Source organism: Variovorax sp. GW821-FHT09D07, from assembly GCF_059416345.1.
This window is the reverse complement of record NZ_JBWKOY010000006.1, coordinates 167774-370707: the sequence shown is the minus strand read 5'-3', so window position 1 is coordinate 370707 and position 202934 is coordinate 167774. Positions and strand designations below refer to the sequence as shown.

Genomic DNA, 202934 nt, shown 5'->3' with positions numbered 1-202934 from the left:
CTGCTGCAGATCGGCGAGCGCGAGATGCGCTCGCTGCGCGGCAACCAGCTGTCGATGATCTTCCAGGAGCCGATGACCAGCCTGAACCCGGTGTTCACCATCGGCGAGCAGATTGCCGAGAGCGTGCGCCTGCACAAGGGGCTGGACCGCAAGGCCGCGCTGGCCCATGCGCTGCGCATGCTGGAGCTGGTGGAGATTCCGGCCGCCGCGCAACGCATCCACGAGTACCCGCACCAGCTGTCGGGTGGCATGCGCCAGCGCGTGATGATTGCGCTGGCCATGGCCTGCGACCCGACGCTCCTGATTGCCGACGAGCCCACCACCGCGCTGGACGTGACCATCCAGGCGCAGATCCTGGAGCTGATGCGTCGGCTGCAGGCCGAGACGGGCATGAGCATCCTGTTCATCACGCACAACCTGGGTGTGGTGGCGCACCATGCCGACGACGTGGTGGTCATGTACTCGGGCCGCGTGGTCGAGCGCGCGCCGGTGCGCCCGCTCTTCGCGCAGCCCGAGCATCCGTACACGCAGGGCCTGCTGGCCTGCCTGCCGGGCAAGGCGCGGGTTCCTGGGCAACCGAAGCCCAAGCGGCTGTTCGCCATTCGCGGCCAGGTGTCGAGCCCGCTGGCGCCGCCGCCCGGTTGCGCCTTCGAGCCGCGCTGCGACCAGGCGCTGCCCGAATGCCGAAGCGCGATGCCGCCGCTGATCGACATCCGGCAAGACCGCCAGGCGCGCTGTGTGCGCGTGCAGCCCGACCAACCGCTCGCGAGGGCTGCATGATGACCACCGCTGTTTCTGTTTCTTCCCCTTCTTCCTCGCCCCTCATCGAAGTCCGCGGGCTTAAAAAATACTTCGGCAGCAGCGAGCGCCCCGTGCGCGCGGTGGACGACGTGTCCTTCGCGATCCAGCCCGGCGAGACGCTGGGCCTGGTCGGCGAATCGGGCTCGGGCAAGAGCACCATCGGGCGCACCGTGCTACGCCTGGTCGAGCGCACCGAGGGCCAGGTGCTGTACCGGGGCGACGACATCGGCGGCCTCTCCGGCGAGCGCATGCGCAAGCTGCGCAGCAAGCTGCAGATCATCTTCCAGGACCCGTACGCCAGCCTGAACCCGAAGATGCGCATCAGCGCCATCCTGGGCGAAGCGTTGTCCACGCACGGCCTGCACAAGGGCGCGGCGGCACGCGACAAGCGCATCGCCGAGCTGCTGGAGACCGTGGGCCTGCGCCCCGAGCATGCGAGCCGCTTTCCGCACGAGTTCTCGGGCGGCCAGCGTCAGCGCATCGGCGTGGCGCGCGCGCTGGCCGTGGAGCCCGAGTTCATCGTGGCCGACGAGCCGCTGTCGGCGCTCGATGTGTCCATCCAGTCGCAGGTCATCAACCTGCTGGCCGACCTGCGCGAGCGGCTGGGTCTGACCATGCTCTTCATCTCGCACGACCTGGATGTGGTCGAGTACCTGTGTGACCGCGTGGTGGTGCTGTACCTGGGCAAGGTGATGGAAGTCGCCACCACCGAGGAGCTGTTCGCGAACCCCTCGCACCCCTACACCCAGGCGCTGCTGGCCGCGAGCCCGAAGCCCGATCCTGAGATGGCGACCGAGCGCATTGCGCTCAAGGGCGACATTCCCAGCCCGATCTCGCCGCCCTCGGGCTGCGTGTTCCGCACGCGCTGCCCGCATGCCATCGAGGCCTGTGCGCAGACGGTGCCCAGCCTGGATGAGGTTTCCCCCGCACACTACAGCGCCTGCATCCGCAAAGAACTGCTCTCCCACATCGCCGTTGCACGACCATGACCGACATTTCTTCCTCGACACACGACTTCATCGACCCGCTGCTGAGCGACCGCTTCAAGGGCTACCCGCGCACCCAGCCGCCGCGCCTGCGCAGCGAAGTCGGCGCCGCCGGCTGGAACGTGCTGGCCGGCGACCTGCCGCTGCCGCTGGCCGTGCTCAAGCGCGAGGCGCTCGAGCACAACCTGGCGTGGATGCAGGCGCGCGTGCGCGAATGGGGCATCGACCTGGCGCCCCATGGCAAGACCACCATGTCGCCGCAGCTGTTCCAGCGCCAGCTCGATGCCGGCGCCTGGGGCCTGACCTTTGCCACCGTCACGCAACTGGCCGTGGGCGTGGCCGCCGGCGCGCGCCGCACGCTGATCGCCAACCAGGTCGTGAGCGACGAAGACCTCGCGGGCATCCAGCTGCTGCTGGCCGACCATGCGGACCTGCGTGTGGTGTTCCTGGTCGATTCGATCGCACAGCTTGCGCTGATTGAAGACTGGTCGAAGCGCAATCCTGCGAGCGTGCCCTTCGAGGTGATGCTCGAGATCGGCATCGACGGCGGACGCACCGGTTGCCGCACGCATGCAGAGGCAGTCGCCGTGGCGAGCGCGGTGCGTGCCAGCAGCGCCGCGAAGCTGGTGGGCATCGAGAGCTACGAGGGCCTGAATGCCACCGGGTCCACCGAGCAGGACACCGCCTTCGCCAAGGCCCTGATGGACCGGATCGAAGCCGTCGCGCGCCACTGCGACACGCAGCAGCTCTTCGAGACCGACGAGGTGTTGGTCTCGGCCGGCGGCTCGGCGATCTTCGATCTCGTGGCCGGGCGCCTCAAGCCTGCCCTGGGCTCGCCGGTGCGCGGCCTGCTGCGCTCGGGCTGCTACGTGACGCACGACCATGGCTTCTACAAGCGCATGGTGAATGTGGCGGATGAGCGCATGGGTTGCGAGTGCGGCGAAGGGCTGACGCCGGCGATGGAGGTCTGGGCCAATGTGCAGTCGCGGCCCGAGCCCGGCCTGGCGATTCTCTCGGTCGGCAAGCGCGACGTCTCTTTCGACATGTCCATGCCCATCCCCATTGCGCACGCGGCACGCGGTGCATTGCAGTCGCACGCTGTGCCCGCCAGCTGGAAGGTCACGGCACTGAACGACCAGCATGCCTACCTGCGCTGGGACGCGAGCGACGAAGCGCAGGCACCGGTCGTCGGCGATCGCGTGGGCCTGGGCATCTCGCACCCTTGCACCACCTTCGACAAATGGCACTGGATGCCCGTGGTCGAGAACGACTACCGCGTGAGCGATGCGGTCGTGATCCATTTCTGAGCAAGGCAACGCATCCCTCCATGAACACACAGAAGAACAGCGCGACGCTGCTCGAAGGCGGCCTCGTGGTCGACGGCTCGGGCGGCCCCTCGTGGCCCGGTGACGTGCTGCTGCAGGGCGATCGCATCCTGGCGCTGGGCGAAGGCCTGCGCACGCGGCTTCCCGAAGGATTGAGCATTGCCGATGTCGACGTGGTCGACTGCCGCGGCAAGGTGATCGCGCCCGGCTTCATCGACGCGCACACGCATGACGACGCCATCGTGCTGCGCGACCCGCTGTGCCTGCCCAAGGTGTCGCAGGGCATCACGACCGTGGTCACGGGCAACTGCGGCATCTCGCTGACGCCCTATCGCACGCCGCAGTCGAAGCCGCCGCTCACGCTGCTGGGCGCGGACTCGTTCAAGCACGCAACCATGGCCGAGTACCGCGCGGCCGTCGATGCGACGCAGCCCGCGCTCAACGTGGCCGCGCTCGTGGGCCACACCACGCTGCGCTTCGCGGCGATGCAAGCGCTCGACCGGCCCGCGAACGGCGATGAACTGGAACACATGGCCGCACTGCTCGACGACTGCATGGCTTCGGGCGCGCACGGCATGTCATCGGGTCTGTTCTACGAAGAAGCCTTTGCCGCGCCAGCGGAAGAGGTCACCGCACTCGCGCGCGTCGTGGCGCGCCACGGCGGCGTCTACGCCACGCACCTGCGCAGCGAGATGGAGCAGATCATCGAGGCGATGCACGAGGCCGGCGACTCGGCGTTCGAGGCCGGCGTGCCCTTGATCATCTCGCACCACAAATGCGCAAGCCCCGCCAACTGGGGCCGCACGAAGGAGACCCTGCCGCTGATCGACGCCCTGTCGCAGCGCCAGGAGATCGCGATGGACGTGTATCCCTACGTGGCCGGGTCCACCGTATTGCGCGAGGACATGGTGGACGGCGTCATCGACGTGCTGCTGACCTGGTCCGAGCCCCACCCGGAGATGACCGGCCGCCTGATCTCCGACATCGCGCGCGAGTGGGGCACAACGGAGAAGGAGGCCAGCCTGCGCCTGAAGCCCGGCGGTGCGTGCTATTTCCTGATGCAGGAAGAAGACGTGGAGCGCGTCATCGCCCATCCGCGCAGCATGATCGGCAGCGACGGCCTGCCGCACGACCGGCATCCGCACCCGCGGCTGTGGGGTGCGTTTCCGCGCGTGTTTGCGCGCTACTGGCGCCAGCGCAAGCTTTTCACGCTGGAGCAGGCGGTGCACAAGATGACGGGCATGACGGCGCGCAACCTGCGCATCGCCGATCGCGGCCTGCTGCGTGTCGGCACCATGGCCGACGTGGTGGTGTTCGACCCCGAGACCATCACCGACACCGCGACCTACGACCAGCCGCTGGGCGTGAGCGAAGGCATCGAACGCGTGTTCGTGAACGGCGTGCTCGCGTACCGCGGTGCGAACGAGGCGCGCGTGCTCGCGCGCGCGGGGCGCATGCTGACACGGCAGCCACGCGCCGCGAACTGAGCGTCGCCGCGCCCCTTCCCTGCCATCCCGTAGAGTGCACGCATGATCGAATCCACCACCCTTCGGTACTTCTACGAGGTCGCGGCCTTCGGCTCCGTGCGCGTGGCGGCTGAAAAGCTCTTCGTGGCCCAGAGCGCCGTGAGCCGGCAGATCGCGCTGCTGGAAGACGAACTGGGCGTGCCCGTCTTCGAGCGCCATGCACGGGGCATGGCGCTGACCGCGGCCGGCGAACTGCTGCTGCGCTATGCGCAGGACAACAAGACGCAGCTGGCCGACCTGAAGGGCCAGATCCACGAGTACGAGACGCTGGCCAAGGGGCACGTGCGGGTGGGGTGCGTGGAGGGCATCCTGCACGGCCTGCTCACCAGCTTCATGCCGAGCTTCATCCGCACGCACCCGGGCATCACCTTCTCGCTCGATCTCATGGGCTCGCATGCGGTGGGCGAGTCGGTGGCGGAGCACAAGTACGACCTGGGCATTCTGTTTGGCGCCTCGCCGCGCCCCGACCTCATCGAGCTGCAGAAGATCGAGCAGCCCTTGTGCGTGATCGCTTCGACGCAGCATCCCCTGGCGCAACAGCGCAGCTGCACGCTCGCGGAAGTCGCCGACGCGCCCCTGGCGCTGCCCGACCGCTCCTTCGGCCTGCGCCAGCTGGTCGACCGCGTCAGCTCCAAAGGCAAGTTCAAGCTGAACATCGCGGTCGAGACGAATTCGCTGTCCTTCGCGAGCCGGCTGGTCGCGGAGTCGGACCTCATCACCTTCCAGCCGAGCGACGTGGTCGCACCGCTGATCGAGGCCGGCAAGGTGGTGGCCATTCCGCTCACCGATGCGTCGCTGCGCTCGGCACGCGCCACGCTGGTCGCGAGCTATTCCCGGCGGCTGTCGCTCGCGGCCAATCACCTGTCGCAGTCGCTGATCGCCTACATGCAGGGGTGGCAGCGGCCCGTGAAGCCGGGGCGCGCCACCACCGCTCGCACGCCCGCCAGGGGAAAGCCGGAGTAGTCCCCGCGCGCGGGATCGTCGGCATCGAAGGGCTCAACCCGGCAGCGTGACCGTGATCATCTTGACCTCGGTCATCGCCTCCAGCGTGTGCATGCCGCCCAGCCGGCCGATGCCGCTCTTCTTGCCGGAACCGCCGCCGAAGGGAAGGTGGATTTCCCACCAGGTGGTGCCCGCGTTGATGTTGACGATGCCGGCGGGAATCGCCTTGGCCATGGCGATGCCGCGGCCGATGTCTTGTGTGAAGACGCCTACCGAGAGGCCGTAGTCGTTCTGCAGGGCCATCTCTAAGGCCTGCGCTTCGTCCTGGAAGGCGACGACCGGCACGACGGGGCCGAAGGTTTCCTCCCGGCACAGCGGCATGGCGGGCGTGACGTCGCGCACCACGGTGGGCTCGAAGAAGAAGTCGCTGCCCAGGTCCGGCCGCGCCCGGCCGCCGCACAGCACGCGTGCGCCCTGTTCAACGGCCTCGTCCACATGCGCGCGCACCTTGGCCGCCACCTGGGCGTTGTTGAGTGGCCCCATGGTCGTGGCGGGATGCAAGGGATCGCCCAGCACCTGCTCGGCGGCCTTGGCGACCAGCTTGTCGCAGAGGCGGTCCACCACGCTGGCATGGGCCAGCACGCATCCTGTCGCCGCGCACACCTGCCCGGCATTGAAGAATGCGCCGCCTGCCGCTGCAGTGGCTGCCGCATCGAGGTCGGCGTCTTCGAAAACGATCAGGGGCCCGTTGCCTCCAAGCTCGAGCAGCAGGGGCTTTCCGGCGCCTCGCTCGGCGATGCGCTGGCCCGTCGCGGTGCTGCCGGTGAAGGCGATGGCGGTCACGTCCGGGTGCACGACCACCGCATCGCCCACGGTCGCGCCCTCGCCGATCACCAGATTGAGAACGCCAGCGGGCAGGCCGGCCTTTTCGATGGCCGCCATCAGCGCGCAGGCCACGAGCGCGGTGGACGGCGCGGGCACCCAGACGAGGGTGTTGCCGGTGGCGATGCCGGGGGCGATGTATTCCACCGGGATGTTGACCGGGAAGTTCCAGGGCGTGATGACGCCATACACGCCGCGCGGCTGCCGCAGGGTCATGACGAGCTTGCCCGGGTCTTCCGCCGGCAGCGTCTTGCCGCCCATCTGCTTGACGAGTTCGGCGGCGAGCCGGAAGCCGTCGGCGGCCTTGGCGACCTCGCCCAGCGCCTCGGCCAGGACCTTGCCCTGCTCGCACGACAGCGTGTGCGCGAGGGCCTCGCGCGCGGCATCGATCCCGGCCGCGATGGCCATGCACATCGCAGCGCGCTCGAACACGGGCGTGGCGGCCCACGCGGTGGCCGCGGCCTTGGCGGCGGCCACCGCCTCGCCCGCCGTCTCGCGGCCCGAACGGGGCACGGTGGCGATGGTGTCGCCGTTGGCCGGGTTGACCACCGGCAGGGTGTCGGCGGTGGTCGACCAGCGCCCGCCGATGTGGTTGCCCGTTTCGACTTCGGACATGCAGTGGTTGCGCATGGCCTAGCCGTACGAATACGCGATCGACGCGGCGTGGCGCTGGCCGTCGCTGCCGCCGGCACGCGCGTCCACGCTGGACGCGGACGGCCTGTACCCGGCCGGCGCCGGGGCTGCGACGCCCACATGGCGCTCGGTCTGCGCATCGAAGCAATGGGTCGATGCGGCCTCGCGGACCTGCAGGTGCACGAGGTCGCCGGGCTTGAGGGCCACGCGGTCGTGCACAGACACGCACCAGGGCGTTTCGCTGCCCGCCACGGTGCCGTAGATCTGCGTCTTGTCGCCCGTCGACTCCGTGAGGATCACGCGCAACGCCAGGCCTTCCGGGGCCAGCTGCAGGTGCTCGGGCCGCAGCCCCAGCAGCACGTGCTGCCCATCGGCCAGCAGGGGCGTGCACCCGGACGTGGGCAGGTCCCAGCTCTGGCCGTCGGGCAGCGCGAGCCAGGTGCGGCCGTGTGCGCGATGCACCTGCCCCTGCGTGAAGTTCATGGCGGGCGAGCCGATGAAGCCCGCCACGAAGCGGTTGACCGGGCGGTCGTAGAGCTCGAGCGGCGCACCGACCTGCTCCACCCGGCCCGCGCGCATCACGACGATGCGGTCGGCCATGGTCATGGCTTCCACCTGGTCGTGCGTGACGTAGACCATGGTGTTGCCCAGGCGCTGGTGCAGGGCCTTGATCTCGGCGCGCATCTGCACGCGCAACTGCGCATCCAGGTTGGACAGCGGCTCGTCGAAGAGGAACAGCGCGGGCTCGCGCACCACGGCGCGGCCCATGGCCACGCGCTGGCGCTGTCCGCCCGAGAGCGCGCGCGGCAGGCGGTCCAGGTAGGGCGTGAGGTTGAGCAGGCTGGCGGCTTTTTCGATGCGCGGGCGGAAGTCGCTTTCGGCTTCGCCGCGCGTGCGCGGGCCGAAGGCGATGTTCTCGTAGACCGACAGGTGCGGGTAGAGCGCATAGCTCTGGAACACCATCGAGATGTTGCGCTTTTGCGGCGACAGGTCGTTGGCCCGCGCACCGCCGATGCGCAGCTCGCCGCCGCTGATGGGCTCCAGCCCCGCGATCATGCGCAGCAGCGTCGACTTGCCGCAGCCCGAGGGGCCGACGAGCACGACGAACTCGCCGTGGGCAATGTCCAGGTCGATGCCGTGCACGACGGGCACGCCGGCGAAATCCTTGCGCAGTTGCTTGAGTTGAACCTGAGCCATGGGGTCTCCTTGTCTTTATGGAAGTGAGTCGCTGGCTCAGTAGTCTTCGACCGTGATCTCGCGGGCCATCGGAAGGATGCCCGCCATGAGGCCCGCGTCCACCGGCAACGCCACGCCCGTGATGACGCGCGCGGCGGGCGACGCGAGGAAGAGCACGGCATCGGCCACGTCGTCGGGTGTCGCGAAGTCGCCCAGCGGGTACCACTTCTTCAGCTGCTCGAACACCTGCGGGTTCTTGTCGGCGCGCGCCTGCCAGGCGGGCGTCTTGACAGTGCCGGGCAGCACGATGTTGGCGCGGATGCCGTAGGCGCCCAGCTCCATGGCGAGCGAGCGGGTGTAGCTGACCAAGGCGGCCTTGGCCGCGCTGTAGGCCGGGTGACCGAGCGTGGTCAGCGCGTTGACCGAGCCGATGAGCACCAACTGCCCGCTGCGGCGCTCGACCATGGCGTGGCGCACCGCCTCCACGCAATGGAACGCGCCATTCAGGTTGAGCTGGATGTCGGCCTGCCAGTCCTGCGGCGTGGTCTTGCGCACCGTCGGCCCGCGCGCGGCGCCCACGTTCGACACCAGCACATCCACCGGGCCGACAGCCGCAACGGCCGTGGCCACCTTGTCGCACAGCGCCGCGCAGTCGGTGACGTCCGCCACCAAAGGATGCAGCCGCGCCAGATCGTCGGCACTCACGCCCTGCCCGGCCAACACGGCCGCCAGGCCTTCCAGTGCACCCGCGTCATGGTCCAGCGCGATCAGCCGGTCGCCGGCTTGCAGCACGCGGCGGCACAGGGCCTGGCCGATGCCGCCTGCGGCGCCCGTGACCAGCGTCACGCGCCGGGACGGCGCGTGGGGATGAACAGGAGACGGAGTCGAAATTGATGTGTCCACGCAATGCGCCCTGTGAATTGCCAATACCTCTCCCGACCGGGCGGCAATGAATTACCGCGCGCAATTCGAGCTCGAATTTTGAAGCGTACAGGACGCCGTCGGAATTTGGCCTTCAATATTTCGCAGGCAGGGTTCTGTTTTTTAGAAATCGAGGGTTAGCTCTATCTATGGCGCCATTCGGCCGACTCGTAAGATAAAAAAGCGAAAGCATTGATCGCAGCAGATCCCGACGTGTATTCAATTAATTTTCAATCACTTCACGAGGAATTAAATATGAAAAAACGAAATACAACTCTATTGGCAGGCGCAATTCTTCTGGGTCTTTCCTCCCTCACGGCCCAGGCGGGAAATATCCGCATCGCGATGTCCAGCTACAGCGACAACACGCGCCCCTGGCTGGAGGCGCTGGCCCGGGACTACGAAAAGGCCAACCCGGGAGACAAGGTCAAGGTCGAGGTGGGAAGCTGGGAGAACATGCAGCAGAAACTGCAGGCGGAAATCGCCAGCAACAACCCGCCCGACCTGGCCCACGTCGCGACCCGCTGGGTCGGCGATTTCGTGAACGACGGCCTGGTGGAGCCGGTCGACAATTACGCCAATGCGGCGTTCAAGGACCAATTCATTCCAGCCTTCCTGAAAGCCGGCAATATCAATGGCAAGCCTTATGCATTGCCTATTGCGGCCAGCGTGCGCGCGATGTTCTATAACAAGGACATGCTGAGCAAGGCGGGCTTTCCCAATGGCCCCAAGACCTGGGACGACGTGATTGCCGCCGCGAAAAAGATCAAGGCCACGGGGGCCTACGGCTATGGCATCCAGGGCAAGGACCTGGATACCGACACTTATTTCTACTATGCACTGTGGAGCATGGGCGGCGACGTGCTCGATGCGGGCAACAAGGCCGCCTTCAATTCGCCGACCGGCGTGAAAGCCGCCACGCTCTACAAAAGCATGATCGACCAGGGCCTGACCGAGCCCGGCGTGGCCGGCAACACGCGCTACGACCTGCACAACCTGTTCAAGCAGGGGCGTTTGGGCATGGTCATTTCGCTGCCGCCGCTGGCCAAGGAAATCGCCAAGGACGCGCCGCAACTGAAATACGGCATCACCGGCGTGCCCAACGGCGGCAAGGACATCACCTTCGGCGTGACCGACTCGATCATGATGTTCAAGACCTCGAAGAACAAGGAAACCGCCCAGAAATTCCTGAACTTCATGTTCTCGAAAACCGCGCGGCTGAAGTTCGACCAGGGCGAAGGCTTCATGCCGGTGACGCGCGAGGTGGCCAACGACCCCGTGTTCAAGGACGACCCGGTGCTGTCCGAGTTCGTGACCCTGCTGCCCAACGCGCGCTTCGCCCCGCTGGTCGCCGGCTGGGAAGACTCGGCGCAGGCCGTCACCAACGCGCTGCAGGCCATCTACCAGGGCAAGGCGGAACCGAAGGCGGCGCTGGACAAGGCCGCGGCCGAAGCCAACACCAAGCTCAACAAGAAATAAGCGAGCAAGCCCCGGGGCGCAGCCCTGGGCTGCGCCGCCTTCCCGCGTGTCGCACCACGCCCAACCACGCCTATCCGATCGAATTGCCCTATGCAGAATCCCGTTCGAGGCCCTGCCCTGGCTTGGGGGCTGATTGCACCGAGCCTGTTGCTCACCCTCTTCATCCTGGCCTATCCGCTGTCCACCCTGGTGTTCCAGTCGGTGCACGACATCTCGCGCTTCGGCCTGCTGCGGGCCTTCAACGGCCTGGACAACTTTCGCACCGTGTTCACCGATCCGGTGTTCGCCCACGTGGTGTGGCGCACGGTGCAATGGACGGTGTGCGTGGTCGGCGGCGCGGTGCTGTGCGCTGTGCCGATCGCGCTCATCCTGCAGCAGGATTTCTATGGTCGGGGCGTGGCGCGCACGATCGTGATGCTGCCCTGGGCGGTGTCGCTGACCATGACGGCCATCGTCTGGACCTGGTCCTTCAACGGCCAGTACGGCATGGTCAATGCGAGCCTTGCCATGGTCGGGATCATCCAGGAGCCGATCAACTGGCTGGCCGACGGACAGCTCGCGTTCTGGGTCGAGGTGGGCGTGGGCATCCTGGTGTCCATCCCCTTCACCGTCACCATCTTCCTGGGCGGGCTGTCGTCGGTGTCGCAGGACATCTACGAAGCGGCCGGCATCGAAGGCGCGTCGCGCTGGCAGCAGTTTCGCCGGCTCACGCTGCCGCTGCTCAAGCCCTTCATCCACATGGCGATCGTGCTGAACGTGATCTACGTCTTCAACTCGTTCCCCATCATCTGGATCATGACGCAGGGCGGGCCGGACAACGCCACGCACATCCTCGTCACCTGGCTCTACCAGTTGGGCTTCCGCCTGGGCCGCCCCGGCGAGGCGGCCGCCATTTCGCTCGTGATGCTGGCCTTGCTGCTGGCCTTCACCGTGTTCTACCTGCGCCTGCAAAAGCGCCAGTCCGCGAAGGCCGCCGCATGATCCGCCCCGACAAACTCGTGCGCAGCCTCTGGTGCTGGCTGCTGCTCGCGCCGCTGGTGGCCGTGGTCGTCTTTCCGCTCGCGGTGATGTTCTTCACGGCGCTCAAGCCGGCGTCCGAGATCTACGTCTATCCGGCGCGCTGGCTGCCCCAGCAGTGGCAGTGGAGCAACTTCTCCGCCATGTGGACGCAGACCGGGTTCGGGCGCGCGCTGCTGAACAGCCTGCTGGTGTCGCTCTCTGCCACGGTGCTGACGATTGCCGTCAGCGTGCCTTCCGCCTATGCGTTGGCGCGCCTGAAGTTTCGCGGCCAGGGCGGCTACCGGCAGTTCCTGCTCATCACCCAGATGATCTCGCCCGTGCTGCTGGTGGTGGGCCTGTTCAAGATGGCGGCCAGCCTGCCCTGGTTCGAGGGCGGCAACATGACCGACTCGCGCCTGTCCGTGGTGGTGGCCTATGGCGCCTTCGGCATTGCCTTCGCCGTCTGGATGATGACCTCGTACTTCGAGACCATTCCGCGCGACCTGGAGGAGTCGGCCTGGCTCGAAGGCTCGGGCCCGGTGCGCACGGTCTGCAAGGTGTTCCTGCCGCTGGCCTTGCCGGCCATGGCGGTCACGGCGCTGGTCACCTTCGTCAATGCCTGGAACGAGTTCGCGGTGGTCTACACACTGATCCGCTCCACGGAAAAGCAGACGCTGACCGTGCTCGTCACCAACATGGTCGCGGGCCAGTACGTGGTGCAGTGGGAACTGGTGATGGCCGCCGCCATCTGCGCCGTGGTCCCGGTCGCCATTTTGTTTGCGTGGATGCAGCGCTACATGGTGCAAGGCTTGACCGCAGGCTCGGTCAAATAGCGACCGCAGCGGCATCACAGCCCGCTGCTACCCGCTGCGCCCGCCCCCTTCGAATAATGCGGCGACGGCCGGCGCGCCCCCTGCGCCGGCCGGTTTCGCCCCACCTCATCCGAAGGAGACAAACCCGATGGCTCGCAAGATCCTGATGCTCTGCGGCGACTACGCCGAAGACTATGAAACCATGGTGCCGTTCCAGACCCTGCTGGCCGTCGGCCACACCGTGCATGCGGTGGCGCCCGACAAGAAGGCCGGTGACTGGGTGCATACCGCCATCCACGACTTCGAGGGCGCGCAGACCTACAGCGAGAAGCCGGGCCACCGCTTCACGCTGAACGCCAGCTTCGACGAGGTGCGCCCCGAGGCCTACGACGCGCTCGTGATCCCCGGCGGCCGCGCGCCCGAGTACCTGCGCATGCACCCTCGCGTGGTCGAGATCGCCCGCCACTTCCTGGCCACCGACAAGCCGGTGGCCGCCGTCTGCCACGGCGCGCAGCTGCTCGCGGCCACGGGCCTCATCAAGGGCCGCAAGGTCTCGGCCTACCCGGCCTGCCAGGTCGAGGTGGAACTGGCCGGCGCCGAGTACATGGGCATTCCGGTCGACCAGGCGGTGACCGACCGCAACCTCGTCACGGCACCGGCCTGGCCGGCGCATCCGGCGTGGCTCTCGCAGTTCCTCGTGGTGCTGGGCACCCGCATCGAACACTGATCGGACGGAGGGACACGGGCGGCGCTACAGTGCCGCGTCGCCCCGATTCATTCCGCCTCTCAAGGAGATGGCCCATGTGCGAAGTCTTCATCAGCGCCGATCCGCAAAGCTACGACGCGCGCACGCGCTCGGTGCGGCTGCACGGCGTGGTCACCAGCATCCGGCTCGAGAACCTGTTCTGGCAGGTGCTCGAAGAGATCGCGCAGCGCGACGGCATGGCCGTGGTGCAGCTCATCGAGCGGCTGTACGACGAGCTGGTGGCGGCGCGCGGCGAGGTCGGAAACTTCGCGTCGTTCCTGCGCGTGTGCGCGTTGCGCTACGAGGCGATGGTGGCGCAGGGGCGGATTCCGGCCGACACGTCGGTCGCGATCCGCTCGCTCGATGCCAACGCCGTGCTGCATGAACTGCCGCAGGGCTGGGGTCGGCCTTCGCCTGCGCAGCCCGGCGAGGCCCGCGTGCACACGCTCCATGCCGCCGCGCGGCGGCATGCGTAGACGCCGCCCTTGCGCGCCCCTTCACGAGATCACCAGCGCATCTTCACGCCGACGCTCGCATTGACCCCGCTCTTGATGCGCGAGTCGCCGCCGGAGCCCGACCACAGCTTGCCCAGCTCCACATACACGCTCGTGTTCTCGGCCACCTGCAGCGTGGCCCCCGCCGCCAGCTCGGTGCTGCTGCCGCCGGTGCGCGTCGCGATGTCGGTGAAGCCGGCCGGGCCGACGAAGCGGGTGACGTCGGTGCCGCGGCTGCTGCGGTGGAAATTGACCCGCACATAAGGCTGCAGCACCCCGGCGCTGGTGACGAACTCGCCCTTCACGCGCACGCCGGCGCGTGCCCGCCAGCCGTTGTGGCTGTTCTGCTGCACGAGCGCGCCGGAGATGCCCGTGTCGCCCAGGCTCACCCGCTGGTGCACCAATTGCACCTGCGGCTCGACGGTCCAGTTCTGCGCGATGGGAATCGACTGCCCCACCTCGATGGACGCCAGCAGGCTGTTGCCCTTGCCGCCCCGGGAGAAGCCCAGCGTGGGTCTGGCGGTGTAGCGGTGGCGCCCGGCCTGCAGCACGCCGTCGACGTACACGCCGCTGGCGTGCTTCCAGGTGGCATAGGCGCCCAGGTATTCGCTCTTCTGGTTGTTGGTGCCCACGCCGAGGTTCGCCAGGCCGCTGGCAAAGCCGTTCACGCGCATGTCGCCGTCGAGCTGGCCGACGTACACGCCTGCGTGCCAGTCGGGGTTGGCCCACAGGTCGGTGCCGGCCTGGAAGCCCGTGAGGCGCCCCTTGCTCGTGGGGCTCACGGTGCCGCCCTGCGCGATGGTGCGCTCGGTGCTGATGATGCGCCCCCACGCCTCGCGGTAGCCCTGCGTGGGCTTGGCCGGGTTTGCGCCCGCTACAAGGTCCTCACCCATGCGCAGGCGCCTGTTGCCGAGCATCGCGAGGCTGGACTGGCGCAGCTGCTCGGGCAGCGCGGCGTACAGCGGCACTTCGGCGCGGTAGGTGGGCACAGCGAGCACGGGCACGACGCCGGTGCCGCCAGTGCCCGAGCCGCCACCGCCGGCAGGCGGCGTGCCGGGCGGGACAGGCGTCACGGGTGTCACGGGCGCAGCGGTCGAGCGCAGGTACCAGTTCTCGCCCGCGCCGGCGGCGTCGGCCGCATGCAGCCGGTACTCGTAGGCGCCCGCATCGACGTGCGTGCCGGCCAGCACGAACGCGCTCTTGGTCGTCTGCGCGGTGGTGGTCGCGCCGTTGAGGGCGCTGATCACTTCGATGCCGTTGCCGGTGGTGAGTGCGCCCAGGCCGCCCAGGTTGGTGATCTGCACATTCGTCGTGCCGCTGGCGACGGCGGTGGCGCCGCTCAGGATGAGCCGGTCGCTCGCGCTCGCGCTGCCGCCCAGCGCGGTGCCCAGTCGCAGCGTGCCGCCGTTGCCCACCCAGGGACCGTTGACGGTGAGCGTGGTGCCCGGCACCGCGCCCACCAGCGAGACGGTGCCACTGTGGGCCATCGACGCGAGGGTCTGGCTGTTGCCGGCCAGGTCGAGCGTCGCGCCGGTGGCCACCGTGAAGGGACTCGCGCTGCTGAGCACGTTGGCGGCGCCTGCACGCAGGGTGCCCGCCGCGACGTTGGTGGCGCCCGAGTGGGTGTCGGCACCGCTGAGCGTCAGCACGCCCGCGCCGATCTTCACCAGATCGCTGGCGCCGGAGATCGCGCCGGTCCACGTCAGGGCGTTCCCGTTGGTGTCGATGGTGCCCGTGCCGCCCAGCAGCAAGGCGTTGCTGACGCTGAGGCCGCCGGCGCCCGCGATGACGCTCGCGGTGGCGCCCGCGCCGATCGAAATCGCGCCCGTCATCGACGAGCCGGTGTTCAGCGTGAGGCTGTTGGTGCCGCCCGTGAATGCGACCGCCGCGGCGCGCGTGACGCCGTCGCCGCCCAGGCCGCCCGAGATGGTTCCGCCGTTGGTCAGCGCGAGGTTGGCGCCCGTCACCCCGACGCCGCCCACGCCGTTGGCACCACTCGGTCCGCCGTTGCTGTTGGCCCCGCCAGCGCCGCCCGCCCCACCGGCGATGGTGCCGGTGTTGGTGAGGGTTGCGCCCGCGCCGATCGATGCGAGGCCCGCCCCGCCGTCGCCGCCAGCGCCCGGTGAACCGGTGCCGCCCGCACCGCCGCCGGCCGCGCCGCCTGCGCCCCCGGCACCGCCCGTGATCGCGCCGGAGTTGCCGACGGTGACGGCGACACCCGCCAACGTCGCGCCGATGCCCCCTGCGCCGCCACCGCCGCCCGAGGCGTTGGAACGGGCGGGCGCCAATTCGGCCCCGCCGGCACCGCCCGCCCCGCCCGTGAGGGGACCGGTGTTGGTGAAGCTGAGTCCCGGGTTGGTCGCGTTCAGGTAGAACCCGCCGCCCCCGCTGCCACCGCCGCCGCCCTGCGAGAAGGCGTCGCCGCCCTTGCCGCCGGCGCCGCCCGTGGAAGATCCCGTGGCCGTGTAGCTGCCGAGCGGGCCGCTGAGGATCGAACCGTAGCCGCCCGCGCCGCCACCACCCGCTGCCCAGTACCCGTTGCCGCCCGCGCCACCGATGCCGCCGGTGTAGCTGTCGGACGAATTGGCCACGTTGTTGGCGATCGACATCCCCTGGAAGCCGCCGCCACCCCCGCCGCCATAGCCGTTGCCGTTGCCCGGGTCGCCGGTCTGCGCCTGGCCCGCGCCGCCGGCGTCGCCCTGGAACGCCCCGGGGCCGGTGGGCGTGCTGGCCGCGCCGGCCGCGCCACCGGTGCCCGGCGTGGCACCGCCGAAGCCGCCGATGCTGGCGTTGGCCCCCGCCGTGACGCCGCCCGGCGTGGACGATCCGCCCGCGCCGCCGAAGGCATTGACCGTGGTGTCGTTGAGCCCGCCGCTGCCGCCCGTGCCGTCGCTGCCGCCCGTGCCCGCGTTCAGCGACGCGTCGCCGACCGGCTGGCCGCCCGCACCCCCGGCCGCGAGCACCGGCACGACGCAGACCCACAGCGCCGCCGTTGCCGCAGCTGCCGCCACCGCGCGCACGCCGCCCCCGCTGCACGATCGCGCGTGGCCGCGCGCGATTTCTGGCGCGGCCACCCAGGTGCCGGCGGTGGGACTCCACAGGGTTCGGAAGATCTTGTTCATGACTCAACTCCCTCTTCGTTCACTGACTGGGCAGGTGGACCTCCGTGTGCAGCAGCAATGGCTTGCTCCTCCCCACGGCGACGATTTCGGATTTGCAAGTCAAAAATGTAAGAACGGGTGCCGGTTACGCGTATCCCTGCAAGGGGCTACCCTGAAACGGGAGCGACCGCCCCATGCGGGGCCACTCCGCCTCTGTCAAGCCCTTCGGTAGACGGTCTACCCTGTCGCGTATCCATACGTAACATGTGACTTTTGGACAGCACAATCTCTCGCCCTGGACGCGACGCCCAAAAGAAAAGGCACCCTCGCGGGTGCCTTGTTCATTGCGGATGCGCCCTGGGCGCGCGCTGTCAGTCCAGCGACACGTTCGCCTTGCGGATCACGTCGGTGAAGCGCTTCGTTTCCGTGGCCACGAACTGGTCGAACTGCGGGCGCGTGGTCGGGAACGGCTCGTAGCCGAAGCTCTTGAACTTCTCCAGCACGTCGGGTTCGGCCAGGCCCTTCTCGATGTCGCGCTTGATCTTCTCCGTCACCGAAGCGGGCAGGCCCTTGGGCACGGCGATGGCGTTCCAGCCGATGACCTCGAAGCCCTTCGGGCCGCCCGATTCGCCCACGGTCGGCACGTCGGGGAAGGCGGCGTTGCGCTGGGGCGCGGCCACGGCCAGGAAGCGCAGCTTGTTGGCGCGCTGCAGCGGGCCGGCGGTGGCGCTGCTGCCCAGCGCAAAGGCCAGCTCGCCGGTGGCGACCGAGGTGTACAGCTGCGTGGTCTCCTTGTAGATCACGTGCTCCATCTGCGTGCCGGTGGCCGACTCGAACAGTTCCGAGCCCAGGTGCACCGGGTTGCCGACCGACCACGAGCCGTAGTCCAGCTTGCCGGGGTTGGCCTTGGCGTCGGCGATCAGGTCGCCCACGGTCTTGTACTTGCTGTTGGTCGCGACAGTGAAGAAGAAATACGTCTTGAACAGCGGCAGCAGCGCGTCGAAGTCCTTCGAGGCGTCGTAGGGCAGCTTCTTGAACAGCGCGGGGTACGCGGCCAGGTGCACGTTGTCGAGCACGATGATGTCGTGGCCGTCTTTCGCACCGCGCTTGAAGGCGTCGATGGCGATGAAGCCGTTGCCGCCCGGGCGGTTCTCGACCACCACCGGCTGGCCCCAGGCGCGCGAGAGCTTGTCGGCCACGAGGCGGGCCACGCCGTCCGGGCCACCGCCGACCGGGAACGGCGTGATGATGCGCACGGGCTTGGTCGGGAAGGCCACGGGCTGCTGTGCCGAGGCGGTCAGCGGCAACAGGCCGCCGGCGGTCAGGGCCAGCACGGCTGCGGCAATGGCGCGACGCGAGAGCGAAGAACGGAAGAAGGACATGAGGGAAGTCTCCGGTTTAGAAATCGTTGGTTGGGTAGGAGCAGCGCTGAGCCGCGCAGTCAGTCGACCGACGCGCCCGAGGCCTTGACGATGCCGGCCCACAGCGCGCTTTCCTTCGCGATGAGCGCGGCGTAGTCGGCCGGCCCGCCGAGCAGCGGCACGGCGCCTTCCACGTCCAGGCGCGACTGGAACTCGGGGCCGCCCGCCACCTGCAGCATCTGCGCCGACAGCGTCTTCACGAACGTCTCGGGCGTGCCGCGCGGCGCGAGGATGCCGTAGGTGAGCGTGCTCTCGAAGCCCGCGAGTTCTCGCAGGCCCGACTCGGCCACGGTGGGCACGTCGGGCAGCGACGGCAGGCGCTTCGCACCCGTGACGGCAATGGCGCGCAGCCGTCCGCCCTTGACCAGCGCGAGCGCGGGCGGGATGACGCTGAACATCATTTGCACCTGACCGCCCGCGAGGTCGGTGAGCGCGGGGTTGGTGCCCTTGTAGGGAATGTGATTGATCCTGGTGCCGGTGCGCTGCGCGAAGAGTTCGCCCGTGAGGTGGCCGCCCGTGCCGCTGCCGCTCGACGCGTAGTCGAGCAGGCCGGGGCGCGACTTCGCCTCGTTGACGAGGTCGGCCACGCTGCGCACCTTCGAGGCGGCGGGCACCACGAGCACGAGCGCGGACGACGCGAACATGGCGACGGGCAGCAGGTCCTTGCGGGCGTCGAACTTCAGGCCCTTGTACAGCGCAGGGTTGATCGACACGGTGCCCGTGTGGCCCAGCAGCAGCGTGCTGCCGTCGGGCGTGCTGCGCACCACCTGCTCGGTGCCGAGGTTGCCGCCCGCGCCGGGCTTGTTGTCGACGATGACGCCGGACTTGCGCACCTCGCCCAGGCCCTTGGCCATCTGGCGCGCGAACACGTCGTTGCCGCCGCCGGCCGCGAAGGGCACGACGATGCGGATCGGCTTGGCATCGCTTTGCTGCGCATGCGCCGGCAGGCCCGCTGCTGCCAGCAGGCCCAGCAGCAGCTCGCGTCGGGCGAGGCCCATCAGACGCGTTCCAGGATCACGGCAATGCCCTGCCCCACGCCGATGCACATCGTGCACAGCGCGTAGCGGCCGCCGCCCTTGTGCAGCTGGTTCACCGCGGTGGTGGCCAGGCGTGCGCCGCTGGCGCCGAGCGGGTGGCCCAGTGCGATGGCGCCGCCGTTGATGTTCACGCGCGCGTCGTCGTCCTTCAGGCCCAGCAGGCGCAGCACGGCGAGGCCTTGTGCGGCGAAGGCTTCGTTGAGTTCGATGACGTCGATCTGGTCGAGCGTGAGGCCGGTGAGCGCCAGCACCTTCTGCGTGGCGGGCGCCGGGCCGATGCCCATGATGCGCGGCGCCACACCGGCCGTGGCCATGCCGACCACGCGGGCGCGCGGCGTGAGGCCGTGCTTGGCGGCGCTGGCTTCATCGGCCAGCAGCAGCGCACAGGCGCCGTCGTTCACGCCGCTGGCATTGCCGGCGGTGACGGTGCCGTCGGGGCGCACGATGGGCTTGAGCTTGGCCAGCGCCTCCAGCGTGGTGTCACGCGGATGCTCGTCCTTGTTGACGATGAGGGCGTCGCCCTTCTTCTGGGGCACGCTCACGGGCACGATCTCGGCGTCGAAGAAGCCGGACTTCTGCGAAGCGACAGCGCGCAGCTGCGAGTTGAGCGCCATCAGGTCTTGCGCTTCGCGCTCGATCTTGTAGTCGGTGGCCACGTTCTCGGCCGTCTCGGGCATCGAGTCGACGCCGTACTGCGCCTTCATGAGCTTGTTGACGAAGCGCCAGCCGATGGTGGTGTCGTACACCGCGTTGTTGCGGCTGAAGGCGCTCTCGGCCTTGGGCATGACGAAGGGCGCGCGGCTCATGCTTTCGACGCCGCCAGCGATCATGAGGCCGGCTTCACCGGCGCGGATGGCGCGCGCGGCGGTGCCCAGTGCATCGAGGCCCGAACCGCACAGGCGGTTGATGGTGCCGCCGCCCACTTCGATCGGCAGGCCCGCGAGCAGCGCCGACATGCGCGCAACGTTGCGGTTGTCTTCGCCGGCCTGGTTGGCGCAGCCGTAGAGCACGTCGCTCACGGCCTGCCAGTCGACGTTCTTGTTGCGCTCGATCAGTGCGCGCAGGGGCACGGCACCGAGGTCGTCGGTGCGCACGCTGCTGAGCGAACCGCCGTAGCGGCCGAAGGGGGTGCGGACGGCGTCGCAGATGAAGGCTTGGTTGGTCATGTGAGTTGTCTCTTGAATGGGTGGAACGGATCAGGCGGCGATCGGAAGGCCGATCAGCGTCTCGAGTTCTTCACGGCTCAGGCCCTCGACGGTGTCGACGAGCTTCAGGCCCTGCGGCGTGCATTCGAGCGTGGCGAGGTCGGAGTACACGCGCTTGACGCAGCCGATGCCGGTCAGCGGATAGGTGCACTGCTGCACCAGCTTGCTCGCGCCCTGCTTGGTGAGCAGGTCCATCATGACCCACGTCTGCTTGGCGCCGATGGCCAGGTCCATCGCGCCGCCGACCGCGGGAATGGCGTCTTTCTCGCCCGTGTGCCAGTTGGCAAGGTCACCGGTGGCCGACACCTGGAACGCGCCGAGCACGCAGATGTCGAGGTGGCCGCCGCGCATCATCGCGAAGCTGTCCGAGTGGTGGAAGAACGAACCGCCCGGCAACAGCGTGACGGGCTGCTTGCCGGCATTGATGAGGTCGTAGTCTTCTTCGCCGGCTTCAGGCGCGGGGCCCATGCCGAGGATGCCGTTCTCGCTTTGCAGGATGACCTCGCGGCCCTGCGGCAGGTGGTTGGCCACGAGCGTGGGCTGGCCGATGCCGAGGTTGACGACAGCGCCGTCGAAGATGTCTTGTGCGACGCGGGCTGCCAGTTGGTCTTTGGTGCGACGGGTGTATGCCATGGTCATGCTGCCTTCTTGAAGCCGCCGGCCTGCGTGGCGACACGTTCGATGCGCACCACCTGGTGCACGAAGATGCCCGGGGTCACGATGGTCTCGGGGTCGAGGGTGCCGAGCTCTGCGATGTCGTGCACGGTGGCGATGGTCTTCTTCGCGGCCATGGCCATCACCGGGCCGAAGTTGCGCGCGGCCTTTCGGTAGACCAGGTTGCCCCATCGGTCGCCGCGCTCGGCCTTGATGAGCGCCACGTCGCCATGGATGGGGTACTCGAGCACGTACTGCACGCCGTCGATCTCGCGGGTTTCGCGGTTGCCGGCCAGTTGCGTGCCGTAGCCCGTGGGGCAGTAGAAGGCGCCGATGCCGGCACCCGCCGCGCGGATGCGTTCGGCCAGGTTGCCCTGGGGCACGAGCTCGAGCTCGATCTTGCCGCTGCGGTACAGGCCGTCGAACACCTGGCTGTCGGCCTGGCGCGGAAAGCTGCAGATGATCTTGCGCACGCGCCCGGCCTTGAGCAGCGCCGCCAGGCCCGTCTCTCCATTGCCTGCGTTGTTGTTGACGACCGTGAGGTCCTTGGCGCCCTGCTCGACGAGGCCGTCGATGAGTTCGCCTGGAATGCCGGCGGTGCCGAAACCGCCGATGAGCACCGTGGCGCCGTCTTGGATGCCTGCCAGGGCATCGGCGACCGAGCGCGCGATCTTGTTGATCATGAAGCCTGTCTCCGGGAGTGAAGAAAGAAACCGAACGGTCCGAACACCCTGCCGAATTCACGAATCCTCGCGAATCGCAATTTGTTCGCCTAAAGAACTTTTGTTCGTATAATGAATTTTAGAGAGGATCGCTCGCCATGGCAACCCACCCCGTTTCCGTCACTTCCACCGCCGACACGCCCGCCCCCGGCGACAGCTACGTGCAATCTTTTGCGCGCGGCCTGCAGGTGATCCGCTCGTTCAGCGCGAGCGCACCGCACCAGACCCTGAGCGAGGTGGCGGCCGGCAGCGGCCTCACGCGTGCGGGGGCGCGGCGCATTCTTCTCACGCTGCAGACGCTGGGTTATGTGGTGACCGACGGCAAGCTCTTCACACTCACGCCGCGCATCCTCGACCTGGGCTTTGCGTACCTGTCGTCGATGCCGATCTGGAACCGCGCCGAGCCCGTGATGGAGGCGCTGGTGCAGCAGGTGCAGGAGTCCTGCTCGGCCGCCGTGCTCGACGCGACCGACATCGTCTACGTGCTGCGCGTGCCCACGCAGAAGATCATGCGCATCAGCCTGGGCGTGGGCTCACGGCTGCCGGCGTACTGCACCTCGCTGGGCCGCCTGCTGCTGGCCGACTTGAGCGACGACGAGGTGCGCGCGCGGCTCGAGGCCTCGAACCTCGAGGCGCTGACCAAGCACACCGTGACCGACATCGACGCGCTCATGGCCAAGGTGGCCCAGGCGCGCAAGCAGCAGTGGTGCCTGGTGAACCAGGAACTGGAAGAAGGCCTGATCTCCGTGGCCGCGCCCATCGTGAACCGGCAGGGCCGCATGGTGGCCGCACTGAACATCAGCGGGCAGGCGAACCGCACCAGCGCGAAGGTGATGCAGGAGACGATGCTGCCGGCGCTGATCGATGCGGCACGGCAGGTGTCTGCGCTGCTGTAGCCGCAGCGCGATCGCTCCGGCGCTGGCTCAGGCCTCCGAACGGATGCCTTTCATGAGGATCACGCCGCCCAGCCGCGTGGTGTCGGCGCGCATGCGCTTGGCCAGCGTGTCGGGCGAGCCGGGCTGCGCCTGCCAGCCAGTCTTGAGCAGCTCGCCGCTCACCTCGGGCGAACTGATCACCTCGACCAGCGCGGCATTGAGCCTGGCCACCGCCGCCGGCTTCATGCTGACGGGGGCTGCGAGCGCGGTCCAGATCTCGAGGTCGGCGCCGCGCACGTCGGCGTCGCGGATCGTCGGCAGCTCGTTGACCAGCGGGCTGCGCTCGGGCGAGGTCACGCCGATGGCCTTGAGCTTGCCCGACTTCACGTGCGGCATCGCCAGGCCCGGCGGCAGCAGCGCCAGCTGGATCTCGCCGGCGAGGATGCCGGCGATCACCTGCGGGTTGCCGGTGTAGGGCTTGTGCTGCGCGGTGATGGCCGCGCGGCTCTTGAGCAGTTCCATGCCCAGGTGGCCCACCGTGCCCACGCCCGGCGTGCCGTACTTGCCGGCGCTGCCCAGGTTGCGCACCCACAGCAGCAGGTCGGCTGCAGACTTGCCCGTGGCGCTGCCCGACACCACCAGCACCAGCGGCGCGGTGCCGATCAGGCCAACGGGTGCGAAGTCTTTCTCGGGGTCGAAGTCGAGCGAGGGGTTCAGCAGCTTGGCGATCGTGAGGTTGCCGTTGATGAGCGCGCCGATCGTGTGGTCGTCCGTGGCCTTGGCCACTTCGGCGGCCACGAGGTTGCCGCTGGCGCCGGGCTTGTTCTCCACCGTCACCGGCTGGCGCAGGAGCTTCGAGAGCGGCTCCGCGATGGCGCGCGCCGCCAGGTCGGGCGAGGCACCCGCCGGAAAGCCCACGAGGATGCGCACGGGCTTGGTTGGCCAGGCGGCATCGCCGCCTGCTGCGCGCTGGGCCCACGAGGCCGGCGTGAACAGCGAGGTGGCAATGGCTGCAGCGCCGCCTTCGAGCAGGCGGCGTTTGGTGATCTTCAAAACGGACTCCGGAGGGTTGGAAAAATCAGGGTAAACACGTGCATTTTGCTTACGAGACGTTACATGATGATGCTGCAGCGCACAAGTTCGGCACAACTGTGAATAGGGCCATCGCAGGGCTCCGTCAGCTTGGTATCCAGAGGTGACGGGCGCATTTACAATGCCTGCCGCATTCCCCTTCCCCACCAACGAGGTCTTGTCCGCAATGCCCAAGAGCCCCCGGCCTCGCGCCCGCTTCAGCTTCTCCCCCACCGTGCGCGCCCTGCTTCTGGCCGTTGCGGCCTGCGGCGCCGCGCTTCCCGCGCTGGCCGCGACCGAGCACGAAGAGGTCGACCGCCTGATGCAGTCCGGCAAGCTCGACGAGGCCATGACCAAGGCCGAGGCCTTCCTCAAGGACAAGCCGCGCGATCCGCAGATGCGCTTCCTGAAGGGCGTGATCCAGCTCGACACCGGCAAGCGCGCAGAAGCCATCGCCGCCTTCACCCAGCTCACGCAGGATGCGCCCGAGCTGCCCGAGCCGTTCAACAACCTCGCCGTCATCTACGCGAGCCAGAACCAGTTCGACAAGGCCCGCAACGCCCTCGAAAGCGCCATTCGCACCAACCCCAGCTACGCCACCGCCCAGGAAAACCTCGGCGACGTGTACGCGCGGCTGGCCAGCCAGGCCTACAGCAAGGCGCTGCAACTCGACCAGAACAACACCGCGGTGCAGCCCAAGCTGGCCGTGATTCGCACGCTCTTCACCGCCCCGCCGGCGGCCGGCTCCAAGGGCTCGACCCTCGTCGCCTCGGCCACGACGACGCCTGCACCAGCTCCAGCTGCGAAGGCTCCCGCCCCGGCGCCTGCGCCCGCACCGGTTGCCAAGGCACCTGCTCCGGCACCCGTGCCCGCTCCTGCGCCCGTCGCCAAGGCCCCGCCTGCGCCCGCGCCGGCACCCGCCGCTGCGCCTGTCGCACCGCCCGTCAAGGTGGCCGCAGCCCCCGCGCCGGTCGCCAAGACGCCTGAACCGGCACCGGCACCAGCGCCTGCTGCAGCCCCGGCTTCCAACGCCGAGATCGAATCCGTCGTGCGCGGCTGGGCCTCGGCATGGGCCAGCCAGGACATGGACCGCTACCTCGCCGCCTACGGCAGCGACTTCGTGCCCGCCGGCGGCCAGAGCCGCAAGGCCTGGGAAGAAGACCGCCGCGCGCGCATCGTCGGCAAGTCCAGCATCAGCGTGAACCTCGAGAACCTCGCGATCAAGGTCGACGGACAGACCGCCACCGCCAAGTTCCGCCAGGTCTACCGCGCCGACAACCTCAACATCGCGAGCCGTAAGACGCTCGAGCTGCAACGCTCCGGCAACCAGTGGCACATTCGCAAGGAAAGCGTCGGCGGCTAGTGGCAGACATCGTCCGGCACGGCCGGCTTCAGACCCTCCCGTTCCCGCTGCGGAGCGGGAAGCTGCTCGCGGCCTTGACGGCCGCTTCTGCGCTCCTGCTGGCCACGCCCGGCGCCGCGCTCGCAGCCAACAACAGCAACAGTTCCAGCAGCAAGTCGGCCAACGCCAAAACCAGCGGCACCAAGGCCGCCAAGGCGGGCGGCAGCCGCGCGTCTGCCAAGGAAGCCAAAGGTGGCAAGGCCGGCAGCGGCGCCAGCAAGACGCAGCTGCAAGCCAAGGGCAAGCGGTCCGCCGTCGCAGCAGACAATGCCGGCGCCACGCGCCCGGCCCGCAAGACCGCCAGAACCGCCGCGCCGCTGCAGGAAGCCAGCGGCGCCGAGGCCCGCCTGATCGGCGTCTACGAACTGTTCGGTCGCGGCAAGACCCGCGAGGCGCTGGCCAAGGCCCAGACCCTCGTGCGCGACCACCCGAACTTCCAGCTCGCGCAGCTCGTGTACGGCGACCTGCTCGCGGCGCAGGTGCCGCCGTCGAACGCCATGCCCGACACCGCCGGCATCGCGCGCCTGCGCGGCAACCCGGCCATGGTCGAGCTGCACGAGGAATCGCGCCGCCGCCTGCAGGCCCTGCGCGAACGCCCGCCCGCCGGCACCGTGCCCTCGCAGTTCCTCACCCTCTCGACCCGCAGCCGCTTCGCCATTGCCGTCGACGCCTCGCGCTCGCGGCTGTACCTGTTCGAGAACTCCGACAAGGGCTTGAAGCTCGTCGCCGACTACTACATCTCCGTCGGCAAGTCGGGCACCGACAAGGCCGTCGAAGGCGACGCGCGCACCCCGCTGGGCGTGTACTACATCACCAGCAGCCTCGACCCGCGCTCGCTGAAAGACTTCTACGGCGCCGGCGCCCTGCCCATCAACTACCCCAACCCGTACGACGTGCGGCGCGGCAAGACCGGCAGCGGCATCTGGCTGCACGGCACCCCGCCCCAGCAGTTCGCGCGGGCGCCGCTGGCCAGCGACGGTTGCGTCGTCATGGCCAACCCCGACCTCAAGCAGCTGCTGCGCAAGGTCCAGATCGGCGCCACCCCCGTCGTCACCGCGCGCAGCCTGCAATGGATTTCGCAGCCGCAGGCCGAAAAAGAAACAAAGAAATTCGCCGATTCAATTACCGCCTGGAAAGACGCGCGCGCCAGCGGCAATGAAGCGCAATTGAAAAAATTCTATTTGCCGGATTTCCAGCGCGCCAGCCGCAAGCCCGTCGATGCCGATGCGGTACTCCGCGACGAATTGACCTACGCACAAGGTAAACGAGTGCAAATCAAGGACACGTCGTACCTGCACTGGCGCGACACCGAGGACACCATGGTCGCCACCTTCGGCGAGGTGTTCGAGGGCGAGAAGAACGGCCGCACCCGCCGCCAGTACTGGCTGCGCCAGGGCGGCGAGTGGAAGCTCTTCCACGAAGAAATCCTCGGCTGAGCCCACATCACCGAAGGGGTCTCGGCCCCAAAAGTGTGATTTATTGCCCAAATGGAGCCGCCTTGTCGAGTGTTACAAATTGCACTCCTAGGTACCGCGCTACGTAACACGTAACGGGCATGTTCCCGTAACGCTCAACTTTCGGACGTTCCCACGCCCGTAACGCGTTCCCCTCGTCCATGCCAGTGTGCATGCGGTTTACAGAGGGAAACGAACATCTCCAGACTGTGAATAAGTGACCTTTTCTGCCCCGTTGTGGGGGCCGAACGAGGCTGGCCGCCTTCCTGCTTTACCCCTCCGAGTAGCACATCCGGGACTCGATCCGGTGTGTTTCTCCTGTTGATACACGGAGTTACGCTGTATAACATCCACCGTGCCAGCCTTTGTTAACACTTCCTTTCAGGAGATCACCATGCTTAGTTCTATTACTCGTTTTCTGCGCGATGAAGAAGGTGCTACTGCAATTGAATATGGAATTATTGCGGGGCTGATTTCGGTTGCCATCATTGCGTTTCTCCCCGGAATTGGCGACAAGCTCAAGGTCATCTTTCAGAAAATCAACACAGCCATCACGGCGGCAGGAACGCCGACAACGCCCTAAGGCACCCCGGCTCATGGCGCTCGCATGCTTGTTATGGCTGGTCTTTGCCATCGTCTATGACCTTCGCGAACGCCGCGTCCCCAACTGGCTTGTGCTGTCCGGCGCGGTGCTTGCACTGATCGCACTTACCGTCGTCGCCCAGCCATTCAATGTTGGATGGACTGAAGCGAGCTTGGGTGCGGCAGTGGGCTTCGGATTCTTGTTGCCCTTCTATGCCACCAACCTCATGGGCGCAGGCGACGTGAAGTTCGCAGGCGTTCTTGGGCTGTGGGTCGGCTTGTCTGCTCTGCTACCGATCTGGGTTATCGCCAGCCTATTGGCTGGCGCTCACGCCTTGCTTTGGCAGACCCTGAAGCAATGGCCCTTCTTCCCGCGACTGGTCGTCATGCTGGCCGGCCCGAAACACGCATCTGATTCCGGCGCTTCACCTCGACGACTTCGCATCATTCCTTACGCGGCCTACCTCGCCGTGGCCTCTGCGGCGTGGATGGTTTGGGGGCGACAGAGTTAGCCACGGCCAACTCTGCTCCGTCTCGCAGGCCCTTCATCTTTTCCCCTTGATCGCTTGCCCCCTCCCTTCAGTTCGCCGCCCATGATCAATCTCACAAAAATCATCGCCGCCATCCTGGTCCTCTTAGCTCTCGCGTTGGGCGGCTATGCCTGGATGCTCGGCCGACAGGCACCTCCAAAAACTGCGGTGACTGCAGCGCCTATTTCCGACCAAGCCAAGGGCCAGCAGGCAAACACTTATCCGGTGGTGGTCGCGACCAAGCCTCTGCCTGCAGGCCAAGTCATCGCCGCTGACGCGTTGCGCGTCGAGCAGCTCACCGTCAATCCAGCTGGCGCCTTCCAGGACGCAGCAGCGGCTGTCGGTCGCGTCCCAGTCCTCGACCTCTCAGAGGGGACGCCCGTGATGGAGAACCAGCTGGTTTCCGGCCTCGCTCTCCGTGTAGGCGAAGGCGAGCGCGCGGTCGCGATCAAGGCCGACGAGATCATGGGCGTCGGCAACAAGATTCAGCCTGGCGATCTTGTCGACGTATTCATCACACTGAAGTCGGACGGCAAGGACGTGGACCGCAGTCAAGCCCGATTGCTTCTCTCGCGCAAGCGCGTGCTCGCCTTCGGATCTTCATCCGTCGATGGACTTCCCTCGAAAACAGCGGACAAGCAGCAACAGCAACAACAGGTCCAACGCACCGAAGCGGCCCGCACCGCCGTGCTCGCCGTGCCTGTGGACGACGTGAACCGCCTCACGATCGGCGATGCGACGGGCCGACTGATGCTGGCGCTGCGCAATCCCAACGATATGGCCGAACCCGACCCCAAGCTCTTCGCAGATCTCCCGACGGCGTTGCAGCCCGCGTCGATCCGGCCCGGTGAGCCTCGCCGCCCTCCTCTGGAAGGCCTCGACCGCGCACAAGCCGGCCTGACTGCTGTCGATCTTGTGACGGGTGGCAAGAGCATTGCCGTCCGACCCGCGTTGACCGAAGCACGCACCATCTCCGCCGGCGCGCGAACCGCCCAGCCAAATACAGCCCGCGGCGGCCTTCAAGTCGAAGTCATTCGCGGCGACCGCAGCGAAACAATGAGTTATTGAGTACAGCGCACCTCAGCTGCCACGTCTGTCATCCAGGAAAGAAGCCCCATGCCCTACACGCCACGCGAACCGTCGAGCAGCCCTTCGGGTGCCCCGTCGCTGCTGCGTTCGTCGCTGATCGCCTTGTGCGCGCTGGCCCAGGCGGCTTGGCCGCTCGCCACCAATGCCGCAGACACTCAGGCTGTGCGAGCACAGCCCCAGCGGCCGCTGATCCTCAATGCAGGCACTCAACAGGAGCTTCTGATCGACAAGGGCATTGAGCGGATGGCCATCGCCGATGAGGCCGTGGCGGCTGTCACGGTCACGCGCAAGACACCAAGCTCTCCCGCGGCACGACTAATCATCACCGGCAAGGCGGCAGGACGCACAACGCTGATGGTCTGGGAAAAGGGCAACACAGCGGCGACGACTTACGCCGTCGAAGTACGGCGCCGCAGTGCCATCCTTGCCGGAACCATGGACAGCATGGCCGCGCATCAGCAGGCCCGCGACACAGCCCTCGCCAGTGCAGCCGATAAGGCGGAAATTATCGACCGCTCCATCGTGAATGTGCGCAGCAACACCGTTCAGGTCGAAGTGAAGGTGGTGGAGTTCAACCGGAGCGTGCTCAAGCAGGCAGGCCTGAACATCTTCAGCACACGCGCCAACTCGAACGGATTCAGCTTCGGGGTCTTTGGTCCCTCTTCGCTGGGCAGCACCACCTTCGCTTCGAATGGCTCCATCAGTGGTGAATACAGCAATCCACTGGCCCAAGCTTTCAGCCTGCTGTTCAACTTCGGCAAAGCCGGCATCGGCTTGAACGTCGGATTTCTCGAAGGCAACGGCATGGCCCGAGTGCTTGCCGAGCCCACCCTCGTCGCGATGTCGGGCCAGAGTGCCAGCTTCCTGGCTGGCGGGGAATTGCCCGTTCCTGCCCCTCAAGGCCTGGGCACCACGAGCATCGAATACAAGCCCTTCGGCATCGGTCTGACCCTGACGCCCACCGTGCTCTCCAACGACCGCATCGTGCTCAAAGTGGCACCTGAAGCCAGCGACCTCGACTACACCAACTCACTCAGCATCGGCGGCGTTGCTGTGCCCGCAATCACCACACGCCGCGCCGACACGACCGTTGAACTGGGCGATGGAGAGAGCTTCATCATCGGTGGCCTCGTCAGTCGCACCACCACCTCGAATGTCGACAAAGTCCCGCTGCTGGGCGACCTCCCGATCCTGGGCACCTTCTTCCGCCAGAACAAGTACCAGATGAACGAGAAGGAACTGGTGATCCTCGTCACCCCGCATCTGGTCAAGCCGATTGCCCGCAACACCGATCTGACGCCCTACCTCCCAGGCGGCGCCGAACAGCGCGACGGCCCCGTGTGGCGCTCGCACTTCCTCGGCGGCGCAGCCAACACGGCGGTGCCGGGCTTCTCCCGCTGATGGATGACGGTCTTACGAATCGCACATCGCAGAACGGCACCATGAACGCCCCACGCGACAACCTTCCGGAAACTGGCAGCGAAACCTACCTGTTCGCGTCGGCCAACGGCGGCCACATCACCTGGCTGACCGACGCCCTGAGCCACGAAGGCTCGGTCGTCGTCCTGAGCCAGGACACGAAGACGATCGACGAGCGCATTTCCCTGCTCGGCCCCGTGGCCGTGTTCATCGATTTCTCGCCCGAGCAGGCCACCGCAGCCAGCGAACTCCATCAGCGCCTGAAGCGCGACTGGCCGACCTTGCCCGTGCTGGCCGCCGGCGTGTCGTCGCAACCCGCCGCCATGCTGGCCGCCCTTCGCGCCGGTGTGGACGACTTCATCGACCTCTCGGCCACGCCCGATGAAGCCGTGGGCACCCTGCGCGCGCTTCTCGAAAAGCGGCGCTCGCTCCCCGGGGGCCTGCATGGCAGCACGCTGGCCCTGCTGGGCGCGCGTGCCGGCCTGGGCGTCACCACGCTGGCCACGAGCCTGGCGCTCACGCTGTACGACCAGTTGGGACAAGCGCCCGCACGCCCGCCAGGCCGCAACGGCCGTCATGGCGTGGCGCTGCTCGACCTGGGCCTGCCCGCACGCGACGGCCTGCTGTACCTGAATACGCAAAGCGGTTTCAGCTTCGTCGATGGCGTGCGCAATCTGCGGCGCCTCGACCAGACCCTGTTGCACACCGCACTGGCGCATCACACCAGCGGCGTCGCCGTGCTGCCGCTGCCGACCAACCTGGCGCAGGTGCGCGAGATCTCGCACGCCGATTCCGTCTCGCTGATCCGCCGGCTGGCCGACTTCTTCGACTTCCAGATCGCCGACCTCGGCGGCTTCTCGACCATCGACTTCATCGCCCAGACCGTGCGCGAAGCACAGAACGCCTGGGTGGTGTGCGACCAAAGCATCGGCGCCATCGTCTCGACGGCCAACATGCTGAAGGAGCTGCGCGCTCGCAACGTCGAGACCGAGCGGATGACACTGGTCGTGAACAAGTTCGACGCTCGCGTCGGCCTGTCGGCCAAGGACATCGCCGAACGCCTCGAACTGCCGCTGCAGCATGTGCTTCCCGAACGCAGCAGCCAGCTGCTCGCCGCCGGCTGCCGCGGCGAAATGCTCGTGCGCACCGCCCGCAACGATCCGTATGCACAGGCTGTCGGCGGCCTGGCTCGCACCCTGCACCAGGAATACATGTCCGTCTCCGGTCAACCGCCTGCCAAGGACCCACGCTGGGTGGCACTGATGGCGCAGATCACGGGGCTCTGGAAGAGAGATAACCAAGGCTGATCCATGTCCACTGATATCGAATTTGCCGACGACGACCAGGCGTTCATCAACTCCCAGCAGTTCCAGGACATCAAGAGCTGGACGCACGATCACCTGCTCAGTCGCATCGAAGAACTGGGCGCGGAGTTCGGCCGCTGGTCGCGCGCGTCGATCCAGCAGTTCGTCGAACTGGAGGTCGACAGCTTCGTGCGCCTGCGCCGCGTGCCGATCAACGACCGCGAGATGCAGCTCATCGCCGATGCGCTGACGAAGGAGCTGGCCGGCTTCGGCCCGCTGGAAGACCTGCTGAACGACCCGGCCGTCGAAGACATCCTGATCAACGGCTACCAGAACGTCTATGTGTCGCGCCACGGCATGCTGGAGCGCGAAACGCTGCGCTTCACCGATTCCGAGCACGTGATGCGGATCGTGCGGCGCATCCTGGCACCGCTGGGGCGCAGGCTCGACGAGTCGAACCCGATGGTCGATGCGCGCCTGCCCGATGGGGGCCGCATCAACGTCATCATCGAGCCGCTGGCCATCGATGGCCTGTCGGTTTCGATTCGCAAGTTTCGCAAGGAACCTCTCACACCCGCAGACCTGGTGAAGCTCGGCACCTTCGATGCCGGCATGGCGCAGCTGCTCGAGATCGCGGTGCGAGCGCGTTGCAACATTCTCGTGAGTGGCGGCACCAGCTCGGGCAAGACCTCGCTGCTCAACGCGCTGGCCAGCTTCATCCCCTCGCGCGAACGCGTGATCACCATCGAAGACACGGCCGAGCTTTCGCTGGGCACCAGCCACGTGGTGCGCCTCGAAAGCCGCCCCGGCGGCTTCGACGGCACTGGCGTGGTGTCGATCCGCGACCTGCTGCGCAACAGCCTGCGCATGCGCCCGGACCGGATCATCGTGGGCGAAGTGCGCGGTGCAGAAGTCATCGAGATGCTGCAGGCCATGAACACCGGGCATGAAGGCTCCATGGGCACCATCCACGCGAGTTCGCCGCGCGAATGCCTGTACCGCCTCGAAATGCTCTCCGGCTTTGCGGGCTATCAAGGCAGCGAGGTCAGCCTGCGCCGCCAGATTGCCAACGCCATCGACTTCATCGTACAGATCGGCCGGCTCTCCAATGGGCAGCGGCGCATCATCTCGCTCAGCGAAGTCACCGGCGTGAACGACAACGTGGTGGCGATGCAGGAGCTCTACCGCTACGAACCGGTCGTGTCGCCGGATGGCGAAGAGCGCGATCGCTGGGTCTCGCTGGGCATCGCACCGCACTCGCCAAAGATCACCCGCTTCCGCCAATCGATGGCACGCGCGCAAAATGGAGAAGGCCGTGCGTGAAGCACTGCTCATCGTGACCTGCATCGCGCTGCTGCTGGCAGCCGGCGGTCTGTTGCTCTGGCAATGGGCAAGAAGCCGGCAGACCCGTCAAGCGACCGGGCGTCACCTTGAGCAGCAGATTCTGGCGAGCAGCGCCGATGCGGTGCCGTCCGTTGCGAATGTGCCGATGCCATTGCGCGATCCGTCATCGGACAGCTATGTCTCTGGCATCACTTCGGATCCTTGGCTCAACACAGAGGCGACGACCGGCACGCCGGCCCGCAAGGGCCTGATGGAGGCGGTCTTGCCCGACTGGCTGCTCGGGGTCATTTCGCCGAAGGTCGCCACGCTTGCCGTGGTCGGCATCGTCGTGCTGTGCCTTTTGGCGGGGCTCTTCGGCGGGGCAATCGCAGCGGTTGGTTTTCTGTTCCTGCTCGTCCTGGTTTCGGTTTTTGCGGTCTGGCTGCGGCTCCAAAAAATCCGTCGCCAACTGATCAGCCAGTTGCCGGCATACATCGACGCGATGGTGCGTTTGATCACCATCGGAAACTCCACGCAAGCGGCATTCCAGCTCGCGATTGCGACGACGCAGGAGCCTCTGCGCGGGCACATGGAGCGCTCGGCCGCCTTGGTTCGTGCGGGGGTGGATCTCGACCGTGCGTTGCACCAGACGGCGACCAATGTGCGGGTGGAAGAAATGTTCCTGTTGGCATCCATCATGGGACTCGGCGTTCGCTACGGCGGACGCGCCGACCTTCTTCTCGAACGGGTTGCCAACTTCATGCGCGATCGCGAGCAAGCGGAGCATGAATTGAGTGCCATGTCTGCAGAGACTCGGCTCTCCGCCTGGATTTTGGGCCTTCTTCCCTTGGGAGTAGGCACCTTCCTGATCCTGACCAACCCGTCTTATTTCATGGGCATGTGGAATGACGAGACCGGGCGCCTGCTGATCTTCTCCTCGGCTGGGCTGCAAATACTCGGTGCCGTTCTCCTGTATCGACTGGCGAAACTGGCATGAGCTTTACCCCCAATCAACTGACCACCCTCAGCCTTGCACTCCTTGCGCTGGGTTTAATCATCGCGGCCGGTGCGTTGATTGCTGCGGAATTGCGGCGCACTCGAAGTGGTCAAGTGATTGGACGCGCCCTCAGACGAGACACAACCACTGCGATTGATCTCAAGAAACCGCTCGAAGTCGAATCCGAAGCACCTCAGCGCGCCGACATCGAACTACCCTTTCACTGGCTTGACTCTCGGATCGGCCGGACTCTCGTCGCAGACGAGGACCGTCGCCTCATCGACCAGTGCGGATTTGCTTCCAAACGGACGCAATTGATCTTCTTGGTTGCCCGCCTGCTGCTCGCTTTTCTCTTGCCAGCAATCGTCTACTTCACTTGGAAGAGCGATCAAACTGAGCGTACCGTCCTGCTTGTGCTGGCAGCAGCTTTCGTGGTTGGATTCATGGCCCCCAAATGGGTGCTTGGTCGCATCGCCTCCGGTCGACGCGAACGCATCTCCCGTGAACTGCCACTTTTTGTCGACTTGCTGAAGCTTCTACAAGGTGTAGGGCTGAGTCTGGATCAAAGCCTGCAAATAATGGCCGACGATTTCTCGCATGTGCTGCGCGTACTCGGCCATGAGCTGACATTGGCAAATCGTCAGTACAGCCAAGGGCGAACGCGCGAACATTCGCTTTATCGCCTGGCCACCCTTCACGGCAACGAGGACCTTCGCGGCTTGGTCTCCTTGCTTGTTCAGGTCGATCGCCATGGGGGAGCGGTGCAAGAACCTTTACGCATCTTCGGTGAGCGACTGCGCGAACGGCGCCGGTCGGAGATGAAAGAGCGTATTGGAAAGATCACAGTGAAGATGACTGCCGTCATGGTGAGCACGCTGCTTCCGGCGCTCGTCATTGTGGCCGCAGGCCCCGGTTTCATCGCCGTCTTCCATGCATTGGGATCAGTCGCCAAATGAAGATCACCTCCTTGAAAATTGAGCTGGAGCACATAAAGGGGTTTCTCACTGTGCGCGCATTGACCTGCCTGGTAGCGTTCGTCATCGTTGGCTGCGCCGCCCCGAAGGACCAATACGCGGCCAGTGCCGACGCCCAGCAGCGTATGGCCGCCGAAGCAGCTTCTGATACCAAAGCAGGTGCTTCCATCGACACGAGAGAAACATACCTGAAGCTCGTCGAACAGATGCAACGGGAAAATCTGTGGTTCGCTTCGCTTGCGCATATCGATGCACTGGAGCAGCGTTGGGGAACCTCACCCGAATCCACGCGATTGCGCGCTGATGCCTTTCGGCAAACGGGGCAGGCGGCGCAGAGCGAAACGGCCTACAAGCGACTAGTGGGCACGCCACTTGAAGGCGCTGGTTATCGGGGACTGGGACTTCTGGCTGGCGCACGTGGCAACTACCCTGAAGCTGTGCAGCTTCTAAAACAAGCCCAGCGCCACACACCAACAGACGCGCTCCTGTTGAGCGACTTAGGCTACGCCCAATTGCGCGCAGGGTCGACAGACGAAGCTCGACTTCCGTTGATGCAGGCGCTGCAACTTCGCCCCGACAGTACGCAGGCCCAAGCCAACCTTGCGCTGTATCTCGTACTCACCAACCAGCATGAGCAGGCTGCAGCCATGATGGATGCGAATCGGATGTCTCCCGCCGCACGTTCGGCAATCAGAGAAGCAGCGCAAGTTTTACGTACTGGAGATGCCACCACATCCCCGGCGGCCCGCAGCGAGATATCTATCCGTGACGAGGCAGCAACACCGCTTTCCCTCAAAGCTTCGCGCTGGTCCAGCCTGACCAACGTACGCACCGCCGTTCAATCGAATCCGGCGGCAGCCGCCGCCTCGACGCCCTTGACCCCGACTACGACTTCACGAGGTACGCAATGAAAAAAGACCACGAAACCGCTTTTCGCACACTGTCCTCCTGCGGTTGGGTCCTCGTCCTCTTCTTCCTCTCATCGGTTGCCACAGCACAGAGTGGCACATCTCAAGAACCGACCACCGTCCCCGTGGCGGAAGCCACGCAAGCCGTCACTCAAACACCAACTGGCGAGCCTCACGGCGAAGCCGCGGATGCTGAAGAGCATGGTAGTGTGCCACTGCAGGTGGGCGACGCGACACAAGGCTTGCTGGCCTGGCAACGCAGCGGGGACATCGCATCCAAGACACCACGTCCTATTGCAGGCAGCGTTGCACAACGAAGCTATGAGCGCTATCTAAAGAGTTTCGAGTTTCCGATTCCGGAGCGCATGAGCTCGACTGTGAAGACGTCGTCAGGCGGCGGCAAGTAGAGCCAGCTGCACCTTCATCCATCGACCTCCTGCAGAACGCCCCATGAAAGCGATCCCCGCTTCCGCTTCGCCGTGTTTCCAGCGCGGGGCATACGCGATCGAGTTCGCCGTGGTGTTCTTGATCTTCTTTGCAGTCCTGTATGCAGTGATCTGTTACGGCATGCTCTTCGCATTTCGTCTCGGGCTGCAGAACGCGGCAGAAGATGGCGCAAGAGCCGCGCTTCAATACCAGAGCACCATCGACGGACGAAAGAATCGAGCGGTGAACGTCGCGATTTCCAAAAGTAATTGGATGCCGCAGGTTGTGAAGCCTGTGGTTTCTGCACAAATCTGCCGCGCTGAGGGAAGCAACGAATGCACACCACTCACATGCGGTCCGGCATGGAGTCAACGGTGCCAGATCGAAGTTCTCGTACAGGCAAACAATCTGGGATCTCTGCTCCCCCCCATGCCGAGCTTTGCCGTGCCATCCCAGATCGCTGGCAAAGCGAGCATGCTGCTTGATTTGAGGTGAGATTCGTGCCTCCCATCTCCCGCAGCCCCCTCAAGACCACCGCCCGCGATCGCCAGCGGGGCGTTGCCGCCATCGAGTTCGCCCTGGTCTTCATGTTGATCTTCCTTGTGGTCTACGCGCTTGTGACCTTTGGCGCTGCACTCCTCGTACAACAGGTCGTGTCACGCGCCGCAGAAGATGGAGCTCGCGCCGCGACGCTTCTCCCGCAGCCACCTGATCCAGTGAGCGTAAAGCAGGTCGTAGTCGAATCAATGGCGCGATCATTCATCGTCCCCGCTTCGGCGAACGGAGACATGACGAGCCGAAAAAACTGGATTACCAATCACACAACCATCGTCCCCTGTCCAGCACCAACAGGTGCCGCCAGCTGCGTGGTGACCATCACCTACCCCTACACGGGCGATGCTCGCATTCTTCCGTGGATACCTCTGGTGGATGCCAGTAATTGGATACAGCAGTTGCGGAGCAGCGCAACCGCCGCTCTCAGGACATCATGAGAAGGCCTACGGAATGAATTCCGCATCCAATTGCACTGCAGTCGCCTTGCCTAGCCGACGACGTGTCCGAGGTTCGATCCTGATCAACACGGCAATCGCAATGAGCCTGATCGTGATCACCCTTGTGGGCACCGAGCTGGGCTACCTTTTCTACATGAAACGCGAGTTTCAGAAAACGGCGGATCTCGCTGCGCTGGCGGGTGCACAAGAACTAACTCCTGTGGCGGGAACAGACGTATGCATCGCGGCGCGAGGAGCAGCTTCTGCCAATGCAAGCCAGAACATGCCTGGCCTCGTTCTGCAGCAACCGGAATGCGGCCATTGGGCCTCGTCCAACACCACGCCAACTATTCCCGCCACCAGTTGCTTCAAGGATACAGACGACCACTTTCTTCCAAATGCATCGACAAAAAATGCGATCCGGGTCCGCATAGAGAAGGCACCTCCGACACTGCTCCCCTTCTTTGAGGCCAACCGCACGATCTGTGTCCAGGCCGTCGCCGCACTCAACGAGCCCATAGGCTCCATCTCCGTCGGAAGCGGGGTGGCACGGCTGAACGAGGGTTTGCTCAACCAAGTACTGAGCATGCTGCTGGGCACTTCCGTCTCGCTGAGCCTCGCCGACTACACAGGCTTGCTCAATACCAAGCTCAACCTGCTCGGCATCATGGATGCCTTGCGTCTCAATGTCGGCACGTATGCCCAACTGGCCGACGCCAATGTCAGTCTGGCGCAGTTGCTCAATGCCGCCATCCAGGCGCTCCCGCAAAGCAACGACAGCAACACGGTCGACCTCGCAACCCGCGTGCTGAATGGTCTCCTGACGTTGAGTGGAGGGCTTCGCCTCGAAGACATCAGCATCAACCTGCTGAAGACCGCCCAGCAAGCCGGCCTGCTCAGCGTCGACCTCAACACCACAGATCCCCGAGCCGCCTTGAACGGAAACGTCAACGCGCTGAATCTGCTGCTGGTCGCGCTGCAAGTCGCAGACAGTCAGTCGGCCATTGCAACCCAAGTCGAGATTCCGCTCCAGCCGCTCGCGAATGTGAAGCTTCAGGCCAAGGTGATCGAAACGCCGAGCATTGCGATCGGACCTCCGGGCTACTATCCGGACGGCACTGCCAAGACCCAAGCCCACACAGGACAAATTCGAGTTCTTCTTGAGACAAAGGTCCTAACTCAAGTCAGTGCAACCAACGACCTGCTGCACATAGCTCTCCCGTTGGGCCTCGTAAGCATTCGAGTTTCATTGCCTTCTGGTCAGTTGATCAATCTTCCCGTGTATGTGGAGGTTGCATCTGGAGACGCTGAACTCAACGCAATTCGATGTGATGCTCCTGATGGAAAGTACGACGTCAAGATCGCAGCCGCACCTGGATTAGCTCATGTCTTCTTAGGTAAAGTTCCTACAGCTTTCACAAACAGAACTAGCCCTTGGTCAGCTTTGCCAAAAGAGAGGTTCAAGCTTCTCGACCTGGAAGCTGAGATAAAGATTTTGGGAATCCCAACAACAGCAAGAATCAGCTTGCAGGCCAAGTTGGATCTATCCATCCCGGGAAATGGACTTGTGACGAGGCAAACTCTGGACTACCGATATGACCCTTCTATCCCAGCATCGCAACAGGATTTGGTGCGCACGGTTGGAACCTCTCAGAATCTCGGCGCTTCGATCGGTAGTGCGATCGGTGCAGGAAAATTGGATGTCGTTCTAGATACAAGCAACCTCACCGTAGTAGGGATTCCACTTAATTTTTTAGGCGATGTTTTGGACGCACTAGTGAATGGAATTCTCGGAATCCTTGGTGACGTGCTAGGGCTCGTCAATCTGGTACTGATGCCTGTCCTAACCCTCTTAGATAGCGCACTTCTTGGCCCTTTGCTAAAAACGCTCGGCATCCAGTTGGGGTACGCAGATGTGCAGTTGCTTTCTGCCAGCTGCGATGGAAATGCACGGTTAGTCTATTGAGGCTGCGTAAATTTTCTTCTTCTATCGCCCCCGTGAAACTTTGAAAACAGCGTCTCGATGAGTTCCCCCTCCAGCTTCGACGAACTCGACCTCTTTGTCTGGGAAGGCAAAGCCGACATCCTCGACCGCATTGCGCGGTGCATGGCGAGCTTCGACGTGGAAGTCATCCGGGCCGATGGCCTGCCGCCGCCTCAGCAGGACCGCGGTGTCGCGCTGCGCCCTTCCGTCGCGATCATCAGCGTCACCGTCATCGACGGCGGCGGTCTTCCTCATGCCACGGAGCTGCTGCAAGGCATGCCCGTGATCTGGGTCGCCGCCGCCTCGCGCGAGCGCGACTCGCGCACGTATCCGCCCGAGTACCTGCACGTCCTGCCCTACGACTTCACCTGCGCCGAACTGCGCACGATGGTGGCGAAGCTGGTGCGCCAGCTGCGTGCGCGCGATGTCGCGCCGCAGGCGCCCGACGTGCTGGTGGCGCATTCCGATGCGATGAAGGGGCTGCTCGCCGAAGTGGGCGCCTTTGCGGACTGCAACCATCCGGTGCTGGTGCGCGGCGAGACCGGCGTGGGCAAGGAGCGCATTGCGCAGCAGCTTCACATCGGCCACCAGCAGTACGGCAAGGGCGCGTTCGTGGCGGTGAACTGCGGTGCGATTCCCGATGGGCTGTTCGAGTCGCTGTTCTTCGGCCACACGAAGGGCTCGTTCACGGGTGCCGTGCATGCGCACCGCGGGTACTTCGAGCAGGCCACGGGGGGCACGTTGTTTCTCGACGAGATCGGTGACTTGCCTCGCTATCAGCAGGTGAAGCTGCTGCGCGTGCTTGAAGACAGCGCGGTCACGCGGCTGGGTGCAACGTCGCCGATCCGTGTCGACTTCCGGCTCGTGGCGGCGACGAACCGCAACCTGCGCGAGATGGTGGCGAGCGGCGAGTTTCGGGCCGACCTGTTCTACCGGCTCGCGGTGATCGAGCTGCATGTGCCGAGCCTCGAGGAGCGTGGCGAGATCGACAAGATCGCGATCTTCAAGGCGCTGCTGGCGAACGTGCTCGGCGACGAGCTCGAGGCCTTGGGTGAAACGCCGCACTGGCTCAGCGATGCGGTGGCCGAAACCTACTTCCCCGGCAACGTGCGGCAGCTGCGCAATCTCGCGGAGCGCGTGGGCGTGATCGCGCGGCAGTTGCACAGCTGGGACCAGAACCTGATCCAGCGCGCGATCGCGCTCACGCGCGGCACGCCGGCGCCCGCTGCGCTGGCCACCGACCGCAACGGCACGGGGGTCCCGCTCGATGCGAACGGCGACCGCAAGGGCTGGAACAGCAGCGAGCGCAATCGCATCATCGCGGCGCTCGAGATCAACGACTGGAAGCGCCAGGACACGGCGCAGCACCTGGGCATCAGCCGCAAGGTGCTGTGGGAGAAGATGCGCAAGTACCAGATCCTCGACGGCGAGCCCGGCATCCCAGAAGAGACTTAGCTCGCCCCCAGGCTGCGCGGCACTTCGTGTCCGCTTCTCCTTCCCCCTACCGGGGGCAACACCTGAGGCCCGGCAAAGCCGGTTCCTCGGTGTTTCACCAACGGGCTTCGCTGCGCTTGCCTCGAACGACTATTGGGTTCCGAGGCGCGTCGCTCTGCGCAGCGGCGGGTTCGCAATCGATGCGCCCGGTGCGCGGTCGACCAACGGTTCGCTCGCGCAGGTCGTGTTGCTCGAGATGCACAGCGCGCCCAGCAGGCCGTCTTCGGTCAGGACGTTCCGGCTCGGGGGGCCGAAGATGCGGTCGATCCAGTTGTTGGCGCCGATGGGGTCGATGCGCAGTTCGCCGGTGGTGCGCGCCAGGCGCAACTCCGAAATGCGCAGGTCGAACACGCCGTCGATGTAGTCGAACAGCAGGGTGTAGTAGTCGAGCTGCGCATCGAGCACCTGGGGCAGGGTCTCGCGGCCGAACTCCATGAGGCGGCGGCGGCCGCGGAAGGCCTGGCCCGAGGTGCTGACAGCCTCCATCAACTGGCGCTCGCGTTCGCGGCCGGCCACGGTGCGGGACCACGACGACGCGGTGAGCTCCATCAGGTTGAGCTTCACGCCCTCCATCTTGGCTTCCTGGTTCGCCACTTCGGCCAGGGCGCCCTTGAGCTTGAGCTGGCGATCGAAGCCGTTGCCGAAGTTCCAGTTGAGTTCGAAGGCGGCGCGCGTCGGGTCTTGCGGCGACACGCCGCGCGGGTCCTTGCTCTTCACGACGACGGCGTCGAGCGTGGGGTACAGGCTGGCTTCGGTCTGGTCGACCAGCGCGCGTGCACGCGCCACGCGGCCCTGGGCTTCGGCCAGTTCGGTGCTGCGCGCTTCGGCGCGGCGCAGCGCTTCTTCCTGCGAGCCGATGCGCCAGTGCGACGGCGCGGCGAGCACGGGCAACGATTCGGGCGCGGGCGAGAACTTGAAGTAGTTGCGGAACTTGGCCAGGGCCTCGTCGCGCTGGGCCTCGAAGTCGGACTCGCGCGCAGCCACGAGGGCGCGGCGCGAGGCGGCCATGTTGAGGTCGTTGTCGCCGCTCACGCCGAGCGCCACGCGGCGCGCCTCGGCCTTCGACAGGTCGGCCACGACTTCGGTGGCGCGGTGCGCGATCTGCTTCTTCAGGTCGAAGCGCTGCACCTGCAGGTAGGCGGTGAGCGCGTCGAGCACCACTTTCTGCGAGGTGGTCACCACGGCTTCGTCGTCGGCCTGGTTGCCGAATTCGGCAGCGCGCTGCGCCGCGCTCATGGCGCCGCCGTCGATCAGGCTCACGCGCGCTTCGGCGGTGAGCACGGTGTAGTTCTCGCTCTTCGCGTCCTTGGCGCCGCTGCTGTAGGTGCCCGAGGAGGTGCCGACCTTGAAGCGCGGGTAGCGCGCCATGCGCGCCGCGTCGACGCCGAAGCTGCTGGTGTTGGCCGCGGCCTGCGCGGTCAGCACTTCGGGGTATTCCTGCGACAGCGCAATGAGCGCCTGCTTCACGCGCTGTGCGTAGCTGGCGGCGCCGAGGGACGGCGGCGACAGGCGGCGCGACAGTGCCAGCGCTGCAGGCGGCCCCTCCTGCTCAGGCGACGGTTGGGCGTAAGCGGTGGGCGGCAGCGCCATGCTGACGCACAAGGTCGCGCAGAGCACACCCGGGGCGATGCGCGCGCGCCGGCCCGGCAACACGGGCTTGCTCATGGTTCGCGGAAGGCTTCGCGCCGCAGTTTGAGCACAGGCCGCAGGATGTACCAGATGAACGGATCGGTTCCCACGCGCAGGTCGACTTCGGACTCCATGCCGGCGGTGACGCGGTTTTCCGGCCGTCCCACGTGCGACTGCGACATGCTGATGAGCAGGCGGTAGTACGGCGCGCCGCTGGCAATGGCGGCATCGCGGTCGGCGTCGGCCGCCACGAGCTTGACCTTGCCGTCGACGGCGCCGTAGCGCAGGTAGTCGTAGGCGGTGATCTTCACGCGCGCCTCCTGCCCCACTTCGACAAAGCCGCGGTCGTTCGGGTTGAGGCGCGCCTCGACCATGATCTCGTCCTCGTCGGGCACCACCTCCAGGATGGATTCGCCGGGCTTCACGACCCAGCCGGCGCTGGAGCTGCGCAGGCCCTTCACGATGCCGTCGGCCGGCGCCTTCACCACCGTGCGCGAGCGCTGGGTGCGGGCGCGCGCGAGGTCTTCGCTCAGGCTGGCGAACTGGCGTTCGACGGTGGCCAGCTCGTCCGATGCGCGGCGGCGAAAGCGGCCTTCGGCCTCGGCCATCTTGGCCTGCGCCTCGGTGATGGCGGCCTGCGCCGAGATCACGCCCTGGCGCGCCACGGCGAGTTCGCTGCGCACGCCTTCGGCCTGGCGGCGCTTCTCGAGCACCTCGACCTGGCCGACGAGTTTTTCGCTCAGCAGCTGTTCGGAGATCTCCAGCTCTTTCTGCATCAGCGCGAGCCGGTCGTTCAGGCCCTTGGCCTTGGCCTGCTGTTCGAGCTGCTTGCTGCGCGCCTGCTCCAGGCCCGACACGGCGCCGGCCATGACGCCGCGCTGTTCGAGCGCGCGCGCCTGATAGGCACCGACCTCGCCTTCGAGCACGGCTTCGTCGATGTCGGCATCGAACGAATCGCGCTTGAGCGGTTGGCCACGGCTCTCGGCAATGAGGCGCACGCGCGTGGCCTGCGTGGCGGCGTATCGCGCGGTGAGCTCCTCGAAGTTCAGGCCGCTGCCGCCCAGGTCGATCTCGACCAGCGACTGGCCCTGCTTGACCTTGTCGCCTTCTTTCACGAGCACGTTGCTGACGATGCCGCCTTCCAGATGCTGGATCGACTTCACGCGATCGGAGGGGATCACGCGGCCCGGTGCGACGACGACGGTTTCCATCGGAAAGCCGAGCCCCACCGCCGCCAGCACCGCGACCGCGCCGCCGATGATCCACTGGCGCCGCCGGCCTTGCGGCGTGGTCTGCGCCGCCTGTTTCTCGCTCTCGCCCTGAAGCACCTGCGGCAAGTCTGGTTTCAAAATCCCGTTCCCCTGTCTCTGTCTGTCAGTCGGTCGATCCGTGGCAACCACGAATCACGCATCGCGTGGCCCTCTTGCTCACGCCATCGAGCGCGAGGCGGCCGGGACGCCTGCATTGCTGTTGCTGCTGCCACTGCCGTCGTCGGTGCTGTCGCCCAGCGCCACCAGCGGTTTCTTCACGCCGAAAAGCTTGGGCACCATGACGGCGGCGGAGCCGATTTCTACGTTGCCCTGGCCGGTGACGTGATAGACGGCGGAGGCCGCCGACACGATGCGCAGCGAGTGCGTGACCACGACCACGGTGCGCACCTTGGCCACCGCGAGCATGGTCGCGAGCAGGTTGCGCTCGCTTTGAAAGTCGAGGTCGTTGCTGGGCTCGTCGAGCACCAGCACCGAGGGCTTGCGCAGGAAGCTCATGGCCAGCGCAAGCTTGCGCCGCTCGCCCACCGAGAAGCCGGTGCCGCCCTCGCCCACCACAGTGCGGTAGCCGTCGGGCAGGCGCGAGATGAAGTCGTGCGCGCCCGAGAGCTTGCAAGCCGCGACGATCTGCTCGTCGCTCTGGCCCGGCGCGCCGCGGCGCATGGTGTCGACCAGCGGGCCGCCGAACCAGTACACCTCCTGCGAGAGGTAGCTGATCCAGCGCGACAGCTCTTCGCGGCCGAACTGCGACAGGTCGTACTCGCCGATGCTCACCACGCCGTGCGTGGGCGTGTACAGGCCCGACAGCAGCTTCACCAGCGTCGACTTGCCCGCCCCGTTGCGCCCGACGATCACATGCAGGCCGCCGGGGCCGATGTCGAGGTCGACGTTTTCGAGCACGGGCTGCGGTGCGTCTTCGGTGAAGCTGAAGCTCACGTCTTTCAGCGTGACGCGGCCCAGCGGCTGCGGCAGCGCCATGCCGGTGGGCGCCTTCTCGACCGGCTCGCCGAGCACGGTTTCCAGGCGCTTGGCGGCTTCCTTGGCGGTGGCCAGCGCGCGCCAGTTCGACACCAGCCCGGCCACCGGCTGCAGCGCCTTCAGCGCGAGCATGTTGGAAGCAACGAGGCCGCCCACCGTCATCCACTGCTGCATGACGGCGATGGCGCCGACGGTGACGACGATCACCGAGAACACGGTGAGCAGCACGGTGGTGCCGTCGCGCGCGGTTTCGATCTGGCCGTTCTTGCCGAAGCTCTCGCTGAGCCAGGCGTTGTAGGTCTGTTGCCAGACCTCGATGGTCGGGCCGTCGTTCGACTGCGCTTTGAGCGTCTCGCGCGCATGGCAGATCTCGGAGGTGATGCGATCGAGCCCGCGCCCGCGCAGCACTTCTTCGACGCGGCCGGCGCGCACTTCGTCGGCCCACCACCAGGCCAGGAACGCCATGATGGCCAGGAAGGCCGCCACCACGGGCAGCACCGGCAGCGCGACGATGCCGATCACGATCAGCGCGAAGATCGCCATCGGCAGGTCGAAGATCGATTGCGCGAGCCCGCCGGTGACGGTGCCGCGCACCGCGCCCACGTCGCGAAAGAACAGCTGCCAGGACGAAGCCGGCCGCGCCTCGAGCGCGCGCAGCGGGCGCCCGAGCATGGAGTGCAGCAGCGCGCCCGACACGCCGTGATCGACCGTGGCACCCGCGTTGCGCAGCAGGCGCGAGCGGCGCGTGCGCAGCCAGAACTCGATGCACAGGAAGAACAGGATGCCGCTCACCAGCGCGGCGAGCGTGGAGACGCCGCTGCGCGAGAGCACGCGGTCATACACCTGGAGCAGGAAGATCGAAGGCAGCAGCCCGAACAGGCTGATCGGCAGCGACAACCAGGCCGCGCTCTTGACGAGCGGGTAGGCCGCCCGAAACGCATCGTTCAGCGCACTGGCATACGGACTGGCGCCGGGGACTTCCGGCCTGTCGGCAACCAGCTGGCTGGGCAAGAGGAACTTGATCATGGACAAAGACCGATCCGTCGGGCAACGACGCCTGCATCATTATCAACTGTTACCCGACTGTTACAAGGCAAAAATTCGCCTCTGACGCCTCTCAGCATCGGTGGGTGCGAACCTGCGCCGGACCGGTCGTTTCCGCGCCGCGCGCTGCTTGCGGCGCGGCGTTTTCCCTGAGCGTGCAATTCATCGTTTTGTGGGTGTGGCCGTGGGTCGCGGTGCGACCGGACGAGCCCGGCAGGCCTTCGGCAAAAACGAGGGCGATGTTGGCGCACAGCAGCATGAGCAGCACCCAGGCGCACAGCAGCTGCAGCCAGCCCAGCCACCAGCGCCGCGGGGGTACCTCGCGTTCGGATTCATAGGGGATGTGGACCAATGCGTTCCATCTCATGGCAGTGCTTTCAGGACCCGGGCCAGCCGGGAAAGACCGACACCCGCGGAGCTCTTGGCCAGCACCCAGTCGCCTGGTTGCAGCAGCCCGCCGAGTGCGGTGGAGAGGTCGGACACATCGACAAACCAATGGGAGCGGACCTTGGTGCGGATGCGCGTGTGAAGCGCCCGCATCAAAGGTCCGCACAGGAGCACGCGGTCAGGTTGCGACGCCAGCAACTCGGCCTCCAGATCGAGGTGATGGCGTTGCGCCGCGGGCCCCAGCTCCTGCATGTCGCCCAGGATGGCCACCCGGCGCGCAGGCTCGCAGGGGGCTTGTGACAGCAACTCAAGCGCCGCCCGCATCGAACTCGGGTTGGCGTCGTAGGTTTCATCGATCAGCTTGAAGCTTCCGCCGCCGATGTGAATGGTGTGCAGCGCACCGCGTCCGCCCGGCGGCTCGAAGTGCGCAAAGGGTTCGACCGCGGCGGCCAGCGGCAGGCGCAGCGCCTGCAACGCGGCCAGCGCGGCCACGGCGCTGGCGCCCATGTGGCGGCCCGGCGCGTTCAGGCGCAGCTGGAAGGGCTCGCCGGCCACCTCGGCCTGCACCTCGCCGTGGTCGAAAGCGAGCAGGCGCACGTCGGCGTCCTTGTGCTCGCCGTAGGTCACGATCTGCAGCTGGTGCGCCATGGCCGCTTCGGCGAAGGTGGCGAACTCGGGCATGTCGCGGTTGAGCACCACGCGATCGCCCGCGGCCATGGCCTGGAACATGCGGCAATCGAGCCGCGCGGCGGCCTCCGACGGGCCGCGGTGCTTCTGCGACGCGGCCGACAGCCCCGTCACCACGATGAGCGAGGGCCGCATGAGCTGCGCCGAGGCCGGCATGTGCGAGGTCCCCATCTCGAGCACCCAGTAGGCGGCATGGCGCGGCATGCAGGTGAGGTTCCATGCGATGCCCGACGGCAGGCTGATGTTGCCTTCGGGCTGCGCCACCTCGCCCCACACGGTGAGCGCGCCGGCCAGCATGGCGGCCACGGTGCTGCTGCCCGCGCCGCTGCCCAGCACGCCGCACACGCGGCCGGTGAACTCGGTGCGCGCATGGTCGCCCAGCTCGAGCACGGCCTGCAGCACGTTGGCCACCTGCAGCACGGGCACGCGCTTGTCCAGGTGCGGCTTGGGGTCGGTGCACAGCACGGCCGCGGCCGGCTGCAGCACGCCCTTGAGCGTGACGGCGGCCAGCGGCGTCTTCGAGGGCCGGGCCTGGTGTTCGAACACGACGCGGCCCTTGCGCATGAAGGTGCGCTGGGTCACGCCGGTGGCGCGCCAGCCGTCTTCGGGCTTGACCACCCATTCGCCGCCGGTCACGCGGGCCATCTCGCTGGCCGTCCAGACCGCGCCGTCGTCGCGCACGCCGCCGCCACCGCCGCCGCCAGGACCCGCGCCGCCGGGCTGGCTGCGCCGGTCGAGCAGGTAGCGGTGGTAGGCCGCGAAGCCCGTCACGTACTGCTCGACGTCGTCGATGCGCACGCGGAACGAGTGGTGCCGCACGAAGAAGGCGCCGACGACCGTGGACGGCCGGCGGAAGTACATCGCCATCTCGGGCCAGAAGAAGCCGTTGAGCAGGTAGTGCGCGCGGTAGTCGAGCGCGCGGTAGAACTTCTCGGTGTCCAGCTCGTCGAGCAGGTGCCGCATGGCGGGCATGCTCTCCAGCCGCTGCAGCATCTGCTGCGCCGCCAGCATGAGGCTGAGCAGCGTGGGAAAGGTGGTCTTGCGGTCGAGCACGAAGTCCAGGTAGCCCGCTACGTTCTGCAGCCCGAAGCGGAAGTAGCGCTCCTGCGGGCTCCACTGCGTGAGCTCGTTCACGCAGCCGCTGAGCCAGTGGTCGTGCGACTGCCAGTGCTGGCTTGCAATGAAGTGGTCGAAGGCTTTCTCGACCGCGGCCAGCCAGCGCGGATCGCGCGTGAGGCCGTACAGGCGCATGAGGCCGAAGGCCGCCTCGCCGTCGTAGAAGATGACGCGCGAGGCCTGCTTGAGCGACAGGTCGGCCGCGTGCAGCACGTGGTCGAAGCGTCCGCTGGCCGGGTCCTGCAGCGCCACGATGCCCAGCGCGAGCTTCTCCAGCAGCGGCAGCCAGTGGCGCGTTTCCATCAGCTCGCAGTAGCGCACGAACATGCGCACGCAGGCCGCATTGCCGCCCAGGCGGATCTCACCGCCGGTGTCGACCAGGTAGGCCACCTCTCGGCCGTCGGGCAGCGTGTAGTCGCGGATCAGCGCGTCGGTGAGGTGGTCGATGGCGCGGTCGATGGCCGCGCGCAGCGTGTCGTCGCGCGTGAGCTCCCAGGCCTCGAGCATGGCGTGCACGGTGCCCGCGTGGCGCATCGCGTCGTAGGTCGGAATGCGGCGGTCGAAGCACGGAAAGTAGCCGTACACGAACAGGCCATCGCTTTGCATCTGGCGCGCCAGGTACGACGAGCCGCTGCGCACCAGCTCGAGCACCGCCTGCGGGTTGAGCGCCGGCAGCTGGCGGCGGCCCGCGTCGAGCCCCGTGCCCACGAGCTTGTGCACCACGCCGTCGGGCTGGCAGAACACGCCGACCGTGGCCAGCAGGTACACGGTGCGCTCGGAGGACTCTTCCAGCGGCAGCGTGCGCTCGAAGCGGGCCTGCGCATAGACGTCGAAGTTGCGCACGTTCACCACCGAATGCGCGATGGTCGAATCGCCGCACAGCATGGCGTTGGCGTTGAGTTCCTGCTCGGTGAAGGCGAAGCCGAAGTCCTGGTCGAAGGCCAGGCCGAGCCGGAAGTAGTTGCGCTTGACCGCGGTGAGCTGGGTCTTGAACTGCGTCCAGTCCATGGGACTGGCGCCCTCGACCCAGTCGATGCGCAGCCAGGGCGAGACGATGCCGCGCTCGCGCACCCATCGCTCGACGAGGTCGGCGCCTTCGCGCCAGGCGGTCTCGAAGTCGTCGGCCCGCGCATGCACGACGTGCGCACGCTGGGAGCCGTCGCTCACCGAGAAGAAGAGCGTGAAGGCCGGGTACGGGGCAGGCAACGCCGCGCACACGGACACCAGGCGCTCGTGGCAGGCGTGGAGCTGGTCTGAGAAGGACATCATTCGGCCCCGGTCGAATGCGGGCGAAGGCCGGTCGCGTCCGTCATCTGCTCTCGCTTGAATGACGTGATCGCGGACCGGAAACCGCCCGTGAAATCATCGCGTGCTCCCGATTCAGCGGTAGCTGAACTCGGCGCGACGATTGAGCTGATGGCCCTCCTCGGTGGTGGCAAGCGATGCAGGCTTTTCAATGCCCCAGCTGACGGCTTCGATGCGTTCGCCCGGCACGCCCATCTGCGTGAGCATGCGTTGCACGGCCTCGGCGCGGCGCTGGCCGAGCGCGAGGTTGTACTCGCGGCCGCCGCGCAGGTCGGTGTGGCCTTCGATCACGACCCGGCTCGCCGGCCGGTTGCGCATGTAGCCCGCGTGCGCCTCGACGATGCTGCGGTCGCCCGTTCTGACGTCGTACCGGTCGAAGTCGAAGTAGACGATCTTGGCCGGTGTGTTCGGCGGCGGCGGCGGGGGTGCCGGCTCCACCTTGGGCACTTCGCGCACGCTCTTGTTGGAGTAGTAGTAGGTCGCGTCGTCGCGACCGCCCTTGGGAGGCACACCGCAGGCAGCGAGGCTTGCGCCCATTGCCACGAGGGCCAGTATCCGGAAATTCTTGTTCATGACGGTCCTTTCGCGGGACGGGCCGCTGACGGCCCGTCCCTGTCTGCTTGCTATCGAGGTTTCCCTTCCTCCTTCTTCGTGTCCTTGAATCAGCCCAGCAGGCCGTGCAGGATGTTCGTCACGGGTGCCAGGGCACCGCCGGCCGGGCTCTGGTCGAGCAGGCTGGTGATCGGGGTGAGCACGTTGTCGAGCACCGGGGCCACCGTGTGTTCGACGGTGTCCAGCACACCGGTCACGACCGCGGCCACCGGGGCTGCCGGCGTGCCGGCGAGGATGTCGGTCACCGGTTCGACTGCGTTGGTCACGGTTTCGACCACCGTCGAGACCACCGAGCCGGCCGAGCCGTCGAGAATGCTCGTCACCGGTTCCAGGATGCCGGCCACCGGTTCGGCGCCACCCGTCAGGCCGCCGAGCAGGCCGCCCACGAGACCGTCCGCACCGAGCAGGCTGCCGACCAGGCCGTCGTCACCGAGGACGCCGCCGAGCAGACCGCCTTCGCCGCCGCCGAGGACGCCGCCCAGGAGGCCGCCGTCACCGCCGAGGACACCACCGAGCAGGCCGTCGTCGCCCAGCACGCCGTCGAGCAGGCCGCCGGCGTCGCCATCGGTCACGCCGCCGAGGACACCGCCCAGCAGGCCGTCGTCACCGAGGACGCCGTCGAGCAGGCCACCGGCGTCGCCACCGGTCACACCGCCGAGGACACCGCCCAGCAGGCCGTCGTCACCGAGGATGCCGTCGAGCAGCCCGCCAGCGTCGCCGCCGGTCACGCCGCCAAGGACGCCGCCCAGCAGGCCGTCGTCGCCGAGGATGCCGTCGAGCAGGCCGCCGGCGTCGCCACCGGTCACGCCACCGAGGACACCACCGAGCAGGCCGTCGTCGCCGAGGATGCCGTCGAGCAGGCCGCCGGCGTCGCCGCCGGTCACGCCACCGAGGACACCACCGAGCAGGCCGTCGTCGCCGAGGACACCACCGAGCAGGCCGTCGTCGCCGAGGATGCCGCCGAGCAAGCCGCCGTCACCGCCGAGGACGCCACCCAGGAGACCGTCGTCACCCAGCACACCGCCGAGCAGGCCACCGTCGCCACCGAGGACGCCACCCAGAAGGCCGTCGTCACCCAGCACGCCACCGAGCAGACCACCGTCACCGCCGAGGACGCCGCCCAGGAGGCCGTCGTCGCCCAACACGCCGCCAAGCAGACCGCCGTCGCCGCCGAGGACGCCGCCCAGGAGGCCGTCGTCACCCAACACGCCGCCGAGCAGGCCGCCGTCGCCACCGAGGACGCCACCCAGGAGGCCGTCATCACCCAGCACACCGCCGAGCAGGCCGCCGTCGCCACCGAGGACGCCACCCAGGAGGCCGTCATCACCCAGCACACCGCCGAGCAGACCACCATCGCCACCGAGGACACCACCCAGGAGGCCGTCGTCACCCAGCACGCCACCCAGCAGACCGCCTTCGCCGCCGAGCAAGCCGCCCAGCAGGCCGTCGTCGCCCAGCACGCCACCCAGCAGACCGCCTTCGCCGCCGAGCAAGCCGCCCAGCAGGCCGTCGTCGCCCAGCACGCCACCGAGCAGGCCACCTTCGCCGCCGAGGACACCACCCAGGAGGCCGCCCTCGCCGAGCACGCCACCCAGCAGACCGCCTTCGCCGCCGAGCAAGCCGCCCAGCAGGCCGTCATCACCCAGCACGCCGCCGAGCAGACCACCGTCGCCGCCGAGGACACCGCCCAGCAGGCCACCGTCGCCACCCAGCACGCCACCCAGCAGGCCGTCGCCACCGATCAGGTTGGCCACGCCGTCGGTCACGAAGTCGACCTGCGTGTCCACCGCGTTCAGCAGGCCGTTCGTCGCGCCGGCGCCGAGCAGCTGGTCGACCACCGGGCTGACCAGGCCGCCCACGCCGTCCGTCACGTCGTCGACGAGGCTGTCGGCCGGGTCGAGCACGTTCGGGTCGTTCGGCGTGAAGCTGGAACCGAGCACCGGGGCCAGCAGGCCGTCGACGGTGTCGGTCAGGCTGTCGGTCAGTTGCGAGACCGGGGCCAGCACGTCGCCCAGGCCGAGGTCGCCGAGCACGCCGTTGTTCAGGCCGTTCACCAGACCGGCCACCACGCTGTCGGCCGGGTCGAGCAGGGCCGCGCCGGTGCCGGGGGTGCCGCCACCGCCGATGCCGCCGAGCACGCCGCCCAGCAGACCGCCGACAAGGCCTTCTTCACCGAGCAGGCCACCCACGGGGCCGTCTTCGCCCAGCAGGCCACCGACCACGCCGTCCGGTCCGAGCAGGCCGCCGACGCCGTCGCCGCCGAGCAGGCCACCCAGCGGGCCGTTATCGCCCAGCAGGCCGCCGAGCAGGCCGTCGTCGCCGAGCAGGCCGCCGATGGGGCCGGTGCCGCCGAGCAGACCGCCGACCAGGCCGTTGTCGCCGAGCACGCCGCCCAGCACGCCGTCGCCGCCGAGCAGGCCGCCGATGGGGCCGGCATCGCCGAGCAGGCCACCGACCAGGCCGTCGTCACCCAGCAGGCCGCCCAACGGGCCGTCGCTGCCGAGCACACCGCCCAGCAGGCCGTCGTCGCTCAGCAGGCCGCCGACGAGGCCGTCGTTGCCGAGCAGGCCGCCGATGGGGCCGCCTTCGCCGATGACACCGCCGAGCACGCCGCCCAGCAGGCCGTCGTCGCCGCCGAGCAGGCCGCCCAGCGGGCTGTCGGCGAGCAGGCCGGAGATCGCGCCGTCCTGGCCGAGCAGGTTGTCGATGAGGCCACCCTGGCCGAGCAGTTCGCCGGTGAGGCCTTCCGAGCCGGCCAGGCCGGCCAGTGCGCCGTCGCCACCGAGCAGGCCGCCCACGAGGCCGTCGTCACCCAGCAGGCCGCCCAGTGCGCTGTCGTCGCCGAGCAAGCCACCCAGCAGGCCCTCTGCACCGAGCAGGCCGCCGGTGAGATTGCCGAGGGCGCCGTCGCCGAGCAGGCCGCCGACCAGGCCGTCTTCGCCGAGCACGGTGTCGAGCAGGCCGCCGACGGCGGTGTCTTCACCCAGCAGGCCGCCGACCAGGCCGTCCGGTGCCAGCAGGCCACCGACCAGGCCGTCTTCGGCCAGCACGCCAGCCACGAGGCTGCCTTCGCCGAGCACGTTCTCGAGCAGGCCGCCGAGCGCGCCGTCGTCGCCCAGCAGCTGGTCGGTGACGCCGCCCAGGCCGAGGGCGTCGGTGAGGCCGCTGACGATGCCGTTGTCGCCGACGAGGTTCTCGAGCCCGTTGTTGAGCGCGTCGGTCACGTAGTCGACTTGGCCGAGCAGGCCGTCCAGGATGGCTCCGGCAGCGCCGACACCGAGCAGCGGATCGAGCACCGGGCTGAGCGCTTCGCCGAGCGGGTCGGTGATGCTGCCGACGGTGTCGTCGATCGGGTCGAGCTGGTTCGGGTTGTTGGCCTGGAACTCTTCGCCGAGCAGCGGAGCGAGCACGTCGTCGACGACGTCGGTCAGGTCATCCACCACCCCCGCCACCGGGGTCAGCGAGCCACCAAGGCCGAGCGCGTCATCCAGGCCGTCGACCACGCCACCCACGATGCCGTCGGCTGGGTCGAGGAGGTGGTCGGCGTCTGCGTCGGAGTCGGAATCGCTGTCCGAGTCGGAGTCAGAGTCGGAGTCGCTGTCCGAGTCGGAGTCAGAGTCGGAGTCACTGTCCGAGTCCGAATCAGAGTCGCTGTCCGAGTCAGAGTCTGAATCCGAGTCACTGTCCGAGTCGGAATCAGAGTCGCTGTCCGAGTCGGAGTCGCTGTCCGAATCCGAGTCAGAGTCCGAATCCGAGTCGCTATCGCTATCGCTGTCGGAGTCGCTGTCCGAGTCGGAGTCAGAGTCCGAATCGCTGTCCGAGTCCGAATCGGAATCCGAGTCGCTATCCGAATCCGAATCCGAATCCGAATCCGAGTCAGAGTCGCTGTCCGAATCCGAGTCGCTGTCAGAGTCCGAGTCGGAATCCGAGTCCGAGTCAGCGTCCGCATCGGACTCACCGCCCGGGCCGCCCACGAACAGCGGGAAGCCGGTGGTGCCACCGTCGCCGCCACCGCCGCTCAGTGCAGCACCCAGCGCCGCGGCGCCCAGGGCGCCCAGCGCGAATTCACCGAGGCCGATGCCGCTGCCGGCCGCGGTCTTCTTGGTCACTGCCAGGGCGGCCGCATCGGCGTCGCTGTCCGGCGGGGTCACCTGCAGGTCGCCCGAGGCGACGTCCACATTCACTTGTTCGAGGCCGCCGGGCAGCTTGGTCGAGCCGATGGTCGCATCGGTGCCGCCGGTGAAGACGCCGGCCAGCGGCGCCTTGTTGGAAGCCGATCCGGGGAACAGCACGTTGGCCTGGCCGCCGTCCGGCACGATCACGCGGTCGCCGGCCATCAGGGTCTGATTGCCGTCCACCGGAATGCGGACACCCTCGCGCATCACTGCAACGCCGGGCGTAGCATTGGACAATGTGCCCACGCTGGGCGACGCCACGGCCGCAGGCGCGGCGGAGGCGCCGGCGCTGATGCCCGGCGTGCCGAGCGGCGTGACGGTGGCTTGGGCGAGAACCACGGGCGCGCCAGTGGCGGCGAGCCCTTCGGTCGAAACGGTCGATGCTTGTGGAGCGGTCATGGCAGCCTCTGTGACAAAAGATGCATCTACAGGGGCAACTTGCGTGCCGCTTTTCCGCCGCCGTGCCAACGCCGCGCCATCGGCGCTTCAAGTGATTGATTTGTATGGATATTTTTCTGAAAACCGCACAGCGCACCGACCTCCGAAACAGCCCGTAAGGAGGTCAATTCGCGATTCGTTACGTAACGATGTAACGCCTCGTACCCGGAACGCCGGGCGTGTCACGCGCACTTTCCACAGCCCTGGCGCCCACGCCGCGCCACCCGCTTTTTCTCTTTCCTTCTTCTCTCTTCTATATATGTTCAATCCCTCCCAGGAAGACGTGCGCCGCTTCTTCTGCGACGTGTACGCCAAGCACCGGCAGGGCCTGCCGATGGAGCCGCTGGAGACCATCGCGGCCGGCTGGATCGACGAACACCCCGAGTACCACGAGGACCTGATCGACGCCGACGCGGCCGTGGCGCGGGTCTACGACGGATCGAACGGCCGCGAGAACCCGTTCCTGCATCTGTCGATGCACCTGTCGATCAGCGAGCAGTGCTCCATCGACCAGCCGCGCGGCATCCGCCAGGCCGTCGAGCTGCTGGCCGCGCGCCGCGGCTCGCTGCTGCATGCGCACCACGAGGCGATGGATTGCCTGGGCCAGATGATGTGGGAGAGCCAGCGCGCGGGACGCCCGCCGGATGGCGATGGCTATGTGGCCTGCGTGCAGCGTCGCGCAACGAAGGACTGAGCGATCAGCCGGCGGCGCGCGGCGTTCCCTTTCGCGCCGGCAACGCGCCCTGCGCCTTCGCCGCTTCGCGCAGCAGCCCCGCCATCGCGGCGCGCAGCGGCGACGGCTCGGCCTCGCTGCGCTGCAGGAGGCCGACCGGCTCCTCGGTGCCGGTGGTGTCGATCGGCAGCCGCACCAGGCGGCCGTCAGCCAGCTCGCTGCGCGCGGCGCCCAGCGGCGTGATCCACACCGCGTCCGACACCGCCACCAGCGCGCGCGCCACCGCCACGTCCAGCGTCTGCAGGGCATTGCGCGGCAGCGCCAGGCCGCGCGCCGACAAAAAGCTCTCCGTGTTGTGGCGCGGGATCGTGCCCTCGCCGTACACGACCAACGGATAGTCGAGCACCGCCTGCACCGGCGCCGGCTTGAGTGCGAGCGGATGGCCGGCGCGCACGGCGAACACCAGCGGCTCGGTGTGCAGCAGCTCGAAGCTCAGGCCGCCCATGAGGCGCGGATCGCTCATGCGGCCCACCACGAGGTCGAGCTCGCCGGCGCGCAGCTCGTCGAGCAGCACGGCGTTGGCCGCGCTCTTCACCAGGATCTGCACCGCCGGCCAGCCCTCGCGCAGCCGCGCCAGCGCCGCCGGCAACAGCGCGGGCGCCACGCTGGGCAAGGCGCCGATGCGCAGGCGCTCGATGCGCCCGCCCGCGGCCGGCGCCACGGCCTGGGCGCTGGCGTCGAGCGCTTCGAGCACGCGCAGGGCGTGGGCCAGCAGCTGTTCGCCCGCCGGCGTGAGGCCCTGCACGCCGCGGCGACCGGCCTGGCTGCGTTCCACCAGCCGGGTGCCGACCACGGCCTCGAGCTCCGACAGCGTCTTGGACACCGCCGGCTGGCTCAGCGCCAGCCGCTCGGCCGCGCGCGCCAGGTGGCGCTCCTGCGCGACCGCGACGAAGGCGCGCAGGTGCCGCAGCTGCACGTTGCGCACGAAATCCTGGCGAAGCTCGGCGGGAGACTTTTTCAATGCCTTCTGGTTATTGAAACTGGAACAATCTTCAATTTACATCATTGATTGCGACTTCTACAGTGCGGGCTTCGGATTCGTCCCACGACAGGAGACAACGTACATGACCAAGACCAGCGGCGCCCAGCCCACCCTCACCCCGCGCGACTGGGACGCCCATCCCAGCTACATCTACCCCGGCTACAAGTCGACCGGCAAGCGCGGCCCGCAGAAGCCGCTCATTCCGCTGAAAGCCTCGCTCGGCGAGCTGCAGCAGCCGGTGTACGGCCACGACAGCATCGGCGAGTTCGACCACGACCTCACGCGCAACGCGCGCGTCAACGGCGAGCCGCTGGGCGAACGCATGATCCTCACGGGCCAGGTGCTCGACGAGCGCCGCCGTCCGGTGGCCAACACGCTGGTCGAGCTGTGGCAGGCCAACGCCTCGGGCCGCTACGTGCACAAGGTCGACCAGCACGACGCCCCGCTGGACCCCAACTTCCTGGGCGCGGGCCGCTGCCTGACCGACAGCGAAGGCCGCTACCGCTTCCTCACCATCAAGCCCGGCGCGTATCCCTGGGGCAACCACCCGAACGCCTGGCGCCCGCAGCACATCCACCTGTCGCTGTTCGGCCAGAGCTTCGCCAGCCGCCTCGTGACGCAGATGTACTTCCCCGGCGACCCGCTGCTGCAGTACGACCCGATGGTCACCGGCACGCCCGAGCGCTACCGCAACCGCCTCATTGCCGACTTCAGCCTCGACATCACCGAGGAAGGCTACGCCCTGGGCTACCAGTTCGACATGGTGCTGCGCGGCGCCGATGAAACGCCGTTCGAGAACCGCTGAAAGGAATTCCCCATGCCATTGATGACCGCACAGGAAGCCGACTTCGGCCAGACGCCCTCGCAGACCGTGGGCCCCTACTTCGCCTACGGCCTCACCGCCACGCAGTACGGCTACAACTTCAATCAGCCCTTCGATGCCGTGCTGGCGCTGGACGCTGCCAGCGGCCAGCGCATCCGCCTCGAAGGCCGCGTGATCGACGGCGACGGCAACCCGATCAACGACGCGCTGGTCGAGATCAGCCAGCCCGACGGCGAAGGCCGCTACCCGCAGACGCCCGACGAGGCGCGCGCCCTGGGCTTTCGCGCCTTCGGCCGCGTCGGCACGGGCACCGACGCGCAGAACCGCTTCGTGTTCCACACCGTCAAGCCCGGCGCCGAAACGCCCGGCGAAGCCCCGCACATCAATGTGATCGTGCTGATGCGCGGCCTGCTGCTGCACGCCTTCACGCGCGTGTACTTCAGCGACGAGGCCGAAGCCAACGCCAAGGACGCGGTGCTGCAGAGCGTGCCGGCCGAACGCCGCCACACGCTGGTCGCCGAGCGCGTGGAACAAGGCGGCGCGGTGACGTACCGCTTCGACATCCGCATGCAAGGCGCGGACGAGACGGCCTTCTTCGACGTCTGACCCCCGGGAAAATCCGGACGAAAAAAAGCCCGCTGATGCGGGCTTTTTCTTTGGGGCAGCGGGTCGATGCCCGTCTGTCTGGCTTACTGAGGCGCGTGATGCAGGCGCGATTCAGGCACGACCTTCAGTTCGCCAGGCAGCGAGCTGATGTAGGTGGCCAGCGTCTTCAGCTCGGCGTTGGTGAACTTCTTGGGTTCGACCTGTGCAGCCATCACGGCGTTGGAGCGGCCCAGGTGGGGGTTGTTCTTCACGCGGTACGACTTCAGCGCCACGAACAGGTAGTCGGCGTGCTGGCCGGCCAGCTTGGGCACGGTGCCGTCGTTCGGCGTGTTGAAGTTGGCGCCGTGGCACTTGGTGCAGCTGTTGTCCTTGTCGCGCGCGATGAGCGCCTGGACGTTCTCGGACGCGGCCTTGGCCGGTGTGGCCGCAGGCGCGTCGCCTTCCTTCACGCCCAGCTGGCTGTAGTAGGCCGAGAGGTCGGCGATGTCCTGTTCGGTGAGGCTGTCGGCGATGGCACGCATCGTCGGGTGCTTGCGGTCACCGCCCTTGTATGCGGTGAGCGCGGCCGAGATGTAGGTGGCGCTCTGGCCCGCGATCATCGGGACCTTGTGGATCTCGGGGAAGCTCGCCTGGTAGCCGATGATGCCGTGGCAACCCACGCACATCTGGACCTTCTTGGCTCCGTCCTGGGCCTTGCCAGTGACTTGTTGGGCTTGGGCCGAGACCGTCACGCAAGCGACAGCAAGGGCAAACATCGTGGTCAACAACTTGTTCATTTTGCGCGCACAATCTCGTGGAGATACAGTTTTTCGAATCAACATTCGATTATATGCAAGGGTCCCACGGGAACCTCGCGCGGGCTGCACAAGAGACTGCGCAATGCAGATCGAGTGTGTTCTTTTCTCCACCCTGCCTCCGCTCCACTCATGAAATTCAAGGGCTCAGACAACTACGTCGCCACTCAGGACCTGATGCTGGCGGTCAATGCGGCCATCACACTCCAGCGCCCCCTGCTCGTCAAGGGCGAGCCCGGCACCGGCAAGACCATGCTGGCCGAGGAAGTGGCGCAAGCGCTCGACATGCCGCTGCTGCAGTGGCACATCAAGTCGACCACCAAGGCGCAACAGGGCCTGTATGAATACGACGCCGTGAGCCGCCTGCGCGACTCGCAGCTGGCCGACGTGGACGGCGGCCAGCGCGTCAAGGACATCCAGAACTACATCATCAAGGGCGTGCTGTGGCAGGCCTTCACGGCCGACAAGCCGGTTGCGCTGCTGATCGACGAGATCGACAAGGCCGACATCGAATTCCCGAACGACCTGCTGCGCGAAATCGACCGCATGGAGTTCTACTGCTACGAGACGCGCGAACTCATCCGCGCCAAGCACCGTCCGCTGGTGTTCATCACCTCGAACAACGAGAAGGAACTGCCCGACGCCTTCCTGCGCCGCTGCTTCTTCCACTACATCAAGTTCCCCGATGCCGAGACGATGAAGCACATCGTCGCCGTGCACTTCCCGGGCCTGAAGCAGGAGCTGCTCACGTCGGCGATGAAGACCTTCTACGACGTGCGCAACCTGCCCGGCCTGAAGAAGAAGCCCTCGACCTCCGAGCTGCTCGACTGGCTCAAGCTGCTGGTGGCCGAAGACATTCCGCTCGAAGCCCTGCAGAGCAAGGACGACAAGGTCGCCGTGCCGCCGCTGGTGGGCGCGCTGCTCAAGAACGAGCAGGACGTGACCCTGTTCGAGAAGCTCGTCTTCATGCAACGCAACAACCGCTAGGCCATGAGCCGGCAACCGCATTCCACCAGACAGCTGATGAAGCTGGGCATCGCCCAGGCGGTGCTGTTCGTGGTGGGCGCGCTGATCGGGCGCGGGATCGGGCTCTTGCTCGGGCTCGACGCCTTCGGCACTGACAGCAAGTACGGCACGCGCGAGATCGTCGGCATTGCGCTGATCGGCCTGGGCGGCGGCGCCGGTGCGCAGGCCGCGCGCGCGTGGTACGTGCACAAGTACGGCGACCCGCGCGCCTGAGCCCCAGATCCATCGAGACCTGCACGGAGACACGGAGAGTTTGCACATGGCGTTCGTCGAACCCGTCACGCTGAAGGCCCGCGGCCTCGCGCTGGTGCCGCTGGCACTCACCCACGAAGACGGCCTGCGCGCCGCGGCCGCCGATGGCGAGCTGTGGAAGCTGCGCGTCACCTCCGTGCCCGAGCCGCAGGACACGCGTGCCTACATCGAGACCGCCCTCAAAACGGCCGACCGCTTCGCCTTCGCCGTCACCGACGAAGCCAGCGGCACCGTGCTGGGCAGCACGAGCTTTCACGACATCCTGCCGGGCGTGAAGCGCGTCGAGATCGGCTACACCTGGTACGCCGAGCGCTGCCAGCGCACCCACGTCAACACCACCTGCAAGCTCTTGATGCTCACGCACGCGTTCGACACGCTGGGCTGCAACGTGGTGGGCTGGCGCACCGACAACTTCAACTTCGCCTCGCAGCGCGCCATCGAGCGCCTGGGCGCGAAGAAAGACGGCGTGATCCGCGGCCACGTGATGCGCCGTGACGGCACCATCCGCGACACCGTCATGTACAGCCTGCGCGCGGGCGAATGGCCCGAGGTGAAGGCCCAGCTGCAGTACCTGCTCGACAAGCCGCGCGGCTGAACGAAACACAAGGAGCGCTCCATGCTCATCGACTTCTTCTACACCCTGCGTTCGGCCAAGCTGCCGGTGTCGGTCAAGGAATACCTCACGCTGCTCGAGGCGCTCAAGTCCGACGTGGTGGGCCCGAACTCCGACGGCGCCTACGGCATCGACGACTTCTACTACCTCTCGCGCACCGCGCTCGTGAAGGACGAGAAGCACTACGACAAGTTCGACCGCGCCTTCGCCGCCTACTTCAAGGGCGTCGAGATGCTCACCGACTTCACCAAGGAAGTGCCGCTCGACTGGCTCAAGAAGACGCTCGAGCGCGAGTTCACCGCCGAAGAAAAGGCCAAGATCGAGAAGATGGGCTGGGACGAGCTCATGGAAACGCTCAAGAAGCGCTTCGAAGAGCAGAAGGAGCGCCACGAAGGCGGCAGCAAGTGGATCGGCACCGGCGGCACCTCGCCCTTCGGCAACGGCGGCTACAACCCGCAGGGCATCCGCATCGGCGGCGCCGGCAAGAACCGCAGTGCCGTGAAGGTGTGGGACCAGCGCGCCTACAAGGACTACGACGACACGCAGGAACTGGGCACGCGCAACATCAAGGTCGCGCTGCGCCGGCTGCGCAAGTTCGCGCGCGAAGGCCACGAGGAAGAGCTCGACCTGGACAACACCATCCACTCGACCGCCGCCAACGCCGGCTACCTCGACATCAAGATGCGGCCCGAGCGCCACAACAACGTCAAGGTGCTGCTGCTGATGGACGTGGGCGGCACGATGGACGAGCACATCCAGCGCGTCGAAGAACTGTTCTCGGCCGTGAAGACCGAGTTCAAGCACCTGGAGTTCTATTACTTCCACAACTGCGTCTACGACTTCATGTGGAAGAACAACAAGCGCCGCTTCTCCGAGAAGTTCGCGACCTGGGACATCCTGCGCAAGTACAACAAGGACTACAAGCTGATCTTCGTGGGCGACGCCACGATGAGCCCTTACGAAATCTTGCAACCTGGCGGCAGCGTCGAATACAACAACGAAGAGGCCGGCGCCGAGTGGATCCAGCGCCTCACGCACACCTTCCCCAAGTTCGCCTGGATCAACCCCGAGCCCCAGGGCGTGTGGCAGTACCGCCAGAGCATCGCGGTGATGCAGCAGCTCATGTCCAACCGCATGTACCCGCTCACGCTGCGCGGCCTCGAAGAGGCGATGCGCATGCTGTCCAAGTAACCCGCGGCCCCGCACAAGTGGGGGGCAGCCGCCACACGGGTGCTGTCAGAATGCCCCCATGGTCAGGGTGGCATCCGTTCTTTCGCCGGCGTTGTGGCCGGCTTTGCTTTTTTCCGGCGTCCTGCTTTTGCAAGGCTGCAGCCTGCTGCCTAAAAAAGAGGCGGCGGACACCGGTGCGTCCACCGTCGGCGTGGTACGCAGCGCCGACGCCGACAGCAACACCGCCAAGGATGACGACAAGGCCAAGGCCGACGGCCGGCGCAACGCCTTCACGGTCGACGTGCGGGGCCCCGAAACCGAGCGCGACTACCTCGCGCGCCATCTCGAAATCCAGCGCTACCGCGAGCTCGACGACCTGGGCGTGACCGAGGTCTCGCGCCTCATGGTCGCGGCCGAGGCCAATGCGCGCGAGCTGCTGGGCACGCTGGGCTACTTCACGCCCACGCTCACGCTCGAACTCAACGAAACACCCGACAGCACCGAGGCCCCGCGCGAGGTCGTCATCACCGTGGCGCCCGGCGAGCGAACGAAGGTGTCGACCGTGCAGATCCGCTACGCCGGCCAGATCGCCAACGACCCCAGCGCTGAAGCCCAGCGCGACGCCATCCGCACCGGCTGGGCACTGCGCGCCGGCGAGCCCTTCACGCAAGGCGCGTGGGACGACGCCAAGACCACCGCGCTGCGCAGCCTCACTGCCAAGCGCTTTCCCACCGGCAGCGTGGAAATCAGCCGCGCCGAGATCGACGCCGACCGCCATGAGGCCCGCCTCGGCGTGACCTACCAGTCGGGCCCGGCCTACAAGTTCGGTCCGCTGGTGCTGCGCGGCGTGGAGCGCTACGACGCCGACGCCGCGCGCCGCATCGCGCGCCTGCCCACCGGCACCGACTACGACCAGCAGAAGCTGCTCGACGCCCAGCAGCGCCTGGCCAGCAGCGGCTACTACGACTCGGTGTTCCTCACGCTCGACACCGACAGCCACACGCCGCTGGCCGCGCCCGTGATCGCGCAGCTGCGCGAGGCGCCGCTGCAGAAGGTGGTGATGGGCGTGGGCTTCACCACCGACAACGGCCCGCGCCTGTCGATCGACCACACGCACAACCGCATGCCGCTGCTGGGCTGGCGCGCGGTGTCGCGGCTCTCGCTGGACAACGACATCCAGTCACTGGGCACCGAGTGGAACGCCGTGCCCGACGACCGCGGCTGGCGCTGGTTCGCCGGCGGCGAACTCAAGAGCGAGCAGTCGGGCAGTTACGTGGTCGACAGCGGCCGGCTGCGCGGCGGGCGCAACAAGTCGAGCGACCACATCGACCGCAGCTACTTCCTGCAGTACGACTACGCCCACAACCGCGGCACCGACGCGCCGCCCTCGGCCTCGGCTGTCACCGCCAACTGGGGCTGGACCGGGCGCTACTTCGACGACAACTCGGCGCCCTCGCGCGGCTACGGCCTGGCGCTCGAAATGGCTGCGGGCTACACGCTCACCGGCCAGCAGGTGCCCTTCACGCGCACCTACGCGCGCTTTCTCGGCGTGCTGCCGCTGGGCGCGGCCGACGACAGGAACGCCCGCGCGCGCCGCAGCCGGCTGCAGATGCGCCTCGAGGCCGGCGCCGTCGCCGCCAAAGAGAGCGCGCAGATCCCGTCCACGCTGATGTTCCTCACCGGCGGCGACACCACCGTGCGCGGCTACAGCTACAAGCAGATCGGCACCGTGCGCGCCGACGGCAAGACCGTGGCGGGCCGCTACCTCGGCGTGGCCAGCCTCGAATGGCAGCGCCCCTTCGTCTACAAGGACAAGCTCACCGAATGGGAGAGCGTGGTGTTCGTGGATGCCGGCGCCGTGGCCGACAAGCCCGGCGAGCTCAAGCCCAAGGTCGGCGTGGGCGTCGGTGCGCGCTGGCGCAGCCCGGTCGGCCCGGTGCAGGCCGACCTGGCCTACGGCGTCGACTCGAAGAAATTCCGCCTGCACTTCCGCCTCGGCTTCACCTTCTGACCCGCTTCATGCCGTCCACGCCCACCACAGCCACGCCCCGTCCCCGCTCGCGCACCCGCCGCGTGCTGCGCGCGCTGGGCTGGACGCTGGCGGGTCTGCTGCTCGTCGTGCTGCTGCTCGCCGCAGGCACCTGGTGGTGGCTGGGCTCGAACAAATCATTGGCCTTCGCGCTCGCCCAGGCCGCACAGCGCCTGCCCGCGGGCCAGACGCTCGAGAGCCGCGACGTCACCGGCTCGCTGCGCACCGGCGGACGCATCGGCTGGCTCAAGTGGCAAAGCGAGAGCCTCGCGGTCGAGGTGAACGACGCCACGCTCGGCTGGCAACTCGCCCCGCTGTTCCAGCGCAAGGTGCAGCTCGGCGAGATCCACGCGGCGAGCCTGTCCATCGAACGCCGCGGCCCGCCCAGCGACACGCCGACCGAGCCGCTCGCGCAGATCGCGCTGCCCGTCGAAGTGGCCGAGGTGCCCTTCCGCATCGACGAGGTGCGCTGGGCCGGACCGCCCGCGCTGGAAGCCAAAGGCCTCGCGGGCCGCTACAGCTACCTGGCCGCGCAGCACGCGCTGGACATCGAAGGCGTCGACATCGCCGACGGCCACTACAGCGCCCGCGTGCGGCTGCAGGGCCCGGCACCGATGGCGCTCGACGCCACGCTCGACGGCCGCGTGAAAGCCCCGCTCGCCGAAGACCGCCACATCGAAGTGCAGGCCAAGGCCTCCGTGAAAGGCACGCTGGCCGGCCCCGAGGCGCGCCTGCAGGTCGCCGCCGACCTGCAGCCCACCGAGCCCGACGCCGAAGCGCCCATGGCCGCCCAGCTGCGCGCGCAGATCGCGCCCTGGCTGCCGCAGCCCGTGGTCGAAGCCAAGGCCGACCTGCGCAACGTCGATGCCGCCAGCCTCTGGCCCGGCGCGCCCCGGACCCGGCTCACCGGCACCGTCGAGCTCGCGCCCGACGCCGCCACCGGCCCCGCCGCGTGGAAGGCCTCGGCCGACATCCGCAACGCCGTCGCCGGCCCGTGGGACGAACAGAAGCTGCCCCTCGAGCAGGTCCAGGCCCAGGTCGGCTTCGACGGCACGACCTGGACCGTGCCCGAAGCCACCGTGCGCGCAGGCGGCGGCCGCATCGACGCCGAAGGCAGCTGGAGCCCCGCGCCCTCGCCCTGGCAAGTGCGCGCCACCGTGCGCGGCGTGCGGCCCGGCGCGCTGTACAGCGAGCTGTCGGGCGCGCCCGTCGGCGGACAGATCAGCGCGCGGCAGGCCGAAGATTCCGACACCCTCGTCTTCGACGTGGCCCTCAGGGCCGAAGGCAACGGCGGCGCCGGCAGCAAGGCGCTGCCCGGCTTCGGCCTGGACCGCGCACTGGCGCAGGGCCAGTGGAAAGACCAGGTGCTCGACCTGCGCACCCTGCGCGTCGAAGCGATGCGCGCCAGCATCGACGGCAAGCTGCAGGTGCGCGTGGCCGATCAAGCCGCCAGCGGCAAGCTCGCCCTCTCGCTGCCGGGCGGCAGCGCGCAGCTCGACGGCCGCATCGCGCCCACCACCGGCGGCGGCGACCTCCAGGCACGCATCGACGACGCCGAAGCCATGCAGCGCTGGGTGCAAGGCCTGCCGGGCCTGTCGAGCGTGTTCGCGAACGCCAGTGCCAAGGGCAGCGCCCGGCTCGACGCCAGCTGGCAAGGCGGCTGGCAGACCGTGCAGCGCCGCATCGAGAACCCCGGCGCCCCGGCAGCACGCGGCAACGCCGAGCCCAGCCTCAAGGCCGCGCTCGCCGTGCCGCGCCTCGATCTGGGCCTGCCCGCCGCCCAGCCCGGCGGCACGGCCACCAATGTGCAACTGCGCGCACTGCAAGCCGACCTCGCCGGCAGCATCGCCCAGGCCACGCTGACGCTCAAGGGCGAGGCCACCACCGGCACGCAGAAGCTGGCGCTCGACACCCGCGCCAGCGGCGGCCTCGCCAGCGCCAACCAGTGGCGCGCCACCCTCGCCAGCCTACGACTTCAAGCGCAGGACACCGTCACCGCGCGCCCCGGCCAGGGCCCCTGGGTGCTGGAGCTGGGCCGTGAAGTCACGGCCACCGTGCGCGCCGCCGACAACCGCCTCGACGTCGAAGCTTCCGCCGCCGACGCCACCCTGCGCGGCCCGCTGCCCGGCACCGTGCGCATCGACTGGCAGCCGCTGCGCTTCAACCAGAGCGGCGCCGCGCCCAACCGCGTGTTCCGCCTGCAGTCCAAGGGCCAGATGCAGGGCCTGCCGATGGCCTGGGCCGGCGCGTTCGGCGCCAACGCCACGCTGAGCGAACTCGGCATCAGCGGCGACCTGCTGTTCAACGGCGACTGGGACATCGACGCCGGCGACACCCTGCGCGCCAAGGCCCGCCTTGCGCGCCAGAGCGGCGACATCCGCGTGCAGGCCGGCGAGGCCGCGCTCGTCACCCGCATCACCAGCACCGGAACCGGCACCGCGAGCGAACGCACCATGAGCTCGGCCAGCGGCAAGAACGAGGTCAACGGCGTCGATGTCACCGCCACCCCGGCCGGCCTGCGCCGCGCCGAACTGCAGCTCGACGCGCAAGGCGACGCCGTGCGCGCCACCCTGGCCTGGGACAGCGAACGCGCCGGCCGCCTCGACGCCGAACTCGGCACCCGCATGCAGCAGCGCAGCGGCGGCTGGCAATGGGCCCCCGACGCGCCCCTGAACGGCACGCTGCGCGCCGCGCTGCCCAACCTGGGCGTGTGGTCGATGCTCGCGCCGCCCGGCTGGCGCATCGCCGGCACGCTCGACGCCAACGCCACCCTGTCGGGCAGCCGCACCGCGCCGCGCTGGAACGGCACGCTCGGCGCCGACCAGCTCGCGCTGCGCGCGCCGGTGGAAGGCCTCGACCTGCGCGACGGCCGCCTGCGCGCCTCGCTCACCGGCGACCGTTTGGAAATTGCCGAGTTCACGCTCAGGGGCGGCGCCGGCAGCAACGCGCGCATCGGCGGCCAGAGCGGCAACCGCAGCACCGCCGCCAGCGAAGCGCGCACCGACGGCGGCTCGCTCACCGCGCGCGGCGACCTCAGCTGGGGCAGCAACAACAGCACGACCAGCACCGGCATCCGCATGGCCCTGCAGGCCGAGCTGCGCGCCCTGCGCGTGCTGGTGCGCACCGACCGCCAGGTGTCGCTGTCGGGCAACCTGCAGGCGCGGCTGGACGACGGCCAGTTCAACGTGCGCGGCAAGCTCAAGACCGACCGCGCCGTCATCATCCTGCCCGACGAGACCGCGCCCAGCCTGGGCAGCGACGTCGTCGTGCGCTCGGCCGCCAAGGACAAGGCCGCCGCCGAGGCCGCGCAGCGCGAAGCCGCCAAGGCCGACGCCCAGGCGGCCAAGGCCGCCAAGCCCCAGACCGCCAAGCCGCCCGACATCGTCGTCACCTTCGACCTGGGTGACGACTTCGCCGTGCAGGGCCGCGGCATCACCACCCGGCTCGAGGGCGAACTCGAAATCCGCAGCACCCGCCTCGATGCCCCGCCGCGCATCACCGGCGAGGTGAAGACCGTCAAGGGCCAGTACCGCGCCTACGGCCAGCAGCTCGACGTCGAGACCGGCATCGCGCGCTTCAACGGCCCCTTCGACAACCCCGCGCTCGACATCCTGGCCATCCGCCCGAACATTGCGCAGCGCGCCGGCGTGCAGATCACCGGCTCCGCGCAGTCGCCCCGCGTGAAGCTCTACGCGGAGCCCGCGCTGTCCGACGCCGAGACGCTGTCATGGGTCATCCTGGGCCGCGCCTCGGCCACCAGCGGCGGCGAGTCGGCCCTCTTGCAGCAGGCCGCCCTGTCGCTGCTCGGCAAGATCGGCGGCACCACCACCGGCGGCAGCCTGGCCAGCCGCTTCGGTCTGGACGAACTCGGCTTCAAGGGCCCCGGCAACGGCGGCGACCTGCGCGAGTCGGCCGTCACGCTGGGCAAGCGGTTGTCCAAGGACTTCTACATCACCTACGAACGCAGCCTGGGCGGCACCTTCGGCACCCTCTTCATCTTCTACGACCTGACCAAGCGCCTCACGCTGCGGGGCCAGGCGGGGCAGACGAGTGGGGTGGACCTGATCTACACGGTGAAGTACGACTGAGGGCGGCCGGGACACCCCAAGCTGGTAAAGTGCGGGCCGCGCCGCAGCAGCAGCAGCGGCGCACACCGTCTTCGTAGTTCAATGGATAGAACGGGGTCCTCCTAAGACTCAGATACAGGTTCGATTCCTGTCGAAGGCACCAAGGGACCGCATCGTGCCGTCTCTTGCATGAATCATTCAATCTTGTTAGTTCAGCTGGGTGAACAGAGCACGATAGTGCTCCGCGCAAATCCAACGGTATGAAGGCGAAGCCTCATTGGGTTTGGGACTACCGAATGATCTTCGACAGATCATGCATTGACGAAACGCAGCATGAAGTGGCTTTCGTCTGGTACCGCGCGCTTCAGTTGCACATGACTGAGATCCGCTTCTTTTAGGTGCTCACGGACCTCGAGTTCAACAGCAGCCGTACACCGGGCCCCAAGCACAACTGCAGTCACGGCGTTTGGCGGAAAACTGAACAAGTGAATCGGGAACGGATCCGCAGAAACGGTATGACTCGCGTCCGCCAACGCCTGCAGCACTCTCCACTCGCGCTCGTACGCCCAATGTGCGCTCTTGACGAAGAACAACTCAACAGTATCCATTTGACTCAAGGGTAGGTTCGGTCGAGTGTCTCGGTAGCGGACTCTTCGTACGTGCCTCATTTCGTCAGAAGGACTTCGACGCTGGTCGAAGAACTGAGACGTGGAGTCAAATTCGACAGCGAAGCCAGCATGGCTATCCGCGTAGTGAGACCACATCAGCAAATTGTCTTGCGCCTCACATAGACATAGCGCGCCCAACGATTCATCAAACTTGCGATATAGAACGCTGGCGCCTTTGAGGATGTGATCACTTGCTTGCTCGAGGAATTTCTCCTGCAATCTTGCAAATTCTTTTTTGTATATCTCGAACCACTGCTCAAGCGGAGCAAGTTGATGGCCTTCCCTTACCAAGTCGACGTACTTTGATGTAATTTTCTCGTGCATATGAACCCTGTATGCCTCTACCATCTCTTCCTTGGTCGCAACTCCCGCGAAAAATGGTCGCCCTTCGAAAGGGTCATTGAATGCACCAAGAGGGCTGAAACGCAGCATCCTTGTTCGAAGCACATCCGCGCGCGCCGCGCCAAAGTACTTGTACAGACGACGAGGAAGATCAGGGAGTACTGTGCTCATGGGCTTGCTTAGGAGGGCAAAAAAATACGCTTCAATACTTACATTAACCGATCGGAAGGAATTCTGATCGGCGCTGGCAAAAATCGACCGCGATACTCACCCCATTGCCCGGGTTGATCTACTTTGAAATTTTTTTCAACCTCAAACCCAGACCTCGTACTCTCGGAACTCGCGAATACATCCACCTATGAACTACGACAACCCTGCCGCTCGCCTTCTTTCCATATTGGAGCGGGTAAAGGATTTTCCGCAGAAGCATTCTTGTCTAGAGGTTTGGCAGATTCTTCTAGACACAAAGGACAACGTCACCCTCGTAGATCGGCTAGGGAAGCTAATGTCGCTGCCACGCCAAATTGTGCTTGCATTGCAAGAGGATCACCCTGACGCGGATGGCACCTGGGACCATTGGGCGAACGTCGTGAACGGTGCATTCATGGTGCAAAACCTGCACGGCCATTGGGAGTCGTTCAGGAACAATATTGATGCCAACACGCTCACAATGCTTCGCTTATCAGCGAGCCTTCTGCGAGCGAAGACAAACACCGCACTGGTGGAAACCGAGCAGCTCCTAGCATTAAGGGAGGAACTCTCTGAGATTCTTTCAAGCGTTTTGGGGGCTCCCATCGCTCCGGAGATCAAGAAATATCTGACTAGACGACTTCGAGAGATCATCACGATGATCGAGGAATACAAACTCACCGGGGCACTTCCCCTACTTGACGAAATAGAAACAACAGTAGCGCACTGTGCTTTCGACCCTGGATATCGAGCGTTCCTGACGGACACCGATCTTGGAAAGCGTTTGCTTGAGAACCTCGCCGCGTTGGCAAACGTAGTTACCGTTGCAGTAGGAGTCCCTCAACTCGCGCAAGCCATACAGAAACTGTTGCACTAAAAGTTGTGCTCTCGATCTGATAAACGCGCGCCTCCCCATGAGATCGGCAGCCTGGTTTTCAGTCTTCTCGAGTTCGCAGTTGCCAGGGCGTGGTAGGTCTCTTTTTCTTTCCCATGGACAACATTTGATGTCCCGGCATGCGGCAAAACCGCACGCAGAAAGTTCGGGCTCGTCCAGTTTCCGTCCTTCGCTTAGTGGCACGGAGAACCAGCAGCCCATGACGAAAACAAACCCCGAAGAGCGCTCGAAGATAGGCCGCCCCCCATTGCCGGACGACCTGCGCAAGAAGAGTGGTTCGATCCGCCTCACCCCCAATCACTGGGCCAAGTTGAGGCGGTTGGGTGCCGATTGGTTGAGCCGGGCCCTCGATCAAGCGAAGGAACCGACCTCGAGGCAATGACGTGAACGCCGCGTCTCAGGGCGTCTCGCGGTCGTGCCAGACGGTCGCGATCTTCTGAGGCAAATCAAGGCGGCCGGAACGGTGGTGGAACACCGAACCAGCCTGACCACAACGTGCAAACCCTAGAAAGAACCGCACACCATGGCTACCAAGAAGTCTAGCAACACCGTCCCCCGCGCCTTCACTCGAGCTGCACCGCCCAAGCCGGTACAGCATCCGCCTCAAGAAAAAGACTTTCTTGACGCCGACCGGCGCGAAGTCATCTGCAGTGCGGCATGCGAGTCGCTGGACTGGCTGAGCATCCTGCAAACGCTTGTCGAATCCGACTCCTTCGACCCGCACACACTCTCGCGTCGGCTTCCCGGCATCCTCGGGCGGCTCGACGAACTCAGCAGCGTGGTCCTCTCCGGCATCGATGACCCGAGCCACCCAACGGCGACCTTGCGCCAGTGCCTCGCCTTCCTGCCATCCGGAGCGAATGACGCGCACTGAGCCGGACACCGCCGCCCCGCCGACTCGAACGGCGGCGGCCCCCTGATCTGTTGTCACTCCCCCGGCGGGATGCACTGCGCCGCCCCCGCGTACGCCCCGCCCCGCGCAGCGACGAGATTTCAATCGACGCCCCGACGGCGCGCTGGACTACTTTTGGATGCATCGCGTAACGGCATGCTGTCCTTCGTAGCAAGAGACAAGCAACAGGGGGCAAGCGATGAACAAGACCGAGGCCTTGGCGGCCATGGTGGAAGTGGCACGGATCGGGCGCGGCATGACGCCCGCCGATGCACTCACGCAGCTGGGCGAGCTGATCGCGCAGGAGTCGCCGGACGATCCGGCGCATGACGTGAAGGTCGAAAAGCTGCTGCGCCTCGGCGCCTGCATCTGGTCATTGCGGCGCGGGGTGTTCCTGCCCGAGCCGCCCGGGCGCAGCGACGAACCGGAAGCCCCGCCGGTGCAGCGACCCCGCGAGATCGCGCCCATCGGCACGGTGCCCGCGCGCGCATCGCACCCCGTCTCCCACCACCCGGTGATCCCGGCCCTGAGCACGTCGGTGCACTACGGGCTCGCGTCGGCCTTCACACCACCCGAAACTCCTCCACCACAAAGGCCGTGATCTCCGCCAGGAAGGTCTTCGCGTGCGCCATGGTGCGCTGGCCTTCGGGCGAGGCAAAGGCGGCGTTCAGCGTGTCGGGGTTCTCGAACCACAGCTCGACGATGCCGTCGATCGGCAGCTCGGCGTAGCCGCAGGGTGTGCCCTTCTCGAACTCGCGCGCGACGACCACGTTCTGGCGGTAGCCGGCCACGCCGGGCATGCGGCGCACGTGGTCGGCGTGCACCTTCCATTCGCGGCGGAAGTCTTCTTCCGACTGCGCGACCGGGCGTCGCAGGGTCGAGATGCGCTTGAGCATCGCCGGCCCCGCCGACGATGCGGGCGACGGTGGCGCGATGACCTCGGTCTGCTCGACCGTCACGATGTGCAGCCCGCCCAGAAAGTGCTGCTCGTCGGCGCGGATCTCCGCGGCGAGTTCGCCGATGTTGAAGGCCGCATCGGCCTGCGCCGCGGCGTCGAACTGCAGCTGCGAGAAGCCGTCGAAGTCCCACGGTCCGCGCGCGAAGTCGATGCCGCGCTGCAGCCGGTCGGTCACGCGGTTCTGGCGGTAGGCGCGCAGCGTGGGCAGCCGCGCGACGAGCGGGCCGTGGCGTTCGCGCCAGTGGCGGCTGAAGGCCTCGTCGGTCCAGCCGGGCTGCTTGCGGATCAGGCCCATGCGCAGGGTCGTGGTCGTCGTGGGTTCGGTCATCGGTCGGTCTCCTTGTGGGGTTGCGCGTTCTCTGCCTCGGCGCGCGCACGCGCCAGGCCGGGCGCACGCTTGGCGAGCCACACGCCGTGGCGCACGGGCCAGCGCTGGTACTGCGGATCGGCGCCGAGCGCGGCGGCCGCGTGGTGCGGCCAGTAAGGGTCGAACAGGGCTTCGCGGCCGAGCGCGACGAGGTCGGCCTGCTCGGCGGCGAGCACGGCCTCGGCCTGCTGCGCGTCGACGATCATCCCGACGGCCTGCGTGACCACGCCGGCCTCGCGCCGGATGCGTTCAGAGAAGGGCACCTGGAAGCCCAAGCCGCGCGGCACGGGCAGCGCGCGCGTCTCTTCGGTGAGGCCGCCGGACGAGCAATCGATCACGTCGACGCCGCAGCGCTTCAGCTCGCGCGCGAGCACCACCGAGTCGTCGAGACTCCAGCCGTCGAGCGTGCCGTCCACGGCCGAGAGGCGGCAGAACAGCGGCTTGCCGGCGGGCCATGCGGCGCGCACGCGCTGCGCGATTTCCAAGGCGAGCGACATGCGGTTCTCCCGGCTGCCGCCGAGCGCGTCGTCGCGGTGGTTGGCGTTGGGCGACAGGAAGCTCGCCACCAGATAACCATGGCCGAAGTGCAGCTCGACCACGTCGAAGCCGGCCTGGTCGGCGCGCACGGTGGCATCGACAAAACACTGCACGACCTCGGCCATGTCCGCCGCATCGAGTGCGCGCGGCGCCGACCAGCCGGGGCCGGCCGCGAGCGCGCTGGGGCCCAGGCGCTCCCAGGGTTCTTCATCGGCCGCCATGCGCGCCGGGTCGATGGCCGCCCCGCCCTCCCACAGCGGCTCGCTGCCGGCCTTGCGGCCCGCGTGCGCCAGCTGCACGCCGATGGCGCTGCCTTGCGCATGGACGAAGTCGACCACGGCCTTCAGCGGTGCGATCTGGCTGTCGTTCCACAGGCCGAGGTCGGCGGTGCCGATGCGCCCGCGCGGATCGACGGCGGTGCTCTCGGTGAGGATCAGGCCCGCGCCGCCGAGCGCGAACTTGCCCAGGTGCACCAGGTGCCACGGCGTGGCATGGCCGCGCTCGGCGGCGTGCTGGCACATGGGCGAGATGACGATGCGGTTGGCCAGCGTGAGCTCGCGCAGCTGCACGGGCTGGAACAGCAGGGGAAGAGAAGAATCAGGCATGTGAAGGAATCAAGGGGCCGGCGCAGCCACCGGCCGCGTGCCGAGCCAGGTGCCGGTCATCACCGCGGCAAAGCCGAACAGGTGCCACCACGTGAGCACTTCGCCCAGCAGCAGCGCCGCGAACAGCACGCCGAACACCGGCACCCAGTAGAGAAAGACGGCCGTGCGCGCCACGCCGATGACGGAGATCGCACGGTTCCAGATGAGGTTGCCCGCGGCAGTGGCCGCGATGCCCGAGAACAGCACCAGCGCCCACGGCCACAGGCCGGGAAAGAGCTGCGCCGCACCGAGCCGCGACGGCCCGAGCAGGGTGTGCACCACGAGCATGAACGTGCCGATGAGGTAGATGACCCAGCTGATCGACAGCGGATCGATCTGCCGCGCCAGCCGCTGCACGCCCACGCCGCCGACCGCGAAGCTCACCACCGACAGCGCGAGCATCAGGTCACCGATGCCGGCGCTCGACAGCCCCGCGCCCGGGTGGCTCAGCACCACCGCCGCCACGCCCGCGAAGCCCAGCGCTACGCCCACCATGCGGCGCGGCGTGAAGCGCTCGCCGAAGACCAGCGCGGCCATCAGCGCCGACACCAGCGGGCTCAGCGCCATGATGAGCGCGCCGTTGGTGGCGGTGGAACGCAGCAGCCCCTGCGCGAACAGGATCTGGTTGCCGTAGACCATGAGGAAGGCGCAGCCCGCCATCACCGCGAGCTGCCGCGCCGTGAGCCGGGGCACGCCACCGCGCCGCCACAGCACGATGGCGCTGAGCGCGATGCACGCCACGCCCATGCGCAGCGCCGCGAGCGGCAGCGTCTCGAAGGAGCCGGTGAGCGCCTTCACGGCCGAGACGTTCACGCCCCACACCAGCATCGCGAGCAGCATCCAGCCCTGCACGGACGCGGGCGTGGCGCCGTGCGAGGGCGCGGGTTGGTTCACCTTAGCTTTCGAGCGCGTTCCACATTTCGATGTCGCGCTCGGCGGTCCAGATGCGCGGGTGCACATGGCCCGTCGCCTCGTCGTAGGCGCGGGTCACGTCGAAGGGCATGCAGTGGTCGAAGATCACCCAGTGGCCGTAGGTCGGGCGCAGCGCGGCCACGGTTTCCTTGTAGATCACGTTGAGCGACTTGCCCTCGGCCACGCCGTTGTTCACCAGCGTGTAGACGTCGGAGATGAAGGCGCGCGTGGAGGCAATCGCCTTGCGCACGTCGGCGGCGTTTTCCAGTGCGGCACCGCGGCCGGGCACCAGCTTCTCGAAGCCGAAGCCGGCCAGGCGGTCCAGCGTTGTGGGCCAGTCGCGGAAGTAGCAGTCGCCCGCGTAGGCGGTGCTCTGGTATTCGACGAGGTCGCCGGCGAAGCAGATCTTCTGGTCTTCGAGGTAGGCGATGGTGTCGCCCTTGGTGTGGCCGCGGCCGACCTGCGCGATCTTCACTTCGAGCTTCTTGCCGAGCCACACGCTCATGGTGCCGTCGAAGGTCATGGTGGGCCAGGTGAGGCCAGCGGGCACCGACTCGACGTTGCGGAACAGGCGCGGGAAGCGACCGATCTCGCTGGCCTTGTCCTGCTCGCCGCGCTCGACGATCAGGTCGTAGGTGTCGCGGCTGGCCAGGATCTGCTCGGCGCCTTCCTTGAAGTACGCCGACGCGCCCAGCACGCGCACCGCGTGGTAGTGGCTCAGCAGCACGTACTTGATGGGCAGCGGCGTGACTTCGCGGATGCGGCGGATCACGTCCTGCGCCATCGCGGGCGTGGCCTGGGTGTCGACCACCATCACGGCCTCGTCGCCGATGAAGACGCCGGTGTTGGGGTCGCCCTCGGCGGTGTAGGCGTAGGCGTTCTCCGAGAGGCGGGTGAACGAGACCTTCTTTTCTTCGAGGTCGGCCTGGCTGGCGAATTTCTTGGTGGTCATGGGAGTTCCTTTGATGTGAGCGGTGAATTCAATGCGTGCCGAGGTACGCCGACTTCACCTTGGGGTTGTCGAGCAGCTCGCGGCCGGAGCCTTCGAGCGTGATGCAGCCGGTTTCGAGCACGTAGGCGCGGTCGGCCACGCCCAGCGCCTGCTTGGCCATCTGTTCCACCAGCAGGATCGTGAGACCCGAGCTGCGCAGCTGGCGGATGGCATCGAAGATGTCCTTGATGATGAGCGGCGCCAGGCCCAGCGAGGGCTCGTCGAGCAGCAGCAGGCGCGGCTCGCTCATGAGCGCGCGGGCAATCGCGAGCATCTGCTGCTCGCCGCCCGACAGCGTGCCGGACAGTTGATGCTCGCGTTCTTTCAAGCGAGGGAAGCGCGCGAACTCGCGTTCGATGGCGCGCTCCACGAAGGCCTTGTCGTTGCGGCGCGAGTAGGCGCCCAGCATCAGGTTCTCGCGCACGGTCTGGTCGGGGAACACGCCGCGCCCCTCGGGCGACAGCGCCACGCCCAGGCCCACGCGCTGGTGCGCGGGCACGTGCGTGCAGTCCTTGCCGTCGATGAGCACGCGGCCTTCGGTCACGGGCTCCAGCCCGACGATGCTCTTGAGCAGCGTGCTCTTGCCGGCGCCGTTGGCGCCGATGATGGTGACGACCTCGCCCGCGCGCACTTCCAGGCTCACGCCCTTGACGGCCTCGATGGCGCCGTACGAGACCTTCACCGATTCTATTTTCAACATGATGGTTTCGGTCCTCTGGCTCAGGCGGGCACTGCTTCGGATTCTTCGTCGTCCACGCCCAGGTAGGCCTCGACCACGCGCGGATTCGACTGCACCTCGGCGGGCTTGCCTTCGGCGATCTTCACGCCGTAGTCGAGCACGATCACGTGGTCGGAGATCGACATCACCAGGTCCATGTGGTGCTCCACCATCAGGATGGACACGCCGCACTTTCCGATGCGCACCAGCAGTTCGCCGAGCTCGGCCGTCTCCTGCGGGTTGAGGCCGGCGGCGGGCTCGTCGAGCAGCAGCAGTTGCGGCTCGGTGGCCAGCGCGCGCGCCAGCTCCACGCGGCGCTGCAGGCCGTAGGGCAGGCTGCCGGCGGGCCAGTGCGCCAGGTGGCCCAGGCCCACGAGGTCGAGCAGCTGCAGCGCGCGCTCGCGCGTGGCGCGCTCCTGCTTGCCGGCCGTGGGCCAGGCCACGAGCGACGACAGGAAGCCGTTGCTCATGCGGCTGTGCCGTCCGAGCATCACGTTGTCGAGCACCGAGAGGTCGGCGAACAGGCGCAGGTTCTGGAAGGTGCGGCCCATGCCCAGGCAGCAGATGGTGTGCGCCGGCTGGCCCACGATGTTGCGGCCCAGGAAGCGGATCACGCCCGCGTCGGGTTCGACCACGCCGGTGAGCATGTTGATCATGGTGCTCTTGCCGGCGCCGTTCGGGCCGATGAGCGCATGGATGTGGCCGCGCTGCAGGCGGAACGACACGTCCTGCGCCGGCTTCACGCCGCCGTACGACTTGGTCACGCCCTGCACCACCAGCAGCTCGCCTTCGCCGCCGGGACCGATCCGGCCCGGCACGCCGTTGCCGGCCGCCCCTTCGCCGCGGTGGCGCGACTTCAGGAACCACCTATTGAACAGGCCCACCACGCCACCCGGCATCACATACAGCGCGAACAGCAGCAAAAAGCCGTACAGGAAGTGCTGCGCCGAAGGCCAGCGCGCGAGCAGCGCGTCGGTCGCCGTGAGCAGCACCGCGCCCACGATGGGGCCGTACATCGAGCCCGCGCCGCCGAACAGCACCAAGAGCAGGATGAAGATCGACAGGTGGAAGGTGATGAAGTCGGAGTTGATGTACTGGTTCTGCTGCGCCACGAGCGCGCCCGCGATGCCGCAGGTGACGGCCGCGACCACGAAGGCCATGACCTTGGCGCGGTACACGCGCACGCCCACCGACGACGAGGCGATCTCGTCCGCCTGCAGCGACAGCAGCGCGCGGCCGAAACGGCCCTGCAGCAGGTTGCGCAGCAGCAGGTGCAGCGCGGCGCTGAGCACGATGCCCAAAATCACCCATTGCACGCTGCTCAGCGGCTGGCCGTTCCAGGTCAGCGGGCGGATGCCGTAGATGCCCTGCGCGCCGCCGAACACGTCGGTCCATTCGCCCACGAGCTTCTCGACCACGATGCCGAAGGCCAGCGTGACCATCGCGAGGTACGGGCCCTTCACGCGCAGCGAAGGCAGCGCGATGAGCACGCCGCACACGCCGGAGACGACGGCCGCGATCACCAGCGCGAGCCAGGGGCTCAGCTCGGTGCGCGAGGTGATGAGCGCGACCGCGTAGGCGCCGGCCGCGAACAGGCCGGCCTGGCCCAGCGATTTCTGTCCTGCATAGCCGACCAGCACGTTCATGCCGGCGGCACACAGGTAGTAGACGCACATCATGAAGGCGATGCGCAGGTAGTAGTCGTTGCCGGACAGCGAGACGAGGCCGCACAGCACGGCCGCCACCAGCACCACGGCGGCGGGATGGGCGAGGCGCTTCATACCTTCTCCACCGTCGAGCGGCCGAACAGGCCCGTGGGCCGGAACGCCAGCACCAGGATCACGAGCGCGAACACCGCGACCTCGCGCCACTGCGCCTGCCAGAGGTTCACCATCGACTCGAGCACGCCCAGCAGGAAGCCGCCGATGACGCAGCCGCGCGGGTTGCTCAGCCCGCCGATCATGGCGCCCGAGAAGCCCTTGAGCCCCACGGTCAGCCCCATGAAGAGCGAGGCCTGCGCGATGGGCGCGAGCAGGAAGCCCGACAGCCCCGCCAGCGCCGAGCTGACGACGAAGGCGCCGATCATCATGGCGTTGGTGTTGATGCCCATGAGGCTGGCCACATTGCCGTTCTGCGCCACGGCGCGCATGGCCTTGCCGATCATGGTGCGGTTCATCACGCGGTCGAAGCCGATCATCACGACCACGGCCACGCCCAGCGTGAGCAGTTCCTGCGGGCGCACGCCCACGCCGAACATGCGGATCACGGTGTCGCCCACGGGCGCGGGCACCACCACGGGCTTCGGGCCCCAGATGGCCAGGCCCACGCTCTGCAGGATCACGCCGAAACCCAGCGTGCTCATGACCCAGGCCATGCCCGGGCGGCCCGCGAACGGACGCACGCCGAGCACGTAGAGCAGCCAGCCCAGGAGGCCCATCACGCCGAGCGCGGCGACCAGCGCGAACAGCTGCGCGCCCGCGCCGGGCACGGCGTCGCCGAAGGTGGTGGAACTGAGCGGCTTGCCCAGCACGAGGAACAGCGCGCTCATGCCGATGAACGCGCCGGCCGAGACGAACTCGCCGTGCGAGAAGTTCAGCGTCTTGGTCGTCGTGAACGTGATGCTGAATCCGAGGGCCACCAGCGCATAGGCACCGCCGACGGCGAGCCCGCTGATGAGCGCCTGCAGGAGCGCTTCAACCATGGTGTGTATCTCCGTTGCGGAACGGGGCCGCGCCCCGTTCCTTTGTGTCTCAGACGTTTATTGCTTGAAGTCGGCCGGCTTGAGCGCACCGATCAGCGCGTCGCTGTAGGGCAGCAGCTTGCCGTCCTTCCAGCGGATCCAGACCAGGTCCTTGGCCGTCAGGGCTTCGTGGTTGGTCTTGCTGAAGGGCTTCTCGTAGGTCTTGAGCACGCCCTGCACCGGCGTCTTCAGGTCTTCGAGCGCGGCGCGCACGGCGGCGCCGTCGGTGCTGTTGGCCTGCTTCATGGCCTGGGCCAGCAGCAGCACCGAGTCGTAGCCGTGCAGCGCGAACGAGAACGAGCCCGGTGCCTTCAGCTTGCTGCCGATGCGGTCGAACAGCTTCTGCTGCACGGGCGTGCGCGTTTCGCTCACGGTGCGCATGAAGATCGGCTTCTCGGCCAACGCCTTGCCGGCCGCGTCGTAGAAGGTGATGTTGTCGGCCGCCCACGAGGTGAGCGTCAGCGGGAAGTAGTTGATCTTCTCCATGCTGCGCACCAGCTGCGCGATGGGCGTGCCCTGCGCCCACACCACCACGGTGTCGACGTTGGCGGCCTTCATCTTGCTCAGCTGCGAGGTCATGTCGGTATCGCCGACGCCGAAGCGCTCGGTGGCCGCGATCTTGATGTCCTGCAGCTTGGCGATTTCTTCCATGTCCTTCAGGCCGCCCTGGCCGTAGCCGGTGGTCTCGGCCATGAGGCCCACGACCTTGGAGCCGGCCGTGTTGCGCTTCACGTAGGCCATGAGCGCGGCGACCTGCTCGCGGTCGACCATCGAGACGCGGAACATGTAGTTGTCGGCGCCGGCGCTCATCGGCTTGGTGATGTCGGTGCCCGAGCCCACGTTGCCCAGCACCGGAATCTTCTTCTGGTTGGCGATGTGCTTCCAGGCCATGGCGTTGCCCGAGTTGGTGGGGCCGAACACGGCGACGACCTTCTCGTTGTCGACCAGGTCGCTCATGTTCTGGATCGACTTCGGCGGTGCCGAGACGTCGTCGCGCGTGACCAGCGTGAACTTCCGTCCGAGCGCGCCGCCGGCGGCGTTCAGGTCGGCGATGGCCGCTTCCATGCCCAGCACCGCGGCCTGGCCGCTCTGCGCCGAAGGCGACGCCGAGAGGTCGCCGTTGTAGCCGAGCTTGATGTCTTGCGCGTAAGCACCGGCACTGAACGCAGCGAAGGCGGCGGTCGCGAGCAGGGTCTTGTACAGACGGATCGTTTTCATTCTTTGTCTCCTAAGGGTTGACGGACGGGGAACGGGAAATCGAAAAGGAAGCGGCGTGGCTCAGACGGCGAGGAAGCCGCCGTCCACCGGCAGCGTGATGCCGGTGACGTAGCGCGACATGTCGCTCGCCAGGAAGATCACCGGGCCCACCAGGTCTTCGGTCTGGCCGACGCGGCCCAGCGGGATGCGCGTCATGAACGACTCGAGGCGCTGCGGGTTCTCGCGCGTGGCGGCGGTCATGGGCGTCTCGATCACGCCGGGTGCCAGTGCGTTCACGCGCACGCCGGCCGGCGCGAGCTCTTGCGCCAGCGACTGCGTGAGCATCTTGATGGCGCCCTTCGAGGGCGAGTAGCCTAGGCTCGCGGCCTGCCCCGCGTAGGCGGCGATGGAGGCGATGTTGATGATCGAGCCCTTCGTCTGCTTGAGCACGGGGATGAAGGCCAGCGTGGTGTTGAAGGTGCCGTGCACGTTCACGTCGATGGTCTTCTTCCAGTTGGCCGCGGCGTTCGGGCTGCTGGTGGTCTCGCGGATGATGATGCCGGCGTTGTTCACCAGCAGGTCGACATGGCCGACCTCTTGCGCCACGCGCGCGGCCAGCGCCTGGCAGGCCTCGGGCACGGTGACGTCGAGCACGAACGACCAGGCCTCGCCGCCTTCGTTGCGCACCAGCTGCGCGGTCTCGGCCACGGTGGCTTCGTTCATGTCGGTGACGACGACGCGCGCGCCCGCCTGGGCCAGGCCGAGCGCGAGCGCGCGGCCGTTGCCCTGGCCGGCGCCGGTGATCAGCGCGAGACGGCCTTCGAGCAGGCGCGGTGCGACGTGAGGAGGAAAGGGCATGGTCGGCTCCTTGGGTTGACTATCGGAACGGGGGTCAGGCGCCGCGCGGCACGGCCACGGCTTCGCGCTGCTCGACGTGCAGGGGCACGGCCACTTCGGCCTGCGCGACCTGCAGGCCCGCGACATAGCCGAAGGTGAGCGCCGGGCCGAGCGTGATGCCCGCGCCGGGGTAGTTGCCGCCCATCACGCTGGCCGCGTCGTTGCCGACGGCGTACAGGCCCTTGATCGGCTGGCGGTCGGCGTCGAGCACGCGGGTCTTCTCGTCGGTGACGAGGCCGGCGAAGGTGCCGATGTCGCCGATGACCAGCTTGATCGCGTAGTACGGGCCGTTGTCCAGCGGCGCGACGCAGGGGTTCGGCGTGACGTTGGCGTCGCCCTGGTAGCGGTTGTAGGCCTTGCTGCCCTTGCCGAAGGCGGGGTCGTCGCCGGTGCGCGCGCCTTCGTTGAACGTTTGCACGGTGGCTTCGAGTGCGGCGGGGGCGATGCCGATTTCCTTGGCCAGTTCGCCGATGCTCGCGCCGCGCTTGAGGTAGCCGGTCTTCAGGTGGCGGCCGATGGGCAGCGGCGCGGGCGCGACGCAGCCCAGGCCGTAGTCGCGCAGCGCCTTGTGGTCGCACAGCAGCCAGGCCGTGACCTCGGGCTCGCCCTCGCAGGCCTTGACCATCGCCTGCACGAAGTCGTGGTACGAGTTGCCTTCGTTGGCGAAGCGCTTGCCCTTGGGCGTGACCGCGATCACGCCGGGCTTGGCGCGATCGATGAAGTGCGGCATGACGCCCTTGCTGCCGTCGGGGCGCGTGGTGACCGAGGCCGGCACCCAGGCCGCGGCGTGCGGGATGGTGCCGTCGACGCGGCCGCCCACGGCTTCGGCCAGGCGCAGGCCGTCGCCGGTGTTCGTCGAAGGCGACGGCGAGTAGTGCTCCTTGCCGGTCGGTGCGTGCGGGAACAGCTGCTTGCGGCGCTCCACGTCGTAGGGGAAGCCGCCGCAGGCCAGCACCACGCCGCGCCTGGCGGTGATGCGCACCGTCTTGCCTTCGTGCTGCACCACGGCGCCCGAGACGCCGTCGTACTCGACCACGAGCTTCTTCACGGGCGACGAGAGCCACACGGGAATGTCCAGGTCCATCGCGGCCTTGGCCAGGCGGCCGGCCAGCGCGTTGCCGTTGGTCAGCGTCATGCCGCGGCCGTGGCGCACCACGTCCAGGAAGTGGCGGGTCAGGCGCTTGGTCACGTACCAGAACGAGGTCGGCGACTTGAAGGCCCGCATGAAGTGTTTGATCTCGGGGCCCGAGCCCAACATCATCCCGAACACCGTGAGTTCGGGCAGCGGCGGCGCCAGGTGCTTGATGCGCGCACCGAGCTCGCGGCCGTCGAACGGGCGCGTGACCATCGAGCGCCCGCCGGGCTGGCCGCCGGGCGCTTCGGCGTGGTAGTCGGGGAAGACGGCCGGCATGTCGAACTGCACGCAGGTGTTGCGCGTGAAGAAGTCGATGGCCTTGGGGCCCATGTCGAGGAAGGCACCCACGCGCGCCGCGTCGAAGTGCGTCGTGGTCTCGTGCTTCATGTAGTCGAGCGCCGCGCCGGGCGGCTCATGGATGCCCTGCTCCGTGGCCAGGCGCGTGCCCGGAATCCACAGCCAGCCGCCCGAGCGCGCGGTGGTGCCGCCGAAGCGCGGCTCTTTCTCGACCACCAGCACCTTCAAACCCTGCGACGCCGCCGTGACGGCGGTGGCCATGCCCGACGCGCCGCTGCCGACGACGAGGACATCGCATTCCCACGTGTTCTGTTCCATCTCTGCCTCTGTTCGCTCTCGTGTTGTGTGTACGACTTAAGTTGCGGCGGAGTGTAGGCAGCGATGTTGATATGGTCAAGTCGTTTAGTTACTATCAGATGATCAGTCATCGTCGATTGAACACGACAATATCAGTAGAAACCCTGATGGCTATACTCGCTCCCACTCTCAACCCCCACGCCGGGCGCCCCATGGAAAAGCCAAGACGTGGCATTCAATCCGTCGAAATCGGAACGCAATTGCTGGTCGCGCTCGGCCGGCACGTGGCGCCCATGGCGCTGCGCGATCTCGGTAAGGCCGCGGGCGTGCCGGTCGGCAAGGCGCACCCCTACCTGGTGAGTTTTCTGAAGGTCGGTTTCGTGGTGCAGGACGGCACCGGCCGCTACGAGCTGGGCCCGCTGGCCCTGCAGCTGGGCCTGGCCAAGCTGCAGCGGCTCGACCCGATCAAGGAAGCCTCGCCCCTCATCGAAGCGCTCGCGTCGGAGACCGAACAGAGCATCGCGGTCGCGGTCTGGGGCAACTTCGGGCCGACCGTGGTGCGGCTGGAAGAACCGATCCACCCGCTGCACGTGAACCTGCGCACCGGCACCGTGATGTCGCTGGCCTACACGGCCACGGGCCGGCTGTTCGCGGCCTACCTGCCGCCGAAGGTGGTGGAAAAGATGATGCTCGAGGACCTGGCGCGCACGCGCCCGGCCGACGGGCGCGGCGCCAGCGAAGAGCTGTCGAAGTCGCAGATCGAGGCGCTCCTGGTCGAGACGCGGCTGCACGGCATCTCGCGCACGCTGGGCCAGCCGATTCCGGGCATCGACGCCTTCTGCGCGCCGGTGTTCGACTCGACCAACAACCTGGTGCTGGGCATCACGGCCATGGGCCCCGAGGCCACCTTCGACAGCGACTGGAACGGCCGCGTGGCCGTGCCGCTGAAGGCCTGCGCACTCGAAATCTCGCGCCGCCTGGGCTTCGTGCCCACCGACGAAGCGGGCTGAACCGCCGGCCCGTGCCGTGTAGGCAGGCGCTCACGCGCTTGGTTTGCCTTATCCCGCACGCGCGGGCCGCAGACGCGGCCACCGTAGAGGCCTACCTACCTCACGGAGACCGGTCATGAAAAGCATCATCCTTTGGCTCTGCGGCGTCCCGCTGATCGTGATCATCGGGCTGAAGGTGTTCGGCATTCTCTGACCGGCCACGAGCCACGACGAACGATCCCGCTTCCTCCTCACGGCGCTTCTTGCGTCGTTACAGCGCCCCTCCCGGGGCGCTTTTTTTGCGGATCGATCCGGTCAGTGCCGCTCAGTGGGTATCGCGGCGCAGCTGCTGCACGTCTTCATGCAGCGAATGCGCCCAGCTGCGGCGTTCGCGGCTGTACGAAGGCTGCAGCTCGCCGAAGCGCACGATGGCCAAAAGCGGCGGCGCGCGCAGCGTGTTCCACACCGAGGCCAGCAGGTTGTCGTCGTCGATGTAGCGCGGCGCCTGGCTGGTCTCGCCGGTGGCGGCATCGGCAAAGCGCAGCGCGGCCGGGATCACCGGCGCGCCCGAGGAAATCGCGGCCTGCAGCAGGTTGGCGTGGAACGGCAGCAGCCCGCGCCCGTCGCTCGTGGTGCCTTCGGGGAACACGCCGATCAGGTCGCCGCCGCGCAGCGCCTCGGTCATGTGGTGCACCACGCGCATGGCGTCGCGCCGGCGTTCGCGCTCGATGTAGAGCGTGCCCGAGCCGGTGGAGAGCGTGCCGATCACCGGCCACTGCTTGACGTCCGACTTCGACACGAAGCGCACATGGCGCGCCGCATGGATGGCGGTGATGTCGAGCCATGAGAGGTGGTTGCAGATGAGCAGCGCCGGCCCGTGCGCGGGCGGCTCGCCCTGCACGCGCAGCGTGACGCCCATGATCTGCAGCATGCGCGCCGACCAGGCCTGCACGCGCGCGTTGCGCTCGTCCTGCGGCAGGCGGGGGAAGGTGAAGCGGATCGTCCACCAGCCCGACAGCGCATGCGAGGCCGCATGCAGCAGGCGCCAGCCGGCCTTCAACGAGTGCAGCATCTGGACGCGGGCCCTCTTCTTCTTTTTGACGGCGTGCCGTGTGGCGGGCGGCTGTCGCTCAGCCGTGCACGACGCGGCCGGCCACCAGCGTGTGGCGCGCGCGCCCCTGCATCGGGTAGCTGGAGAACGGCGTGTGCTTGCCCTGGCTGCGCAGCGCCTCGGGCACCACCTGCCATTCGAGCGACGGATCGGCGATGCACAGGTCGGCCACGCCGCCCTCGGCGATGCGGCCGATGCCGCTGGCCGCGTCGGCCGCGTTCAGCAGGCGCGCCGGCGCCGAGGTGACCACCTCGATGGCGCGCGACAGGCCCGCGCCGCTGCGCTCGCCCCACTGCAGCGCGAGCGGCAGCAGCAGTTCGAGGCCGGTGGCGCCGGGCTCGGCTTCGGCAAACGGCAGGGTCTTGGCGTCGGCCTCGACCGGCGTGTGGTCGGACACCAGCGCGTCGATGGTGCCGTCGGCCAGCGCGGCCGAGAGCGCGTCGCGGTCGCCCTGCTGGCGCAGCGGCGGGTTCAGGCGCGCGCGGCTATCGAAGAAGCCGATGTCGGTGTCGGCCAGGTGCAGCGAGTTGATGCTGACGTCGCAGGTGATCGGCAGGCCCTGCGCCTTGGCCTCGCGCACCAGCGCCACGCCGCGGGCGCTGGAGATGCGGCACAGGTGCACGCGCGCGCCGGTGCTCTTCATGAGCTCGATGATGGTGAAGATGGCGATCGTCTCGGCCGCCACCGGCACGCCGCCCAGGCCCAGGCGCGTGGCGAGCGCGCCGCTGGCGGCCACGCCCTTGCCGAGGTCGCGGTCCTGCGGGCGCAGCCACACGGTGTAGCCGAAGGTGCTGGCGTACGACAGCGCGCGCTGCAGCACCTGGGTGTCGGCCAGCGGCACGTCGGCCTGGCCGAAGCCGATGCAGCCGGCCTCGGTGAGCTCGGCCATCTCGGTGAGCACGCCGCCGGCGAGGTTGCGCGTGAGCGCGCCGAGCGGGAACAGGCGCGCGCACTGCAGCTTTTCGGCGCGGAACTTGAGCATCTCGACCAGGCCGGGCTCGTCGAGCACGGGGTCGGTATCGGGCGGGCACACGAGGCTGGTCACGCCGCCCGCGATGGCCGCGGCCATTTCGCTTTCGAGCATGCCTTCGTGCTCGTAGCCCGGCTCGCGCAGGCGCGCGGCGAGGTCGACGAGGCCCGGTGTGACGATGCAGCCCGTGGCGTCGAGGGTGCGCTCGGGCTTGAAGCCCGCCGGTGCGCGCCCGATGCCGGCGATCTTGCCGTCGGCGATGGCGATGTCGGTGGGCTTGTCGGTGCCCGAGGCGGGGTCGACCACGCGGCCGTTGGTGATGAGGATGTTCATGCTTCGTTACCTGCCACGATGCTCATCACGGCCATGCGGACCGCGATGCCGAAAGTGACCTGCGGAAGGATCACGCTCTGCTTGCCGTCGACCACGGCGGAGTCGATCTCCACGCCGCGGTTGATCGGGCCCGGGTGCATCACGATGGCGTCGGGCTTGGCCAGCTGCAGTTTTTCCTGCGTGAGGCCGAAGGTCTTGAAGAACTCCTGCGACGAGGGCAGCAGCGCGCCGCTCATGCGCTCGTTCTGCAGGCGCAGCATGATGACGACGTCGCAGTCCTTGATGCCCTCTTCGAGCGTGTGGCACACGCGCACGCCCATGCCGGCCATGTCGGCGGGCACCAGCGTCTTCGGGCCGACCACGCGCACTTCGGCGCAGCCCAGCGTGGTGAGCGCATGGATGTCGGAGCGCGCCACGCGCGAGTGCAGCACGTCGCCGACGATCGCGACCGTGAGGTTCGAGAAGTCTTTCTTGTAGTGGCGGATCGTGTACATGTCGAGCAGCCCCTGCGTCGGGTGCGCGTGGCGGCCGTCGCCGGCGTTCACCACGTGCACGTGCGGCGCGACGTGCTGCGCGATCAGGTAGGGCGCGCCCGACTCGCTGTGGCGCACCACGAACAGGTCGGCGGCCATGGCGCTCAGGTTGGCGATGGTGTCCAGCAGCGATTCGCCCTTGGTGGCCGAGGAGCGCGCGATGTCCAGGTTGATGACGTCGGCCGACAGGCGCTTGGCCGCGATCTCGAAGGTGGTGCGCGTGCGCGTGCTGTTCTCGAAGAACAGGTTGAACACGCTCTTGCCGCGCAGGAGCGGCACCTTCTTCACCTCGCGGTCGCTGACGCTGGTGAAGTTGGCGGCGGTGTCGAGGATGTGCGTGACGATGTCCTTGGGCAGGCCCTCGATCGACAGCAGGTGGATCAGCTCGCCGTTCTTGTTGAGCTGCGGGTTTCGCTTGTAGAGCATTACTTGTTGTCCTCCACCTTGAGGCTGAAGGCGCCGTCGTCGGCGCGTGCGAGAGCGAGCAGTTGGGTGTCGGGCAGCTTGAGCGTCGTAGCCGCGAAGTCGGCGGCCACGGGCAGTTCGCGACCACCACGGTCGACCAGCACGGCGAGCCGCACGCAGGCGGGGCGGCCGAAGTCGAACAGTTCGTTGAGCACGGCGCGGATGGTGCGGCCCGTGTAGAGCACGTCGTCGAGCAGCAGCACGTCGGCACCGTTCACGTCGAAGGGCAGCGCGGTCTGCGCGCTGGCCGAGAGGCCGCGGCGCGCGAAGTCGTCGCGGTGCATGGCCGACGAGATGATGCCGGGGGCGCCGGCCAGGCCCAGGTCTTTTTGCAGGCGCTCGACCAGCCAGGCGCCGCCGGAGGTGATGCCCACCAGTTTCGTCTCGGGGCGCATCAGCGCCTTCACGCCGGACAGCAGCGTCGTGTAGAGCGCTTCGGCATCGGGGATTGAACTCACGGGAGACTCCTCAAAAACTGTTCCAGGATGATGCAGGCGGAGGCGGCGTCGGCGTCGCGGGCGCCGGACGACAAGGCCTCGGTGGTGCTGTAGCGCTCGTCCACCTCGAACACCTGGAGATTGAAACGGCCGCGCAGCTGGCGCGCGAACTTCTGGGCGCGGCGGGTGTTCTCGTGCGGGGCGCCGTCGGGGTGGTAGGGCACGCCGACCACCAGCGCGTCGGGCTGCCATTCCTTGATGCGCGCCTCGACCTGCGCAAAGCGGGCGTCGGCGCCCTCGGCCTTGATGGTGGCCTGCGGGGTCGCCGTGCGCAGCAGCCGGTTGCCGCTGGCCACGCCGGTGCGCTTGGCGCCGAAGTCGAAGGCCAGGAAGCTCTGGAAATGCGCGGGAACGGCGGCGGGGACTGGAACAGGAGCGGATGCAGGCGCGTCGGACATGACGTCGCTCATGCGTGGCCCGCGTCGGGAGACAAGGTCCAGGCCTCGAGACCGAGCAGCATCAACGCCTTGTCGTAGCGCTTTTCCACCGGCGTATCGAAGATCACCGCCGGGTCGGCCAGCACGGTGAGCCAGCTGTTCTCGGCCAGTTCGGACTCCAGCTGGCCCTCGCCCCAGGCCGAATAGCCCAGCGAGACCAGCACCTTGCGCGGGCCGGCGCCGGTGGCCAGGGCCTCCAGCACGTCCTTGGAGGTGGTCATTTCGAGCCCGCCGGGGATGGTCATGGTCGAGGCGTAGACCGATTCCTCGGGCTTCTCGGCCTGGGTGAACACCGGCTCGTGCAGCACGAAGCCGCGCTCGGTCTGCACCGGGCCACCCTGGAAAACGGGGGCTTCGCCCAGCTCGGGGCGGGCCAGGTGGAGTTCGATCTTCTCGAACAGCACCTTAAGGTTGATGTCGCTGGGTTTGTTGATCACCAGCCCGAGCGCACCGCGCTCGCTGTGTTCGCAGAGGTAAACGACGCTGCGGTTGAAAGTTTTGTCTTCCATCCCCGGCATCGCGATCAGAAAGTGATGCGTCAGGTTCATCGGGGCAGAATCGGCAGCCATATGCCCCCGATTTTACTGGCCGTCGACAAGACCTATCCCAAAGGGCTCATGTGGTTTCGCCGGGACCTGCGGGTGGACGACAACGCAGCGCTGTACCGGGCGCTGCGGGCCTGCCGGCAGGTGGTCTGCGTTTTCGTGTTCGACCGGGCGATCCTGGACGCCCTGCCCCGGGCGGACCGGCGGGTCGAATTCATCCGCGAATCGCTGGTGGAGCTCGAAGCCGAGCTGCGCGGCCTGGGCAGCGGGCTCATCGTGCGGCACGCGGTGGCCGCCGAGGAGATCCCGGCGCTGGCCCACACGCTCGACGTGCAGGCGGTGTTCGCCAACCGTGACGACGAACCCGACGCCCTGGCGCGCGACGCCCGCGTGCTCGGCGCGCTGGCCAACACGGGCATCAGCTTCCACACCTTCAAGGACAGCACGGTCTTCGACCGCGACGAGGTCATGACCAAGGCCGGCCTGCCCTACACGGTGTTCACGCCGTACAAGCGGGCCTGGCTGGCGAAGGTGGATTCGTTCTTCCTGAAGCCGTATCCCGTGCGCAGCCACGCCGACGCGCTCGCCCCGCCACCCCCGGCCCTGGACGGGCCGGTGCCCACGCTGGGCGAGATCGGCTTCGAGAGCACCAACCTCCAGACGCTGGAGATCCCCACCGGCACGCGCGGCGCCGGCGCGCTGTTCGAAGATTTCTTCGAGCGCATCGACCGCTACGACGAGGCGCGCAACTTCCCGGCCGTGCGCGGGCCCAGCTACATGGGCGTGCACCTGCGCTTCGGCACAGTGTCGATCCGCCAGCTGGCCAGCGTGGCGCACCAGCTGGCGCTGCAGGGCAACACCGGGGCCGCGACCTGGCTCAGCGAGCTGGTCTGGCGCGACTTCTACTTCCAGATCCTGGCGCACTTTCCGCATGTGCACGCCAATGGCGAATCGAAGAGCTTCCGCCCCGAGTACGACAAGATCCAATGGCACCACGGCAAGCACGCCGACCAGCTGTTCGACGCCTGGTGCGAAGGCCGCACCGGCTACCCGCTGGTCGATGCGGCGATGCTGCAGATCCGCCAGAGCGGCTACATGCACAACCGGCTGCGCATGGTGGTGGCGAGCTTCCTGTGCAAGGACCTGGGGCTGGACTGGCGGCGCGGCGAGCGTTACTTTGCGCTGCACCTGAACGACTTCGAGCTGGCCTCGAACAACGGCGGCTGGCAATGGGCCAGCTCGACCGGCTGCGACGCCCAGCCCTACTTCCGCATCTTCAACCCGGTGACGCAGAGCGAACGCTTCGACCCCGAGGGCAAGTTCATCCGCCGCTACCTGCCGCAGCTGGCGGGCCTGTCGAACGTGGCGATCCATGCGCCGTGGCTGGCCTCGCCGGTCGAGCTGGAGGCGGCAGGCGTCAGGCTGGGCGAGAACTACCCGAAGCCGGTGGTGGACCATGCCGAGGCGCGGGAGAAGACGATGCAGCGCTATGCGGCGGCGCGCGCCAAGGCCCTGCAAAAGCCGTAACCCAAGAAAAAAGGGCCCCGAAGGGCCCTTTTTCCTTTGCGCGCCGATTGCCGGCGCTGCCGAAGCCGATCAGGCCACCGCCAACGCGGCCGGCTCGCTCGTGTACGCACGCACCAGGCGCAGCAGTTCCTCTTCCGAGTACGGCTTGCCCAGGTAGTGGTTCACGCCCAGGTCGCGGGCGTATTCACGGTGCTTCTCGGCGATGCGCGAGGTGATCATGATGATCGGCAGCTCGGCCAGGGCCACGTCGGCGCGGATGTTGCGGGCCAGGTCGAAGCCGTCCATGCGCGGCATTTCGATGTCCGACAGCACCACGGCCGGGCGCTCCTGCTGCAGCCGCTCCAGCGCCTGCAGGCCGTCGGCCGCAAGCGACACGCGATAGCCTTCGCGCTGCAGCAGGCGCTGCGTGACGCGGCGCACGGTGATGGAGTCGTCCACCACCAGCACGAGCGGGATCTGCGGCACCACCGGGGCAAAGGCGGCCGGCGTCTGCGGCGCGCCGGTGTCCACCGAAGCGGCATGCGTCGGCGCGGCCAGCGCGGCGGTCTGGCGCGCACGCGCCTGGTCGCCGTGCACCGCGGCCAGCGCCACCGGGTTGTAGATGAGCGCCACCGCGCCCGAAGCCAGCACCGAGATGCCGGCCAGGCCGGGCAGCCGCGCGAGCTGCGGGCCGAGGTTCTTCACCACGACTTCCTGGTTGCCCAGCACTTCGTCCACGTGCAGGGCCACGCGCTGCGCCGCGCTTCGCACGATCACCAGCGTGTTGTTCTTGGTGGCGGCGTGCTCGCTGCGGATGGAGTGCTGCAGCAGCGCGCCGGCCCAGTAGAACGGCACCTGCTCGCTGCCGAAGGCGAAGCTGTGGTTCAGGTAGGCGGCCTCGAGGTCGGCACCGCTCACGCGCTGCACGAGTTCCACGAGGTTCGATGGCACGCCGATCGACACCTCGCCCGCACGCAGCATCACCACGTGCGTCACGGCGGTGGTCAGCGGCAGCACCAGCTTGAAGGTCGTGCCCTGGCCCGGCGTGCTGTGCGTTTCGATGCGGCCGCCGAGCGCGGCGATCTGCGCGCGCACCACGTCCATGCCGATGCCGCGGCCGGCCAGTTCGGACACCTGTCCGGCGGTGGAGAAGCCGGGCTTGAAGATCAGCTCGGTGGCTTCTTCAGGCGACAGCTCCTGGTCGGGCCCGAGCAGGCCGAGGGCGCGGGCGCGTTCGGCGATGCGCTTCTGGTCGAGGCCGGCGCCGTCGTCGCGGAAGCTCACCGACACGTCGTTGCCTTCGTGGTGCAGGTCGATGACGATGAGGCCGCTGGCGTCCTTGCCGGCCTTCTCGCGCGCCGCCACATCCTCGATGCCATGCGCCACGCAGTTGCGCAGCAGGTGTTCGAAGGCGGGCGTCATGCGGTCGAGCACGCCGCGGTCCATTTCGATGGAGCCGCCGACGATGTCCAGGCGCACCTGCTTGCCGGTGTCCTTCGAGGCCTGGCGCACCACGCGGTACAGGCGGTCGGAGATGCCTTCGAACTCCACCATGCGCGTGCGCAGCAGGCCGCGCTGCAGTTCGCGCGTCTGGCGTGCTTGCACGCTCAGGTCGTCTTCCGTGGCCTGCACGGTCTTTTGCAGCGTGCGCTGCACGGTGGCCACGTCGTTCACCGACTCGGCCATCATGCGCGTGAGTTCCTGCACGCGGGTGAAGCGGTCGAACTCGAGCGGGTCGAAGCTCTGCTGCGAATCCTTGGCCTGTGCCAGGCGCGACTGCATCTGGCTTTCGGCCTGCACCTCGATGTCGCGCAGCTGCTGGCGCAGGCGGTCGAGGTTGCCCGTGAGGTCGGCCAGCGAACCGCGCAGCTGGCCGAGTTCGGCTTCCAGGCGCGAGCGCGTGATGATGACCTCGCCGGTCTGCGCGACCAGGCGGTCGAGCAGCTGGGTGCGGATGCGCACCGCCTGGCCCGAGGCCGCGCGCAGCGGCGCGAGCAGGGCCGGCGCGGGGCGCGGCAGCAGGGACGACGGAGCGTCAACGGCGGATCCGGCGGAAGCCGCTTCGGCCTGGTCGTCGTTCGCCGACTCGCGCACCTCGGGCGCCGCCTGCACGCGCTGGATGGCGGGTGCGGTCGGGCTGGCGGTGGCGATCAGCTGGGCCACTTCGACCTGGGCGGCGTCGTCGGCCGCGCGCAGGGCGTCGAAGGTGTGTTGCAGCGTGTCCAGGCGCGTGAGCAGCTTCTCGATGTCGGCCCGCTCGGCCCCCTGGGAGCCCAGCAGTTCGATCTCGGACTCCATGCGGTGCGCGCGCTCGCCCAGGCGCATGGCGCCGGCCAGCCGGGCACTGCCCTTGAGCGTGTGCAGCGTGCGCAGCACCGAGGCGCGCGGCGCGGCGTCGTCGGGGTGGTGCGACCACTGGCGCAGCGCCTCGCCCAGCTGGGGCATCAGTTCGGCAGCCTCTTCCTCGAAGATCGGGAACAGGTCGACGTCCACCGCGTCGGCCAGGTCGATGGCGTCTTCGTTGTCGTCCAGTACCACGTCGGCAAAGGCGTCGTTGGCGACGACCTGCTTGGGCAGCAGCGTCTCGAAACGGGCCGCGGCGATCTCCGGCGGCATCGGTGCGGCGGCGATTTCGCGCAGCGCCTGCAGCGTGGCTTCGGACGGATCGCGCAGGAAGCCGACGGCGAACTGGTGCAACAGGCGACGCAGTTCATCGGCCGCGGCGACCAGCACGACGCCCTGTTCGCGCGTGCCGCTGCCCTGCATCTGCAGGTGCTGCAGCGCCGATTCGAGCAGGCGGGCCATGCCCGAGAGGCTGTGGAAGCCGACGGTGGCCGAGCTGCCGGCCAGCGAATGCGCCAGCGCGATGGTCGAGTCGGGCAGGCGCTCGTGGGTTTCGAGCGCCCATTCGCCGACATCGGTCGCCAGCTGGCGGGACCATTCGTCGGCTTCGTTGAGGTAAACGTTGTACAGCGCGATGCCGATGCGCAGCGGGCCGATCACCTTGACCTGGTCTTCGGCGCTCGGGGCGATGGAAGACTCGGGTTCAGGAATGGCCTCGGCCAGCACGGGCTCAGGCTCCGACACGGGGTCCGGTTCGGCCACGACGGCTGCGGGCAGCTCCTCGACGACAACGGGGGCGGCTTCGATGGCCGCCGACACAGGTTCCGGCTCCGGCTGCAGTGCTTCGACCGGCACTTCCAGCGCCGGCAGTTCTTCGGCGGCTTCGATGACCTCGACAGGTGCCACCGTCTCGGCGACAAGTTCTGCGGCAGCCAGCGGCAGCGGCTCCGGCGCCCATTCGAGATCGGGCAGGCCCGACGCGGTCGGCACCGTCGCTGCGATTTCCGGGGCGGGCTCGGGCTCGGCGTGCGACACGACAGGCTCGGGCGGTGCGTGCGTCTTCGGGGGCGCGAGGAAATCGAAATCGTCGCCGCTGGGCAGCACGTCGAGCGGTGCGGGCGCGGTGCTCTGCTTGCCTTCGAAGTCGAGGAAGTCGGTGGAGGCGAAATCGTCGTCGGGCTCGGGTGTGACAGGCTTGGTCGGTGCGTGTGGCGCTTCTTGCGCCTGCTGCCAATCGGAGAAGTCCAACGTGGCGTCAGGGGCTGCGACATCTTGCGGCGTCAGCGACAGGTCGGGGAGCTCAGGCAGCTCCGGCAGTGCGAGCGGCGCCGGCTCGGCGGCGATGTGGCGCGCGGCCACCGCGAGCGCTTCGGCATCGGCCACGCGCACCGGTGCGGGCACGGGCTCGCCGGCCAGCAGCGCATTGGCCACGCGGCTGAACGGTGCCGAATGCCAGCTGCCTGCATCGCCGGCGGCGATGGCTTCGACCCACTGGCTGAAATCGCGCAGCATGCGTTCGGTGCTCGACAGCAGCTCGGACGTGGCATCGCGCTGATCGGCCAGCCAGGTGTTGAGCACCTGTTCGAGCGACCAGGCGGCGTCGCCGAAGTCGGTGAGGCCGACCATGCGCGAGCTGCCCTTGAGCGTGTGGAACGCACGGCGCAGGATGGTGAGTTCTTCGGTGTCGCCGGGACGGTTGCCGAGCGCGGCGATGGCGGCCAGGCCGTTGCCCACCACTTCACGGGCTTCGTCCAGGAAGATGTTCTGCAGGTCGTCTTCTTCGAGCTCGGTGACCTCGGTGTCGGGCAGCGCGGACGGGCCCGTGATCTTGGTGGTCCAGCTCTCGGCCTTGCGGCTGAATTCCTCCAGCGGCGACGGTTTGGTCTTGCGGTTGGGCGTGGCCAGCGCGGCGAGCTTGGAGGCGATCTGCGCGTCGACTTCCTCGATGCTGAGCACGGGCTCGGCGGCCGGTGCGGCAGCGCCTTCGGCCGGGGCCGCGGCATCGATGGCCTGGCGGCCCATCAGCGGCTTGAGTTCGCCGGCCTCGGCATCGAACACGAACAGGCGCTTGGCCAGTGCGGGCTGGTAGCCCAGCATGTCGATGAGGAAACCGAGCGCGCCCAGGTTGTTGCCAAGCGCGTCGAAGGTGGCCATTTCCTCGACGGGCGAGCGGTTGACCTGCAGCATCTGCTCGACATCGTCGCGCATGCGTTGCACGGTGTGCGCGGCCTGCTCGAGCCCCAGCACCGAGAACACGCCGCGCATCTGCATGAGCTGGGTGGGCACGGTGCGCAGCAGCGGTTTTTCGGCCGGGCGGCGGAAATACTGGTCGAGCGACTTCTCGAGTTCGCTCAGGTGGCTGCGCAGTTCGTCGACCACGGTGCCCATGGTCTGGCGGTCGCTGACGCGGCGGTACAGGTCCTCCATCCACGGCTCGAGCGGCTCGGAACGGCCGCCGTCGCGCACGCGCTCGATGCGGCCTGCCAGCTGCAGCGTGCGGGCCGTGAGTTGCGGGTCGCTGGGGTCGAGGTCTTCGAGCGCGGCTTCGAGGTACAGCACCGAGGTGGCGACTTCCATCGCCAGTTCGGTGTCGGGCGGCTGGCCGGAACGCACCGAGGCGTCCACGGCGTGCGTCAGCGCCTGCACCATCGGCTGGCTCGGCGGGTGCAGCTTCAGCAGCGATTCGCCGAGCTGCGCGAAGGTGTCGGCCACCTGCCGCGTGCGCGTGATGTCGCCGCCCGAGAGCGCCGACCACATTTCCTTGGCGGTCTCGATGCGCTTGCGCGCCTGCGAGAGCACCAGCGGGTCGAAGCGGCCGAACTGCACCACGGTGTAGTCGACGCGCGGTTCTTGCGTCACGCCCCAGGCGCTGCGCACGGTGCGCAGCGTGGCGGCGTCGTCCTGCGCGCCGGGCACGGCCTGGGCGCAGAAGAAGAGCAGGTCCTGGCCGAGGCGGTCGGACACGACGCTGTCGCCGCGCGCCAGCGTGGCGTACTGCAGCAGCACGCGCGAGGCGGCGCGCTTGACGTAGGTGTCGGCGGGAATCAGGCCCAGTGCGAGGGCTTCGAAGAAGCCCGCGGCCAGCGTCCAGAAGCTCGCGACGCGCGGCAGCAGCGCGCCGCGCCCGAGCCCCAGGCACAGCGCATGCAGCCGTCGCGCGGCCTGCGCGTCGCCGCTCTTGACCAGTTGCAGCACCTCGCGGTCGAGCCGCGAACGCACGGCCGGGTCATAAGCGAGCGCGGCTTGCGTGAGGGCAGGCTTGACCTCGACCCAGCGCCAGGCGGTGCTCCACAGGTCCGCCGGATGGACGCGCTCATTGCCGCCCAGCTCCAGCACGTCGCGGTACTGCGGGAACAGCGCCACCGACGACACGGCCTTGCCGGCCAGCAGTGCGCTGAGGAAATCGGTGACGGCGAAGCCGGCACGCTCGATCTTGTGCACGGCACTCTCGGTGCAGCGCTGCGGTTCGGCGATGAAGCCCTGCACCGCGAATTCGATGGTGCCCAGCACCAGCGCGGGCGAGCTGTGGCCCACCATCTGCAGCGCGCCGACGGCCTGGTGCAGTTGCTGGCGGGCCATCTGCAGCGGACCGCTCTCGGGCTCCGTGGCACTGCCCACGTCGCGCACGAAACGCCGCAGCGACTTGCCGACACCGTCGAGGGATTTCTGGATTTCTCCCAGCACCCAGGCCAGCGGCCCGAGGTCTTCGGTGGCCGGCATGTTGCCGGCGAGGGGGGCCGTGGCAGGGGTTTGAATCGACACGTGGTTGCTCGCCGTTCTTATCTATCTGTTGTCACGCAATCTTGAAACGAGCTACGGAGCGACGCAGTTCTTCGGCCATCTGCGAGAGCTCGCGCACCTGCTGGGCCGTGGTCCGCGTGCCTTCTCCGGTCTGTTCCGTCACCGCAAAAATGTGCTGGATGTTGGCGGCCACCACGTTGGCCGAATCGGCCTCGCGGGAGGCGGACTGCGAAATCTGCTCGATGAGGTCGGCGAGTCGGCGCGACACGCGGTCGATCTCGGACAGCGCGGTACCCGCGTTGTCGGACAGCTTCGCCCCCTCGACCACACCCTGCGTGGAACGCTCCATGGCGCCCACCGCGTCCTGCGTGTCGGTCTGAATCGCCTTCACCAGCGCCGAGATCTGGCGCGTGGCGTCTGCGGAGCGTTCGGCCAGTCGCTGAACTTCTTCCGCCACCACCGAGAAGCCCCGGCCGGCTTCACCGGCGGATGCCGCCTGAATGGCGGCGTTCAGGGCCAGCACGTTCGTCTGTTCGGTAATGTCCGAGATCAGCTCGGTGATTTCGCCAATCTCCTGCGACGATTCGCCCAGGCGCTTGATCCGCTTGGAGGTTTCCTGGATCTGGTCGCGGATGGAGTTCATACCGCCGATGGCGTTCTGCACGGCCTGCAGACCCGACGATGCGGCTTGCAGCGACTGGCGCGCCACCGTGGCGGACTCTTGCGCTTGCGAGGACACGCCGTTGATTCGCTCGGCCATGGTCAGCACCGACTGGCCGGTTTCGCGAATTTCGCGCAGCTGCTCGGTCGAGGCGGCGAGCAGTTCGGTCGAGGTGTTTTCCACCTGCGACGTCGTCTGCGCCACGCGGGTTGCCGTGTTCTGCACGTTGCCGACCAGCAAACGCAGTTCTTCCACCGTGTAGTTCACCGAGTCGGCGATGGCGCCGGTGATGTCCTCGGTCACGGTTGCTTCCTGCGTCAGGTCGCCTTCGGCCACCGTTTGCAGTTCGTTCATCAGGCGAAGAATGGCGGCCTGGTTGGCGTTGTTCACGCGGCCGGCTTCTTCAGAAGCCTGCTCGGCAGCCAGACGCTCGCGTTCGGCGACGGCGGCACGTTCGCGACCTTCGCGCACCTGCACGAAACCGATGGCGCCGGCCAGAGCCAGGGCGGCCAGCGACAGCACGAACAGCAGCACGATGGTGCCGGCGCCCAGGCCGGTGCGTGCCGAGAGCTTCTCTTGCAGTTCGCCCAGCGACTTACGCAGCGGCTCGCTGTCGGTCAGGATGGACGCCTGCGCTTCGCGCGCGGCCACCAGGCCCTGCAGGTTGCCCAGAATGGCCGACGCCTGCGTGCGCATCTGTTCGTAGGTCTTCAGGATGGCTTCGAGCTGCTGGCGCGTCTGCGGGTCTTTCGAGCCGGGGAAGCGCTGCTGCGCGTTGCCGTCGAGCAGGCCGCGGGTGGTTTCCTGGAAGGTGTTCAGGTCCTTGCCCAGCAGGAACACGGCGTCGGGGTTCACACCCTCGACCGTGAAGAACTCGTTGGTCGACTTGCCGATGCGCTGCGTCAGCATCACGAGCTGGCCGGCGGCCGAGATCTCGGGCAGCGTGGCGTTCTGCTGCATCTTCAGCGACGCGACGGTTTCCGTCATTTCGAGCAGCGTGGACGACTGCTGGTTGATGTCGCGCAAGGCGGCGCCCACCTGCGTCAGGATCTGGCGCTGGGCCAGCACGGCCTTGGCGCTCGCGTCGGCGCGGGCGACCAGCGGGTTGATCTTGTTCATCTCCTCGTCGTACTGGTTGCCGACGGCTTCCAGGCGCAAGGCGTCGTCGCCGTTGGTCAGGCCCTGCACGCGGCGCGAGAGGTCGTCGGCGCTGTCCTTCACTTCGACGAACGCCGAGGCGCTGCCGACGAGGGCCTGCGAGATCGATTTCGCCAGACGCTGCGACTGCATCAGCGACTGGCCGGTGGCCGCCACCTGCTGCGCCAGGCGTTCCGCGCGAAGGATGGCGGAGCCAGCCACCAGCAACAGCGCCAGCACCACGATGGCCAGCATGATCGCCAGCACGCGCTGCTGCTTGGCGGGGTTGGCGCCCATGCCGCCGCCCGCGGCGGGGGCCAGCGGAACCGCTTCGAGCGTGGCCGCGTTGGCGGCCTCGACGGACGCCGGATCGCCCAGCGCGTCGATGCCGCCGAAGCCGGTGTCGGCTGCGGCGGCGGATGCGCCCTCGCCCTTCTTGGCGAGGCGGATCGTTTTTTCGTCCGGAACCTGAACCGTGTCGACATCGTCGAGCGATATCGAACCGGAGCCGTCGACGCGGGCCTTGTCGTTCCCGTTGGTCGCGGGGAGTAATTTCTTGAACTTGTCGGCGATCGAGCTCACGGTCGGTCCTTCAGGTGGTTGCCAGTGCCATGTGCCGAAGCACTACGCACCAATACTCAAAAACTGGGGTTGCTGCGAAAGCGCCTGCAGGTTGACTTCCTGCCAGCGCTCTCCTGCTGCGTCGGTGTACAGATGCCCGTGCCAGGCCGGGGCCTCTGCGCCCGGGGCGTCGGCGGCCGTGAAGGCCTCCGCACCCCGCAACCCCGCCAGTCGATCGACCAGCAAAGCGCAGTTGACTTCGAGCAGCTCGTTGAATGCCACGAGCCGCGATTGGATGCGTGCCGCCTCGGTGGCGGCGGGGGCGCCCGGCGCACCGGACGCAAATGCCGACAGCTGCACGACGCCGTACAGGCCGCCGCGCAGGTTGGCGACGCCGAGGAACCAGGGCTCCGTGTAGGGCACGGGCTGGGGCGGCGTCCAGGGAAAGATTTCGCCGGCGTGCGCCAGCGGAAAGAGGTACTTGCCCTCACCCGCCTCGACCGCCAGCCAGCTCGCGGCCACGCCCGTGGTGCGCGCGGCCTGGAGGCGGCTCGCAAGCCGGGACTGGAAGGCGCGCAGCGCGTCGCGATTCGCCATGGAGTGCGCAGGTTCCCGCTCAGGCGAGCGCGCTGATCTTGGACATCAGATCGGCCGCGTTGACCGGCTTCACGATGTAGTCGCGTGCGCCCTGGCGCATGCCCCAGACACGATCGGTTTCCTGGTTCTTGCTGGTGCACAGGATGATCGGAATGGCGGCGTACTTCGGGTCACGGGCGATGGCGCGCGTGAGCTGGAAGCCGTTCTGGCCGGGCATGACCACGTCCATGAGGATCAGGTCGGGGTGGTCTTCCTCGAGGCGGCGCATCGCGTCGTCGGCGTTTTCGGCCGTCTTCACGGAGAAACCGTTCTTCTGGAGGAGGTCGGTCAGGAACACCAGTTCCGTCTTGGAGTCGTCGACGACGAGGATTTTTCGAATGGGCATTACTGCACTTCCTGTTGAACAATGCCAAACTGCTGCACGGCCTGCAGCAGCTGGTCTTTGGTGAATGGCTTGGTGAGATAGTCCTGGGACCCGACCATGCGGCCGCGGGCCTTGTCGAATACGCCATCTTTCGAAGACAGCATGACGACCGGGACATTGGAGAAATGCGCGTTGCGCTTGATGATGGCGCAGGTCTGATAGCCGTCGAGGCGAGGCATCAGGATGTCGCAGAAAATCAGGTGAGGCTTGTGGTCGTTAACCTTGGAGAGCGCGTCGAAGCCGTCTTCCGCGAGAAGAACCTCGTGCCCACCCTGCTTCAGAAAAATCTCGGCACTGCGCCGGATGGTGTTGCTGTCATCGATGACCAGCACCTTGTAACCAGATCCATTCGGGCCCATTGCAAACGCTCCTGCTCATGAGACTTGGATGCCCGCCGCGCCGAACATCGACGCAGATCGCGTAGCCCTATGCCATGCTTGTCAGATCTCAACCATTTCGAAGTCTTCCTTGCGCGCACCGCACTCAGGACAGGTCCAGTTCATCGGCACATCGGCCCAGGCCGTGCCTGCCGCGATGCCGTCTTCCGGTACACCAACCGCTTCGTCATAGATCCACCCACAAATCAGGCACATCCAAGTTTTCGTGTTCATCGGAGCTTAAAGTCCTTGTTCATTAAATGCAACGAGTGTATCTATGCGTATCTCACTGGCAGACCGTAAACGTCGCGCCTATGCCACCATCCAGGGGATTTCGCTAGGCGTATGACCATCTACTTACATCCAGACGAGACCGCCCGCAAACCGGGCAATCTTAACGACCCCTCGCAGGACGACGAGGCGCTGAGCGAACGCGACCTGAATCCCCCCTGCGTGCTGGTGTTCAATGCCAGCGATCCGAGCGGCGCGGGCGGCCTGGGCGCCGACGCACTGGCCATGGGATCGGTGGGCGCTCACATCCTGCCGGTGGTGACGGGCGCCTACGCCCGCGACACGGCCGAGATCTTCGACCACTTCGCCTTCGAGGAAGAGGCCGTGGCCGAACAGGCGCGCGCCATCCTGGAAGACGTCGAGGTCCAGCTGATCAAGGTGGGCTTTGCCGGCACGCCCGAGGCGCTGAGCACCATCGCCGAGACCGCCGCCGACTACCCGGACGTGCCTGTGGTGGCCTACATGCCCAACCTGTCGTGGTGGGACGAGAACCTCATCGAGGCCTATCTCGACGCTTTTCGCGACCTCGTGCTGCCCCAGACCACGGTGTTGGTTGGAAACCACAGCACCCTGTGGCGCTGGCTGCTGCCCGACTGGAGCGGCGAGCGCCCGCCCGGCGCGCGCGACATCGCCAAGGCCGCCGGCGAGTTCGGCGTGCCCTACACCCTGGTCACCGGCATGGTGCTGCCCGACCAGTTCATCGACAACGTGCTGGCCTCGCCGCAGTCGGTGCTGGCCAGCGAGAAGTACGAACGGCTCGAAGCCGTCTTCGCCGGCGCCGGCGACACGCTCTCGGCCGCGCTCGCCGCCCTGCTGGCCAGCGGCACCGACCTCGTCGCCGCCACGACCGAAGCGCTCGCTTACATGGACCGCTGCCTCGACGCGGGCTTCCGCCCCGGCATGGGCCACGTGCTGCCCGACCGCCTGTTCTGGGCCGAGCCCGAGGACGACGAAGACGATGACGACGCGCCAGACACCCCTCCCGATTTCGCTTTACCCCCGCACGACACGCGACACTGATGACTGACCAGAACGACCTTCTTTTCGAGCGCGCCCGCGCCGTGATCCCCGGCGGCGTGAATTCGCCCGTGCGCGCCTTCAAGGCCGTCGGCGGCACGCCCCGTTTCATCCAGCGCGCACAAGGCGCCTATTTCTGGGACGCCAACGACAAGCGTTACATCGACTACATCGGCTCCTGGGGCCCGATGATCCTGGGCCACGGCCACCCCGCCGTGGTCGAGGCGGTGCAGAAGGCCGTGCTCGAAGGCTTCTCGTACGGCGCGCCGACCGAGCGCGAGATCGAACTGGCCGAAGCCATCCTGGCCCTGGTGCCGTCGATGGAGATGGTGCGCCTCGTGAGCTCGGGCACCGAGGCCGCGATGAGCGCGCTGCGCCTGGCGCGCGGCGCCACCGGCCGCAAGACCATCGTCAAGTTCGAAGGCTGCTACCACGGCCATGCCGACGCGCTGCTGGTGAAGGCCGGTTCCGGCCTGGCCACCTTCGGCAACCCGACCTCGGCCGGCGTGCCGCCCGAGGTGGTGCAGCACACGCTGGTGCTCGAGTACAACAACCTGCAGCAGCTCGAAGAAGCCTTTGCGCTGCACGGCAAGGACATCGCCTGCCTGATGATCGAGGCGATCGCCGGCAACATGAACTTCGTGCGCGCCACGCCGGCCTTTGCCAAGCGCTGCCGCGAGCTGTGCACGCAGCACGGCGCGCTGCTGATCTTCGACGAGGTGATGACCGGCTTCCGTGTCGGCCTGCACGGTGCGCAAGGCGTGCTGGGCGTCACGCCCGACCTCACGGTGCTCGGCAAGGTGATCGGCGGCGGCATGCCGCTGGCGGCCTTCGGCGGCCCGCGCGCCATCATGGAACAGCTCGCGCCGCTGGGCCCTGTCTACCAGGCCGGCACGCTCTCGGGCAACCCGGTGGCCACCGCCTGCGGCCTGGCCACGCTGAAGGAAATCTCGAAGCCCGGCTTCTACGAAGCGCTGGCCAAGAAGACCCGCACGCTGGTCGACGGCCTGAAGGCCGCCGCGGCCGCCGAGGGCCAGCTCTTCAACGCCGACAGCGAAGGCGGCATGTTCGGCTTCTTCCTGATGAACGAACTGCCGCAGAACTACGCGACGGTGATGACCACCGACAACGCGCAGTTCAATGCGCTGTTCCACGGCCTGCTCGACCGCGGCGTGTACATCGCGCCGGCACTCTATGAAGCCGGCTTCGTGAGCGCCGCGCACAGCGAGGACGACATCGCGGCCACCATCGAGGCGGCGCGCGACATCTTCCGCAAGCGCTGACGCGCGCCCTCCCCGCTCAGGCGGGGTCGACCGCCGCCACCGGCCCGGCCTCGGCTTCGAGCACTTCGGCCGCGGCCAGGCAGAGGTCTTCGCGGAAACGGTCGCTCACGAGCTGCACGCCCGTGGGCAGCCCGTGGCGCAGCCCCATCGGCACCGACAGCCCCGGCAAGCCCAGGATCGCGGTGGACAGCAGCGGGCTCTGCGCATCCAGAATCTCCCGCATCGCAGAGCTGCCGCGCTGGTCGGCGTCGACCGGGAACGGATGGCGCCACGACACGGGCATCAGCAGCAGCGGATGTCGTTGAAGGAACAGCGCCCATTCACGCATCAGGCCCGTGCGCGCAGCCAGGGCGCGCATATAGCTTGCTGTGTCGAACTGCGGCGCGTGCGCGTCCATGGCGCGGTAGGCCTGGCGGATGGTGTCGTCGCCGTCGCGCATCAGCGCCTCTTCCACCAGCAGCCGGCTGTCGGCCATCGTCAGCGACAGCCAGAGGTCGGCCGTCTCGCGCAGGCGCGGCGGCTGCGCGGGCTCGACGCGGTAGCCGGCGCGCTCCAGCCGGCGCGCGGCGCGCTGCAAGGCATCGGCCACCTCGGAGTCGCAGGCGTAGCCGGGCAGCTCGGTGCACAGCGCCACGCTGACGGGACTGCCCGACGTGGCCGATTCCAGCGGCGCGGGCGCCCACCACGGGTCGCGCACGTCGCGTTGCGCCATCGCGGCAAAAGCCAGCCGAAGGTCCCGCACGCTGCGCGCCAACGGCCCTTGCACCGACGTGAGCTGGACCACCATCGGCCGCTCGCCCGCACCCGAGGGGTTGAAGGCCGGCACGCGCCCGAAGCTCGGGCGCAGGCCGTACACGCCGCAGGCATAGGCCGGGTAGCGGATCGATCCGCCCTGGTCGTTGCCGTGCGCGATGGCGCCGATGCCCACCGCGACCGCCGCCGCCGCGCCGCCGCTCGAACCGCCCGGCGTGACCGCGGCGTCGTGTGGATTCAGCGTGCGCCCGTGCGCTGCGTTGTCGGTGAACCAGCGCATCGAGAACGCGGGCGTGTTGGTGCGGCCGACCACGATCGCGCCGGCGCGCTGCAGGTTCGCGACCACCGGGCTGTCGTCCTTCGCCACGACGCTGCGGTAGGCCTCCACCCCGTTGGTGGTGGCATGCCCGCGCTGGTCGACGTTGACCTTGATGGTGACCGGCACGCCGTGCAGTGGCCCGGTCGCCTCGCCCTTCGCGAGCACGGCGTCGGCCTGCGCCGCCGCGCCAAGGGCCTCCTCGGCGCAGCCGTCGACCACCGCGCTCACCCGCGGGTTGACGGCCTCCAGCCGCGCCAGGCTGCTGCGCACCGCCTCGACGCACGAGACCTCGCGCGCCTTGATGCGCTTCGCCAGGTCGGCGGCTTCCAGTTGCCAGAGTTGCATGCGTTGTCTCCTTGAGAAAAATGAAATCGATCGATCGGCCGTGCGTCAGTCGCCCTTGACGCCCGCGCGCCGCACCGCGTCGGCCCAGCGCGGCTTCTCGCGCTTCATCAGCGCGCTGAGTTCCTCGGGACTCGAAGGCAGCGCCTCGATCGACAGCGCGGCGTTGGCGCGCACCACGGCCGGGTCGGCCAGCGCGGCGCGCAGCGCGGTGTTGAGCCGGTCGACCGTCTTGCGCGGTGTGCCCGCCGGCGCCATCAGTGCGCCCCAGGCCACCACCTCGAAACCGGGCACGCCGCTCTCGGCCACCGTCGCCACCTCGGGCAGCACGCCGGCGCGCTTCGCGCTGGTCACGGCGATCGCCTTGACCCGGCCCTGCTGGATGAACGGCAGCACCGCCGAGATGTTCTCGATGGTCACGTCGAGCTGGCCGTTGACCATGTCGCCGACCGCCTGCGTGCCGGTCTTGTACGGCACCTGCACCATCGTCAGCCCGGTCTCGGCCTTGAGCAGCTCGCCGGTCAGGTGGCCCGCACTGCCGATGCCGGGCGAGCCGACCGACAACTTGCCGGGATGCTCGCGCCCGTAGGCGATGAGCTCCTGCAGGTTGCGCACCGGCAGGTCCTTGCGCACGATCAGCACGTAGGCGTTGCTCGAGATCAGGCCGACCGGCACCAGGTCTTTCTCGGGCGCGTAGGGCAGCTTCGAGAAGAAGGCGGGGTTGATGCTCAGCGTGACGAGGTTGCCGTAGCCGACCGTGTAGCCGTCCGGTGCGGAGGTGGCCAGCGCCTGCGTGCCGACGATGCCGCCGGCGCTGGGGCGGTTGTCCACCGCCAGGGCCTGGCCCAGCTCGCGCCCCATGGCGTCGGCCACCGGCCGCACCGCCACGTCCACGCCCGACCCGGCGGCGTAGGGCACGATGAATTTCAAGGGGCGCTCGGGAAACTGGGCCGAGGCGCCCAGGGCAACGGCGGCCAGCCCGGCCAGGACGGTGCGGCGGGTCCACGCGAATGACAGTGCAGGCACGAAGCGATCTCCTGTGAGAGTCCCGCCGCTCACCATGAGACGACCGGTGCGCAAAGTCTAGAAATCGGCCGCGCGCCGGAAAAGACAATCGCTTGTCGCGATGACAACCTGCGTTTGTCTGGGGATCACCCGGTGGCGCCGGGCGGCAGAATGCGCCGCATGAAGGACCACCAGCTCAAGGCCTGGCTGCGGCTGGCCGACACCGGCAGCATCCGCGCCGCCGCGCGCAGCCTGCACCTGAGCCAGGCGGCCGTGACCAAGGCGATCCGCGAACTCGAGGCCGAGGTCGACGCCCAACTGGTGCTGCGCAGCTCGCGCGGCATCGAGTTCACCGAGTGCGGCCGCCAGCTCACCGTGCGCGCGCGGCTGGCGCACCAGCAGCTTGAGCTCGCGCGCCAGGACATCCGCATCCTGCAGGGCAGCCAGCACGGGCGCGTGGCCGTCGCGGTGACGCCGATGGTGTTCCTGGGCGTGCTGCCCGAGGTGGTGCGCGCCTTTCGCAAGGCCATGCCGCATGCGCAGCTCAAGCTCTTCGACGGCCTGATTCCCCAGGTGCTGCCGCTGCTGCGCGAGGGCACGATCGACTTCGCGGTGGCCGGCCCGGTGGCCGCGGCGCTCGATGCCGACTTCGCGTTCGAGCGGCTCGACATGATCGAGATGGCGGTGCTCTGCCGGCGCGGCCATCCGCTGAGCCGCGCCACCCGATGGGAAGAAGTGGCGGGCGCCGAATGGCTGATGCATCTGGCGCCGGGCAGCCAGCACACCTTCCTGCTCGAACAGTACGCCGCGCAGGGCCTGCCGCTGCCGGAGCACCGCATCGAGGTGGCCTCCTTCGGTGTGAGCTGGGGCCTGCTGACCCGCAGCGACGCGCTGATGGTCGGGCCGGCCGGCATGCTCACGATGCCGCCCTATGCCGATCTGGTGGAGCGCGTGCCGCTCGCGATGCCGGTGCCGCCGCTGGAGCTGGGCATCGTCTCGCCGCGCGGCAAGCCGCTGTCGCTGGCGGCGCTGCGGCTGGCCGAGCTGTTCCGCAAGTACCTGGCGCGGCCCACCTGAGCGATGTCATCGTTTTCGTGATCGCCGCGTGTATATTGCGCCGGCGTTCGCGGGGCCGTGCCCCCGCGCGCAGACCCAAGGGAAGCCGTCATCGCAGCCACCATCGAAGCCGCGAGACAGACCAATTTCAGGATGCCCCGCCCATGACCCCCTTGCGCATGCTGCCGCTGCTGAGTGCCCTTCTCCTGCCGGGCCTCGCGCTGGCGCAGTCCTTCGAGCCAAAGAACATCTGGGTCAACCCCGGCTTCTATTCGGCCCACTTCGACAGCGGCAAGGGCCTGGAAAACGCCAACCCGGGCCTGGGCTTCGAGTACCCGCTGAACGACACCTACCGCGTCACGGCCGGCACCTTCCACAACAGCAACCGGCGCCAGTCGCACTACGTCGGCCTGTACATCCTGCCCTTCGAGTTCTACGGCGTGAAGTTCGGCGCGGTGGTGGGCGGCTTCGACGGCTACCCCGACTACCGCAACGGCAACTGGTTTCCCGCCATCATTCCGACGGCCGCCATCGAGGGCAAGAACTGGGGCCTGAACATCGCCTATGTGCCGACGATCAGGAACCGCCTCTACGGCGCGATCAGCTTCCAGCTCAAGTACCGCTTCGGCACGCACGAGTAACGGCCACAAAAAAGGCCAGGGCCGCGTGAGCGACCCTGGCCTTGTTCTGTTCGGGCAGGCCCCGCGGGGCCGCAGGCTCAGTGCCGGAAGTGGCGCACGCCCGAGAACACCATCACCACGCCGCGCTCGTCGGCCGCGTCGATCACTTCCTGGTCGCGCATCGAGCCGCCCGGCTGGATGACGCAACCCGCGCCCGCGTCCACCACCACATCGAGGCCGTCGCGGAACGGGAAGAAGGCGTCGCTCGCCACGGCCGTGTCCTTGAGCGACAGGCCCGCGTGCTCGGCCTTGATGCTGGCGATGCGCGCGGAGTCGAGGCGGCTCATCTGGCCCGCGCCCACGCCCATGGTCATGCCGTCGGCGCAGAACACGATCGCGTTGCTCTTGACGTACTTCGCGACCTTCCAGGCGAACAGCAGGTCTTGGAGCTGCTGCGGCGTGGGCTGCTTCTTGCTGACCACCTTGAGGTCGGCCAGGGCCAGCTCGTGGTTGTCGGCGGTCTGGATCAGGAGGCCCGAGCCGACGCGCTTGACGTCCATCGCGTTGCGGCCGTTGTCCCAGTCGGTGGCGCCGCCCTGGGGCAGCGCGATCTCGAGCACGCGCACGTTGAGCTTGGCCTTGGTGGCCTGGAACACTTCCAGCGCCTCGGGCGTGTAGCCCGGTGCCATCAGCACTTCGACGAACTGCTTGTTGACGGCCTGCGCGGTGGCCAGGTCGACCGGGCGGTTGAAGGCGATGATGCCGCCGAAGGCCGAGGTCGGGTCGGTCTTGAAGGCCTTGCTGTAGGCCTCGAGCGCGTCGGCGCCCACGGCCACGCCGCAGGGGTTGGCGTGCTTCACGATCACGCAGGCCGGCACGTCGAAGCTCTTCACGCATTCCCACGCCGCATCGGCGTCGGCGATGTTGTTGTAGCTGAGCTCCTTGCCTTGCAATTGCTTGGCCGACACGAGCGAACCGGGCGCCGGGTACAGGTCGCGGTAGAACGCGGCCTGCTGGTGCGGGTTCTCGCCGTAGCGCAGGTCCTGCACCTTCACGAAGCGGCCGTTGCTCTGCGCCGGGAACAGCGAGCGCGTGGGGGCGGGCTGGCCGATGCTGGCGTCGAAGTCGATGGCCGAGAGGTAGTCGCTGATCGCGCCGTCGTAGTCGGCGATGCGGTTGAACGCGGCCACCGAGAACGCGAACTTGGTCTTGTCGCTGAGCTTGCCGTCGGCCTTGAGCTCGGCCAGCGCCACGGCGTACTGCGAGGCGTCGGTGAGCACGCCCACGTCCTTCCAGTTCTTGGCGGCGCTGCGCACCATGGCCGGGCCGCCGATGTCGATGTTCTCGATGGCGTCCTCGAGCGTGCAGCCGGGCTTGGCCACGGTGGCTTCGAACGGGTACAGGTTGACCACCAGCAGGTCGATGGTGTCGATGCCGTGCTCCTTGATGGCGGCGACGTGCGCGGGCAGGTCGCGGCGCGCCAGCAGGCCGCCGTGGATCTTCGGGTGCAGCGTCTTCACGCGGCCGTCGAGCATTTCGGGAAAGCCGGTGTGGTCGGCGACCTCGGTCACCGGCAGGCCGGCATCGGCCAGCAGCTTGGCGGTGCCGCCGGTGGACAGCAGCTTGACGCCCAGGCCATGCAGGGCCTGCGCGAATTCAAGGATGCCGGTCTTGTCGGAAACGGAAAGGAGTGCGGTCTGAGCCATGGGATATGCCGTGGAGTTATTTCAAAAGTTTGTGCTCGACCAATTTCTTGCGGAGCGTGTTGCGGTTCAGGCCCAGCCATTGGGCGGCCCGGGACTGGTTGCCTTCGGCGCGCGTCATGACGACGTCGAGCAGGGGTTTCTCGACCACGCGCACGAGCATCTCGTACATGCCGTCGGGTTCGGTGCCCCGCAGATCGCGAAAGTAGCTGTCCAGACTGCTGCGAACGCAGTCCTCGATGTGTTTCTTGCTCATTGCTTCTTCTCTTTTTGTCTTCGCTCAATCGACGGCGCAGGCCGTCTCCTCTTCTCCCGCCGGCTCCTCGTCTGCCGTCGGGGCGGGCATGCGGTCCATGCGGTCCGCAAGCCCCTGGAAATAGTCGTCGACCGCGCGCAGCTGGCCGGCGCAGTCTTCGATGGCGTTCATCCGTGCGCGGAACGCCTCGCCGTCGGACAGCGCGCGCACATACCAGCCAATGTGCTTGCGCGCCGTGCGCACGCCGCTGAACTCGCCGTACAGCGCGTAGTGCTCCACCAGGTGGTCGAGCAGCAGCCGGCGCACCTCCGCCACCAGCGGCGGCGCCAGGTGGGTGCCGGTGTCCAGGAAATGCGCGATTTCCCGGAAGATCCACGGCCGGCCCTGCGCGGCGCGGCCGATCATCACGGCGTCGGCGCCCGTGGCCGCGAGCACGTCGCGTGCCTTCTCGGGCGAACGGATGTCGCCGTTGGCCACCACCGGCACGCGCACCGCAGCCTTCACGGCGGCGATGGTGTCGTACTCGGCGTGGCCCTTGTAACCCTGCTCGCGCGTGCGCCCGTGCACCGTGAGCATCTGCACGCCGGCCGATTCGAAGTCGCGCGCGAGCTTCACCGCGTTGCGGTGGTCTTCGCTCCAGCCGGTGCGCATCTTGAGCGTGACCGGCACGTTGAAGGGTTGCGCCGCGTCGACCACGGCCTGCACGATTTCGAGCGCCAGCGGCTCGTCGCGCATCAGCGCCGAGCCGGCCCACTTGTTGCAGACCTTCTTGGCCGGGCAGCCCATGTTGATGTCGATGATCTGCGCGCCGCGCTCGATGTTGTAGACCGCGGCCTCGGCCATCATGGCCGCGTCGGTGCCGGCGATCTGCACCGCAATGGGGCCCGGCTCGCCGTCGTGGTTGGCGCGCCGCGAAGTCTTCAGCGTGTTCCAGAGTTCCTTGCGCGAGGTGACCATCTCGCTGACCGCATAGCCCGCGCCGAGTTCGCGGCACAGCATGCGGAAGGGCCGGTCCGTCACGCCGGCCATGGGCGCGACGAACAGCCGGTTTTCCAGCGTGTGGGTGCCGATCTGCAAGGTCATGGGAAGGAGTGCTGTGCGGGTCGGCTGCTGAAAAATGAGGCACGATTGTAGCCACGTGGCATTTCAGCGACTGAAACGATTTACGCCTTTTTGCGCTTGCGACACAGGCGTAAACACCAGTATTTCGCGGGGCCTTCTCCCACGCGCTTGCGACGTGAGCGCTGCCTATACTTCGCCGACCTTATGCAAGCCTGGCTCGACGCACTCCTGGCGCTCCTCGCGCTCCCCCAGTACGGACTTTCGACGCTGTTCATCGCGGCCTTCGTATCGGCCACGCTGCTGCCGGTGGGCTCCGAACCGATCCTGTTCGGCCTGCTGAAACTCAACCCCGAGATGTTCTGGCAGGCCATCGCCGTGGCCACCATCGGCAACACGCTGGGCGGCGCGGTCGACTGGTGGATGGGCTACGGCGCGCACAAGGTGGCCGACAAGTACTCGCACTCGAAACACCATCTGCGCGTGCTCGGCTGGCTCGAGCGGCTGGGCCCGAAGGCCTGCCTGCTGAGCTGGCTGCCGATCGTGGGCGACCCGCTGTGCGCGGTCGCCGGCTGGCTCAAGCTGCCGTTCTGGCCCTGCGTGGGCTACATGGCGATCGGCAAGTTCCTGCGCTATGTGACGATGACCTACGCGCTTCTATACGTCTTTCCGTCATGAAACGCGCGGTCGAAAAAACTCAGCTCAGCAGTTCGTAGGGGCCGCCGCGTTCCAGCGCGCGCTGGTAGGCCGGACGCGCATGGATGCGCTCCAGGTAGGCCATGAGCTTCGGCCGCTTCGCATCGAGGCCGCCGCGCGCCCGCGAGGCTTCGACCACGAAACTCATCTGGATGTCGGCGCCCGTGAATTCATTGCCCGCGAACCACTCGCTGCGGCCGAGTTCGGCCTCCATGAAATTCAGATGGCCCGTGATGTTCGGATGAATGAAGGCCGACTTCGCCTTCGCCGCGATGGCCTTGGCGATCGGCTTGGCGAAGAAGGGCATCTTGCTCGTCTCGATGCGGTCGAACACCAGCTTGAGCAGCAGCGGCGACATCGCCGTGCCTTCGGCGAAGTGCAGCCAGTAGCGGTAGCGCAAGGCCTCGGGCGAACCCGGCGCGGGCGCGAGCCGGCCCTGGCCGTAGCGCTCGATGAGCGACTCGATGATCGCGCCCGATTCCGCCAACGTGGCGCCGTCGTCGGTCGTCACCACCGGCGACTTGCCCAGCGGATGCACGGCCTTCAGCGAAGCGGGCGCCAACATGGTCTTGGGGTCGCGCTGGTAATGGACGATCTCGTAGGGCAGCTCGAGCTCTTCGAGCAGCCAGAGCACACGTTGCGAGCGCGAGTTGTTCAGGTGATGGACAGTGAGCATGGCGAATGAAGGCCTTCCGGCAGAGGATGCAGCGGGCGCGCAGTCTAACCACAACCCACGCGGGTTCCGGGCGCCCGCTGCGACAGCGTCATCGCCTACGGCAAACCGTAGGGCCGCTTCCTACACTGATCCGGATGGCTCCTCACTTCACGCGGCACCGCCGCACCTTGCTGCTCATCGCCGGACTCTGGCTTGACTTTGCGGCCCGCCAGGCTTGGGCACTCACGCCCGAGGAGGTGTTCCGCAAGGTCGCGCCCGCCGTCTGGACCGTGAAAGGCGAACGCGGCAACAACCAGACCGCCATCGGCAGCGCGGTGGCCGTGACCCCGGGCGCGCTGGCCACCGCCTGCCACGTGGTCGACGGCGCCGTCGCCGTCACCGTGGAGCAGGGCCCGACCACGCTGCGCATCGCCCGCATCGTGCGCGACCCCGATCCGTCGCGCGACCTGTGCGTGCTCACGAGCGAAGCGCCGCTGCAGCTGCCCGCCGTGCAGATCGTGCCCGCCGCCGAGTTGCGCGTCGGCCAGCGCGTGTTCGCCGTCGGCAGCCCGCACGGCCTCGAACGCACACTGAGCGAGGGCCTGATCTCCGCGCTGCGTCCGCGCGCCCCCGGGCAATTGCCGATCGTGCAAACGTCGGCGCCCGTGTCTTCAGGTTCCAGCGGCGGCGGGTTGTTCGACACCGAGGGCCGGCTGGTCGGCGTGACCGACAGCATCGCGCCCGGCGGCGCGAACCTCGGCTTCGCCTATCCGGCGCAATGGGTGATGGAACTGCCGCAGCGCGTGACCACGGAGCTGGCGACATGGCGCGACCTGCTGAAGGCCACCGGCGTGGTGTTCGGCCCCAACGGGGAACCCGCGCCGTCCGGCCATGCCGAGCTGGCGGACCTGCAGGCCCTGCCCTCCATCGGCGCCGACCCAACCCCGGTACGCAACGCCTACCGCCAGTTCCTGCTGCAGGCCCGGCCCCGCATCTTCCTGATCACCGGCGACCAGAAATTCGGCACCGCCACCAGCTCGGCCGCGCTGACCGCGCATCTGAAAGGTTGCACTGAACGCAAGGTGACGTGTGCGGCCTATGCGGTGGATGACACCGTGGTGTGGGGCAAGCAGAAGACCGAATGATCGAAGCGGCTCGCCGCAAGGCGGCCCCTTCGTGAAACACCGAGGAACCGGCTTTGCCGGGCCTCAGGTGCTGCCCCCCCCCCCGCAAGGGGCGAGCGAAATCAGGAGCTGAAGAGGAAGTTCATCACGTCGCCATCCTTGACAACGTATTCCTTGCCTTCCGAACGCATCTTCCCCGCGTCCTTCGCACCTTGCTCGCCCTTGAAGGCGATGTAGTCGTCGAACGCGATGGTCTGGGCGCGGATGTAGCCCTTCTCGAAGTCGCCGTGGATCACGCCGGCGGCTTGCGGGCCGGTGTCGCCGATGTGGATGGTCCAGGCGCGCACTTCCTTCACGCCGGCGGTGAAGTAGGTCTGCAGGCCCAGCAGCTTGAAGGCGGCGCGGATCAGGCGGTTCAGGCCCGGTTCTTCCTGGCCGATTTCGGCCAGGAACATCTTCTTGTCTTCGTCGTCCATCTCGGCCAGGTCGGCTTCGATCTTGGCGCAGATGGCGACCACGGGCGCGCCCTGCTTGGCGGCGTACTCGCGCAGGCGGTCCAGGTAGGGGTTGTTCTCGAAGCCGTCTTCCGACACGTTGCCCACGAACATCGCGGGCTTGGCGGTGATGAGCGTGAAGCTCTTCACCAGCGGCATCTCTTCCTTCGTGAACTCGAGCGCGCGCACGGGCGTGTTCTCGTTCAGCGCGGCCTGGCAGCGTTCGAGCAGCCCGACGAGCTTCTGCGCGTCCTTGTCGCCCGAGCGGGCCACCTTGGTGTGGCGGTGCAGCGCCTTCTCGACCGTGGCGAGGTCTGCCAGGCAGAGTTCGGTCTGGATCACCTCGATGTCGGAGATCGGGTCGACCTTGCCGGCCACGTGGATCACGTTCTCGTCGTCGAAGCAGCGCACCACGTTCACGGTGGCGTCGGTCTCCCGGATGTGCGCCAGGAACTTGTTGCCCAGGCCTTCACCGGTGCTGGCACCGGCCACCAGGCCGGCGATGTCGACGAACTCGACGATGGCGGGCACCACGCGCTCGGGCTTGACGATCTCGCTCAGCTGGTCGAGCCGCGGATCGGGCACTTCCACCACGCCCACGTTGGGCTCGATGGTGCAGAACGGATAGTTTTCCGCTGCGATGCCGGCCTTGGTCAACGCATTGAAAAGGGTGGATTTACCGACGTTGGGCAGGCCGACGATGCCGCATTGCAAACTCATGGGAGGTCCTCTTGGGTAACCCCCGATTTTAGGCTGACCGGGTTCTCCCCTTGGTCGGGCGCCCTTCCCGCGCCACACCCGCGTGCCTTTTCCGAGCCACTCGACTCCGCCCGAAAGCCCTCTGGCAGCGGCTTCGAGGGCTGAAAGGCTCAGGGTTTGACCCGACTGGCAAACGTTTGCGCAAACGTTTCCCTCGATTAACATCGGGGCCCCCGGCACAGACCGGCGTTCCGCTCTGACCCCTCATTTCAGGAGACATCCACCATGAAGTTCACCCGCCGTACCCTGCAAAGCGCTGCCGCATTGACCTTGCTGGGCGCCATCGCCGGAACGCCCGCCTTCGCACAGGACAAGCCGAAGGTCGCGCTGGTCATGAAGTCGCTGGCCAACGAGTTCTTCCGCACCATGGAAGACGGCGCCAAGGCGCACCAGAAGGCCAACGCCGCGCAGTACACGCTGGTGGCCAACGGCATCAAGGACGAGACCGACACCGCCGCCCAGATCAAGATGGTCGAGCAGATGGTGGCGCAGAAGATCAACGCGCTGGTCATCGCACCCGCCGATTCGAAGGCGCTCGTGCCGGTGATCAAGGCGGCCATCGACAAGGGCATCCTGGTCGTGAACATCGACAACCGGCTGGACGCCGACGCCCTGAAGGAAAAGGGCATCCAGGTGCCCTTCGTCGGCCCCGACAACCGCGCCGGCGCCAAGCTGGTGGGCGATGCGCTGGCCAAGGAGCTGAAGTCGGGCGACAAGGTCGGCATCATCGAAGGCGTGTCGACCACCTTCAATGCGCAGCAGCGCACGCTGGGCTACCAGGACGCCATGAAGGCCGGCGGCATGACCGTGGTCGGCGTGCAGTCGGGCCAGTGGGAAATCGACAAGGGCAACACCGTGGCCGCCGGCATGATGCGCGAGCACCCCGACCTGAAGGCCCTGCTGGCCGGCAACGACAGCATGGCGCTGGGCGCCGTGGCCGCCGTCAAGGCCGCGGGCAAGACCGGCAAGGTGCTGGTGGTGGGCTACGACAACATCGGCGCCATCAAGCCGATGCTGAAGGACGGCCGCGTGCTCGCCACCGCCGACCAGTTCGCCGCCAAGCAGGCCGTGTTCGGCATCGAGACCGCGCTGAAGGCCATCGCCGACAAGAAGAAGCAATCGGAAATGCCGGCCGAAGTGAAGACCGACGTGGTGCTCGTCACCAAGTCCTCCAAGTAAGCCGCTTCGCTCCCCCTAAAAAGAAGAAGACCTCGTTTTGACTGCCGCACCCGACGCCGCCATGAATCCGCCCTTACCCACCGCCGTGCTCGCCCTGAGCACGGTCGGCAAGGACTACGCGGCGCCGGTGCTCGACGGCGTCTCGCTCGAGCTGCGCGCCGGCGAGGTGCTCGCGCTCACGGGGGAGAACGGCGCGGGCAAGAGCACGCTGTCGAAGATCGTCTGCGGGCTGGTGCAACCCACGCGCGGCGGCATGCGGCTCGATGGCCAGCCCTTCGCGCCGGCCTCGCGCCGCGATGCCGAGCGCCTGGGCGTGCGCATGGTCATGCAGGAACTCGGCCTCGTCACCACGCTGTCGGTGGCCGAGAACCTGCTGCTCGACCGCCTGCCGCACAAGAGCGGCTGGATCCGCCGCGCCACGCTGCACGAGCTGGCCGAGCGCCAGCTCGCCAAGATCGGCCTGGACGGCATCGACCCGGCCACGCCGGTGGCGCGGCTGGGCATCGGCCAGCAGCAGATGGTGGAGATTGCGCGCAACCTGCAGGACGACACGCGCGTGCTGGTGCTCGACGAGCCCACCGCCATGCTCACGCCGCGCGAAACCGCCCACCTGTTCGAGCAGATCGAACTGCTGAAGCTGCGCGGCGTGGCGATCGTCTACGTGTCGCACCGCCTCGAAGAACTGCAGCGCATCGCCGACCGCGTGGCGGTGCTGCGCGACGGCAAGCTGGTCGACGTGCGCGCCATGGCCGGCGTGCGCGAATCCGAACTGGTGCAGCGCATGGTCGGGCGCGCGGTGCACGAGCACGAAGGCCGCGCGCGCCGCGTGGCGGGCCCGATGCTGCTGAGCGCGCGCGGCATCGGCCGGGCGCAGGTGGTGCGCGACGTCGATCTCGAACTGCGCGCGGGCGAAGTCATGGGCCTGGCCGGGCTGGTCGGCTCGGGCCGCACCGAACTCGTGCGGCTGCTGTTCGGCGCCGACCGCGCCGACCGCGGCGAGGTCGTGCTGCACGACGGCACGCCCGCCGCGCAGCCCGTGCGGCATGCGCGCAAGGGCTGGCGCTCGCCGATGCAGGCGATTCGCGCGGGCATCGGCCTCGTGACCGAAGACCGCAAGTCGCAGGGCCTGCTGCTGTCGCAACCGATCCGCGTCAACGCCACGCTGAGCGACCTCGGCGCCATCTCGCACGCCGGCTGGCTGCGCCGCGCCAAGGAACGCCAGATTGCGCGCCGGCTGGTCGAGCTGCTGCGCATCCGCTCGCGCAGCATCGAACAACCCGTGTCCACGCTCAGCGGCGGCAACCAGCAGAAGGTGGTGTTCGCCCGCTGGCTGCACCGCGAGTGCAAGGTGCTGCTGCTGGACGAACCCACGCGCGGCGTGGACGTGGGCGCGCGCGCCGACCTGTACGCCGAACTCGACCGCATGACCGACGCCGGCAAGGCGCTCCTGATGGTGTCCAGCGACCTGCGCGAGCTGATGGCCATGTGCGACCGCATCGGCGTGATGAGCGCCGGCCGGCTGGTCGCGGTGTTCGAGCGCGGCGAGTGGAGCGAACAGTCGCTGCTCGCCGCTGCCTTCAGCGACGCCACGGGCCGCGTGCCCGGTTCCCCGGCGGATTCCGCCCCTTCCGCATCCGCCCCGACTTCCGCCGACGCCTGACGACCATGAACGCAGCCTCTCCCTCTTCTCCTGCTTCCGCCGCCGCCGGCAAGCCGCCGTCCGCGCTCAAGGGCCAGCTCGGCACCTACCTGGGCCTGACGGTCGTGCTGCTGGGCATGATTGCGCTCTTCGGCTCGATGAGCGAATACTTCCTCACGCGCGAGACCTTCATCTCCATCGCCAACGAGATCCCGGCGCTGGCCGTGATGGCGGTGGGCATGACCTTCGTGCTGATCATCGCGGGCATCGACCTGTCGGTGGGCTCGGTGCTCGCGCTGAGCGCGGCCGTCACGGCCGCCGCCATCCTCGAATGGAAGCTCTCGGTGCCGCTGGCCGCCCTGCTGGGCCTGGCCACCGGCCTCATCTGCGGCACGGTGACGGGCGCGGTGTCGGTCGCGTGGCGACTGCCCAGCTTCATCGTCTCGCTGGGCATGCTCGAGGCCGTGCGCGGCGGCGCCTACCTGGTCACCGACTCGCGCACGCAGTACGTGGGCGACGCCATCGCGGGCCTGGCCGCGCCGTGGATCGGCGGCATCTCGGCCGCCTTCGTGCTCGCCGTGGTGCTGGTGGCCGTGGGGCAGCTGGTGCTCACGCGCTCCGTGTTCGGCCGTCATGTCGTGGGCATCGGCACCAACGAGGAAGCCATGCGCCTGGCGGGCATCGACCCGCGACCGATCCGCATCATCGTGTTCGCCGTGACCGGCCTCTTGGCCGGGCTCGCGGGCCTGATGCAGTCGGCCCGCCTCGAAGCGGCCGACCCGAACGCGGGCGTGGGCATCGAGCTGCAGGTGATCGCGGCCGTGGTCATCGGCGGCACCAGCCTCATGGGCGGGCGCGGCTCGGTGGTCAACACCTTCTTCGGCGTGCTGATCATTGCGGTGCTGGAGGCCGGCCTGGCGCAGGTGGGCGCGAGCGAGCCGAGCAAGCGCATCATCACGGGCGCGGTGATCGTGGTGGCCGTCATCATCGACACCCTGCGCCAGCGCCGGGCCGATCGTCGACTGGCCTGAGCCTCCACAGGAACAAAGACAACCATGGCCACCATCAAGGACGTCGCACTCCAGGCGGGCGTTTCCGTCACCACCGTGTCGCACGTCGTCAACGACACGCGCCACGTGAGCGCCAAGGTGCGCGAGCGCGTCGAGCTGGCGATCCGCGAACTGGGCTACGTGCCCAACGCGATGGCGCGCAGCCTCAAGAGCAACACCACCTCGACGCTGGGCATGCTGATTCCCAACAGCTCGAACCCTTACTTCGCCGAGATCGTGCGCATCGTGGAAGACCGCTGCTTCGGCGCCGGCTACACGCTGGTGCTGTGCAACACCGACGACGAGCCCCGGCGCCAGAGCGTGTACCTGCAGGTGCTGGCCGAGCGCCGCATCGACGGGCTCATCGTGGTGTCGACCGGCGCCGACGAGGACGACTCGCTCGCCACCCAGCTGCGCGGCCTGCGCATTCCCACGGTGCTGGTCGACCGCGAGATCGCCGACCCCGCTTGCGACCTGGTGGAAACCGCCCACATGCAGGGCGGCCTGCTCGCCGTGCGGCACCTGCTGTCGCTGGGCCACAAGCGCATCGCCTGCATCGGCGGGCCGCTGGGCGTGACCTCGAGCGAGCAGCGCATCGAAGGCTGGCGCATGGCGCTGGCGGAGACCGGCTCACCGCCGAACGCCGACGCGCTGCTGTGGCGCGGCGGCTTCACCAGCCAGGGCGGCTACGAGGCGATGCACGCCATCCTGCGCACCGAGCAGAAGCCCTCGGCCGTGTTCGTGTGCAACGACCTGATGGCCATCGGCGCGCTGCGCGCCGCGCATGAAAGCGGCGTGCGCGTGCCCGACGAACTGTCCATCGTGGGCTTCGACGACATCGAACTGTCGGCCTACACCAGCCCGCCGCTCACCACCGTGGCGCAACCCAAGGAGCGCATCGGCGCGCTGGCGGTCGACATGCTGCTGGAGCGCATGGGCGGCAAGCGCCGCGACGCACGCAAGGTCGTGCTGCAACCCGAGCTGCGCGTGCGCGCCTCGACCGCGCGCCACGCGGGCTTTCGCGAAACCGGCGTGACGCCTGCCCCTTCCCCCACCACCGCCACACCTTCCAAGTCCCGCACCTCGTGAGCCTTCAGCCTCTTTCTTCCTCCACGCCGCCGCGCATCGTGGTGCTCGGCAGCCTGAACATGGACATCGTGCTGCGCGTGCCGCACGCGCCGGCCGCGGGCGAAACCCTGCTGGGCCGCTCGATCGACGCCATCCCCGGCGGCAAGGGCGCCAACCAGGCCGTGAGCTGCGCACGCCAAGGAGCGCAGGTGCAGATGATCGGCTGCGTGGGCGACGACGCGCATGGCGCGGCCCTGCGCGAGGCGCTTGCGCGCGACGGCATCGACACCGCCGCGCTGCGCACCGTGGCGGGCGAGCCGACCGGCACGGCGCTGATCCTCGTGGAAGACAGCGGCCAGAACCGCATCGTGATGATCCCCGGCGCCAACGCGCGCGTCGCCATCGACGAGGCCTCGCTGACGCAGCAGGTGCAGGGCGCGGCCTTCCTCGTCGCACAGTTCGAGACCCCGATGGACCAGGTGACACGCGCCATCAACGCCGCGCACGACGCGGGCTGCGCGGTGATGCTCAACCCCTCGCCGGTGCAAGCCATCGCCGAGGCGCTCTGGCCCCGCATCGACACGCTGGTGGTCAACGAGATCGAGGCGCAGACCCTGTCGGGCCAGAACGCCGACAGCCCCGAAGAAGCCGCGCAGGCCGGTCAGGCGCTGCGCGCGCGCGGCATCGCCCGCGTGGTCGTGACGCTGGGTTCGCGCGGCGCCGTGGCGGTCGACGCCGACGGTGCGCGCCACCATCCCGCGCCGAAGGTGCAGGCGGTCGACACCACCGCCGCCGGCGACACCTTCCTGGGCGCGCTCGCCGTGGCGCTGGGCGAAGGCCAGTCCTTCGACGAGGCCGTGCGCCTGGGCATCCGCGCCGCGGCGCTGTGCATCCAGCAGCCCGGCGCCCAACCCTCCATTCCGCTGCGCGACGCCGTGCTGCGCAGCCCCCTACCCCCCGACTGGATCACGCTGTGAAACGCTCTCCCCTGCTGCACGCCGAACTCTCCCACGTGATCGCCTCGCTGGGCCACGGCGACATGCTGGTGATCGGCGACGCCGGCCTGCCGATTCCCGACGGCCCGCGCCGCATCGACCTGGCCGTGGCGCGCGGTGTGCCGGGGATCACCGATGTGCTGAAGGCGGTGCTGTCCGAGATGCAGGTGGAAAGCGCGCTGATCGCGCGCGAGGCGCTGGAGCCCTTGCCCGCCGGCACGCTGCCCGCGTGGTGCGAAGGCCAACTGAGCGTGGTGCCGCAGGTCATCTCGCACGAAGAACTGAAGCGCGTGAGCGCGCGCGCCAAGGCCGTGGTGCGCACGGGCGAGTTCACGCCCTATGCCAATCTGGTACTGGTCGCAGGCGTCGTGTTCTGAAAATGGGTCTGGACGCATCGGTCCGCTGCAACTGCTGGGAGCGCGGCCTGACCCGGCCGACGCCCCTGGCATCGCGCATCGCCATCGACGAAGAGGGCTACCCCGCGCTGAAGGACGAGGACGACCCGGACTTCAGCGTGTTCTGGGAGTGGCTTCAAACATGCTGCGTCCACCCGAGCATGGAACAAGCCTGCGAGCACCTCGCGAACTGGTACGGCTATCGGGAGTTTCAGCACGCATTGCACCAGGCAGGCGGTGCCGAGCGCTTTCCGACGCTGTTCGACAACCTGCCGGAGGCGAATGGCGGCCTCGCGCCCGCCGCCGTGGCGTCGCACATGCTCGCGGAGCTGTCGGATTTCGAACAGTCCGCGCGCTTCGGCCAACGCTTCGTGCTGCTGGACTCGACCTCGGGCGATGAACTGCGCAGTGCCTCGGCGTCGCACGAGTTTGTGCTGACGTCCGAGCTGCGTCTGGGCGTTGATGCCGAGGGCTTCTTCGTCGTGTCGGGAGACGCCGACGTGCTGTTTCGCAGCAAGCGCTTCACGCAGGCCCTGCTGGCGCCTGAAGGCTCAGACCCAGTCAGGTCAGGCCCGGCGCTTTTGACTGATCTGGATTCAGGCAGGAGCTTTCGCTGCGCGCTTGCGATGCCCGGCCCCGACATTGCCTGGCCCGACGGTCGCATGCAGAACGATGCGGGTCAGTGTCGCTCCAGCTACCCGACGGCGGTTCATTTCGAGAGGCGCGACCACACGAGTGCCGACTTCAACTACATCGTCGAGCCGCTTCGGGTCTTGTGCAGCGCAGCCATCGAAACGGGAAATCCGATTCGCTGGTCGTAACGACCACGGCGCTTACTCGAACCTGTAGTTCGCGCCCACCACCTGCCCCACCTTGAGCATGTGCTCCACGCCCTGCACCACGATGCAGTTCATGCCGAAGGTGATGCCGCCGTCCACGCGCGCGTCGGCGCGGTAAGTGCGCAGCATGTCGCCGACCTCGGGGCTGCTGAGCGCGGTGGCCGGGTCGATGTCGGGAATGGGGCAGCGCGTGCAGGGCTTGACCGGGCGCAGCTCGGCCTCGCCTTCGCCGGTGGTGACGTGCAGCGCGTCGACCCGGTCTTCGTCGTGCGACTCGATGCCGGCCAGCACGATGTTCGGGCGGAAGCGCTCGATGCCGACCGGGTCGTGGCCAGCCGCCGCCAGGCGCTCGTTGAGTTCGGCGATCGAGCCTTCGCTGGCCACCAGCAGCGGAAAGCCGTCGGCGAACTGGTTCAGCGCCTCGACGCCGTCGGTCCACTTCAGGCTCGACAGGCGCTGGTGCTCGGGGTCGAAGCGCACCAGGCGCAGCGTCTGCGGCTTGCCGGGCTCCGAAAGAAAGTCGCTGAACCACTGGGCGGCGATGTCGCCCATGTCGTAGGCCGCGACTTCGTCCTTCCACACGCGCACGCGCACCGGCTGCTCGACGCGGTCGAAGGCCAGGTGCAGCGCCAGCATGCCGGGCGCGCGCAGCACGACCTCGGTGTGCTTCATCTGCGGCTGGATGAGCGCCATGCGCGGCAGCTGCCGCTGGGTGACGAACTCGCCCTGCGCATCGACCACCATCCAGGCGCGGTCGAACTCCAGGCCGGTTTCGGTGAGCAGCATCTCGTCGAGCTCGACGCCGGCGCACGACTTGACGGGGTACACGAACAGGCGGGCGATGGTGGCCTGGAGATCGAAAGCGGGCGGCTGCGACACGGTGGGGGTTCCTTTGAAATCGCTGGCCATTCTCCCGCATGAACGGGTATCGGCGCCCGCGCGCGAGGCAACTCCTACAATCATCCGATGGCCCTTTCCCCCGAAGTTTGTATCCGCGGCGCCGGCATCGTCGGCCGCACGCTGGCGCTGCTGCTGGCGCGCGAACGCGTGCGTGTCGCGCTCGTGGTGCCGCCGGCCCCTGCGGGCAAGGAAGACATCCGGGCGTACGCGCTCAACGCGGCGTCCCGCACCATGCTCGAATCGCTGCGCGCCTGGCCCGACACGGCCCATGCCACGCCGGTGCACGAGATGCAGGTGCACGGCGACGACGGCGGCCGGGTGCAGTTCAGCGCCGCGCGCCAGAAGGTCGAGGCGCTGGCCTGGATCGTCGACGTGCCCGCGCTCGAGCAGCAACTGGCCGACGCGGTGCGCTTCCAGCCCCTGATCGACGTGGTGACCGAGCCCGTGGCCGCGCCGCTCACGGTGGTGTGCGAAGGCAAGGCCAGCGCCTCGCGCGCGGCGCTGGGCGTGAGCTACGAGGTCACGCGCTACCCGCAGCACGCCATTGCCGCGCGGCTCGAGGCCGCGCACACGCACGACGGCATCGCACGCCAGTGGTTCAACGACCGCGGCGAGGTGTTCGCCCTGCTGCCGCTGGGCGGCGTGCACGGCAAGACGCTGGCGCTGGTGTGGTCGGTCGACCAGCTGCGCGTGCCCGAGCTGGTCGCGCAAGGCGCCGACGAATTCAGCGCCGCCGTGAGCGAAGCCAGCCACGGCGAGCTGGGCTCGCTGCGGCTCACGAGCGAACGCGCCGTGTGGCCGCTGTCGCGCGCCATCGCCGACCGCTGGTCCGGCACGATGCCCGGCCAGCCCACCCAGTCGTGGGTGCTCGCGGGCGACGCCGCGCACACGGTGCATCCGCTGGCGGGCCAGGGCCTGAACCTCGGCCTGGCCGACGCGGCCGCGCTGGCCGACGTGATCCGCACCCGCGACTACTGGCGCAGCGTGGGCGACGCCCGGCTGCTGCGCCGCTACGAACGCGCCCGCCGCGCCGACGTGCTGCAGATGAGCCTGGCCACCGACGGATTGCAGCAACTTTTCTCGCACAACCTGGGTCCACTCCCTGCGTTGCGCAACTGGGGCATGCGCGGTTTCGACCGCACGCGCTTCGTGAAGCACTGGATCACCGCACAAGCCATGGGCCTGAAGGCCTGATCGCCTGACGCCGCCGCCAGCCCTCCACCTTTTTCCCGAAACCTTCCCGATGACCTTCGTCCGCCACCTTCTCGTCGCCGCCTGCGCGCTGCTCACGCTCTCCACCGCCGGCGCGGGCGAGGCCGAGATCCGCAAGAACCTGCCGACGCACATCCCGCAACTGCCGCCCATCGAGGAAGTCACCAAGACGCCCGTGCCGGGCCTGTACGAAGTGCGCGTCAACGGCAGCCAGATCCTGTACACCGACGAGCAAGGCGGCTACCTGCTGCAGGGCAGCCTGATCGACGCCAAGACCCGGCGCAACCTCACCGAGGAGCGCGTCGAGAAGCTCACCGCCGTCGCCTTCGACAAGCTGCCGCTGAAAGACGCGATCAAGATCGTGCGCGGCAACGGCAAGCGCAAGGTCGCGGTCTTCGAAGACCCGAACTGCGGCTACTGCAAGCGCTTCGAGAAGGACATGAAGAAGGTCGACAACGTGACCGTCTACATGTTCCTGTACCCCGTGCTCGGCCCCGATTCGACCGCCAAGTCGCGCGACATCTGGTGCAGCAAGGACCCGGGCAAGGCCTGGGCCGACTGGATGGAAGGCAACGTCAAGCCCGCCGCCGCCGCCACCAGCTGCAACGTGACGGCGCTGGAGCGCAACGTGGAGTTCGGCCGCAAGTACAACATCACCGGCACGCCCACGCTAATCTTCACCGACGGCAGCCGCGTCCCGGGCGCGATTCCCGCCGAACAGGTCGAGAAGCAGCTCGCCGCTGCCAACTGATCCAATGGCGACGACCTCCGCTTCGCGCCGCGCAGCCCCAGCCACCGCCGTGCATTGCCGCGTCGAGTGCGCGGACCTTCATGCGCGCCTGTTCGCCGTCACGCTGACCATCGCCGCGCCCGCCGCGCAGCAGCGCGTGGCGCTGCCGGTGTGGATTCCGGGCAGCTACCTCGTGCGCGAGTTCGCCAAGAACCTGCAGGGCCTGCGCGCCACGCAGGGCCGCCGCAAGCCGGTGCTGACGCAGCTCGACAAATGCAGCTGGCAGGTCGACTGCGTGCCAGGCCAGCCGCTGGTGCTGCACTACCAGGTGTGCGCCTACGACAACTCGGTTCGCACCGCCTGGCTCGACGCCACGCGCGGCTTCTTCAACGGCACCAGCGTCTGCCTGCGTGTCGAGGGCCAGACCGAAGCGCCGCATGCGCTGGAGATCGTGCCACCCGCGCTGCCGGCCGACGCCGCGCGCTGGTCGTGCGCCACCGCGCTCGTGCCGACGAAGGCCGACAAGCACGGCTTCGGCAGCTACCGCGCCGCCGGGTATGACGAACTGGCCGACAGCCCGGTCGAGATGGGCGCCTTCTGGAGCGCCGAGTTCGACGCCTGCGGCGTGCCGCACCGCTTCGTGATCGCGGGCGCCGCAGCCTCGTTCGACGGCGAGCGCCTCATTGCCGACACCAAGGCCATCTGCGAAGCCGAGATCCGCTTCTGGCACGGCGACAAGGCCGGAAAGCGCGGCGGGCCGAAGCTGCCGATCGACCGCTACGTGTTCATGCTCAATGCGGTGGACGACGGCTACGGCGGGCTCGAGCACTGCCATTCCACCGCGCTCATCTGCAACCGCCGCGACCTGCCGCTGCGCGGCGAAAAGAAGAAGCAGCCCGAGGGCTACACCACGCTGCTGGGCCTCATCAGTCACGAGTACTTCCACACCTGGAACGTCAAGCGCATGCGCCCGGCGGAGTTCGCCAGCTACGACTACAGCCGCGAGAACTACACGCAGCTGCTGTGGTTCTTCGAGGGTTTCACGAGCTACTACGACGACCTGCTGCTGCGCCGCGCCGGCCGCATCGACGACGCCGCCTACCTGCGACTGCTCAACAAGACCATCAACCAGGTGCTGCAGACGCCCGGCCGGCTGGTGCAGCCGGTGGCCGACGCGAGCTTCGACGCCTGGGTCAAGTACTACCGCCAGGACGAACAGACGCCCAACAGCACCGTCAGCTACTACACCAAGGGTGCGCTGGTGGCGCTGTGCTTCGACCTCACGCTGCGCCAGGAAGGCAAGGGCACGCTCGACGACGTGATGCGCCACCTCTGGACGCACGGCAACGGCGGCCCGATCAGCGAGGCCGACATCGCCGCCGCGCTCGCAGCCGTGGGCGGACGCTCGTACGCCCCGGAACTCGCGCGCTGGGTGCATTCGACCGACGAACTCCCGCTGGCCGACCTGCTGCGCGCCCACGGCGTGGCCACGCTCGACGACCCCTCGCAACCCGCGCAGGCGCTCGGCTTGCGCGTGGCCGAAACCGGCGGCAGCGTGCAGATCAAGGTGGTGCTGCGCGGCGGCGCCGCCGAAAAGGCCGGTTTCTCGGCCAACGACGAATGGCTCGGTATCGAGTTGCCGGCCGTCGGTGGTCGCGGCAAGGGCGCGTCGCAACCCGCGCAGGCCTGGCGCCTCACCAAGCTCGACGACCTGGCGCTGTACCTCGGCGATGCCACCAAGTGCACCGCCCTCGTCGCGCGCGACCGCCGGCTGCTGCGCCTGCCGCTCACGCTGCCGACGGGCTCGACCACGTGGCGGCTGTTCTCGCACGACGCGGCCAAGATCTCGGCCTGGCTCGCAGCCAAGCCGTAACTCGTTTTCAGGCCGGGTGATCGACGGCCGCCACCAGCGGCGGCCGCACGAACAGCATCGGCTGCGGCTCGCCCACCAGCACGCAGGGCTTGCCGGTGCGGCGGCAGTGGTCCTGCACGCGCCAGTAGGCGCCGTGGCTCACGCAGCCGGTCTGGCAGATCACGAGGTCGGCGGCGCGCAGGCCCGCCTCGAGCGCCGCGGGGTCGTCGGCCTCGTCGCCGCCGTCGTGGTGCAGGTAATGGCCGCCGGCAATCTCCACGAGCTGGCGCGCCAGCGAAGGCGCCTCGGGCGCCGCTTCCGAACGGCCGACGCACAGCACCGACTTGGCCCGCAGGTCGGCCGGCACTTCCGGCCCTGGCGGCAAGGCATGGTGACGCCGGCCGCCCGGCGCCAGCAGCGCATTCAGGCGCTGGGGCAAGGCGCTGCCCTTGGCGGCGCGCGCCGCCAGTTCCTCGCGCACGATGGCAATCGCCGAGTCGCGCGCCACCAACGCACCGCGCAGCCGCACGATCTGCGCCTCGAGCCGCTCGACCCGGGCGGCCTGTTCCATCAGCAGGCGCGAGCAACGCTCCTGCACCCGGGCATAGGCCCGCAGCAACACGGCATGTTCTTGCATCGGGAAGTCCATGGCGGCCATTCTAGATGAGAACAATTCTCAAATGAAACACCCGCGCGTCAGCGGGCCCGAAGCCCGGCTGGGTATAGTGGGACGCGTTTTTTTCCCCACCTCCCCCGGAGACAGCGACACCATGAGCTACGAAAACATCGACGTGCGGACCGAAGCAGGCAAGGTCGGCATCATCACCCTCAATCGCCCCAAGGCCCTCAATGCGCTGAACGACGCACTGATGACCGAGCTGGGCCAGGCGCTCAAGGCCTTCGACGCCGACGACGCCATCGGCTGCATCATCCTCACGGGCAGCGAGCGCGCCTTCGCAGCCGGCGCCGACATCGCGGCGATGGCCAAGTACAGCTTCATCGACACCTACAAGGGCGACTACATCACGCGCAACTGGGAAACCATCCGCTCGATCCGCAAGCCGGTGATCGCCGCCGTGAGCGGCTTCGCGCTGGGCGGCGGCTGCGAACTCGCGATGATGTGCGACTTCATCATCGCGGCCGACAACGCCAAGTTCGGCCAGCCCGAGATCAAGATCGGCGTGATCCCCGGTGCCGGCGGCACGCAGCGCCTGCCGCGCGCGGTGGGCAAGAGCAAGGCCATGGACATGGCGCTCACCGCCCGCATGATGGACGCCGCCGAAGCCGAGCGCGCGGGCCTCGTGAGCCGCGTGGTGCCCTACGAAAAGCTGGCCGACGAAGCGCTGGGCGCCGCGCTGATCATTGCGGGCTTCTCGCAGATCGCCGTGATGGCGGCCAAGGAATCGGTCAACCGCGCCTTCGAGAGCGGCCTGAGCGACGGCGTGATGTTCGAACGCCGCCTGTTCCACGCGCTGTTCGCAACGCAGGACCAGAAGGAAGGCATGGACGCCTTCCTGGCCAAGCGCCAGCCGGACTTCAAGAACGCCTGATCAGGCTGATCGTCGCGGGCCCGGCGGCCGCAACAGCGGTCGCCGTCAGCGGGTTCGCGACAGCGCCGTGCGCAGCGCCTCGAGCGCCTGCGCCGGCGGCGTGCCGATGGAGGCGGGGCCGCCCGGCTGCGGCGTCCACCGCACCTGGTCGCCCGCGATCTCGAGCACGGCCAGCAACGCGCCGTCGCGCCGCAGTTCGATGCGCGCCTCGACCGGCGCACCCAACTCCCCGCCCGCCACGGCGGCCGCACGCGCCACGGTGTTCACCAGTGCCGCGAGGCCTTCGGTGTCGCCGCGCGCCTGGCGCGTGGTGGTGCCGGCGCGCGTGATGTCGAGTGCGGTCCAGCGGTCCAGTGCCGTGAAGCCGCCGCTCACCACGGCTTCGGTGGCCGCGCGCGGCGCCGCCTTGGCGGCGGCCGACGGAGCCGGCGCGGCTTGCACGGGAGCGGCCCGACGCTGCATGCCGGCGACATTCGCGCTGGCACCGCCTTGCGCGGCAAGCGACGGGGCCGTGTCTGCGGACTCGCGCTGCATCGGCGCTGGCGCTGCAGGCGCTACAGGTGCTACGGCCGGCGCCGGCGGTGCGGCTGCGTAGGGCATCGGACTCTGGCCGACATCGGCCATGGGCGGCGCGGCCGGCATGGGCGCGGACGCGATGGCCGGTGCGGCGGGTGCAGGCACGGGCGCCGGGGCTTGCACCACCGGGGCCGCGGGCGCCGCCTTTTCCATCGTCCGTGCTTCGTCCTTCTGGACCGACGCCGCCGCCGCAGGGGCTTCGCGCCGCCGCGATGCTTCACGCGCTTCCTGCGTCTCGCGCTGCTTCAGGGTTTCTTTCGCATCGCGCGCCGCTTCGCTGCGCTGCACTGCGGGCGGTGTCATGTCCGCCGTTGCGGCCGGTTCAGCGACAGGCGCGGGTGCCGCAGCGACTGCCGGCGCCTCAGCCGTTTGCGCAGGCGGTGCCGACGCCGGCGCGGGCGCCCCGGCCACTTGCGCCTCGCCATCGAGCCGCGCGTCGGGCACCGGCTCGCGATGCCACAGCACGGTGACGAAAGTCGCCACGAGCACGGTCGCGAAGGCCGCGTTCCACGGCATGCGCGAACGCGGACTGCCGCCGCCGAACAAGCGTCGCCACCACGGCGCGGCCTGCACCGCAGGGCCGGCCGCCGGCGCGGAGGCCGCGGCGAGGTTGTGCGCCATCTTCAGGATCGCCTCGCGCGTGTGGGCCGCGGGCACGGCGTCGCGGTCGGGCGCATGGTCCAGCGCGCGACGCAGCCGCGGGTCGTGCAGGTCGTCGTCGTCCATGCCGGTGCTCATGCCCGCTGCTCCAGCACCGACAGGTAGCGTTCCATGCAGCCGCGCAGCTTCTGCAGCCCGTAGCGCAGGCGGCTGCGCACGGTCTCGAAGCCGATCTCCAGCCGGGCCGCAAGCGCGTCGACGGTCAGGCCGTCTTCATGGTGCAGGAGAAAAGCGGCGCGTTGCTCGGCCGGCAGTTCGTCGAGACAGGTCAGCAGCCGACGGCCGGCGGCACGCCAGAACGCCAGCTCTTCGGCCGACGGGTGCGCCGACAAGTCGGTGGCCCCGTGCACGCCGCGGTCGAGCGCGGGCACCGCGTCGCCGTCGTCGTCGGTCGCGTGGCCATCGAGCGTCACCTCGCGCCCGCTCACGCGCAGGCGGTCCATCGCGAGGTTGTGCGCGATGGTGAAGGCCCAGGTGCGCCAGGTGGCGCCCTGCGGCGAGAAGCTATCGCGCGCCGAGATGATCCGCACCCAGGTGTCCTGGAACACCTCGTCGGCCTGCGCGGCCAGCCGCGCGCCGAGCAGGCGCTTGACGAAGCGGAACAGCCCGCCTTCGTGGCGCGCATAGAGCACGTCGAAGGCGGCGGCGTCGCCGTGGGCGTAGGCCAGCATCAACTGATCGTCGGGCATGGCGTCGCGCTCGGTGGCGGTGCGGGCAGCAGCAGAAGGGGCGCGTGGCAGCGCAGACATCGCAGGATTGTCACCCGAGCTTGTACGGCGCACGGAGGCGATCGGGGTTAGGTCGAAACGCGATCCAACGCATTCGATCGCAGAAAAATCGACCTGAAAACGCCGGGAGTTGAACTGGGCCCAAAGCCTGGGCTATAATTTTGGGCTCGGTGCTGAATTGCACTGACGGCTCTTTAGCTCAGTCGGTTAGAGCGATGGAATCATAATCCACAGGTCCGCGGTTCGAGTCCGTGAAGAGCCACCAACACAGCCTCCCCGCCCCGGCGGAATGGCTCAAAAAGCCCTAAGTTTTCAACGACTTAGGGCTTTTTTCGTTCAGGCGTCCGACGCCATCTCGCCCACCGGCACCCGGTCCAGCCGGAACGCCTCGGGCTCGCAGTGCACCAGGCGCCAGCCGTGGGCGCCGTGCAGCTGCAGTTCGTCCATCACGTCCGTCAGCGTGCCGATGAGTTCGTTGCCCCAGAACCTGCGCGCGCCGCGCACGGGGTTGAGCATCTGCCGCAGCCGCGGAATCGACAGCACGCGCTCGGCGTTGAAGAAGAACTCCAGCGCGAGGTCGAAGGTGACCGGGTCGACGCGCTGCGTGCGGCCCGGGAAGCTCACGCTGCGGTCCATCGGCTGGAAGCTGTAGGCGCCCCACACGAGCGGCGTTGGCATCGCGCACGCCAGGCCGCGCGTTCGGAGCGACAGCAGGATGGTGCGGTAGAAGTCGTCGAACGCCGGTGCCGCTACGGGCGGGCGCCCCCGCAGGTGCCGCGTGGGCGCGGGCGCCTCCTGCGCCAGTGGAACGACCTTCGTCCCCATCAACAACAGCACGTCCGGCGCCTCTTCGCGCGCCGCCTCGAGCACATCGGCCAGGAACAGCAGGTTCAGGCGGTCGCCCAGTGCCGCGAGTTCGTCAATGCTGGTGAACACCAGCGGCGCCACGCCCAGCGCGCGCAGCACGCGCCGCGCGTACTCGCGCTCGCGCAGCGCATGGCCGAGCACGCCGATGCGGCGGGCGGGGCGTGCCAGGGGCTCCGAGGGTGCGGCGAAGAAGCGGCTCATGCGGGTGCCCCTTCACAGTCCGCTGCGGTAACAACATGCCCGAGGCAAGGCTTTCGGGGGCTCGGGCCGCGGTTCGCGACCCCGGTGATCAGGACCGGCATGGGTGCTCGAAATTCTCAAAAGAATGAATGAAGCCGCGTCCGCTGCGCCCGCGCTTCATGCCGCATGCGATGCGGCACAAGGCAGCGGGCCCACTGAGGCAACCCGGCGCTCACCCATCCTAGGAAGGCCCGCACGGCCCGTACATAGGACTGTTCCGAAAAGCCGCGCCTTTCGCGCCCCTCAGAGCACCTTTGCGCCGCGCAGCCAGTCCAGCAGCATGGCCGAGTCGGCGCGCATGCGCAGGTCGGCGGCCTCGGCGTCGAAGCGCGTCGTCACCTGGGCCGACTGGTTGTTGTAGTGGTCGCTCTCGGCCGTGAGCACGTCCAGCAGCGTGCGCTTGCCCAGGTGGTACCACTGCTCGTAGAAGATCTTGCGCACGCGGTCGGTTTCCTGGATCAGCTCGGTGTACTCGCCGGCACGGCTGGCCGCCGCGTCGCGCTGCTCGGCCGAGGTGCGCAGCCGGTAGGCCAGGTCGCGCGCCGAGGCCTCGGCCTTTTCCTCGCCGGCCGCCGCGCGCTCGAAGGCCGCGCGTTCCGACGCGCGCCCCGAGCCGCCCTGGAACGCGTTCCACTGCAGCGACAGGCCCGTGGACCACGGCTGCTTGTTGCCCGCCGAATCCTCCTGCGTGCTCTTGCCGACCACCCAGTTCAGCTGCGGCAGGCGCCCGGCCTTCACCGACTCCGCATACAGGCCCGCGGCCTTCGCCTCGGCCCGCGCCTGCTGCATGGCCGGATGCTCGGCGCCCGCAATCAAGGCGTCCTGCAGCGCGACCGGGCGGATCTCCCATGCCAGGTCGGCCGGCCACTGCACCTCTTCGCCGACCAGCTTCACGAGGCTGACCTGCACCTCGCGCAGCTTGGCCACGATGGCGTCGCGGCCGGTCACGGCCTGCAGGCGGCGTGCGCGCGCCTGCGTGAGTTCGCTGGCGCGGCCGCGGTCGCTCTGCACGATCTGGCTCAGCATGTCGACCAGCTCTTCCATGCGCTTCACATAGCCCTGGCTGGCCTCGAGCGCCGCCTGGTGGCGCCGCTGTTCGAGCAGCGCCGACACGGTGTCGTACGCGATCTTCTGGCGCACCTGCTGCGCCGCCTGGTAGGCCGCCTTCGAGGTCTCGGTGCGGCTGTCGATGGTGGCGCTCAGGCGCCCCCAGTCGTACACCGGCGTGGTGATGGCGAGGTTGCCCGCCGCACTGCGCGTGCCGCTGTTGTTGGCGCCGCTGCCGCCGAAGGTCGCGGACGGCGACGACACGCCCACCTGCACCTGCGGCCACCGCTGGCCCTTGGCCTGGTCGATGTCGTACTCGGCCGCCTTCCAGTTGGCCTGCGCCTCGCGCGCCTCGGCGCTGAGCTCGAGCGCCTTGCGCACGTTCTCGTCGAGGTAGGCGCGCAGGCGCTCGCCCGCATCGGCGCTGAGGCCCATCGAGGAGGCGGATGCCACCACCTTGCGCATCTGGAACGGCGGCGGCGACGCCGCAACGAACGGCGCAGGCATGGCCACCGGCGCCACGGCAACCGCCACGGCCGGCGCTACAGCCAACCGCCGCGCCACCTTCAGCGCCGGCGCCTCGTCCTGCGACGCATGCGCCACCGACGCGCCGGCGCCAAGCAGCATCGACACCGACAGCAGCGCGCACACGCCCGACTGCATGGAATTGTTCTTCTTCGTTTTCATGATGACTTCGACTCCTGCTCAGCGTTCGCGAAACGCTTCGCGTGCCTTGAGCACCGGCTTCAGCAGGTAGCTCAAAACTGATTTCTCGCCCGTGCGGATCTCGACCGTGGCGGTCATGCCGGGAATGATGGGGAACTCCTTGTCGCCCGCGCTCAAGGAGGCTTTGTCCGTGCGCACCAGCAGCCGGTAGTACGAGGTGTCGCCGCGCGCGCCCTGGCGCGCCTTCTCGTCGTCCTTCAACGTGTCGGGGCTCAGGTGCTCCACCGTGCCGGTGAGGCCGCCGTAGATGCCGTAGTCGTAGGCCGAGATCTTCACCGTGGCCGGCAGCGTCGGCCGGATGAAGGCCACGTCCGACGGCTTGATCTTGGCTTCCACCAGCAGCTGGTCTTCAAGCGGCACGATCTCCATGATGTCCGCGCCCTGCTGGATCACGCCGCCGATGGTGTTCACGCGGATGTTCTTCACGGTGCCCTTCACGGGCGCCTTGATGGTGGTGCGCTTCATCACGTCTTCGCGCGCGCCCATGTTCTCCTTGGCCTGCGCCAGCTCGCCCTCGAAGCGCGTGAGTTCGGCGTTGGCCTCGGCCCGGTACTTGTTCTGGCGCTCGGCGATCTGCAGGCGGAACTCGTTGGCCTGGCGCTTCATGCGCAAGACTTCCACTTCCGACATCAGGCCGCGCGCCGACAGCGGCTCCGACAGCGAGATCTCGCGCTCGGCCAGCTGCAGGCTGCGGTTCAGCGCGCCGACGCTCTCGTTGAGCGTCTGGCGGCGCGCGTTGTAGGCCTGGGTCTCGTCGCGCACGATCGAGTCCACGCCCTGCACGTCCGGCGGAAACGCGAGCGGCTGCGCATAGGCCTCGGCGCGCAGCCGGGCAATGGAGCCCTTCAGCGCCTGCACCTTCGAGAGCCCTTCGCGGTACGACGCACCTGCGCGCGTCGGGTCGATCTCGAGCAGGATCTGCCCGCGCTCGACCACGTCGCCTTCGTGCACGTTCATCTCTTCCAGGATGCCGCCTTCCAGGCTCTGGATGATCTGTTCGCGGCTGGCCGGAATCACGCGACCTTCGCCCTGCGTGATCTCCTCCACCTTGGCAAAGTGCGCCCACACGCCGCCGACCACGAGGATCGTCGCGATGAGGTACAGCACCGCCAGGCTGCCCGGCGTCTTCTGCACCAGCATCGCTTCGCGCAGGTCCTTCACGAAGGGAGAGTCTTCGTGGCGCGCCTGGCCGCTCGGGCCCGGGCGCTTCGCGGGCAGCTTCGCCACGGGGGCCGGCACCTTCGCCGGCAAGGCCGCGCCGGGCATGGGCCCTGCGGTGGTTTCAGTCGTGTTCATGGCATCGTTTCCTTGCATCGGGTGCGCGCTCATGCGGGCACCGGTTGTTCGTTCGGTTCATTGCCGGCCGCGCCACGCAGGCGCGCCAGCACGGCGTCTTTCGGTCCGTCGAGAAACACCTTGCCGTCGCCGTCCATCACGACGATGCGATCGACCAGGTCGAGCACCGACAGCCGGTGCGTGGCCACCACCAGGGTCTGGCCCTGCGTGACGTGCGCCATGCGGCGCAGGAATTCGTGTTCGGTCTGCAGGTCCATCGAGCTGGTGGGCTCGTCCATCAGCAGGATGCGCGGGCGCAGCAGCAGGCAGCGCGCCAGCGCCACCAGCTGGCGCTGCCCGCCCGAGAGGCCGTGGCCGCCCTCGCCGATGGGCATGTCGTAGCCGCGCGGATGGCGCGCCGCAATCGCGTCGATGCCGGTGATGCGCGCCACGTGCAAGAACTCTTCCGTGGTGGCCGAGGGGTGGCCGATGGTCACGTTGTCGCGCAGCGTGCCGTGGAACAGGCGCGCGTCCTGGCTCAGCAGGCCCACGGCGGCGCGCACATCGGCCGGGTCGATCTGGCCCACGTCGACACCGTCGAGCAGCACCTGCCCGGCACCGGGCTGGTACATCGCGGCCATCACGCGCAGCAGCGTCGACTTGCCGCAACCGATGTTGCCCAGGATGGCGATGCGTTCGCCCGCCTTGATCGTCAGGCTCACGTCCTGCAGCACCGGCGGTGCCGGCTGCATGGGCGGCGCGGGGTAGGCAAAGTTGATCTTCTTGAGCGTCACGTGGCCGTTGAACACCGGCTTGGCCAGGTAGCGTCGCTCGGCCACGCGGTCGGCCGGCTTGGCCATCACCTGGTTGAGCGAGGTCAGCGCCGTCTTGGCCTGCTGGTAGCGCACCGCCAGGCCCACCACCGCCGCCAGCGGCGAGGTCGAGCGCCCGGCCAGGATCACGGTGCCGAACAGCGCGCCCATCGTGAACTCGCCCGCATGGATGAGGTACACGCCCCACACCACCAGCACCACGGTCTGCACCTGCTGGATCAGCGTGACGAGGTTCACCGCCATGCTCGAGAGCTTGCGCGACTTCATGGAGCTGGTGGCCGCGAGCGCGCTGAAGTTTTCCCACTTCTGCTGCATCACGCCCTCGCCGCGCGCGGCCTTGAGCGACTCGATGCCTTCGATCGATTCGATGAGCAGACCCTGCTTGAGCGAACCCTCGCGCAGGTTCTCCTGCATCACCTTGGCCAGCGGCCACTGGATGGCCACGCTGATCAGGATGATGAGCGGAATGGACAGCAGCGGCACCAGCGCCAGCGGCCCGCCGATCATGAAGATGATGCCCACGAACAGCAGGCAGAACGGCAGGTCCGACAGCGTCGAGATCGTGGCCGAGGTCACGAAGTCGCGCACCGACTCGAACTCGCGCAGCTGGTTGGCCGACGAGCCCGACGACTGCGGCTTGTGCTCCATGCGCGTGGACAGCAGCTTGCGAAACAGCATCGAGCCCAGGATCAGGTCGGCCTTCTTGCCCGCCATGTCCACCAGGTGCGAGCGCACGTGGCGCGCACTGAACTCGAACACCATCGCGAACACCACGCCGATGGCCAGCGACCACAGCGTGACATACGCCTGGTTGGGCACCACGCGGTCGTACACGTTCATCGTGAAGAAGGTGCTCGCCAGCGTGAGGATGTTGATCAGCAGCGCCGCCAGCGCCGCGCTCGCGTAGTAGCGCCGGTAGCGCCACAGCGTGGAAAAGAGCCAGTGCCCTTCCGACTCTTCGGCCTCGGGGCCGGCGCGGTCGTCCAGCTGCGCATGCGGCTTGGCCAGCAGTGCGTGGCCGCCGTACAGCGCGGCCATCTCCTGCACGTTGAGCGTCACCGTGCCCGTGCCGGCTTCCGGCAGGATCACGTCGTAGGTGGCCTTGTCGCCCTGGCCGTTGCGGCCGGTGATCACACATGCGCCGCCTTCCTTGCGCAGCGCCACCACGGGGAACAGGTACGAGAGCAGGTCGCCCACCTCGCGCTTGACCCAGCCCGCGCCGATGCCCGCCTGCTCCAGGATGCGCACCGCCAGCGTGGGCGACAGGCGCATCTCGCGCGGCAGGCCCGCCTGCAGCGCGGCCTCGCTCAGCGTGCGGCCGTGGTGCGCGCACAGCCAGTGCACGGCGCGCAGCAGCGTGTCGCGCTCTTCCGCCACCATCGCCATCGGCGACGCCTCGTTGCCGGGGGCTCCCGGTACGCCGGGTACGGCGTCATGCGCGATCACTGCAGCCATGTGGTTCTCTTTTCTCTTCGCCCGTTGGCAGGCCTGTGGCAGCGCGGCGGGGCCGTGGATGCCGGTGGTGTGAAACATCGGGGCAACACCCGTCCCTGCCCCACGGCATCGGACTTTCATGGCATTGCACCGACAAGGAATTCGCAGGGGCCCCGCATGCGCCTCGGCAGCGGGGGAACTCGACGTGGGAGCCGCGCGGCAGGCGCCGTTCCCATGCCAAGGACTTTACAAATGGGCCCGTGAACAATCCATCGGACTCGTCCGAAACTGCGGGCCGCATGCACGCCAAAAGGGGCGTTGTCCCTGCCGCTGCGGGCAAGGGGCAACGCCCCGCGGCGCACGCAGCGCCGGAATGCCCGCCGCGCGGTGCGACTTACGCGACTTACTTCACGCCCTGCACCACCACCTCGACGCGGCGGTTGGGGGCGTTGCACGCAATGCGGGCGTCGCGCGAGCGGTTGGCCACGCACGACACCACGGTCTCGACGCTGCCCATGCCTTCGGCCGCGATGCGGTCCGCCGGCAGGCCTTCGTCGGCCAGCACGCGGCGCACCGTCTGTGCGCGTTGCTCCGACAGGCGCAGGTTCTCGGGCGCCGAGCCGATCGGATCGGCATGGCCGCGCACTGCGATGCGCGTCACGCCTTCCAGCGAATTCGCGCGGATCTGCGCGGCCACGTCGGCCAGTGCCGTGCGACCCTTCTGCGTCATCGCGGCGAGGTCGGAGCGGCCGAACGCGAACAGCGTGTCGGTGTTGAGCGTGTAGCGGGCCTTTTCCACCGGCTGCACCGCGGCCACGGGCTCCCGGCAGCGCTCGACCGCGCTCGCGCGGCTGATCACGTGACGCTGCTCGTGTGCGCCCGCCAGCATGCGTTCGGCGTCGGCGCGGCGGTAGGGCACGGGCGAGCCCGAGCCGTCCTGTTCCGACACGGCCACGAACACCGTCTTGCCGCCTTCGAGCTCGGCGCGCGTGCGGGGCTGCGACTTGCCTTCGTAGGTGGGCGCATCGCCGAGGTAGGCCTCGACCGAGTGGTTGCCCGGGGCCACGCACAGGCGCGTGAAGCTGTTGGGCAGCAGCGCGGCGTGGAACTCTCCGTTCACGTACACGTGCGCCGCACCGGGGCGCTGGCCGGCGGCCGAGGTGCTGACGGGGCGAAAGAAGATCACCTGGGCCTGGTCGGCCGCTGCGGCGGGCACGGCACGGTAGGCCGGCCCCTGGCGAACCGCAGCAGCGCCCTGCTTCTGCGGTTGCTGGGCCTGCGCCGCGGTCGCCGCCAGCACGCCCAGTGCCAGGAGTGCGGCGGCGCGAGCGCCGCGGTAGGAGAAAAGAAAGGTCGAAGGAAGCAACGAGGACATGAATGGCTCCGGGTGCCCCGCACGGGGGCACGCATGAAAAATGAATGAGAAAAAAGTGGGACCTCGACGCCACGGCCGGGCGACGGGCCCCGTCGGCTTAAAGGATGGTCACGTGGACCTTGTCCTCGACCAGCAGCTCGGCCGTGCCGGCCAGGTTGGTGTAGACGTGGTACGTCACGCCGCCCACCGTGGCATTGCTGCCCTGCGTCCAGCCGTCGTCGCCGTGGGTGCCGCCGAGCAGGTCGACGTCGCCATTGGCGCCGTTGACCAGCATCTGCACCTTGCCGTCGGCCACGACCATGTCGCGCGCGCCGCCGGCCAGCACGTCGTGCGTGCTGAGCGCCAGCGTGTTGCCGCCTGCACCCAGGTCGAACTTCTCGACGCCCTGCACCTTCAGGCCGAGGGCCGACAGGTCGATGTGCATCGCCTTGCCGTCCATCACCAGGGTGTCGACACCCAGGCCGCCGTCGATGCGTGCGAAGTCGCCGCTGTGGACGCGGATGACATCGTCGCCCGCACCGCCGTGCACCGTGTCGCCCGTGCCCACCTTCGTGAAGGTGTCGTTGCCGGCGCCACCTTCGAGGCGGTCGGCATAACCGAGCCGGGCGATGAGCATGTCGTCGCTCTCGGTGTACGCCTGGGTCGCGTGGCTGAGCACGTCGGCATCGGCATCGAGATGCGTGGCCTGTGCGAGTGCATCAGGGACGACATCGTCATGCATGGCATCCGACGGCGCCATGCCGAAGGTGCCGGGAACAACGACCTTCGACCAATGGATGTTGTCAATGATGATGCCCCCGTCAGGTTCATTCTGGAGAGCGACGACCATGTAGGCAATGGCCTTTCCGGCCGGCGCGCTGAACGAATAGGTCAGACCGCTTGCGTCCCCCTTGGCCTGCTGGGCGAGGTTCTGCGCCCCAAGCACGTTGCCCTGGGCATCGTAGTAACGGACGGTATTGGTGGCGCCTTGGACCGCGTGAATCGTGTAGTCCAGCTCGGACACCGTCCAATTGAAATCGAACCGCGTCTGAGAATCCGGACCGCAAAGATACATCGTCTTGGTCCCGGAGCCGCCGCCTGACAGGGTAGGGTGGCTGGTCGCGTAGATCCCGGAGCCGGGAGAGGCGGTCGTCCCCACAACCACACAGCTGACCTTGAGGCCATTGGTCGTGGTGAAGCTCGAGCCCACTACCTTGTCCAGGTATTGAATGGCCATCGCGTCAAAGTCCTCGCCCGTGGACGTCACGCTGCCAATCCCGAGCCCATAGGGGTTCGAGCTTGCACTGACGTTGCCGGCCTTGTCGGCCTGCGTCGCGATGAAGCTGTGGTTGCCAAGGGCCAGGTCGCTCGTGGGCGTCAACGACCACTTGCCGTCGTCACCCACGATCACGGTGCCGATCACGGTGCTGCCACTCATGACGGTGACCACAGCGCCGACCTCGCCCGTTCCACTCAAGGTGGGGCGTGTGTCGTCGGTGACACCACCACTGGCCACGTTGCCTTGGGTACTGCCCACGTCGTCATGCGCGCCGGTGATGGTCACCTTCGCCGGTGGCGTCGTGTCCACCGTGAACCCGAACGCAGCCGAAGGCACGCTGGAAACGCCCGCCTTGTTGATCACGATCGCGCTGATGCTGTGGCCACCGTCGGCCAGCGGAGTGGCCGGCGTGTACGTCCAATTGCCCGACGCGTCGGACTGCACGCGCGTGACCTCCACGCCGTTGTTGAAGACGATGACGGTGCTGTTGGCTTCGGCCTTGCCCGAGAAGTCGGGGCGCGAGTCGTCGGTGGTGCCGTTGAGTGCCACATTGCCCACGATGCTGCCGACGTCGTCGACCACCGACACGATGGTCGGCTTGGCCGGCGACGTCGTGTCCACGGTGAGGTCGAACGCGGCGGTCTTGGCGCTTTCGCTCCCGCCCACCGGGGTGACGCTGGCGCGTAGGCTGTGCAGGCCTTCGCCCAACGGCGTGCCCGGCGTGAAGCTCCAGTTGCCATTGGCACCGGCCACGGTCTGACCGAGCAGGGTGCTGCCGTCATAGATCTTCACGGTGCCGCCCGCGATGGCCTTGCCCGTCAGCGTCGGGGTGGTGTCGTCGGTGAAGCCGCCGTTTGCAATGGGGCCGGTGATCGCACCCGCATCGTCCATCGCCTGGTCGATGCTGATCTGCAGCGTGACCGCCACGCCTTGCTGCACCAGCAGGTCGGCCTTGAAGCCGGAGTGCTGGTACACCTCGTAGACCACGCCGCCGACGGTGACGTTGGCGCCCTTGACCCAGTCGCCCGGGTCGGTGCCGTTGGGCAGCACGTCCATCAGCGAAACCTTGTCGCCGGCATTGCCCTTGACCATCATCTGCACGCGGCCATTGGTCACGAACTGGTCCACGGCGCCGTTTTCCATCACGTCGGCCAGCGACAGGGCGAGCGTGTTGTTGCCCGTGCCGGTGATGTCGATGATTTCCAGCGAGCTGACCTTGTGGCCGAGCGCGGTCAGATCCAGCAGCTGGTTGGCGCCGGTCAGCTTGAGCGTGTCGGTACCGCCGTTGCCGGAGATCGCCGAGTCGGCCAGGTGCTTGACGTCGGACACGACGAACTCGTTGTTGCCCGAGCCGCCATGCACGGTGCCCACCGATGCAGCGGTGAGGGTCTGCGATGCCGCGGGGTCCTTCAGTCCTGCGCTGGTCCAGTACTGCGATGCATTGCCGGCCGGGTCGACCATGGCCGCCGAGATATCGGGCAGAGGCGGGAGGGCGCTCAAGTTGTCGATCCAATGCCCCCCCAGATCGCCGATCGCCGTCACGACGAAATGGCCGATCGTTTTTCCGGCTGGCGCTTCAAAGGAAAACTTCTGCCAGTTGCCAGCTGCCGCCGGGAGAGACCCCAGGAGGTTGCCCGATACGTCATAGAACTTGATGTCCCCCGTGCCGTTGTGGCCGTACATGAAGAAGGAGACCGCGCTCTTTCCGCTCGAGAACTGATAGCTTGTCGTGAAGTTGGCACTGCTCTCCCCGGGCATGAGAACGCGGCCGTCCAGAGTGCCGCCAGTGATCTTCATCTCGGAAGAGGAGGTGATGGTCACATCGCCAGTCGTCAACGACAGCCCCACCGCTCCCGAGGGAAGATCATTGAACTTGATCATCGCGGGATTGGTGATCAACGCCTTTCCTGCCGCAATGTCGGCCGCGGTCAGCGTGTACTCGTAATAGTCGCCGCCCAGTTTCAGGCTGATCTTGTGGCCTGCGGCCACGTTGGCTGCGTTGAACTGCACCTCCAGGTCGGTGCCGACCTGGAGCACCTTGGTCGGCGCCACAGGCGCAGCGGTGTCCAGCGCCATCGCCTGCGATTGCACCGCGCCCACGTTGCCGGCGGCGTCCACCACCTGCGTCTGCACCGTCCAGTTGCCTGCGTGGCTGCTGTCGTCCTGCGCACTCCAGGCGGTGCCCGAAACGAAGGCCGCCTTCCAGGTCACGCCGCCATCGGTGGAGACCTGCAGGGTCTCGCCCGCACCGAGCGCTGCGGACAGCTTGCCCTGCAGCAGGCGCCCGGCGCTGCCGTCATTGGTCAGGTAGTCGACCTCGCTGAAGCCGCTGTCCTTGCCAACGACCGAGACCGTGGCCGTCTGCGTCGGCGCCACCGTGTCCACGGTGAAGCCGAACGCATCCGACGCCGCACTGGCGTTACCCGCCTTGTCGACGGCCGTCACGGTGATGGTGTGCACGCCGTTGCCCAATGCCGTCGCCGGCGTCCAGGTCCAGTCGCCCGAGGCATTGGCCGTCACCTTGGCGAGTTCGACGCCCTTGTCGTAGATGACCACGGTGCTGTTCGCCTCGGCCTTGCCCGAGAGCGCCGGCCTGGCATCGTTGGTGAACCCGTCCTTGCTCACGTTGCCGGTCACCGGGGCCACGTCGTCGACCACCGACACGAGGGTCGGCTTGGCCGGCGGCGTCGTGTCCACCACGAAGTTCCAGCTGCCGCTGGCCTCGCTGGTCTGGCCCAGCGGACTGGTGGACGTGGCGGTGATGCCGTGCGCACCCTCGGCCAGATTGGCCAGGGGCGTGAAGCTCCACTGGCCCGAGGCGTCGGCGACGACCTGGCCCAGCAGCGTGCTGCCGTCGTAGAACTTGACCGTGTGGTTCGCCTGTGCCGTGCCCGCCAGCGTCGGCCTGGCGTCGTTGGTGGCTTCGCCGGGTTGCAGCATGTGCGGCGTGCCCACGTCGTCGAACACGCTGTCGATCACGGGTGCGCTCGGCTTGTCGGTGACGACGGTCACCTTGTAGCGCCCGGTCGGCATGGTCTCGTTGCCGGCAGCATCGCGCTCCACGAGCGTGAAGGTGTTCAGGCCAGGGGCCAGCGGGGTGTCGACCTGGAAGGTCCACTGGCCGTTTTCGCCGATGGTGGCCTGGCCCAGTTCATGGGTGCCGGTGGCGTCTTTCACCATCACGGTGACGGTGTGGCCGGGCGTGCCGTTGCTGATGCCGCTGAGCAGCGGGCGCGTTTCATCGGTGGTGCCGCCCGAGATCACGTTGCCGGTGACCCCGCCCACGTTGTCCGTGAAGCCGCTGACGTTCAGCCGGCTGGCGTCGGGCGGGGTCACGTCGATCTCGAAGTTGAACGCGGGCGAAGGCGCGCTCTCGTTGCCGCTGCTGTCGCGCGCGACGATGGTGATGGCGTGCAGGCCTTCGAGCAGGTCGGTCGAGGGCGTGAAGGTCCAGGTGCCGTCTTCGGCGACTTCGGTGGTGCCGATCTCGGTGCCGTTGTCACGGATGACGATGGTGTCGCCCAGCGTGCCCTGGCCGCGGAATTCGGGTTGGCGGTCGTCGGTGACGCCGCCGGGGGCGATGCTGCCCAGGATGTCGCCGGCGTCGTCGGCGGCGCCGCCCACCGAAGGAGGAAGGGGCGCGAAGGTCGATGCGCCTGCGCTCATGGCGGGGGCGATGGTCGCGTGGGGGGTGACGTTCGTCTGTTCGAATGTCATGGGATTCCTATGCTCTGAAATGGGAAAGGAAGACCGGATCGGCACGCGAAACAAGCGCAGCGCGATCCAGCGTTTTGAGGGGTGGCCTACTCTAGAAATCGCCGTCGGGCCGGGCCATCGGACGAATCTGAAAGCCGGGTACGAAGGCGTAGGTCGGTGCCGAAATCGCGCACAAAGTCGTCGACAACGGCACAGGTCAAAAAGAAAAACGCGGCAGCCGCACCGGCAGCTGCCGCGTCATGCGCGGCGCTGTGGTTGCGCCGCGTGACCGACCAGCGGCCTTACAGGATGGTCACGTGGACCTTGTCCTCGACCAGCAGCTCGGCCGTGCCGGCGAGGTTGGTGTAGACGCTGTACGTCACGCCACCCACCGTGGCATTGCTGCCCTGGGCCCAGCTGTCGTCGCCGCCGAGCAGGTTCACATCGCCGTTGGCGCCGTTGACCAGCATCTGCACCTTGCCGTCGGCCACGACCATGTCGCGTGCGCCGCCGGCCAGCACGTCGTGCGTGCTCAGCGCCAGCGTGTTGCCGCCCGCACCCAGGTCGAACTTCTCCACGCCTTGCACCTTCAAGCCGAGGGCCGACAGGTCGATGTGCATCGCCTTGCCGTCCATCACCAGGGTGTCGACACCCAGGCCGCCGTCGATGTGGGCGAAGTCGCCGCTGTTGACGCGGATGACATCGTCGCCCGCACCGCCATGCACCACGTCTGCTGTGCCCACCTTGAGGAAGGTGTCGTTGCCGGTGCCGCCTTCGAGGCGGTCGGCGTAGCCGAGCCTGGCGATGATCGTGTCGTCGCTCTCGGTGTAGACCTGAGCCGGGCTGCCGACACCGTTTTCGTCTGCCGTCGCCTCTTCCAGGGGCATGTCAAAAGTGGAGGCTGGGTAGTACCACCCCCACTTCCCCCCAGGCACGCCAAGGTTCGTGATCTTGACGAATTGCGTCATGTTGCCCTGTGCATCAGCAAGTGCGAACTCGACAGGGGACCCATCGAGCAACCTATACAACTCGTTGGTTGGGTTATAGAAAGCGCCGTTGGCGATCTCCTGCGGCGTCAGCTCAAAGTAGTGAAGTGCCCCCTTGAACTTGACTACAGCGAAATCTCCTGCGACCAACTCTCCCTTGGGGAGGAAGGCGTTGAAGATCCAGCCTTGTCCCATGTTCGAGTCGTGTACATAGTACGCATGGATGCCCCCCTCCGGTCCAAACGACGGTGGCGTCGTGTCCACCGTGAACCCGAACGCCGCCGAAGGCACGCTGGCCACGCCCGCCTTGTTGATCACGATCGCGCTGATGCTGTGGCCACCGTCGGCCAGCGGCGTGGCCGGCGTGTACGTCCATTTGCCCGAGGCATCGGACTGCACACGCGTCACCTCCACACCGTTGTTGAAGACGATGACGGTGCTGTTGGCCTCGGCCTTGCCCGTGACCAGCGGCAGGGTGTCGTCGGTGAAGTCACCGCTGTACAGGTCGCCCTGCTCGCCGCCCACGTCGTCGTACACCGACACGATGACCGGCTTGGGCGGCGGCACGGTGGACACCGTGAAGCCGAAGGCATCCGACGGCACGCTGGCGTTACCGGCCTTGTCGACGGACGTCACCGTGATGGTGTGCACGGCGTTGTTCAGCGCCGCCTTCGGCGTCCAGGTCCAGTTGCCGGAGGCATCGGCCTGCACGCGGTCCACTTCCGAACCCTTGTCGTAGATGACCACGGTGCTGTTGGCCTCGGCCTTGCCCGCGAAGACGGGGCGCGGATCGTCGGTGACGCCGTTCAACGGCACGTCGCCCTGGATGGTGCCCACGTCGTCGGCCACCGACACGATGGTCGGCTTGGCCGGCGGCGTCGCGTCCACGGTGAAGTCGAACGCAGCCGAGGGCACGCTCACGTTGCCTGCGGCGTCCGTAGCGGTCACGGTCACGTTGTGCGCGCCGTTGCCCAGCGGCGTGGTCGGCGTGAAGCTCCAGTCGCCCGCGGCGTTGGCCACGACCTCGCCCAGCTCGGTGGCGCCGTCGTAGACCTTCACGGTGGCGTTGGCTTCGGCCTTGCCCATGAACTGCGGACGGGTGTCGTCGGTGACGCCGCCCTGCACCACGTTGATGGTGAGGCTGCCCACGTCGTCGAGCACCGCCACGATGGTCGGCGCGCCCGGCGCGGTGAAGTCCACGGTGAAGTCGAACACCGCCGTCTTCGCGCTCTCGCCGTGCGCCGCCGTGGTCACGGTGGCGCTCAGTTCGTACGCGCCTTCGCGCAGCGCGGTGGCCGGCGTGAGGCTCCAGTCGCCGTTGGCGTCGGCCACGACCGAGCCCAGCACGGTGGTGCCGTCGTACACCTTCACGGTGCCGCCCGGGGTGGCCTTGCCGTGCAGGGTCGGGGTGGCGTCGTCGGTGACGCCGCCCTGGGCGATCTCGCCGAGGATGTCGCCGGTGTTGTCGGTCGCGCCGGCGATGCTGACGGTCGCGGGTTGCACATCGACGGTGAAGTCGATGGCCGCGCCCGGCTGGCCGACGTTGCCGGCCACGTCGATCACGGCGTTGCTGAAGCTGTGCGCGCCCGGTGCCAGCGGCGTGGACGGCGTGAAGCTCCAATCGCCCGCGGCGTTGGCCTGCACCCTGTCGATTTCCTTGCCGTCGTCATAGATGACCACGGTGGCGTTCGGCTCGGTCTTGCCCGCGTAGGTCGGGGTGTCGTCGTCGGTCACGGTGCCGCTGGTGATCGGCCCCTTGATCTCGCCGGCGTCGTCGCTCAGCGTCGCGGCCGACGCCGGGGGCGGCGTGTAGTCGGTGGTCAGCACGAACTCGGCCGAAGGCGCGCTCGTGTTGCCCGCCTTGTCGGTGGCGGTGACGGTGAACTTGTGTTCGCCTTCTGCCAGCGGCGTGGTCGGCGTGTACACCCAGTTGCCGTTGGCGTCGGCCACGACCTTGCCCAGCTCCACGGCGCCGTCCTTGATGATCACGCTACTGCCCGCTTCGGCCTTGCCCGACAGCGTGGGCGACGGGTCGTCCGTCACGCCGCCGTTGACCAATGCACCTTGCTTGGCACCCACGTCGTCAGCTGCCGCGTCGATGCTCGGCGCGGTCGGCGCAACGGTGTCCACGGTGAAGCTGAAGACCGAGGTCGGCGTGCTCACGTTGCCCGCCAGGTCGGTGGCGACGGCGGTGATGGCGTGCGCGCCCTGGCCCAGCTCGGCCGTGGGCGTGAAGGTCCACGAACCGTCGGCCTTGACCACGGTCTCGCCCAGCAGGGTTGCGCCGTCGTACACCTTGACGGTGCTGCCGGCCTTGCCCGTGCCCTGGATCTCGGGCTTCGTGTCGTCGGTGGTGCCGTTGAGCGCGATGGCGCCCTTGATGGTGCCCTGGTCGTCCATCAGCGCGTTGATCTCCAACGTGCCAGGGATGATGTCCACGATCAGGTTCAACGGCGCGCTTTGACCGCTCGAGTTGCCCGCGGGGTCCACCACCTCGGTGGTGAGCGCGTGCGGCCCGTTGGCCAGCGGCGCGGTGGGCGTGAAGGTCCAGTCACCGTTGCCGTCGACCGGCGCACTGCCCAGCAGCGTGCCGTTGTCGTAGACCTTGACGGTCGCACCCGGCTCGGCCTTGCCGTTGAAGGTGGGCTTGTTGTCGTCGGTGGTGTCGCCGTTGGCGAGCGGACCCGTCTTGGCACCCACGTCGTCCAGCACTTCGAGACCCGTCACCTGGCCCGGAGGCGCGGTGTCGACCACGAAGTTCCAGATGCCGGTGGCGTCGCTGGTCTGGCCCACGGAGTTCGTGGCCGTGGCGGTGATGTTGTGCGTGCCGTCGGCCAGGTTGGCTTCAGGCGTGACGCTCCACTTGCCGTTGGCGTCGGCCACGACTTCACCGATCTGGGTGCCGTTGTCGTAGACCTTCACGGTGGTGCCGGCCTGCGCCGTGCCGATGATGGTCGGCCGGGCGTCGTCGGTGACTTCGCCCTTTTGCAGCATGCCCGTCTTCGGGCCTGCATCGTCCTGCACGTTCTGGATCACGGGCACGCTCGGCGGTACGCTGTCCAGGATCACGGTGTACGACGCGCTCGGTGCGGTCGCATTGCCAGCGGGATCGATTTCGATCGCGGTGAACTCGTTGCTGCCTTCCAGCAGCGGCGTGGTCACTTGCAGCGTCCACTTGCCGTCGGCGCCCACGGTCGTTTCGTTCAGCTTGTGGTTGCCCGTGCTGTCCTTGACCATCACGACGATGGTGTTGCCGGCCGTGCCGGTGCCGCTGATGACCGGACGGCTGTCGTCGGTGGTGGCACCCGAGGCCACGTTGCCTTGCACGCCACCCACGTCGTCTTCCACGCCCGTGATCGCCAGCTTGCTGGCGTCCGGCGGCGTGTAGTCGGTCGTCACCACGAACTCGGCCGAAGGCGCGCTCGTGTTGCCCGCCTTGTCGGTGGCGGTGACGGTGAACTTGTGCTCGCCTTCTGCCAGCGGCGTGGTCGGCGTGAGGCTCCAGTTGCCTTCGGCGTCGGCCACGACCTTGCCCAGCCAGGTTCCGTTGTCGTACACGACCACGGTACTGCCGGCTTCGGCCTTGCCCGACAGCGTGGGCGACGGGTCGTCCGTCACGCCGCCGTTGACCAGCGCGCCTTGCTTGGACCCCACGTCGTCCAGGACCGACTCGATGCTCGGTGCGGTCGGTGGCACGGTGTCCACGGTGAAGTTGAACGGCTTGGTCGGCTCGCTCGTGTTGCCGGCCTTGTCGGTGGCCGTGGCGGTGATGGCGTGTGCGCCCTCAGCCAGGTCGGCCGTGGGCGTGACGCTCCATGTGCCGTCGGCCTTGACCACGGTCTCGCCCACCAGGGTCGCGCCGTCGTACACCTTGATGGTGCTGCCGGCCTTGCCCGTGCCCTGGATCTCGGGGCGCGTGTCGTCGGTGACGCCGTTGGCCGTGATCGGGCCCTTCACGGTGCCCTGGTCGTCCACCAGCTTGCTGATCGAGACTTCGACCTTGGAGGTGTCCACGGTGATGTCCAGCGCCGGGCCCTTGCCGCTGGAGTTGCCAGCGGGGTCGACGACCTCGGTGCTCAGCGAGTGCGCACCGTCGCCCAGCGGTTCGGTGGGCGTGATGCTCCAGTTGCCGTCCGGGTCTGCCACGGCCGTGCCGATCTTGGTGTCGCCGTCGTACAGGTTCACGGTCGCGCCCGGCTCTGCCTTGCCCTTGAATTCGGGCTTGCTGTCGTCGGTGGTGTCACCGCTCTTGAGCGGACCTTGCACCGCACCCACGTCGTCCAGTGCTTCCTGGCCCGTGGCCGGGCCCGGAGGCGCGGTGTCGACCACGAAGTTCCAGATGCCGGTGGCATCACTGGTCTGGCCTACCGGGTTGGTGGCCGTGGCCGTGATGTTGTGCGTGCCGTCGGCCAGGTCGACCGTCGGCGTGACGCTCCACTTGCCGTTGGCGTCGGCCACGACTTCACCGATCTGGGTGCCGTTGTCGTAGACCTTCACGGTGGTGCCGGCTTGCGCCGTGCCGATGATGGTCGGGCGCGCGTCGTCGGTGACTTCACCCTTTTGCAGCATGTGCACCACGCCCACGTCGTCCTGCACGTTCTGGATCACCGGAACTTCCGGGCGACCCGTGTCGACGTTGATGCTGTACGAAGCGCTCGGTGCGGTCTGGTTGCCCGCCGGGTCCTGCTCGATGGCCGTGAACTCGTTGTTGCCCTGCAGCAGCGGCGTGGTCACTTGCAGCGTCCACTTGCCATTGGCGTCCACGTTCGTGCGGCCCAGTTCGCGGCTGCCCGTGCCGTCCTTGACCATCACGATGATGGTGTCGCCGGCCGTTCCGGTGCCGCCGATCGCAGGCAGTGCGTCGTCGGTGGTGGCGCCCGAGACCACGTTGCCCGTGATGCCGCCCACGTCGTCTTCCACGCCCGTGATCGCCAGCTTGCTGGCGTCCGGCGGCGTGTAGTCGGTGGTCAGCACGAACTCGGCCGAAGGCGCACTCGTGTTGCCCGCCTTGTCGGTGGCGGTGACGGTGAACTTGTGCTCGCCTTCTGCCAGCGGCGTGGTGGGCGTGTACACCCAGTTGCCGTTGGCGTCGGCCACGACCTTGCCCAGGAAGGCGCCGTTGTCATTGATGGTCACGGTGCTGCCCGCTTCGGCCTTGCCCGACAGCGTCGGGGACGGATCGTCCGTCACACCGCCGTTGACCAATGCACCTTGCTCGGACCCCACGTCGTCTGCCGCTGCGTCGATGCTCGGCGCGGCCGGTGGCACGGTGTCCACCGTGAAGTTGAACGCCTGGGTCGGCCCGCTCGGGTTGCCGGCCTTGTCGGTGGCCGTGGCCGTGATGGCGTGCGCGCCCTGGCCCAGATCGGCCGTGGGCGTGACGCTCCACGTACCGTCGGCCTTGACCGTCGTCTCGCCCAGCAGCGTCGCGCCGTCGTACACCTTGACGGTGCTGCCGGCCTTGCCCGTGCCCTGGATCTCGGGACGCTTGTCGTCGGTGATGCCGTTGACGGCGATGGGGCCCGTCACCGTGCCCTGGTCGTCCACCAGCGCGCTGATCCGCAGCTCACCAGGGATGGTGTCCACGATCAGGTTCAGCGGAGCGCTTTGACCGCTCGAGTTGCCCGCGGGGTCCACCACCTCGGTGGTCAGCGCGTGCGAACCGTTCGCCAGCGGCGTGGGAGGCGTGAACGTCCAGTCGCCGTTGCCGTCGACCGGCACGCTGCCCAGCAGCGTGCCGTTGTCGTAGACCTTCACGGTCGAACCCGGCTCGGCCTTGCCCTTGAACTCGGGCTTGTTGTCGTCGGTGGTGTCGCCGTTCTTCAGCGGTCCCTGCACCGCGCCCTCGTCGTCCAGCACTTCGAGGCCCGTCACCTGGCCCGGAGGCGCGGTGTCGACCACGAAGTTCCAGATGCCAGTGGCATCACTGGTCTGGCCCACCGGGTTGGTAGCGGTGGCGGTGATGTTGTGCGTGCCGTCGGCCAGGTCGGCCGTCGGCGTGACGCTCCACTTGCCATTGGCGTCGGCCACGGTCTGGCCCAGCAGCTTCGTGCCGTCGTACACCTTGATGGTGTTGCCCGCTTGCGCGGTGCCGATGATGGTCGGACGGGCGTCATCGGTGACCTGGCCCTTCTGCAGCATGCCCGTGTGAATGCCCACGTCGTCCTGCACGTTCTGGATCACCGGAACGCTTGGCGGTACGCTGTCCAGGATCACGGTGTACGACGCGCTCGGTGCGGTCGCATTGCCTGCGGGGTCCACTTCGATGGCGGTGAACTCGTTGCTGCCTTGCAGCAGCGGCGTGGTCAGCTGCAGCGTCCACTTGCCATCGGCGCCCACGGGCGCTTCGCCCAGCTTGTGGGTGCCCGTGCTGTCCTTGACCATCACGATGATGGTGTCGCCGGCCGTGCCGGTGCCGCTGATGACCGGGCGGCTGTCGTCCGTCGTCGCGCCCGAGGCCACGTTGCCCGTGATGCCGCCCACGTCGTCTTCCACGCCGGTGATCGCCAGCTTGCTGGGGTCCGGCGGCGTGTAGTCGGTGGTCAGCACGAACCCGGCCGAAGGCGCGCTCGTGTTGCCCGCCTTGTCGGTGGCGGTGACGGTGAACGTGTGCTGCTCTTCCGTCAGCGGCGTGGTGGGCGTGAGGCTCCAGTTGCCTTCGGCGTCGGCCACGACCTTGCCCAGGAAGGCGCCGTTGTCGTACACGGTCACGGTGCTGCCGGCTTCGGCCTTGCCCGACAGCGTGGGCGACGGGTCGTCCGTCACGCCGCCGTTGACCAATGCACCTTGCTCGGACCCCACGTCGTCCAGGGCCGATTCGATGCTCGGCGTGGCCGGCGGCGCGGTGTCCACGGTGAAATTGAACGCCTGGGTCGGATCGCCCGTGTTGCCTGCCAGGTCGGTGGCGGTGGCGGTGATGGCGTGCGCGCCTTCACCCAGGTCGGCCGTGGGCGTGACGCTCCACGTGCCGTCGGCCTTGACCGTCGTCTCGCCCAGCAGGGTCGAACCGTCGTACACCTTCACGGTGCTGCCGGCCTTGCCCGTGCCCTGGATCTCGGGACGCTTGTCGTCGGTCGTGCCGTTGACGGCGATGGCGCCCTTCACGTCACCCTGGTCGTCCACCAGCGCGCTGATCCGCAGTTCGCCAGGGATGGTGTCCACGGTCAGGTTCAGCGGATCGCTTTGGCCACTCGAGTTGCCCGCCGGGTCCACCACCTCGGTGGTGAGCGCGTGCGTCCCGTCCGCCAGCGGCGTGGGGGGCGTGAAGCTCCAGTCGCCGTTGGCGTCGACCGGCACGCTGCCCAGCAGCGTGCCGTTGTCGTAGACCTTCACGGTCGAACCCGGCTCAGCCTTGCCCTTGAACTCGGGCTTGGTGTCGTCGGTGGTGTCGCCGTTGTTCAACACCCCTTGCTTGCCGCCCACGTCGTCCAGCAGCTGGACGGTCGCCGCGTCGGGGGCCTTCGTGTCCACCGAGAAATTCCAGATGCCGGTGGCGGGACTGACCGCGCCCACCTCGTTGGTGGCCGTGGCGGTGATGTTGTGCGTGCCGTCCGCCAGGTTGGCGTCAGGCGTGACGCTCCACTTGCCTTCCGCGTCGGCCACGACCTGGCCCAGCAGCTTCGTGCCGTCGTAGACCCTGACCGTGCTCCCTGCCTGCGCGGTGCCGATGATGGTCGGCCGGGCGTCGTCGGTGACGTCGCCCTTTTGCAGCATGCCCTGGTGCACGCCCACGTCGTCCTGCACGTTCTGGATCACCGGCATGAGCGACGGGCCGTTTTGCAGGATCACGGTGTAGGGCGCGCTCGGTGCGGTCGTATTGCCTGCCGGGTCCACTTCGATGGCGGTGAACTCGTTGTTGCCCTGCAGCAGCGGCGTGGTCACCTGCAGCGTCCACTTGCCGTTGGCTTCCACGATCGTCTCGCCCAGCTTGTGGTTGCCCGTGCTGTCCTTGACCATCACGATGATGGTGTCGCCCGCCGTGCCGGTGCCGCTGATCGCGGGACGGCTGTCGTCGGTGGCGCTGCCCGAGGCCACGTTGCCCGTGATGCTGCCCTCGTCGTCTTCCACGCCGGTGATCGCCAGCTTGCTGGGGTCCGGCGGCGTGTAGTCGGTGGTCAGCACGAACCCGGCCGAAGGCGCGCTCGTGTTGCCCGCCTTGTCGGTGGCGCTGACGGTGAATTTGTGCTCGCCTTCGTTGAGCGGCGTGGTGGGCGTGTAGCTCCAGTCGCCGTTGGCATCGGCCACGGTCGTGCCCAGCTTGGCGTTGTTGTCGTACACGGTCACGGTGCTGCCCGCTTCGGCCTTGCCCGAGAGCGTGGGCGACGGATCGTCCGTCACGCCGCCGCTGGGAAGCCGCCCCTGCACCGAGCCCACGTCGTCCAGGGCCGCTTCGATGCTCGGCGCGGTCGGTGGCACGGTGTCCACGGTGAAGTTGAACGGCTTGGTGGGCTCGCTCGTGTTGCCTGCCAGGTCGGTGGCGGTGGCGGTGATGGCGTGCGCGCCTTCACCCAGATCGGCCGTGGGCGTGACGCTCCACGTGCCGTCGGCCTTGACCACGGTCTCGCCCAGCAGCGTCGCGCCGTCGTACACCTTGACGGTACTGCCGGCCTTGCCCGTGCCCTGGATCTCGGGACGCTTGTCGTCGGTCGTGCCGTTGGCGGCAATGGCGCCCGTCACGGCGCCCTGGTCGTCCACCAGCGTGTTGATTTCCAGCTTGCCCGGAATGCGGTCCACGATCAGGTTCAACGGATCGCCCTGGCCGCTCGAGTTGCCCGCCGGGTCCACCACCTCGGTGGTGAGTGCGTGCGGCCCTTGCGCCAGCGGCGTGGAGGGCGTGAAGCTCCAGTCGCCATTGGCGTCGACCGGCACGCTGCCCAACAGCGTGCCGTTGTCGTAGACCTTCACGGTCGAACCCGGCTCGGCCTTGCCCTTGAACTCGGGCTTGTTGTCGTCGGTGGTGTCGCCGTTCTTCAGCGGTCCCTGCACCGCGCCCTCGTCGTCCAGCACCTCGAGGCCCGTCACCTGGCCCGGAGGCGCGGTGTCGACCACGAAGTTCCAGATGCCGGTGGCGTCGCTGGTCTGGCCCACCGGGTTGGTGGCCGTGGCGGTGATGTTGTGCGTGCCGTCGGCCAGGTCGGCCGTCGGCGTGACGCTCCACTTGCCGTTGGCGTCGGCCACAGTCTCGCCCAGCAGCTTCGTGCCGTCGTAGACCTTGATGGTGTTGCCCGCTTGTGCGGTGCCGATGATGGTCGGCCGCGCGTCGTCGGTGACCTGGCCCTTCTGCAGCATGCCCTGGAACACGCCCACGTCGTCCTGCACGTTCTGGATCACCGGCACGCTCGGCGGCACGCTGTCCAGGATCACGGTGTACGACGCGCTCGGTGCGGTCGCGTTGCCCGCCGGGTCCACTTCGATGGCGGTGAACTCGTTGCTGCCTTGCAGCAGCGGCGTGGTCACCTGCAGCGTCCACTTGCCGTTGGCCTCCACGATCGTCTTGCCCAGCTCACGGCTGCCCGTGCTGTCCTTGACCATCACGATGATGGTGTCGCCGGCCGTGCCGGTGCCGCTGATCGCGGGACGGCTGTCGTCGGTCTTCTCGCCCGAGGCCACGTTGCCCGTGATGCCGCCCACGTCGTCTTCCACGCCCGTGATCGCCAGCTTGCTGGGATCCGGTGGCGTGTAGTCGGTGGTCAGCACGAACTCGGCCGAAGGCGCGCTCGTGTTACCCGCCTTGTCGGTGGCGCTGACGGTGAATTTGTGCTCGCCTTCGTTGAGCGGCGTGGTGGGCGTGTAGCTCCAGTTGCCTTCGGCGTCGGCCACGACCTTGCCCAGGAAGGCGCCGTTGTCGTTGATGGTCACGGTGCTGCCGGCTTCGGCCTTGCCCGAGAGCGTGGGCGACGGGTCGTCCGTCACGCCGCCGTTGACCAATGCACCCTGCTTGGCGCCCACGTCGTCCAGCGCCGATTCGATGCTCGGCGTGGTCGGCGCCACGGTGTCCACCGTGAAGTTGAACGCCTGGGTCGGTTCGCTCACGTTGCCAGCCTTGTCGGTCGCGGTCACGGTGATGCTGTGCGCGCCGTCGGCCAATGCCGTGCCGGGCGTGACGCTCCACGTGCCGTCGGGCTTGACCGTCGTCTCGCCCAGCAGGGTCGCGCCGTCGTACACCTTGACGGTGCTGCCGGGCTTGCCCGTGCCCTGGATTTCGGGGCGCGCATCGTCGGTGTTGCCGTTGGGGGCGATGGCGCCCTGGATGGTGCCCTGGTCGTCGATCAGCTTGCCGAGGGTCACGACGCCAGGAATGGCATCCACCACCACGTTCAGCGCATCGCCCTGGCCGCTGCTGTTGCCGGCGGGGTCGACCACTTCGGTGGTGAAGGCGTGCTCGCCGCTGGTCAGCGGGGCGGTGGGCGTGAAGCTCCAGTCGCCGTTCTCGTCCACCGGCGCTTCGCCGATCTTGGTGCCGTTGTCGTACACGTTCACGGTGGCGCCCGGCTCGGCCTTGCCGCTGAAGGTCGGACGGTCGTCGTCGGTGGTCTCGCCGTCCTTCAGCGCACCCTGCTTGCCACCCACGTCGTCGGTCACGACGAGGTCGGTGACCTGGCCCGGCGGCGTGGCGTCGACCACGAAGTTCCAGATGCCGGTGGCGTCGCTGGTCTGGCCCACGGGGTTGGTGGCCGTGGCGGTGATGTTGTGCGTGCCGTCGGCCAGGTCGGCTTCGGGCGTGATGCTCCACTTGCCGTTGGCGTCGGCCACGGTCTGGCCCAGCAGCTTGGTGCCGTCGTAGACCTTGATGGTGTTGCCCGCTTGCGCGGTGCCGATGATGGTCGGCCGCGCGTCGTCGGTGACCTGGCCCTTCTGCAGCATGCCCTGGTGCGGGCCCACGTCGTCCTGCACGTTCTGAATCACGGGCACGCTCGGCGGCACGCTGTCCAGGATCACGGTGTAGGGCGCGGTGGGCGCGGTGTGGTTGCCCGTGGGGTCCATCTCGATGGCGGTGAACTCGTTCTTGCCTTGCAGCAGCGGCGTGTTCACCTGCAGCGTCCACTTGCCGTCGGCCTCCACGATCGCGCGGCCCAGCTCGCGGCTGCCCGTGCTGTCCTTGACGGTCACGATGATGGTGTCGCCGGCCGTGCCGGTGCCGCTGAGCAGCGGACGGCTGTCGTCGGTCTTGCCGCCCGAGGCCACGTTGCCCGTGACTTCGCCCACGTCGTCGGCCACGCCCGTGATGGCCAGCTTGCTGGCATCGGGCGGGGTCACGTCGATCTCGAAATCGAAGGGGTCGGAGGGCTTGCTCTCGTTGCCGGCCGGGTCGCGCGCGATGACGGTGATGGAATGGTCACCCTCCTTCAGGTCGGTCGAGGGCGTGAAGGTCCAGGCGCCGTTCTCGTCCACGTCGGTGGTGCCGATCACGGTGTCACCGTCCTTGATGACGATGGTGTCGCCCGGCGTGCCTTCGCCATGGAACTCGGGCTGGCGGTCGTCGGTGACGCCACCCGGGGTGATGGGGCCCTGGTACTCGCCCATGTTGTCGTTGGCGCCGCCCACCTGGGGCTGCGCGGGCGGGGTGATGTCGACGACGAAATCGAACGGGTCGGAGGGCTCGCTCTCGTTGCCCGCGGGGTCGCGCTCGACGATGGTGATGGAGTGCTCGCCCTCGCTCAGGTCGGTCGGCGGCGTGAAGGTCCACACGCCGTCCCCGTTCACTTCGACGCGGCCGATTTCCTCGCCGTGGTCCTGCACGATGATGGTGTCGCCCGGGGTGCCCTGGCCGTTGAACTCGGGACGCTGGTCGTCCGTCGCGCCGCCCGGGGGCACGCGGCCCTTGATGGGGCCCACGTCGTCGATGACGGCGCCGGGGCCTTCGCTGCTGCCGCCGTTCCACTCGGGCTTGGGCGGCGGGGTGGTGTCGACGGCGAACTCGAACGGATCCGAAGGCTCGCCTTCACGGCCGGCCGGATCGCTCTCGGTGATGGTGATGGAGTGGTTGCCCTCGCTCAGGTCCTTCGGTGGCGTGAAGTGCCACGCGCCGTTGCCGTCCACAAGGGTCTTGCCGATTTCTTTGCCGTTGTCGTACATGGTGATGGTATTGCCGGGTGTGCCGGTTCCGAAAAAATCAGGTCGCGTGTCGTCGGTCTGGCCGCCGGGTTGGATCTGGCCCTTGATGGGGCCGACGTCGTCGTAGGCACCGCCAATGCCGTCGAAGCCGGGCTTGCCGGGCGGGCGCACGTCGGGCGGGGGCAGCACGGGCGGAAGGCTGGGCGCGGTATCACCGTCGCTGCCGCTGGCCGCGGCAATGGCGCCGAGGCCGAGCGCGGCCAGGCCGCCAGTCATCAGCAGGGGCAACATGCCGCCGAAGAAGTCGTTGCCGGCGGCCGCTTCGGTGCCGGCCAGGTACGGCGCACCCGCGCCGTACGAATCGCCGCCCAGCGCCACGGGCGCCGACTGGCCTTCGGCCAGCGCGTAGATGTCGCCCGCGCCGTCGGTGCGCGCATACGCATACAACTGGCCGTCCTCGGCCACGCCGTACAGGCCCACGGGTTCGGACTGCGCGTAGTAGCCCTCGAGCACCAGGCCCGGGCTCGTCTCGCCTTCGAGCGTGATCTGCAGGTCGTTGCCCACGCGCGTGAGCGTCACGTTCTCGGGCGCAAAACCGTCATCGCCCTTGAGCAGGTACTTCGCACCCTTCTGGACCTTGATGCGGACCGGCGCCTTGCCGTTCGTTGCCGCTTCCACCGTGTGATCGATGTTCCTGCCGTTGCTGTTGACGACGACCTTCGTCTTCTTGGTTGCCATGAGATTCCTAGTGCTTGCTGAATGAAAAAACGGGACCGCAGCGGCACGCGCACGCGCAGCGCCAACTCTTGCGGTTTGTTGACCAATGACTTTAGGAAGACGGTCCCGTTCCATCCATCGGACGAGTCCGAAAGCGGGTGCGACAAACATAGGCACAGGGCGAAACTGTGAACAAAGCCCCCAGGAGTTCGTACAAAGCACAAGGCCCTCGCGAGTCAGCGACTCGCAAGGGCCTTGAAGAAGACAGCGCCGCAGCGCGAAGCGGTCAGCGTCCGAGGTCTTTGGCGGACACGCCGCCGATGCCCCAGTTTTCCTTGGGCATGTCGTGCAGCCACACGCGCACGTTCTCCTTCGGCACGTCGACGGCCTCGACGATGGCGCGGGTCACTTTCTCGATCAGCGCGCGCTTCTGTTCTTCGGTGCGGCCTTCGATGAGGTAGATCTGTGCAAAGGGCATTCGTGTACTCCTGTGGTGTGCTTCAGTGGTTGATGCAGATCAGACGAAGCGCAGGCCCACGCTGCCCATGCCCTGCACCTTCAGCGTGACGGCATCGCCCGCCTGCACGGCCACGGCCTCGGTGATGCCGCCCGACAGGATCAGCGTGCCCGCCGGTATCTCCTCGCCGCGCGCGCCCAGGTGGTTGGCCAGCATCGCAATCGCCGCGGCCGGGTGGCCGAGCACCGCGGCGCCCGCGCCGAAGGCCACGGGCTGGCCGTTCTTCTCCAGCACGATGCCCACGGTGCGCAGGTCGACCTCGCTCGCGGGCACGGCGCGTCCGCCCACCACGAAGCGCGAGGCCGAGGTGTTGTCGGCCACCACGCTCTTCAGGTCGAACTTGAAGTCGCGGTAGCGGCTGTCGATCACCTCGATGCCCGGCAGCACGAAGTCGGTGGCCGCGAGCACGGCGCCGATGTGGCAGCCCGGGCCGCTGAGCGCGCGCTTCGTGACGAACGCGATCTCGGGCTCGACCTTCGGATGGATGAGCTCGCTCACCTTGCACTCGCCGCCTTCGGGCAGCGCGTAGTTGTCGGCCATGAAGCCGAAGACCGGCGTGGTCACGCCCATCTGCTTCATCTTGGCGTGCGAGGTGAGCCCGGCCTTCAGCCCGATGATGCGGTGGCCGCGCGCGAGCTTGCGGCGGCGGATCTCGTTCTGGATGGCGTAGGCATCGTCCCAGTCCATCTCGGGATGTTCGTCGGTGATCTTGGGCGTGTCGCGCGCTTCCAGCTCGCAGGTCTCCAGGTGCTCGGCGAGCGCGGCGATGGTGTTCTTGTCGAGCTTCATGCCGCCACTCCTTCCTGTTGCTGCTGCACAGCCTGGCGTGCGCGGGCCAGCGTGATGGCCGTGTCTTCGATCATGTCTTCCTGCCCGCCGACCATGCCGCGCCGGCCCAGCTCCACCAGGATCTCGCGCGCGGGCACGCCGTACTTCTTCTCGGCGCGCTTGGCGAACAGCAGGAAGCTCGAGTACACGCCCGCGTAGCCCAGCGTGAGCGAGTCGCGGTCGACGCGGATCATGTGGTCCATGATCGGCACCACGCGGTCCTCGGCCACGTCCTGGATGCGGAACACATCGACACCGGTCTCGATGCCCATGCGGTCGCACACCGCCACGAACACCTCCATCGGCGTGTTGCCCGCGCCCGCGCCCAGGCCTGCGGCGGCAGCGTCGATGCGGTTGGCGCCGGCCGCAACGGCCGCGACCGAATTGGCCACGCCCATCGCGAGGTTGTGATGGCCATGAAAGCCCAGCTCGGTGTCGGCCTTGAGCGCCGCGCGCACCGCGCCGATGCGCGCCGTGACATCGTCCGGCAGCATGTAGCCGGCCGAGTCGGTCACGTAGATGCAGTTGGCGCCGTAGCCTTCCATGAGCAGCGCCTGGCGCACCAGCGTCTCGGGCGAGGCCATGTGGGCCATCATGAGAAAGCCCACCGTGTCCATGCCGAGCCGGCGCGCCATGGTGATGTGCTGCTCGGACACGTCGGCCTCGGTGCAGTGCGTGGCCACGCGCACGGTGTGCACGCCCAGGCCGTGCGCCATGCGCAGGTGGTCCACGGTGCCGATGCCGGGAATCAGGAGCGCCGACACCTTGGCCTGCTTCATCAGCGGGATCACGGCGCCCAGATACGCTTCGTCGGAATGCGCGGGAAAGCCGTAGTTGACCGAGCTGCCGCCCAGGCCGTCGCCGTGCGTCACCTCGATCAGCGGCACGCCCGCTTCGTCGAGCCCGCTGGCGATGTGCGTCATCTGTTCGAGCGTCATCAGGTGGCGCTTGGGGTGCATGCCGTCGCGCAGCGTCATGTCGTGCAGGGTGACGCGGCGGCCCTGCAGGTGGGTGTTCGTGGGGGTGGTCATGGGTGTGCTCCTAGGCCACGGCGGGCTCGGGTTGCGGGAGGCTGGCGAGCATCGCTTCGGCGAACATTTCGGCCGTGCGCGCCGCGGCGGCGGTCATGATGTCGAGGTTGCCGGCGTACTTGGGCAGGTAGTCGCCCAGGCCCTCGACCTCCAGGTAGATCGACACGCGGTGGCCGTCGAACACCGGTCCGTTCACGAGCTTGTAGCCCGGCACGTACTTGCGCACCTCGGCGATCATTTCGTGCACCGAGGCCGTGATGCGCGCCTCGTCGGGTGGGCCTTCGGTGAGGCAGTGCACCGTGTCGCGCATGATCAGCGGCGGCTCGGCCGGGTTGACGATGATGATCGCCTTGCCCTTGGCCGCGCCACCCACGCGCTCGACCGCACCGGCCGTGGTGCGCGTGAATTCGTCGATGTTCTTGCGCGTGCCCGGGCCGACCGAGCGGCTCGACACGGTGGCCACGATCTCGCCGTAGGCCACGGGCTGCACGCGCGACACGGCCGCCACCATCGGGATGGTGGCCTGCCCGCCGCAGGTGACCATGTTGACGTTGGCCGGCCGCGCGCCGCCTTCCATCAGCAGGCTCTTCAAGTTGACCGGCGGCACGCAGAACGGGCCGATGGCCGCGGGCGTGAGGTCGATCATGAGCACGCCCAGCGCGTTGAGCTTGGCGCTGTTCTCGGCATGCACGTAGGCGCTGGTGGCGTCGAACGCAATCTGCACGCCGTCGGCCTGCACATGCGGCAAGAGACCGTCCACGCCCTCGGCCGTGGTCTTCAGGCCCATCTCGCGGGCGCGCTTCAGGCCGTCGGATTCGGGGTCGATGCCCACCATCCACACGGGTTCGAGCACCGGGCTGCGTTGCAGCTTGGCGAGCAGGTCGGTGCCGATGTTGCCGGGGCCGATCAGCGCGCACTTGATCTTCGTCGGGGTCGTCATGGGGTTGTCTCCTTCAGTGGAAGCGCACCGAGCAGCCACCGAGGCCGCCGATCGAGACGCGGAAGTTGTCGCCGGCCTTGGCGGGGAACATCGCGGCGAGCGCGCCCGACAGAATCACCTCGCCCGCCTTGAGCCCGATGCCCAGCGCACCGAGCGTGTTGGCCAGCCACGCGACCGCGTTCACCGGCGAGCCGAGCGCGGCGGCGCCCGCGCCGGTGGCGATGATTTCGCCGTTCTTCTCCAGCACCATGCCGCAGGTCGCCAGGTCGATGCGGCGCGGATCGACCGCGTGGTCGCCGAGCACGAACACGCCGCACGAAGCGTTGTCGGCCACGGTGTCGGCGATCTGGATCTTCCAGTCGCGGATGCGCGAATCGACGATCTCGAAGCAGGGCATCACGCACTCGGTGGCGGCCAGCACATCGGCGTTGCCGATGCCGGGACCCATGAGGTCGCGCTTGAGCAGGAAGGCGATCTCGCCCTCGGCCTTGGGCTGGATGAGCGTGCGGCTGTCGATCGACTCGCCCTCGCCGACGACCATGCCGTCGAGCAGGTAGCCGAAGTCGGGCTGGAACACGCCCAGCATGTTCATCACGGCGCGCGAGGTGACGCCGATCTTCTTGCCGACGACGCGCTCGCCGGCGTCGAGGCGGCGCGCGATCATGCGTTGCTGGATGCCATAGGCGTCGGCGATGGTGATGCCTGCGTGCCGGCTGGTGAGCGGCTCCACGACGCTGCGCTCGCGCAGCGCGTCGTAGAGCTCGTCGCCGAGCCGCTGGATGAGGGTGGGGTCCATGGTGGGTTCTGTCCTTTGCTCTGTCTCGGGTGAATCAATCAATCGGTCGATCGGCTTCGTTCAGGAAGTCGCCGACCAGGCGGGCGAAGCGCGCGCTGTGCTCGATCTGCGTCCAGTGGCCGCAGCGGCCGAACACGTGCAGCTGGCTGCGGGGAATCCACTGGCTCAGCGTGAGCGAGGTGGCCAGCGGGATCACCTGGTCTTCGCGGCCGTGGATCAGCAGCGTCTCGTGCGGCAATGCGCGAATGGCGGCCTCCGGGCTCGCCATGGCATCGACCCAGCGCTGGCGCGGCGCCGGGAACATCGCGCCGAAGGTCTCCTGGAAACCGGGCCGCATGCTGGCCTCGTAGCGCAGCTGCGCGAGCTCGTCGGTGACGAGGGCGCGGTCGAACGCGAACACGTCCATGATCCGGCGCATGTTCGCGAACGAGGGCGTGTAGCCCCACACCGCGTCGAGCCCCGGCGTGATCGCGAAGGGCACGCCCACGCTGCCCATGAGCACCAGCCGGCGCACGCGGTGCGGCGCGCGGATGGCCAGCGCCAATGCCAGCGCGCCGCCGAAGGAGTTGCCCACCACGTCGGCGCGTTCGATGTCGAGCGCGTCGAGCAGGTCGAGCGCCTGCTGCACCCAGGCGTCCATCGTGTAGGCCGCGCCGGGCACGCGCTCGGTGAAGCCGAAGCCGGCCATGTCGGGCGCGATCACGCGGCGCGTCTGCGCGAGCACCGGCAGCACCAGCCGCCAGTTGGTCCACGCACTCACGCCCGGGCCCGAGCCGTGGATGAAGAGCACCGGCGCGCCCTCGCCCAGGTCGTGGACGTTGGTGTGGAACGCACCCGTGCGGATGCTGTTCGCGATTTCGGGGTTGCTCACCGCCAGGCCCTCACAGCTTGATGCAGACGTTGCGAAGTTCTGTGTAGAACTCGAGCGAATGCACGCCGCCCTCGCGGCCGATGCCCGACGACTTGGCGCCGCCGAAGGCCGTGCGCAGGTCGCGCAGGAACCAGCTGTTGACCCAGCAGATGCCGACCTGCACCTGCTTGGCCACGCGGTGCGCGCGGCCCAGGTTCTCGGTCCACACGGTGGTCGCCAGGCCGTAGTCGGTGGCGTTGGCCAACGCGATGGCTTCTTCCTCGGTGTCGAAGGGCGCGATGTGGCAGCAGGGGCCGAAGATTTCCTCGCGGATCACCGAGGCCGTCTCGGGCAGGCCGGTCCAGATGGTGGGCTGCACCCAGTGGCCCTCGGCCAGCGCGCCGGGCATCGACGGCACGCCGCCGCCGGTGACGACGGTGGCGCCTTCCTTCACGGCCTTCGCGTAGTACGACAGCACCTTCTGCTGGTGCTCGCGCGAGATCAGCGGTCCGATGCCCACGCCGGCTTCTTCCGACGGCCCCGGCTTCAGCGCCTCGGCCCTGGCCTTGAGCGCCGCGACGAACTTTTCGAAGATCGGCCGCTGCACGTAGACGCGCTCCGTGCCCAGGCACACCTGCCCGCAGTTCTCGAAGGCCGAGCGCGTGATGCCGGCCACGGCCTTGTCGAAATCGGCGTCGGCGAACACGATGCCGGCGTTCTTGCCGCCCAGCTCGAAGGACACGGGCCGCACGCCCTTGGCGGCCGCCCCCATGATGGCCTCGCCAGTGCGCGTCTCGCCCGTGAAGGTGATGCCGTCCACGCCCGGGTGCGTGGTGAGGAACTCGCCGGCCGAGTCGGGCCCGAAGCCGTGCACCACGTTGTAGACGCCCGGCGGGATGCCGACCGCGTTCATCACCTCGCCCAGCAGCGTGGCGGTGGCCGGCGTTTCTTCCGAGGGCTTGACCACCACCGTGTTGCCGCAGGCCAGTGCGGGGCCGACCTTCCAGGTCATGAGCAACAGGGGCAGGTTCCACGGGCACACGACGCCGATCACGCCCAGCGGCGAGCGCACCGCGTAGTTCAGCGCCTGCCCGCCGTCAGGCGTGGCCATCTCGAAGCTCTCGGTGGGCACGTTCTTCACGATGTCGGCAAACACCTTGAAGTTGGCCGCGCCGCGCGGGATGTCGACGTGCGAAGCCAGCGCGTGCGGCTTGCCGGTGTCGGCCATCTCGGCCGCCAGGAAGTCGTCGAAGCGCCGGTTGATCTCGTCGGCCACCGCATGCAGCAGCTCCGTGCGGCGCGCGACGCTCATGCGGCCCCACTCGCCGTTCAGTGCCGCGCGTGCGGCGCGCACGGCCGCATCGACCTCGCCGCGGCCGGCTTCGTGCACCTTTCCGATGACGCGGTTGTCCACGGGCGCGCGGTTGTCGAAGGTCTTCGTCGTGGCGACGAACTCGCCGCCGATGAAGTTCATGAACTGTTTCATCGCACCGTCTCCTTCAGGTCACCACGCTCAGGAAGTTCTCGTTGAGCTTGCGGTCGTGATAGAAGATCGCGCGCCCGAGTTCGTCGTCGGTCCACACCAGCGGCGGCTTGTCGGGGTAGAAGATGTAGCCGCCCGAGAACACCTCGTTGCGGTTGCCGCTCGGGTCGAAGAAGTAGATGGTTTCGCCGCGCGTGATGCCGTGGCGCGTGGGGCCGATGTCCAGCGACACGCGCTTCTTGGTGATGATGTCGGCCGCCTTGAGCACCTCGCCCCAGTTGTCGAGCAGGAACGAGGCGTGGTGGAACTTGTTCTTCTCGGGATGGCGAATGAAGGCGATGTCGTGCGGCTTGGTCGAGCAGGTGAGAAAGGCCGCGATGTACATGCGCTCGGGGCCGGCCACCACGCTCTCGGCCAGCTGAAAGCCCAGCACCTCGGTGAACAGCTTCATGGTGCCGTCGAGGTCGTCCCCGTACAGCAGGCAGTGGTCGAAGCGCGAAGGCGCCATGCCCTTGAGGTCGTCGGGGTAGACCTCGGGGTTCTCGTAGGGCATGCCGTTGCCGACCTTCTCCTTCTCGGCGAAGAGCTCGATGGCATGGCCGGTGGGCACGGTGAAGCGAAAGCGCGGGCCCGTGCGCAGGTGCTCGCCGGCGTCGATCCACTGCATGTCGGTGGCCAGGCCGCTGGCCTTCAGGTCGGCGGCGAGCTTGTCGAGCGTAGCGGGCGAATCGACGCGAAAGCCCATGAAGTCCATGCCGGCCTCGTCGGCTTCGCGCAGCACGACGCTGTGGTGGTCGTGCTCGTCCCAGGCCTTGAGGTAGATGCGGCCCTGCGCATCGCGCCCGGTTTCGATCAGGCCCAGCACGTCGCGGTAGTGCGTGAGGGCGGCCCCGAGGTCGAGCACGCGCAGTTGCACGTGTCCGGGGCGAATGACGCCAGTGAGTGCCATGGAAGTCTCCTTTGGTGGGTGAGGGAAAGGTTCAGGTGGGGGAACGGGGTACGGCGGGCTGCGACGCGGCCAGGCGCCGCTCGATGCAGCGCGCCAGCTTCTCGACAGCGCGCAGGGCCAGGTCGCTCTGCGGGTACGCGCGGCACGCCAGCACGTAGCCCTGGGCTTCTTCTTCGGCGCTGACGTGGCAGCGGCTCATGCGCTCGCGGCGCACAGCGCCCGACTCGATGCGCACCTTGCACACGCCGCAGCCGCCGCCCCGACAGCCGACCGGGATGCCCTTGCGGCCGAGCTGCTCCATGCCGCCGAGCAGGGTCTGGTCGGCGCGGCACACGTAGTGCTCGTGGGTGTTGCCGATGGCGACGGAAAAGCGCATGACCGGCTCCACGTCACAGTGCCTTGAACAGCGGGCTGCGCGGCGCTGCAGAGGCCGCATCGGCGGCGGTGAAGAATTTCTCGGTGTAGATGTCGCGCTCGAACAGCCGCCCCTGCATCAGCGTGGCGATGCAGGCCTCGGTCATCGGTGGCGGCCCGCACAGGTAGGCCTTGTGGCCGCGGAAGTCGCTCGCGAAATGGGCCTTCAGCGCCTCGTGCGCAAAGCCGCGCGCCCCATGCCAGTCGCTGCCGGCCGGCAGGTCGGACAGCACTGGCACGTAGGTGAAATTCGGGTGCTGCTCGGCGAGCTGCTCGAAGAGCGCGCGGTAGTACAGCTCTTCGGTGTTGCGCGCGCCCTGCACCAGCGTGATCGGCAAGGTGCAGCCTTCGGCCAGCAGGTCCAGCACCATCGACTTCGGACTCGACAGGCCCGAGCCGCCGGCCACGAAGATCATCGGCAGGCCGGCCGACTTGCGCACGAAGAAACGGCCGTTGGGTGCGGTGAAGCGCAGGTGCTGGCCCACCTGCAGTTCGTCGTGCAGCCAGCCGGTGGCGCGGCCGTTGGGCACGCGGCGGATGTGCAGCTCGACGAGGTGGTCGTCGGGTGCGTTGGCGATCGAGAAGGCGCGTGCGCCCTCCACGCCCGGCACGTGCAGCATCACGTACTGGCCGGCCTGGAAAGGTGCCGGCCGGTCGGTGCGCAACCACAGGCCGCGGATGGTGGGCGTGAGCATGCGGGCCTCGACCAGCTCGGCATCGAAGTCTTCCAGCGGCAGGAACTGCGCGTCGGGGTCTTCGTCGATCTCGGCCTCGATGACCAGGTCGGCCTGCGCCATCGCGCAGCACGCGAGGATCTTGCCGTCGTCGCGCTCGAAGTCCATGAGCGCGAAGTTGGACGCATCGCCATGCTCGCATTCGCCCTCGAGCACCTGCACCTTGCAGGTGCCGCACACACCGTGGCCGCAGGCGTGGGGCAGCCACACGCCGGCGCGCAGGCAGGCGTCGAGCACGGTCTGTCCGTCGCGCGCCGCCACGGCCTGGCCGAGCGGCTCGATCATGATCTGGAAGCTCATGGCAAGGCCCTCCTTCCTGTGCTCAGCTGAACGAGCCGCCGATGCCCGTGAGCCCGGGCGTGCGAAAGCGCAGCGCCGACTTGTGGACCAGGCCGTTGTCGGCCAGCGACTTCGCCGCGTCGGGCGCGAAGGGCTTGCCGGAATCGAACCATTCGACCTTCGACCAGTCGACCTTTTCGAAGTCGGGGTGGCTGCCGTACACGCCGGGCAGCACGTCGCTGACAAGCGCGCCGAAGGGCATGGCCGCGGGCAGCGGCAGGCACACGGGGGCGCAGAAGAGCAGGTGGTCTTCCCAGCCGATGTAGAGCAGGCGGTTGCCGTGGAAGCGGTCTTCGCTGTCCATGACGGTGCCGGTGTAGCCGGGGGCGAGTGCAACAACAGACATGTCGGTCTCCTTTTTTTGGGGTGAGCGCCGCCCACGCCGTGCGTGGGGCACGGCGGGAGCGCGGGGGTCGATGAGGGGTGGTGGGGCCTGGGTGCTCAGGCCACCTTGGGCTCGGCCGCCGACAGGTCCTGCCCTGTCCAGCGTTCCCAGTTGGCCTTGTCGGGCGAGGTGTTGAACTCGCCGTTGTCGGCGCCGACGTTGATGTGGTAGTAGTCCAGCACGGCCGCCAGCGGGTTGAAGCCTTCCACCGTCGGGTCGGTGCCCTCGGGGAAGCAGTTGCCCTGGTAGATCTGGTGCACCGGCAGCCAGGCCTGCACGTACTTCTCGGGCTCGCCGTCGAACACGTCCTTGCAGCCGTCGGAGCAGAAGTGGTACTTCATGCCGTGGTAGCTGCTCTCGCGGTAGCAGATCTTGGTCGGATCGTCGGGCTCGGTGAAGGCCATCGGGATCTGGCAGGTCTGGCACAGCATGGGCAGCGTGTTGTTGAACCAGCGCTTGCCCTGCTTCTCCTGCTCGGCCAGCCACTCGAAGCGCGGGCGGTACAGGCTGTCGAAGGTCTCGGGGTACTTCTCGGCCAGCCAGCTCATCTCGTCGGGCTTGGGTGCCCAGACGTTGAAGTTGGCGGCGTGGCCGTAGTTGTTGAAGATGGCCCAGGCCTCGTGCGAGATGCGGCTCTTTTCCTTCGACGCAACCTCGTGGTACTTGGGCATGCGGATGCCGTAGCGCGCCAGGTCTTCGAACAGCGCGCCGCCGTTCTTCTCGAAGTACATCTCCCAGGCCTCGGACCAGCTCATGACGCGCTTGGGCAGCATGTAGTCCATCATCATCGCGACCAGCGTGAGCAGGCGGTAGCCGCGCCAGAACCACTTGTCGACCCACTTCTGCACGATGGGCACGTTGTCCGGGTCCTGCTCGAGGATGAACTTCACCACTTCCAGGCCCAGCGTCATGTGGCGCGACTCGTCGCTCTGCGCCGAGAAGCCGAAGGTGACGGTGGCCATGTCGCCGTTGTAGGCGGCGCCGCTCATGAAGGGCATGAACAGCAGGTTGGTCAGCACGTACTCGAACGAGAACGAGATGGCGGTGATGAACTCGAAGGGCCCCGCGCTCATCGCATCTTCGAAGTAGCTCTTGGGCACCGACAGGTACCACACGCGGTCGTGCATGTGCTGCGGGTCGTGCAGGCCGTGGAAGTACTTGTTGAAGTGGCTGATGGTGTGGAACTGCGTCTGCGCATGGCGCAGCTCGTCGATCGACTGCATCTGGCAGGCCACGCGCGCGCCCACGCCGCGCAGCGAACGCCCGGCCATGGCATAGCCGCGGTGCGCCGCGTACTCCAGCGGCGAGACGCCGGTGAGGAACAGCTTGAGCGTGTTCAGGTAGCGCGGGTCGCTGATGTTGAACTGGCCGTTGTTCTGCTGGAACGCATCGATGATGGCGTAGAGCTTCTTCTCCTTCTCGCCCTGGAACTTCCAGTAGGCGTCCATCGTGAGGCGGAACGGGTCTTCCCACTTATCCCAGTCGTGGATCTTGATGCCCTCGAACTTGTCGAAGGGAAACACGTCGTCCATCGACTGGTAGGTGGTCTCCCAGCCCAGGCCGCGCGTCATCATGGCGTAGCGTTCCTTCAGGCCGAGGCGCGGGGTCGTGGGGGTCTTTGCTGCTGCTTGGGTGGTCATGGCGTGGTCCTTGGTCGTGGTCCGGTGAGGCCTGGGCTCAGGCACCCCAATGGAGGGTGAATTCGTCGTCGGTCTCTTCGATGCTTCCGGACAGCGAGATCAGGCTCAGGTGCAGTTCCTGCAGGTCCCAGCGGCGCCCGACCAGGGCTTCGACGCTCTCGCGGCGGATCACGAGGCGGCCGGGCGCGTCGATCTTCACCATCGCGGGGTACTCGGTGACGGTGGCCCCGGGGTTGTCGGCCACGATGGCCTCGACGATGGCGCGCGCGGCCTCGCCGGTCTGCAGGGCGATGAAGACGGGCGGTCGGGACACTTCGGCGGTGGCGGTGGTCATGGGGTGGTCTCCTTGGTTCGATCGATTCGGTCGTCAGGCGGCAGCGCCCATGCGCACCAGCCGGGCCACGCGCGCATCGAGCGCGGCGTGCAGCGTCTTGAGCACCTCGGCGCCCTGCGCGCCCAGGGCCAGCGCGGCCAGCGGCGCCAGCGCCTGCACGGCCTGGTCGCGCCAGCTCGCGTACCACTGCGCGAGCAGTTCGGCGTTGGCGGGCGACTCGTCGGCGGCGGTCTTCAGCGTGGCGTCGACCCAGCGCACGTTCTCGTCGAACCACTCGTTCATGAACTCGGTCAGCATCGCCAGCGCGTTGCCTGTGGCGGCGCTGTGCGCGTTCACGTAGTGGCGGTAGACCAGCGGGTACAGCAGGCCGTCGAGCACGAGGTTCTGGGCTACGAACACCTCGAACCAGTCCTTGGTGACGAAGAGGTTCTCCATCAGGCGGCGCACGCCCTGCCAGGCCGGGTGCGCAAGCCAGGCCTCCTTGCCGGCGTCCAGCGCGCGGCCCGAGTTGGCGTCGATCTGCAGGCCGACGCGCGAGAGGTACTGCGCGATGCCCAGGCGGTCCATGGCCGCGTAGATGAAGGGCTGCGTGATGGCCGTGCCGTAGCCATAGCCGCAGCAGTAGCTGTGGTTCATGTTGGCGCCCCACTCGTAGTGGCGCAGCGGCACCAGCACCTGCTGCAGCGACTCGCGCACGCCCGCATCGGCCTGGGCCAGCAGCTGGCGCTTCTCGGCGAACTCGAACTGGCGGTCGGCGCCTTCCCCCTGGCGCGCGCGGGTCATGGTGTACACGCCGTAGTAGTAGTGGCGCGGGTCCTTGAAGCTGTACCAGTCGGCCATCACGAGCGCCGTGCGGCGCTTGTCGTACAGCGCGTGCTGCGGGTCCCACAGCGGCCGGTAGTGGAAGTTGGCCGTGGGCTGCATGTCCAGCGTGGCCTCCTGGTAGCGCGAGGCCGGCTTGTCGCCGAGCCGCCGCGCCACATGCGAGAAGGTCTGGCGGATCGGCCGGATGTCCGAGGTCTTGATGTCGACTTGCACGGGGTGTCTCCTTGGTTGTCGCGGGAAAAAAATGCGGGGGTCGTCAGTGGTCGATGCCGGGCGCGCCGAAGCGCCACTTCATGCGCTCGAAGTCCAGCCGCGCACCCTCTTCGGTGCTCAGGTGGCGCACCGTGTGGCGCGCGCAGAACTCGCGGAACTGGTCGAACTGCAGCACCAGCTCCACAGCCAGCTCGGGGTCGCCGATGGCGAACTCGAACTCCACGAAGCGCGTGCCGCGCGTGCCGGTGACGCGCACGAAGCACGGCTGGCCGGTCATCTGTGCGGCGCTGCCGCTGCGGGGGTCGGGCTGCATCGAGGGCATCACTTGTTCAATCCATCAACAGGTGGACGGCACCAGCGCCGCCCGGCCTGATAAGGGCAATGGGCGTGCCAGCGTGGCTAAGTGATTGATTTGCATGGGCCCGCTGCGCCTGCGGGCCCGAAGCACCGGGAAGTCCCGGATGCTGGTTTGATCATTTGCTGCGGTGCAGCTTGATCAAATGGTGAAAACCGGAAAACGCCGGCCGGCGTCCGCTCAGGACGTCGGCAGGCCTTCCTTTTTCAGCCGGTAGGCCAGCTGCGGGCGCGTGATGCCCAACAGGCGCGCGGCCTGCGACAGGTTGCCCTTGGCGCGCTGCATCGCGGTCTGCATGAGGCGCTGCTCGAGCGAGGCGATGTCGATGTTCTGCTCGAGCACGCGCTGGCACAGCGCGTCGAGCTCGCTCGCGTCGGAGCCCGAAGCCGAGGCCCCCGTGGCGACCTTGCCGCTGGCGTCGAGCTGGTTGTCGGGCGGCGCGCCCGGCGGCTGCATCCACAGGTGGCAGGCCTCGATGTCGCCATGGTCGGGCGCCAGCAGCACGGCGCGCTCGATCACGTTCTCGAGCTCGCGGATGTTGCCGGGCCAGGCGTGCTTGTGCACGTCGAGCGCGGCCTTGTCGGTGAGGCCGCGCAGCTTCTTGCCGTACAGCGCGCTGTACTTCTCGACGAAGCGCGCCACCAGCGCCGGGATGTCGGCGGTGCGCTCGCGCAGCGGCGGGATCTGGATCGGGAAGGTGTTGAGCCGGTAGAACAGGTCGGTGCGGAACTTGCCTGCCTGCATGGCCTGCTGCAGGTTGACGTTGGTGGCGGCCACGATGCGCACGTCGACCTTGGTCGGCTGCTCAGCGCCCAGGCGCTCGACCTCGCCGGTCTGCAGCACGCGCAGCAGCTTGACCTGCGCGGCCAGCGGCAGGTCGCCCACCTCGTCCAGGAACAGGGTGCCGCCGTGCGCGCGTTCGAAGCGCCCGGCGCGCGCATGGTGGGCGCCGGTGTAGGCGCCCTTTTCCACGCCGAACAGCTCGGCCTCGATCAGGTCGGCCGGGATCGCCGCGCAGTTGACCGCAATGAAGGGCTGCTTGCCGCGCGGTCCGTTGTCGTGCAGCCAGCGAGCGAACACTTCCTTGCCCACGCCGGTCTCGCCGAGCAGCAGCACGGTGATGGCACTGTCGACCGCGCTGCGCATGAGCTCGAAGGCGGCGCGAAAACCCGGCGACACGCCGACCAGCTTCTGGTCGTACTCGCGGCGCGGCTGCAGGCGGCGCAGGTGCTGCAGGCCGAGGTTGAAGTCGATGAGCTTCTCGGCCACATGGTGCTGGCGGAAGTACTCCAGGTAGTGCTCGTCGTTCCACGCCTCGGCGGCCTGGCCGACGATGCGGCAGCGGCTGTCGCCCATGCTGGTGCATTCGACTTCCTTGAACACCACGAGCCGTCCCATGAAGGCGGTGGTGTAGCCCGAGGCGTAGCCGATCTGCGACCAGCACTGCGGGTCTTCCCCGTAGCCGAAGTCGGCCACGTGGGCTTCGCATTCCCAGGAGTTCTCCCAGAGGAATTCGCCGTAGAAATGCTTGGTGGCCACGTCGAGGTCGACCTGCACCTTCTGCACCGAGACGATGCCCTCGATGGAATGCAGGCGCGGCCCGAGCATGAAGGCGTCTTCGGCGCGCATGCCGGCAAGGCGCTCGCGCACGGCCACCTCGCCGTCGCGCAGGCCGGAAGCAAAACCCATGCGCACCAGCAGGCCGCGCGCACGCTCGATACCCAGCGAGTCGAGCAGTTCGCGGCGCAGTTCGGCGAAGGCCCGGGCATGCATGAGCAGCATGCGCTGCTCGTCCAGCCAGATGTGGCCCGAGCCGGCGCTGAAGCGCAGGAGAGAAAGAAGTTCTCCCACCATGTCCCCTTTACTTGTCTGGAATCCGTTCCTCCTACATTCTCCTGCAAGGACGGACGACAAGGCTGCTCAATCAACAGGCAACGTGGTGCGAAGCCGCGCCAATGCTCGTTCTGCTGGCTTGCCTCCTCAGGCAACCCACAGAGTTATGCACAGAAAGAACGAACAACTGTCATCAAGTTGACTTGGCCGCGACGTAGCCCTTGAACTGTTCGCGCAGCTTGGTCTTCAGCAGCTTGCCGGTGGCTGTATGCGGCAGGCTGTCGACGAAAGCCACGTCGTCGGGCAGCCACCACTTGGCCACGCGCTGCGAAAGAAAAGTGAGCAGTTCCTCGCCCGTGACCTCTGCGCCTGCACGCTTCACGACGATCAGCAGGGGCCGCTCCTGCCACTTCGGATGCGCGATGCCGATCACCGCCGCCTCGGCCACGGCGGGGTGCGCGCTGGCCGCGTTCTCCAGGTCGATCGACGAGATCCACTCGCCGCCCGACTTGATGACGTCCTTGGCGCGGTCGACCAGCTGCACATAACCGTCGGCGTCGATGTTGGCCACGTCGCCGGTCGGAAAGAAGCCCTCGGCATCGAGCACGTCGCCGCCTTCGCTGCGGAAGTAACCGCTCGCAATCCACGGACCGCGCACATGCAGGTGGCCGAAGGCCACGCCGTCGTGCGGCAGGCGCTGGCCGTTCTCGTCGACGATCTTGAGCTCCACGCCCCACACGCCGCGGCCCTGGCGCATCTTGACCGTGGTCTGCTCATCTTTCGGGAGCGCGAGGTGCTTGGGCAGCAGGTTGCCGATCACGCCGATGGGGCTGGTCTCGGTCATGCCCCAGCCTTGCACGAAGTCGGCGCCGAAGTCGCGCTCGAAGCGTTCGATCATGGCGCGCGGCGTGGCGGCGCCGCCCACGCCGATGCGCTTGAGGCCGATGGCGCGGGTGTCGATCTCAGGGTGGGCGTCGAAGTACTGGAACAGCATGAGCCACACGGTGGGCACCGCCTGCGAGAAGCTCACCTTCTCGTCGCGCATGAGTTCGTACAGGCTCTGGCCATCGAGGTGCGGGCCGGGCATGACGAGCTTGGCGCCCACCATCGGCGCCGAGTACGGCATGCCCCAGGCGTTGGCATGGAACATGGGTACGGCCAGCAGCAGCGTCATCTGCGAGCACACGCCGAAGGTGTCGGGCGCGCATTCCATCAGCGAATGCAGCACGGTGGAGCGATGGCTGTACAGCACGCCCTTGGGGTTGCCCGTGGTGCCTGACGTGTAGCAAAGCGACGACGCCGTGCGCTCGTCGAACTCGGGCCAGGTGTAGTCCTCGCTCTGCGCGCCGATGAGCTCGTCGTAGCACAGCAGGTTCGGCACATCGATGGCCGGCATATGCGCGCGGTCAGTCATGGCGACGAAGGCGCGCACGCTCTTGAGCTTGGGCGCGAGCTTCTCGACCAGCGGCGCGAAGCTGGTGTCGAAGAACAGCACCTTGTCTTCGGCGTGGTTGACGATGTAGTCGATCTGCTCCGGAAAAAGCCGCGGGTTCACCGTGTGCAGCACCGCGCCCGAGCCCGACACGCCGTAGTACAGCGCCAGGTGCCGGTAGGTGTTCCATGCCAGCGTGCCCACGCGGTCGCCGGGCGCCACGCCCAGCGCCTTCATCGCATTGGCCACCTGCTTGGAGCGCCGCTGCACCTCGCGGTAGTTGGTGCGGTGCACCGGGCCTTCGACGGTGCGTCCGACGATCTCGACGTGGGGGTGAAAGGTGGCCGCGTGGTCGATCAGCGACGAGATCAGCAGCGGGCGGTCCTGCATCAGTCCGAACATGGTGTGTGTCTCCTGTGGTTCTTTTGAGCGTGCTTCTGCGAAGGCTACTTCACGGCAATCGAATCACCCATGGGCTCGAACTCCTTGCCGTTGAACTGCACCAGCTGCAGCGTGTTGAACGGAAAGTAGTCGGTGGCCGAGGTGTTCAGCGCAATGCCCGGCAGCAGCATGCCGGTGCGCATGTTCTTGAGCGTGGTGGCCTGCTTGAGCACGTTCTCGCGCGTGAGGTTGTCGCCCGAGGCCTTGAGCACCGTCTCCATGGCCTGCGCCACGCCGTAGCCGTACACGCCGGCGGCGTTGTTCACGTCTTCGTTCGGTGCGTACTTCTTCATGAAGGCCAGGAACTCCTGCGTGGCCGGGTCGTTGGCCCAGCGCGGCTGCGCGGCGTCCTTGAAGAAGGCCATGGCCATGATGCCCTTCGACTTCTCCAGGCCCGCGGGCTCCAGCGTCATCTTCACGTAGGCCGACACGTAGGTGAGGTACTGCTGCTTGGGCTTCCAGCCGATGTCCCACGCTTTGCGGATGGCCTGCGCGGCGAAGCGCGCGGTGGCGAAGTTGACGAACACGTCGGCGCCCGACGACTGCAGCTTGATGATCTGCGAATCGACCGTGGGGTCGGCCACTTCGAACGAGGCCTCGGCCACCACCATCGAGGCCTTGTCGCCCAGGCCCTTCTTCAGGCCCTTGAGCAGGTCCTTGCCGAAGTCGTCGTTCTGGTAGAGCACGGCGATCTTCGCGTTCGGCATCGTCTTGAGGATGTTCTTCGCGTAGAGGCTGCCCTCGCCCTCGTAGCTGGGCATGTAGGGCGTGGTCCAGGGGTAGGCCTTGGGGTCGTTGAAGCGGTCGGCGCCCACGCCCAGGAACAGGTGCGGCACCTTCTTGGCGTTCATGTAGCGCTGGATCGCGGCGTTGGAGGCCGAGCCCAGGTTGCCGTACACGGCGAGCACTTCGTCCTGCTCGACCAGCTTGCGCACCACCTCGGTGGTGCGCGGCGGCGTGTACTGGTCGTCGTAGCTGATGAGCGTCACCTTGCGGCCGTTGATGCCGCCCTTGTCGTTCACCATCTTGAAGTACGCCTCGTTGACCTTGCCGACGATGCCGTACGACGACACCGGGCCGCTGTAGGGCATGGCCATGCCGAGCTTGATCTCGGTGTCGGAGGCGCCGGTGTCGTACTTCTTCTGCGCAAGGGCCGCGCCGGTGGTGAACAGGAGGGCCGCGCCGCCCAGGGCGGCGGCCAGTCGAACGATGGAGGTCATGGAAGCTTCAGTGGAAAAACGAAAAGGGAGACATCAGGAACGAGGCGATCAATCAATCGATCAATCGCCGAGCACCTTGCCGAAGGGCTCGTAGCGCGTGCCGTTGAAACGCACCAGCTGCATGCGCTCGATCGGGTAGAAGTCGGTCGGCGAGGTCTTCACCTCGATGCCCGGGTAGAGCATGGGCGGGCTGTACTGCAGATTGGCCGCCACCTTCATGATGTTGGCGCGCGTGAGGTCGTCGCCCGCCTTGCGCAGCACCTGCTCCAGCGTCTGCGCCGACGAGTAGCCCAGCACGTTGAGCGAATCGCTCAGGTCGCCCGAGGGGTAGTACTTGCTGAACCAGGTCTTGTAGTCCTCGTACTCCTTGGCGCCCTTCCACATGTCGTCGGCCGGGTCGCGCAGGTAGGTGGCCGAGATCACGCCCACCGCGTTCTCGGGGCCCGCCGGCTTGATCACCGCCGACACCGACACCGACACGCTCGACAAATACTGCGTGGGCTTCCAGCCGATGTCGGCCGCCTTGCGGATCGCCTGCGCCGCGAACTTGGGCGTGGTGATGCTGAAGAAGGTGTCGGCGCCCGAGGCCTTCAGGTTGACCATCTGGCTGTCGATGGTCGGGTCGGTCACCTCGTAGGTCGACTGCGCCACGATCATCGTCTTGGCCTTGTCGCCCAGTGCCTCGAGAAAGCCCTTCAGGAAGTCCTTGCCGAAGTCGTCGTTCTGCATGAGCACAGCGATCTTCGCGTTGGGCTTGGTCGAGAGGATGTGCTGCGCGTAGATCTTGCCTTCGGTCTGGTACGTGGGCTGCCAGCCCATGGTCCAGGGGAAGGCCTTCGGATCGCCGAAGCGCGTGGCGCCCGTGGCCACGAACAGCTGCGGCACCTTCTTGGCGTTCATGTAGCGCTGGATGGCGAGGTTGTGCGCCGTGCCCAGCGGGCCGAAGAGCACCAGCACCTCGTCCTGCTCGACCAGCTTGCGCGCCTGCTCCACCGTCTTGGAGGGGTTGTAGGCGTCGTCCAGCGAGATGAACGTGACCTTGCGGCCGTTGATGCCGCCCTCGGCATTGAGCTTGGCGAAGTAGCCCGCCGCCGCCTTGCCGATGGTGCCGTAGGCCGACACCGGGCCCGAGTACGGGACGATGTGGCCGATCTTGATCTCGGTGTCGCTCGCGCCCGGGTCGTAGCGCTTCTGGGCCTGCGCCGTGAAGGCCGTGGCGAGGCCGAGCGTGGCCGCCAGGCCGGCGCCCAGCAGGCGGCGGCGCGTGCCGGGGCGGGCGGAAAAGAGGGAACGTGTCATGGTGTTGTCTCCGTCGTTCTCGTGAAAAAGAAGCTGCGGCCGCGGGCCTCTTGCCGGCCTCGTGTCGGTCTCTTGCGGACCTCGTGCGGCGTTCGGGCTGGATGGTAGGCAGCGCCTCCTGCGCGTCACATCGTCGGAACGGACGATTGAGAGCGGCTGAGGGTTGCCCCTAGCATGAGCCTCGACACGGAGACACACCCACCGCCGCGCAACGCGGCGCGCACCGAAGGCAAGCACCGCATGGACCTCACGCTCAATCCCCGCTACGAAGCCTTTCGCGACGAGCTGCGCGCGTTCCTCGCCACGCACGGCCACCGCTCGGCCTTCGCGCGCACCGCCGAGCGCCCCGACGCCGACGCCCTCGCCTGGCAGCGCCTGCTGCTGGACCACGGCTACGCGGGCCGCACGGTGCCGCGCGACTATGGCGGCCACGGCGCGGCGCCCGACGTCATGGAGTCGCACCTCATCACCGAGGAGTTCGCGCGCGCCGGCGTGGCGCCGCCGCTGGGCAACCAGGGCATCTCGATGCTGGTGCCCACCTTGCTCGAGCTGGGCACCGAGGCGCAACGGCGCGAGTGGATCGGACCCACGCTGCGCGGCGAGGTGGTCTGGTGCCAGGGCTACTCCGAGCCCGGCGCGGGCTCCGACCTGGCCTCGCTGCAGACGCGCGCCACCGAAGACGGCGGCGACTTCGTCATCAACGGCCAGAAGATCTGGACCTCGACCGCGCACGTGGCCGACATGATCTTCTGCCTCGTGCGCACCGAGCCCGGCGCCGCGAAGCACGCGGGCATCAGCTACCTGCTGTTCTCGATGAAGACGCCCGGCATCGAGGTGCGCCCGCTGAAGACCATGACGGGCCACGCCGAGTTCAACGAGGTCTTCTTCACCGACGTGCGCGTGCCGCAGCACCAGATCGTGGGGCAGCGCGGCGACGGCTGGAAGGTGGCCAACGCCACGCTCAAGCACGAGCGCGGCTCGCTCGGCAACCCCAACCTCACGACCCAGCGCTACCAGGAGCTCGCCACGCTGATGCAGTCCGAGACGGTGGACGGCACGCGCCTCATCGACCAGCCCGTGCTGCGCGACCGCCTCATGCGGCTGCAGGGCCAGGTGCTGGCGCAGAAGTGCCACGGCCTGCGGCTGCTCACGGCCGCGGCCAAGGGCGAAGACCCGGGCCTGGCCGCGCTGGTCGTGAAGCTGCAGGGCTGCGAACTGCGCCACCAGCTGGCCGCACTCGCCATCGACGCGCTGGGCGAGCTGGGCCTGCTGATGCCCGGCAGTGCGCACCTGCGCGCGCAAGCGCTCTGGCAGGAGCGCTACATGTTCGACCTGGGTCTGATCATCGGCGGCGGCACCGCGCAGATCCAGAAAAACATCATCGCGGAGCGCGGGCTCGACATGCCGCGCGAACCCCGCCTTGCCTGATCGCCATCGGAAGAAAGCACGCCATGGAATTCGCCCTCTCCGCCGACCAGACGCTGCTGCAGGACAGCCTGCGCCGCGCGCTCGAACGCGCCTGCCCGCTCGATCGCGTGCGCCGCGTCGCGGCCGACGACCTGCCGCTGGACCGCGAGGTCTGGCGCACGCTGTGCGAGGTCGGCGTGCCGGCCCTGCTCGTGCCCGAGGCCTTCGGCGGGCTCGGCCTGTCGCTGCTCGACGCCGCGCTGGCCGCCGAGGAACTGGGTCGCCATGTCGCGCCCACGCCCTTCCTCGGCACCGCCGTGCTCGCGCCGCTTGCGCTGCGCGAGGCCGGCAGCGCGGCGCAGCAGGATGAATGGCTGCCGCGCCTGGCCGCGGGCGAATGCATCGCGGGCGTCGCCATCGCCGAAGCCGTGGCCGGCGCACGCGATGGCGCGGGCGTGACGGCCAATGCCAACGGCACGCTCGACGGTAGCGCACTCTTCGTGCTCGACGCGGGCGCGGCCGATGTGTTCATCGTGGCCGACCGCGCGGGTGGCCTGCACCTCGTGCGCGCCGATGCACAGGGCCTCACGCGCGGCGCGCTGCGCAGCATCGACGCCACGCGCCCGCTCGGTGAGTTGCACTTCGCACAGGTGAAGGCAGAACGACTTCCCAACAGCGGCCCCGCCACGCTCGCGCGCCTGCGCAGTGCGGGCTGGGCCCTGCTCGCCGCCGACACGCTCGGCGCGGGCGAAGCCATGATCGGCCAGGCCGTGGCCTACGCCAAGGAGCGCCGCCAGTTCGGCCGCGTGATCGGTTCCTTCCAGGCCGTGAAGCACCTGTGCGCCGAAATGGCCGCCGCGCTGGAGCCCGGCCGCGCACTCGTCTGGTACGCGGCGCATGCCTTCGACGCACTGCCCGACGAAGCCGCGCTGCTCGCCGCGCACGCCAAGTCGCACCTGAGCGAGACCGGCACCTTCGTCGCCCGCACCGCCACCGAGGTGCATGGCGGCATGGGCATCACCGACCTGCTGGGCCTGCACTACTGGTTCAAGCGCATCGGCTTCAACCGCCAGTTGCTCGGCGGGCCGGAGCGCGTGCGCCACCTCGCCGCCGAAATGCAGGGCCTCGTCGCCGCATGACCTCCACACCCATGACCACCACATCACCCGCCCCCCGCATGCTCGAAGGCCTGCGCATCGTCGACCTCACCACGGTGATCTTCGGCCCCTACTGCACGCAGATCCTCGCGGACCTCGGCGCCGAAGTGGTCAAGGTCGAGCCGCCCGAGGGCGACAGCATCCGCATCATCGGCACGCCGCCCGTCACGCCGCTGATGAGCCCCGTGCACCTGCGCCTGAACCGCGGCAAGCGCTCGGTCGACTGGGACCTGAAGAGCGAGGACGGCCGCGCCGCGATGCGCCGCCTCATCGAGACCAGCGACATCTTCATCCACAACGTGCGCAGCGACGCCATCGCGCGCGCGGGCCTGTCGTACGACGAGGTGCGCGCCATCCGCCCCGACATCGTCTACGTGCACTGCACCGGCTTCGACCAGCGCGGGCCGTATGCCGCGCTGCAGGCCTACGACGACATCATCCAGGCCGCCTCGGGCATTGCCTCGTTGCCGCCCAAGGTCGACGGCAACCCGCAGCCGCGCTACGTGCCGATGACCATGGCCGACAAGGTCTCGGGCCTGCACGCGGCGTACGCCGTGCTCGCCGCCGTGGTGCACCGGCTGCGCACCGGCGAGGGCCAGCAGGTGGAGGTGCCGATGTTCGAGTCGCTCGCCAGCTTCAACCTCGTGGAGCACCTGTGCGACAAGACCTTCGTGCCGCCCACCGGCCCCGCGCTGTACCCGCGCCAGATCGACCCCATGCGCCAGCCCATGCGCACGCGCGACGGCTACATCGCCATTGCGCCCTACCTGGACGACCGCTGGCTGCGCTTCTTCGAGGCCGCCGGCCATCCCGAGGTGCTCGAGGCGCCCGAGCTGGCCGACAAGGCCCTGCGCCGCAAGCACATGAGCCGCATGTACGAGGCCGCCGCCGCGATCCTTCCCGAGCGCACCACGGCCGAGTGGCTCGACATCTTGAAGAAGGCCAACGTGCCCGCGATGCGCGTGAACGACATCGCCGACCTGCCCGACGACCCGCAGCTGCAGGCCGCCGGCCTTTTCCGACAGCGCACGCACCCGACCGAAGGCGCGTATCTTGAAGTGCGCCCGCCGGTGCGCTTCTCGGGCTATGCCTACGCCGACCTGTCGCACGCCGCGACGCCCGGCCAGCACAGCACCGAAGTGGCCCGCGAACTGGGCGTGACCCTCATGAACGAACGAAAGAACGCCGCATGACCATGACTGTCTACGACGCCGTCGCAAGCCGCCGCTCGGTGCGCGAATTTCTCGACCGCCCCGTGCCGGCCGACACGATCCGCCGCGTGCTGCAGGCCGCGCTGCGCGCCCCCTCGGGCGGCAACCTGCAACCGTGGCACCTGCATGTGGTGGGCGGCGAGCGGCTGGACGACCTCAAGGCCCTCATGCGCACCCGCGTGCAGGAAACGCCCGGCGGCGAAGGCAGCGAGTACGACATCTACCCGCGCGAGCTGGTCGCCCCCTACCGCGACCGCCGCTTCGCCGTCGGCGAGGCGATGTACGCGCGCCTGGGCATTCCGCGCGAGGACAAGGCCGCGCGTTTGAAATGGTTTGCGCGCAACTTCCAGTTCTTCGGCGCGCCGCTCGCGCTCTTCTGCACCGTCGACCGCCGCATGGGCCCGCCGCAGTGGTCCGACCTCGGAATGATGTTGCAGAACGTGATGCTGCTGCTGCGCGCCGAGGGCCTGGACAGCTGCCCGCAGGAATGCTGGGCCATCTACCCGCAGACCATCGGCCGCTTCATCGACCTGCCGCCCGAGCGCATGCTCTTCACCGGCATGGCCATCGGCTATGCCAACCGCGACAAGCCCCTCGACGCCCTCGAGACCGAGCGCGCGCCGCTGGACGACGTGGCCGAGTTCATCGGCATCTGAAGAAAGCAGTTGCACATGGACGATTGGGAAAGCGCCTGGGCGCCGATGGTGGCGCGCGTGGGCGAGGACTTCGCGAACGGTGTGATCCGCTGGGGCGCCGATGTGATCGAGGCCGGCGCCGTGCGCCGCTATGTCGAGGTGCTGGAGTTCGACTGCCCGCTGCACCAGGGGCCCGACGCGGTCGCGCCATCGACCAGCCTCGCCAGCCTCACGCTGCCGCCCATGTGGGCCCCGGGCCAGCCGCCCGTGTTCACCAGCGACGCCCGCAACGCCGAACCCGAGCGCAGCCCGCTCAAGGGCACGCGCCCCGAAGGCATGCCGCCCACCACCGCCTACATGGCGACCGACTACGAGGTCGACTACCTGCAACCCGCGCGCCTGGGCGACCGGCTGGGAAGGCGCGGCAACCGGCTCGTGCGCTGCGAACCCAAGGCGACCAAGGTAGGAAAAGGCGCCTTCACAACATGGGAGTACGACATCGTGAACCAGCGCGAAGAGGTCGTGGCCCGCTGCCGGTTCGGCATGTACCACTACCTGCCGCACTAGAGAACAGACGCCCGACGCCATGCGGCCTCCCGCACTGGCGCACCGCCACCCGTGCACAGGGCACTGGGTGCTTCCCGCAGCGAAATCAAGGAGGAGGCCGAAGGCCGGGGGACATTCGCGGAGGGAAGTACCCGGTGACCTGTGCACGCGCCCTGAACAAGGAAAGCAACAAGATGAACTGGCAAGAACAACGCCACTGGAACGAAGTCAACGAGGGCGACCCTTTGAACCCCGTGCCCTTCCCCCTCACCGTCTACCGCCTCGTGATGGCCGCCGGCGCCAACCGCGACTTCAACGCCATCCACCACAACACCGAACACGCCCAATCGACCGGCGCCCCCGAGATGTACGCCAACGTCATGCTGCTGCAGGGCATGTGGGAGCGCGCGATTCGCGAGTACATCGGCACGGCCGGTGTGCTGCATGCCATCCGCGGCTTTCGCATGAAGTCGTTCAACACCGCGGGCGACACCGTCACCGTGCGCGGCCAGGTCGAGCGCAAGTGGATCGACGACAGCGCCGACGCCGCGCACCGCCACCGCCTCGACCTGCGCCTGTGGAGCGAGAACCGCCACGGCGTGTCGGTCGGCCCCGGCCTGGCCGTCGTGAGCCTGCCGCCCTGACATCGCACCCAGACAGAAAAACCATCGGAGACAAGACAGACATGTACAACAGCAGATTCACCCGCCGCCACGCCCTCACGCTGGCCGCCGCCCTGGCCACGAGCAGCGCCTTCGCGCAGCAGCCAACCTGGCCCGACAAACCCATCCGCATGATCGTGCCCTACGCGGCAGGCGGCGGCACCGACGTGTTCGCGCGCATCGTCGCCGAGGGCCTGGGCAAACGGCTCGGCCAGAGCGTCATCGTCGACAACCGCCCCGGCGGCAACGGGCAGATCGGCATCACCGCCGTGCAGCGCGCACCGGCCGACGGCTACACCGTGCTGTTCTCGCTCACCTCCATCATCCAGAACCCGCTGCTGTACCCCAACGCCGGTTTCGATCCGTTCAAGGACTTCGTGCCCGTGTCGGAAGCGGGGCGCCTGCCCATCGTCTTCACCGTGAGCAACAAGCTCGGCGTCGACACCCTCGACGGCTTCGTCAAGCTCGCGCGCGCCGCGCCCGGCAAGTACTCGTACGGCTCCTACGGCAACGGATCGAGCGCCCACCTGTACGCCGAGGTGCTGCAGGACGCCGCGGGCATCCAGCTGCTGCACGTGCCCTACAAGGGCGAAGCGCCGGCCATCACCGACCTGCTCGGGGGCACCGTCGATGCCGTGTTCGTCTCGGCCAAGGGCGTGGGCCCGCACGTCGCGGCCGGCAAGGCGAAGTCGATCGCCGTGGTCGGCACCGCACGCGCCCCGCTCGCGGCCGGCGTGCCGACCTTCAAGGAACAGGGCTTCGCGGGCATGGAGTCGGTCGGCTGGTTCGGCATCTACCTGCCCGCCGGCACGCCGCAGCCCATCGCGCAGCGCCTCTCGACCGAAGTGGCCCAGGTGGTGCAAAGCCCCGAGCAGGCGGCGCGCATCGAAGGCCTGGGCGTGATCCCGGTCGGCAGCACGCCCGCGCAGCTCACCGCCACCATGCGCGCGGACCATGCGCGGTGGAAGCAGGTGATTCAGGCCAAGAACATCAAGCTCGATTGAGACCGCACGCCATGACACGTCTTTCCTCCACGCTCGGCATTGCGCTCGCTGCCTTGTTCGCCCTGCCCGCCGCCGCGCAACAGCCACCGGCCGACTACCCCTCGCAACCCGTCACGCTCGTCGTGCCCTTCCCCGCCGGCGGCATCACCGACAACATCGCGCGGCTGGTCGCGCAGGAACTCGGCACCGCCTGGGGCAAGCCCGTGGTCGTCGACAACCGCGTGGGCGCCAGCGGCACCATCGGCGCCGCCGCCGTCGCACGCGCCCCGAAAGACGGCCACACCGCCCTCTTCACCATCACCACGCACGTGCAGATGCCCGCGCTGCAGCGCAAGCTCTCGTACGACGCGGTGAAAGACTTCGCGGCCGTGTCGCAGATCGGCATCTCGACCTCGGCCCTGGTCGTGACGCCCGACGTGCCCGCCAAGACGCTGGCCGAACTCGTCACGCTGCTCAAGGCCGAGCCCGGCAAGTACTCGTACGGCTCGACCGGCGTGGCGACCACCTCGCACATCTACGGCGAGCTGTTCAAGAAAGAAGCCGGCGTCGACATGCCACACGTGCCCTACAAAGGCGCCGCGCCCATGGTGACCGACCTGCTCGGCGGCCACATCCGCGTGGCCGTGCTCGACACCGGCACCGCCCTGCCCTACCTGCAAAGCGGCAAGCTGCGCGCGCTGGCGGCACTGGGCACGCAGCGCTCGGCCACGCTGCCGCAGGTGCCGACCTTCCAGCAGGCGGGCTACGCGGGCTTCGAGCCCTATGCGTGGATCGCGCTGTTCCTGCCGGCCGGCACGCCGCAGCCGCGCGTGGACAAGATGTCGAAGGCCGTCGCCGCCATCATCGCCAAGCCCGAGGTGCAAAAGAAGATGCGCGACATGAACATCGAACCCGTGGGCAGCACGGCCGCCGAGTTTGCCGTGGTGCTGCGCCAGGACGCCGACACCTGGAAGCGCGTGATCGACAAGACCGGCATCCGCCTGGAGGACTGACCGATGACGCCCCCTCCACTTTTTCGCGGCGCCCTCGAAGGCGTCAAGGTGCTCGACCTGTCGTCGGTGGTGCTCGGCCCGCTGGCCAGCCAGATGCTGGCCGACATGGGCGCCGACGTCATCAAGGTCGAGGCGCCGCAGGGCGACCTGGCCCGCTCGGTCGGACCCGCGCGCCACAAGGGCATGTCGTCGCTGTACCTGTCGTGCAACCGGAACAAGCGCAGCCTCGTGCTCGACCTGAAACAACCCGCCGCGCGCGAGGTGCTCGACACGCTGGTGCGCGGCAGCGACGTGCTCGTGCATTCGGTGCGCACCGACGCAGCGGCGCGCATCGGCATCGACGCGGCGCGGCTGCTGGAACTCAACCCACGGCTGGTGAGCGCGCACGTCAAGGGCTTCTCGGACGAGGGGCCGTATGCGGGCCTGCCGGCCTTCGACGACATCATCCAGGCCGCGTCGGGCCTGGCGCAGCTGCAATCGATCTACACCGGCGAGCCGCGCTACATGCCCGCGCTCGTGGCCGACAAGACCACCGCGCTGTACGCGGCGTACGCCATCGTCACCGCGCTGTTCCACCGCGAACGCAGCGGCCAGGGGCAGGCGGTCGACGTGCCGATGTTCGAGACCATGACCGCCTTCAACATGGTGGAGCACCTGTGGGGCCACACCTTCCAGCCGCCCATCGACGACATGGTGTACGGCTCGATCCGCTCCGGCGTGCGCAAGCCCTTTCGCACGGCCGACGGCTACATCGCACTGGTGCCTTACACCGACGCGCAGTGGCTGCGCTTCTTCGAAGTGGTGGGCCGGCCCGAGCTGCGCGAGGACGAACGCTTTGCCACGCTGGCCGCGCGGGTGCGCAACCACACGGTGGTGTTCGGCGAACTCGAACGCGCCACCGGCGCACGCACCACAGCCGAATGGGTGTCTGCCTTCCGCCAGGCCGACATTCCGGCAATGCCGATCCAGACGCTGCAGCAGCTGCCCGACGATCCGCAGCTGAAGGCCAGCGGCCTGTGGCACGACGCCGAGCACCCGACCGAAGGCACGCTGCGCTTTCCCGGCGTGCCGTTCACGCTCTCGGCCACGCCGGGCGGCGTGCAGCGGCTTGCGCCGTCTCTGGGGGAGCACACGGACGAGGTGCTGGGGGAGTTCGGGTTCGAACGCGCGGCGGTCGATGCGCTGGTGACCGCCGGCGTGGTGGCACGGGCCTGAGGTCTATTCGAGCTTCAGGTTCATGTCCTTGATGAGCCGCGACCACAGCAGGTTCTCGCGCCGCACCGCCGCCATCAACTCACCCGGCCCTTCGCCCGAAGGCTCCAGCCCCAGCCCGATCATGCGTTCCTGCAGATCAGGCTGCGCCACGGCCTGGCGCACCGCGCCGGCGAGCTTGTCGATGGCCGGTTGCGGCGTGCCCGTGGGCGCGAAGAAGCCCCAGAAGCCGCCGTGCTCGTAGCCCTTGAAGCCCTGCTCGGTGAAGGTGGGGATCTGCGGCGCGAGCGGCATGCGGCGCGTGCCGAAGACGCCCAGCAATTTCGCGCGGCCCGACTTCGCGTGCGGCAGCGCCTCGCCCATGGTGACGAAGCCGCCCTGTACCTGGCCGCCGAGGATGTCGATCATCAGCGGCGCGCCGCCCTTGTAGGGCACGTGCGTCATCTGCAGGCCCTCGTCGCGCATGAGCTTCTCACCATAGAGGTGGCCCGACGAGCCCTGCCCCGCCGAGCCGAAGCTCAGCTTGCCGGGCTGCGCCTTGGCCATGGCGACGAACTCGCGCATGCTCTTGGCCGGCACGCCCTCGCCCACCGCGAACACGAGCAGGCCGTAGTTCGACAGCGACACGGGCGCGAAGTCCTTGAACACGTCGTAGCCGGGCTTGGCCATCAGCAGCGGCGCGAGCACGAAGGAGTTGACGGCGAACAGCAGCGTGTGACCGTCGGCCGGCGCCTTGGCCACGAAGGACGCGGCAATGGCACCGTTGGCACCCGGCTTCGGATCGATCAGCACCGGCTGGCCCAGCGGCTTGGCGATGCGCTCGCCGATGGTGCGCGCGATGCCGTCGACCAGCCCGCCGGCGGCCGACGACACGATCACCTTGATCGGCTGGGTCGGGTAGGCGTCGGCCGCCTGCGCTTTCGGCAGGGCTCCGAGCGCGGGGGCCAGCAGTCCGCTCGCGCCCCATTGCGCGAATCGACGTCGTTGCAGCATGGAAGAAGTCTCCTGTTGGTTTTCTTGACGATGAAAGTCGTTCAGCCCGCCGCGCCCCACACGGCCAGCGCATCGAGCGCCTCGACCGTGCGGCCGTCCACCCGCAGCGGGTTGACTTCGAGCGAGACCAGTTCGGGGCCGAGCGCAAGCGCCGCGTTGCCGATGGCGGCCACGGCTTCGGCGATGGCGTCGCGGTCGGCCGCGGGTGCGCCACGCCAGCCGTCGAGCAGGCGCGCACCGCGCAGCTCGGCCAGCATGTCCTTCACCTCGGCGGGCGTCACGGGCAGCAGGCGCAGGCTGGTGTCGCGCAGCGCCTCGACCCAGATGCCGCCGAGCCCCACGGCCAGCGCCGGGCCCCACTGCGGATCGCGCACGGTGCCGACGAACAATTCGAGCCCGCCCTGGCGCATGGGCGCGACCAGGATGCCGTCGATCTCGGCCTCGGGCCGCGCGGCGCGCACGCGCGCATCCATCGCCTGCCAGGCGGCACGCACCGCGTCGGCGCCCTGCAGGTTGAGCGCCACGCCGCCGACCTCGGTCTTGTGCGCGATCTGCGCCGAGGCGATCTTCAGCACGACCGGGCCGCCGAGTTCTTCTGCGAAGCGCGCGGCCTCGTCGGCGCTGCGCGACAGCCGCACGGGCACCACCGGCACGCCGCGCTGCGAGAGCCATGCGAGCGTCTCGCGCTCCGAACGCAGAGGCTGCGCGGGCGGCGTGGCCGGCACCGCGGCAGCGACACCTTGCGCGCTTTGACGCCGGCGCAACGTTTCCGACCAGCGGCGCACCGCACCCGCCGCGCTCATCGCGTGGTGGATGCCGCAGGCGATGTGGCGGATGCCGGTCTCGGCGATGAGCTCGCGCGACCGCTCGCTCACCTGCATCACGTAGTGGCTGCAGACGATGGCCGGCACCGGGCTGGCCGACAGCCCGCGCGCCACCTGCGCCAGCACGGCGCGGTTCAGCGGCGTGTCGTTGGCCGGCGCGTTGGGCACGTCGGCCACGACGATGGCGGCGCCCAGCGCGGGGTCACGCACCAGCGCTTCGAGGGCGTTGCCGAACAGCTCGGGCTCCAGCATGGCCGCGCCAGTCACGTCCAGCGGGTTCTGCGGCGTGCCGTAGCCCGGCAGCACCTCGCGCAGCGCGGCCTCGGTGGCGGGCGCGAGCGGCGTGAGCGCCAGGCCTTCTTCCTCGGCGCGCTCGGCAAAGATCTCGCACATGCCGCCCGACATCGACACGGCCGCCAGCCCACCGGCCGCGAAGGGCCCGGTCATGCTGGCGAAGGCGGCGGTGAACACCAGGTCTTCGATGGAACGCACGCGCATCAGGCCCAGGCGCTGGCACATAGCGTCGAACACGCGGTCGTCGCCCACCAGCGAGCCGGTGTGGGCCTGCGCGGCCTGCGCGGTGATCTCGCTGCTGCCCATCTTCAGCACCACGATGGGCTTGGCCACGGCCAGCGCGCGCTCGGCGGCGGCGGCAAAGCGCTGCGGGTCGCGCACGGTCTCGGCGAACACGGCGATGGAACGCGTGTGCTCGTCGTCCACCAGGTAGTCGATGACCTCGGCGATGTCGATGTCCGACTCGTTGCCGGTCGACACCATGCGGCTCAGGCCGATGCCGTGCACCTGCGCCATGAACGACAGCTGCCCCGCCAGCGCGCCGCTTTGCGACACGATGCCCAGCGTGCCCGCCGGCAGCGGCTCGCGCAGCGAGGCGGTCCACACGGCCGAGCGGTCGACGAAGTTGACGAAGCCCAGGCAGTTCGGCCCGAGGATGCGCAGGCCGCGCGAGCGCGCCTTGGCCGTGAGCTGGCGCTGGCGCTCGCGGCCTTCCTCGCCGGCTTCGGCGAAGCCCGAGCTCAGCAGCACGGCGTTGCCGATGCCCGCGCGCTGCAGGTCGGCCAGCGCGTCGTCGAGCGCGTCGGCCGGCACCATCAGCAGCGCCGTGTCGACCGGCTCGCCGATGGCCTCGGCCGAGGTGGCCGCCGCCATGCCATGAAAGCTGCCGCCGCGCCGGTTGACCGGGTAGAGCTGGCCCGCGTAGCCCAGCGTGCGCAGGCTGGCGAGCGCCGCGTTGGACCACACCGAGCGCTCGGTCGCGCCGACGAAGGCGATGGCCTTGGGGTGGAGGAAGCAGTGAAGAGAAGAAGAGGACGAAGAAGTCATGGCAGCAGGAAGAAAGGTCGGGTTCAGTCGTCGAGCTTGATGCGCAGGTCGCTCACGAAGCGCTTCTCGTCGGCATAGGTCTTGTGCGCCCAGGCCGTGTAGGCGGGGCTGTCCATGTAGAACCGGACGTAGTCGTTGAGGTCGAGCGTTCGCAGGAACTCGGGGTCGTCCACGGCCTTGCGGAAGGCCTCCTGCAGCGCCTGCACCACCTTCGGGTCCATGCCGCGCGGACCGGCGATGCCCCACGAGCCGTTGGCCACCACGTCGTAGCCGAGTTCCTTCACGGTCGGCACGTTCAGGCGCGTGGGCGAGCGCGCCTCGTTGAAGGTGGCCAGCAGGCGCACGCGACCGCCCGCCACGGCGGCGCCGAAGCCGGCCTCGGAGACCGCGTCCACATGGCCGCCCATGAGCGCGTTGTACAACTCGGCCGCGCCCTTGAAGGGAATGAAGTTGAACTTCACGCCGGCCAGCGCGGCCAGCCGCTCCATCGACACGTGCGAGGTGCCGCCGCGCCCGGTGGTGCCGTACGACACCTCGCCCGGCTTGGCCTTGGCCGCGGCCAGCAGCGCGTTCAGGTCTTTCCACGGCGCGTCCTGGCGCACCGTGATGCCCAGCGTGGCGGCCGTCACGTTGGCCACGTAGGTGAAGTCGGTGGCCGGGTCGTAGCTCACCTTCTGCAGGTGCGGCAACCGGTAGAGCGAGCTCAGCATGAGCGAGAGCGTGTAGCCGTCGGGCGCGGCCTTGCGCGCCATGGTGGTCGGCGCCAGCGTGGCGGCCACGCCGGGCTGGTTGAGGATCACGATCTGCTGCTTCAGCTCGCGCGAAGCCGCCAGCGCCAGCGCGCGCGCCTGCACGTCGGTGGCACCGCCCGCGGGGTACGGCACCAGCAGCGTGATCGGCTGCTTGCCGAACAGGCCCTGGGCGCGCGCCAGGAAGGGCAGCGCGGTGCCCGCGGCGGCGAGCGCGGCGCCGTGGATCAGGCGGCGGCGCGCCGGGTCGGTCGGGAAGGAATGCATGGCTTGTCTCCGGTCGGTCGAACAGTCGAATCGTTCGTTCTGCGGCGATGGTCGCGCGCAGCCCTGTGCCGGTCACCGTCGCTTCGGACGACTTTGGCCGCCACGGCGCTTTCGATCCCGTCGCTTCCGACGATGCCGGCGCGGCGCCGCCATTCCATACTCGGCGCACAACAACGAACCGACCGACGGAGACCGCAGTCCATGGACCTCACCCAGCCCCTGCACAAGGCCCTGCAGGAACGCCCCGGCGCCACCGCCCTCGTGTGCGGCGAGCGCCGCAGCACCTTCGCCCAGTTCGTCGACCGCGTGGCGCGGCTCGCGGCCGTGCTGCAGTCGCTCGGCCTGCAACCCGGCGACCGCGTGGGCCTGCTGGCGCTGAACTCCGACCGCTACGTGGAGTACCTCTACGCCACCTGGTGGGCGGGCGGCGTGATCAACCCCGTCAACATCCGCTGGAGCGCGCGCGAGGTCGCGTACTCGCTGGACGACTGCGACACGCGCATCCTGCTGTCCGACGCGCACTTCGGCGCCGTGGCGCAGCAGCAGCGCGAACTCTCGCGCTCGCTGAAGACGCTGGTGCACTTCGGCGACGGCCCCGCGCCCGACGGCATGGCCGACGCCGAGGCGCTCATGGCGCAGGCGCAGCCCGTGCCCGACGCGCGGCGCGGCGGCGCCGACCTGGCCGCCGTGATGTACACCGGCGGCACCACCGGCCTGCCCAAGGGCGTGATGCTCACGCACGGCAACCTCTACAGCGGCCAGCTCTCGGCCAACATGGCCGCCACGCGCCCCGCCGAGGCCGTGGGCCTGAACATGGCGCCCATGTTCCATGTGGGCGGCACCGGCCTCACGCTGCAGCTGATGATGCGGCTGTGCACGCAGGTCATCATTCCGGCCTTCGACGAAGTGAAGGTGCTCGAGGCGATCCAGAACGAGCGCGCCAGCGAGACCTTCATGGTGCCCACCATGCTCAAGCGCCTCATCGAGCACCCGCGCTTCGGCGAGTTCAACACCACGCCGCTGCAGCTGGTGCTGTACGGCGCCGCGCCCATCGACGACGCGCTGCTGCTGCAGGCCATCGACAAGCTGCCGCGCGCGGGCTTCTGCCAGCTCTACGGCATGACCGAGCTGTCGCCCGTGGTCACCGTGCTGCCCACGTGGTGCCACCACCCCGACCAGCCAGCCGCGCGCCGCCGCTCGGCCGGACGGCCCGTGCCCATCGCCGAAGTACGCATCGTCGATGCCGACGGCCGCCCCGTGCCGAACGGCACCGTCGGCGAGATCGCCGCGCGCGGACCGATGGTGATGGCCGGCTACTGGAACAAGCCCGAGCAGACCGCAGAGGTGCTGCGTGACGGCTGGATGCACACCGGCGACGGCGGCGTGATGGACGCCGACGGCTTCGTCTACGTGGTCGACCGGCTCAAGGACATGATCGTGAGCGGCGGCGAGAACATCTACTCGGCCGAGGTCGAGAACGCCATCACCCAGCTGCCGCAGGTCTCGATGTGCGCCGTGGTCGGCGTGCCCGACGACCAGTGGGGCGAGCGCGTGCATGCCGTGGTCGTGCTGCGCGCCGGAGAAAGCCTGAGCGCCGAGGCGCTGGTGGCGCACTGCAAGACGCTGATCGCCGGCTACAAGTGCCCGCGCAGCGTGGAGTTTCGCGAAGAGATTCCGCTGTCGCCGGCGGGGAAGATGCTCAAGTACAAGCTGCGCGAGCCGCACTGGGAAGGGCGCGCGCGCAAGGTGGGGTGACGCACCGGCGGGTGTGCCTGGGTGTGCCTGGGTGTGTACGGGTGTGTTTCACCTGCTTGGGGTATGGTGGCGGGCCGCCACCTGCACCCACTGCGACATGCACCGCCGCCTCCTCGCTCTCGCCCTGCCCTGCTTTCTGCTCCTTGGCCTGTCGCCCGCCTTTGCGAACGGCAGCCTGCAGTGCGACGGCCGGCCGTACGCGGTCGAGATCCAGTTCAGCCTCTCGACCGGCCAGCTGACCGAGCTGATCGTGGCGAACACCGCCTCCGGTGGCGACGAGACCGAGCGCTTCAGCCTGCAGCAGCGCTTTGTCGACCATCGCCGCCAGTTCATGCGCGCGCGCGGCACCGGCCTGGACCGTCCGCAAGTGGCCGTGGCGCTGCGCGTGGCCGGCGCGACCGGCACGCTCAGTTACCGCGGCGCGCAGTACGAGCTGCGCTGCAACTGGACCGCGCTGGGCTGACCCACCCTGTCGTGCGTTCACGCTTCGCATGCCGCAAGACCGCACCCTTCTCTATGCCGGACGCGGGTTCGAGGTGGCGCATGTGCGCCTGCACGCGCCGCAAGGGCCGGCGTGGAGCGACCTGTACACCGTGGCCTCGCCGCGCGTCGTCTTCCCCATCGGGCGCACGCGGCTCGACGTGCGCTCGGGCGAGCACACCTGGCTGACCGACGCGCTCACCGCCATCCGCTTCGGCGACGCCACCGCCTACCGGCTGCGGCCCGAGACCGCGACCGTGCGGCACAGCCTCGTGGTCAGCGGCCACGCATCGGTGAGCCCGGCCCACGGTGAAAGCGCGGCGGGCGTGAGCGTCTGCCTGCTGACCCCGCAGGCGCTGTACCGCATGCACGCGGCACGGCGACAGCTGCCGGACACCGACAGCGCACAGGCCGCGACCCTCGTGGCCGCGCTCGTCGCCGAACTGGGCAGCGCGCCGCACCAGGCGCCCTGGCACGGCGCCGTCGCGCGCGCACGGCAGCTGCTGCTGTCCGAGGGCAGCGGCCCGGGTGCGCGGCCTCCGCTCTCTCTGGACGAGCTGGCCGAGGCCGTGTCGCGCTCGCCCTTTCACCTGGCGCGGCGCTTTCGCCAGCAGACCGGCCTGAGCCTGCACCAGTACCGCCAGCACCTGCGACTGGCCTCGGCGATGGAGCGGCTGGCCGACGGCGAGCGCGACCTTGCGGGCCTCGCGCACGACCTGGGCTACTGCAGCCAGAGCCACCTGGGCGCCGTGTTCCGGCGCGGCGTGGGCGTCACGCTCGGCGAGGCCCGCCGCGTGCTTGGGCCGGCCAGCGCAGCAGGCGCACGAATCTGATAGCTTTCGCGCCGGACGGGCCACAGACTGGCCCGATGACGCCATCGCCTCGCACCCTCTGGACCGGCGCGCTCGCCGCGCTGGCCGCCGCCCTCATCGGCAGCGCCTGGCAGCTGCTGTCGCGCCACGGCGTGACCGCCACCGCGCTCGGGCCGATGGACCTTGCGCTGCTGCGCTACGGCATTCCCGCGCTGCTGCTCAGCCCGCTGTGGCTGCGCGGCAGGCTCGTGCCGCCGGGTGGGTCGCGCGGCGCGCTCGTGCTGCTCGTCGTCGGCAGCGGCCTGCCCTTCGGCCTGCTGGTGCTGGCCGGCGCGCAGTGGGCACCCGCCAGCCACATGGGCATCTTCATGGCCGGCAGCCTGCCGCTCTTCACCGCCCTGGGCGCGTGGGTCTACCGGGGCGAGCGCGTGCACGGCCTGCGCCTGCTCGGGCTGGTTGGCATCGCCTTCGGCATGGCCGTGTTCGCGGCGGGCAGCTTCGGCGAGGGCCTGCGCCAGCAGCACTGGCGCGGCGACCTGCTCTTTCTGCTCGCGGCCCTGCTGTGGACCGTCTACTCCCTGGCCTTCGGCCGCTGCGGCATGAGCGCATGGCAGGGCGCGGCCTTCGTCAACGGCGCATCGACCCTGCTGCTGTTGCCGCTGTTGTGGCTCGCCGGCCCGCCGCGCCTGTTCGCCGCGCCGTGGACCGACATCGCGATGCAGGCCGCAGGCCAAGGCGTGGTCGCCGGCCTGCTGGGGCTGGTCGTCTACGGCGTGGCAATCACGCGGCTGGGCGCCGCACGCGCCGCGCTGTCGTCCGCGCTCGTGCCCGTGCTGACCACGCTCGGCGCGGCATGGTGGATGAACGAGCCCGTCACGCGCCCCGCGCTGCTGGCGCTGTCGTTCGTGGTGCCCGGCGTCGTGCTCGCGAGCGGCGCGCTGCGGTGGCGGGTGCTAGCGCCGCGCGACAGCGAGCGGCAGGCCCCGGGGCAGAATGCGGCGGCGTCCTTGCCCACTTCCGAAAGCACTCGCCCATGAAGAAAAAGATGAATCGCCTTCGCACCGCCGCGCTCGTTGCTGCCTCGTTCGCGTCGCTCTTCGCCTTCTGCGGCGCGGGCTGGGCGCAGCGACCGGAGCCGCAGCAGCAGCCGCAAGTACAGCAGCAACCGCCGCTGCAACGCAGCGTCGTGCGCGTGCCCACACCCTTCGTCGAGAACGGCGCGCCCGTCACGCTCGAGATGGTCATCTACAAGCCCGATGGCGCCGGCCCGTTCCCAACGGTCGTGTTCAACCACGGCTCCACCGGCATCGGCAACGACCCGGCCTTGTTCAAGCAGACCTGGGCCCCCGAGCGAACCGCCCGCTGGTTCACGCAGCGCGGCTGGCTCATCGCCTATCCGCAGCGGCGCGGACGCGGCCAGTCGGACGGCCTGTACGACGAAGGCTTCACCGCCAAGCGCGAGCACTACAGCTGCGAGCCCGCCATCGCCCTGGCCGGCTTCGACCGCGCCGTGGCCGACCTCGACGCCGCCATCGCGTGGCTGCAGCGCGACCCCGACGTCGACACCCGCCGCATGGAAATCGCAGGCCACTCGCGCGGCGGCATCCTTGCCGTGGCCTACGCGGGCCTGCACCCCGACATGTTCCAGGGCGTCATCAACTTCGTCGGCGGCTGGATGGGCGACAAGTGCCCCGGCAACACCGCCGACGCCATCAACCCCGTCACCTTCCGCCGCGGCGCGGCCTTTGCCAAACCCACGCTGTGGCTCTACGGCGAGAACGACCCGTTCTACGCGATGTCGCACAGCCGCAAGAACTTCGAAGCCTTTCGCGAGGCGGGCGGAAAGGGCCGCTTCGAGAGCTTCACGCTGGAGGGCGGCGCGAGCGGGCACGGGCTGCTCGGGCAGCAGGGGCTGTGGGGGAAGGCGGTGGAGGCGTATCTGGCGGCGCCTTGAGGTAGCGCGGAGCCTTCGTGCGCTAACGGCCCAGGTCGGCTGCCGCGGCGTTCAGTTGCGCGATGAAGTCAGGAAGAGGAATGCGTGAGCCCAGGCTTCCGTCCTTCGCGGGGAACGCAACGCAGAGCTGGTCTCGCCCTTCCTCGCGGTCGAGCAGCAGCAAGAACTGGCCGTCGAAACTCAGTTCCGCGACGAGGTGCTCGTGTGCCGTGTCGCTCAGGATGGTGGTTTCCCATTTCTCGTTGTTCATGTCTGCTCTGCGGAAGAAAGATGACGATGCCGTGCGCTGTGGGTTGAGGCCCGACAGGGCCGGATGATAGGTCTGCAGGTCTGCAAATCCCCCCTCGCGCGAGCAGCACTGCCCATGGCTATACTGCGCCGGTCACGTCAACACAGGGCGTGATCGGGCTTGGACTCCCGTTGAAATCACTGCGACGTAAAGCCGCAGCCACCCCGCAGGGTCTGCGGCTTTGTCGTTCGCGCTTCCTGTTTAGGCGGCTCGATGGGCGGGCGCGAGCCCGGCCGGTTTCACGCAAGTGGTTTCCCGGTAGTCCAACCCGTCGAGCCGCCGCCCCCGCTTGGACTCGGGTGCGTCGGTTTCAGCAAACCGAAACCCTTGGAGGCCATTCATGGCTGCATCTGCATCTCCCCGCGCGTCCGAGCACGCGTCTTCGCTTTCTCCATCTTCCGAAACCGCCAGTGCCGAATCACTCGCGCTGCAGGCGTGTGATGACGTCGACAGTCTTCATGCAGTGCAACGCGCCTACGCGTGTATTGAGAAGCTCATCGTTCCGCAGCGTGTGGGGGAGACGGAAGAGGTCTTTCCGACGCGTACGGAGTTGGGGGCGTTGGTGCGGTTGGTGAATGAGGAACTGCAGCGGCGGATCGAGGCCGCCGACATGACAACTCAGGCATTGCATGGGGTGCTTGGCGGGGGCGAGGTGCAATGACCGACCTCAGCGCCATCGATTACTCACGATACAAGACGTTCACCATTTCGCCTCTTGCCAAGGCGAGAACTTCATCGAACGTATCGACCTCTAGCACCGAATAGGTCAGCTCTTGTCCACTCGCCAACGCTGCGCGCTCAGGCAACGGCGTTGTTTCTGCTTCGATTATTTTTCTGATGCCTGCGAAAAGGTAGCTCGCCTTCTTTTCGTTCAGCTCCAAGTGCCCGTCAGCTCCTGAGTCCTCGTTTGCTCTGGCGATGATTTCCGCCTTGGCTCTTGCCTCGTCTGAGTCAGCTGCATTGATGACGTACACGTTCTCATGCACGAGGAAGGAGTCTTGGCTCTGATCAGTCAGCTTGAAGTAGAACAGTGCGTGTGCCGCGTACCACATAGCAGTCCCTCTGGAACGAAATTCAAAGAACGTTTGGCCTTGTGCTCGGAATCGGTAGCCAACTCCTCCAAGGATTCACGAGCCCATTCTTCTCCCATCGCAGCGGCACGTCGGTACCAGATCTTCGCCAACTTGGTATTGCCTTCACCTCGATAGTGCGAACCAAGCGCCGTCGCCCCATACGCACTCCCTCGCCTGAACGCGGATTTATAAAGCTGCTTGGCGAGCAGAGCGTTCTTGGCAACGCCTTCGCCTGCGCTGTACAAGTTTCCGAGATTGACTTTGGCCTCTGATGAGCCAAGCGCGGCAGAACGCCGGTAGTACCGAATTGCAGCCACCAAGTTACCGGATTCGTGGGCTTCGCACGCGGCCTCCAACAGAACACGAGCATCGTGGCGATCTTTGGGATTTGTCGAAAAAACTATCCTTCTTTTCTTCATGTTGCACCGCAATTTTTCAACGAATCTCCGGTCCAGAGCGGCGACGACACCACGGCCGTTCGAGAACTCTTCGGACGAAAGGTGCGAAGGGTCGGCCCGAAGCACCCAGCCTATGCCGGCCTTGGCAGGTTGGGAAAAACCTCGACGCCGATGTGAACACCAAGTCTTGCAGCGAGCGCCATTGTCTCTGGTGAAAGATCACTGCCAATGTTGATGGCTCCCGGCAGCTGCGCAATCACTTGCAATTTGCCGCCAGAAGACAACAAGCGCACAACAAACTCGTGCGCTTCCTCCAGCCATTCCAGAACATCGTGGATCTCTTCGAAGAAGAGACGTTTTCCCTCAGTCCATGAGGTATGACTCCACATCGCACCCGGGGTGAAATGGCGCTCTCCAGCATTCCAAGCGTGCGTAGATCCCATATTCAAGGCGACGGTGATCTCATCGGCTGACATGGACGGGTGAGTGATGAGCAATCGAATGCTGTAGTAGCAGACCGTTTCGTTCTCGGTATCACTCGAATTTTCTTCATCCATCACTGACCACCTCCATGCTTTCGGACTTCGACACGAGCGTGCCAGCACATCAACTTTTCAATCGTGAAACGGCGACAACGATTTCGGCCTCGCTCTTTGACAGGAACTGCTCGAACTCACGCACCCAGTCGTCCAGCGTCAACGTTTTCATCTCAAGAATTTCTCAACTCATCTGACACGTCATCTACTTGCCATCTCGCTCGCCCTCTTGAAATTCAGGCGAGCCTTCCGTCCGATCTGATCTCTACGTGTACGGACAAGGAAGTAGGCTGCCGCGGCTTCCAAAAATCGCCCCTGATCAAGAAGTGCGTTTCCAAGGTTCACCGACAACGCCGCTCGATCTTTTCCACTCAGACTCTCAATCTCTAGCCCCTTCCGAAAGAACCTCTCCGCGAGCTTCGGTTGCTTCATAGCGTCGTAGCAATTTCCGATTGCCAGAAGACTTTGCGCGTCCAACACGTCCGCTTTGTAATCTCGCTTGTATGCCGTTACTGCTTCTTTGAAGTTCTCAAGCTTGAACTCTGCACTCCCAAGGCAGTACCAGGCGTGATTACGATCCCTGGCATATGGTCTGCGTAGGCGTCTGGTCCTTGGATCGATCAAGCGCTGTCGCACGTGATCAGCCTGCCCACCCTTCAGCAGCGAGTGAATCGAATTGAAAGATTCTTCCTCAGCGATCAAGATATCCCTTCCACATGGCGACGCAGAACTCGGCGGGTCAGAACGTTCCCACCCCTTTTCAGGAGCATCGCACCTCTTCACGGGGTTTTCATGTACTCGGCGTTTTTCCAGAGAAGCTCAGATGAAGCGATGCCAAGAGCAGCCGACACTTGCTCCAGCCAGTGCTCCCAGTCATCCAGCTTCGAGCAAAAGAATAATTCCACGGTGCTCTCGGGACGACTCTTGTACTTGCAGAGGTAGAAGCGAAACCCGTCTTCCAGTTTCAGGTAGGCGATTTCGCGCTCTTCCAGGTCGTCGATCTCGTGCTCGAAGCCAAAGTTGAATTGCTTCGCTAGAGTCGAGAGGCTCGATGGAATCGTCGCAACGTGTGCCGTATTGAAGCCAAACGACTCAACTCGATCTTGGAAAATTGAAGGCGGTTTCATGCAGTCACTTGCGATCATTGCCGACACACAGGCAGGTTCACCGCGGCGGTCCATATCAGCCCGCTCGTCGCGCATGCGGATGTACTTCGCCTACCACTCGGCTTGGCTCGCCAAACGAGCGAGGCAAACGCTCTGGGTACTAGAAAAATCCGAATGATGGCGTCGCCTTTAATTGAACAATGTCCGACACAGCAGCCCTCGAGAGGTAGCCGTCCTGCGACTCACCGGACGTTATGGCCGGCAAGTAGAAGTGGATATCGACGAACTCCGCCGTCACTTGGTCTCTGACCTGGCAAAGATGCTCGACTCCACCAAGATGTTCAAGAAGAGCAGGCAGCATGTTGCACAGCGCATGGTCGTTTGCGAAGGACATCGAGAAAGCGGCATAGGACCGAGTCAATAGCGTCTTGACGCCTTGTTTGACTGGCTCGCCTCGGTTGCCAACGCTCTTAGGAACTCTGCCAACCAAATCAGCAACATCTTGAGCTGGCGCCGCAAAGCCTCTGAGCGTCAATGAAACTGATTTCTCTCGGTCAAGCGTCATGTCGGTAGCTACTCCTTATCAGATCCATTCATGCTGAGGATCAGCGCAATCTGTCATCAGCGACAGACGAACTTCGGATTACTCAGACGACTGGACTAACCAGCCTACCGATTCAAGATCATCATTGGCGACAAGATCGTGGACGACTTTTCCTATCACCGCCTGCGAGATCTCCTGCACCACGATCATGTTCTTCGCCCAGACGTACAGGCCATTTGCACATTCTCCGGTCTTCCCCCAGCGGGCCATGAGCGTCACCAGATTAGTGACGGTGAAGAAGGTCACGCTGAATGCGCGGCCGTCCGCCAGTTCTATCCGAACATCAACATTGTCATCCTCTGCCGGTTCAGTAAGGCCAGCAGGGAAGTGCAAAGAAAATTGCATCACTAATTTCTTCCAAAGACTTTGCCCGTGGGTTGACGCCAGTGACGCGAAGCAGAAGGCATAGGACAGCACCCCCGTGGCTGTTCGCAGCCACGGTTGTGTATCGTGGACTGACTCGCAACACGCACGCAGACCGCTGGGTTGGCAAAGGCCTTCCGAGTCCGTAGACACGCTTGAGAAACAGACCAAGCTCGAACGGGCGGTGTCCTGTGTACTTTTCGACAGCGAGCACGCGTGTTGAGAATGTCTCCGTTGGCTGGACGTTTTACGGCGCTGGCCCGCTATAGAAAACCGGGGTTTGACGCCCAGCTTTCTCGCGAAACTACATTTTCTTGAACACTTGCTCCAGGGCACTGATTATTTGAAATTTGGAAGACTTGGTACAACGGGCGATCTCCAAGGCAAGCTCAATCGGGTATGCGAGCAAGTCGACAGCACCACTTTCAACCCGATCGATGAAGCCCACTTCGTACCCGATCTGTTCATCAAGGTCGAAAGAAGTCAACTCCGCTTCTTTTCGAATCGCTTCAACGTAGGCTCCTTGAGAAAGTGGTGTTGGCGAACGCTCCGCGTCAATACCAAGCACCTCGTAGATCGACAGTCCCAAGACGGAGCACAGGCGAAATGCATCTTGAATTGGGATCGCAGAAGCGAATTCATCTGCGCGCGCCTCAAGATCTCCGAGTTCATAGATCGTCAATTTGGCCTGCGCTGCGGCATCCTTCTCGCTGAGGTTGAGCGCTAGTCTGGCATTTCGGATGTATTTATTCGGGCTCACGGCTCTCCTTTCACGGCAAAATAAATCGAGGGAGAAATCTCGGGGCTGGGTTGTATTTCGGTGAGATCGGACTACGAGGATTGGTCCAACTTGGCATCCAGAGCTGCGGGCTATCTGGAATGGAGTCGTACTTTGCGGGATCCCATGGTTCTGCGTCACCGCTCGGATCCGCCTCGCACTGCCCCTCTTTCAATTTCTTCTGACCAGGCCACGGTTTCTTTGCCTTGGGCGGCCAAGTTCCGTCATCGTTGCCATCGCTATCTTGCTTGTCCCAATGGCGCCAGTGGCCCTTATCCTCCGGATGAATCGTCCAAGTGTTGCCAGAGGGATCACGCAAGTAAGTCTTGTTGTTGTTAGGCCAGGCCCCTCTCGTCCACGAGTTGGAGTCATACCCCGGCGGCGGAGGTGGGAAGTCTCCAATTGCTAACCCAAAGAAATCTAAATATCTCAAAGGGTTTGCACCGGCATAGCCAACTCGATTCCAACCACCATTCAGCCCAATCGGATCAGGCTGGCTGTACCTCCCCACCCTCGCGTCATAACTCCTGAAGTAGTTGTAAAACAACCCCGACTCCTCATCCGCATACTGCCCCGGATACCGCAGGTTGAACTTCACCTCCGACACGCCTGTAGTGCCCGGATTCGGCGTCACATCCAAGTCGGCGAACCGATTCTTCGCCGTCGTCGGCTTGTCTTCCCCGAACGCGCTGTAGCCCCATTGCCAGACCGCTTGCCCGCTCACATCGGTGAGCTTGCGCGGCGTGTTCAGGTGGTCGCTGTGCACGGCGTAGGTGGCGCCGTTGATCACCGCCGCGATCGGCATCGGCCCGTTGGCGGTCGGCAGGTAGATGTACTGCGCCTGCCCGCCGCTGTTCGTGCCGCCGCTGCCCACTTCGGCGATCAGCGTGCCTTGCTCGTCGTAGACATACGTGTAGCCCTGCTGCTCGGCCTGGTTCGTCGCGGGGCTCCACAGCCGGGTGAAGAAGGCGATCAGGCTTTGCATGAAGCCCGGGTCGGCCTCATCGCCCTGGCTCGGCGGGTACAGCGGCTCGGTCTTGAACACGCGCTGGCCCAGCGCGTTGTGCGCGTAGCGCGTGGTCGGGCTGATGTCGGTGGCGCCAGTGGTGGCGGCGGCCAGCCGGCCCTCGGCGTCGTAGGCATAGCTGCGCAGGCCGTCGGTCACGAGGTCGCCGTTGGCGTTGTAGCCGTAGGTGACGCTGGTGTTGCTCGCGCCGTTGATGGTTTGCGCAAAGCCCGTCGGACGATTGCTTGCGGCGCCCACGGTGTAGGTGCGCTGGGTACTCTGGCCGCCGAGCACGCGCGTGCTGCTCGCGCGGTTGCCGTTGGCGTCGTAGCCGAAGCTGGCGGTGTTGCCCGTGGCATCGAAGCCGGTGATGCGGCCGACCGGGCTGTAGCCGACGCTCCAGGTGACGTTGCCGTTCGCGACGGTGGTGTGCGTCGGGTCGGCGTCGCCGGGGCCGTACAGGTTCTGCGTGAGGCTGGTGATGCGGCCCGCCGCGTCGTACGCGTAGCTGCTGAACTCGGTGCCGGTGAGCCGGCCCGCGGTGTCGTACACGCGGCTGGCGGCAACGGACGCGGGCGGGGCGGCGGCAAAGGCCCATTGCCACGCGGTGGGCTGGCCGAGCGGGTTCCATGCGATGCCGCTGACGAGCGGACTGCCGTTCCAGTTCAGGCCTGCGAGGCGGCCGGTGGCGTCGTACAGGTGGGTGAGCATGGCGCCGTTGGGGTAGCCGATGCTGGCCAGCGTGCCGTTGGCGTTGTAGCCGTAGCTCACCTGCTGCACACCACCGTTTGCGAGGGTCTGCTTCTTGAGCGTGACGCGCCCGAAGGCGTCGCGGGTGTACTCGGTGGTGCCGCTGCGGTCGATGACTTCCGAGAGGTGGCCCTTGCTGGTGGCCGTGAGGTCGTAGCGCAGCGTGGTGGTCTTGCCATCGGCGAAGACGAGGCTGGTCGGCCGGCCGAGCAGGTCGCGCACGATGGTAGTGGCCTGCCCCATGGCGTCGGTGATCTGGCTGGGCAGGCCGAGGCTGTCGTACTGGGTGCTGGCGCCGCCCGTGTCGGCGCTGGTCTCGGCCGTGGCGTTGCCCTGTGCGTCGCGGGTGTAGCCGGTGACCACGCCCTTGAAATCCTTGGCTTCGGTGACGGCGTCGAGAGCGTTGTACTTCAGCGTGGCCGTGGCGTTGGCCGCGTCGGTCACGGCCTTGACGCGGCGCAGGCTGTCAAGGCCGTATTGGGTGCTCTGGTTAAGACCGTTCGTCGTGGTGCTCAGTTCGCCATTCGCGTCGTAGCCGAAGGAACTGGTCTGGTTGGGGCCTTCGGTCTTGGCACTGAGGCGATTGATGTTGTTGATCGTGCGTGCCACGCTCCAGGCCACATTGCCCGCGCTGTCCTTGATCTGTTCGGCCGTGCGGTTGCCCATGCCGTCGAGCGTGTAGCTGCCGCTCTCGCCGCGGTTGTTGCTCCAGCCCGTGAGGCGGTGGGCTGCGTCGTAGGTGTAGGTGAGCACGAGGCCGCTGGGCAGCGTCACTGACTCGACCGTGCCGAAGGGCTTGTAGGTCAGCGTGGTGGTCTGCGCACCGGCCAGGCCCGCGCCGACGGTCTGGGTCCGCAGGCGGTCGCGCAGGTCGTAGGTGTAGGTGGTGACGAGGCCGTTGGGGGCGGTGGTGCTCGCTACGCGGTTCGCGTTGTCGTAGGTGTAAGTGGTGACGTGGCCCAGCGCGTTGGTGGCCGTCAGCACGTTGCCGCGGGTGTCGTTGGTATAGGTGGTGGTGGCGCCGTTGGGCTCGGTGGCTGTCGCCACCAGCTGTTGGGCGTTGTAGGTCCACTGCCAGAGCTGGGCCTTGTTCGTGGCGGTGTCGGTGACGGTTTTTGAAAGCGTGTTGCCGACAGTGTCGTAGGTGTAGGCGGTGGTGCGGCCAGGTTCGGTGACCAGTGCGGGGAGCGAGAAGGTGGGATGCCACTGGGTCGTGGTGGTGCGGGCATCGGGGGTGCCGGCGGCATGGACGACGGTGGTGGGCAGGCGGCGGGCGACGTCCCAGGTGGTGGTGGTGACTGTGCCTTTGAAGTCGGTTTCGCTGGCGATCAGGCCATTGGCGTCCTGAACGCGGCTGGATGCGTCGCTCTTGCCTTCGCCCGACGGCAGCGAGCCTCCAGTGACGGCGAGCTTGCCGAGCGTAGTGCCGTAGCTGTAGTTGCGACTTGTGCCGAGTGGATCGATGACAGTGGCGGAGCTTGAGGATGGATAGCTGACCTGATAGCTCTCCACTGAGCCGGCAAGCTGAGTGCTGATCGCGCGGCCGGAGGTGTCGTAGGCGAAGGTGCCCCAGCGAACACCGGCCTCGTCGGTGATGCCGGTCAGGGCCTGGAGAAAGCTGGAGTTCTCGTAGTGGAAAACGCGGCTCTTGCCATCGGGGTACAGGACCGAGACCAGACGACCTGCGCCGTCATAGGTGTATGCGATGAAACGCCCATCCGGGGTCGTGACAGTAGTCAGTCGGCCTGCGCCGTTGTACGCGAGCGTGAGGGTGCGTCCGAAACCGCTGGTGACGGCGACCAGTTGGCCCGCACCGTTGTAGGTGTACGCCGCGATCCAGCCGCTGCGACCCACTTCGGTCTGCAGCTTGCCAGAGCTGTCGAAGCTGAGCGTGGCGTCGTCATCAGCACGGTGGTAGGTCCAAGCGCCGGAGGGGAGTTGCGTCAGGGTGTCGGCACTGTTGCTGGCGCTCCAAGTGGTGGCGCCCGCTGGTTTTCCAAATGTCCGCACGTAGCCTTCACCCGTTGTGATCGCCACACCCAACGGGGCAGTGCTGGGCGTGGCAACTAGCTTGGTGCTGAGGTTGTGCGACCAGGCTTTCCCGAGGGGGCCCGCGGCCCGGGTCAAATCACCAGCCAAGTTGCTGCGGTAGGTGCGGGTGAAGGACAGGGCGCCGGGGCCGGAATCGGACCAGTCGGTTTCGGAGCGGTATTTCTCGGCCGTGGCGGGGAAGATGGGATTTCCTTCGAAGCCACCGGCAGGCTTGCTGCATATCTGAGGCGATGAGGTCTCTGGCAGAGGTTTGGCAACGCATTGGCCTGCCTGAGCATTTGAGCCCTCGATGTAGCCGTCGTTGCACGTGCATGTAGTGGTGCCCGTGCTATTGGTAGGACATACGACCCACCAGTGCACCGATCTCGTACAACTGCCTGCACAGTCCTCGTCATACGCAAACGCACCGCTCGGATAGATCCAGGTCCCACTTATGCCAATCCGAAACTCCAAACCACGAAAGGCATTTGCCGGAAGCACTTCCACGACGTGGCAACCGGTGACTGTCGCCCAGCCATAAAACGGCGGCCTCGAGCCGCATTGCGCCGCAACAGCCGGAGGCACCTCCACATCGGTCTTAAACCATCCAATGTTGCCCATCCCGGAATACGTGTACTGCTTGTAAGCCGGAAATGAAGCGTGCGCTGACCCGGCGAAGGCCGACAACGCCAACAGCGCCAGCCCGATCAGGCGAAGAAAATAGGCTAGCCTCGAGTGAGCACGCCGGGGCCCACGGCGTCGCTCAGTGAATGGAGCGACGGTATGCGGCGATGCCGGCGATGTCCCCGAACGTCCCTCTTCATGACAGCTCATTCTTTCCCCCCTAATACTTGTATTCACACGACCAACGCACATGCTTGCAAGCGGCAATTGCACATCTGCACAATTTGTTTCAGATTAACTTAGCGCTTGGATGGAAGCAATGAAAGTTCGAGGGAGCGCGGCTCTGCACCGAATGATCGAAACCGAAAGTACGCGCCCTATTGCGAATCTGTCGTCGCCGAACAACTGGCCCAACAAACAGAACAACATCGCATAAACGAATCTGAATTGAGCACAATCCCCCCATGCCAAACATCGCCTCCATCCTCAAAGCCGAAATCTCCCGTGTTGCTCGCAAGGAAGTGCGAGCGGAAATCGAAACCCTCAAGAAGGCCTCCGTCGCGCACCGCGCATCGATTGCCGATTTGCGCCGTCAGGTGAGCGCGCTCGAAAAAGAACTGCGCAAGGTCGCCAAGGGCTCCGCGCGCCAGGCAACTGCCGCAGCCGGTGCTGCAGGCGATGACAGCGACGCCGCAGGCCCCAAGCGCCGCTTCAGTGCCAACCGGCTGGCCGCGCACCGCGCCAAGCTCGGGCTTTCGGCGGCGATCTATGGGCAGCTGGTCGGCGTGTCGGGCCAGACGATCTATCACTGGGAACAAGGCAAGGCGCGCCCGCGCGCGGCGCAGCTGGAGCGACTGGCCACGGTGCGGGAACTCGGGGCGCGCGAGATTGCAGAGCGGCTGGAAGCGCAGTAAGTAACGCGCCCTCGCCCATGAAACTCGGCTACACCATCGTCTACGTTCCCGACGTCGCCCAGTCGCTGAAGTTCTTCGAGCAAGCCTTCAGCCTGCCCACGCGCTTCCTGCACGAATCGGGCACTTATGGCGAACTCGAAACTGGCGAGACCACGCTGGCGTTTGCCGCGCACGCGCTCGGCGATTCCAACTTTCCGGGCGGGCATGTTGCCGCCTCGGACTCCGCGCAACCGCTGGGCATGGAGCTGGGCCTTGTGACGCCCGACGTGCCCGCCGCGCACAGCCGCGCGCTCGCAGCCGGCGCCACGCAGCTGTCGGCACCGGTGACCAAGCCCTGGGGGCAGGTGGTCTCGTACGTGCGCTGCCCCGACGGCACGCTGGTCGAGCTGTGCTCGCCCATCGGCGGCTGACGGGCGCCCTGCCCCGCGCCGGCCGGTTGGCGGCCGGTTAATCGATCAACGCCACCGCCCGCCGCGCAAACCCCGCGGCCTGCGCGCCCACCTGCACCGCATCTGCCGCCGCCGCGCTGCCACTCTTGGCACGCGCGGCGATGCCTTCGAGGATCACGGCGAAGCGAAACAGCGAGAACGCCAGGTGGAAGTTCGTCACCGGCTCGGCGCAGCCGCCGGCCTGCTGGTAGTGGGCGATGTACTCGGCCTGCGTGGGAATGCCTTCGGCCGCGAGGTCGATGCCCTGCATGCCTTCGAACTCGTCGGCGCCGGTGTGCCAGGCCATGCAGTTGTAGGCCACGTCGGCCAGCGGGTGGCCCAGGGTCGAGAGCTCCCAGTCGAGCACGGCGATCACGCGCGGCTCGGTGGGGTGGAACATGAGGTTGCCGAAACGGAAGTCGCCGTGCGCGATGGTGGTCTGGTCGCCCGGCGGCAAATTGGCCGGCAGCCAGGCGATGAGGCGGTCGATGTTGGCGTCTTCGCGCGTGCGCGAGGCTTCCCACTGGCGGGTCCAGCGCGC

The 202934-nt window shown here is 67.7% G+C and carries 167 protein-coding genes, 2 tRNA genes and 1 pseudogene (1 of these 170 cut by a window edge); 77 read left to right on the top strand and 93 right to left on the bottom strand.

Going from position 1 to position 202934, the window contains the following annotated elements:
- From AC07OX_RS22850 to AC07OX_RS22830, 5 genes are all read left to right on the top strand, one after another.
- On the top strand, positions 1–780 hold a 780-nt coding region (locus AC07OX_RS22850; protein WP_495262309.1), incomplete at its 5' end, for an ABC transporter ATP-binding protein.
- The gene (locus AC07OX_RS22845) at positions 780–1790 is read left to right on the top strand and encodes an ABC transporter ATP-binding protein (protein ID WP_495262310.1); all 1011 of its coding nucleotides are present in this window, start codon (positions 780–782) and stop codon (positions 1788–1790) included. The genes AC07OX_RS22850 and AC07OX_RS22845, both read left to right, overlap by 1 nt.
- On the top strand, positions 1787–3094 hold the full coding sequence (locus AC07OX_RS22840; protein ID WP_495262311.1) for an alanine racemase: 1308 nt from the start codon (positions 1787–1789) through the stop codon (positions 3092–3094). Before AC07OX_RS22845 ends, AC07OX_RS22840 begins: the two co-directional genes overlap by 4 nt.
- 20 nt (positions 3095–3114) lie before the next feature.
- Positions 3115–4599, top strand: coding sequence for an N-acyl-D-amino-acid deacylase family protein (locus tag AC07OX_RS22835; RefSeq protein WP_495262312.1), 1485 nt, complete (start codon positions 3115–3117; stop codon positions 4597–4599).
- A 42-nt stretch (positions 4600–4641) separates the two neighbouring features.
- Complete coding sequence (locus AC07OX_RS22830; protein WP_492686578.1) at positions 4642–5601, top strand: LysR family transcriptional regulator; 960 nt, start codon at positions 4642–4644, stop codon at positions 5599–5601.
- Positions 5602–5634: 33 nt separating this feature from the next.
- On the opposite strand, the gene AC07OX_RS22825 is transcribed toward AC07OX_RS22830, so the two are convergent.
- Genes AC07OX_RS22825 through AC07OX_RS22815 form a run of 3 tightly spaced genes read right to left on the bottom strand, consistent with a single transcriptional unit; the run spans position 5635 to position 9117 of the window.
- Positions 5635–7077, bottom strand: coding sequence for an aldehyde dehydrogenase family protein (locus tag AC07OX_RS22825; RefSeq protein ID WP_495262313.1), 1443 nt, complete (start codon positions 7075–7077; stop codon positions 5635–5637).
- An 18-nt stretch (positions 7078–7095) separates the two neighbouring features.
- The gene (locus tag AC07OX_RS22820; RefSeq protein ID WP_369630101.1) at positions 7096–8292 is read right to left on the bottom strand and encodes an ABC transporter ATP-binding protein; all 1197 of its coding nucleotides are present in this window, start codon (positions 8290–8292) and stop codon (positions 7096–7098) included.
- 36 nt (positions 8293–8328) lie between these two features.
- A complete protein-coding gene (locus AC07OX_RS22815; RefSeq protein WP_495262314.1) occupies positions 8329–9117 on the bottom strand; it encodes an SDR family oxidoreductase in 789 nt (262 codons plus the stop codon).
- Between the two features lie 330 nt (positions 9118–9447).
- Between AC07OX_RS22815 and AC07OX_RS22810 the strand changes: the two genes are divergently transcribed.
- The 5 genes from AC07OX_RS22810 (at position 9448) to AC07OX_RS22790 (ending at position 13703) form a co-directional block, all read left to right on the top strand.
- Complete coding sequence (locus tag AC07OX_RS22810; RefSeq protein ID WP_070062654.1) at positions 9448–10671, top strand: ABC transporter substrate-binding protein; 1224 nt, start codon at positions 9448–9450, stop codon at positions 10669–10671.
- Positions 10672–10761: 90 nt separating this feature from the next.
- Positions 10762–11652, top strand: a complete 891-nt coding sequence (locus AC07OX_RS22805; RefSeq protein WP_307696993.1) for a carbohydrate ABC transporter permease — start codon at positions 10762–10764, stop codon at positions 11650–11652.
- Entirely contained in the window at positions 11649–12503 is an 855-nt protein-coding gene (locus AC07OX_RS22800) for a carbohydrate ABC transporter permease (protein ID WP_095948089.1), read from the top strand. The genes AC07OX_RS22805 and AC07OX_RS22800 overlap by 4 nt, the downstream gene beginning before the upstream one ends.
- 127 nt (positions 12504–12630) lie before the next feature.
- Positions 12631–13209: a DJ-1/PfpI family protein gene (locus tag AC07OX_RS22795; RefSeq protein WP_139704853.1), complete on the top strand. Its 579-nt coding sequence runs from the start codon at positions 12631–12633 to the stop codon at positions 13207–13209.
- Positions 13210–13283: 74 nt separating this feature from the next.
- The gene (locus tag AC07OX_RS22790) at positions 13284–13703 is read left to right on the top strand and encodes a ribbon-helix-helix domain-containing protein (protein WP_070062657.1); all 420 of its coding nucleotides are present in this window, start codon (positions 13284–13286) and stop codon (positions 13701–13703) included.
- A gap of 29 nt (positions 13704–13732) precedes the next feature.
- Here AC07OX_RS22790 and AC07OX_RS22785 read toward each other — a convergent pair whose 3' ends face one another.
- From AC07OX_RS22785 to AC07OX_RS22760, 6 genes are all read right to left on the bottom strand, one after another.
- On the bottom strand, positions 13733–16843 hold the full coding sequence (locus AC07OX_RS22785; protein WP_495262315.1) for an autotransporter outer membrane beta-barrel domain-containing protein: 3111 nt from the start codon (positions 16841–16843) through the stop codon (positions 13733–13735).
- A gap of 350 nt (positions 16844–17193) precedes the next feature.
- Entirely contained in the window at positions 17194–18204 is a 1011-nt protein-coding gene (locus AC07OX_RS22780) for a Bug family tripartite tricarboxylate transporter substrate binding protein (RefSeq protein ID WP_495262316.1), read from the bottom strand.
- Between the two features lie 59 nt (positions 18205–18263).
- Entirely contained in the window at positions 18264–19241 is a 978-nt protein-coding gene (locus AC07OX_RS22775; protein ID WP_495262317.1) for a Bug family tripartite tricarboxylate transporter substrate binding protein, read from the bottom strand.
- Positions 19241–20446 carry a 3-oxoadipyl-CoA thiolase gene (gene pcaF, locus AC07OX_RS22770; RefSeq protein ID WP_070062661.1) on the bottom strand — a complete coding sequence of 402 codons (1206 nt, stop codon included), beginning with the start codon at positions 20444–20446 and terminating at the stop codon, positions 19241–19243. The genes AC07OX_RS22775 and pcaF overlap by 1 nt, the downstream gene beginning before the upstream one ends.
- Positions 20447–20476: 30 nt before the next feature.
- On the bottom strand, positions 20477–21124 hold the full coding sequence (locus AC07OX_RS22765) for a 3-oxoacid CoA-transferase subunit B (protein ID WP_495262318.1): 648 nt from the start codon (positions 21122–21124) through the stop codon (positions 20477–20479).
- Entirely contained in the window at positions 21121–21822 is a 702-nt protein-coding gene (locus tag AC07OX_RS22760; protein WP_492686569.1) for a 3-oxoacid CoA-transferase subunit A, read from the bottom strand. Before AC07OX_RS22760 ends, AC07OX_RS22765 begins: the two co-directional genes overlap by 4 nt.
- 137 nt (positions 21823–21959) lie before the next feature.
- Between AC07OX_RS22760 and AC07OX_RS22755 the strand changes: the two genes are divergently transcribed.
- Positions 21960–22757 carry an IclR family transcriptional regulator domain-containing protein gene (locus tag AC07OX_RS22755; protein WP_492730959.1) on the top strand — a complete coding sequence of 266 codons (798 nt, stop codon included), beginning with the start codon at positions 21960–21962 and terminating at the stop codon, positions 22755–22757.
- A gap of 27 nt (positions 22758–22784) precedes the next feature.
- Here AC07OX_RS22755 and AC07OX_RS22750 read toward each other — a convergent pair whose 3' ends face one another.
- Complete coding sequence (locus tag AC07OX_RS22750; protein ID WP_095746745.1) at positions 22785–23789, bottom strand: Bug family tripartite tricarboxylate transporter substrate binding protein; 1005 nt, start codon at positions 23787–23789, stop codon at positions 22785–22787.
- 205 nt (positions 23790–23994) lie between these two features.
- On the opposite strand from AC07OX_RS22750, the gene AC07OX_RS22745 reads away from it, so the two are divergent.
- The 16 genes from AC07OX_RS22745 (at position 23995) to AC07OX_RS22670 (ending at position 40646) form a co-directional block, all read left to right on the top strand.
- Complete coding sequence (locus AC07OX_RS22745; protein WP_495262319.1) at positions 23995–25170, top strand: nuclear transport factor 2 family protein; 1176 nt, start codon at positions 23995–23997, stop codon at positions 25168–25170.
- On the top strand, positions 25170–26645 hold the full coding sequence (locus AC07OX_RS22740; protein WP_495262320.1) for a L,D-transpeptidase family protein: 1476 nt from the start codon (positions 25170–25172) through the stop codon (positions 26643–26645). The genes AC07OX_RS22745 and AC07OX_RS22740 overlap by 1 nt, the downstream gene beginning before the upstream one ends.
- A gap of 412 nt (positions 26646–27057) precedes the next feature.
- Positions 27058–27246, top strand: a complete 189-nt coding sequence (locus AC07OX_RS22735) for a Flp family type IVb pilin (protein WP_495262460.1) — start codon at positions 27058–27060, stop codon at positions 27244–27246.
- A 13-nt stretch (positions 27247–27259) separates the two neighbouring features.
- Complete coding sequence (locus AC07OX_RS22730) at positions 27260–27757, top strand: A24 family peptidase (RefSeq protein WP_495262321.1); 498 nt, start codon at positions 27260–27262, stop codon at positions 27755–27757.
- A gap of 81 nt (positions 27758–27838) precedes the next feature.
- Positions 27839–28843 (top strand): Flp pilus assembly protein CpaB, encoded by a 1005-nt coding sequence (gene cpaB, locus AC07OX_RS22725; protein WP_495262322.1) that lies wholly within the window; start codon positions 27839–27841, stop codon positions 28841–28843.
- 48 nt (positions 28844–28891) lie between these two features.
- Positions 28892–30265, top strand: a complete 1374-nt coding sequence (locus tag AC07OX_RS22720) for a type II and III secretion system protein family protein (protein ID WP_495262323.1) — start codon at positions 28892–28894, stop codon at positions 30263–30265.
- 41 nt (positions 30266–30306) lie between these two features.
- A complete protein-coding gene (locus AC07OX_RS22715; protein WP_495262324.1) occupies positions 30307–31590 on the top strand; it encodes a CpaE/TadZ family protein in 1284 nt (427 codons plus the stop codon).
- Positions 31591–31593: 3 nt separating this feature from the next.
- A complete protein-coding gene (locus tag AC07OX_RS22710) occupies positions 31594–32910 on the top strand; it encodes a TadA family conjugal transfer-associated ATPase (protein WP_139704881.1) in 1317 nt (438 codons plus the stop codon).
- Positions 32903–33907 (top strand): type II secretion system F family protein, encoded by a 1005-nt coding sequence (locus tag AC07OX_RS22705; RefSeq protein WP_495262325.1) that lies wholly within the window; start codon positions 32903–32905, stop codon positions 33905–33907. Before AC07OX_RS22710 ends, AC07OX_RS22705 begins: the two co-directional genes overlap by 8 nt.
- Positions 33904–34863, top strand: coding sequence for a type II secretion system F family protein (locus AC07OX_RS22700; protein ID WP_159272928.1), 960 nt, complete (start codon positions 33904–33906; stop codon positions 34861–34863). Before AC07OX_RS22705 ends, AC07OX_RS22700 begins: the two co-directional genes overlap by 4 nt.
- Positions 34860–35792 (top strand): tetratricopeptide repeat protein, encoded by a 933-nt coding sequence (locus AC07OX_RS22695; protein WP_495262326.1) that lies wholly within the window; start codon positions 34860–34862, stop codon positions 35790–35792. The genes AC07OX_RS22700 and AC07OX_RS22695 overlap by 4 nt, the downstream gene beginning before the upstream one ends.
- Positions 35789–36196 carry a DUF3613 domain-containing protein gene (locus AC07OX_RS22690; protein WP_495262327.1) on the top strand — a complete coding sequence of 136 codons (408 nt, stop codon included), beginning with the start codon at positions 35789–35791 and terminating at the stop codon, positions 36194–36196. The genes AC07OX_RS22695 and AC07OX_RS22690 overlap by 4 nt, the downstream gene beginning before the upstream one ends.
- 43 nt (positions 36197–36239) lie before the next feature.
- Positions 36240–36710: a TadE/TadG family type IV pilus assembly protein gene (locus tag AC07OX_RS22685; RefSeq protein WP_495262328.1), complete on the top strand. Its 471-nt coding sequence runs from the start codon at positions 36240–36242 to the stop codon at positions 36708–36710.
- A 5-nt stretch (positions 36711–36715) separates the two neighbouring features.
- Positions 36716–37207 carry a TadE/TadG family type IV pilus assembly protein gene (locus tag AC07OX_RS22680; protein ID WP_235944163.1) on the top strand — a complete coding sequence of 164 codons (492 nt, stop codon included), beginning with the start codon at positions 36716–36718 and terminating at the stop codon, positions 37205–37207.
- The gene (locus AC07OX_RS22675; protein WP_495263283.1) at positions 37113–39173 is read left to right on the top strand and encodes a TadG family pilus assembly protein; all 2061 of its coding nucleotides are present in this window, start codon (positions 37113–37115) and stop codon (positions 39171–39173) included. Before AC07OX_RS22680 ends, AC07OX_RS22675 begins: the two co-directional genes overlap by 95 nt.
- Positions 39174–39230: 57 nt before the next feature.
- Positions 39231–40646, top strand: a complete 1416-nt coding sequence (locus tag AC07OX_RS22670; protein WP_495262330.1) for a sigma 54-interacting transcriptional regulator — start codon at positions 39231–39233, stop codon at positions 40644–40646.
- A gap of 129 nt (positions 40647–40775) precedes the next feature.
- On the opposite strand, the gene AC07OX_RS22665 is transcribed toward AC07OX_RS22670, so the two are convergent.
- The 7 genes from AC07OX_RS22665 to AC07OX_RS22635 form a co-directional block, all read right to left on the bottom strand.
- Positions 40776–42350, bottom strand: coding sequence for a TolC family protein (locus AC07OX_RS22665; protein WP_495262331.1), 1575 nt, complete (start codon positions 42348–42350; stop codon positions 40776–40778).
- Complete coding sequence (locus AC07OX_RS22660; protein WP_253252421.1) at positions 42347–43642, bottom strand: HlyD family type I secretion periplasmic adaptor subunit; 1296 nt, start codon at positions 43640–43642, stop codon at positions 42347–42349. The genes AC07OX_RS22665 and AC07OX_RS22660 overlap by 4 nt, the downstream gene beginning before the upstream one ends.
- 99 nt (positions 43643–43741) lie before the next feature.
- Positions 43742–45586: a peptidase domain-containing ABC transporter gene (locus AC07OX_RS22655; RefSeq protein WP_095948072.1), complete on the bottom strand. Its 1845-nt coding sequence runs from the start codon at positions 45584–45586 to the stop codon at positions 43742–43744.
- Positions 45587–45677: 91 nt separating this feature from the next.
- The gene (locus AC07OX_RS22650; protein WP_495263282.1) at positions 45678–45971 is read right to left on the bottom strand and encodes a hypothetical protein; all 294 of its coding nucleotides are present in this window, start codon (positions 45969–45971) and stop codon (positions 45678–45680) included.
- On the bottom strand, positions 45968–49063 hold the full coding sequence (locus AC07OX_RS22645) for a glutamate ligase domain-containing protein (protein WP_095746759.1): 3096 nt from the start codon (positions 49061–49063) through the stop codon (positions 45968–45970). Before AC07OX_RS22645 ends, AC07OX_RS22650 begins: the two co-directional genes overlap by 4 nt.
- 111 nt (positions 49064–49174) lie before the next feature.
- Positions 49175–49672, bottom strand: coding sequence for an OmpA family protein (locus AC07OX_RS22640; protein ID WP_062479666.1), 498 nt, complete (start codon positions 49670–49672; stop codon positions 49175–49177).
- An 89-nt stretch (positions 49673–49761) separates the two neighbouring features.
- A complete protein-coding gene (locus AC07OX_RS22635) occupies positions 49762–54285 on the bottom strand; it encodes a hypothetical protein (protein ID WP_495331154.1) in 4524 nt (1507 codons plus the stop codon).
- A gap of 298 nt (positions 54286–54583) precedes the next feature.
- On the opposite strand from AC07OX_RS22635, the gene AC07OX_RS22630 reads away from it, so the two are divergent.
- A complete protein-coding gene (locus AC07OX_RS22630) occupies positions 54584–55018 on the top strand; it encodes a DUF1841 family protein (RefSeq protein WP_062482964.1) in 435 nt (144 codons plus the stop codon).
- Positions 55019–55022: 4 nt separating this feature from the next.
- Here AC07OX_RS22630 and AC07OX_RS22625 read toward each other — a convergent pair whose 3' ends face one another.
- On the bottom strand, positions 55023–56018 hold the full coding sequence (locus AC07OX_RS22625; RefSeq protein ID WP_495262334.1) for a LysR substrate-binding domain-containing protein: 996 nt from the start codon (positions 56016–56018) through the stop codon (positions 55023–55025).
- A gap of 103 nt (positions 56019–56121) precedes the next feature.
- On the opposite strand from AC07OX_RS22625, the gene pcaH reads away from it, so the two are divergent.
- On the top strand, positions 56122–56844 hold the full coding sequence (gene pcaH / locus AC07OX_RS22620) for a protocatechuate 3,4-dioxygenase subunit beta (RefSeq protein ID WP_095746761.1): 723 nt from the start codon (positions 56122–56124) through the stop codon (positions 56842–56844).
- Positions 56845–56856: 12 nt separating this feature from the next.
- On the top strand, positions 56857–57468 hold the full coding sequence (pcaG, locus tag AC07OX_RS22615) for a protocatechuate 3,4-dioxygenase subunit alpha (protein ID WP_495262335.1): 612 nt from the start codon (positions 56857–56859) through the stop codon (positions 57466–57468).
- An 83-nt stretch (positions 57469–57551) separates the two neighbouring features.
- Here the strand turns inward: pcaG and AC07OX_RS22610 are convergent, their stop codons facing one another.
- Complete coding sequence (locus tag AC07OX_RS22610) at positions 57552–58244, bottom strand: c-type cytochrome (RefSeq protein ID WP_070062690.1); 693 nt, start codon at positions 58242–58244, stop codon at positions 57552–57554.
- 150 nt (positions 58245–58394) lie between these two features.
- Between AC07OX_RS22610 and AC07OX_RS22605 the strand changes: the two genes are divergently transcribed.
- From AC07OX_RS22605 to AC07OX_RS22575, 7 genes are all read left to right on the top strand, one after another.
- Entirely contained in the window at positions 58395–59249 is an 855-nt protein-coding gene (locus tag AC07OX_RS22605) for an AAA family ATPase (RefSeq protein WP_307696966.1), read from the top strand.
- Between the two features lie 36 nt (positions 59250–59285).
- Positions 59286–59501 carry a hypothetical protein gene (locus tag AC07OX_RS22600; RefSeq protein ID WP_492680176.1) on the top strand — a complete coding sequence of 72 codons (216 nt, stop codon included), beginning with the start codon at positions 59286–59288 and terminating at the stop codon, positions 59499–59501.
- Between the two features lie 46 nt (positions 59502–59547).
- Positions 59548–60135, top strand: a complete 588-nt coding sequence (locus AC07OX_RS22595) for a GNAT family N-acetyltransferase (protein ID WP_369645173.1) — start codon at positions 59548–59550, stop codon at positions 60133–60135.
- Between the two features lie 21 nt (positions 60136–60156).
- The gene (locus AC07OX_RS22590; RefSeq protein WP_062482585.1) at positions 60157–61344 is read left to right on the top strand and encodes a vWA domain-containing protein; all 1188 of its coding nucleotides are present in this window, start codon (positions 60157–60159) and stop codon (positions 61342–61344) included.
- Positions 61345–61402: 58 nt separating this feature from the next.
- Positions 61403–63334, top strand: coding sequence for an autotransporter assembly complex protein TamA (locus AC07OX_RS22585; protein ID WP_495262336.1), 1932 nt, complete (start codon positions 61403–61405; stop codon positions 63332–63334).
- Positions 63335–63342: 8 nt separating this feature from the next.
- Complete coding sequence (locus tag AC07OX_RS22580) at positions 63343–67440, top strand: translocation/assembly module TamB domain-containing protein (protein ID WP_495262337.1); 4098 nt, start codon at positions 63343–63345, stop codon at positions 67438–67440.
- A gap of 67 nt (positions 67441–67507) precedes the next feature.
- Positions 67508–67582 (top strand) — tRNA-Arg (locus AC07OX_RS22575).
- A 148-nt stretch (positions 67583–67730) separates the two neighbouring features.
- On the opposite strand, the gene AC07OX_RS22570 is transcribed toward AC07OX_RS22575, so the two are convergent.
- Positions 67731–68600 (bottom strand): DUF2971 domain-containing protein, encoded by an 870-nt coding sequence (locus AC07OX_RS22570; RefSeq protein WP_495262338.1) that lies wholly within the window; start codon positions 68598–68600, stop codon positions 67731–67733.
- A gap of 187 nt (positions 68601–68787) precedes the next feature.
- Between AC07OX_RS22570 and AC07OX_RS22565 the strand changes: the two genes are divergently transcribed.
- From AC07OX_RS22565 to AC07OX_RS22555, 3 genes are all read left to right on the top strand, one after another.
- Positions 68788–69495 carry a hypothetical protein gene (locus AC07OX_RS22565; protein ID WP_495262339.1) on the top strand — a complete coding sequence of 236 codons (708 nt, stop codon included), beginning with the start codon at positions 68788–68790 and terminating at the stop codon, positions 69493–69495.
- A gap of 541 nt (positions 69496–70036) precedes the next feature.
- Complete coding sequence (locus tag AC07OX_RS22560) at positions 70037–70387, top strand: hypothetical protein (protein ID WP_495262340.1); 351 nt, start codon at positions 70037–70039, stop codon at positions 70385–70387.
- A gap of 217 nt (positions 70388–70604) precedes the next feature.
- Positions 70605–71006 (top strand): hypothetical protein, encoded by a 402-nt coding sequence (locus tag AC07OX_RS22555; RefSeq protein ID WP_070062744.1) that lies wholly within the window; start codon positions 70605–70607, stop codon positions 71004–71006.
- On the opposite strand, the gene AC07OX_RS22550 is transcribed toward AC07OX_RS22555, so the two are convergent.
- Genes AC07OX_RS22550 through AC07OX_RS22505 form a run of 10 tightly spaced genes read right to left on the bottom strand, consistent with a single transcriptional unit; the run spans position 70969 to position 82116 of the window.
- Positions 70969–71691 (bottom strand): EthD domain-containing protein, encoded by a 723-nt coding sequence (locus AC07OX_RS22550; RefSeq protein WP_495262341.1) that lies wholly within the window; start codon positions 71689–71691, stop codon positions 70969–70971. The genes AC07OX_RS22555 and AC07OX_RS22550 overlap by 38 nt on opposite strands.
- Positions 71688–72872, bottom strand: coding sequence for an NADH:flavin oxidoreductase/NADH oxidase (locus AC07OX_RS22545; protein ID WP_495262342.1), 1185 nt, complete (start codon positions 72870–72872; stop codon positions 71688–71690). The genes AC07OX_RS22550 and AC07OX_RS22545 overlap by 4 nt, the downstream gene beginning before the upstream one ends.
- Before the next feature lie 9 nt (positions 72873–72881).
- Positions 72882–73805 carry a DMT family transporter gene (locus AC07OX_RS22540; protein WP_495262343.1) on the bottom strand — a complete coding sequence of 308 codons (924 nt, stop codon included), beginning with the start codon at positions 73803–73805 and terminating at the stop codon, positions 72882–72884.
- 1 nt (position 73806) lies between these two features.
- Entirely contained in the window at positions 73807–74775 is a 969-nt protein-coding gene (locus tag AC07OX_RS22535) for an MBL fold metallo-hydrolase (RefSeq protein ID WP_095746773.1), read from the bottom strand.
- Positions 74776–74803: 28 nt separating this feature from the next.
- Entirely contained in the window at positions 74804–75514 is a 711-nt protein-coding gene (locus tag AC07OX_RS22530) for an ABC transporter ATP-binding protein (protein ID WP_495262344.1), read from the bottom strand.
- Between the two features lie 20 nt (positions 75515–75534).
- Entirely contained in the window at positions 75535–77313 is a 1779-nt protein-coding gene (locus AC07OX_RS22525; protein ID WP_495262345.1) for a branched-chain amino acid ABC transporter ATP-binding protein/permease, read from the bottom strand.
- On the bottom strand, positions 77310–78233 hold the full coding sequence (locus AC07OX_RS22520; protein ID WP_062469725.1) for a branched-chain amino acid ABC transporter permease: 924 nt from the start codon (positions 78231–78233) through the stop codon (positions 77310–77312). The genes AC07OX_RS22525 and AC07OX_RS22520 overlap by 4 nt, the downstream gene beginning before the upstream one ends.
- A 57-nt stretch (positions 78234–78290) precedes the next feature.
- On the bottom strand, positions 78291–79490 hold the full coding sequence (locus tag AC07OX_RS22515; protein ID WP_062469728.1) for an ABC transporter substrate-binding protein: 1200 nt from the start codon (positions 79488–79490) through the stop codon (positions 78291–78293).
- A 60-nt stretch (positions 79491–79550) separates the two neighbouring features.
- Positions 79551–80327 carry an SDR family NAD(P)-dependent oxidoreductase gene (locus tag AC07OX_RS22510; protein WP_495262346.1) on the bottom strand — a complete coding sequence of 259 codons (777 nt, stop codon included), beginning with the start codon at positions 80325–80327 and terminating at the stop codon, positions 79551–79553.
- Between the two features lie 34 nt (positions 80328–80361).
- Positions 80362–82116 carry an FAD-dependent oxidoreductase gene (locus AC07OX_RS22505; protein WP_495262347.1) on the bottom strand — a complete coding sequence of 585 codons (1755 nt, stop codon included), beginning with the start codon at positions 82114–82116 and terminating at the stop codon, positions 80362–80364.
- A gap of 191 nt (positions 82117–82307) precedes the next feature.
- Between AC07OX_RS22505 and AC07OX_RS22500 the strand changes: the two genes are divergently transcribed.
- Positions 82308–83105 carry an IclR family transcriptional regulator gene (locus AC07OX_RS22500; RefSeq protein WP_070062752.1) on the top strand — a complete coding sequence of 266 codons (798 nt, stop codon included), beginning with the start codon at positions 82308–82310 and terminating at the stop codon, positions 83103–83105.
- A gap of 304 nt (positions 83106–83409) precedes the next feature.
- On the opposite strand, the gene AC07OX_RS22495 is transcribed toward AC07OX_RS22500, so the two are convergent.
- Genes AC07OX_RS22495 through AC07OX_RS22470 form a run of 6 tightly spaced genes read right to left on the bottom strand, consistent with a single transcriptional unit; the run spans position 83410 to position 87999 of the window.
- Positions 83410–84156, bottom strand: a complete 747-nt coding sequence (locus AC07OX_RS22495; protein WP_495262348.1) for a lysophospholipid acyltransferase family protein — start codon at positions 84154–84156, stop codon at positions 83410–83412.
- A gap of 58 nt (positions 84157–84214) precedes the next feature.
- Positions 84215–85498 (bottom strand): dihydroorotase, encoded by a 1284-nt coding sequence (locus AC07OX_RS22490; RefSeq protein ID WP_495262349.1) that lies wholly within the window; start codon positions 85496–85498, stop codon positions 84215–84217.
- Complete coding sequence (locus AC07OX_RS22485) at positions 85495–86457, bottom strand: aspartate carbamoyltransferase catalytic subunit (protein ID WP_056577783.1); 963 nt, start codon at positions 86455–86457, stop codon at positions 85495–85497. Before AC07OX_RS22485 ends, AC07OX_RS22490 begins: the two co-directional genes overlap by 4 nt.
- Entirely contained in the window at positions 86457–86954 is a 498-nt protein-coding gene (pyrR, locus tag AC07OX_RS22480) for a bifunctional pyr operon transcriptional regulator/uracil phosphoribosyltransferase PyrR (RefSeq protein WP_095948043.1), read from the bottom strand. The genes AC07OX_RS22485 and pyrR overlap by 1 nt, the downstream gene beginning before the upstream one ends.
- A complete protein-coding gene (gene ruvX, locus AC07OX_RS22475; RefSeq protein WP_070062755.1) occupies positions 86951–87403 on the bottom strand; it encodes a Holliday junction resolvase RuvX in 453 nt (150 codons plus the stop codon). The genes pyrR and ruvX overlap by 4 nt, the downstream gene beginning before the upstream one ends.
- A complete protein-coding gene (locus tag AC07OX_RS22470; protein ID WP_062479100.1) occupies positions 87400–87999 on the bottom strand; it encodes a YqgE/AlgH family protein in 600 nt (199 codons plus the stop codon). The genes ruvX and AC07OX_RS22470 overlap by 4 nt, the downstream gene beginning before the upstream one ends.
- On the opposite strand from AC07OX_RS22470, the gene AC07OX_RS22465 reads away from it, so the two are divergent.
- Positions 88000–89502, top strand: a complete 1503-nt coding sequence (locus AC07OX_RS22465; protein ID WP_495262350.1) for a cryptochrome/photolyase family protein — start codon at positions 88000–88002, stop codon at positions 89500–89502. It abuts the gene before it with no gap.
- A 69-nt stretch (positions 89503–89571) separates the two neighbouring features.
- On the opposite strand, the gene AC07OX_RS22460 is transcribed toward AC07OX_RS22465, so the two are convergent.
- The 6 genes from AC07OX_RS22460 to AC07OX_RS22435 all read right to left on the bottom strand — a co-directional run bounded on the left by AC07OX_RS22460 (position 89572) and on the right by AC07OX_RS22435 (position 99556).
- Positions 89572–95586: a hybrid sensor histidine kinase/response regulator gene (locus AC07OX_RS22460; protein ID WP_495262351.1), complete on the bottom strand. Its 6015-nt coding sequence runs from the start codon at positions 95584–95586 to the stop codon at positions 89572–89574.
- Positions 95587–95617: 31 nt separating this feature from the next.
- Positions 95618–97945: a methyl-accepting chemotaxis protein gene (locus AC07OX_RS22455; protein ID WP_495262352.1), complete on the bottom strand. Its 2328-nt coding sequence runs from the start codon at positions 97943–97945 to the stop codon at positions 95618–95620.
- Positions 97946–97987: 42 nt separating this feature from the next.
- Positions 97988–98521, bottom strand: coding sequence for a chemotaxis protein CheW (locus AC07OX_RS22450; RefSeq protein ID WP_062479111.1), 534 nt, complete (start codon positions 98519–98521; stop codon positions 97988–97990).
- Positions 98522–98540: 19 nt separating this feature from the next.
- On the bottom strand, positions 98541–98906 hold the full coding sequence (locus AC07OX_RS22445; RefSeq protein ID WP_062479114.1) for a response regulator: 366 nt from the start codon (positions 98904–98906) through the stop codon (positions 98541–98543).
- Positions 98906–99304 (bottom strand): response regulator, encoded by a 399-nt coding sequence (locus AC07OX_RS22440; RefSeq protein WP_021012487.1) that lies wholly within the window; start codon positions 99302–99304, stop codon positions 98906–98908. Before AC07OX_RS22440 ends, AC07OX_RS22445 begins: the two co-directional genes overlap by 1 nt.
- 81 nt (positions 99305–99385) lie before the next feature.
- Positions 99386–99556 (bottom strand): rubredoxin, encoded by a 171-nt coding sequence (locus AC07OX_RS22435; protein WP_007838397.1) that lies wholly within the window; start codon positions 99554–99556, stop codon positions 99386–99388.
- A gap of 111 nt (positions 99557–99667) precedes the next feature.
- Here AC07OX_RS22435 and thiD point away from each other — a divergent pair, with 111 nt between their 5' ends.
- Positions 99668–100633, top strand: a complete 966-nt coding sequence (gene thiD, locus AC07OX_RS22430) for a bifunctional hydroxymethylpyrimidine kinase/phosphomethylpyrimidine kinase (protein WP_492686537.1) — start codon at positions 99668–99670, stop codon at positions 100631–100633.
- Positions 100633–101913, top strand: a complete 1281-nt coding sequence (gene hemL / locus AC07OX_RS22425; RefSeq protein WP_495262353.1) for a glutamate-1-semialdehyde 2,1-aminomutase — start codon at positions 100633–100635, stop codon at positions 101911–101913. The genes thiD and hemL overlap by 1 nt, the downstream gene beginning before the upstream one ends.
- 16 nt (positions 101914–101929) lie before the next feature.
- Here hemL and AC07OX_RS22420 read toward each other — a convergent pair whose 3' ends face one another.
- Complete coding sequence (locus AC07OX_RS22420; RefSeq protein WP_495262354.1) at positions 101930–103330, bottom strand: amidase family protein; 1401 nt, start codon at positions 103328–103330, stop codon at positions 101930–101932.
- 45 nt (positions 103331–103375) lie between these two features.
- Positions 103376–104353, bottom strand: a complete 978-nt coding sequence (locus AC07OX_RS22415) for a Bug family tripartite tricarboxylate transporter substrate binding protein (RefSeq protein ID WP_495262355.1) — start codon at positions 104351–104353, stop codon at positions 103376–103378.
- A gap of 159 nt (positions 104354–104512) precedes the next feature.
- Between AC07OX_RS22415 and AC07OX_RS22410 the strand changes: the two genes are divergently transcribed.
- The gene (locus AC07OX_RS22410; protein WP_495262356.1) at positions 104513–105409 is read left to right on the top strand and encodes a LysR substrate-binding domain-containing protein; all 897 of its coding nucleotides are present in this window, start codon (positions 104513–104515) and stop codon (positions 105407–105409) included.
- Between the two features lie 143 nt (positions 105410–105552).
- Positions 105553–106029, top strand: a complete 477-nt coding sequence (locus AC07OX_RS22405) for a hypothetical protein (RefSeq protein ID WP_062479124.1) — start codon at positions 105553–105555, stop codon at positions 106027–106029.
- Positions 106030–106106: 77 nt separating this feature from the next.
- On the opposite strand, the gene purH is transcribed toward AC07OX_RS22405, so the two are convergent.
- Genes purH through dusB form a run of 3 tightly spaced genes read right to left on the bottom strand, consistent with a single transcriptional unit; the run spans position 106107 to position 109050 of the window.
- Positions 106107–107714: a bifunctional phosphoribosylaminoimidazolecarboxamide formyltransferase/IMP cyclohydrolase gene (gene purH, locus AC07OX_RS22400; RefSeq protein WP_492686534.1), complete on the bottom strand. Its 1608-nt coding sequence runs from the start codon at positions 107712–107714 to the stop codon at positions 106107–106109.
- Between the two features lie 16 nt (positions 107715–107730).
- Positions 107731–107967, bottom strand: a complete 237-nt coding sequence (locus AC07OX_RS22395; RefSeq protein WP_056577757.1) for a Fis family transcriptional regulator — start codon at positions 107965–107967, stop codon at positions 107731–107733.
- Between the two features lie 24 nt (positions 107968–107991).
- Positions 107992–109050, bottom strand: a complete 1059-nt coding sequence (gene dusB, locus AC07OX_RS22390) for a tRNA dihydrouridine synthase DusB (RefSeq protein ID WP_495262357.1) — start codon at positions 109048–109050, stop codon at positions 107992–107994.
- A gap of 183 nt (positions 109051–109233) precedes the next feature.
- On the opposite strand from dusB, the gene AC07OX_RS22385 reads away from it, so the two are divergent.
- The gene (locus AC07OX_RS22385; RefSeq protein ID WP_056577751.1) at positions 109234–109704 is read left to right on the top strand and encodes a YqaA family protein; all 471 of its coding nucleotides are present in this window, start codon (positions 109234–109236) and stop codon (positions 109702–109704) included.
- Between the two features lie 19 nt (positions 109705–109723).
- Here AC07OX_RS22385 and AC07OX_RS22380 read toward each other — a convergent pair whose 3' ends face one another.
- Complete coding sequence (locus AC07OX_RS22380) at positions 109724–110398, bottom strand: glutathione S-transferase (protein WP_495262358.1); 675 nt, start codon at positions 110396–110398, stop codon at positions 109724–109726.
- A gap of 134 nt (positions 110399–110532) precedes the next feature.
- Here AC07OX_RS22380 and AC07OX_RS22375 point away from each other — a divergent pair, with 134 nt between their 5' ends.
- Complete coding sequence (locus AC07OX_RS22375; protein ID WP_495262359.1) at positions 110533–111522, top strand: S1C family serine protease; 990 nt, start codon at positions 110533–110535, stop codon at positions 111520–111522.
- Between the two features lie 101 nt (positions 111523–111623).
- Here the strand turns inward: AC07OX_RS22375 and ychF are convergent, their stop codons facing one another.
- Complete coding sequence (ychF, locus tag AC07OX_RS22370) at positions 111624–112715, bottom strand: redox-regulated ATPase YchF (protein ID WP_095948031.1); 1092 nt, start codon at positions 112713–112715, stop codon at positions 111624–111626.
- 264 nt (positions 112716–112979) lie between these two features.
- On the opposite strand from ychF, the gene AC07OX_RS22365 reads away from it, so the two are divergent.
- From AC07OX_RS22365 to AC07OX_RS22335, 7 genes are all read left to right on the top strand, one after another.
- Positions 112980–113933 (top strand): sugar ABC transporter substrate-binding protein, encoded by a 954-nt coding sequence (locus AC07OX_RS22365; protein ID WP_062479141.1) that lies wholly within the window; start codon positions 112980–112982, stop codon positions 113931–113933.
- A 61-nt stretch (positions 113934–113994) separates the two neighbouring features.
- Positions 113995–115593, top strand: coding sequence for a sugar ABC transporter ATP-binding protein (locus AC07OX_RS22360; RefSeq protein WP_495262461.1), 1599 nt, complete (start codon positions 113995–113997; stop codon positions 115591–115593).
- A 5-nt stretch (positions 115594–115598) separates the two neighbouring features.
- Positions 115599–116603 (top strand): ABC transporter permease, encoded by a 1005-nt coding sequence (locus tag AC07OX_RS22355; RefSeq protein WP_495262360.1) that lies wholly within the window; start codon positions 115599–115601, stop codon positions 116601–116603.
- 24 nt (positions 116604–116627) lie between these two features.
- Complete coding sequence (locus tag AC07OX_RS22350; protein WP_495262361.1) at positions 116628–117710, top strand: LacI family DNA-binding transcriptional regulator; 1083 nt, start codon at positions 116628–116630, stop codon at positions 117708–117710.
- A complete protein-coding gene (gene rbsK / locus AC07OX_RS22345) occupies positions 117707–118666 on the top strand; it encodes a ribokinase (RefSeq protein ID WP_139704817.1) in 960 nt (319 codons plus the stop codon). Before AC07OX_RS22350 ends, rbsK begins: the two co-directional genes overlap by 4 nt.
- Positions 118663–119061 carry a D-ribose pyranase gene (rbsD, locus tag AC07OX_RS22340; protein ID WP_495262362.1) on the top strand — a complete coding sequence of 133 codons (399 nt, stop codon included), beginning with the start codon at positions 118663–118665 and terminating at the stop codon, positions 119059–119061. The genes rbsK and rbsD overlap by 4 nt, the downstream gene beginning before the upstream one ends.
- 2 nt (positions 119062–119063) lie before the next feature.
- Positions 119064–119900 carry a hypothetical protein gene (locus AC07OX_RS22335; RefSeq protein WP_495262363.1) on the top strand — a complete coding sequence of 279 codons (837 nt, stop codon included), beginning with the start codon at positions 119064–119066 and terminating at the stop codon, positions 119898–119900.
- A 12-nt stretch (positions 119901–119912) separates the two neighbouring features.
- Here the strand turns inward: AC07OX_RS22335 and AC07OX_RS22330 are convergent, their stop codons facing one another.
- On the bottom strand, positions 119913–120827 hold the full coding sequence (locus tag AC07OX_RS22330) for an MOSC domain-containing protein (RefSeq protein WP_495262364.1): 915 nt from the start codon (positions 120825–120827) through the stop codon (positions 119913–119915).
- Between the two features lie 57 nt (positions 120828–120884).
- On the opposite strand from AC07OX_RS22330, the gene AC07OX_RS22325 reads away from it, so the two are divergent.
- Genes AC07OX_RS22325 through AC07OX_RS22315 form a run of 3 tightly spaced genes read left to right on the top strand, consistent with a single transcriptional unit; the run spans position 120885 to position 124633 of the window.
- Positions 120885–122012, top strand: a complete 1128-nt coding sequence (locus AC07OX_RS22325; RefSeq protein WP_495262365.1) for an FAD-dependent monooxygenase — start codon at positions 120885–120887, stop codon at positions 122010–122012.
- A 49-nt stretch (positions 122013–122061) separates the two neighbouring features.
- On the top strand, positions 122062–122781 hold the full coding sequence (locus tag AC07OX_RS22320) for a DsbC family protein (protein WP_070062774.1): 720 nt from the start codon (positions 122062–122064) through the stop codon (positions 122779–122781).
- 4 nt (positions 122782–122785) lie between these two features.
- Positions 122786–124633 (top strand): M61 family metallopeptidase, encoded by a 1848-nt coding sequence (locus AC07OX_RS22315; RefSeq protein ID WP_495262366.1) that lies wholly within the window; start codon positions 122786–122788, stop codon positions 124631–124633.
- Positions 124634–124640: 7 nt separating this feature from the next.
- On the opposite strand, the gene AC07OX_RS22310 is transcribed toward AC07OX_RS22315, so the two are convergent.
- Complete coding sequence (locus tag AC07OX_RS22310; protein ID WP_495262367.1) at positions 124641–125249, bottom strand: DUF2325 domain-containing protein; 609 nt, start codon at positions 125247–125249, stop codon at positions 124641–124643.
- 133 nt (positions 125250–125382) lie between these two features.
- Between AC07OX_RS22310 and AC07OX_RS22305 the strand changes: the two genes are divergently transcribed.
- Positions 125383–126162, top strand: a complete 780-nt coding sequence (locus AC07OX_RS22305; RefSeq protein ID WP_159272885.1) for an enoyl-CoA hydratase — start codon at positions 125383–125385, stop codon at positions 126160–126162.
- Between the two features lie 45 nt (positions 126163–126207).
- On the opposite strand, the gene AC07OX_RS22300 is transcribed toward AC07OX_RS22305, so the two are convergent.
- Positions 126208–127476, bottom strand: coding sequence for a hypothetical protein (locus tag AC07OX_RS22300; protein ID WP_495262368.1), 1269 nt, complete (start codon positions 127474–127476; stop codon positions 126208–126210).
- Entirely contained in the window at positions 127473–128147 is a 675-nt protein-coding gene (locus tag AC07OX_RS22295) for a sigma-70 family RNA polymerase sigma factor (protein ID WP_095948024.1), read from the bottom strand. The genes AC07OX_RS22300 and AC07OX_RS22295 overlap by 4 nt, the downstream gene beginning before the upstream one ends.
- 167 nt (positions 128148–128314) lie before the next feature.
- On the opposite strand from AC07OX_RS22295, the gene AC07OX_RS22290 reads away from it, so the two are divergent.
- A tRNA-Met gene (locus tag AC07OX_RS22290) sits at positions 128315–128391 on the top strand.
- A gap of 71 nt (positions 128392–128462) precedes the next feature.
- Here the strand turns inward: AC07OX_RS22290 and AC07OX_RS22285 are convergent.
- From AC07OX_RS22285 to AC07OX_RS22160, 26 genes and pseudogenes are all read right to left on the bottom strand, one after another.
- Positions 128463–129194: a hypothetical protein gene (locus AC07OX_RS22285; RefSeq protein WP_495262369.1), complete on the bottom strand. Its 732-nt coding sequence runs from the start codon at positions 129192–129194 to the stop codon at positions 128463–128465.
- A gap of 282 nt (positions 129195–129476) precedes the next feature.
- Positions 129477–130967 (bottom strand): TolC family protein, encoded by a 1491-nt coding sequence (locus tag AC07OX_RS22280; RefSeq protein ID WP_495262370.1) that lies wholly within the window; start codon positions 130965–130967, stop codon positions 129477–129479.
- Positions 130968–130985: 18 nt separating this feature from the next.
- Positions 130986–132302: an HlyD family type I secretion periplasmic adaptor subunit gene (locus tag AC07OX_RS22275; protein ID WP_495262371.1), complete on the bottom strand. Its 1317-nt coding sequence runs from the start codon at positions 132300–132302 to the stop codon at positions 130986–130988.
- Positions 132303–132331: 29 nt separating this feature from the next.
- Entirely contained in the window at positions 132332–134569 is a 2238-nt protein-coding gene (locus AC07OX_RS22270; RefSeq protein ID WP_495262372.1) for a type I secretion system permease/ATPase, read from the bottom strand.
- Between the two features lie 382 nt (positions 134570–134951).
- A complete protein-coding gene (locus AC07OX_RS22265; protein ID WP_495262373.1) occupies positions 134952–135923 on the bottom strand; it encodes an OmpA family protein in 972 nt (323 codons plus the stop codon).
- 97 nt (positions 135924–136020) lie between these two features.
- On the bottom strand, positions 136021–140898 hold the full coding sequence (locus AC07OX_RS22260; RefSeq protein WP_495262374.1) for an Ig-like domain-containing protein: 4878 nt from the start codon (positions 140896–140898) through the stop codon (positions 136021–136023).
- Positions 140899–141179: 281 nt separating this feature from the next.
- On the bottom strand, positions 141180–154655 hold the full coding sequence (locus tag AC07OX_RS22255; protein WP_495262375.1) for an Ig-like domain-containing protein: 13476 nt from the start codon (positions 154653–154655) through the stop codon (positions 141180–141182).
- Between the two features lie 265 nt (positions 154656–154920).
- Positions 154921–155118, bottom strand: a pseudogene (gene thmT / locus AC07OX_RS22250) (2-hydroxymuconate tautomerase); the annotation flags it as partial.
- Between the two features lie 33 nt (positions 155119–155151).
- Positions 155152–155940: a 2-oxo-3-hexenedioate decarboxylase gene (gene dmpH / locus AC07OX_RS22245; protein ID WP_095746803.1), complete on the bottom strand. Its 789-nt coding sequence runs from the start codon at positions 155938–155940 to the stop codon at positions 155152–155154.
- Positions 155937–157010, bottom strand: coding sequence for a 4-hydroxy-2-oxovalerate aldolase (gene dmpG / locus AC07OX_RS22240; protein WP_495262376.1), 1074 nt, complete (start codon positions 157008–157010; stop codon positions 155937–155939). The genes dmpH and dmpG overlap by 4 nt, the downstream gene beginning before the upstream one ends.
- 10 nt (positions 157011–157020) lie before the next feature.
- Positions 157021–157950, bottom strand: a complete 930-nt coding sequence (locus tag AC07OX_RS22235; protein ID WP_062475133.1) for an acetaldehyde dehydrogenase (acetylating) — start codon at positions 157948–157950, stop codon at positions 157021–157023.
- A 13-nt stretch (positions 157951–157963) separates the two neighbouring features.
- Positions 157964–158746: a 2-oxopent-4-enoate hydratase gene (dmpE, locus tag AC07OX_RS22230; RefSeq protein ID WP_070062782.1), complete on the bottom strand. Its 783-nt coding sequence runs from the start codon at positions 158744–158746 to the stop codon at positions 157964–157966.
- Positions 158747–158780: 34 nt separating this feature from the next.
- The gene (locus AC07OX_RS22225; RefSeq protein ID WP_495262462.1) at positions 158781–159623 is read right to left on the bottom strand and encodes an alpha/beta fold hydrolase; all 843 of its coding nucleotides are present in this window, start codon (positions 159621–159623) and stop codon (positions 158781–158783) included.
- A gap of 4 nt (positions 159624–159627) precedes the next feature.
- The gene (locus AC07OX_RS22220) at positions 159628–161082 is read right to left on the bottom strand and encodes a 2-hydroxymuconic semialdehyde dehydrogenase (RefSeq protein WP_495262377.1); all 1455 of its coding nucleotides are present in this window, start codon (positions 161080–161082) and stop codon (positions 159628–159630) included.
- Positions 161083–161095: 13 nt separating this feature from the next.
- On the bottom strand, positions 161096–162028 hold the full coding sequence (locus AC07OX_RS22215; RefSeq protein ID WP_495262378.1) for a catechol 2,3-dioxygenase: 933 nt from the start codon (positions 162026–162028) through the stop codon (positions 161096–161098).
- A gap of 31 nt (positions 162029–162059) precedes the next feature.
- Positions 162060–162404 (bottom strand): 2Fe-2S iron-sulfur cluster binding domain-containing protein, encoded by a 345-nt coding sequence (locus AC07OX_RS22210; RefSeq protein WP_159279343.1) that lies wholly within the window; start codon positions 162402–162404, stop codon positions 162060–162062.
- Positions 162405–162417: 13 nt separating this feature from the next.
- Positions 162418–163476, bottom strand: a complete 1059-nt coding sequence (locus AC07OX_RS22205) for an NADH:ubiquinone reductase (Na(+)-transporting) subunit F (RefSeq protein WP_495262379.1) — start codon at positions 163474–163476, stop codon at positions 162418–162420.
- A 22-nt stretch (positions 163477–163498) separates the two neighbouring features.
- Entirely contained in the window at positions 163499–163861 is a 363-nt protein-coding gene (locus AC07OX_RS22200; protein ID WP_159272872.1) for a phenol hydroxylase subunit P4, read from the bottom strand.
- A 95-nt stretch (positions 163862–163956) separates the two neighbouring features.
- Positions 163957–165540 (bottom strand): aromatic/alkene/methane monooxygenase hydroxylase/oxygenase subunit alpha, encoded by a 1584-nt coding sequence (locus tag AC07OX_RS22195; protein WP_495262380.1) that lies wholly within the window; start codon positions 165538–165540, stop codon positions 163957–163959.
- A gap of 37 nt (positions 165541–165577) precedes the next feature.
- Positions 165578–165874, bottom strand: coding sequence for an MmoB/DmpM family protein (locus AC07OX_RS22190; RefSeq protein ID WP_174250302.1), 297 nt, complete (start codon positions 165872–165874; stop codon positions 165578–165580).
- A gap of 33 nt (positions 165875–165907) precedes the next feature.
- A complete protein-coding gene (locus AC07OX_RS22185; RefSeq protein WP_495262381.1) occupies positions 165908–166912 on the bottom strand; it encodes an aromatic/alkene monooxygenase hydroxylase subunit beta in 1005 nt (334 codons plus the stop codon).
- Positions 166913–166955: 43 nt separating this feature from the next.
- Positions 166956–167225 (bottom strand): phenol hydroxylase subunit, encoded by a 270-nt coding sequence (locus tag AC07OX_RS22180; protein WP_495262382.1) that lies wholly within the window; start codon positions 167223–167225, stop codon positions 166956–166958.
- 222 nt (positions 167226–167447) lie between these two features.
- Positions 167448–169121 carry a sigma 54-interacting transcriptional regulator gene (locus AC07OX_RS22175; RefSeq protein ID WP_495262383.1) on the bottom strand — a complete coding sequence of 558 codons (1674 nt, stop codon included), beginning with the start codon at positions 169119–169121 and terminating at the stop codon, positions 167448–167450.
- Between the two features lie 172 nt (positions 169122–169293).
- Positions 169294–170934, bottom strand: coding sequence for a 3-(methylthio)propionyl-CoA ligase (locus AC07OX_RS22170; protein WP_095746812.1), 1641 nt, complete (start codon positions 170932–170934; stop codon positions 169294–169296).
- Positions 170935–170978: 44 nt separating this feature from the next.
- Positions 170979–172193 carry an ABC transporter substrate-binding protein gene (locus AC07OX_RS22165; RefSeq protein ID WP_390348543.1) on the bottom strand — a complete coding sequence of 405 codons (1215 nt, stop codon included), beginning with the start codon at positions 172191–172193 and terminating at the stop codon, positions 170979–170981.
- Positions 172194–172253: 60 nt separating this feature from the next.
- A complete protein-coding gene (locus AC07OX_RS22160) occupies positions 172254–173492 on the bottom strand; it encodes an ABC transporter substrate-binding protein (RefSeq protein WP_495262384.1) in 1239 nt (412 codons plus the stop codon).
- Positions 173493–173666: 174 nt separating this feature from the next.
- Between AC07OX_RS22160 and AC07OX_RS22155 the strand changes: the two genes are divergently transcribed.
- From AC07OX_RS22155 to AC07OX_RS22115, 9 genes are all read left to right on the top strand, one after another.
- On the top strand, positions 173667–174920 hold the full coding sequence (locus tag AC07OX_RS22155) for an acyl-CoA dehydrogenase family protein (protein WP_495262385.1): 1254 nt from the start codon (positions 173667–173669) through the stop codon (positions 174918–174920).
- 23 nt (positions 174921–174943) lie between these two features.
- On the top strand, positions 174944–176038 hold the full coding sequence (locus AC07OX_RS22150) for an acyl-CoA dehydrogenase family protein (RefSeq protein WP_495262386.1): 1095 nt from the start codon (positions 174944–174946) through the stop codon (positions 176036–176038).
- Positions 176039–176049: 11 nt separating this feature from the next.
- Entirely contained in the window at positions 176050–177249 is a 1200-nt protein-coding gene (locus AC07OX_RS22145) for a CaiB/BaiF CoA transferase family protein (RefSeq protein WP_495262387.1), read from the top strand.
- 2 nt (positions 177250–177251) lie between these two features.
- Complete coding sequence (locus AC07OX_RS22140; protein WP_495262463.1) at positions 177252–177923, top strand: nitroreductase; 672 nt, start codon at positions 177252–177254, stop codon at positions 177921–177923.
- Between the two features lie 15 nt (positions 177924–177938).
- Complete coding sequence (locus AC07OX_RS22135; protein WP_070062794.1) at positions 177939–178469, top strand: hotdog family protein; 531 nt, start codon at positions 177939–177941, stop codon at positions 178467–178469.
- 173 nt (positions 178470–178642) lie between these two features.
- Positions 178643–179092 carry a hotdog family protein gene (locus AC07OX_RS22130; RefSeq protein WP_390348533.1) on the top strand — a complete coding sequence of 150 codons (450 nt, stop codon included), beginning with the start codon at positions 178643–178645 and terminating at the stop codon, positions 179090–179092.
- 41 nt (positions 179093–179133) lie between these two features.
- Positions 179134–180114, top strand: a complete 981-nt coding sequence (locus AC07OX_RS22125) for a Bug family tripartite tricarboxylate transporter substrate binding protein (protein WP_495262388.1) — start codon at positions 179134–179136, stop codon at positions 180112–180114.
- Positions 180115–180125: 11 nt separating this feature from the next.
- On the top strand, positions 180126–181106 hold the full coding sequence (locus AC07OX_RS22120) for a Bug family tripartite tricarboxylate transporter substrate binding protein (RefSeq protein ID WP_307638032.1): 981 nt from the start codon (positions 180126–180128) through the stop codon (positions 181104–181106).
- A gap of 3 nt (positions 181107–181109) precedes the next feature.
- Positions 181110–182321: a CaiB/BaiF CoA transferase family protein gene (locus AC07OX_RS22115; RefSeq protein WP_489061744.1), complete on the top strand. Its 1212-nt coding sequence runs from the start codon at positions 181110–181112 to the stop codon at positions 182319–182321.
- 3 nt (positions 182322–182324) lie between these two features.
- Here AC07OX_RS22115 and AC07OX_RS22110 read toward each other — a convergent pair whose 3' ends face one another.
- Genes AC07OX_RS22110 through AC07OX_RS22100 form a run of 3 tightly spaced genes read right to left on the bottom strand, consistent with a single transcriptional unit; the run spans position 182325 to position 186492 of the window.
- Complete coding sequence (locus tag AC07OX_RS22110; protein ID WP_139704328.1) at positions 182325–183311, bottom strand: Bug family tripartite tricarboxylate transporter substrate binding protein; 987 nt, start codon at positions 183309–183311, stop codon at positions 182325–182327.
- Between the two features lie 41 nt (positions 183312–183352).
- On the bottom strand, positions 183353–185476 hold the full coding sequence (locus AC07OX_RS22105) for an acetate--CoA ligase family protein (protein WP_495262389.1): 2124 nt from the start codon (positions 185474–185476) through the stop codon (positions 183353–183355).
- A gap of 23 nt (positions 185477–185499) precedes the next feature.
- Positions 185500–186492, bottom strand: coding sequence for a tripartite tricarboxylate transporter substrate binding protein (locus tag AC07OX_RS22100; protein WP_062475192.1), 993 nt, complete (start codon positions 186490–186492; stop codon positions 185500–185502).
- 201 nt (positions 186493–186693) lie between these two features.
- Between AC07OX_RS22100 and AC07OX_RS22095 the strand changes: the two genes are divergently transcribed.
- The 5 genes from AC07OX_RS22095 to AC07OX_RS22075 all read left to right on the top strand — a co-directional run bounded on the left by AC07OX_RS22095 (position 186694) and on the right by AC07OX_RS22075 (position 191493).
- A complete protein-coding gene (locus AC07OX_RS22095) occupies positions 186694–188247 on the top strand; it encodes a long-chain-fatty-acid--CoA ligase (protein WP_495262390.1) in 1554 nt (517 codons plus the stop codon).
- A 97-nt stretch (positions 188248–188344) separates the two neighbouring features.
- Positions 188345–188710, top strand: a complete 366-nt coding sequence (locus AC07OX_RS22090; RefSeq protein WP_495262391.1) for a hypothetical protein — start codon at positions 188345–188347, stop codon at positions 188708–188710.
- Positions 188711–188738: 28 nt separating this feature from the next.
- Positions 188739–189560: a helix-turn-helix transcriptional regulator gene (locus tag AC07OX_RS22085; RefSeq protein ID WP_495262392.1), complete on the top strand. Its 822-nt coding sequence runs from the start codon at positions 188739–188741 to the stop codon at positions 189558–189560.
- A gap of 35 nt (positions 189561–189595) precedes the next feature.
- A complete protein-coding gene (locus tag AC07OX_RS22080) occupies positions 189596–190576 on the top strand; it encodes a DMT family transporter (RefSeq protein ID WP_495262393.1) in 981 nt (326 codons plus the stop codon).
- Between the two features lie 8 nt (positions 190577–190584).
- Positions 190585–191493: an alpha/beta hydrolase family protein gene (locus AC07OX_RS22075; RefSeq protein ID WP_495262394.1), complete on the top strand. Its 909-nt coding sequence runs from the start codon at positions 190585–190587 to the stop codon at positions 191491–191493.
- A gap of 22 nt (positions 191494–191515) precedes the next feature.
- On the opposite strand, the gene AC07OX_RS22070 is transcribed toward AC07OX_RS22075, so the two are convergent.
- Positions 191516–191743, bottom strand: coding sequence for a hypothetical protein (locus AC07OX_RS22070; RefSeq protein ID WP_495262395.1), 228 nt, complete (start codon positions 191741–191743; stop codon positions 191516–191518).
- A 379-nt stretch (positions 191744–192122) separates the two neighbouring features.
- Here AC07OX_RS22070 and AC07OX_RS22065 point away from each other — a divergent pair, with 379 nt between their 5' ends.
- A complete protein-coding gene (locus AC07OX_RS22065; RefSeq protein ID WP_495262396.1) occupies positions 192123–192443 on the top strand; it encodes a hypothetical protein in 321 nt (106 codons plus the stop codon).
- Between the two features lie 19 nt (positions 192444–192462).
- Here AC07OX_RS22065 and AC07OX_RS22060 read toward each other — a convergent pair whose 3' ends face one another.
- The 9 genes from AC07OX_RS22060 to AC07OX_RS22020 all read right to left on the bottom strand — a co-directional run bounded on the left by AC07OX_RS22060 (position 192463) and on the right by AC07OX_RS22020 (position 201048).
- Positions 192463–192834 (bottom strand): DUF4288 domain-containing protein, encoded by a 372-nt coding sequence (locus AC07OX_RS22060; protein ID WP_495262397.1) that lies wholly within the window; start codon positions 192832–192834, stop codon positions 192463–192465.
- A complete protein-coding gene (locus tag AC07OX_RS22055; RefSeq protein ID WP_495262398.1) occupies positions 192795–193274 on the bottom strand; it encodes a tetratricopeptide repeat protein in 480 nt (159 codons plus the stop codon). The genes AC07OX_RS22060 and AC07OX_RS22055 overlap by 40 nt, the downstream gene beginning before the upstream one ends.
- Before the next feature lie 110 nt (positions 193275–193384).
- Complete coding sequence (locus AC07OX_RS22050) at positions 193385–193810, bottom strand: DUF4279 domain-containing protein (RefSeq protein WP_495262399.1); 426 nt, start codon at positions 193808–193810, stop codon at positions 193385–193387.
- A 180-nt stretch (positions 193811–193990) separates the two neighbouring features.
- On the bottom strand, positions 193991–194269 hold the full coding sequence (locus AC07OX_RS22045) for a hypothetical protein (RefSeq protein ID WP_495263285.1): 279 nt from the start codon (positions 194267–194269) through the stop codon (positions 193991–193993).
- A gap of 299 nt (positions 194270–194568) precedes the next feature.
- Positions 194569–194991: a hypothetical protein gene (locus AC07OX_RS22040; RefSeq protein WP_495262401.1), complete on the bottom strand. Its 423-nt coding sequence runs from the start codon at positions 194989–194991 to the stop codon at positions 194569–194571.
- A 64-nt stretch (positions 194992–195055) separates the two neighbouring features.
- A complete protein-coding gene (locus AC07OX_RS22035) occupies positions 195056–195460 on the bottom strand; it encodes a hypothetical protein (RefSeq protein ID WP_495262402.1) in 405 nt (134 codons plus the stop codon).
- Between the two features lie 78 nt (positions 195461–195538).
- The gene (locus AC07OX_RS22030; RefSeq protein ID WP_495262403.1) at positions 195539–195844 is read right to left on the bottom strand and encodes a hypothetical protein; all 306 of its coding nucleotides are present in this window, start codon (positions 195842–195844) and stop codon (positions 195539–195541) included.
- Between the two features lie 322 nt (positions 195845–196166).
- The gene (locus AC07OX_RS22025; protein ID WP_495262404.1) at positions 196167–196622 is read right to left on the bottom strand and encodes a hypothetical protein; all 456 of its coding nucleotides are present in this window, start codon (positions 196620–196622) and stop codon (positions 196167–196169) included.
- Between the two features lie 10 nt (positions 196623–196632).
- Complete coding sequence (locus tag AC07OX_RS22020) at positions 196633–201048, bottom strand: RHS repeat-associated core domain-containing protein (RefSeq protein WP_495263284.1); 4416 nt, start codon at positions 201046–201048, stop codon at positions 196633–196635.
- A gap of 467 nt (positions 201049–201515) precedes the next feature.
- On the opposite strand from AC07OX_RS22020, the gene AC07OX_RS22015 reads away from it, so the two are divergent.
- Together AC07OX_RS22015 and AC07OX_RS22010 are read left to right on the top strand one after the other, a co-directional pair.
- Positions 201516–201965 carry a helix-turn-helix domain-containing protein gene (locus AC07OX_RS22015; RefSeq protein ID WP_495262406.1) on the top strand — a complete coding sequence of 150 codons (450 nt, stop codon included), beginning with the start codon at positions 201516–201518 and terminating at the stop codon, positions 201963–201965.
- Between the two features lie 17 nt (positions 201966–201982).
- The gene (locus tag AC07OX_RS22010; protein ID WP_495262407.1) at positions 201983–202375 is read left to right on the top strand and encodes a VOC family protein; all 393 of its coding nucleotides are present in this window, start codon (positions 201983–201985) and stop codon (positions 202373–202375) included.
- 37 nt (positions 202376–202412) lie between these two features.
- Here the strand turns inward: AC07OX_RS22010 and AC07OX_RS22005 are convergent, their stop codons facing one another.
- A protein-coding gene (locus tag AC07OX_RS22005; RefSeq protein WP_495262408.1) for a phosphotransferase crosses the window boundary here: on the bottom strand, positions 202413–202934 show its 3' portion. Its footprint extends 510 nt past the window's final position; the window shows 522 of its 1032 coding nt (coding positions 511–1032); its start codon lies off the right edge, out of view — the gene reads right to left on this strand; its stop codon occupies positions 202413–202415.

Excerpts from the sequence above, each read along its gene's own strand:
- AC07OX_RS22845 (WP_495262310.1), top strand. The coding sequence starts at position 780 with ATGACCACCGCTGTTTCTGTTTCTTCCCCTTCTTCCTCGCCCCTCATC.
- AC07OX_RS22840 (WP_495262311.1), top strand. The coding sequence starts at position 1,787 with ATGACCGACATTTCTTCCTCGACACACGACTTCATCGACCCGCTGCTG.
- AC07OX_RS22835 (WP_495262312.1), top strand. The coding sequence starts at position 3,115 with ATGAACACACAGAAGAACAGCGCGACGCTGCTCGAAGGCGGCCTCGTG.
- AC07OX_RS22830 (WP_492686578.1), top strand. The coding sequence starts at position 4,642 with ATGATCGAATCCACCACCCTTCGGTACTTCTACGAGGTCGCGGCCTTC.
- AC07OX_RS22825 (WP_495262313.1), bottom strand. The coding sequence starts at position 7,077 with ATGTCCGAAGTCGAAACGGGCAACCACATCGGCGGGCGCTGGTCGACC.
- AC07OX_RS22820 (WP_369630101.1), bottom strand. The coding sequence starts at position 8,292 with ATGGCTCAGGTTCAACTCAAGCAACTGCGCAAGGATTTCGCCGGCGTG.
- AC07OX_RS22810 (WP_070062654.1), top strand. The coding sequence starts at position 9,448 with ATGAAAAAACGAAATACAACTCTATTGGCAGGCGCAATTCTTCTGGGT.
- AC07OX_RS22805 (WP_307696993.1), top strand. The coding sequence starts at position 10,762 with ATGCAGAATCCCGTTCGAGGCCCTGCCCTGGCTTGGGGGCTGATTGCA.
- AC07OX_RS22800 (WP_095948089.1), top strand. The coding sequence starts at position 11,649 with ATGATCCGCCCCGACAAACTCGTGCGCAGCCTCTGGTGCTGGCTGCTG.
- AC07OX_RS22795 (WP_139704853.1), top strand. The coding sequence starts at position 12,631 with ATGGCTCGCAAGATCCTGATGCTCTGCGGCGACTACGCCGAAGACTAT.
- AC07OX_RS22790 (WP_070062657.1), top strand. The coding sequence starts at position 13,284 with ATGTGCGAAGTCTTCATCAGCGCCGATCCGCAAAGCTACGACGCGCGC.
- AC07OX_RS22785 (WP_495262315.1), bottom strand. The coding sequence starts at position 16,843 with ATGAACAAGATCTTCCGAACCCTGTGGAGTCCCACCGCCGGCACCTGG.
- AC07OX_RS22780 (WP_495262316.1), bottom strand. The coding sequence starts at position 18,204 with ATGTCCTTCTTCCGTTCTTCGCTCTCGCGTCGCGCCATTGCCGCAGCC.
- AC07OX_RS22775 (WP_495262317.1), bottom strand. The coding sequence starts at position 19,241 with ATGGGCCTCGCCCGACGCGAGCTGCTGCTGGGCCTGCTGGCAGCAGCG.
- pcaF (WP_070062661.1), bottom strand. The coding sequence starts at position 20,446 with ATGACCAACCAAGCCTTCATCTGCGACGCCGTCCGCACCCCCTTCGGC.
- AC07OX_RS22765 (WP_495262318.1), bottom strand. The coding sequence starts at position 21,124 with ATGACCATGGCATACACCCGTCGCACCAAAGACCAACTGGCAGCCCGC.
- AC07OX_RS22760 (WP_492686569.1), bottom strand. The coding sequence starts at position 21,822 with ATGATCAACAAGATCGCGCGCTCGGTCGCCGATGCCCTGGCAGGCATC.
- AC07OX_RS22755 (WP_492730959.1), top strand. The coding sequence starts at position 21,960 with ATGGCAACCCACCCCGTTTCCGTCACTTCCACCGCCGACACGCCCGCC.
- AC07OX_RS22745 (WP_495262319.1), top strand. The coding sequence starts at position 23,995 with ATGCCCAAGAGCCCCCGGCCTCGCGCCCGCTTCAGCTTCTCCCCCACC.
- AC07OX_RS22735 (WP_495262460.1), top strand. The coding sequence starts at position 27,058 with ATGCTTAGTTCTATTACTCGTTTTCTGCGCGATGAAGAAGGTGCTACT.
- AC07OX_RS22730 (WP_495262321.1), top strand. The coding sequence starts at position 27,260 with ATGGCGCTCGCATGCTTGTTATGGCTGGTCTTTGCCATCGTCTATGAC.
- cpaB (WP_495262322.1), top strand. The coding sequence starts at position 27,839 with ATGATCAATCTCACAAAAATCATCGCCGCCATCCTGGTCCTCTTAGCT.
- AC07OX_RS22720 (WP_495262323.1), top strand. The coding sequence starts at position 28,892 with ATGCCCTACACGCCACGCGAACCGTCGAGCAGCCCTTCGGGTGCCCCG.
- AC07OX_RS22715 (WP_495262324.1), top strand. The coding sequence starts at position 30,307 with ATGAACGCCCCACGCGACAACCTTCCGGAAACTGGCAGCGAAACCTAC.
- AC07OX_RS22710 (WP_139704881.1), top strand. The coding sequence starts at position 31,594 with ATGTCCACTGATATCGAATTTGCCGACGACGACCAGGCGTTCATCAAC.
- AC07OX_RS22700 (WP_159272928.1), top strand. The coding sequence starts at position 33,904 with ATGAGCTTTACCCCCAATCAACTGACCACCCTCAGCCTTGCACTCCTT.
- AC07OX_RS22695 (WP_495262326.1), top strand. The coding sequence starts at position 34,860 with ATGAAGATCACCTCCTTGAAAATTGAGCTGGAGCACATAAAGGGGTTT.
- AC07OX_RS22690 (WP_495262327.1), top strand. The coding sequence starts at position 35,789 with ATGAAAAAAGACCACGAAACCGCTTTTCGCACACTGTCCTCCTGCGGT.
- AC07OX_RS22685 (WP_495262328.1), top strand. The coding sequence starts at position 36,240 with ATGAAAGCGATCCCCGCTTCCGCTTCGCCGTGTTTCCAGCGCGGGGCA.
- AC07OX_RS22675 (WP_495263283.1), top strand. The coding sequence starts at position 37,113 with ATGCTCGCATTCTTCCGTGGATACCTCTGGTGGATGCCAGTAATTGGA.
- AC07OX_RS22670 (WP_495262330.1), top strand. The coding sequence starts at position 39,231 with ATGAGTTCCCCCTCCAGCTTCGACGAACTCGACCTCTTTGTCTGGGAA.
- AC07OX_RS22665 (WP_495262331.1), bottom strand. The coding sequence starts at position 42,350 with ATGAGCAAGCCCGTGTTGCCGGGCCGGCGCGCGCGCATCGCCCCGGGT.
- AC07OX_RS22655 (WP_095948072.1), bottom strand. The coding sequence starts at position 45,586 with ATGATCAAGTTCCTCTTGCCCAGCCAGCTGGTTGCCGACAGGCCGGAA.
- AC07OX_RS22650 (WP_495263282.1), bottom strand. The coding sequence starts at position 45,971 with ATGAGATGGAACGCATTGGTCCACATCCCCTATGAATCCGAACGCGAG.
- AC07OX_RS22645 (WP_095746759.1), bottom strand. The coding sequence starts at position 49,063 with ATGATGTCCTTCTCAGACCAGCTCCACGCCTGCCACGAGCGCCTGGTG.
- AC07OX_RS22640 (WP_062479666.1), bottom strand. The coding sequence starts at position 49,672 with ATGAACAAGAATTTCCGGATACTGGCCCTCGTGGCAATGGGCGCAAGC.
- AC07OX_RS22635 (WP_495331154.1), bottom strand. The coding sequence starts at position 54,285 with ATGACCGCTCCACAAGCATCGACCGTTTCGACCGAAGGGCTCGCCGCC.
- AC07OX_RS22630 (WP_062482964.1), top strand. The coding sequence starts at position 54,584 with ATGTTCAATCCCTCCCAGGAAGACGTGCGCCGCTTCTTCTGCGACGTG.
- pcaH (WP_095746761.1), top strand. The coding sequence starts at position 56,122 with ATGACCAAGACCAGCGGCGCCCAGCCCACCCTCACCCCGCGCGACTGG.
- pcaG (WP_495262335.1), top strand. The coding sequence starts at position 56,857 with ATGCCATTGATGACCGCACAGGAAGCCGACTTCGGCCAGACGCCCTCG.
- AC07OX_RS22610 (WP_070062690.1), bottom strand. The coding sequence starts at position 58,244 with ATGAACAAGTTGTTGACCACGATGTTTGCCCTTGCTGTCGCTTGCGTG.
- AC07OX_RS22605 (WP_307696966.1), top strand. The coding sequence starts at position 58,395 with ATGAAATTCAAGGGCTCAGACAACTACGTCGCCACTCAGGACCTGATG.
- AC07OX_RS22600 (WP_492680176.1), top strand. The coding sequence starts at position 59,286 with ATGAAGCTGGGCATCGCCCAGGCGGTGCTGTTCGTGGTGGGCGCGCTG.
- AC07OX_RS22595 (WP_369645173.1), top strand. The coding sequence starts at position 59,548 with ATGGCGTTCGTCGAACCCGTCACGCTGAAGGCCCGCGGCCTCGCGCTG.
- AC07OX_RS22590 (WP_062482585.1), top strand. The coding sequence starts at position 60,157 with ATGCTCATCGACTTCTTCTACACCCTGCGTTCGGCCAAGCTGCCGGTG.
- AC07OX_RS22585 (WP_495262336.1), top strand. The coding sequence starts at position 61,403 with ATGGTCAGGGTGGCATCCGTTCTTTCGCCGGCGTTGTGGCCGGCTTTG.
- AC07OX_RS22580 (WP_495262337.1), top strand. The coding sequence starts at position 63,343 with ATGCCGTCCACGCCCACCACAGCCACGCCCCGTCCCCGCTCGCGCACC.
- AC07OX_RS22570 (WP_495262338.1), bottom strand. The coding sequence starts at position 68,600 with ATGAGCACAGTACTCCCTGATCTTCCTCGTCGTCTGTACAAGTACTTT.
- AC07OX_RS22565 (WP_495262339.1), top strand. The coding sequence starts at position 68,788 with ATGAACTACGACAACCCTGCCGCTCGCCTTCTTTCCATATTGGAGCGG.
- AC07OX_RS22560 (WP_495262340.1), top strand. The coding sequence starts at position 70,037 with ATGGCTACCAAGAAGTCTAGCAACACCGTCCCCCGCGCCTTCACTCGA.
- AC07OX_RS22555 (WP_070062744.1), top strand. The coding sequence starts at position 70,605 with ATGAACAAGACCGAGGCCTTGGCGGCCATGGTGGAAGTGGCACGGATC.
- AC07OX_RS22550 (WP_495262341.1), bottom strand. The coding sequence starts at position 71,691 with ATGACCGAACCCACGACGACCACGACCCTGCGCATGGGCCTGATCCGC.
- AC07OX_RS22545 (WP_495262342.1), bottom strand. The coding sequence starts at position 72,872 with ATGCCTGATTCTTCTCTTCCCCTGCTGTTCCAGCCCGTGCAGCTGCGC.
- AC07OX_RS22535 (WP_095746773.1), bottom strand. The coding sequence starts at position 74,775 with ATGACCACCAAGAAATTCGCCAGCCAGGCCGACCTCGAAGAAAAGAAG.
- AC07OX_RS22530 (WP_495262344.1), bottom strand. The coding sequence starts at position 75,514 with ATGTTGAAAATAGAATCGGTGAAGGTCTCGTACGGCGCCATCGAGGCC.
- AC07OX_RS22525 (WP_495262345.1), bottom strand. The coding sequence starts at position 77,313 with ATGAAGCGCCTCGCCCATCCCGCCGCCGTGGTGCTGGTGGCGGCCGTG.
- AC07OX_RS22520 (WP_062469725.1), bottom strand. The coding sequence starts at position 78,233 with ATGGTTGAAGCGCTCCTGCAGGCGCTCATCAGCGGGCTCGCCGTCGGC.
- AC07OX_RS22515 (WP_062469728.1), bottom strand. The coding sequence starts at position 79,490 with ATGAAAACGATCCGTCTGTACAAGACCCTGCTCGCGACCGCCGCCTTC.
- AC07OX_RS22510 (WP_495262346.1), bottom strand. The coding sequence starts at position 80,327 with ATGCCCTTTCCTCCTCACGTCGCACCGCGCCTGCTCGAAGGCCGTCTC.
- AC07OX_RS22505 (WP_495262347.1), bottom strand. The coding sequence starts at position 82,116 with ATGGAACAGAACACGTGGGAATGCGATGTCCTCGTCGTCGGCAGCGGC.
- AC07OX_RS22500 (WP_070062752.1), top strand. The coding sequence starts at position 82,308 with ATGGAAAAGCCAAGACGTGGCATTCAATCCGTCGAAATCGGAACGCAA.
- AC07OX_RS22495 (WP_495262348.1), bottom strand. The coding sequence starts at position 84,156 with ATGCTGCACTCGTTGAAGGCCGGCTGGCGCCTGCTGCATGCGGCCTCG.
- AC07OX_RS22490 (WP_495262349.1), bottom strand. The coding sequence starts at position 85,498 with ATGAACATCCTCATCACCAACGGCCGCGTGGTCGACCCCGCCTCGGGC.
- AC07OX_RS22485 (WP_056577783.1), bottom strand. The coding sequence starts at position 86,457 with ATGCTCTACAAGCGAAACCCGCAGCTCAACAAGAACGGCGAGCTGATC.
- ruvX (WP_070062755.1), bottom strand. The coding sequence starts at position 87,403 with ATGAGCGACGTCATGTCCGACGCGCCTGCATCCGCTCCTGTTCCAGTC.
- AC07OX_RS22470 (WP_062479100.1), bottom strand. The coding sequence starts at position 87,999 with ATGGCTGCCGATTCTGCCCCGATGAACCTGACGCATCACTTTCTGATC.
- AC07OX_RS22465 (WP_495262350.1), top strand. The coding sequence starts at position 88,000 with ATGCCCCCGATTTTACTGGCCGTCGACAAGACCTATCCCAAAGGGCTC.
- AC07OX_RS22450 (WP_062479111.1), bottom strand. The coding sequence starts at position 98,521 with ATGGCGAATCGCGACGCGCTGCGCGCCTTCCAGTCCCGGCTTGCGAGC.
- AC07OX_RS22445 (WP_062479114.1), bottom strand. The coding sequence starts at position 98,906 with ATGCCCATTCGAAAAATCCTCGTCGTCGACGACTCCAAGACGGAACTG.
- AC07OX_RS22440 (WP_021012487.1), bottom strand. The coding sequence starts at position 99,304 with ATGGGCCCGAATGGATCTGGTTACAAGGTGCTGGTCATCGATGACAGC.
- AC07OX_RS22435 (WP_007838397.1), bottom strand. The coding sequence starts at position 99,556 with ATGAACACGAAAACTTGGATGTGCCTGATTTGTGGGTGGATCTATGAC.
- thiD (WP_492686537.1), top strand. The coding sequence starts at position 99,668 with ATGACCATCTACTTACATCCAGACGAGACCGCCCGCAAACCGGGCAAT.
- hemL (WP_495262353.1), top strand. The coding sequence starts at position 100,633 with ATGACTGACCAGAACGACCTTCTTTTCGAGCGCGCCCGCGCCGTGATC.
- AC07OX_RS22420 (WP_495262354.1), bottom strand. The coding sequence starts at position 103,330 with ATGCAACTCTGGCAACTGGAAGCCGCCGACCTGGCGAAGCGCATCAAG.
- AC07OX_RS22410 (WP_495262356.1), top strand. The coding sequence starts at position 104,513 with ATGAAGGACCACCAGCTCAAGGCCTGGCTGCGGCTGGCCGACACCGGC.
- AC07OX_RS22405 (WP_062479124.1), top strand. The coding sequence starts at position 105,553 with ATGACCCCCTTGCGCATGCTGCCGCTGCTGAGTGCCCTTCTCCTGCCG.
- purH (WP_492686534.1), bottom strand. The coding sequence starts at position 107,714 with ATGGCTCAGACCGCACTCCTTTCCGTTTCCGACAAGACCGGCATCCTT.
- AC07OX_RS22395 (WP_056577757.1), bottom strand. The coding sequence starts at position 107,967 with ATGAGCAAGAAACACATCGAGGACTGCGTTCGCAGCAGTCTGGACAGC.
- dusB (WP_495262357.1), bottom strand. The coding sequence starts at position 109,050 with ATGACCTTGCAGATCGGCACCCACACGCTGGAAAACCGGCTGTTCGTC.
- AC07OX_RS22385 (WP_056577751.1), top strand. The coding sequence starts at position 109,234 with ATGCAAGCCTGGCTCGACGCACTCCTGGCGCTCCTCGCGCTCCCCCAG.
- AC07OX_RS22380 (WP_495262358.1), bottom strand. The coding sequence starts at position 110,398 with ATGCTCACTGTCCATCACCTGAACAACTCGCGCTCGCAACGTGTGCTC.
- AC07OX_RS22375 (WP_495262359.1), top strand. The coding sequence starts at position 110,533 with ATGGCTCCTCACTTCACGCGGCACCGCCGCACCTTGCTGCTCATCGCC.
- ychF (WP_095948031.1), bottom strand. The coding sequence starts at position 112,715 with ATGAGTTTGCAATGCGGCATCGTCGGCCTGCCCAACGTCGGTAAATCC.
- AC07OX_RS22365 (WP_062479141.1), top strand. The coding sequence starts at position 112,980 with ATGAAGTTCACCCGCCGTACCCTGCAAAGCGCTGCCGCATTGACCTTG.
- AC07OX_RS22360 (WP_495262461.1), top strand. The coding sequence starts at position 113,995 with ATGAATCCGCCCTTACCCACCGCCGTGCTCGCCCTGAGCACGGTCGGC.
- AC07OX_RS22355 (WP_495262360.1), top strand. The coding sequence starts at position 115,599 with ATGAACGCAGCCTCTCCCTCTTCTCCTGCTTCCGCCGCCGCCGGCAAG.
- AC07OX_RS22350 (WP_495262361.1), top strand. The coding sequence starts at position 116,628 with ATGGCCACCATCAAGGACGTCGCACTCCAGGCGGGCGTTTCCGTCACC.
- AC07OX_RS22335 (WP_495262363.1), top strand. The coding sequence starts at position 119,064 with ATGGGTCTGGACGCATCGGTCCGCTGCAACTGCTGGGAGCGCGGCCTG.
- AC07OX_RS22330 (WP_495262364.1), bottom strand. The coding sequence starts at position 120,827 with ATGGCCAGCGATTTCAAAGGAACCCCCACCGTGTCGCAGCCGCCCGCT.
- AC07OX_RS22325 (WP_495262365.1), top strand. The coding sequence starts at position 120,885 with ATGGCCCTTTCCCCCGAAGTTTGTATCCGCGGCGCCGGCATCGTCGGC.
- AC07OX_RS22320 (WP_070062774.1), top strand. The coding sequence starts at position 122,062 with ATGACCTTCGTCCGCCACCTTCTCGTCGCCGCCTGCGCGCTGCTCACG.
- AC07OX_RS22315 (WP_495262366.1), top strand. The coding sequence starts at position 122,786 with ATGGCGACGACCTCCGCTTCGCGCCGCGCAGCCCCAGCCACCGCCGTG.
- AC07OX_RS22310 (WP_495262367.1), bottom strand. The coding sequence starts at position 125,249 with ATGCAAGAACATGCCGTGTTGCTGCGGGCCTATGCCCGGGTGCAGGAG.
- AC07OX_RS22305 (WP_159272885.1), top strand. The coding sequence starts at position 125,383 with ATGAGCTACGAAAACATCGACGTGCGGACCGAAGCAGGCAAGGTCGGC.
- AC07OX_RS22300 (WP_495262368.1), bottom strand. The coding sequence starts at position 127,476 with ATGAGCACCGGCATGGACGACGACGACCTGCACGACCCGCGGCTGCGT.
- AC07OX_RS22295 (WP_095948024.1), bottom strand. The coding sequence starts at position 128,147 with ATGTCTGCGCTGCCACGCGCCCCTTCTGCTGCTGCCCGCACCGCCACC.
- AC07OX_RS22285 (WP_495262369.1), bottom strand. The coding sequence starts at position 129,194 with ATGAGCCGCTTCTTCGCCGCACCCTCGGAGCCCCTGGCACGCCCCGCC.
- AC07OX_RS22280 (WP_495262370.1), bottom strand. The coding sequence starts at position 130,967 with ATGAAAACGAAGAAGAACAATTCCATGCAGTCGGGCGTGTGCGCGCTG.
- AC07OX_RS22275 (WP_495262371.1), bottom strand. The coding sequence starts at position 132,302 with ATGAACACGACTGAAACCACCGCAGGGCCCATGCCCGGCGCGGCCTTG.
- AC07OX_RS22270 (WP_495262372.1), bottom strand. The coding sequence starts at position 134,569 with ATGGCTGCAGTGATCGCGCATGACGCCGTACCCGGCGTACCGGGAGCC.
- AC07OX_RS22265 (WP_495262373.1), bottom strand. The coding sequence starts at position 135,923 with ATGTCCTCGTTGCTTCCTTCGACCTTTCTTTTCTCCTACCGCGGCGCT.
- AC07OX_RS22260 (WP_495262374.1), bottom strand. The coding sequence starts at position 140,898 with ATGACATTCGAACAGACGAACGTCACCCCCCACGCGACCATCGCCCCC.
- AC07OX_RS22255 (WP_495262375.1), bottom strand. The coding sequence starts at position 154,655 with ATGGCAACCAAGAAGACGAAGGTCGTCGTCAACAGCAACGGCAGGAAC.
- dmpH (WP_095746803.1), bottom strand. The coding sequence starts at position 155,940 with ATGAAGCTCGACAAGAACACCATCGCCGCGCTCGCCGAGCACCTGGAG.
- dmpG (WP_495262376.1), bottom strand. The coding sequence starts at position 157,010 with ATGACCACCCCCACGAACACCCACCTGCAGGGCCGCCGCGTCACCCTG.
- AC07OX_RS22235 (WP_062475133.1), bottom strand. The coding sequence starts at position 157,950 with ATGACGACCCCGACGAAGATCAAGTGCGCGCTGATCGGCCCCGGCAAC.
- dmpE (WP_070062782.1), bottom strand. The coding sequence starts at position 158,746 with ATGGACCCCACCCTCATCCAGCGGCTCGGCGACGAGCTCTACGACGCG.
- AC07OX_RS22220 (WP_495262377.1), bottom strand. The coding sequence starts at position 161,082 with ATGAAACAGTTCATGAACTTCATCGGCGGCGAGTTCGTCGCCACGACG.
- AC07OX_RS22215 (WP_495262378.1), bottom strand. The coding sequence starts at position 162,028 with ATGGCACTCACTGGCGTCATTCGCCCCGGACACGTGCAACTGCGCGTG.
- AC07OX_RS22210 (WP_159279343.1), bottom strand. The coding sequence starts at position 162,404 with ATGCGCTTTTCCGTCGCCATCGGCAACACCCACGAGCACTACGTGTGC.
- AC07OX_RS22205 (WP_495262379.1), bottom strand. The coding sequence starts at position 163,476 with ATGAGCTTCCAGATCATGATCGAGCCGCTCGGCCAGGCCGTGGCGGCG.
- AC07OX_RS22200 (WP_159272872.1), bottom strand. The coding sequence starts at position 163,861 with ATGTCTGTTGTTGCACTCGCCCCCGGCTACACCGGCACCGTCATGGAC.
- AC07OX_RS22195 (WP_495262380.1), bottom strand. The coding sequence starts at position 165,540 with ATGACCACCCAAGCAGCAGCAAAGACCCCCACGACCCCGCGCCTCGGC.
- AC07OX_RS22190 (WP_174250302.1), bottom strand. The coding sequence starts at position 165,874 with ATGACCACCGCCACCGCCGAAGTGTCCCGACCGCCCGTCTTCATCGCC.
- AC07OX_RS22180 (WP_495262382.1), bottom strand. The coding sequence starts at position 167,225 with ATGCAGCCCGACCCCCGCAGCGGCAGCGCCGCACAGATGACCGGCCAG.
- AC07OX_RS22175 (WP_495262383.1), bottom strand. The coding sequence starts at position 169,121 with ATGGTGGGAGAACTTCTTTCTCTCCTGCGCTTCAGCGCCGGCTCGGGC.
- AC07OX_RS22170 (WP_095746812.1), bottom strand. The coding sequence starts at position 170,934 with ATGTTCGGACTGATGCAGGACCGCCCGCTGCTGATCTCGTCGCTGATC.
- AC07OX_RS22165 (WP_390348543.1), bottom strand. The coding sequence starts at position 172,193 with ATGACCTCCATCGTTCGACTGGCCGCCGCCCTGGGCGGCGCGGCCCTC.
- AC07OX_RS22160 (WP_495262384.1), bottom strand. The coding sequence starts at position 173,492 with ATGACACGTTCCCTCTTTTCCGCCCGCCCCGGCACGCGCCGCCGCCTG.
- AC07OX_RS22155 (WP_495262385.1), top strand. The coding sequence starts at position 173,667 with ATGAGCCTCGACACGGAGACACACCCACCGCCGCGCAACGCGGCGCGC.
- AC07OX_RS22150 (WP_495262386.1), top strand. The coding sequence starts at position 174,944 with ATGGAATTCGCCCTCTCCGCCGACCAGACGCTGCTGCAGGACAGCCTG.
- AC07OX_RS22145 (WP_495262387.1), top strand. The coding sequence starts at position 176,050 with ATGACCACCACATCACCCGCCCCCCGCATGCTCGAAGGCCTGCGCATC.
- AC07OX_RS22140 (WP_495262463.1), top strand. The coding sequence starts at position 177,252 with ATGACTGTCTACGACGCCGTCGCAAGCCGCCGCTCGGTGCGCGAATTT.
- AC07OX_RS22135 (WP_070062794.1), top strand. The coding sequence starts at position 177,939 with ATGGACGATTGGGAAAGCGCCTGGGCGCCGATGGTGGCGCGCGTGGGC.
- AC07OX_RS22130 (WP_390348533.1), top strand. The coding sequence starts at position 178,643 with ATGAACTGGCAAGAACAACGCCACTGGAACGAAGTCAACGAGGGCGAC.
- AC07OX_RS22125 (WP_495262388.1), top strand. The coding sequence starts at position 179,134 with ATGTACAACAGCAGATTCACCCGCCGCCACGCCCTCACGCTGGCCGCC.
- AC07OX_RS22120 (WP_307638032.1), top strand. The coding sequence starts at position 180,126 with ATGACACGTCTTTCCTCCACGCTCGGCATTGCGCTCGCTGCCTTGTTC.
- AC07OX_RS22115 (WP_489061744.1), top strand. The coding sequence starts at position 181,110 with ATGACGCCCCCTCCACTTTTTCGCGGCGCCCTCGAAGGCGTCAAGGTG.
- AC07OX_RS22110 (WP_139704328.1), bottom strand. The coding sequence starts at position 183,311 with ATGCTGCAACGACGTCGATTCGCGCAATGGGGCGCGAGCGGACTGCTG.
- AC07OX_RS22105 (WP_495262389.1), bottom strand. The coding sequence starts at position 185,476 with ATGACTTCTTCGTCCTCTTCTTCTCTTCACTGCTTCCTCCACCCCAAG.
- AC07OX_RS22100 (WP_062475192.1), bottom strand. The coding sequence starts at position 186,492 with ATGCATTCCTTCCCGACCGACCCGGCGCGCCGCCGCCTGATCCACGGC.
- AC07OX_RS22095 (WP_495262390.1), top strand. The coding sequence starts at position 186,694 with ATGGACCTCACCCAGCCCCTGCACAAGGCCCTGCAGGAACGCCCCGGC.
- AC07OX_RS22090 (WP_495262391.1), top strand. The coding sequence starts at position 188,345 with ATGCACCGCCGCCTCCTCGCTCTCGCCCTGCCCTGCTTTCTGCTCCTT.
- AC07OX_RS22085 (WP_495262392.1), top strand. The coding sequence starts at position 188,739 with ATGCCGCAAGACCGCACCCTTCTCTATGCCGGACGCGGGTTCGAGGTG.
- AC07OX_RS22080 (WP_495262393.1), top strand. The coding sequence starts at position 189,596 with ATGACGCCATCGCCTCGCACCCTCTGGACCGGCGCGCTCGCCGCGCTG.
- AC07OX_RS22075 (WP_495262394.1), top strand. The coding sequence starts at position 190,585 with ATGAATCGCCTTCGCACCGCCGCGCTCGTTGCTGCCTCGTTCGCGTCG.
- AC07OX_RS22070 (WP_495262395.1), bottom strand. The coding sequence starts at position 191,743 with ATGAACAACGAGAAATGGGAAACCACCATCCTGAGCGACACGGCACAC.
- AC07OX_RS22065 (WP_495262396.1), top strand. The coding sequence starts at position 192,123 with ATGGCTGCATCTGCATCTCCCCGCGCGTCCGAGCACGCGTCTTCGCTT.
- AC07OX_RS22060 (WP_495262397.1), bottom strand. The coding sequence starts at position 192,834 with ATGTGGTACGCGGCACACGCACTGTTCTACTTCAAGCTGACTGATCAG.
- AC07OX_RS22055 (WP_495262398.1), bottom strand. The coding sequence starts at position 193,274 with ATGAAGAAAAGAAGGATAGTTTTTTCGACAAATCCCAAAGATCGCCAC.
- AC07OX_RS22050 (WP_495262399.1), bottom strand. The coding sequence starts at position 193,810 with ATGGATGAAGAAAATTCGAGTGATACCGAGAACGAAACGGTCTGCTAC.
- AC07OX_RS22040 (WP_495262401.1), bottom strand. The coding sequence starts at position 194,991 with ATGCGCGACGAGCGGGCTGATATGGACCGCCGCGGTGAACCTGCCTGT.
- AC07OX_RS22035 (WP_495262402.1), bottom strand. The coding sequence starts at position 195,460 with ATGACGCTTGACCGAGAGAAATCAGTTTCATTGACGCTCAGAGGCTTT.
- AC07OX_RS22030 (WP_495262403.1), bottom strand. The coding sequence starts at position 195,844 with ATGCAATTTTCTTTGCACTTCCCTGCTGGCCTTACTGAACCGGCAGAG.
- AC07OX_RS22020 (WP_495263284.1), bottom strand. The coding sequence starts at position 201,048 with ATGGGCAACATTGGATGGTTTAAGACCGATGTGGAGGTGCCTCCGGCT.
- AC07OX_RS22015 (WP_495262406.1), top strand. The coding sequence starts at position 201,516 with ATGCCAAACATCGCCTCCATCCTCAAAGCCGAAATCTCCCGTGTTGCT.
- AC07OX_RS22010 (WP_495262407.1), top strand. The coding sequence starts at position 201,983 with ATGAAACTCGGCTACACCATCGTCTACGTTCCCGACGTCGCCCAGTCG.